This window comes from Muricauda brasiliensis (assembly GCF_003057865.1).
Classification (GTDB): domain Bacteria; phylum Bacteroidota; class Bacteroidia; order Flavobacteriales; family Flavobacteriaceae; genus Flagellimonas; species Flagellimonas chongwuensis.
Genome location: NZ_QBTW01000011.1, coordinates 57,672 through 288,357 on the forward strand (window position 1 = coordinate 57,672; position 230,686 = coordinate 288,357).

203 protein-coding genes and 2 tRNA genes (2 of these 205 only partly in view) are annotated in these 230,686 nt (G+C 42.2%); 115 read left to right on the forward strand and 90 right to left on the reverse strand.

Annotated features, from left to right (window positions below; translation table 11 throughout):
* Positions 1 to 356, forward strand: partial view of a transcription-repair coupling factor gene (gene mfd / locus DCK90_RS06265; protein ID WP_108245923.1) — the 3' portion only. Its footprint begins 3,040 nt before the window's first position; 356 of the gene's 3,396 nt are visible here — the last part of the coding sequence; its start codon lies beyond the left edge, outside the window; it ends in the stop codon at positions 354 to 356.
* A 157-nt stretch (positions 357 to 513) separates the two neighbouring features.
* Here mfd and DCK90_RS06270 read toward each other — a convergent pair whose 3' ends face one another.
* The 4 genes from DCK90_RS06270 to DCK90_RS06285 all read right to left on the reverse strand — a co-directional run bounded on the left by DCK90_RS06270 (position 514) and on the right by DCK90_RS06285 (position 4,981).
* Positions 514 to 1,668 (reverse strand): serine hydrolase domain-containing protein, encoded by a 1,155-nt coding sequence (locus tag DCK90_RS06270; RefSeq protein WP_108245924.1) that lies wholly within the window; start codon positions 1,666 to 1,668, stop codon positions 514 to 516.
* A gap of 181 nt (positions 1,669 to 1,849) precedes the next feature.
* The gene (locus DCK90_RS06275; RefSeq protein WP_108245333.1) at positions 1,850 to 3,835 is read right to left on the reverse strand and encodes a DUF3352 domain-containing protein; all 1,986 of its coding nucleotides are present in this window, start codon (positions 3,833 to 3,835) and stop codon (positions 1,850 to 1,852) included.
* 74 nt (positions 3,836 to 3,909) lie between these two features.
* Complete coding sequence (locus DCK90_RS06280; RefSeq protein WP_108245334.1) at positions 3,910 to 4,569, reverse strand: aspartate kinase; 660 nt, start codon at positions 4,567 to 4,569, stop codon at positions 3,910 to 3,912.
* A gap of 52 nt (positions 4,570 to 4,621) precedes the next feature.
* Entirely contained in the window at positions 4,622 to 4,981 is a 360-nt protein-coding gene (locus tag DCK90_RS06285; protein ID WP_108245925.1) for a YraN family protein, read from the reverse strand.
* Between the two features lie 171 nt (positions 4,982 to 5,152).
* Between DCK90_RS06285 and DCK90_RS06290 the strand changes: the two genes are divergently transcribed.
* The 7 genes from DCK90_RS06290 to DCK90_RS06320 all read left to right on the forward strand — a co-directional run bounded on the left by DCK90_RS06290 (position 5,153) and on the right by DCK90_RS06320 (position 16,508).
* Positions 5,153 to 6,664: a DUF1800 domain-containing protein gene (locus DCK90_RS06290; protein ID WP_108245335.1), complete on the forward strand. Its 1,512-nt coding sequence runs from the start codon at positions 5,153 to 5,155 to the stop codon at positions 6,662 to 6,664.
* A 10-nt stretch (positions 6,665 to 6,674) separates the two neighbouring features.
* On the forward strand, positions 6,675 to 8,393 hold the full coding sequence (locus DCK90_RS06295; protein WP_108245336.1) for a DUF1501 domain-containing protein: 1,719 nt from the start codon (positions 6,675 to 6,677) through the stop codon (positions 8,391 to 8,393).
* Positions 8,394 to 8,535: 142 nt separating this feature from the next.
* Positions 8,536 to 10,617, forward strand: coding sequence for a methionine--tRNA ligase (metG, locus tag DCK90_RS06300; RefSeq protein WP_108245337.1), 2,082 nt, complete (start codon positions 8,536 to 8,538; stop codon positions 10,615 to 10,617).
* 109 nt (positions 10,618 to 10,726) lie between these two features.
* On the forward strand, positions 10,727 to 12,859 hold the full coding sequence (locus DCK90_RS06305) for a Tex family protein (RefSeq protein ID WP_108245338.1): 2,133 nt from the start codon (positions 10,727 to 10,729) through the stop codon (positions 12,857 to 12,859).
* On the forward strand, positions 12,859 to 13,761 hold the full coding sequence (locus DCK90_RS06310; protein WP_108245339.1) for a histone deacetylase family protein: 903 nt from the start codon (positions 12,859 to 12,861) through the stop codon (positions 13,759 to 13,761). The genes DCK90_RS06305 and DCK90_RS06310 overlap by 1 nt, the downstream gene beginning before the upstream one ends.
* Positions 13,762 to 13,790: 29 nt before the next feature.
* Positions 13,791 to 14,633 carry a phosphatase PAP2 family protein gene (locus DCK90_RS06315; protein WP_108245340.1) on the forward strand — a complete coding sequence of 281 codons (843 nt, stop codon included), beginning with the start codon at positions 13,791 to 13,793 and terminating at the stop codon, positions 14,631 to 14,633.
* A 321-nt stretch (positions 14,634 to 14,954) separates the two neighbouring features.
* Entirely contained in the window at positions 14,955 to 16,508 is a 1,554-nt protein-coding gene (locus DCK90_RS06320) for a M20/M25/M40 family metallo-hydrolase (RefSeq protein ID WP_108245341.1), read from the forward strand.
* A gap of 60 nt (positions 16,509 to 16,568) precedes the next feature.
* On the opposite strand, the gene DCK90_RS06325 is transcribed toward DCK90_RS06320, so the two are convergent.
* Entirely contained in the window at positions 16,569 to 16,973 is a 405-nt protein-coding gene (locus DCK90_RS06325) for a hypothetical protein (protein WP_108245342.1), read from the reverse strand.
* 140 nt (positions 16,974 to 17,113) lie between these two features.
* Positions 17,114 to 17,446, reverse strand: a complete 333-nt coding sequence (locus DCK90_RS06330) for a single-stranded DNA-binding protein (protein WP_108245343.1) — start codon at positions 17,444 to 17,446, stop codon at positions 17,114 to 17,116.
* A 200-nt stretch (positions 17,447 to 17,646) separates the two neighbouring features.
* Between DCK90_RS06330 and DCK90_RS06335 the strand changes: the two genes are divergently transcribed.
* The 4 genes from DCK90_RS06335 to DCK90_RS06350 all read left to right on the forward strand — a co-directional run bounded on the left by DCK90_RS06335 (position 17,647) and on the right by DCK90_RS06350 (position 19,809).
* On the forward strand, positions 17,647 to 17,871 hold the full coding sequence (locus DCK90_RS06335; protein ID WP_108245344.1) for a hypothetical protein: 225 nt from the start codon (positions 17,647 to 17,649) through the stop codon (positions 17,869 to 17,871).
* Positions 17,872 to 18,082: 211 nt separating this feature from the next.
* On the forward strand, positions 18,083 to 18,577 hold the full coding sequence (locus DCK90_RS06340) for a Dps family protein (RefSeq protein ID WP_108245345.1): 495 nt from the start codon (positions 18,083 to 18,085) through the stop codon (positions 18,575 to 18,577).
* Between the two features lie 49 nt (positions 18,578 to 18,626).
* Complete coding sequence (locus DCK90_RS06345) at positions 18,627 to 19,097, forward strand: hypothetical protein (protein ID WP_108245346.1); 471 nt, start codon at positions 18,627 to 18,629, stop codon at positions 19,095 to 19,097.
* 109 nt (positions 19,098 to 19,206) lie between these two features.
* Positions 19,207 to 19,809 carry a GNAT family N-acetyltransferase gene (locus DCK90_RS06350; RefSeq protein ID WP_108245347.1) on the forward strand — a complete coding sequence of 201 codons (603 nt, stop codon included), beginning with the start codon at positions 19,207 to 19,209 and terminating at the stop codon, positions 19,807 to 19,809.
* Here the strand turns inward: DCK90_RS06350 and DCK90_RS06355 are convergent.
* Positions 19,797 to 20,942, reverse strand: a complete 1,146-nt coding sequence (locus DCK90_RS06355) for a glycerate kinase (RefSeq protein WP_108245348.1) — start codon at positions 20,940 to 20,942, stop codon at positions 19,797 to 19,799. The genes DCK90_RS06350 and DCK90_RS06355 overlap by 13 nt on opposite strands.
* Positions 20,943 to 21,067: 125 nt before the next feature.
* Here DCK90_RS06355 and DCK90_RS06360 point away from each other — a divergent pair, with 125 nt between their 5' ends.
* Genes DCK90_RS06360 through DCK90_RS06375 form a run of 4 tightly spaced genes read left to right on the forward strand, consistent with a single transcriptional unit; the run spans position 21,068 to position 23,247 of the window.
* The gene (locus tag DCK90_RS06360; protein ID WP_108245349.1) at positions 21,068 to 21,766 is read left to right on the forward strand and encodes an SIMPL domain-containing protein; all 699 of its coding nucleotides are present in this window, start codon (positions 21,068 to 21,070) and stop codon (positions 21,764 to 21,766) included.
* 37 nt (positions 21,767 to 21,803) lie between these two features.
* On the forward strand, positions 21,804 to 22,295 hold the full coding sequence (locus DCK90_RS06365; protein ID WP_108245350.1) for a DUF6265 family protein: 492 nt from the start codon (positions 21,804 to 21,806) through the stop codon (positions 22,293 to 22,295).
* 16 nt (positions 22,296 to 22,311) lie between these two features.
* Entirely contained in the window at positions 22,312 to 22,884 is a 573-nt protein-coding gene (locus tag DCK90_RS06370; protein ID WP_108245351.1) for a pentapeptide repeat-containing protein, read from the forward strand.
* A gap of 9 nt (positions 22,885 to 22,893) precedes the next feature.
* On the forward strand, positions 22,894 to 23,247 hold the full coding sequence (locus DCK90_RS06375) for a hypothetical protein (protein WP_108245352.1): 354 nt from the start codon (positions 22,894 to 22,896) through the stop codon (positions 23,245 to 23,247).
* Here the strand turns inward: DCK90_RS06375 and DCK90_RS06380 are convergent, their stop codons facing one another.
* Complete coding sequence (locus tag DCK90_RS06380; RefSeq protein WP_108245353.1) at positions 23,248 to 23,718, reverse strand: CBS domain-containing protein; 471 nt, start codon at positions 23,716 to 23,718, stop codon at positions 23,248 to 23,250.
* Between the two features lie 122 nt (positions 23,719 to 23,840).
* Here DCK90_RS06380 and DCK90_RS06385 point away from each other — a divergent pair, with 122 nt between their 5' ends.
* The 3 genes from DCK90_RS06385 to DCK90_RS06395 all read left to right on the forward strand — a co-directional run bounded on the left by DCK90_RS06385 (position 23,841) and on the right by DCK90_RS06395 (position 27,703).
* Positions 23,841 to 26,111, forward strand: coding sequence for a M28 family peptidase (locus DCK90_RS06385; RefSeq protein WP_108245354.1), 2,271 nt, complete (start codon positions 23,841 to 23,843; stop codon positions 26,109 to 26,111).
* Complete coding sequence (locus tag DCK90_RS06390) at positions 26,104 to 26,910, forward strand: SDR family oxidoreductase (protein WP_108245355.1); 807 nt, start codon at positions 26,104 to 26,106, stop codon at positions 26,908 to 26,910. Before DCK90_RS06385 ends, DCK90_RS06390 begins: the two co-directional genes overlap by 8 nt.
* A gap of 82 nt (positions 26,911 to 26,992) precedes the next feature.
* Complete coding sequence (locus DCK90_RS06395; protein WP_108245356.1) at positions 26,993 to 27,703, forward strand: hypothetical protein; 711 nt, start codon at positions 26,993 to 26,995, stop codon at positions 27,701 to 27,703.
* 1 nt (position 27,704) lies between these two features.
* Here DCK90_RS06395 and DCK90_RS06400 read toward each other — a convergent pair whose 3' ends face one another.
* Positions 27,705 to 28,205, reverse strand: a complete 501-nt coding sequence (locus DCK90_RS06400) for a nuclear transport factor 2 family protein (RefSeq protein WP_108245357.1) — start codon at positions 28,203 to 28,205, stop codon at positions 27,705 to 27,707.
* The gene (locus tag DCK90_RS06405) at positions 28,195 to 28,692 is read right to left on the reverse strand and encodes a hypothetical protein (protein WP_159075778.1); all 498 of its coding nucleotides are present in this window, start codon (positions 28,690 to 28,692) and stop codon (positions 28,195 to 28,197) included. Before DCK90_RS06405 ends, DCK90_RS06400 begins: the two co-directional genes overlap by 11 nt.
* A gap of 64 nt (positions 28,693 to 28,756) precedes the next feature.
* Between DCK90_RS06405 and DCK90_RS06410 the strand changes: the two genes are divergently transcribed.
* The gene (locus DCK90_RS06410; RefSeq protein ID WP_108245359.1) at positions 28,757 to 29,698 is read left to right on the forward strand and encodes an NAD-dependent epimerase/dehydratase family protein; all 942 of its coding nucleotides are present in this window, start codon (positions 28,757 to 28,759) and stop codon (positions 29,696 to 29,698) included.
* Positions 29,699 to 29,701: 3 nt separating this feature from the next.
* Here DCK90_RS06410 and DCK90_RS06415 read toward each other — a convergent pair whose 3' ends face one another.
* Positions 29,702 to 30,055 carry a hypothetical protein gene (locus DCK90_RS06415; protein ID WP_108245360.1) on the reverse strand — a complete coding sequence of 118 codons (354 nt, stop codon included), beginning with the start codon at positions 30,053 to 30,055 and terminating at the stop codon, positions 29,702 to 29,704.
* Positions 30,056 to 30,309: 254 nt separating this feature from the next.
* On the opposite strand from DCK90_RS06415, the gene DCK90_RS06420 reads away from it, so the two are divergent.
* The 6 genes from DCK90_RS06420 to DCK90_RS06440 all read left to right on the forward strand — a co-directional run bounded on the left by DCK90_RS06420 (position 30,310) and on the right by DCK90_RS06440 (position 37,462).
* Positions 30,310 to 31,590 (forward strand): DUF2157 domain-containing protein, encoded by a 1,281-nt coding sequence (locus DCK90_RS06420; protein WP_108245361.1) that lies wholly within the window; start codon positions 30,310 to 30,312, stop codon positions 31,588 to 31,590.
* A complete protein-coding gene (locus DCK90_RS06425; protein ID WP_108245362.1) occupies positions 31,583 to 32,167 on the forward strand; it encodes a GDYXXLXY domain-containing protein in 585 nt (194 codons plus the stop codon). The genes DCK90_RS06420 and DCK90_RS06425 overlap by 8 nt, the downstream gene beginning before the upstream one ends.
* A gap of 113 nt (positions 32,168 to 32,280) precedes the next feature.
* Positions 32,281 to 35,106, forward strand: a complete 2,826-nt coding sequence (locus DCK90_RS06430) for a tetratricopeptide repeat protein (protein WP_159075779.1) — start codon at positions 32,281 to 32,283, stop codon at positions 35,104 to 35,106.
* Between the two features lie 168 nt (positions 35,107 to 35,274).
* Positions 35,275 to 35,424 carry a hypothetical protein gene (locus tag DCK90_RS16960; protein ID WP_159075780.1) on the forward strand — a complete coding sequence of 50 codons (150 nt, stop codon included), beginning with the start codon at positions 35,275 to 35,277 and terminating at the stop codon, positions 35,422 to 35,424.
* 51 nt (positions 35,425 to 35,475) lie between these two features.
* Positions 35,476 to 36,060 carry a collagen-like protein gene (locus DCK90_RS17040; protein ID WP_199912658.1) on the forward strand — a complete coding sequence of 195 codons (585 nt, stop codon included), beginning with the start codon at positions 35,476 to 35,478 and terminating at the stop codon, positions 36,058 to 36,060.
* A gap of 49 nt (positions 36,061 to 36,109) precedes the next feature.
* Positions 36,110 to 37,462 (forward strand): hypothetical protein, encoded by a 1,353-nt coding sequence (locus DCK90_RS06440; RefSeq protein ID WP_108245364.1) that lies wholly within the window; start codon positions 36,110 to 36,112, stop codon positions 37,460 to 37,462.
* Positions 37,463 to 37,543: 81 nt separating this feature from the next.
* Here the strand turns inward: DCK90_RS06440 and DCK90_RS06445 are convergent, their stop codons facing one another.
* From DCK90_RS06445 to DCK90_RS06470, 6 genes are all read right to left on the reverse strand, one after another.
* Positions 37,544 to 38,779, reverse strand: coding sequence for a YaiO family outer membrane beta-barrel protein (locus DCK90_RS06445; RefSeq protein ID WP_108245365.1), 1,236 nt, complete (start codon positions 38,777 to 38,779; stop codon positions 37,544 to 37,546).
* A 50-nt stretch (positions 38,780 to 38,829) separates the two neighbouring features.
* Positions 38,830 to 40,272 (reverse strand): glycosyltransferase family 2 protein, encoded by a 1,443-nt coding sequence (locus DCK90_RS06450; RefSeq protein WP_108245366.1) that lies wholly within the window; start codon positions 40,270 to 40,272, stop codon positions 38,830 to 38,832.
* Between the two features lie 14 nt (positions 40,273 to 40,286).
* On the reverse strand, positions 40,287 to 41,288 hold the full coding sequence (locus DCK90_RS06455) for a HEAT repeat domain-containing protein (protein WP_159075781.1): 1,002 nt from the start codon (positions 41,286 to 41,288) through the stop codon (positions 40,287 to 40,289).
* Between the two features lie 9 nt (positions 41,289 to 41,297).
* Entirely contained in the window at positions 41,298 to 41,666 is a 369-nt protein-coding gene (locus DCK90_RS06460; protein ID WP_108245368.1) for a response regulator transcription factor, read from the reverse strand.
* Positions 41,663 to 42,370 (reverse strand): Hpt domain-containing protein, encoded by a 708-nt coding sequence (locus tag DCK90_RS06465; protein WP_108245369.1) that lies wholly within the window; start codon positions 42,368 to 42,370, stop codon positions 41,663 to 41,665. Before DCK90_RS06465 ends, DCK90_RS06460 begins: the two co-directional genes overlap by 4 nt.
* 78 nt (positions 42,371 to 42,448) lie before the next feature.
* Positions 42,449 to 46,411 carry a response regulator gene (locus DCK90_RS06470; RefSeq protein WP_108245370.1) on the reverse strand — a complete coding sequence of 1,321 codons (3,963 nt, stop codon included), beginning with the start codon at positions 46,409 to 46,411 and terminating at the stop codon, positions 42,449 to 42,451.
* Between the two features lie 336 nt (positions 46,412 to 46,747).
* Here DCK90_RS06470 and DCK90_RS06475 point away from each other — a divergent pair, with 336 nt between their 5' ends.
* The gene (locus tag DCK90_RS06475; RefSeq protein WP_108245371.1) at positions 46,748 to 47,650 is read left to right on the forward strand and encodes a serine hydrolase; all 903 of its coding nucleotides are present in this window, start codon (positions 46,748 to 46,750) and stop codon (positions 47,648 to 47,650) included.
* Between the two features lie 88 nt (positions 47,651 to 47,738).
* Positions 47,739 to 50,474 carry an Npt1/Npt2 family nucleotide transporter gene (locus tag DCK90_RS06480; RefSeq protein ID WP_159075782.1) on the forward strand — a complete coding sequence of 912 codons (2,736 nt, stop codon included), beginning with the start codon at positions 47,739 to 47,741 and terminating at the stop codon, positions 50,472 to 50,474.
* Here the strand turns inward: DCK90_RS06480 and DCK90_RS06485 are convergent.
* Positions 50,461 to 51,723 (reverse strand): serine hydrolase, encoded by a 1,263-nt coding sequence (locus DCK90_RS06485; protein WP_108245373.1) that lies wholly within the window; start codon positions 51,721 to 51,723, stop codon positions 50,461 to 50,463. The genes DCK90_RS06480 and DCK90_RS06485 overlap by 14 nt on opposite strands.
* On the reverse strand, positions 51,724 to 54,633 hold the full coding sequence (locus DCK90_RS06490; RefSeq protein WP_108245374.1) for a PEP/pyruvate-binding domain-containing protein: 2,910 nt from the start codon (positions 54,631 to 54,633) through the stop codon (positions 51,724 to 51,726). It abuts the gene before it with no gap.
* 333 nt (positions 54,634 to 54,966) lie between these two features.
* On the opposite strand from DCK90_RS06490, the gene DCK90_RS06495 reads away from it, so the two are divergent.
* The 9 genes from DCK90_RS06495 to DCK90_RS06530 all read left to right on the forward strand — a co-directional run bounded on the left by DCK90_RS06495 (position 54,967) and on the right by DCK90_RS06530 (position 68,673).
* Positions 54,967 to 56,631, forward strand: a complete 1,665-nt coding sequence (locus DCK90_RS06495; RefSeq protein WP_108245375.1) for an RluA family pseudouridine synthase — start codon at positions 54,967 to 54,969, stop codon at positions 56,629 to 56,631.
* Between the two features lie 552 nt (positions 56,632 to 57,183).
* On the forward strand, positions 57,184 to 61,614 hold the full coding sequence (locus tag DCK90_RS06500) for a two-component regulator propeller domain-containing protein (protein ID WP_108245376.1): 4,431 nt from the start codon (positions 57,184 to 57,186) through the stop codon (positions 61,612 to 61,614).
* 129 nt (positions 61,615 to 61,743) lie between these two features.
* A complete protein-coding gene (locus DCK90_RS17045) occupies positions 61,744 to 61,890 on the forward strand; it encodes a hypothetical protein (RefSeq protein ID WP_199912659.1) in 147 nt (48 codons plus the stop codon).
* A 69-nt stretch (positions 61,891 to 61,959) separates the two neighbouring features.
* A complete protein-coding gene (locus DCK90_RS06505; protein WP_108245377.1) occupies positions 61,960 to 62,892 on the forward strand; it encodes a DUF4412 domain-containing protein in 933 nt (310 codons plus the stop codon).
* A gap of 28 nt (positions 62,893 to 62,920) precedes the next feature.
* Positions 62,921 to 63,709 carry a hypothetical protein gene (locus DCK90_RS06510; protein ID WP_108245378.1) on the forward strand — a complete coding sequence of 263 codons (789 nt, stop codon included), beginning with the start codon at positions 62,921 to 62,923 and terminating at the stop codon, positions 63,707 to 63,709.
* A gap of 122 nt (positions 63,710 to 63,831) precedes the next feature.
* Entirely contained in the window at positions 63,832 to 64,395 is a 564-nt protein-coding gene (locus DCK90_RS06515; protein WP_108245379.1) for a hypothetical protein, read from the forward strand.
* 18 nt (positions 64,396 to 64,413) lie between these two features.
* A complete protein-coding gene (locus DCK90_RS06520; protein ID WP_108245380.1) occupies positions 64,414 to 64,956 on the forward strand; it encodes a hypothetical protein in 543 nt (180 codons plus the stop codon).
* A gap of 21 nt (positions 64,957 to 64,977) precedes the next feature.
* Positions 64,978 to 65,559 carry a hypothetical protein gene (locus DCK90_RS06525; RefSeq protein WP_108245381.1) on the forward strand — a complete coding sequence of 194 codons (582 nt, stop codon included), beginning with the start codon at positions 64,978 to 64,980 and terminating at the stop codon, positions 65,557 to 65,559.
* A gap of 66 nt (positions 65,560 to 65,625) precedes the next feature.
* The gene (locus tag DCK90_RS06530) at positions 65,626 to 68,673 is read left to right on the forward strand and encodes a hypothetical protein (protein ID WP_108245382.1); all 3,048 of its coding nucleotides are present in this window, start codon (positions 65,626 to 65,628) and stop codon (positions 68,671 to 68,673) included.
* Between the two features lie 290 nt (positions 68,674 to 68,963).
* Here DCK90_RS06530 and DCK90_RS06535 read toward each other — a convergent pair.
* From DCK90_RS06535 to DCK90_RS06580, 11 genes are all read right to left on the reverse strand, one after another.
* Positions 68,964 to 69,035: transfer RNA gene (locus tag DCK90_RS06535), tRNA-Arg, on the reverse strand.
* Between the two features lie 91 nt (positions 69,036 to 69,126).
* On the reverse strand, positions 69,127 to 69,531 hold the full coding sequence (locus DCK90_RS06540) for a response regulator (RefSeq protein ID WP_108245383.1): 405 nt from the start codon (positions 69,529 to 69,531) through the stop codon (positions 69,127 to 69,129).
* Between the two features lie 102 nt (positions 69,532 to 69,633).
* Positions 69,634 to 70,047 carry a DUF6691 family protein gene (locus tag DCK90_RS06545; RefSeq protein ID WP_108245384.1) on the reverse strand — a complete coding sequence of 138 codons (414 nt, stop codon included), beginning with the start codon at positions 70,045 to 70,047 and terminating at the stop codon, positions 69,634 to 69,636.
* Positions 70,048 to 70,049: 2 nt separating this feature from the next.
* Entirely contained in the window at positions 70,050 to 70,601 is a 552-nt protein-coding gene (locus tag DCK90_RS06550; protein WP_108245385.1) for a YeeE/YedE family protein, read from the reverse strand.
* 60 nt (positions 70,602 to 70,661) lie between these two features.
* Positions 70,662 to 70,865, reverse strand: a complete 204-nt coding sequence (locus DCK90_RS06555; RefSeq protein ID WP_108245386.1) for a YgaP family membrane protein — start codon at positions 70,863 to 70,865, stop codon at positions 70,662 to 70,664.
* A 12-nt stretch (positions 70,866 to 70,877) separates the two neighbouring features.
* The gene (locus tag DCK90_RS06560; protein ID WP_108245387.1) at positions 70,878 to 71,183 is read right to left on the reverse strand and encodes a hypothetical protein; all 306 of its coding nucleotides are present in this window, start codon (positions 71,181 to 71,183) and stop codon (positions 70,878 to 70,880) included.
* Position 71,184: 1 nt separating this feature from the next.
* Positions 71,185 to 74,379: an efflux RND transporter permease subunit gene (locus tag DCK90_RS06565; protein WP_108245388.1), complete on the reverse strand. Its 3,195-nt coding sequence runs from the start codon at positions 74,377 to 74,379 to the stop codon at positions 71,185 to 71,187.
* Between the two features lie 16 nt (positions 74,380 to 74,395).
* Positions 74,396 to 75,487, reverse strand: a complete 1,092-nt coding sequence (locus tag DCK90_RS06570) for an efflux RND transporter periplasmic adaptor subunit (RefSeq protein ID WP_108245389.1) — start codon at positions 75,485 to 75,487, stop codon at positions 74,396 to 74,398.
* Positions 75,488 to 75,494: 7 nt separating this feature from the next.
* Positions 75,495 to 76,796 (reverse strand): TolC family protein, encoded by a 1,302-nt coding sequence (locus DCK90_RS06575; protein WP_108245390.1) that lies wholly within the window; start codon positions 76,794 to 76,796, stop codon positions 75,495 to 75,497.
* Positions 76,797 to 76,981: 185 nt separating this feature from the next.
* Positions 76,982 to 77,110 carry a hypothetical protein gene (locus DCK90_RS17140; RefSeq protein ID WP_262497841.1) on the reverse strand — a complete coding sequence of 43 codons (129 nt, stop codon included), beginning with the start codon at positions 77,108 to 77,110 and terminating at the stop codon, positions 76,982 to 76,984.
* A 182-nt stretch (positions 77,111 to 77,292) separates the two neighbouring features.
* Positions 77,293 to 77,499 carry a YgaP family membrane protein gene (locus tag DCK90_RS06580; protein WP_108245391.1) on the reverse strand — a complete coding sequence of 69 codons (207 nt, stop codon included), beginning with the start codon at positions 77,497 to 77,499 and terminating at the stop codon, positions 77,293 to 77,295.
* 163 nt (positions 77,500 to 77,662) lie between these two features.
* Between DCK90_RS06580 and DCK90_RS06585 the strand changes: the two genes are divergently transcribed.
* From DCK90_RS06585 to DCK90_RS06595, 3 genes are read left to right on the forward strand one after another with little or no spacing between them, the layout of a single operon-like run.
* Positions 77,663 to 78,883 (forward strand): sulfite oxidase, encoded by a 1,221-nt coding sequence (locus DCK90_RS06585; protein ID WP_108245392.1) that lies wholly within the window; start codon positions 77,663 to 77,665, stop codon positions 78,881 to 78,883.
* Position 78,884: 1 nt separating this feature from the next.
* Positions 78,885 to 79,337 (forward strand): monoheme cytochrome C, encoded by a 453-nt coding sequence (locus tag DCK90_RS06590; protein ID WP_108245393.1) that lies wholly within the window; start codon positions 78,885 to 78,887, stop codon positions 79,335 to 79,337.
* A 5-nt stretch (positions 79,338 to 79,342) separates the two neighbouring features.
* On the forward strand, positions 79,343 to 80,221 hold the full coding sequence (locus DCK90_RS06595) for a sterol desaturase family protein (RefSeq protein ID WP_108245394.1): 879 nt from the start codon (positions 79,343 to 79,345) through the stop codon (positions 80,219 to 80,221).
* Positions 80,222 to 80,236: 15 nt separating this feature from the next.
* On the opposite strand, the gene DCK90_RS06600 is transcribed toward DCK90_RS06595, so the two are convergent.
* The 11 genes from DCK90_RS06600 to DCK90_RS06650 form a co-directional block, all read right to left on the reverse strand.
* A complete protein-coding gene (locus DCK90_RS06600; RefSeq protein ID WP_108245395.1) occupies positions 80,237 to 80,503 on the reverse strand; it encodes a heavy-metal-associated domain-containing protein in 267 nt (88 codons plus the stop codon).
* Positions 80,504 to 80,513: 10 nt separating this feature from the next.
* Positions 80,514 to 80,858: a rhodanese-like domain-containing protein gene (locus DCK90_RS06605; RefSeq protein WP_108245396.1), complete on the reverse strand. Its 345-nt coding sequence runs from the start codon at positions 80,856 to 80,858 to the stop codon at positions 80,514 to 80,516.
* A gap of 107 nt (positions 80,859 to 80,965) precedes the next feature.
* Positions 80,966 to 82,375 carry an MBL fold metallo-hydrolase gene (locus DCK90_RS06610; protein WP_108245397.1) on the reverse strand — a complete coding sequence of 470 codons (1,410 nt, stop codon included), beginning with the start codon at positions 82,373 to 82,375 and terminating at the stop codon, positions 80,966 to 80,968.
* Between the two features lie 54 nt (positions 82,376 to 82,429).
* Complete coding sequence (locus DCK90_RS06615; RefSeq protein ID WP_108245398.1) at positions 82,430 to 84,163, reverse strand: SulP family inorganic anion transporter; 1,734 nt, start codon at positions 84,161 to 84,163, stop codon at positions 82,430 to 82,432.
* A 63-nt stretch (positions 84,164 to 84,226) separates the two neighbouring features.
* Positions 84,227 to 84,859 carry a Crp/Fnr family transcriptional regulator gene (locus tag DCK90_RS06620; protein ID WP_108245399.1) on the reverse strand — a complete coding sequence of 211 codons (633 nt, stop codon included), beginning with the start codon at positions 84,857 to 84,859 and terminating at the stop codon, positions 84,227 to 84,229.
* Between the two features lie 132 nt (positions 84,860 to 84,991).
* Positions 84,992 to 86,065: a phosphoglyceromutase gene (locus DCK90_RS06625; protein WP_108245400.1), complete on the reverse strand. Its 1,074-nt coding sequence runs from the start codon at positions 86,063 to 86,065 to the stop codon at positions 84,992 to 84,994.
* The gene (locus DCK90_RS06630; RefSeq protein ID WP_108245401.1) at positions 86,055 to 87,659 is read right to left on the reverse strand and encodes a purple acid phosphatase family protein; all 1,605 of its coding nucleotides are present in this window, start codon (positions 87,657 to 87,659) and stop codon (positions 86,055 to 86,057) included. The genes DCK90_RS06625 and DCK90_RS06630 overlap by 11 nt, the downstream gene beginning before the upstream one ends.
* Positions 87,659 to 89,026 carry a (R)-1-hydroxy-2-aminoethylphosphonate ammonia-lyase gene (gene pbfA / locus DCK90_RS06635; protein ID WP_108245402.1) on the reverse strand — a complete coding sequence of 456 codons (1,368 nt, stop codon included), beginning with the start codon at positions 89,024 to 89,026 and terminating at the stop codon, positions 87,659 to 87,661. Before pbfA ends, DCK90_RS06630 begins: the two co-directional genes overlap by 1 nt.
* Positions 89,027 to 89,032: 6 nt before the next feature.
* Positions 89,033 to 90,688: an alkaline phosphatase family protein gene (locus DCK90_RS06640; RefSeq protein WP_108245403.1), complete on the reverse strand. Its 1,656-nt coding sequence runs from the start codon at positions 90,686 to 90,688 to the stop codon at positions 89,033 to 89,035.
* 79 nt (positions 90,689 to 90,767) lie between these two features.
* A complete protein-coding gene (locus tag DCK90_RS06645; protein WP_108245404.1) occupies positions 90,768 to 92,219 on the reverse strand; it encodes a SusD/RagB family nutrient-binding outer membrane lipoprotein in 1,452 nt (483 codons plus the stop codon).
* 21 nt (positions 92,220 to 92,240) lie between these two features.
* Entirely contained in the window at positions 92,241 to 95,450 is a 3,210-nt protein-coding gene (locus DCK90_RS06650) for a SusC/RagA family TonB-linked outer membrane protein (RefSeq protein ID WP_108245405.1), read from the reverse strand.
* 282 nt (positions 95,451 to 95,732) lie between these two features.
* On the opposite strand from DCK90_RS06650, the gene DCK90_RS06655 reads away from it, so the two are divergent.
* Positions 95,733 to 96,299: a helix-turn-helix domain-containing protein gene (locus DCK90_RS06655; RefSeq protein WP_108245406.1), complete on the forward strand. Its 567-nt coding sequence runs from the start codon at positions 95,733 to 95,735 to the stop codon at positions 96,297 to 96,299.
* Here DCK90_RS06655 and DCK90_RS06660 read toward each other — a convergent pair whose 3' ends face one another.
* The 3 genes from DCK90_RS06660 to DCK90_RS06670 are packed head-to-tail and all read right to left on the reverse strand — an operon-like array spanning position 96,300 to position 99,425.
* Positions 96,300 to 96,974, reverse strand: a complete 675-nt coding sequence (locus tag DCK90_RS06660; protein ID WP_108245407.1) for a phosphonatase-like hydrolase — start codon at positions 96,972 to 96,974, stop codon at positions 96,300 to 96,302.
* Complete coding sequence (locus DCK90_RS06665) at positions 96,971 to 98,143, reverse strand: TIGR03364 family FAD-dependent oxidoreductase (RefSeq protein WP_108245408.1); 1,173 nt, start codon at positions 98,141 to 98,143, stop codon at positions 96,971 to 96,973. The genes DCK90_RS06660 and DCK90_RS06665 overlap by 4 nt, the downstream gene beginning before the upstream one ends.
* Positions 98,133 to 99,425, reverse strand: coding sequence for a DUF5690 family protein (locus DCK90_RS06670; protein ID WP_108245409.1), 1,293 nt, complete (start codon positions 99,423 to 99,425; stop codon positions 98,133 to 98,135). The genes DCK90_RS06665 and DCK90_RS06670 overlap by 11 nt, the downstream gene beginning before the upstream one ends.
* Before the next feature lie 266 nt (positions 99,426 to 99,691).
* On the opposite strand from DCK90_RS06670, the gene DCK90_RS06675 reads away from it, so the two are divergent.
* Positions 99,692 to 101,341 (forward strand): solute:sodium symporter family transporter, encoded by a 1,650-nt coding sequence (locus DCK90_RS06675; RefSeq protein ID WP_108245410.1) that lies wholly within the window; start codon positions 99,692 to 99,694, stop codon positions 101,339 to 101,341.
* Between the two features lie 44 nt (positions 101,342 to 101,385).
* Here the strand turns inward: DCK90_RS06675 and DCK90_RS06680 are convergent, their stop codons facing one another.
* Together DCK90_RS06680 and DCK90_RS06685 are read right to left on the reverse strand one after the other, a co-directional pair.
* On the reverse strand, positions 101,386 to 102,075 hold the full coding sequence (locus DCK90_RS06680; protein ID WP_199912660.1) for a LytR/AlgR family response regulator transcription factor: 690 nt from the start codon (positions 102,073 to 102,075) through the stop codon (positions 101,386 to 101,388).
* A 3-nt stretch (positions 102,076 to 102,078) separates the two neighbouring features.
* Positions 102,079 to 103,077, reverse strand: a complete 999-nt coding sequence (locus DCK90_RS06685) for a sensor histidine kinase (RefSeq protein WP_108245412.1) — start codon at positions 103,075 to 103,077, stop codon at positions 102,079 to 102,081.
* Positions 103,078 to 103,338: 261 nt separating this feature from the next.
* Between DCK90_RS06685 and DCK90_RS06690 the strand changes: the two genes are divergently transcribed.
* Positions 103,339 to 103,899 (forward strand): YceI family protein, encoded by a 561-nt coding sequence (locus tag DCK90_RS06690; protein WP_108245413.1) that lies wholly within the window; start codon positions 103,339 to 103,341, stop codon positions 103,897 to 103,899.
* A gap of 55 nt (positions 103,900 to 103,954) precedes the next feature.
* Here the strand turns inward: DCK90_RS06690 and DCK90_RS06695 are convergent.
* Together DCK90_RS06695 and rseP are read right to left on the reverse strand one after the other, a co-directional pair.
* Positions 103,955 to 104,028 (reverse strand) — tRNA-Asn (locus tag DCK90_RS06695).
* Positions 104,029 to 104,097: 69 nt separating this feature from the next.
* The gene (gene rseP, locus DCK90_RS06700; RefSeq protein ID WP_108245414.1) at positions 104,098 to 105,453 is read right to left on the reverse strand and encodes an RIP metalloprotease RseP; all 1,356 of its coding nucleotides are present in this window, start codon (positions 105,451 to 105,453) and stop codon (positions 104,098 to 104,100) included.
* A gap of 151 nt (positions 105,454 to 105,604) precedes the next feature.
* Between rseP and DCK90_RS06705 the strand changes: the two genes are divergently transcribed.
* The 8 genes from DCK90_RS06705 (at position 105,605) to DCK90_RS06735 (ending at position 112,016) form a co-directional block, all read left to right on the forward strand.
* Positions 105,605 to 106,279: an SCO family protein gene (locus tag DCK90_RS06705; protein ID WP_108245415.1), complete on the forward strand. Its 675-nt coding sequence runs from the start codon at positions 105,605 to 105,607 to the stop codon at positions 106,277 to 106,279.
* 89 nt (positions 106,280 to 106,368) lie between these two features.
* Entirely contained in the window at positions 106,369 to 106,611 is a 243-nt protein-coding gene (locus DCK90_RS06710) for a FeoA family protein (RefSeq protein WP_108245416.1), read from the forward strand.
* Entirely contained in the window at positions 106,608 to 108,824 is a 2,217-nt protein-coding gene (gene feoB, locus DCK90_RS06715; protein ID WP_108245417.1) for a ferrous iron transport protein B, read from the forward strand. Before DCK90_RS06710 ends, feoB begins: the two co-directional genes overlap by 4 nt.
* Before the next feature lie 7 nt (positions 108,825 to 108,831).
* Positions 108,832 to 108,975, forward strand: coding sequence for a hypothetical protein (locus DCK90_RS17050; protein ID WP_199912661.1), 144 nt, complete (start codon positions 108,832 to 108,834; stop codon positions 108,973 to 108,975).
* A 204-nt stretch (positions 108,976 to 109,179) separates the two neighbouring features.
* Positions 109,180 to 109,707: an RNA polymerase sigma factor gene (locus DCK90_RS06720; RefSeq protein WP_159075783.1), complete on the forward strand. Its 528-nt coding sequence runs from the start codon at positions 109,180 to 109,182 to the stop codon at positions 109,705 to 109,707.
* Between the two features lie 2 nt (positions 109,708 to 109,709).
* The gene (locus DCK90_RS06725) at positions 109,710 to 110,495 is read left to right on the forward strand and encodes a HEAT repeat domain-containing protein (protein ID WP_159075799.1); all 786 of its coding nucleotides are present in this window, start codon (positions 109,710 to 109,712) and stop codon (positions 110,493 to 110,495) included.
* Positions 110,496 to 110,514: 19 nt separating this feature from the next.
* Positions 110,515 to 111,267 (forward strand): DUF4097 family beta strand repeat-containing protein, encoded by a 753-nt coding sequence (locus tag DCK90_RS06730; RefSeq protein ID WP_108245420.1) that lies wholly within the window; start codon positions 110,515 to 110,517, stop codon positions 111,265 to 111,267.
* Positions 111,268 to 111,302: 35 nt separating this feature from the next.
* Complete coding sequence (locus DCK90_RS06735; RefSeq protein ID WP_108245421.1) at positions 111,303 to 112,016, forward strand: DUF4097 family beta strand repeat-containing protein; 714 nt, start codon at positions 111,303 to 111,305, stop codon at positions 112,014 to 112,016.
* Here DCK90_RS06735 and DCK90_RS06740 read toward each other — a convergent pair.
* From DCK90_RS06740 to DCK90_RS06750, 3 genes are read right to left on the reverse strand one after another with little or no spacing between them, the layout of a single operon-like run.
* Positions 112,013 to 112,405, reverse strand: coding sequence for a DUF423 domain-containing protein (locus DCK90_RS06740; protein WP_108245422.1), 393 nt, complete (start codon positions 112,403 to 112,405; stop codon positions 112,013 to 112,015). The two genes, DCK90_RS06735 and DCK90_RS06740, sit on opposite strands and share 4 nt — an antisense overlap.
* A gap of 3 nt (positions 112,406 to 112,408) precedes the next feature.
* The gene (locus DCK90_RS06745; protein ID WP_108245423.1) at positions 112,409 to 112,822 is read right to left on the reverse strand and encodes a DUF2141 domain-containing protein; all 414 of its coding nucleotides are present in this window, start codon (positions 112,820 to 112,822) and stop codon (positions 112,409 to 112,411) included.
* Positions 112,819 to 113,262 carry a hypothetical protein gene (locus DCK90_RS06750; RefSeq protein WP_108245424.1) on the reverse strand — a complete coding sequence of 148 codons (444 nt, stop codon included), beginning with the start codon at positions 113,260 to 113,262 and terminating at the stop codon, positions 112,819 to 112,821. Before DCK90_RS06750 ends, DCK90_RS06745 begins: the two co-directional genes overlap by 4 nt.
* Positions 113,263 to 113,388: 126 nt before the next feature.
* Between DCK90_RS06750 and DCK90_RS06755 the strand changes: the two genes are divergently transcribed.
* From DCK90_RS06755 to DCK90_RS06785, 7 genes are all read left to right on the forward strand, one after another.
* Positions 113,389 to 114,144 (forward strand): DUF6090 family protein, encoded by a 756-nt coding sequence (locus DCK90_RS06755; RefSeq protein ID WP_108245425.1) that lies wholly within the window; start codon positions 113,389 to 113,391, stop codon positions 114,142 to 114,144.
* A gap of 26 nt (positions 114,145 to 114,170) precedes the next feature.
* Complete coding sequence (locus DCK90_RS06760) at positions 114,171 to 114,929, forward strand: SDR family NAD(P)-dependent oxidoreductase (RefSeq protein ID WP_108245426.1); 759 nt, start codon at positions 114,171 to 114,173, stop codon at positions 114,927 to 114,929.
* A gap of 4 nt (positions 114,930 to 114,933) precedes the next feature.
* Entirely contained in the window at positions 114,934 to 115,410 is a 477-nt protein-coding gene (locus DCK90_RS06765; protein WP_108245427.1) for a hypothetical protein, read from the forward strand.
* A 135-nt stretch (positions 115,411 to 115,545) separates the two neighbouring features.
* Positions 115,546 to 118,662 (forward strand): VPS10 domain-containing protein, encoded by a 3,117-nt coding sequence (locus tag DCK90_RS06770; RefSeq protein WP_108245428.1) that lies wholly within the window; start codon positions 115,546 to 115,548, stop codon positions 118,660 to 118,662.
* A 156-nt stretch (positions 118,663 to 118,818) separates the two neighbouring features.
* Entirely contained in the window at positions 118,819 to 119,217 is a 399-nt protein-coding gene (locus DCK90_RS06775) for a hypothetical protein (RefSeq protein ID WP_108245429.1), read from the forward strand.
* A 77-nt stretch (positions 119,218 to 119,294) separates the two neighbouring features.
* Positions 119,295 to 123,632 (forward strand): CusA/CzcA family heavy metal efflux RND transporter, encoded by a 4,338-nt coding sequence (locus tag DCK90_RS06780; protein ID WP_108245430.1) that lies wholly within the window; start codon positions 119,295 to 119,297, stop codon positions 123,630 to 123,632.
* 2 nt (positions 123,633 to 123,634) lie between these two features.
* A complete protein-coding gene (locus DCK90_RS06785; protein WP_108245431.1) occupies positions 123,635 to 124,759 on the forward strand; it encodes an efflux RND transporter periplasmic adaptor subunit in 1,125 nt (374 codons plus the stop codon).
* 6 nt (positions 124,760 to 124,765) lie between these two features.
* On the opposite strand, the gene DCK90_RS06790 is transcribed toward DCK90_RS06785, so the two are convergent.
* A complete protein-coding gene (locus DCK90_RS06790) occupies positions 124,766 to 125,587 on the reverse strand; it encodes a ZIP family metal transporter (RefSeq protein WP_108245432.1) in 822 nt (273 codons plus the stop codon).
* Positions 125,587 to 126,243, reverse strand: a complete 657-nt coding sequence (locus DCK90_RS06795; protein ID WP_199912662.1) for a metal-dependent transcriptional regulator — start codon at positions 126,241 to 126,243, stop codon at positions 125,587 to 125,589. The genes DCK90_RS06790 and DCK90_RS06795 overlap by 1 nt, the downstream gene beginning before the upstream one ends.
* Positions 126,244 to 126,322: 79 nt before the next feature.
* Here DCK90_RS06795 and DCK90_RS06800 point away from each other — a divergent pair, with 79 nt between their 5' ends.
* The 3 genes from DCK90_RS06800 to DCK90_RS06810 all read left to right on the forward strand — a co-directional run bounded on the left by DCK90_RS06800 (position 126,323) and on the right by DCK90_RS06810 (position 130,443).
* Positions 126,323 to 128,596 (forward strand): TonB-dependent receptor, encoded by a 2,274-nt coding sequence (locus DCK90_RS06800; RefSeq protein ID WP_234414665.1) that lies wholly within the window; start codon positions 126,323 to 126,325, stop codon positions 128,594 to 128,596.
* A 159-nt stretch (positions 128,597 to 128,755) separates the two neighbouring features.
* Positions 128,756 to 129,226, forward strand: coding sequence for a hemerythrin domain-containing protein (locus DCK90_RS06805; protein WP_108245433.1), 471 nt, complete (start codon positions 128,756 to 128,758; stop codon positions 129,224 to 129,226).
* A 23-nt stretch (positions 129,227 to 129,249) separates the two neighbouring features.
* Entirely contained in the window at positions 129,250 to 130,443 is a 1,194-nt protein-coding gene (locus DCK90_RS06810) for a lycopene cyclase family protein (protein ID WP_234414667.1), read from the forward strand.
* Here the strand turns inward: DCK90_RS06810 and DCK90_RS06815 are convergent.
* Complete coding sequence (locus DCK90_RS06815; protein ID WP_108245435.1) at positions 130,440 to 131,423, reverse strand: polyprenyl synthetase family protein; 984 nt, start codon at positions 131,421 to 131,423, stop codon at positions 130,440 to 130,442. The two genes, DCK90_RS06810 and DCK90_RS06815, sit on opposite strands and share 4 nt — an antisense overlap.
* Positions 131,424 to 131,595: 172 nt before the next feature.
* Here DCK90_RS06815 and DCK90_RS06820 point away from each other — a divergent pair, with 172 nt between their 5' ends.
* The 7 genes from DCK90_RS06820 (at position 131,596) to DCK90_RS06845 (ending at position 139,451) form a co-directional block, all read left to right on the forward strand.
* Positions 131,596 to 132,144 (forward strand): RNA polymerase sigma factor, encoded by a 549-nt coding sequence (locus DCK90_RS06820; protein ID WP_108245436.1) that lies wholly within the window; start codon positions 131,596 to 131,598, stop codon positions 132,142 to 132,144.
* On the forward strand, positions 132,134 to 132,568 hold the full coding sequence (locus DCK90_RS06825; protein ID WP_108245437.1) for a hypothetical protein: 435 nt from the start codon (positions 132,134 to 132,136) through the stop codon (positions 132,566 to 132,568). The genes DCK90_RS06820 and DCK90_RS06825 overlap by 11 nt, the downstream gene beginning before the upstream one ends.
* The gene (locus tag DCK90_RS16965) at positions 132,546 to 132,695 is read left to right on the forward strand and encodes a hypothetical protein (RefSeq protein WP_159075784.1); all 150 of its coding nucleotides are present in this window, start codon (positions 132,546 to 132,548) and stop codon (positions 132,693 to 132,695) included. The genes DCK90_RS06825 and DCK90_RS16965 overlap by 23 nt, the downstream gene beginning before the upstream one ends.
* A 90-nt stretch (positions 132,696 to 132,785) precedes the next feature.
* Complete coding sequence (locus tag DCK90_RS06830) at positions 132,786 to 133,391, forward strand: TetR/AcrR family transcriptional regulator (protein ID WP_108245438.1); 606 nt, start codon at positions 132,786 to 132,788, stop codon at positions 133,389 to 133,391.
* A complete protein-coding gene (locus DCK90_RS06835; RefSeq protein WP_108245439.1) occupies positions 133,392 to 134,723 on the forward strand; it encodes a TolC family protein in 1,332 nt (443 codons plus the stop codon). It abuts the gene before it with no gap.
* Positions 134,724 to 134,745: 22 nt separating this feature from the next.
* A complete protein-coding gene (locus tag DCK90_RS06840) occupies positions 134,746 to 135,918 on the forward strand; it encodes an efflux RND transporter periplasmic adaptor subunit (RefSeq protein ID WP_108245440.1) in 1,173 nt (390 codons plus the stop codon).
* A gap of 20 nt (positions 135,919 to 135,938) precedes the next feature.
* On the forward strand, positions 135,939 to 139,451 hold the full coding sequence (locus DCK90_RS06845; protein WP_108245441.1) for an efflux RND transporter permease subunit: 3,513 nt from the start codon (positions 135,939 to 135,941) through the stop codon (positions 139,449 to 139,451).
* Between the two features lie 74 nt (positions 139,452 to 139,525).
* Here the strand turns inward: DCK90_RS06845 and DCK90_RS06850 are convergent, their stop codons facing one another.
* Positions 139,526 to 139,876, reverse strand: coding sequence for a toxin-antitoxin system YwqK family antitoxin (locus DCK90_RS06850; protein WP_108245442.1), 351 nt, complete (start codon positions 139,874 to 139,876; stop codon positions 139,526 to 139,528).
* 365 nt (positions 139,877 to 140,241) lie between these two features.
* Here DCK90_RS06850 and aspS point away from each other — a divergent pair, with 365 nt between their 5' ends.
* From aspS to DCK90_RS06870, 4 genes are all read left to right on the forward strand, one after another.
* Complete coding sequence (gene aspS / locus DCK90_RS06855; protein ID WP_108245443.1) at positions 140,242 to 141,990, forward strand: aspartate--tRNA ligase; 1,749 nt, start codon at positions 140,242 to 140,244, stop codon at positions 141,988 to 141,990.
* A gap of 64 nt (positions 141,991 to 142,054) precedes the next feature.
* Positions 142,055 to 143,839 carry a chloride channel protein gene (locus DCK90_RS06860; protein ID WP_108245444.1) on the forward strand — a complete coding sequence of 595 codons (1,785 nt, stop codon included), beginning with the start codon at positions 142,055 to 142,057 and terminating at the stop codon, positions 143,837 to 143,839.
* Positions 143,836 to 144,096: a hypothetical protein gene (locus tag DCK90_RS06865; RefSeq protein ID WP_108245445.1), complete on the forward strand. Its 261-nt coding sequence runs from the start codon at positions 143,836 to 143,838 to the stop codon at positions 144,094 to 144,096. Before DCK90_RS06860 ends, DCK90_RS06865 begins: the two co-directional genes overlap by 4 nt.
* Positions 144,097 to 144,179: 83 nt before the next feature.
* Positions 144,180 to 144,374 carry a cold-shock protein gene (locus tag DCK90_RS06870; RefSeq protein ID WP_108245446.1) on the forward strand — a complete coding sequence of 65 codons (195 nt, stop codon included), beginning with the start codon at positions 144,180 to 144,182 and terminating at the stop codon, positions 144,372 to 144,374.
* A 53-nt stretch (positions 144,375 to 144,427) separates the two neighbouring features.
* On the opposite strand, the gene DCK90_RS06875 is transcribed toward DCK90_RS06870, so the two are convergent.
* Positions 144,428 to 144,877 carry a nucleoside deaminase gene (locus DCK90_RS06875; protein ID WP_108245928.1) on the reverse strand — a complete coding sequence of 150 codons (450 nt, stop codon included), beginning with the start codon at positions 144,875 to 144,877 and terminating at the stop codon, positions 144,428 to 144,430.
* A gap of 50 nt (positions 144,878 to 144,927) precedes the next feature.
* On the opposite strand from DCK90_RS06875, the gene dxs reads away from it, so the two are divergent.
* Positions 144,928 to 146,739 (forward strand): 1-deoxy-D-xylulose-5-phosphate synthase, encoded by a 1,812-nt coding sequence (dxs, locus tag DCK90_RS06880; protein ID WP_108245447.1) that lies wholly within the window; start codon positions 144,928 to 144,930, stop codon positions 146,737 to 146,739.
* Entirely contained in the window at positions 146,730 to 147,788 is a 1,059-nt protein-coding gene (locus DCK90_RS06885; protein ID WP_108245448.1) for a DUF3078 domain-containing protein, read from the forward strand. The genes dxs and DCK90_RS06885 overlap by 10 nt, the downstream gene beginning before the upstream one ends.
* Here the strand turns inward: DCK90_RS06885 and dgt are convergent.
* A complete protein-coding gene (dgt, locus tag DCK90_RS06890) occupies positions 147,785 to 149,143 on the reverse strand; it encodes a dGTP triphosphohydrolase (protein WP_108245449.1) in 1,359 nt (452 codons plus the stop codon). The two genes, DCK90_RS06885 and dgt, sit on opposite strands and share 4 nt — an antisense overlap.
* 301 nt (positions 149,144 to 149,444) lie before the next feature.
* Here dgt and DCK90_RS06895 point away from each other — a divergent pair, with 301 nt between their 5' ends.
* The 3 genes from DCK90_RS06895 to DCK90_RS06905 all read left to right on the forward strand — a co-directional run bounded on the left by DCK90_RS06895 (position 149,445) and on the right by DCK90_RS06905 (position 153,784).
* Positions 149,445 to 150,659 carry a porin gene (locus DCK90_RS06895; RefSeq protein ID WP_108245450.1) on the forward strand — a complete coding sequence of 405 codons (1,215 nt, stop codon included), beginning with the start codon at positions 149,445 to 149,447 and terminating at the stop codon, positions 150,657 to 150,659.
* Between the two features lie 71 nt (positions 150,660 to 150,730).
* Complete coding sequence (locus tag DCK90_RS06900) at positions 150,731 to 153,025, forward strand: inorganic phosphate transporter (protein ID WP_108245451.1); 2,295 nt, start codon at positions 150,731 to 150,733, stop codon at positions 153,023 to 153,025.
* 36 nt (positions 153,026 to 153,061) lie between these two features.
* A complete protein-coding gene (locus tag DCK90_RS06905; RefSeq protein ID WP_108245452.1) occupies positions 153,062 to 153,784 on the forward strand; it encodes a DUF6503 family protein in 723 nt (240 codons plus the stop codon).
* A 1-nt stretch (position 153,785) separates the two neighbouring features.
* Here DCK90_RS06905 and nadD read toward each other — a convergent pair whose 3' ends face one another.
* From nadD to DCK90_RS06935, 6 genes are all read right to left on the reverse strand, one after another.
* Positions 153,786 to 154,370, reverse strand: a complete 585-nt coding sequence (nadD, locus tag DCK90_RS06910) for a nicotinate (nicotinamide) nucleotide adenylyltransferase (RefSeq protein ID WP_108245453.1) — start codon at positions 154,368 to 154,370, stop codon at positions 153,786 to 153,788.
* Between the two features lie 3 nt (positions 154,371 to 154,373).
* Positions 154,374 to 154,970, reverse strand: coding sequence for a guanylate kinase (gmk, locus tag DCK90_RS06915; protein WP_108245454.1), 597 nt, complete (start codon positions 154,968 to 154,970; stop codon positions 154,374 to 154,376).
* Positions 154,967 to 155,824, reverse strand: coding sequence for a YicC/YloC family endoribonuclease (locus DCK90_RS06920; protein ID WP_108245455.1), 858 nt, complete (start codon positions 155,822 to 155,824; stop codon positions 154,967 to 154,969). The genes gmk and DCK90_RS06920 overlap by 4 nt, the downstream gene beginning before the upstream one ends.
* An 84-nt stretch (positions 155,825 to 155,908) precedes the next feature.
* A complete protein-coding gene (locus DCK90_RS06925; protein ID WP_108245929.1) occupies positions 155,909 to 156,625 on the reverse strand; it encodes a 3-keto-disaccharide hydrolase in 717 nt (238 codons plus the stop codon).
* 40 nt (positions 156,626 to 156,665) lie between these two features.
* Positions 156,666 to 157,412 (reverse strand): 3-keto-disaccharide hydrolase, encoded by a 747-nt coding sequence (locus DCK90_RS06930; protein WP_108245456.1) that lies wholly within the window; start codon positions 157,410 to 157,412, stop codon positions 156,666 to 156,668.
* A complete protein-coding gene (locus tag DCK90_RS06935) occupies positions 157,409 to 158,461 on the reverse strand; it encodes a sugar phosphate isomerase/epimerase family protein (protein ID WP_108245457.1) in 1,053 nt (350 codons plus the stop codon). The genes DCK90_RS06930 and DCK90_RS06935 overlap by 4 nt, the downstream gene beginning before the upstream one ends.
* A gap of 142 nt (positions 158,462 to 158,603) precedes the next feature.
* Between DCK90_RS06935 and DCK90_RS06940 the strand changes: the two genes are divergently transcribed.
* Together DCK90_RS06940 and DCK90_RS06945 are read left to right on the forward strand one after the other, a co-directional pair.
* Positions 158,604 to 160,307, forward strand: coding sequence for a GMC oxidoreductase (locus DCK90_RS06940; protein ID WP_108245458.1), 1,704 nt, complete (start codon positions 158,604 to 158,606; stop codon positions 160,305 to 160,307).
* A gap of 11 nt (positions 160,308 to 160,318) precedes the next feature.
* Positions 160,319 to 160,783, forward strand: a complete 465-nt coding sequence (locus tag DCK90_RS06945) for an ASCH domain-containing protein (protein ID WP_108245459.1) — start codon at positions 160,319 to 160,321, stop codon at positions 160,781 to 160,783.
* A 50-nt stretch (positions 160,784 to 160,833) separates the two neighbouring features.
* Here the strand turns inward: DCK90_RS06945 and DCK90_RS06950 are convergent, their stop codons facing one another.
* The 5 genes from DCK90_RS06950 to DCK90_RS06970 form a co-directional block, all read right to left on the reverse strand.
* Positions 160,834 to 161,970 carry a Gfo/Idh/MocA family protein gene (locus tag DCK90_RS06950; RefSeq protein ID WP_108245460.1) on the reverse strand — a complete coding sequence of 379 codons (1,137 nt, stop codon included), beginning with the start codon at positions 161,968 to 161,970 and terminating at the stop codon, positions 160,834 to 160,836.
* A 20-nt stretch (positions 161,971 to 161,990) separates the two neighbouring features.
* Positions 161,991 to 163,229, reverse strand: coding sequence for an MFS transporter (locus DCK90_RS06955; RefSeq protein WP_108245461.1), 1,239 nt, complete (start codon positions 163,227 to 163,229; stop codon positions 161,991 to 161,993).
* A 97-nt stretch (positions 163,230 to 163,326) separates the two neighbouring features.
* On the reverse strand, positions 163,327 to 164,556 hold the full coding sequence (locus DCK90_RS06960; RefSeq protein ID WP_108245462.1) for a nucleoside permease: 1,230 nt from the start codon (positions 164,554 to 164,556) through the stop codon (positions 163,327 to 163,329).
* 23 nt (positions 164,557 to 164,579) lie between these two features.
* Complete coding sequence (locus tag DCK90_RS06965; RefSeq protein WP_108245463.1) at positions 164,580 to 165,023, reverse strand: DinB family protein; 444 nt, start codon at positions 165,021 to 165,023, stop codon at positions 164,580 to 164,582.
* Between the two features lie 23 nt (positions 165,024 to 165,046).
* Positions 165,047 to 166,045, reverse strand: a complete 999-nt coding sequence (locus tag DCK90_RS06970; protein WP_108245464.1) for a sugar phosphate isomerase/epimerase family protein — start codon at positions 166,043 to 166,045, stop codon at positions 165,047 to 165,049.
* A 136-nt stretch (positions 166,046 to 166,181) separates the two neighbouring features.
* Here DCK90_RS06970 and DCK90_RS06975 point away from each other — a divergent pair, with 136 nt between their 5' ends.
* From DCK90_RS06975 to DCK90_RS06995, 5 genes are all read left to right on the forward strand, one after another.
* Positions 166,182 to 167,900: a GMC oxidoreductase gene (locus DCK90_RS06975; protein WP_108245465.1), complete on the forward strand. Its 1,719-nt coding sequence runs from the start codon at positions 166,182 to 166,184 to the stop codon at positions 167,898 to 167,900.
* Positions 167,900 to 168,553 carry a gluconate 2-dehydrogenase subunit 3 family protein gene (locus DCK90_RS06980; protein WP_108245466.1) on the forward strand — a complete coding sequence of 218 codons (654 nt, stop codon included), beginning with the start codon at positions 167,900 to 167,902 and terminating at the stop codon, positions 168,551 to 168,553. Before DCK90_RS06975 ends, DCK90_RS06980 begins: the two co-directional genes overlap by 1 nt.
* Before the next feature lie 588 nt (positions 168,554 to 169,141).
* Entirely contained in the window at positions 169,142 to 169,432 is a 291-nt protein-coding gene (locus DCK90_RS06985; protein WP_108245467.1) for a hypothetical protein, read from the forward strand.
* A gap of 235 nt (positions 169,433 to 169,667) precedes the next feature.
* A complete protein-coding gene (locus DCK90_RS06990; RefSeq protein ID WP_108245468.1) occupies positions 169,668 to 170,402 on the forward strand; it encodes a LytR/AlgR family response regulator transcription factor in 735 nt (244 codons plus the stop codon).
* A gap of 15 nt (positions 170,403 to 170,417) precedes the next feature.
* Positions 170,418 to 172,385, forward strand: a complete 1,968-nt coding sequence (locus DCK90_RS06995) for a tetratricopeptide repeat-containing sensor histidine kinase (RefSeq protein ID WP_108245469.1) — start codon at positions 170,418 to 170,420, stop codon at positions 172,383 to 172,385.
* Here the strand turns inward: DCK90_RS06995 and DCK90_RS07000 are convergent.
* Entirely contained in the window at positions 172,378 to 172,947 is a 570-nt protein-coding gene (locus DCK90_RS07000; RefSeq protein WP_108245470.1) for a DUF3109 family protein, read from the reverse strand. The genes DCK90_RS06995 and DCK90_RS07000 overlap by 8 nt on opposite strands.
* A 122-nt stretch (positions 172,948 to 173,069) precedes the next feature.
* Here DCK90_RS07000 and DCK90_RS07005 point away from each other — a divergent pair, with 122 nt between their 5' ends.
* Both DCK90_RS07005 and DCK90_RS07010 read left to right on the forward strand, forming a co-directional pair.
* On the forward strand, positions 173,070 to 173,654 hold the full coding sequence (locus DCK90_RS07005) for a MarC family protein (protein ID WP_108245930.1): 585 nt from the start codon (positions 173,070 to 173,072) through the stop codon (positions 173,652 to 173,654).
* Between the two features lie 9 nt (positions 173,655 to 173,663).
* Entirely contained in the window at positions 173,664 to 173,864 is a 201-nt protein-coding gene (locus DCK90_RS07010; RefSeq protein WP_108245471.1) for a hypothetical protein, read from the forward strand.
* A gap of 1 nt (position 173,865) precedes the next feature.
* Here the strand turns inward: DCK90_RS07010 and DCK90_RS07015 are convergent, their stop codons facing one another.
* From DCK90_RS07015 to DCK90_RS07025, 3 genes are all read right to left on the reverse strand, one after another.
* The gene (locus DCK90_RS07015) at positions 173,866 to 175,494 is read right to left on the reverse strand and encodes a S41 family peptidase (RefSeq protein ID WP_108245472.1); all 1,629 of its coding nucleotides are present in this window, start codon (positions 175,492 to 175,494) and stop codon (positions 173,866 to 173,868) included.
* 14 nt (positions 175,495 to 175,508) lie between these two features.
* Positions 175,509 to 175,946 carry a deoxycytidylate deaminase gene (locus DCK90_RS07020; RefSeq protein WP_108245473.1) on the reverse strand — a complete coding sequence of 146 codons (438 nt, stop codon included), beginning with the start codon at positions 175,944 to 175,946 and terminating at the stop codon, positions 175,509 to 175,511.
* 85 nt (positions 175,947 to 176,031) lie between these two features.
* Positions 176,032 to 176,616 carry a HupE/UreJ family protein gene (locus DCK90_RS07025; protein ID WP_108245474.1) on the reverse strand — a complete coding sequence of 195 codons (585 nt, stop codon included), beginning with the start codon at positions 176,614 to 176,616 and terminating at the stop codon, positions 176,032 to 176,034.
* A gap of 239 nt (positions 176,617 to 176,855) precedes the next feature.
* Here DCK90_RS07025 and DCK90_RS07030 point away from each other — a divergent pair, with 239 nt between their 5' ends.
* The gene (locus DCK90_RS07030; protein ID WP_108245475.1) at positions 176,856 to 178,010 is read left to right on the forward strand and encodes a PepSY-associated TM helix domain-containing protein; all 1,155 of its coding nucleotides are present in this window, start codon (positions 176,856 to 176,858) and stop codon (positions 178,008 to 178,010) included.
* Here the strand turns inward: DCK90_RS07030 and DCK90_RS07035 are convergent.
* Positions 178,007 to 178,744, reverse strand: coding sequence for a TerB family tellurite resistance protein (locus tag DCK90_RS07035; RefSeq protein ID WP_108245476.1), 738 nt, complete (start codon positions 178,742 to 178,744; stop codon positions 178,007 to 178,009). The two genes, DCK90_RS07030 and DCK90_RS07035, sit on opposite strands and share 4 nt — an antisense overlap.
* A gap of 122 nt (positions 178,745 to 178,866) precedes the next feature.
* On the opposite strand from DCK90_RS07035, the gene DCK90_RS07040 reads away from it, so the two are divergent.
* The 4 genes from DCK90_RS07040 to DCK90_RS07055 all read left to right on the forward strand — a co-directional run bounded on the left by DCK90_RS07040 (position 178,867) and on the right by DCK90_RS07055 (position 182,235).
* Positions 178,867 to 179,277 (forward strand): BrxA/BrxB family bacilliredoxin, encoded by a 411-nt coding sequence (locus DCK90_RS07040; RefSeq protein WP_108245477.1) that lies wholly within the window; start codon positions 178,867 to 178,869, stop codon positions 179,275 to 179,277.
* A 78-nt stretch (positions 179,278 to 179,355) separates the two neighbouring features.
* Positions 179,356 to 180,090, forward strand: a complete 735-nt coding sequence (locus tag DCK90_RS07045; RefSeq protein WP_108245931.1) for a lysophospholipid acyltransferase family protein — start codon at positions 179,356 to 179,358, stop codon at positions 180,088 to 180,090.
* Positions 180,090 to 180,746: an HD domain-containing protein gene (locus tag DCK90_RS07050; protein WP_108245478.1), complete on the forward strand. Its 657-nt coding sequence runs from the start codon at positions 180,090 to 180,092 to the stop codon at positions 180,744 to 180,746. The genes DCK90_RS07045 and DCK90_RS07050 overlap by 1 nt, the downstream gene beginning before the upstream one ends.
* Positions 180,747 to 180,810: 64 nt before the next feature.
* Positions 180,811 to 182,235, forward strand: coding sequence for a Gfo/Idh/MocA family protein (locus DCK90_RS07055; protein WP_108245479.1), 1,425 nt, complete (start codon positions 180,811 to 180,813; stop codon positions 182,233 to 182,235).
* A gap of 69 nt (positions 182,236 to 182,304) precedes the next feature.
* On the opposite strand, the gene DCK90_RS07060 is transcribed toward DCK90_RS07055, so the two are convergent.
* The 8 genes from DCK90_RS07060 to DCK90_RS07095 form a co-directional block, all read right to left on the reverse strand.
* Positions 182,305 to 183,378 carry a PA0069 family radical SAM protein gene (locus tag DCK90_RS07060; protein ID WP_108245480.1) on the reverse strand — a complete coding sequence of 358 codons (1,074 nt, stop codon included), beginning with the start codon at positions 183,376 to 183,378 and terminating at the stop codon, positions 182,305 to 182,307.
* A gap of 125 nt (positions 183,379 to 183,503) precedes the next feature.
* Positions 183,504 to 184,067 carry a hypothetical protein gene (locus DCK90_RS07065; RefSeq protein WP_159075785.1) on the reverse strand — a complete coding sequence of 188 codons (564 nt, stop codon included), beginning with the start codon at positions 184,065 to 184,067 and terminating at the stop codon, positions 183,504 to 183,506.
* Between the two features lie 213 nt (positions 184,068 to 184,280).
* Entirely contained in the window at positions 184,281 to 185,834 is a 1,554-nt protein-coding gene (locus tag DCK90_RS07070; protein ID WP_108245482.1) for a hypothetical protein, read from the reverse strand.
* A gap of 24 nt (positions 185,835 to 185,858) precedes the next feature.
* Positions 185,859 to 186,641, reverse strand: a complete 783-nt coding sequence (locus tag DCK90_RS07075) for an enoyl-CoA hydratase/isomerase family protein (RefSeq protein ID WP_108245483.1) — start codon at positions 186,639 to 186,641, stop codon at positions 185,859 to 185,861.
* Between the two features lie 39 nt (positions 186,642 to 186,680).
* Positions 186,681 to 188,096 (reverse strand): sensor histidine kinase, encoded by a 1,416-nt coding sequence (locus tag DCK90_RS07080; protein WP_108245484.1) that lies wholly within the window; start codon positions 188,094 to 188,096, stop codon positions 186,681 to 186,683.
* A 92-nt stretch (positions 188,097 to 188,188) separates the two neighbouring features.
* Positions 188,189 to 188,734, reverse strand: a complete 546-nt coding sequence (locus tag DCK90_RS07085) for a CopD family protein (protein ID WP_108245485.1) — start codon at positions 188,732 to 188,734, stop codon at positions 188,189 to 188,191.
* Between the two features lie 18 nt (positions 188,735 to 188,752).
* The gene (locus DCK90_RS07090; protein ID WP_108245486.1) at positions 188,753 to 191,878 is read right to left on the reverse strand and encodes a VPS10 domain-containing protein; all 3,126 of its coding nucleotides are present in this window, start codon (positions 191,876 to 191,878) and stop codon (positions 188,753 to 188,755) included.
* 80 nt (positions 191,879 to 191,958) lie between these two features.
* Positions 191,959 to 195,093: a VPS10 domain-containing protein gene (locus DCK90_RS07095; RefSeq protein WP_108245487.1), complete on the reverse strand. Its 3,135-nt coding sequence runs from the start codon at positions 195,091 to 195,093 to the stop codon at positions 191,959 to 191,961.
* A gap of 107 nt (positions 195,094 to 195,200) precedes the next feature.
* On the opposite strand from DCK90_RS07095, the gene DCK90_RS07100 reads away from it, so the two are divergent.
* The 7 genes from DCK90_RS07100 (at position 195,201) to DCK90_RS07130 (ending at position 202,558) form a co-directional block, all read left to right on the forward strand.
* Complete coding sequence (locus DCK90_RS07100) at positions 195,201 to 195,989, forward strand: 3-keto-disaccharide hydrolase (protein WP_108245488.1); 789 nt, start codon at positions 195,201 to 195,203, stop codon at positions 195,987 to 195,989.
* 10 nt (positions 195,990 to 195,999) lie between these two features.
* Positions 196,000 to 197,424, forward strand: coding sequence for a Gfo/Idh/MocA family protein (locus tag DCK90_RS07105; protein WP_108245489.1), 1,425 nt, complete (start codon positions 196,000 to 196,002; stop codon positions 197,422 to 197,424).
* A gap of 18 nt (positions 197,425 to 197,442) precedes the next feature.
* Positions 197,443 to 197,964: a DinB family protein gene (locus DCK90_RS07110; protein ID WP_108245490.1), complete on the forward strand. Its 522-nt coding sequence runs from the start codon at positions 197,443 to 197,445 to the stop codon at positions 197,962 to 197,964.
* On the forward strand, positions 197,957 to 199,084 hold the full coding sequence (locus DCK90_RS07115; protein ID WP_108245491.1) for a DmpA family aminopeptidase: 1,128 nt from the start codon (positions 197,957 to 197,959) through the stop codon (positions 199,082 to 199,084). Before DCK90_RS07110 ends, DCK90_RS07115 begins: the two co-directional genes overlap by 8 nt.
* A gap of 278 nt (positions 199,085 to 199,362) precedes the next feature.
* Positions 199,363 to 199,986 carry a hypothetical protein gene (locus DCK90_RS07120; protein WP_108245492.1) on the forward strand — a complete coding sequence of 208 codons (624 nt, stop codon included), beginning with the start codon at positions 199,363 to 199,365 and terminating at the stop codon, positions 199,984 to 199,986.
* A 194-nt stretch (positions 199,987 to 200,180) separates the two neighbouring features.
* Positions 200,181 to 201,320, forward strand: a complete 1,140-nt coding sequence (locus tag DCK90_RS07125; RefSeq protein ID WP_108245493.1) for an SPFH domain-containing protein — start codon at positions 200,181 to 200,183, stop codon at positions 201,318 to 201,320.
* 143 nt (positions 201,321 to 201,463) lie between these two features.
* Complete coding sequence (locus DCK90_RS07130) at positions 201,464 to 202,558, forward strand: DNA helicase PriA (RefSeq protein ID WP_108245494.1); 1,095 nt, start codon at positions 201,464 to 201,466, stop codon at positions 202,556 to 202,558.
* Here DCK90_RS07130 and DCK90_RS07135 read toward each other — a convergent pair whose 3' ends face one another.
* The 4 genes from DCK90_RS07135 to hemH are packed head-to-tail and all read right to left on the reverse strand — an operon-like array spanning position 202,559 to position 207,014.
* Positions 202,559 to 203,659 carry a lactonase family protein gene (locus tag DCK90_RS07135; RefSeq protein WP_108245495.1) on the reverse strand — a complete coding sequence of 367 codons (1,101 nt, stop codon included), beginning with the start codon at positions 203,657 to 203,659 and terminating at the stop codon, positions 202,559 to 202,561.
* A gap of 53 nt (positions 203,660 to 203,712) precedes the next feature.
* Positions 203,713 to 205,089 carry an MATE family efflux transporter gene (locus DCK90_RS07140; protein WP_108245496.1) on the reverse strand — a complete coding sequence of 459 codons (1,377 nt, stop codon included), beginning with the start codon at positions 205,087 to 205,089 and terminating at the stop codon, positions 203,713 to 203,715.
* Between the two features lie 53 nt (positions 205,090 to 205,142).
* Entirely contained in the window at positions 205,143 to 205,934 is a 792-nt protein-coding gene (locus DCK90_RS07145) for a DUF3050 domain-containing protein (protein WP_108245497.1), read from the reverse strand.
* Positions 205,935 to 205,967: 33 nt separating this feature from the next.
* Positions 205,968 to 207,014, reverse strand: coding sequence for a ferrochelatase (gene hemH / locus DCK90_RS07150; protein ID WP_108245498.1), 1,047 nt, complete (start codon positions 207,012 to 207,014; stop codon positions 205,968 to 205,970).
* 146 nt (positions 207,015 to 207,160) lie between these two features.
* Between hemH and DCK90_RS07155 the strand changes: the two genes are divergently transcribed.
* The 3 genes from DCK90_RS07155 (at position 207,161) to DCK90_RS07165 (ending at position 210,534) form a co-directional block, all read left to right on the forward strand.
* The gene (locus DCK90_RS07155) at positions 207,161 to 208,240 is read left to right on the forward strand and encodes a mechanosensitive ion channel family protein (protein ID WP_108245499.1); all 1,080 of its coding nucleotides are present in this window, start codon (positions 207,161 to 207,163) and stop codon (positions 208,238 to 208,240) included.
* An 85-nt stretch (positions 208,241 to 208,325) separates the two neighbouring features.
* On the forward strand, positions 208,326 to 209,684 hold the full coding sequence (locus tag DCK90_RS07160) for a hypothetical protein (protein WP_108245500.1): 1,359 nt from the start codon (positions 208,326 to 208,328) through the stop codon (positions 209,682 to 209,684).
* 109 nt (positions 209,685 to 209,793) lie between these two features.
* Positions 209,794 to 210,534 (forward strand): N-acetylmuramoyl-L-alanine amidase-like domain-containing protein, encoded by a 741-nt coding sequence (locus DCK90_RS07165; RefSeq protein WP_234414670.1) that lies wholly within the window; start codon positions 209,794 to 209,796, stop codon positions 210,532 to 210,534.
* Here the strand turns inward: DCK90_RS07165 and DCK90_RS07170 are convergent.
* Both DCK90_RS07170 and DCK90_RS07175 read right to left on the reverse strand, forming a co-directional pair.
* The gene (locus tag DCK90_RS07170; RefSeq protein ID WP_108245502.1) at positions 210,520 to 211,278 is read right to left on the reverse strand and encodes a ThuA domain-containing protein; all 759 of its coding nucleotides are present in this window, start codon (positions 211,276 to 211,278) and stop codon (positions 210,520 to 210,522) included. The two genes, DCK90_RS07165 and DCK90_RS07170, sit on opposite strands and share 15 nt — an antisense overlap.
* An 11-nt stretch (positions 211,279 to 211,289) precedes the next feature.
* On the reverse strand, positions 211,290 to 212,168 hold the full coding sequence (locus DCK90_RS07175; RefSeq protein ID WP_108245503.1) for a helix-turn-helix domain-containing protein: 879 nt from the start codon (positions 212,166 to 212,168) through the stop codon (positions 211,290 to 211,292).
* Between the two features lie 211 nt (positions 212,169 to 212,379).
* Between DCK90_RS07175 and hemA the strand changes: the two genes are divergently transcribed.
* The 13 genes from hemA (at position 212,380) to DCK90_RS07240 (ending at position 223,517) form a co-directional block, all read left to right on the forward strand.
* Positions 212,380 to 213,636: a glutamyl-tRNA reductase gene (hemA, locus tag DCK90_RS07180; RefSeq protein WP_108245504.1), complete on the forward strand. Its 1,257-nt coding sequence runs from the start codon at positions 212,380 to 212,382 to the stop codon at positions 213,634 to 213,636.
* Positions 213,633 to 214,559, forward strand: a complete 927-nt coding sequence (gene hemC / locus DCK90_RS07185) for a hydroxymethylbilane synthase (RefSeq protein ID WP_108245505.1) — start codon at positions 213,633 to 213,635, stop codon at positions 214,557 to 214,559. The genes hemA and hemC overlap by 4 nt, the downstream gene beginning before the upstream one ends.
* Entirely contained in the window at positions 214,537 to 215,199 is a 663-nt protein-coding gene (locus DCK90_RS07190) for a uroporphyrinogen-III synthase (protein WP_108245506.1), read from the forward strand. The genes hemC and DCK90_RS07190 overlap by 23 nt, the downstream gene beginning before the upstream one ends.
* Complete coding sequence (gene hemE / locus DCK90_RS07195) at positions 215,196 to 216,221, forward strand: uroporphyrinogen decarboxylase (protein WP_108245507.1); 1,026 nt, start codon at positions 215,196 to 215,198, stop codon at positions 216,219 to 216,221. Before DCK90_RS07190 ends, hemE begins: the two co-directional genes overlap by 4 nt.
* Positions 216,222 to 216,283: 62 nt before the next feature.
* Entirely contained in the window at positions 216,284 to 216,709 is a 426-nt protein-coding gene (locus DCK90_RS07200; protein ID WP_159075786.1) for a DUF6973 domain-containing protein, read from the forward strand.
* On the forward strand, positions 216,706 to 217,608 hold the full coding sequence (hemF, locus tag DCK90_RS07205) for an oxygen-dependent coproporphyrinogen oxidase (RefSeq protein ID WP_108245509.1): 903 nt from the start codon (positions 216,706 to 216,708) through the stop codon (positions 217,606 to 217,608). The genes DCK90_RS07200 and hemF overlap by 4 nt, the downstream gene beginning before the upstream one ends.
* Before the next feature lie 28 nt (positions 217,609 to 217,636).
* Entirely contained in the window at positions 217,637 to 218,425 is a 789-nt protein-coding gene (locus DCK90_RS07210) for a PhzF family phenazine biosynthesis protein (protein ID WP_108245510.1), read from the forward strand.
* A gap of 36 nt (positions 218,426 to 218,461) precedes the next feature.
* Positions 218,462 to 218,821, forward strand: a complete 360-nt coding sequence (locus tag DCK90_RS07215; protein ID WP_108245511.1) for a four helix bundle protein — start codon at positions 218,462 to 218,464, stop codon at positions 218,819 to 218,821.
* A gap of 30 nt (positions 218,822 to 218,851) precedes the next feature.
* Entirely contained in the window at positions 218,852 to 219,841 is a 990-nt protein-coding gene (gene hemB / locus DCK90_RS07220) for a porphobilinogen synthase (RefSeq protein ID WP_108245512.1), read from the forward strand.
* Positions 219,842 to 219,854: 13 nt separating this feature from the next.
* Positions 219,855 to 221,162, forward strand: a complete 1,308-nt coding sequence (locus tag DCK90_RS07225) for a serine hydrolase domain-containing protein (protein WP_108245513.1) — start codon at positions 219,855 to 219,857, stop codon at positions 221,160 to 221,162.
* 40 nt (positions 221,163 to 221,202) lie between these two features.
* Positions 221,203 to 222,324: a CNNM domain-containing protein gene (locus tag DCK90_RS07230; RefSeq protein WP_108245514.1), complete on the forward strand. Its 1,122-nt coding sequence runs from the start codon at positions 221,203 to 221,205 to the stop codon at positions 222,322 to 222,324.
* Complete coding sequence (locus DCK90_RS07235) at positions 222,324 to 222,794, forward strand: methylated-DNA--[protein]-cysteine S-methyltransferase (protein ID WP_108245515.1); 471 nt, start codon at positions 222,324 to 222,326, stop codon at positions 222,792 to 222,794. The genes DCK90_RS07230 and DCK90_RS07235 overlap by 1 nt, the downstream gene beginning before the upstream one ends.
* Before the next feature lie 9 nt (positions 222,795 to 222,803).
* The gene (locus DCK90_RS07240) at positions 222,804 to 223,517 is read left to right on the forward strand and encodes a 3'-5' exonuclease (protein WP_108245516.1); all 714 of its coding nucleotides are present in this window, start codon (positions 222,804 to 222,806) and stop codon (positions 223,515 to 223,517) included.
* 741 nt (positions 223,518 to 224,258) lie between these two features.
* On the opposite strand, the gene DCK90_RS07245 is transcribed toward DCK90_RS07240, so the two are convergent.
* Positions 224,259 to 226,043, reverse strand: a complete 1,785-nt coding sequence (locus tag DCK90_RS07245; protein ID WP_108245517.1) for an Ig-like domain-containing protein — start codon at positions 226,041 to 226,043, stop codon at positions 224,259 to 224,261.
* 692 nt (positions 226,044 to 226,735) lie between these two features.
* Entirely contained in the window at positions 226,736 to 228,220 is a 1,485-nt protein-coding gene (locus DCK90_RS07250) for an IPT/TIG domain-containing protein (RefSeq protein WP_108245518.1), read from the reverse strand.
* 433 nt (positions 228,221 to 228,653) lie between these two features.
* On the opposite strand from DCK90_RS07250, the gene DCK90_RS07255 reads away from it, so the two are divergent.
* Positions 228,654 to 229,586 (forward strand): DUF3078 domain-containing protein, encoded by a 933-nt coding sequence (locus tag DCK90_RS07255; RefSeq protein WP_108245519.1) that lies wholly within the window; start codon positions 228,654 to 228,656, stop codon positions 229,584 to 229,586.
* 251 nt (positions 229,587 to 229,837) lie between these two features.
* Here the strand turns inward: DCK90_RS07255 and hflX are convergent, their stop codons facing one another.
* On the reverse strand, positions 229,838 to 230,686 hold the 3' portion of the coding sequence (hflX, locus tag DCK90_RS07260; protein ID WP_108245520.1) for a GTPase HflX. 363 nt of this gene lie beyond the right edge of the window; 849 of the gene's 1,212 nt are visible here — the last part of the coding sequence; the start codon falls outside the window, past its right edge; its stop codon occupies positions 229,838 to 229,840.

Consider the following 230,686-nt stretch of genomic DNA (forward strand, 5'->3'; position numbering starts at 1 on the left):
TTGAAGCCCAACTAGTAGATCGCTTTGGAGAATTACCGGAGCCTGCTCAAGATTTGATGGATTCCGTCCGTATCAAATGGATTGCGACCCATATTGGTCTGGAAAGGGTGATTATGAAAAAAGGCAAGTTCATCGGTTATTTTATTGCCGACCAGCAATCCAGATTTTACCAAAGCTCGGTGTTTACCCAAATATTGCAATATGCGCAAACGCATCCGCAACTGGTAAAACTCAAAGAGAAAGAGACCCGGAACGGACTCCGTTTATTACTGGTGTTTGAAAAAATTACCAGCGTGGATAAGGCGTTGAAGGTGTTGGAGCCTTTTATCCCTCAAAAAGAAAATATTTCTGCTTAGTCTATTATCGCGAGATTTCTCACATTCGTTCGAAATGACAGTCATACCCGTGGGTCATTTCGACAGAGCGTAGCGACGAGAAATCCAAAGTAGCCAAAGATTCTGTGTCATACTTTCACTACGCGCTCAGCATCCGCTTGGAAAAGGACAATGAAAGCTAAAAAGCCTCATAAACCTGCTTTACAAACTCCCCAATTTTTGAAGGTTCCAGCCAACGGGTTACGATGACCAAACCGCTTTTTTGGTCCACCACTATAAAATTGCCCCCAAAACCAGCAGCGTAGAATACATGTTCGGGAACACCATCCCAGTGACGACCACCTTGCTGGTTGAGCCACCACATATAGCCGTAATTCACGTTAGGTATTGAAGGAGTAGTTGCTTTCTTGATCCAATCCTCACTGATAATCTGTTGATCTTTCCATTTTCCGTTGTTCAGGAAAAGAGTGCCGAACCGGGCCATATCTTCGGTGGAAATAAACAGTCCTGCTCCAGAGTGCCCACCACCCGTAACAGATTTCATTTGGATTCCGTCGATAACCGTCCACGCATTATCGTATCCAAACCATCTCCACGAAGTGGTAGCCCCGATTTTGTCCATCACCTCTTCTTTGAGGACCATGGGCACCGGTTTTCTCCACACATGGGTGAGTGAATAAGCGAGAACATTTACGCGAACATCATTGTACTCCATTACGGTGCCCGGTTCGTTAAGGGTTCGGAATTTCCAATCGTCCAATCCTCCTTCGCTTGGTGGACGGTCGGCCCAATCCTTGCCTCCCCAAAGTTCACCTGACCAATCAGAATTTTGTTGTAGCAAATGTTCCCAAGTAATTTTGGAATTATGTTCCCCATCAAAAGTGCCATCCCAAATGTAGTCTCCAACTTTGTCTTTGGTGTCTTTTATCAAACCTTGGTCCTCTGCCAATCCGGCCACGGTGGATAAAAAGCTCTTGGTAACGCTAAAGGTCATGTCCACCCGTTTGGTGTCTCCCCAAGAAGCCAAAACATAGCCGTTCTTCATGATCATACCAGCGGGGCCTCCACGCTTCTTTGTTGGGCCCAAAACATTATGAAAAGGTTCCTTTTTAAAACCTTCCAAAATGGCAATCCGCAAATCTCTTGAACCGGAATATTCGTTGCCATTTGCAAAATCAACCGCCTTATCCAATGCAGATTCATCAAACTTAAATTGACCTTTTTCGACTATTTTCCATGTTGCGTAGCGTTCTGGAAAATTGATTTGTTGAGAGTTTACCGTAAAAGATGTGATGATGGCAACAAAAATGGTTGTTACTAGAATATTTTTCATTGTCGGAGGTTTGGTTTGGGCAAACAAGGTAATGATTGTTGGGGAATTGCCCCTATCACCGATTAGGATATTTAGGGAGATTCTTTTCTTTGGTTCAGAATGAGAAAATAGATTTCTCACATTCGTTCGAAATGACATAATTCACCAAGAGTCATTTCGACAGAGCGAAGCGACGAGAAATCTAAAATCGTTTTTTATGAACTTGATTGCCTTCTTGGTCGTAGTAGCGCCACGTGCCCACTTGCTCATCACCCCGAAAGCGACCACGAATTCTTCGGGTGCCATCCGAGTAGAATTCTTCATAACGACCGTGTTTAAGACCGTCTTTCAACTCCACTTCAAAACGAATATTGCCGTTGGCATAGGTCTTACTGAAAGAATTGGCATTTAAATCATTTGGGTAAATAGGGCCAAGATCAAAAACGGCATCGGTAATCTCGGGTGTGGTTGAATTATCAGTTTTTGGAACAGGTTTGGTGGATGTTTTGGCCGAATTGATGGTCTTCTTCTTTGCTTCTTCCACATCCTTATAATTTAGTACCAATCTACTTTCGAACAAATCATCTTCAGGGGTCAATTGTAATCCTACTTGAGGGAAACAAATGATAAAATCCTTGTTCTTGCGCATTTTTTGCTTGGTAGCAACATCGGCCAGAGCATACATATTATCAAACAGCAAAGACACATTACTGTATACGAACACGGTGGACTCGGAATCGAACTTTTTATCAAAATTTGTGAATTCCTCTGAAGTCGACAAGGTTTCGCGATCAACAACTTTATCTATGATGCCTTTTAGCGTATTGGGATTATCACTGAATATAATGTAATCGTCAATCTGGGTAAAATAGGGCTTGTCGAATTCGTCGAATCTACCACCTAAAAGCATTTTAAAGAAACCTTTGATGGAGAGAAAATTGATTTCGTACCCCTTGTAATCGACCGCCTTGAATTTTACCGGGGTCTTTTTACGAATCTGTTCTACCACAAAATCAAGATTGGTCTTGGCATCCTCGGCATCATTGGCTTTGAGCACCAATGCCAAATCATTTTTTCCTTGATTTATGTGTGATTTGATTTGAAGTACGGCGATTTCGTCCCCAATCCAATTCACAAAATTCTCCTTTACATCAATCTTAAGGAACTTCTCCACCTTGGCAATCCCGGCCTGATAACGCTCAAACTGTTCAGGGTCATTTTGCTGGACTATTTCAAAATTATTATAGAATTCGGCGAAACTATCAAAACCATAACTCATGTACAATGCAGTAGTATTCGGAGCAATTTGGGGAATGGAGCGCTCCGATCTCCCCGACTTTTGCAACGCTTCCAAATAATATTCGTTCACATCGCTGATGTTCGTATATCCATTGGCCGTTAAGGTGCTGTTTTCATCCAAATCAAAATAAAAGCCCGAGAACAAAAAGTTTTCACTTACCCGTTGTACCCAGTCAGAGGGCTTATCTGAATACATTTTAATGTAATCGTCAAAATAATGGTATTGCGTGTACAAACGGAACAAATCCTCATGTCCCACTTTTTGGTTGACTTGTAAAAAACTGAGATTTCTCCCCAGGACGGGTTCATTATATTGGTCAATGGAGGCCTCCACCAAAGTATGGGTGTAAGAGGCCACCAGTTGGTTTTTGATGAAGGACAAGTACATGGTTTCCTTGCTTTCCCTATCGTGCACTTCCAAAATCTCGTGTTCGTGGTAGGTTCGCTTGCTCAGCACGTAGCCATCATCCAGTAAAGTGTTCAAATAGGTTTTGAGCAATTGTAGTTTGGCAATGCGCTTTAAATCCAGTACATAAAAAATCCCATAATCTTTGGGCGATATCATATGAATGGAGATAAACAGGGAACGGTTATCAAAAAACTCGAACAATTTATGATTGTCGTTAAAAACCGTATCTACCTTTTGAATGTTCTCCGTGAGTTCCGAAAAGTAATCGTTTTTTTTGAGGTGGCGCCAAGCTTTGCTATTGCTTACCTTTTCCCAACTTTCCACAGGCTTTTCCGATTCGATGATGAAAACCGCATCCTTGGGAATCAAATAAATGGACTGTAGATTGGTCTTGGGAGACAGAATAAAGATATAGGCCAAATAGCACAAGTACAGTACAAATAGGCCTAGAAAACCGAAAAGAATCCTTTTTTTGGTCATTTTTTCCAAAAAGTGTCTTTTCCTAGAACGAACAAGATGTCTTTTTAGTTTAGACCAAGAAAAGGAATCTCAAATTATAAGGATTTTAAATCTTTGATGGTCTTAAAAGCGACATCCACCTGTTCATCGTTCACCAAAATAGTGAACTCGTTAGTAGTGGAAATTACCTCATAAAGCACAATGCCCTCCCATGCCAATCGCTGAAAAATAAAATAATAGATTCCAGGGACCGAAACGTTTTCTGCTGGCAATTTTACCGTAATGGAAGACAGTCCTTCCGCCTTTTGCGTGCAGCGTTCCATTTTAAAATTCTTTTCCACTACACCGTCCATCACATTGCTGATCACAATATTGATTTCATTGACCCCCCTGGAAGAAGTGTAGAAGACGTCTTGATTTACATTTACTTCTTCCAACAATTTGGCCTGTTGCTGCAAAATGGTGTCTGAAGCCAAAAAGGTATAGTCAGTGAGGTTGGAGCGAACGGTTATTTCACCTATATTCTTGAGCACCTTTACAATTTTATGCGTGGCCCTAAACTCCAGATCATCGGATAAACGTTTAAGTGCCATAACAATGGCCCCATCTTTCACATCCTTGCCCAATTCCTCCGCAATCTCAGGCTTTATCTGTCTGGACAGAGAAGTTAAATTTATAATTCCCTGTGCTAGAGCTGTTTGCAAAAAGGGCTTTTTCTTGATGTAGTGCTCAACTACGGCGGAAATTGTTTTCATCTTTGGTTGATTTTCAACAAAAATAACATATTGTTACAAAACAAACAAATGGTTAAAAATGATAAAATGCATTTTCAAAGTGCTCAATCTCAATTTTTTTCTCCTTTTGAATCACTGTTATTACATCAAACCGTACCTCGAAATCATCCTCCGACTGCTCTACAAAATGGTTGGCCGCCATGGTCAACAATTTTATTTTTTTAGCAGAAACAACTTCCGAAATTTCCTTAAGAAACCCCATTTTTCTTGACTTCACCTCCACTATCGCCAAGACGTTGTGCTTAACTGCAATAATATCTATCTCAGCTTTTAAATAGCGATAGTTCAGAGCCTTAATTTCATACCCGGACGCCTTTAAAAATTCCACTGCTTTTTGCTCGCCGAGTTTACCAAAAGTGTTATGATCCCCCATACAATTTGTAAAAGTCCAAAAAAAATATGCATTTCGTCGAAAAATTTGGTAGTTCATGGACTTTAGAACGTTAAGGTTGTAATTTGTTGGCTCAATTGAACCACATCCAACACTAGCATAAGCATATAGTTCACCCCAAAACTATGTACCAAATTAACGCCAGATATTGCTATGGAGTACTTCATCAATTGTAATTCCTCAACCTTGGCGCCGTACACTACTCCATTGGACGAGTTACGTGCGGCCCACTTGTATCGAAGGCTTGGCTTTAGCGCCTCCGTACAGACCATTAATGCCGCTGTAGGACAATCAGCTGGCGCCCTTGTCGACAACTTGGTCAATCAAGCGCTTGCCGCCCCAACCATTCCAGCACCGGAATGGGCAGATTGGAACAATGCCAACTATCCGGCCGACGATGACCTAGCTCGGCAAATGAGAAACGCCCAAATCGATGACCTTACCACCGCATACGGCAATGCGCTCGTCAACAATGACTTATTGGACCGACTCAGTTTTTTTTGGAGCAATCACTTTGTTACTCAATTAGAAACTTACAATTGTCCAGGTTTCCTTTTCTATTACATCAATTGCCTACAGCGTAATGCCCTGGGCAACTTTAAGACATTTACCAGCGAAATAGGTCTTACCAGCGCCATGCTCTATTATTTGGACGGTGTACGCAACCGCGGCAATAATCCCAACGAGAACTACGCCCGTGAGCTCTACGAACTCTTTACCTTGGGCGAAGGGAACAATTACACGGAAGAAGATATTATTGAGACTTCCAAAGCACTTTCGGGATATACCGAACGTGGTGAAGAAGGGTGTACCGCCGTTACCTTTGACCCTACAGAGTTCAACACTGAAAATAAGACCATTTTTGGACAGACCGGGAATTGGGACTATGATGACGTTATCGATATCCTATTTAATGAAAGGCCTGATGAGATAGGATGGTTTATATGTAAAAAATTATATGAGTTTTTTGTCCATCCAGATTCAACAAGCGAAGATGGAGGAATCGCTCCCCAAATTATTGATGGTTTAGCGCAGACTTTCATCAGCAGTGGGTTTGAAATAGCTCCAGTTTTACGGCAATTGTTCAAAAGTCAGCACTTTTTTGATGAAACCGCTATCGGGGTCATTATTAAAAGCCCCGCCGATCTGTACTTCAATCTTTTGAAAGAAACTGGTTTCGCTTACGATGACATGACCATTATTAACATGATAGATTCGTGTGCATTGATCGGGCAACGATTTTTTCAACCTCCCGAAGTGGAAGGTTGGCAACGGGACCGAACCTGGATCAACACCAATTTCATTATTGGTCGATGGTTGACTGCCGAAGTGTTCTTGGAGCGCTTTTTCCAAAACGACCCTGAGCAGTTCAGAGATTTGGCTGTAGACGCCGTTGGCCCCGCCAACAGTAATACGAGTAACCCCGAAATTGTGGTTAGGGCTTTGGTAGACAAGTTTACACCAAAGGGCCTTTTAACGGATGCCGATTTTGAGCGGGCCATGGACGCCTTCAAAATTGATGATGTCCCGGAGGAATATTACGCTCCGGAGTATTACCCTGGCGGTACAAGCCAATGGGTGCTGCAAGTAAGTGCAGAAACCCCAACACAAGTATACATACTGTTGCGTCACTTATCCAGAGAACCCGAATTCCAACTCAAATAACCCCATCATCATGTGCGATAATCACCATACCCACGATAATTCCCCCCACAAAGGCATCGAGCACGATGGCCACGATCTAGAACATAAAAAATGGAGCCGACGTTCCTTTATCCAAGCTTTGGGCATTGCCGGTTCGGGTTCCATGTTTTTGGGCAGCCATATGATTTCTGCCTCCTCCCCATCACCTCTTACGGCCGCAGTTGCTGCCGCAGAAACGGACAACATTCTAATATTGATTCGATTATCGGGAGGGAACGACGGTCTGAGTACCGTAATCCCGATTCAACAATATGATACATATGCAAATGCAAGGCCCAACATCTACATCCCAGAAAGTAAGGTCTTAAAACTTACCGACGATTTTGGGGTGCCCACCTACATGAGCGCCTTGGAATCCCTTTGGGGAGATGGCCAGTTCAAGGCCGTGCATGGCGTAGGCTACGAAAATCAAAGTCTATCCCACTTTACCGGTTCCGACATTTTTGCCAACACAGATTTAACTACCACTGGATTCTCTGGTGAGAACACAGGTTGGATGGGTAGACATTTTGAAAACCTTTATCCCGATTATTTAATTAATCCGCCGGCTGCACCCGCTGCCATTCAAATTGGAAACTTGGCAAACTTGGTCTTCCAAGGTGAAGAAACCAACTATGCCTTCGTGACCAACAATGTGGACCAGTTGGAACAGATTGCTGAAACAGGAGCTTTTTATGATATAGAAAATGCACCCTTCGACAATTGTATGTACGGAGACCAATTGCGTTTTCTTCGCGGGGTGGCCAACACAACTTACGAGTATGCCGGGATCATCCATGATGCATATATGGCCGGACAAAATCAAGTGGAATATCAAGACAATGGCTTTGCCAGACAATTGGCCCTTTTGGCACGTTTGATCAAAGGGAACTTGGGTACCAAAGTGTATATGATTTCTTTGGGAGGTTTTGATACCCATGGTAATCAGCCTATTGTTCACGAACGTTTGATGTCGAACCTTTCCATTGCCATCAACAACTTTTATGAAGATTTGGCTTTCACAGAGCAGGATGACAATGTATTGAGCATGACCTTTTCAGAGTTTGGCAGAAGAATCTTTGAAAACGGTTCCAATGGTACCGACCATGGAAAAGCTGCCCCAACCCTGTTCTTTGGTTCCGGATTGAGCGGAAGTGCATTTGTGGGTGAACATCCCTCATTGGACGAACCCAACAACCGTGGAAACCTGGAGTACACCATGGATTTTAGAAACCTTTACGGAACCGTATTGGCAGAATGGCTTTGTGTACCAAGGCAAACAGTGGAACAACATTTATTGGGCCACCCCTATCAAGCCATCGACCTTGGCTTTAATTGTAGTGGTGAAACCTTTGATGATATTACCATGGACAATGACCCACCCACTTTGCCCGATACACCACCAAGTCAGGATCCACTGGACCCCAATATAGATATTTTGGATACCATCCAACATGCAGCCATATATCCGGCTACATCACCCCGCAACCCTCACATTCATTTGGAGATGCCGGTTGCGGCCCATGTGGATATTGAACTGTTCAATATTTTGGGGCAACGTGTTGGCACCCTGTTCAATGAAATGATGCTGGAAGGTGCAGTAGATATCAACATACGGGAGCGTATGCGCGATAGTCTATCCACAGGAAAATATATTTATAGAATCTCCGTTGGAGAAAAAAAGATGAGCAAATCAGTAATGATTGCGTAAAAAGCGGGACACTTTGTTACCCTTTATTTCGAAGCCCTTCGGTAATGTACCCCTCACCCCAAATAGGGTCGCATTTCCGGGGGTTTCGTTTTTTGTGAGTATCCCGTTAAAATCAGTATTTTTGGGGCCTAATTAGATCTAAATGGCTCAAAATACATCACCCTCCAGATACACTATTACCGCGGCACTGCCCTACACCAACGGCCCTATCCATATTGGGCATTTGGCCGGAGTCTATGTTCCCGCCGATATTTATTCCCGTTATTTACGATTGAAAGGCAACGATGTGGCCTTTGTTTGTGGTAGCGACGAGCACGGTGTTGCCATTTCCATGAAGGCCAAAAAAGAAGGTGTAACACCAAAAGAGATTATAGACAAGTACCACGCTATCATCAAAAAATCTTTTGCTGATTTTGGGGTTTCTTTTGATAACTATTCGAGAACTTCCGCAGAGGTGCATCATGAGACCGCTTCGGAGTTTTTCAAAAAAATGTACGAGCGAGGAGACTTTATCGAAGAGGAGACCGAGCAATTGTACGATGATGAGGCCAAACAGTTTTTGGCAGACCGATTTGTTATAGGAACTTGCCCCAAATGTGGTCACGAAGAAGCCTACGGGGACCAATGTGAAAATTGTGGTTCCTCGTTGAACGCCACGGACCTCATAAATCCAAAATCCACCATAACGGGAACCGTTCCATCCTTAAAAACTACCAAACATTGGTTTTTGCCATTGGACCGGTACGAAGATTTCCTAAAAAATTGGATTCTGGAAGAGCACAAATCAGACTGGAAACCCAATGTGTACGGACAATGTAAATCGTGGATAGACGAAGGCCTAAAACCCAGGGCCGTAACCCGTGATTTGGATTGGGGTATTCCCGTTCCCGTAGAAGGTGGCGAAGGAAAAGTGCTTTACGTATGGTTTGATGCACCTATCGGTTATATTTCTTCCACCAAGGAATGGGCGGAAAGAGAAGGTAAGGATTGGGAGCCCTATTGGAAGGACAAGGACACCAAATTGGTGCACTTTATCGGCAAGGACAACATTGTATTCCACTGTATTATCTTCCCTAGCATGTTGGAGGCCAACGGCGATTATATTTTACCGGACAACGTTCCCGCCAACGAATTTTTGAACCTTGAGGGCAACAAACTTTCCACTTCCAAAAACTGGGCGGTTTGGTTGCACGAGTATTTGGAAGACTTCCCAGATATGCAAGATGTGCTCCGTTACGCTTTGACGGCAAATGCGCCGGAGACCAAGGACAACGATTTTACCTGGAAAGATTTTCAAGCAAGGAACAACAATGAACTGGTTGCCATTTTTGGGAATTTTGTGAACCGTGTAGCTGTGTTGACCCATAAATATTATGATGGAGAGGTACCTGCACCTGCTGAACTGACCGTGGTTGACAAGGAAGCATTAGAGGCGTTAAAGGAATTCCCCCAAACGTTGTCCACATCGTTGGAGCGTTACCGTTTCCGTGAAGCAAGCCAGCAATTGATGAACTTAGCGCGATTGGGGAATAAATATTTGGCGGACCAAGAACCTTGGAAACTCATCAAAACGGACGAGGAGCGTGTAAAAACCATCATGTACGTAGCACTTCAGATAGCGACTGGATTGGCAATTTTGAGCGAGCCATTTTTACCGTTTACTTCGGAGAAGTTAAAAGGAATTCTCAATGTCATTTCTAACACAGGTGAGAAATCTATCGAGTGGGATGATGTTAGTTCAAAAGCAACCTTGCTTTCAGCAGGACACACAATTAACAAAAGTGAATTGCTCTTCAGAAAGATTGAGGATAACGAAATCCAACAACAACTGGATAAATTGGAAGCCACCAAAAAAGCCAACGCACAAATGGACAAAGAATCAGCTCCACTTAAAGACACCATTACTTTTGATGATTTTGCCAAGCTGGACTTACGGGTTGGGACCATTATCGAAGCTGAAAAAATGCCCAAAGCCAACAAACTTTTGGTCTTAAAAGTGGATATGGGGCTTGATACCCGAACTATTGTATCCGGTATTGCAAACAGCTTTAAACCTGAGGACATTGTGGGCAAAAAAGTAACCGTTGTTGCCAACTTAGCCCCTCGAAAACTACGTGGTGTGGAAAGCCAAGGCATGATCTTGATGACGGCAGACAAAGACGGGAAACTCGTTTTTGTAAATCCTGACGTAGATAGTGTGAGCAACGGCGAGACCATAAATTAATTAGCATCCAAAGAAATTGTAAGGTCGAGCGCATTCGAGACCCGTATTAAAAACTTGGACGGAAAGACTTTTCGCCTGTGCTCGAAGTGACATCTATTAAACAAACAGCATGCAACTTGTCCCCTATATTGTCCGCCATACCAACCTTTCAGAGAAAAGTGTGGAGAACACTGTTTCGCTTTTAAACCAAGACTGTACCGTTCCCTTTATTTCCCGATATCGAAAGGAACTTACTGGAAATTTGGATGAGGTCCAGATCGGTTCCATTGTCGAATTCAAGAACCAGTTTGAGGCGTTGGAAAAGCGAAAATCCGCCATCATCAAAGCTGTTAAGGAACAAGATGCCCTTACCCCCGAACTGAAAGCCAAGTTTTTGAACTGTACCGATATGACCAGTTTGGAAGACCTCTACCTTCCGTTCAAAAAAAGTAAAAAGACCAAGGCAGAGACCGCACGAAAAAATGGATTGGAGCCTTTGGCCAAAATCATTATGGCACAACGGAGCGATGAAATCGAATACATTGCCTCCAAATATCTTAACAAGGATGTCATCAACGAAGACGATGCCCTCGAGGGAGCCCGTCATATTATTTCCGAATGGGTCAATGAGCGCACCGATATCCGTAACCAATTACGGGGCCAGTTGGAGCGGCACGCCTTAATCACGACTAAAGTGGTCAAAACAAAAAAAGACGGAGAGAAAGCCCAAAAATTCCGCGACTATTTTGATTGGAGCGAACCTTTGAACCGATGCCCATCCCACCGATTTTTGGCGATAATGCGAGCGGAAAAGGAAGGGTTTATCCGAATAAAAGTGGAGATAGATGATGAAAGGGCGCTTCAAAATATCGAAAGGCGCATCATTAAAACAAATAATGCCTGTGCAGAACAAATTGAACTGGCCATTGCAGATGCATACAAACGGCTCTTACTGCCATCCCTCTCCAACGAACTTTTAAAAGCGGCCAAGGAAAAGGCAGATGCAGATGCCATTCAGGTGTTTTCCAAAAACTTGAAGCAACTATTGCTCGGTGCTCCTTTGGGTGAAAAACGAATCTTGGCCATTGACCCAGGCTTTAGAACAGGCTGTAAAATAGTATGCCTGGACGAGCAGGGCGATTTAAAGCATAATGAGACCATTTATCCCCATCCCCCTCAACGCGACAGTTCCGGAGCCATCAAAAAGATTAGTTCGTTGGTAGATGCTTACAAAATCGAAGCAATCGCCATAGGCAATGGAACGGCATCCCGCGAGACCGAACAATTGGTAAAACGCATACCCTTCAAAAAACCGATTGAGGTATTTGTGGTCAGTGAAGCCGGTGCGTCCATTTATTCGGCTTCCAAAATTGCCCGTGATGAATTTCCAAATTATGACGTAACGGTTCGTGGAGCCGTTTCCATTGGGCGCCGATTGGCCGACCCATTGGCCGAACTGGTGAAAATCGATGCAAAATCCATCGGAGTTGGACAATACCAACACGATGTGGACCAGACTCAATTAAAGACATCTTTGGACACGGTAGTGGAAAGCTGTGTGAACTTCGTTGGCGTTAACATCAACACGGCAAGTGTACCCCTTTTAAGCTATGTTTCCGGCATTGGACCCAAACTTGCAGAAAATATCGTTGTTCACCGAAATGAAAATGGGGCATTCAAAAGCCGCGAAGAAATTAAAAACGTAGCTCGATTGGGCGGAAAGGCTTTTGAACAGAGTGCAGGTTTCTTGCGCATCAAAAATGGCGATAATCCCTTGGATGATTCCGCCGTGCACCCAGAGAGCTACAATCTAGTTTCAAAAATGGCGAAGGACCAAGGTGTTTCACTAAAGGAAATCGTAGGAAACACTTCTGCCCTTAAGGGCATCGACCTAAAATCTTACTGCACCGAATCCATTGGAATGCCGACTTTGGAGGATATCTTAAAGGAATTGGAAAAACCGGGATTGGACCTTCGGGAAAAGGCCAAAGTCTTCTCCTTCAACCAAAATATAAAAGAGATTACCGATTTACATCAAGGTCAGTTGCTTCCGGGAATTGTCAACAATATTACCAACTTTGGCTGTTTTGTGGATATCGGGATCAAGGAAAGTGGATTGATCCACATTTCCAACCTATCGGATACTTTTGTAAAGGATGTAAACGAACATGTGAGTCTTCACCAGCAGGTGGTGGTGAAAGTTTTGGATGTGGACGTGGCTAGAAAGCGCATACAGTTGGCATTGCATAAAAAAGGTGCCTAATGCTCAAGATTGCCTACCACTCCATATATAAACATCCGTTGCCAGAAGGCCATCGGTTCCCGATGATCAAATACGAGTTACTGCCACAACAATTACTTTATGAAGGTACTTGCTCCGAAGACAACTTTTTTGAACCTTCCTTTCCTGAGGACCATCATATTTTGGCTGCCCACGATGACAATTATTATAAAAATCTAGTTGGCCTACGACTTTCCAAAAGTGAAGCCAGAAAGATTGGTTTTCCCTTGAGTGAAGAGTTAGTTAAACGGGAACGTATCATAGCTGACGGGACCATAAAAGGTTGCGATTTTGCCATTGCGAACGGCATTGCGATGAACATTGCAGGGGGAACGCACCACGCCTACTCGGACAGGGGCGAAGCTTTTTGCATGTTGAACGACCAAGCAATTGGTGCCAAGTACCTTTTGAACCATAAATTGGCCGAGAAAATTCTGATTGTGGATTTGGATGTCCATCAGGGCAACGGTACGGCCGAAATTTTTAAGACCGACCATTCTGTTTTTACATTTTCCATGCACGGCAAGGGCAATTATCCGTTTAAAAAGGAAGTATCCGACCTTGATATTCCTTTGGAAAAAGGCACTACGGATGATGAATATCTTTCCATACTAAAAAAGACATTACCAGAATTATTGGAACAACTCCAACCCGATTTTATCTTTTATCTCTGTGGTGTGGATGTACTGGAATCGGATAAACTCGGAACATTGTCGATGACATTGGAAGGATGCAAGGAGCGGGACCGCTTTGTACTTCAAACTTGCCATGACGCGCAAATACCCGTTCAATGCAGTATGGGTGGCGGGTATTCTCCAGATATCAAAATAATTGTTGAGGCACATGCGAACACTTTTCGCCTTGCAAAAGATATTTATGAGTAATTTTGCCGACTGTTTTTGTTTATAACCTCATGAAAGCATTTAGATACCTCGTTCTTATTTTACTGACCTCTCAGGTGACAGGTCAAGAATTACAACCAAAAAAAGAAAAAAACCTTTGGAACAACTTTACTTACGACGTGGGCAACATGTTTGGCGGAGTTGGTTATTCCTATTCCCGTCCGTTCCACTGGCAAGGGAACGATTGGGCCAATTTTGGTTATTTGACCGGGGGCACACTTCTCCTTTTTACCGTTGATGAAGAGCTCAATAGATGGAAAAATGGTTTTGACCAGGACATTCCGGATGTAATCATGGATTATGGCCATGAGTACGGAAGTCCAGAAAACAATTACATGCTTACAGGTGGAGTTTACCTGGCAGGTCTCTTCACCAAAAATGAAAAACTGAGACGTACCGGAGTGTTACTGATCTCTTCTGCTACCGCCGGAGGTTTTCTCCAACAAGTGAGCAAACGTATCATTGGAAGGGCTCGACCCAAAAGTGGCGCAGGTCCGGCAACCTTCGACCCCTTGCATTTGGATAGGGTATACGATTATGACTCTTTTCCATCGGGCCATGCGATGTTGGCCTTCAGCAACGCCTATGCCATTGCCAAACAGTTTAAGAGCCCATGGGTAAAAGGAGGATTGTATACCATTGGTATGATTCCCGGACTGGTCAGGGTAATGGATGACTTTCATTGGGTATCTGATGTAGCTTTCAGTACGGTACTGAGTATTTTTATTGTGGAGTCCATAGATAGGTACCTTGATTCCAAATACGATGAAAAATATAATGACCAAAAGCCAAAAAATGTTAGCTGGAACCTTTCCTTTGGACCAAACACGATAGGCCTTTCCCTTCATTTTTAATCCATTGTGAAGATATTTGCGTTAATTATTTATTTAGATTGATTTAAAATAACTATTTTTGTGCCCTATTTTACCATCAGCAATGGGCAAGAAGAAAAAAGAAAAGAAGAAACTTAAAAAGGCTTTGCTACGGGAATTGCCCCCGACCGGCAAAGTAAAATCCAAGTGCTGCGAAAAATACAAGAAAAGCGAAAAAAAACGCTGTAAAAAGTGTCCGTGCTTTGATCTGATGCAAAAAGTAGCCTAACGGTCCATCTTAAATCACTTATCCATACATTTCAGTTTCCGTATTTGTCCTATTTTTAGGGCAAACTAGAAACTATGATTAAAAAAGCCTTTTTTTTACTTGCCATGCTCCTTGTGTCCAGCATGTCCATATTGGCGCAGGACAAGGATGCCATTATTGAAGCAATTATTCAAGAAGCCAATGAAAACTCGCAACTGGAGACTCTGGGCCATCAGTTAATGGATGGTATTGGCCCTCGTTTAGTGGGTACTCCCCAAATGAAAAAAGCCCACGATTGGGCCGTTGCCAAATACGAGAGTTGGGGAATCCCTGCCCGTAACGAGCAATGGGGGGAATGGAAAGGATGGGAACGTGGCATTAGCCATATTGATATGGTATATCCAAGGGTACAGAGCCTTCGAGGCACCCAACTGGCTTGGAGCCCAAGTACACCGAAAAAGGGGGTAACTGCGGAGTTGGTTGTTCTACCAACGGTTTCTGACTCCATGGAATTCAAAAATTGGCTTCCCAATGTAAAGGGCAAGCTTGTTATGATATCCATGCCACAACCTACAGGAAGACCAGATTACAACTGGGAAGAGTTTGCTACCGAAAAATCCTTTGAAAAAATGAAGGAGGAACGTGAAGAGCAATCCAAAGCATGGGACCAAAACATGGGCAACATCGGATTGAACCGACGTTCTTTACCCATTGCCCTTGAAGAAGCAGGTGCTGTCGGAATCGTTGCCTCGTATTGGTCAAACGGTTTTGGAGTAAACAAAATATTCGGGGCCTACACCAAGGAAATCCCCACGGTGGATTTGGAACTGGAAGATTATGGCATGTTGTATCGCTTGGTTGAATCAGGTCAAAAACCGCAGCTTCACGTGGTGGCCGAATCAAAAGATTTAGGTAAAATGCCAACCTTCAATACCATTGCAGAAATCGAGGGTTCGGAAAAGCCTGATGAATATGTGGTCCTTTCCGCCCATTTTGATTCTTGGGACGGTGGAACCGGTGCAACAGACAATGGTACGGGGACCTTGGTGATGATGGAGGCCATGCGTATTTTGAAAAAAGCATATCCCAACCCAAAACGAACCATTCTGGTTGGACATTGGGGAAGCGAAGAACAAGGTCTTAACGGGTCCAGAGCCTTTGTGGAAGACAATCCTGAGATTGTTGAGGGAGTACAGGCCCTATTCAACCAAGATAATGGTACTGGAAGAGTGGTCCGAATTTCCGGAGGCGGATTTTTGAATGCTTACGATTATTTGGGTAAATGGCTTCACGAAGTGCCTACAGAAATTACTGATGAAATTGAAACTACCTTCCCCGGAACACCGGCACGTGGCGGTTCGGATTATGCATCTTTCCAGGCAGCAGGAGCACCGGCTTTTAGTTTGAGCTCTTTAAACTGGTCCTATTGGAACTATACTTGGCACACCAACAGGGATACTTACGACAAAATTATTTTTGATGATGTAAGAAACAATGCCATCCTAACGGCAATTTTGGCCTATATGGCAAGCGAGCATCCCGAGAAAACATCTCGAGAAAAAGCAGTATTGCCGATTAGCAATAGAACTGGCGAGCAATTGGAGTGGCCAGAGCCACGCTCACCCGAGCGTAACGGAGGTCAGAATTAAAACTACATACAAAAAAACGCCCCAAAATTGGGGCGTTTTTCAACTAACTAAAATCTATATTTACAAAATTCGGGGCGATGCTATTTGCTGTGCCTCAACAAAGGCCTCTTTCGAGATATCTTGTTTGGCTTTATAGGTAAAATATAAACTGGTTCGTTGATAATAATAGTCGCTATGCTCACAATGATTCCCGCACGATTGCGCGTGCTCTGAGTAGGCAGACTGTTTGGCTTTCATATAAATATGGTAAGACGCATTATCTTGGGTCTCCAAATCATTTTCATAGCTTGTTTGATCTTTCCAAAAATCCTTCTCATCCTCCATAGAGAAAAAAACAGACAATTGTTCGTGTTGGGCATCCTTACGAGCCTGTTTTTCATAAAAAGGGATTTCATTATCCTGTGCGGATATTTTAGTGATTACCCCTAGGGCAAAAAGTGCTACTATTTGAACTCTTAATCTCATCCCTCGCATTTATTATATGTACGTTGTTCATTCGAAAAAAGTTCTGGCGTTTGCACTTATAACAACTAAAAAATAATTTACCCTAATACCAAAAACAAAAAAAGGAGGCCAAACCTCCTTTTTTTGTTTCGTATTCATCATTATTTTCCAAGCATCAACAATTCGTTGCATTTAATTTCGGTGATATATCTTTTTTCACCTTCGTTGGTCTCGTATGACCGGTTTATGAGCTTGCCTTCTATTATAACTTCTTTCCCTTTTGATAAAAAATCCTCTGTTATTTCAGCTAATTTGCCCCACGCTACAATATTGTGCCACTGCGTATCTGTTACCTTTTCGCCCTTTGCATTTTTGTAGGATTCATTTGTTGCGATGGAAAATTTGGCCAATTTGGCACCATTTTCCAGTGTGATGATTTCCGGGTCGTTTCCCAAGTTTCCGATCAATTGTACTTTGTTTCTAAGTGAGTTCATAGTAATTAAGATTTAAGATTTGAACATGTATCCATCGAACTTCATTGCTCGACGAGGCAAACTTAGAAGCATCAGAAAGTATTATTTGGTTTGTAATCGTTTGCTTTCGTTTGTAAACGTATGTAAACAATTACATACAATTAAAAGTGACCTAAGAATGCTAACTGTGTCTTATTAATTAACCAATAACTTCTTAGTTCATGTCAATCAGAAGTATCAATAAATATATTGTTGTTAAAAGATTTAGTTTGGGCAAGGTGCTATATGATAAATCGGATACCATTTATGTACAGGAACATGACCCTGTAAACAAAGAACCCCAGAAGGTTTTCAACGGTGAGAAAGAGTATGTTACCGATATTTCTTCAGACGTATACCTTTCATTGCGCAAAGGATTAATTATAGACGATCAGGAAACAGACTGATCGCAACTGTGTTAAAGCACCAAACAAAGACGATTTTTAGTAATCCGCCTAGCCAAAGCTTACTTATCCCCTACCCAATAGTGGCCACAGGCCAATTTAGCACCAAAAGAATCCTCGCATACCTTTTGCATCAATATTTACATCATTTCAATCAATCCGCGCGCGTGTTGGTATGTAATTTTATAGAAAACAAATCAAAAAAATCTATTATATGGAAGCTGTTAAAGCAAAAAATAAAACTTTTAAAAAACTAGGATTCACTTATTTAGAAACTGCTGAAATAGTAGTAAGTCTAAATACTCTTTTGGCCAACTATCAGGTTTTCTATAATAAACTGAGAAATTTCCATTGGAATATCGAAGGGCCAGAGTTCTTTGAACTTCATGAGGAGTTCGAGAACGAATACAATACGGTAAAAGAAAACATTGATATTGTTGCCGAAAGAATCCGTGTATTTGGCGTAAAAAGTAATTTTTCGCTTAAAAAAACCCTTGAGCTTTCAAAAATAAAAGAGCAGGAAAAAAATATTTCCGCACTGGAAATGGTCAGGGAAGTATTGCACGATTACGAAATTCTCCATGATAGCATGTTGGATGCCGTAAATGCAGCACTGGAAACAGGCGATGTGGTCACAGAGAACATGCTAACGGAATTTATGACAGCGTTGGAGAAAAGACACTGGATGTTCACCGCTTACCTAAAATAGTTGAAGCACACATTCAGCGAACTGATTTATTAACTATAAAAATTATACTATGAAAAAGCTCATTACCATACTATCACTAGCAACCCTAACCGCTTTTGCAGGTTATGGTCAAAATAAAAATTCCGGGGTCATGAAGGCCACTACGCAATTAAAGACCTTTACCGTTTCCGAAAATGGAAAGGAAAAGGAATATAGCGTAAAGGTGATGGAACGAAGGAACTATACCATGGAACTGGACAGTAAGGACAAGGGCATGGTGAACCAAGATAGGAAACCATCCTCCGCATACGTCACCAAATTGGTGGCCATAGATAGTGACTCAGACCCTAATTACGACGATTATATGGTACTAAAATACAAAGGTTCCGAAAGGAACAACTTTGAGGTGGTACAGACCGATAACGGTTTTGATATTAACGTTGACGATAGGTCCATGCACTACAATGTGCTGGAAAGCAATTACCTCATTGACAAGAAGGATAAAAGCTTCTTTATAATTGAGGAATTTGAATCGGAATAGTTGATATGATTTCGTTTTTTGATTGATGATGGAGCCAGGGGTTTTCCCTGGCTTTTTCTTTGTTCAAATCGATGGATTAAAACTTATATTTGAACTTTAAATTCAACCTATGGATTCTTGGTTACGCCCCCTTCAATTGGAAGGCGAATTGGTAAAATTGGTTCCCCTGCAAAAAACGCACAAAGTGGATTTGGCCTTTGCCGCATCTGATGGGAAACTTTGGGAGTTATGGTACACGGCCGTTCCCTCGCCCAAAACCGTAGATTCCTATTTGGACACCGCCTTAACAGAGCAGGCAGCAGGAAAATCATTGCCATTTGCCATCATCAACAAAAAAACAAACACTATTGTAGGAACCACCCGTTACCTCAATGTGGACGCCAAGAACAAGCGCGTGGAAATAGGTGCTACTTGGTACTCCAAAAAAGTCCAGCGAACAGGAATCAATACCGAATGCAAGTACATTTTGCTCAAATATGCCTTCGAGAATTTAAACTGTATTGCGGTTGAATTTAGAACCCACTTCCACAACCATCCTTCCCGAAATGCCATCTTAAGGTTGGGAGCCAAACAGGATGGTATTTTAAGAAACCACCGGGTAGATGAAGAAGGTAACCTAAGGGATACCGTTGTGTTCTCCATTTTGAACAGCGAATGGAAGACGGTAAAAACCTCGTTGGAATTTAAAATGACCCGTAGTTATTTGAGTTGACCTTTGGAAAGCTTTACCAAGTTGGCAAAATTGTAACTGGCCAATTTTAAGTTCGCCACCGTACTTGCTTTGGCGTCATCCAGATTCCCTATTTGATTAAGAATAGAGACGGCATAGTCCAATCCCATTTCTTGCATCTCTTCCATATTGACATCGACCGACCCGCAAAAGGCAGCAACAGGAACCTTTCGTTTTTTTGCAGATCGTATCACTCCGCTGATGGTTTTTCCAGAAAAGGTCTGGCTATCCAATTGTCCCTCTCCCGTAATCACCCAATCCGCTCCTTGCAACGCTTCATCAAAATTGGCTAGCTGCATAATCAAATCAACACCTGAAACCAGTTCTGCATTCAAGAAAACTACCGCTCCCCCACCAACACCACCGGCCGCTCCGGAACCTGGAATATTTTGGACATCAATGTCAAATGATGCTTTAAGAATTTCGGAAAAGTTTTTCAACCCTCTGTCCAAAAACTCGATATCCTCATCCGAAGCACCTTTTTGGACGCCATATATTTTGGCCGCACCGTTTTCTCCATAAAAAGGATTGCTCACATCGCACGCCACTTGAATTTTAGCTTTTGAAAGCTTTGAGTGAACATTATGCTGCTGGATTTCCTTCACCTGGCCCAAATTTTTCCCAATAGGTTTCAATTCATTTCCATGGGCATCCATAAATTGATAGCCCAATGCTTTTGCCATTCCCATGCCCCCATCATTGGTAGCACTGCCACCAATTCCCAACAATATGATTTGGACACCACGCTCCAAAGCGTCCAAAATCACCTCACCGGTGCCCAAGGTAGTGGTGTGCATACAGTCCATTTCGGATTTTTGAAGCAATTTGTAGCCAGAGGCTTCAGACATCTCGATAAAGGCCGTTTGCCCATCCTCCGACAGCAGATATTGTGTTGTAATCTCCCTAAAAAGAGGATCTTTGACCTTTACGCTCACCTTTGATGCCTTGAGATAATCGGCCACCACATCAATGGTACCATCACCACCATCGGCCAAGGGCATGTTTAAAATTTCCGATTTTGGGAAAACTTTATATATACCTTGAGCAACGGTTTCACAAAATTCGCGTCCTGTTAGCGAGCCTTTATATTTATCGGGTGCCAAAATAAATTTCATCCCTACAATGTACTCAAGTTTATCGAGTTAATCCAAAGATTTGAATCAATACGAGGGAGCAAAATCCAAAACGGCACAGGTTTTGAACATAAGGCGGAAGTATTTATCTTTAATAAAATTACATCATGAGAAAGACTATAATTTTTGTAGCAACAGCTTTAATTACTATGACAACCTTTGCCCAATCCAAAAACTTTTTGGACACTCCCTATCTGGAAACCTCTTCACAAGTGGACACGCTGGTGACCCCGGATAAAATCTATTTGAACATCATTATACAAGAAAAGGATACTAAAGGCCGTGTTTCCGTAGAGGAGCAGGAAAACCAAATGGCACAGCGCTTTAAGGCCATGGGCATTGATTTGGACAAGCAACTTGTCATCAAAGACATGGGCAGTAACTTCAAAAAATATTTTTTGCGCCAAAAAGAGGTGCTCAAAAGCAAGCAATACTCGTTGGTAGTGTATTCTGGAAAAGAATTGGGCGAAGTAATGGTGGCCTTGGAACAATTGGACATCGCCAACACAAGCATTGAAAAAACCGAGTACTCCAAAATGGAAGAACTGGAACTCGAGCTAAGAACAAAAGCCGTAAAAAAGGCCATGCAAAAAGCTGAGGCCCTAACAAAACCATTGGGCCAAAAAGTTGGAATGGCCATTCATATTGCCGACAACTCGCAATATTACCCAAGATACAACCAAGCTCCGATGATGGAAATGAAAGCCGTTTCTTCCGATATGGGACAAGCACAGCCTTTGGATATCGATTTTGAGAAAATACGAGTGGAGACCACCGTAAACGTAAAATTTGCCCTGTCCAATTAATGGATAGGGTTTCATCAAACAAAAAACCGACCAACCCATGAAATCAATCGTACTTATTTTAATGCTCTGTGCAGGAATCGTTTCCGCTCAGGAAACGCTTCAACTTTCCGAAGGAGAATCATCGCCCAAGGCCAATTTAGAGGAAGTCGCATGGATAGAAGGTCATTGGACGGGCGAAGCCTTTGGTGGAATTGCCGAAGAAATCTGGAGCGCCCCCATGGGCAATTCCATGATGTTCGTTTTTCGTTTGGTCAATGATGACAAGGTTTCCTTCTATGAATCGGGACACATTCAACAATTGGACGATTCCATTATACTACAGCTTAAACATTTTGATGGAAATATGAGAGGTTGGGAAGAAAAGAACGAGACTGTCGACTTTAAACTCGTAAAAATAGAACCGAACAAAGTGTATTTTGAAGGACTCACCATGGAAAAAATTAGCGAGGACCAAATGAATGTCTGGGTTCTTATCGAAGAGGGGGATAATGCCGAAGAAGTACTTTTTGCGTACAAGAGAATGAAATAACATATATTCCAAAACCATGTCGGATAACTTTTGGACAGATCAGGAGTTCACAAAAGAGGATTACACACAGAAAAAATTGCCCAAGGGCGATTACGAAAATTGCCGTTTTGTGGATTGTCTGTTCTCCCAAGGGTATTTGGACAACCAAAATTTTGTGGAATGCACTTTTGAAGGGTGCGACCTCACCAATACCAATATTGCCAATACCACTTTTAACGAAGTGACGTTTATGGACTGTAAAATGGTGGGGGTTCAGTTTGAAACTTGCAGTCAACTTTTGTTATCCCTGCATTTTATGGGGTGCAATCTTTCGGTGGCATCTTTTCATGGCATGGATTTGCCGCGTATCATCTTTGATGGATGTAAGCTCCATCAAACTGATTTCTCAGAGGCTCATCTAAAGCAAGCAGGATTTTCTGGTTGCGACCTTGAAAATGCCCTTTTTGAAAATACAAATCTCGAACAGGCCGATTTTACCTCAGCCATTAATTTCAACATCGACCCATCCATCAATCAACTAAAGAAAACCCGCTTCAGCGAGAGCGGGCTAATCGGTTTATTAAAAAAGTATGATATTGTGGTGACCTAATCTTATCCTATGTCCGAAAGAAAATGCTTGGTCTGTGGCGAAAAACTCTTGGGCCGTATCGATCAAAAATACTGTTCCGACCATTGCAGAAACGCATACAATAACCTACTGAACAGAGACAGCAAAAACCTTGTTCGAAACATCAACAACAAACTTCGCAAAAACTATAGGATTCTTGACAGTTTCCCTCTCAAGGACGGCAAAACCAAGACCACTAAAATGCGTTTGTTGGACAAGGGGTTCGATTTTGAATACCTGACTAACCTATATACCACAAAAAAGGGAAGCACCTACTTTTTTGTCTACGATTTGGGCTATCTACCCCTCGACAACGACTATTTTATGATTGTAAAAAGGGAATAATTATTTCCAACTATGGGAAGTAAGCTTGAGGGCCGCAACCACAATATCTTTTCGGCTGATCTGACCTACCAAAATATCGTTCTTCATCACAGGCAACCTACGTCTATTATGCCTATCAAAAACACCTGCCGCATCAAAAATGGACATATCGTGTGGGATGGTCTCAACATTCTTGGTCATAAACCGCTCCACGCTCTTGTCCAAAATAGGTTGATTAAAATACCTGCTCTCAGATATCTGTTTCATACAATCAGCCTCCGAAACAATCCCTACCAAAAAACCATTGTTGTCCACAACGGGCCCACCAGAAATATGGTGTTTGGCAAAAGTCTCCATCACTTCCAAAATGGACTGGTCCGGAGAAAAGGTGATCAATTTTTTGGTCATGTAGTCCTCCACCAAAATCGGGGCATTGTATTTCTTCTTAGCCTCCTCTTTGCATCGTACGCCTTGAAAACTTTTGATTGCCATATGGTTAGATTTTAAAGTTGAATAATAAATATAGACTTTTTTAGCGAATAACCTAATTTTTGACATCAAAATATGAGAACCTTTTAGAATTTCATACATTTAATCACCAACAACGCTAAGCCATGAAATTTTCCCGGACCCTTGCCCTATTACTCCTTCTTTTTGCCGTATACTGGAGCTTTAAATCCTTGATGCCTTCCTACAGCCCCGACCAAGATGTTGAGCTGGAAGCCTTTTCCACGGACAGGGCGCTGGAGCATGTAAAACAATTGTCCATGGAACCCCATGCCGTTGGTTTTCCTGGGCACGAACGTGTCAAAGATTATATCATTTCCGAATTGAACAAAATGGGGTTGACGACGACCGTTCAAGATGGGTATACCGCTGGTGACTGGGGCAACTTGAGCAAGGCAACCAATATTCTTGCAAGAATAGAAGGAAGTGGAGATGGAAAAGCACTTCTTCTATTGTCTCACTACGACAGCAATCCACATTCATCATTCGGAGCAAGTGACGCAGGAAGCGGCGTAGCGACTATTTTGGAAGGGATACGCGCCTTTTTGAGCGAGAACAGGACGCCCAAAAACGACATCATTATCCTCATCAGTGATGCAGAGGAACTTGGGCTTAACGGAGCGGATCTTTTTGTAAACAAGCACCCCTGGGCCAAAGATGTAGGACTAGCACTTAACTTTGAGGCAAGGGGCAGCGGCGGCCCCAGTTACATGCTTATCGAAACCAATAGGGGCAATGCCAAATTGATAAAAGAATTCAAAGAGGCCAATCCAAAATATCCCGTAGCAAATTCCTTGGCCTACAGTATCTACAAAATGCTCCCGAACGATACAGACCTTACTGTTTTTAGGGAAGACGGCGATATCGAAGGCTTCAATTTTGCATTTATCGACGACCATTTTGATTACCATACCGCATTGGATAACTACGAAAGATTGGACAGGAACACACTTGCCCACCAAGGCAGCTACTTAATGCCCCTGCTCACCCATTTTAGTGATGCCGATTTGGACAACCTAAAAAGTTTGAGCGATGAAGTATACTATAATCTTCCTTTTTACAAGATGGTATCCTACCCTTTTGAATGGATTTGGCCTATGTTCGGTTTTGCAGTTCTTGCGTTTGTACTACTGCTATTTTTTGGTTTCAAAAACAAAAAACTCAATATCAAGGAAATTTTCAAGGGCTTTGTTCCGGTTCTTATCACTTTGCTCGTCAACGGACTTGCGGGATACTTCTGTTGGTCCATCATTACATGGTGGTATCCCGGCTTTAAGGATATGCTTCATGGATTCACTTACAATGGACATCTCTACATTGCGGTGTATGTCATATTCTCCCTCTTCGTGTGCTTTTACACCTATCACAAATTCCGAAAAACAAGTACGTCCAATTTATTGGTTGCTCCCATATTTATTTGGCTGATTATTTGTGGCTTGGTGGCACACTACCTTAAAGGAGCCAGCTTTTTTATAATTCCTCTATTTAGTTTGTTGGCAGGACTCTTGGTGACCGTCAATCAAGAAAAACCAAATCCGTTCCTAATGGTGTTTTTGGCATTTCCCGCAGTACTCATTTATTCCCCTTTCATTAAAATGTTCCCCGTTGGCCTTGGTTTAAAAATGATGGTCGCCGCAACGCTGTTCACAACACTGTTGTTCTTCCTGATACTCCCATTTTTTGGCCAGCTAAAAAGTAAAGGGCGTTTGGCCTACCTCTGTTTGTTTCTCTTCTTCGCATTTGGAATCACAAGCCATATCCAATCCGACTTTAACGAGAAAAGACCAAAACCAAGCAGCTTGCTATATGTTTACAATGAAGACAAAAACACTTCCCAATGGGCCACTTACGACAATGTTCTGATGGATTGGAACGGTCAATTTCTTGGAGAGGATAAAAAGCAACCCGAAGCAGAGACGATTTCCAGTAAATACCGCACCAATTTGAATTATGTTGCCGATGCTCCAAAAAAAGAAATACCTGTGCCGTACATTGATACGGTAATGGATACCATCGTTGGTGAAAACAGAGTGATTGAAATCTGCATAACCCCACAAAGAGATGTAAACCGTTTAGAGGTCTTTACAAACCCCATAAAACTGGGGAAAGCCAAAGTAAACCAAATTGAGTTGTCCTCCCATTTCTTGGAAAACAGGAAAAACAGATTGGTCACTCATTACATAACAGACAATAATTTCACGGAACTACAATTGGAGTTCCCCAAGGATTCTGTACTGGAACTTACTCTTTATGAAGCCTCCAACGACCTTTTGACACATCCTGACTTCAGTATTCCGGAACGTCCAAAAAACAGTATTCCCATGCCATTTGTTCTAAATGACGCTATATTAACGATTAAAACTTTACGATTTGAGTAAAAACATTGGTGTTTTGGGCTGTGGCTGGCTAGGATTGCCCTTAGCGAAAAAATTAATTGAAGATGGATATAACGTTCACGGGACCACCACATCATCCGATAAGTTCTCTGCCTTGGAGAACGAAGGAATCAAACCCTTCAAGGTTCGTTTGTCGGAAAAAGAAATTGAAGGCGACATCCAAAGCTTCCTTTCCCATCTTGATACAGTAATCATCAACGTGCCGCCGAAACTTCGTGGCAAGCAAACCGAAAGCTATGTTGAAAAAATCAAGCACCTCATCACGGAAATCAAAAAGAGTGAAGTGGCCCATGTCATTTTTGTAGGGAGTACGGCCGTTTACGGGGATGCCGAAGGCGAAGTATCCGAAGAATCGCCTACACAGCCTACAACCGAATCGGGCAGACAATTGGTGGAATGCGAAAGCTTATTTCGCAATGAAAACGGATTCAAAACAACCATTATCAGATTTGGGGGATTGATTGGTCCAAATAGGCATCCCGTCACCATGCTTTCCGGCAGGGAGAACCTGACTGGCGGAAACAATCCAATAAATCTGATCCACCTTCATGATTGCATTCACATGATTGCTACCATTCTAGAGCAAGGATACTGGGGAGAACTCTTTAACGGTGTATATCCGCATCACCCCAAAAAGCAAATATATTATTTTGAAGAAGCCCAAAAGAGAGGCTTGCCCGCTCCCGCTTATGACGAAGAACCCGATACCAAAGGAAAGATAGTACTGAGCAAGAACTTTATGGGCAAAGGCCATACCTTTCAAACTGCAATTGATTCCTAGGGGCATAGCCTTTTACTTATCGAATTCTTAACAGGCGGGTTGGGATTAATTTGTTAGATTTGGCGCACTAAATTGAAGATCAATGAAAAAGTCTGTACTCCTATTGCTCCTATTTGTGGGCTTTACAGGTATTTCCCAAACAAACGATGCACTCCTAAAACACTATAATGCTTACTACAAAGAAATGCGCCTTCAGGGTGATGTAAATGGTGTAATCAGTGCATTGACGCACCTCAACGTGATTTCTCCTTCCAAAGAGAGAAGAGATACCTTGGCCTTTGTTTACATGAACAATGGCAAACACATGCAAGCCTTGAACACTATAGGCATTGAAAAGAATGCCGATGATTCGGATTTGGCTGTACAGGTAAAGGCTTTTTCCCTAAAATCCTTGAACCAGCCCAAAAGAGCTTTGGAACATTTTGAGGAGTTGAATTCCAGAAACCCATCTCCTTACCTCGCTTATGAAATGGCCGACCTTAAAATTCAAACTGGGGACATGGAAGGAGCCGTTAAAAATATAGAATATGGTATTGCCAATGCAACGGATGAAATGAAGTATGCTTTTTATGAAAGACAACAACCCTATGAAGTTCCTCTAAAAGCGGCTTTCTACCATTTGAAGGGATTGGCCGATTTTAACCAGAACAAAGAGAATATCGATGCCGCTATTGCTTCTATTGATGAAGCACTGAAAATAGCCCCAAATTTTAATTTGGCAAGTTTGAGCAAGCAAGCTTTGGAATCGAGAAAGCAACAAGCCGCTGAAACTTCTGAAGCGACTAAAAATTAAGCTACTGCTTCTTTTTTAGCTCTTGGAGTAACGCATTGTCCTTTTCTTCCTTGATTTGGACCAGCTCTTCCACATTATCGTTGGGTACAGCTATTGACAATACATAATGGGCAATCTTCCATTGCCCATTTATTTTTTTAAGTACTCCGGAACCTCTGCAAATTTTCATTTGGGTATCCAACAATTCGTCGAACCAGGCAAAATCGGCAGACTCCCCTACATAAATATTTCGCTGTACCGCAGTAAAGCTCCAGGCTTTGCCCTTGTCAAAATACGGTTTGGAGAATGCCCTGAATTCATCGTTCTGCCAGTTTTCCATGGCATCGGTTCCCAAGAACACACCGTCCTCGGTCATTTTATCAAAATAAGCCTCGAAATCTGCGTTTGCCGCAGCAAGGTGCCAACTGTCCAGCACATCATTGATTTTATCCTCCTCCGTATTCTGCGCAAATAGGGTCGCTGATACCGTTAAAAGCACCAAGACAAGAATCTTATGTTTCATCTAGAATCAGTTTTTTATCCAACTGGCTGTTCATGATCACATTCAATTGCTTACGTATGGAATTGTATGCTTCCAACACCTTTATGGTGGGCTCTGTGGTCGGTTGATTTTCCATAATACTGGTCTTGGCCTTGTAGAGAAAAGTGCGCATCACCATTTGTCTGCTCTTCACTTGAAAAGAATCGAACAGTTCAGGGTATTGTCCTGATTCCAAATCTTTCTCCTTTTCTATCAAATCATCTATGGCAAGGGCCAAATCTTCATTGTTGGTTGCCTTGTAAAGCACATCTACGCTAGCATTCAAATTTTTAAACTGCGACCAATTTTCAACTATGGCAGCAGCTTCGGGATTGATTTCAAATTTTTCAGGCATTTTTTGATAGTTGAACTCCAACTCCTCGGTGTTTACCTCAACAGGGGCTTCTTCAACCTTTTTACAGGCATTTAGAAGTATTATCAGAACAAGAATACCTAACAATTTTTGCATAAGCGAATGTACAAATTTTAATAAAGGGTATCTTTGCCCTCGAACCAAATTAACTTCATTTTTAATGCATAAGCCCATATTGATCATTGGCGCCTGTGGCCAAATAGGAACGGAACTCACCTTTGAACTTAGAAGCAAGTACGGTGCTGATAATGTAATTGCAAGTGATATTCGCGAGGGTGGGGACGCCTTGATGCAGTCAGGACCTTTTGAACTCTTGGACGCCACCAACTATGGGGCAATTGAAGATGTGGTGATGCATTACGAGATCGATGAAGTTTACTTAATGGCCGCCATGCTCAGTGCTACGGCAGAAAAATTCCCAATGCGTGCATGGAACCTGAACATGAACTCTCTTTTCAATGTCCTGAATTTGGCTAAGGACAAAAAGATTTCCAAAGTATTCTGGCCCTCCAGCATAGCTGTGTTTGGACCGAACACCCCTAAAACCAATACTCCGCAGAGTACAATTATGGAGCCAAGTACTGTGTATGGCATAAGCAAACAATCGGGCGAAAGGTGGTGCGAATACTATCACAAAAAATATGGTGTGGACGTTAGAAGTGTGCGCTACCCTGGCTTGATCAGCTGGAAAACGATGCCCGGCGGCGGCACCACCGATTATGCCGTGGAGATTTATCATGAAGCACTTAAAAAAGGTTCATATGAGTGCTTTTTGAAGAGCGATACAGAACTTCCCATGATGTATATGGACGATGCCATTAGAGCAACCATTGATTTAATGGAGAGTCCATCGGAGCAAATAAAAGTGAGGTCTTCCTATAATTTGGCAGGCATGAACTTTACACCTGAGCAAATGGCCGAAAGCATTAAGAAACATATCCCTGCTTTTGATATTAGCTACGCTCCGGATTTTAGACAGGAAATCGCCGATTCTTGGCCCAGTAGCATTGACGATACGGAAGCAAGAAACGAGTGGGGTTGGGAGCCGAAGTTCAACTTGGAACAGACCACTAAAGAAATGCTCGACAACTTGAAGGGTTAAGGATTATTCGTCTTCGTCAGAGTCGGAATCACCATCCGAATCCGGATCATCATCGGAATCTGAAAAGTCTTCATCTTCCTCAGGTATTTTTTCGTAGCCCTCGGAATCAAAATTATCTTCCTCATTATCATCCTCGTCAAAATCGGCCATGGTGCGTTCCAGTTTAGAACTGATCTTTACCAGATATTTGGTATCCTCGGTGGATACTTCCACGGCCTCTATATATTCTCCCTTTATATTCTTGAAGTTAATGACATCATCGTCCCCATATCCATCAGGATATTTTTCCACCAAAAGCTTGAGTACCTCGGAGGTGAGTTTTTTATAGTCTACAATTACGCGTTTGAGGTTGTCCATGGTATTGTTGGTTACTTATCCTAAGTTATATAACTATTGTGATTGTATGGAAAAATTATAAAAAAAATCTTTGCATTTCAAAATTGGGGCGATTTTATCGACCAAAAATGATGTTAACCTGAAGTTGATATTAAAAAAAGGGAAAGAACACAGAAAAGCAACTTATAGGAAAGATTAAATCATTCTACCGACTTTACAATAATTATGTATCTTAACCTAATCTAACACAGCTCTTAACCTACAAACCCAGGACTATGAGTATTCTCAACGACCTGCAAGAACTTGAAAAGGCCGGGGTAATCTCCAAGGATACCGCGACAAGGATAGAATCGTACTACAAAGGCAGAAACGATACATCCACCAATAAGCTTTTTTTGGTTTTTGGTGTTTTGGGAGCCATCTTAGTGGGGCTGGGCATAATCCTCATAATTGCGCATAACTGGGATGAACTGCCCCGTGGGCTAAAAACAGGGGCCGCATTTCTTCCTCTATTGGTCGGACAGGCCCTATGCTCGTTCACCTTACTAAAAAAGCATCAAAACGTTGTTTGGAAAGAAAGTTCAGCTGTTTTTTTGTTTTTTGCAGTAGGCGCTAGCATCGCTTTAATCAGCCAGATATATAATATTCCCGGTGATTTAAGCTCATATCTGCTGACCTGGATGATTTTGACATTGCCCCTTGTTTATGTAATGAGATCTTCAATGGTTTCTTTGCTCTACATTATTGGAATAACCTATTTCGCAAGCGAAACCGGATATTGGGACTACCCCACTGATTCACCCTATGTTTTTTGGCTGATGCTTGCTGCTATTGTTCCACATTATTATCTTTTACTAAAGAAAAGTCCCCATAGCAACTTTGTCCGCTTTCATAATTGGTTTGTCGCCTTGTCCCTTACTGTGGTTCTGGGTACTTTTTCAAAACAAATGGACGAACTCATGTTCTTGGCATACACCTCTTTATTTGGCCTGTTCTATCTTTTCGGAACAAGTAAATTCCTCCCTGATAGAACCACAAAAAATGCCTTTACCATATTGGGAAGCTTGGGGACCGTTATCATTTTATTGATTTTAAGCTTTAATGAGTTTTGGGAACATCTCATTAAAAAAGATATGTTCCTGAGTGAAATTAGTGTTGCTCCGGAATTTATCATTACCATCATTTTGACCGTATTGGCCATGGTGTTTGTGTATAAAAGGTTAAAATCGTCATCGAATAAAAGCATCTCTCCTTTTTCGGTTGCTTTCCTATTGTTTATACCTGTGTTCTTTATAGGAACATTTTCACCCATAGCGGTATTCTTGATAAATTTTTTGGTTTTCGCCATAGGGATCCTAACAATTAGAGCTGGTTCAAAACAGAACCATTTGGGCATTCTCAACTACGGTCTTCTTATTATAGCTGCATTGATCGTATGCCGGTTTTTTGATACCGACCTAAGTTTTGTAATCCGTGGATTACTATTTATATCTGTTGGTGTGGGATTCTTTTTTGCCAACTATAGAATGATTCAAAAAAGACAGGGAAATGACTAGCAAGAATAAGCACATACTCATTTTTGCCTTAGTGGCATTGGTTCAACTTTATGTTCCTGCCAAAATGATATGGAACCAGGAAAGCATATTGGAAGATGGCAAAGAATATAAATTTAAGACTGCACCCATAGACCCCAACGATCCTTTCAGGGGAAAATACATCACCCTGACTTTTGAAGAGAACACCTATAAAGTTAGTGGTGAGATGGAGTGGACACGAGGGGAGGAAGTATATGTACTGCTCACTACCAACGCATCCGGATTTGCAAAAATAGACTCCATTACCAAACAAACGCCGGACAACTCTATCGATTTTGTTAAGGCCAAAGTATGGTTTCTCTCCGGAAACGGTGAAAACAAGTTGACCATAGACTACCCTTTTAATAGGTATTATATGGAAGAGTCCAAGGCCTATGATGCAGAGGTCACATATAGGGAATCTCAAATAGATACCTCAAAAACCACATATGCCCTGGTTCAAATCAAAAATGGTGATGCCGTGCTAAAGGATGTATTGATAGATGGAGTCCCCATCAGAGAAATAGTGAAAAAGGATCAAAGCAAAAATCAACGCTAACAACGTACACTTCCAAAGAGTTCCTGTTTTTGCAGCACATCAACATGGAGGGCGGTTGTGAAATGGAATTTTATTTAACTTGACCCATCAGGTCGATGAAAAAAATTGATTTTATGATTAAAAAAGGTTTAGCTTTTATTCTTACGTCAATATGGTTTTCATCATTTGGTCAAGATATTCCTGAAGAATTTTTGGTCCATCAAACACAAATGGATTCCTTATCCAAATTATCAAAATATGATGATGCGCTCCAGCTTGCATTTCAAAATCTTGAAATCGCAAAAAGAGAAGGTTCCCATCTGCTTTTGGGAAAGGCAAAGAGCAAAATCTCGCATCTATATTTCAGGAAGGGCGATTACGATTCCACAACCTATTATGCCAAGCAAGCAATGAACTTGGCGAGTGCCAACAGACTACCAGAGGTAATGACAAGCGCCTTGCTTTCACTGGGCAATGTCCATTATTCAAAGTTCGAAGACATTGATGCCATTGACCACTATCAAAAAATAGATTCCATTTCCGAGCGCTATGATGAAAAAAACTCTCACGTGGTAAATGCACTATTCAATCTGGGAAAGGTACTGTTGCGAACCTACAGCGTACAGGACACATCCTATATTGGGAAAGCAGAGCGTTATTTCCGCAGTGCCCAAAAAATAGCTTCGGAAATCGGAAATCCTGAAGAGGAACATTTCGGTTATATAATGCTGGGCAATATTTATGGGCAACGACGGGAATATGAAAAAGCTATCCCCTACTTTAAAAAAAGTTTGGCCTATTTTGAACGTATGGGCTCCAATAAACGGGTAGCGGACATCTATTGGTCCCTTGGTATTATTGAGACGGACCTCAACAATTACGAGCAAGCCGAATTTTATTACAAGAAAAGACTCGACCTATTGACACAGGCGGAAAACCCCGAAGAAATCGCAAATGCCAATCGTGTCCATGCAGGTTTCCTTCAAAGAATTAACAGACAGCAAGAAGCCATCCCATATTTGGAAAAGGCATATGATTATTTCCAAGATTCCGACGCGGGCCATAGTGGCATTCTATTGGGTATTACAAGCTCACTTGCCGAGGCTTACAGAAAAACGGGGGATTTTGAAAAAGCCACCGAGTTCTATAGCCAAACCTTGGTGCATCAAGATTCTTTGGATACCCGAAAACAAAAAAGTCTTGCATTGGACCTAGAGGCCAAATACCAAACACAAAAAAAGGAGCAGGAAATCGCTTTGCTAAAGTCTCAGAGTGAACTGGCCGAGGAGCGCAAAAAAAATCAACAACATATTTTTTTGGGAGGAATTGTGCTTATCTCATTGGTCGCCCTTTCTCTATTTCTGCTCTACCGCAACCGTCAAAAGACCAATAAACGGTTAATGGAGCTGGACACCGCCAAATCAAATTTCTTTGCCAACATTTCCCATGAACTGCGCACTCCATTATCCTTGATACAGGGCCCGGTGGAACAACAGCTGGAAAATACCCTTCTGAGCAAGGAAGACAAACAAAACCTGACCATTGCGAAAAACAGTGCTGAACGGCTGACCACATTGGTGGACCAATTGCTGGACCTTTCCAAACTGGAGTCCAATTTTTACAAATTACGGGTTGGACAAGGGTTGTTGACTCCCTTTCTAAAATCCCTTGTGGAATCATTTTCTTTCAAAGCCAACAAAAAGTCGCAACTGCTCAATAGTGATATATCCATAGATAAAAACAACTATTGGTATGATTCCGATGTGCTCCAAAAAATTATTGTGAACCTTTTGGGCAACGCACTAAAATATAGTCCTGAAAATGCCGAAATCCATCTAAGCGCAAATATTAAGAATGGCAACCTCTTGTTATCCATTAAAAATACAGGGGAATCCATTCCGCAAGAAAAGCTCAAAAAAATCTTCGACCGTTTTCACCGAAGTCACGAAGATGAGCCCGGTACGGGTATTGGTTTAGCCCTCACCAAAGAGCTTGTAGAACTTCATAAGGGCAAAATAGATGTGAAAAGTGATGTTGACAGCGTAACATTTTATATAGAGGTTCCAGTTCACGAAAAAGCCTTCTCAGCAAATGAGAAAGACATGCATTCCAAACCGACAACCCAAAAAACGCCCCATCAGAAAAATGAAGTCATCCCTATCATGGATTCCGAAGCATTCATCTCGAAAAGTGATGAGAACATGGACATCGCATTAATTGTGGATGATAATGAGGATATACGAACATATGTTTCTTCCCTTCTTCAGGAAAACTACCATATTCTTAGTGCCGAAAATGGGGAAATCGGATTTCAAAAGGCATTAAAGCAGGTGCCCGATCTAATCATCACAGATTTAATGATGCCAAAAGAGGATGGTCTGAAACTTACCAAGAATTGTAAGACCAACGATACTACCTCCCATATTCCCATTATTATGCTCACGGCCAAGACAGGTGATGAAAACCAACTGGAAGGATTGGAGATAGGGGCAGATGCCTACCTGACCAAGCCATTTAACAACAAGGTTTTGAAACAAACGATAAAAAACCTTTTGGAGAGCCGTAAAAAACTACAAAAACGATTTAGTCAAGAAGTAATCCTAACCCCCAAGGATATTTCCATTGATTCCTACGACCAACGGTTCTTGGAGTCGCTACAAAATATTCTGGACCAACAATTGGTATCTTCCAACTTTAATGCGGAGGCCTTTGCAATTGCCATTGGTATGAGCAGAATGCAACTACATCGAAAACTAAAGGCCCTAACCGGACAGACCACTTCGGAATTTATCCGCGGACAACGGCTTAAACTGGCAGCCAAACTTTTACAGGAAAGCAATGTCAACATCTCAGAAATAGGATATCAAGTAGGTTTTAACGATCATTCCTATTTTACCAAATGCTTTCGGGAAACCTATGGCCTCTCCCCTTCTGAATTCAGTAAGAACAAGACTTTTTAAATTCTTCCTGATCGGAAAACAGTAGTTATGTTACATATTTCACAGGCTTTGATACATAATTCATAGACCCCTGTCTCCCATACCATTAAGTTTGCTTCAAAGGTTGGCAGTGTAAGTCACAAACGTATTCCACCTTGCCAATTACTAACAAAAAAACTTCATATCAACATGAAAAAAAAGAGGTATGAAGGTACACTAGATGAAGTTCCCCGCTTTGAGATTTATTTAAATGTGAACAAACTAAAAAGAGGGAAGTACCTACTAAAAATCATGAACCAAAACAAAATTGTCAAGAACACACATTTCTCCAAAGAATGATTCCCAGTAAAACGTAAGCCTTTAACAGAACAATTAATTACAACCTTAAAAATGAAAACCTCAATTTTATTTATTAAAACAACAATTATTATACTCTTGGCCTCTTTATTCATCGGCTGTTCCGCAGAAGATGGTGAGGCGGGTGCAACCGGTCCCCAAGGTGAGCAAGGTCCAACAGGGCCTCAGGGGGCGCAGGGTGAACAAGGACCAACTGGACCCCAAGGTGAACCTGGAGAAGATGGAAATGCCAATGTAATCGCCTCTGAATGGATACCGGAACAATTTTCGAATGACGTTGTAAGCTATACACAGTTTAATATTGAAGATGAAGCATTTACTAGCGATATTTTAAATTCTGGAACCGTTTTGGTATATGGGCGTGATGGAGTTTCAGTAGTTGCTATTCCCGTAGTGTTCAACAACCAAACCTATTACTTTACAGTGCCGGAAAATTTGGGCGAAATCATCTTTATCGCCCGCTCAGTTGATAACTCCCCCACCGCCTTTGGTGTATTCACGGATTTTAGATATGTGATTATCCCCGCCAGCAGTACCACAACTAAAAACGGACAGACAATGCACTTTAACAAAATGACCTACCATGAAGTAATGGACCATTTTGGCCTTTCATATTAACTCTGACCTGAAACAAAAACTACAACACTTATAATAAACACCATAAATTATGAAACCTACAAAGCTTTTTTTGACACTACTGTCTATTTGCTTTACATTTTTACTGCTATCCTGCAGCAATGATGACAATGGAAGTGAAATCGAAGATGAAATTGAAGATGTGGATGACGTTGGAGATGATGACGATGGCAACGACGATGACGGGGAAGAAATTACGGTTGGGACCTTGGTTACATTGAGTCCTTCCAATAACGAAAAGCCCGTTTCCAAGACACCGACTATAGCCTGGGAGGAGTACGATGGAGAGCAAACGGTAACATACTCGGTTTTTCTTGGAACCTCCGAGGATGGGTTGACAGAATTCGCATCCGGACTTGACATGCCCGCCTTTGATATAGAGGAAACCGACGCCCTTGAACTGAACACCGACTATTATTGGCAGGTAATAGCCGTTGAAAATGGCACTACCCTAGCAGAAAGCGAAATACAGGTCTTTACCACCGAAGCCATTTTCGCTACTTTGATTACCGAAGATGCAGCATACGGAAGCAGAAAAGCTGCTGGTGTTGAAGTCTTTGACGATAAAATTTGGGTGATCGGAGGCAGAGACGAAACGGATACTCCGCTCCCGGATATTTGGTCCAGTGTTGATGGTGAAAACTGGACATTTGAAGGCAATCTTTCTTTTGGGGCCATTTATGGGCACGAGCTGATAGCGTTCAATGGTAAACTATGGATCTACGGAGGTATTTACGAGGGTATTGTGTCCAACAAGATTTTTAGTTCCGAAGATGGCATCACTTGGGTGGAGGAAACGGAGACCACACCCTTTACTCAATATCAGTCCTCTAGATTTACAGCTCTTGGAGATCAAATATTTAGGATTGCCGGCTACCGGGGCGATGTGGAAGAACTTTCCCCTGAGCGAAATGTCTATAGTAGTACGGATGGCTTAAATTGGGTGCTGGAAACCGAAAACCATGGATTTGAATCCAAATACGGTTTTCAAATTGAAAGCCTCAATGATATTCTATATTGCTTTGAACCCAATCCAGATTCCGATATCGAATCAATCAGTACAAGAACAAGTACGGATGGGGCAAACTGGTCCGCTCCGGTGGTTTCTGGCATTCGGGAGAGAGGTATAAACTCTGTAAGAACCGTAGTATTGGACAATGCCATTATATTGATGACTACTCCTATTGATGGCCCCAATAGCTACTCCACCTTTTATATATCCCCAAATGGTGAAGATTGGGAATTGGCCACTACGATTGATTCCTTCCCTATACGGGCTATTTTCTTTACGTTGGTCAATTTAAATGGTGATCTATTTGCCATCGGAGGGACCCAAAGGAGTAATTTTTCGTCAACCGACAATAGCGTTTGGAAGTTAAACTGATGCAATAGTATTTGAGGAAATATTGATCTACAAGAAGTATCGAATATTAATTCGATACTTCTTGTATGTCCATCCTACATCTCAAAAACGCTTGATATAACCCAATTTCACAGTGTATTGGTCATCAAAAGTGTCCGAAGCAAACTCTATACGGTCATAAGATGCTTCTACATAAACAACATGGGTTTGGCCCAACAGGTTTCTATAGCCCAAGGCAAAATTAGTAGAGTGTAACCTTGCTGTATTATTGAACAGCACATTGTTCGATGTATTGTCCGGCGAAAAACCGGTCCCCACCCGTACGCTAAAATAATCGTCGGCTCCGCCAAAATAGTATCTTGCCGTAAGTGCATACGAATCTGCTACCTCAGCATCTACCGCATTCAGATACGTCCTAAGGTTAAACCAATAGTTTTTGTAATATTTACCCAATCCAAAGGTGTAGGTCCATGAGGCTTCATCAAACTGTAGCATTCTAAAACCAGCATCCACCTCAAAGGCAGCAGGTAGATTGGCATAAAGTGAAAATCCAGCGCGATACTCTGGAAAAATAGCTTTATCGTTGGATATTCCCCCATTGATATAGGCATAAAACGTTTTTGAAATTCTTGGATAAAAATCCATCTCGAACTGTGTACTTCCGATTCCAAACCTATTGCCATAATTAAGCCTGCCAAAAATCGGTCCAATGCCTGTTTGCCTTCCATAATGCAGACTTGCCAAATGCCAAGGTTGGTCAAAACGCTCCTTGAAATCCACAAAATTATAGGATATTCCTACCTCATTCAAGTTCTCGCCCGTGGCCATATTCTGTAACAAGGACCGTACGTTGGTGGATTTTGGATGATATTTCAAAGCGGTGTTCAACGTTTTGCTTGCTTCTTGACCTCGCTTTAGGTCCATTAAGACTTTTGCTTTGAGCACCAACAGGTTCTCGGAATCTGGATGGGATTGCAATCCTTTATTGGTAATTTCCAAGGCCTTCTCCGAATCTTGATTCCAGAACTCCAAGCTGGCGTAAGCCAAGGCTGCGTCTTCATACTCCGAATTCGATTTGAAAGTTGCTCCTAGGATTCTTCTTGCCTTATCGGTTTGTTTGTCCCATGTGTACAATCGCCCCAAAAAAATGGCATAGTCCACATTTTCCGGAGCTTTTTTCACCACCTCCTCCATAAAACCAATGGCCTTATCATAATTTTTATGTTCAAACGCTTCTTCCCTGGCCATTGTATACATCTCGTTCACCGAAACAGTCTCCTGTGACCAAACGCCCAATGTCAAAAAAAGAAAAACATATAACCAAAACTGTTTTCTCATACATGAATGGTTTTTAAAATATTATTGTTTGAAAAAGGCTGTATCATGATCTATTTTGTAATTACCTCTTCCCTTATCTTGCCCAGACCTGCTCTGCTCATATCGCCCCAAGACTTTCTTCCGCGTATCAAATCAATGTTTCCCTTTAGGGATGACCAAAGGATAAAGGGGTGAAAAATGATGGGTTCCAAAAATGCGGTGAGTATGAGTTTGTAGGTATAGGTGGTTTTTTTGTATTGCTGAAATGAGAATTCCTCAAAAAATAGTGCGGTTACTGAATAGAGCACCGCAAATCCATATGAAACCATGGTAAATCCGAGCACGAACATCCAATTGATTTGACCCAAGATCATAAGTGCAATAAAAAATAGTATCCCAAAAAATTCCACTAGGGGCGCAAACCATTCAAAAAACAGCCAATACGGTGTACTCAAAAGACCAAGCACCCCATATTTTGGGTTGAACATCATGCGCCTATGAATCCAAAGGGTTTCAGCGGTTCCACGCGTCCATCTGTTTCTTTGCCGGTGCAATATGGTCCAGTTGTGCGGAACCTCGGTCCAGCAGAGCGGGTCGGGAATAAATCCGACCGTGTAATCTACTTTTCTGTTTCTCATGAGCCTACGCATGCGTACCAAGAGTTCCATGTCCTCCCCAACGGTATTTGGGTTATAGCCTCCTGCCTCTATTACGGTCTCCTTGTCAAACATGCCAAATGCGCCCGAAATCAACAATAGTCCATCAACACGTGACCAGGCCATACGTCCCATTAAAAAAGCCCGGAAATATTCAATAATCTGTGCGCGTATCAAGAACTTGTCGGGCAGCTTCACCTCAACAATTTTTCCATCTTCGATAATACAAGAGTTGGCTATACGAATAATACCTCCTGATGCGATAACCTTTTTCTCGTTGTTCAAAAATGGCTTTATCAATTTTAATAATGCATCGCTTTCCAGTACACAATCCACATCGATACAACAAATGATATCGTGTTTGGACACATTGATCCCTGCGTTAAGTGCATCAGCCTTGCCGCCGTTTGCCTTGTCCACAACCTTAAGGTTTTTGAATGATTTGAACGTTGACTTATATATTTGTTTGATGTTCTGTGAAGGCAAAATGTTATAGTAAATGGAATCGTCCTTGACCAAGTGAAAGCTTTCAATGAGTTTTTCCATGGTGCCATCCTTACTGCCATCGTTGATGATGACAATTTCGCATGAGGGATAGTTCACCGTAAGCAATGACCTTACATTTTCCACAATATTGGCCTCTTCGTTATAGGCGGGGGCCAAAATGGATATGGAAGGTAGATTTGTGGATTGCAACAGTGCTATCTCATCCTTTAAACCATTCTTACGTTTATATTCGCGTATTTCCAGATAGGAAAAAAATGCAGAAAAAACATACCCAGAACATACAATGGCCCCATACGCCAAAAACAGCCAGCTTATAATTTCCGTAATATGGTTGATGTATAGGTTTTCCACAGGTTCGCCTAAATTTAAAAGTTGGGTTGCATCCTTTTTTCTGCACTCAAGTACATAAGTTGGGTCTGCCACTCCATATTTTGCTCAAGGGCCGGCTTTAATTTGTGAAGCATTTGTAGATCTCCAAGGGTTTCCACCGCTTTGATGATTTCTTTTTTGACCAATCGGGTCTCCTTGGAAAATTTGGGCATTACCTCATCCAGCAGCTTTTCATAATTCAGTTTTCGCAAGGAGGTCACTGCTTGTTTTCTTACCTGTTCATTGGGATGGTCCAAAAAAGGAACAATCGCCGGAATGTGTTCAAATTGATTGAATTGCTGAATCATTCTAATGGAGAAAAGGAGAACGGTGCTCAATTCATGCTTCAACCATAAGGAAAAGTCCGGGGTAGCCCCTTCGTATACAAACTTTAAACAGTCCTCCAGCTGGATGAGCTCCCACAACGTAAGTTCTTTTTTTAATTTGGAGAAGAAAGACAATGGTTTGTTCTCTGCCGTTTTTATATAGAAATAGATAGCTTGGGCACGCACGGTCTCGTGCTTATCGTTTAAATAAAGTGCCACTTGCTTGAATTCCTTTACGTGGAGTTCCGAGAGTACATAGATTGCCCGTGCCTTATCATACCACCTGCCGTTCTTCAAGGAATCCAATATAAAGGTATCGAGCTCCAATGCCCGGAAAATATTTTTTAGGGTGATGGATGATTCTCCCTTTAGATTTTCGTTATAGACCAAGATTTGCCTTACGGCAATTTTCTTTTGCAACTTGAATGTTAAGAATTGGAATCTGAAGGTTTTTGCCTCCTTTTTTAGATCAAACGTTTCATCGAACAAAGCGTTGTTCAAAAAAGTATCGATATTATCCTGAAATAATTTTTTCTTGCGGTCTCTTGCGTTTTTATAGCGTCTGAGGATTATCAATGCGGACACTGTAACGATCACCAACAAAAAAAACAAGCATACAAAGAAGGCCGTTACCTTTAACGGCCAAGGCCAATCAGGCATTATGTTCTCCAATACAGACAATCAATGACTTTCAATGGTTCTTTTTACCCGCAAAGACAGTTCGTTGGGACTGAAGGGCTTGGTGATAAAATCGTTGACCCCCATCATAAAGGCATCAGTTATAATTTCCTCTTGATTGGAAGTAGAGAGTACTATTATGGGCATAGTGGGAGTATTGTTCCTGATATGCTCTATGAGTTCCGTTCCTGTAATATAGGGCAACATTAGGTCAGTAATGACCAATTCAATGGCATCGTCTTCCTTGAGTATTTCCAAAGCCTTTCTACCGTCTTCGGCCACAACAACGTCATACCCATCTTTGGTCAGCTTAAACTCCAATGATTTTACAACCATGGGATTGTCTTCGATGATCAAAATTCTCTTCTTCATACTGCTTTTAATTTGGGGAACTGTTTTTCAATTTCATCTACAATCAACCCATATTCCTTCATCAAGGTTTGGGCTAATTCTGGAATCTCGCTTTCTAAAGCGTTATAGCAAATCGTATTGCAAATAACCGGTCCTGCATCATTGCCCAACATCGAAAAGCTGGGCTTTATGTTATGCGCTATTTGACGTGCTTCCTCAAAATCCGGGGTTGAAATGGCCTTTTGAAGATCAACAAACTTGGCATCCAAGGTGTTTTTGAACAATACAATGGATTCCTCAATAAATTCCTGATTATTGTCGGATAGTTCGTTTAAATATTCCAAGGAGAAAAGTTTCTTTTCTTTTTCTTCACTTTTTCCATAATGTACAAGCGCATCAACATTATATTGCTCTATGGGATAATTGCATCGTTGATAGTTTTCGTGTATCGCTTCTGGTTTGCTATTGTCACCTACGATTACCATTGGATAGGACTTTTGCAGCTCATGAAAAACATACTCCATAACCTTGAAAGGATCTAAAGGTCCTATGCCTTCATCCATTATGATCAGATCATAGGTTGAATTCTTTAAACGTTGCAAGGCACTAAAGCTATCTTGGCAATAGTCCATTTCCCAGTCACGACAAGTATCAAAACTCTGGAAACTCTCCATGAGGTTTTCCGTGGGACTGATAATCAATACATTTTTTAGGATAGTGCCCATTTCTAAAAGTAGGTTTATACCTACTTAAACATAGAATCGGACATAAAATTGTATGAAAAACATATTAATTGTAATATTTTACTTCAAGAGGAAACTTGAAAGGACTTCTTTTAACTTTTCCAAGACTACCGGCTTGGTGACATAGTCATCCATTCCATATTCCAAACAGCGTTCTTTTTCTCCTTTAACAACTCCTGCGGTTAGTGCAACTATAGGAACATGTTCATTAGGCTCCTCTAGCTCCCTTATTTTCTGGGTAGCATCGAACCCACTCATTACGGGCATCTGGATGTCCATAAAAATAACATCGAACTGAGCTTGGACAACATGTTCAACTGCTTGCGAGCCATCGTGAGCCTCCACAATTTTGGCCTGTGGCATTATTTTTTGCAACAAAGTGCGTGCTAAAAATCTGTTTACGGGGTTATCCTCGGCCACCAGAATATTCGGAGATAAATGTTCCAAGCTTTTAGTATCTGCTTGTTCCGATGACTCTGTTTTAACAACACCATTTGAACTGCCGACCTTAATGAGTGTAGACTGTAAATCCCGCAACATTACGGGTTTCGATAAATTGAAACGCACCCCATATTCGGAGCAGGCTTGTTTTATGCTTTCATCTTCGATGGAACTGTGTAGCAGCATTATGGGAAGTTGTTCCGCGGACATACCAAATTTTTCACGAACATGTTGAATCACCTCAACTCCGTTGAGATAAGGCATGTTATAATCCAAGATCATCAAATCAAAATCTGAATGCTTCTCCAAAAGTTCCAGTGCTTCGACTCCGTGGATCGCAAGCTCCGAATCAATATGGGAGAGTTTTAGCATATCCCTTAATATGATTCTATTATTGTGATTGTCATCGACCACCAAGACCTTTTTTACTTTGGATTTTAACGGTTCATCTCCCCTACTGGATTCATCCTCCGTTTTAAACTCAACAACAAAGGAAAACACACTACCTTGGTTGAGTTTACTCTCCACATGCAAACTGCTTCCCATAAAATTCAGAAGACGGTTACTAATAGTAAGTCCTAGACCCGTTCCTCCAAATTTTCTGGTCGTTGAGGCATCTTCTTGATCGAAAGCCTTAAAAATCTTCTCCAAGTTATGTTCGGCTATGCCGACCCCTGTATCCCTAATAGAGAAAACAAAGCATTTTTTGTTTGGGTCCGTCCCCAATTCGGGCTTATACCTGACTTTAAGCTCTACTTCACCTTGATGGGTAAATTTTACCGCATTCCCCAAAAGATTGGTTAGTATTTGGCGTAGGCGAACAGAATCTGCATGTATAGAGCGATCAATATCCGGGGAAATATCCAACAATATTTCAAGGCCCTTGGCATGTGCCTGATGTTTGACAATGTCCATGGTTTGATCACAAAGTTCCAGCAGATCTATTTTCTCAATGTTCAATTCCAATTTCCCTGCCTCGATCTTAGAGAAATCCAGAATATCATTGATTATATCCAAAAGGTGATTCGCCGAGTTATAGACTGTGTGCATATACTCGGACTGACTTTCATTGAGCTCGGTTTTCATCAATAAATCCGTAAATCCAATGACACCGTTCAAGGGCGTTCGGATTTCATGGCTCATGTTTGCCAAAAATTCGGATTTTGATCTATTAGCTGCCTCTGCTTTCTGCTTTTCCTTTATCAATGAGGTCTCATAAACCTTCATTCTGGTAATGTCCTGGAAAATTCCATACACTTTACCGTCAGTTTCAGAACCTTTTGTCCTACCTATGACCCTTACCCATTTTTTCTCTCCATCGGCGGCGTTCATTTTAAGTTCCATATCAAAGGAGTGCGATTGTTCCAAGGATTGTTGAATGGCTTCGTCCAACGTTTTTGCATCTTTCTTGGAGTAAAAAGAAAGCATTCTGTCCAAGCTGGGTTCCCTATCCTTGGGCACACCATATATTTCTTTGGTCATAGAACTACAGGCAAGAGTATTTTTTGAAGCATCATATTCCCAACTCCCAATTTTTGCAATCTGGTTGGATTGGTCCAACATATCTTGCAACCGCAAGCGTTCCATGATATTTTCTTTGAACTGTGTGATGTTTGCGGTAAACATGAGCAACCCTCCAACTTCATCGGGCTTTTTGTACCATGGCTTAACCTCCCATGTTATCCATTGTTTAGAGCCATCTGCCCTTTCAAACACGGCCTCATCGCACGTATTTACGGCCCCGTTCAAACATTCTTGGTGGATTTTTTTCCAGTCATCCCCGATTTCTGGGAACACATCGTAATGCGACCTACCTATAACACTTTCTGTAAGGTGATAATCTTCCAACCACTTTTTGGAAGCTGCCAAGTACACCATGTTGGTATCGAACATGGCTATGGCCGTTGGTGCTTCATCTATAAACAGTCTATTTTGTTCCGTACTTGCTTCCAAAGCAAGCTCATAGGTTTTCTGCTCGGTGATGTCCCAATTGGTCCCCAACATTCTGATTACTTCGCCTTCTTTATTAAGATATACCGATCCTTTTGCGCGTATGTGGCGCATGGAACCGTCAGGCCAAATAATCCTAAAATCACCTTCATAAGACGTTTTATTGGCTATGGCACCCTCCAAAAGTTTTAGCACCCAATCTAAATCGTCCTTGTGGATCATACTTGCCCAAATCGAAAACTTTATAGGCTCTTTTTCCTTGTCCAGACCATAAATATTGTACATGGTATCGTCCCAGATAATGGAACCATCCTCGATATCATAATCCCATATCCCAATGATGGAGGCATCCAAGGCTGCCAAAACCTTTTCATTGGCCTTTTTGAAATTGGACTCTGCTTTGATCCTTCTGGAAATATCCCTAAAAGCAACAATGGTGTTGTAACCGTTTAAGGTCACAATGGAATTTAATGTTATTTCAACCGGTAATTTTTTGCCTTTATCTTTGAGCAAGTGGGTCTCAATTACAGATGTAATGTTTGCTTCCTCTCCATTTTCCTCAATGGTAGGTTCTACCGCTGAAAATTCCTTGATATGGTTCTTATGAACCTCTGTAAAATCATCGGACACAAAATCGTTAATGTTTTTTCCCTTTAAGCGTATGGCATCATAGCCAAAAGTCTTTTTCATTAAACTATTGGAAAGTAGAATCTTGCCGGAGTCATCAATAATTACGATAGGGTCCGGTGTGGCGTTAAGGTACGTACTAGTGGCCAAAAGGTCTCTTTGTGCACTTCTTCTTTCCTGTTCCAAATCGTTTATGGCCGGTATAACTACCATTAAAAAAAACAGTACCGTCGAAATAAATGCAACTGCAAGTACGGCAATTGAAAAACCTGATTCTAAGTACCCTGCCTTGTAGATACGGAAGATGGCATATGTGATCAAAAGGGTCACAGCCGATAATTGGAGAAACATTTTTCTTACAAGATGGTTTCCTATCCCCCTACCAATAAAAAGTTCCATAATCCCATATTTTGGGACCATAAGTGAAATGGCTGTGCTCGCCAACAGAAATCCGATTGCTGTATGCACGGCCATGGATGAAAGAAAGTTGATCTTATCCTCCGTAGGAATTTGAAAAAAATAAGCTGTGATCGCCAAGAAAGAAAAAAATGCCACAGCTTGGGACATGTATGCTGCAAACCTCATTTTGTTAGGTTTCCCTAATAAAATCAGTAAAAGTGATATCCCCAAAAGCGAAAAAGAGAGTGAAGTGGCGGACGACATCCTGCCCGGGTGCGGGTTACTTGATCGTATCCCAAAGTAATCCTCCACAATAAATTGGTCTATTCCCAAATCAATGGCAAAAATATCCTGACTCAAAGTTAACAAACCTACAATCAATAAAAATGCATTGACGATATGCGCAAAAACTATATTATAGTGTTTTACAATAAGTACTATGGTAGCTCCCAAGAAAATAAAGCACAAGGCTGTGTTGAATTTCATTGACGGGAGTTCGGAAACAACCCTGGTGAGGGATTCCAATTGAAACATCCATCCCAATATGGCCAAAATTGACACGATATTGATGATGGCAGAAATGATAAGTATGTATCTCTTGAGCATTTTTTTGGGGAAACAGTATAATTATGTAACGTTTTACTTACAATATATTATACTTAATTCAAAAAAGGAACTCTGTTGTAAAAAGAAATCCATTTTTAAGGTTCGGATACTTCTTCATAAACATTTACTTATCATAGAAAAATTAGCCCTTACCGAAAAACCGAAACAATATTTACAATCGTATTAATCCATATGAATTTTAACATGTTGAATTTCCAACACAGCTCATACACCCTATAAATGCTCAATTTAGCATTTTAACTAATTTTTATTATTTAACACATTGTGTGTCTTACGATTATATAATTTTGACTAATTTTTAAATATGCGTTTTAAATGAAAATCACCTATTTCGCATTTTTATTTTTTCCCGTTTGCTTTTCCATCTTTGGGCAGCAAACTCTACCAATAAAAGTGGGGAGCGAAAAAGTAAAACCGTTGACCAAGTTGATAGACACCTCGTTACAAGCAAATCTAGAAGACGAGATTTTGGGCAATGAGGCATGGGCCAGCTTGATAGGTCAAAAAAAGATGGCAATTGGCATCGTGGATCTTAGCAACCCCGAACGTGTTAGATTTGCAAGGATCAACGGCAATCACATGATGTATGCTGCAAGCCTACCAAAGATTGCCATTCTACTTGCCGCAATGGACGCTATAGAAAAGAGTGAGATCATTGAAACTTCCGAAGTCAAAAAGGACATGAGATTAATGATCAGCAAATCGGACAATGCAGCATCTACCAGAATGATTGACCGTTTGGGGTATGCCAAGATAGAATCCGTAATGACCGACCCAAAGTATGCTTTCTACGATGAAGGCAACGGAGGCGGGCTCTGGGTAGGCAAAAGATATGGTGGCGGTGGAGACACCAATAGGGAACCTCTAAAACAACTCAGCCATGCCGCATCCGTTACACAGGTGTGCCGTTTTTATTATTTACTTGCCAATGGTAAACTGGTAAATGAAAAGCGCTCCAAACAAATGCTCAACATCATGGAGAACCCGGAACTTCACCACAAATTCGTGAATACCTTGGAGGTGATTGCGCCTTCCGCACGTCTTTTTAGGAAATCAGGCTCTTGGAAAACCTATCATTCCGATTCCATTCTGGTATGGGGCAAAGAGTCCAATCGAAGATACATCTTGGTCGCACTGATCGATGACCCTAATGGCGAACAGATTATTCGAAATTTGGTAAAGCCCATCGAAAAAGTATTGAAAAAACCCGAAATTTAATCATTGGAAAGTCACATCGCCAATGATATTTGAGCTAACAAAGAAGTTTTTTGACATACGAAAGGGAGAATTCAAAATCTCCCTTTTTATGTTTTGCTACATCTTTCTGATCATTTCCGTATTACTGATTATAAAACCGACAATCAATGCGCTTTTTCTTTCAGAACTTGGTGCGGAAAAATTATCCGTGGCCTATATTCTGGTCGCTTTCACCGCGGTCCTAAGTTCTTTTTTCTATACACGGGTGCTGACCAAATTTGGGCTAAACCACATTATAAAAACCACATTGCTCACTTCCATAAGTGTACTTGTGGCATTGGCCATTCTTTTAAAAATGGGACTAATGAATCCCTATTTGTTGTTCTTTTTTTATATCTGGTCGGCTATATATGCCGTGCTTTCCGCATCCCAATTTTGGGTATTGGCCAATCTAGTGTATAATGTAAGGGATGCCAAAAGGCTGTTTGGATTTATAGGTTCTGGAGCCATATTGGGCGGTATATTTGGAGGCTACATTACCTCCATTTTGGCACCTTTCGTAGGGAACGATGCCATGATTCTCATCGCCGCAATCATGCTTATGGGTTGTTTTCCCGTTTTAGGGGTAATCTGGAAACTTCGGGTAAATAAGCTAGATGATTTCAAAAAAAAGCAGCGAATCTCTATTACAGATGGCCATCCGTACAAACTGATCAAAAAATCACGCCATTTAACCTACATGGCACTCTCGGTGGCCGTAGGCGTGTTGGTGGCCAAGTTGGTGGACTATCAGTTCAGTGATTTTGCCGCAAAATCCTTTGAAGACCCTGAGGAACTTACTTCCTTTTTGGCATTTTGGTTTTCCACATTCAACCTGTTGTCCTTGGGAATCCAATTATTTGTTACCCATCGTGTTGTTGGTATTTGGGGCGTTGGATTTTCGCTGTTGCTCCTGCCCTTGGGCATCCTTTTCGGCTCTATCTTTTTTTTGATATTGCCCGAACTGTCCGCAATCGTCGTCATCAAGGCCATGGATGGCATTTTAAAACAATCCATAAACAAAAGTGCATCCGAATTATTGGTGCTCCCTTTACCTTTTGAACTAAAAAACCGTACCAAATCTTTTATAGATGTGGTTGTTGACAGCATAGCCACTGGAATTGCCGGTCTATTGCTCATTTTTTTCGTGAGCGCCCTAGACCTCGGAACCACTAGCATTCCCCTATTGATCATAGTTTTAGTGCTCGTATGGATATTTTTTATCGGTGTGTTACGAAAGGAATATTATGCCACTTTTAAAAAGAACCTTGAAAATGTTTCGCCAAGTACCTCAGCATCATCCAATGCAAAAGTGAAGCCGATTTCCGCTGTGGAAGGAATGAAAAACGTTTTTTACAGTGGCACCGACGAACAGATTCTTTTTATGCTCAACAAATTGATGGAAATCAATGACAAGAGATTTACAGATGATGTTATCAGATTGCTTGACCATCCCTCACTTAAGGTAAAAGCAGCCGCCATGCGGAATCTGTATTTTTTGAACAGCTCTAGCATGATTACCAACATCAACGAACTGTTAGAGCATAATGATGAAGAATTGACCTTGGCAACCTTTGAATACTTGTTATTGCACGCCGAACAAAATGAAGAATACATTTTCGACAAATTTCTAGAAGCGGACAGCCAATTAATAAAAGATACCGCACTGTATTGTTTGGCCTTGGAAAGTACGGGCAACCAGACCCTAAAAAACAAATATGAACTTTCAGCCAGATTGGAAAAACGATTGTCCCAAAAAGACATCGCACTAAATCCACTCGTATTAAAGACCATTGGCGCTTCGGGTTATCCTCAATTCTACCCGGTGATAACAGATTATCTCAATAGTATGGATAATCATTTTAGGGAGGCCGCAATTAAAGCGGCCGGATTGAGCATGCGGCCATTGTTCATTAACAAATTACTGCAATTGCTCACTCATAAAAACATGCGTCCGTTTGTCATAGAGGCCTTGCACAATTACGGTCCAGGCATCCTTCCTATCTTAGTTTCAAATGTAAAGAACCGTTCAGTAAACCTCGATGTTTGCAGACTTGTACCATTGGTCATAAAAACCTTTATGTCCAAGGAGGCTGTACATTCATTATTCCAACTTTTTGATGATGTGGACCTAAGTGTACGATTGTCCGTGGTACGAGCACTGAGCGATATCAGAAAAGAGCGCCCTACGCTTCGTTTCAACCGATTCAAGATAGTCGCCAAGATTTTTGAAGAATGTAAACTGTACCATCAAACGTTATCGGCAATGCACACGCAGATCATTATTTCGTACAGAAATCGAAAAAAATCCGGAGGACTCATCAATATGGAAGAAAAAGATGCGAGGGCATCCTTATTGGAGCTATTGGAACGTAGACTTGATTCAGGGCTGGAACGCATATTCAAATTACTTGGGCTTAAATATGTGCAGGAAGATGTTCATAATGCCTATTTGGGCCTTTTGAGTCCCAAGGAAGAATCCCGAATCAAAGCGATAGAATTCTTGGACAATCTGCTTACCGGAAACCTTAAACAGAGATTATTGCCCATAATAGAGGAAGCCACTATGGATTTTTCGTCTGAAGAGGCAATACAAAAAATCAAACACACCATCCCCAGCGAAATCGAATGTTTTGAGCAGCTATTGCAAATCCCTGATGTAAGATTAAAATTGGCCGTAATCTATCTGATGGCCAAACAACGGGACAATCGTTTTGTACCACTTTTGGAGCACCTGGCCACCGATGACAGCCAAAAAATTAAGGATTTTGCACAAAATGCACTCAAGGAAATCAACCTTTCCTAACAATCTTGTCAATAGCAGAGGCCAAATACATATGGTCCGATGCCGAATTTTTTCGGAGCACATTGGTCATCAAGACCACCATATACCTGCAATTATCGGGGTGTTCCACGATAATTACAGAATTCATAAAGTTCTGAACATTCCCCATATATTTTCCGCATTCCTCGCCGTTGCTCCTATCGCATTTGTATAGACTTCCCGATTTAAAATAAACCGCTGCTTCTTTTAAAGCTGGTGACTGCGCATACCGTATACGCCTATCCGTCATGTACATTAACCGCTTCATTTCGAGGCTACTTTCCTCATCTACCACCTTACCTTGCTCCAACTGTACCAAAAACTTCATCAAACCATAAGGAGTGCCGATACTTCCGCCTTTATCTCCTACGTAGGTATTGGCTCCTGAGGTGAAAAAGCTGCCCAATCGCCATTCATCGGAAGTTATTCCCAAATCCCGAAGCGGTAGGTTTACCACATCGTTGGCCAAGTCGGTCAATTCTTTTTTAGGGGTTTCCTTAAAATAAGCCATGGCCTCTTCATCCGTTAGCTCAGGGTATTTTTCGCCGAAGGCGGCCATCAACAATGCTTCCCGCCATACAATACTGGCTGCCCCATTGTTGCTCACGGAGAGCATATGGTCCGCCCATTCATACAGACTGAATACATCACTGGCAACGACTTGGCGTTTTACCAATGTATTTTTTTCCACATTAAAAACGGGAACGGTATGTTCATCCGTGAGCCCCCAGACCCCTGCTTTCACCTCTTTGTTTTTAAGTAATTGTGTACGCAGTTCAAAAGAATCGGGATAGATTTTGGCCAATTGTTCAAAAAGTGCAGTAAGTACGGCCAATTTGCCTACGCTCCCAGGCTGATAACCCAATGTTTTGTTACGTTCGGCATATCGGACGCTATCGGGGTCGGAAATATCCAAAATGGCCAAAGAATAGCTTTTGTCGAGACCTCGGAACAGGGCACCTATATCTTTCTGAAATGATTCGTCCACTTCAAAAAAACTTCCAACGCTATCTTCCTTTCTGGATAAGAGATTGAGCTTGATGTCCTCCCAAGATTTCATGGCACCCTCGGGCAATGGAGAAGATTCCTTCAACTCACCGTTTTTGACCATTTGAAGTCTTTTGAGGCGTTTGATTCCAGTACGCTCGTATCCATCGATAGGATATTCCACAAACTCGCTGAATCCGAGTCCTATCAAACCTAAAAATACTATAACAACTATCTTTTTCATTTACAATTTTTTAGAAAGTGAAATACGTTTTTCAAGGTCAATCTTTGGAGTGATGGATTCCAAATACGTTGACCCCAAAGCCTTCTTGTTCTCAACGAACGGACGAATCTGGAACAACCATAATTTGTTGTCCTTAAAACCAAGCTCCACATCATAAGCACCCTCGTAATCCGAGTTGGTTTCTTTGGGAACACGTTCCCGAATGGTACGTGCCAAATCTCGGATTTCTTTGATGTTCCTTTCCTTGAGCACTCGTTCTTGAAAGGTTGCACTCTTCTTTTCGGTACCGCCCGTTACAGGAAGTACGTTGTAAAAAGGTTCCCTTGCCGGTGCCAACAAGGTATAGGCTCCACTGTCCTTGATAAGATATTGCTCTGCCGACTGACCATCCACAGCGCCACCGGCTCCTCTGCTGAAAGCTACGGTAAGGTCTTTATCCGTTCCTGAACTTATTCCCTTGGTAATCAAAACGCCCGAATAATCTACGTCTACGCTCGGGATTACCAAAATGGAAGGGTACACATTTTCGGGATTCAACAAATATTTTTGGCGCCATTTAAAACTCCTTTCCGTGTAGGGCGATGCCCAAACATCTTTTATACCCTCCAAAATTTTGGTTTTGTCCACCGAATTGAAAATGGTAAGGTTAAGACCTGCACCTGTAAATTCCTTAAGATCTTCCATGTTGGTATCGCTACGTAGAAATACAGGAACTTTACCAAGGTCACCTCCCAATACCTCTTTGAACCCATTTTCCAATTGATCTACAAAACTGTCGAGCAACTCCATTTTTTTTATGGCCGAGCGCAGGGTCTCCAATTGTCTCAACTGATAATTTTCTACTTCATTTTCAGAAATTCCCGAATCCAACATACGGTTCGCCTCTTGGAACATATCGGTCAAAAATTCCCAATACGAACCCTCTTGGCCGGACATTTTTTGGTCCATATGGGTTCTAAAAATCCCAAAGGGAATCACCAATCCCTCAACAACCTTATCGGGAAACATTTTTTTGAGCTGTCCAAGGTTGGCCGCTTTGGGCCCGCACAATTTTCCGGAATCATCGGCATCAACGGTTCGCATGTTAAGCACATTATTCTCGTCCAAACGGATTTGTCCTACAGGCACCTCTATACGTTCTTCCCTTCTTTCCTTAATCTCAAAAAGAGCCAGCTCTTCTTGCGACATTTGGTTCTCAGGCTTAATGATGACGTTCCCTTTATTGGATACGGCATAGAAAACCCTGGTACCGTCATATTTTTTTAAGGCCTGTAAATTTTCATCGGATAGGGCCGCATTCGGAATCCCAAGGTTTCGCGCCAATAATTGTACGTGCGAGACCATGTTGCCCTCGGCCACCGTGGCAATGCCCGCCACGGGTTTTAAATCTGAGGGTGGGCGCTGGAACACATAGATTTTATCGGAAGAAACCTCAATATCGTCAGAACTGCCTCCCACGACCACAAGTTCCCCAAAAGCATAACCCGGGTTAAGTCCACGAATAGTGCTTTGGTTCTGCACATCCATCACTTTGTTCGCCAATTGCGATTCATTTGATATTAAATTGCCCAATTCGCCAACGCTCTGCCCTAAATGAAGCGAGACCGAACCACGGATTTTGTCATCTATAAATCCGGCTGCGAGGGGTTCAAAAGCCACATATTGCTTAACGGTGGCTTCATAGTTCGCCTTTGTCATAGCGGCGCTCCATTCCACAGCGGCTCTTGCCCTGTTCAAAACTTCGGTAAATTCACCGAGGGAGCGATCTTGAATGTCGTATTTGGTGAGTTCGCTTGCCAATTGATCCCATTCCCACTGTTCGAGGTAGCCCGATCCGGTAACCGCCATTCCCAAGTAGCATATTTTATGCAATAGCTCTTTCAAATTTTCAGGTTGATAATCTGGTGAACTTTTGAATACAATCTCTTCCAATTTCAAAGAAACATCCAACAATTGAAGTCTGGCCATGGGTCTTTTTTCTTCAATAAGCCCTTCACGTATATCATATAAAAGCTGGGACGCTTGCTCAACCAACAGTTTAGGGGAATTCAAACTTGTGGCACTTGCCGCAAAACTACCGATGGAATTACCAAGCGGTGTTCCTATGGCCAAAGGTGCTATTTTGGGCAATCTTGAAATATCGACGGGCTTATGAAATTCTTTCATGGTGGCGACCAGTGCATCGAGCTTTTGAGCAATATCCGCTGTCAATTTTGAAGCCTGCGCCTGTTTGAACTTAATTACTTTCTGGATATCAGATTCTTCTGGCTGACTGTGGATTTTGGTCCTTAGGTCCATAAAAGGAAGGTACAAGTCGGATATCACTTTTGATTCGCTCCTCATTTTTTGAGCAACGTTGTCGTCCCCGTTATGTGGAATATCCTTTAAGGATTGACGCACCAAAAAGTATTCATTTCTCAACACCTCATCCTTGGCCAAAAGCCATTTATAAAATTCGATTCCCCAAGCTTGTTCGTCCTCGGACTGTATTGCACCTCGATAGAACTGGCCTTTTTGATTGATCCAACCATTATCCACGCTCTTTAAATACTTATCGAGTTGGTATTGCTTGAGTCGGGAATGATTGTTCTGAGCGTCCCAAAAAGGTTCCAACTCGGTGTATGCCAAGATTTGACCGAGGAATATATGGTTGGTTTTGCCCAAGGCTACCACTTCATCCTTATAACGGGCATGTTGTACGCCAGGGCCAATGTTATCGGGACATGGATCTTTGGGAGCTCGGATACTTCCATCTGTGCAGAACCAACGGATGTCCTTGTAAGGACCCCGGATATCATTTTTATACTTTTTGATGAGTACTGTTATATCATTAGGCTCCAATTTTTGAGCTTGAGCGATACACGACAATGCCATTAAACAATAAAATAGTGTAAGGGTAAAACGCTTCATAGCAAATACGTTTAACAATGATTTCCAGAAGTAAAGCAACTTTTGGAATATTGTCTTTTCTAGTAAATATATTCAAATAACATCAAAATTTATTACTTGCGCTTTCCAATTTTGGACTATTGGAATAAATGAACAAGCGTCAATATTTATTCATTAATTTTTATTGAATTATAAGAATTATAGAACCACATTTGAAGAGAAAAAGTAATCTGGTCAAAAGTGAACCTTCACTTTTAAATCCTTGAACAGTTGAATCTACAGAAGAACTGTAAATTTGCAAGGATAATCAAGTTTTGAATGGACTGACAATCAAACTTAGATAATAAAAAATTATTGGCAACCAACTCACCTTTAAAGGAATACAAAATAGTTTATTTAAAAACAAATGATCAGGACAAGATACCTGATTCATTCGAATATCCTCATTTCTATACCCCTATTGCCATAGCCCAACAAGCGGCGGAGGACCTTCAAAATAGATTGGGAAGAGATTTGCCCGGCTTGGTTAATCAACCAAAGGGTCGCATGCTCGGTGTTCTTGTAGTGCAAACCAAGGACAGTAAACTTGGTTATCTTAGTGCTTATTCGGGCGAGTTGCAGCCTGAGCTGGAAACGCTAGATTTTGTGCCTCCTGTTCATCCATTGCCAAAAGGAGAAGATTTTCAAGAAATGGCCACCATCAACGCCATTGGTAAAGAAATAAAACAGTTTGAAGAAAGTAAGGCTTTCATCCAATCCAAAGAGCAATTAAAACGAATCACCGAAGAGACCAAGGAAAATATACTGGAAGCAAAAAAACGCGCAAAAAAGGCCAAATCCGAACGTAACCAACTTAGAAAGGAGGCCGCTCACCTTCCACAGAAAAAACGTGAAGAACTACTGGCCGATTTAACCGAGCAAGGTACTCGGGACGGAATGAACCTAAGACGCTTTACCCGCTCGGAAAATTTACGGTTGGAAAAAGCGATTGCAGAAACCAGGGCATTTGAAGAACAATTGGACGCGCTGAAGACACTTCAAAAAAACAAGTCCAATGAACTGTTGGAGGCCATTTTTAAATCGTTCGTTTTTTTGAACAGCCAGCAAGAAGGGAAAGACTTAAAGACAGTTTTTACTGAATTTGGAATAGAAGTTCCTCCCGGTGGAGCAGGAGAATGCGCCGCCCCCAAACTTTTCCAATATGCGTTTATGCACGGTTTGAGACCTGTGGGCTTGGCTGAATTTTGGTGGGGAAAATCACCCAATTCACAAATTAGGGAACATGGTAAATTCTATCCTGCCTGCAAAGGAAAATGCCAGCCCATTTTAGCACACATGCTTAAAGGAATCCCTGTAAAACCTAATCCCTTGCTAGAGAATTTTGGAGCAGATAAGCAACTGGAAACATTGTTCGAGGATGAGCATCTATTAATTGTAAATAAACCTGCCGGATTGTTGTCAGTTCCAGGAAGACACATAAAAGATTCGGTTCAAACCCGCATCCTACAACAATATCCCAAGGCTACTGGACCAAAAATTGTACATCGACTGGATCAAGATACTTCTGGAATAATGCTTGTTGCCCTCAATAAAGAAGCGCACAAACGCCTACAACAACAATTTTTGGAGCGTACCGTTCGTAAAACTTATTTGGCGATTCTTGAAAAGCCCATTGAAGAAACCAAAGGGGTTATAGAACTGCCTCTTGTCTTGGACATCAATAACAGGCCCATGCAAATGGTAGATTTTGATTATGGCAAGCCTGCAATCACACATTATGAGGTAATAGAAAAAACAACAACTCGGACTTTGATCCAATTGAAACCGATTACGGGGCGTTCACATCAATTACGAGTGCATTGCGCCCATAAATTGGGCCTATATGCACCAATTGTAGGAGATAATTTATATGGTACTCCATTGGAACGACTTTGTCTGCATGCCCAAAAAATAGAGTTTGCCCATCCCATTACCAACGAACCGATGAAGATTAAAACGGAAAGGCCATTTTCTGTTTGATGGGACAACAATTCAGGATTTTCGAAGTCAAAAAGTAGCCTCGGCAAGAATCGAACTTTTCTTTCGGACCCCCTGTTCTATTAGGGTTTCCACTGTTTAATTTCAAAATGTTGACGATTTGTGAACTATTGCGACCGATTTGTCTCTCATCATTTCAAATATACCTAAACAATTGCAAAATAATCATCTTAAATAAAACTGATTAATATGATATGCATGTTGAAAATAAGATAATACTGTCCTAAAATTTACTTGGAATTGTTTAACTATTGAGATGATTCTATTCTACTACACCCCTTGATTAGTAGATAACGACTTATAAAAATTAAATATTTACGCCTTTACAATATGAATAGGCCACTTATCTACTCTAGATTTATCAAAACGAGCATGTTAGAGCTAAAATGGGCTTGAGAATCAAGAAAAGGGTTATCTTGTAAAAACAAACCTCAACCATTAACGGTATTGCAAAAAAAAAGTAGCCATAACGGCCTTGTCTTTTTATACCCGTGCACCATACTGGTCCTATTATTGTGCCTTGGAAAGTCTTCATTGGGTCAAGCTCAAGGTTCACCCAAAGCTCACAATCGATTTTCGTTTAATGACCTTACAGTCAATGACGGCCTTTCCCAGAACAGTGTAGTGGGCATCGCTCAAGACACCACCGGATATCTTTGGTTTGCCACACAGGATGGGTTGAACAAATACGATGGAAGAGAATTTAACATCTATAAAGAACAGTTTGAAGATGTTACCAGACCCACTTACAGTAAACTTGGCAAGGTATTCATTGACTCCGATAACACATTATGGGTCATTACCAATCCCGGGGCCTTAAAATTCTATGATAGAAAAAGGGAGGAATTTCAAAGAATAAAGTCTATTGATAGTGCCAGTGTTGTTTACCAAGATTCGCAAAGGAACATCTATGTTGGCACTTATAAGAAGGGCCTTTTTCAAATCAATGCCAATGATAAGGACACTACAAAGGTTCTGGGTGCTCAAAACAATTCACTGGAGATATACGATTTAATCGAATGGGGCGCCCATCTTTGGATAGCCGCCTCGGGAGGAATCTATAAGCTGAGCAATGATAAACAGGCCTTGGATACCATCTACCAATCATCTGACACAAATTTTAGTGCTTTTATCGCAAATGGGGAAAATCTATATGCGGGCTCTTATCAAAAAGGATTATTTATAAAATCGGCCTCGTCAGAAACCTTTGCTCAATTCAAGGGGTTTGGAAATAAAAAATTTCCAACGGATTTGGTCATACAAGACCTTTTGTTGGACAAATATGGCCGATTATGGGTTGCAACGTACGGACAAGGTTTGTACATCATTGATTTCTCTACCAAGAGCTTTAGGCATTTTTTGGCCGATAGAAACAACCCCGATGCCATTCATTATGATGACATTTTATTTCTATTCGAGGATTTCACAGGAACTATTTGGCTAGGTACGGACGGAGCCGGGGTCAGCTATTATGATGAGTACTTGGCCAAGTTCAATATTCTCACCAACAAAAATGTGCCCAAAGAGGCCCATGTGGATGTCATAAGGGCCATTGCCAAGGATGGCCAAAGCCTTTGGCTGGGAACCTCGGGCAAGGGGTTGACCAAAATTAATTTGGATACCCAACAGGCCTTCACCATCAAAATCGGGGAATCCAATTTGATCGGGGACAGGATCATGTCCCTATATCACGATGGCAATACCTTATGGATCGGACATCAAGAGCATGGTCTTCAAAAATTGCGGGGCAACAATCAAATTGAAACCATTGAAGAATTACGAAACCATACGATTTGGAAGATTTATGAAGCTTCCAATAATCAACTATGGCTGTGCACAAGAAACAAGGGTCTCATCTTATTCGATAAGAAAAATGGTATTGTAGCCCAATTCAATTCAGAAAACTCCAATTTGACCACGGACAATATTAGAACCATTGAACATTTCAAAGACAATATTTTTTGGGTGGGGACTGAACAGAGCGGCCTCTTTTCCCTTAACATGGATACCCGAAGGATAATAAAAATTGACTCAATCGCCGATGATATAAAATCCTTGCTCCATAAAAATGATAGACTTTGGATAGGTACAAATGGAAATGGACTGAAGTCCTATGAACCATCCACAGGAGAGATTCTACATTTTACGGTTAAAACTGGATTGCCTAACAATGTTGTCTATGGCATCCTACCGGACGAACAAGGGAACCTTTGGTTGAGCTCCAATCGAGGTATCTCCAGGTTCTCATATCATAATGGGAAACATGCCGTGGAAAATTATGGAAACTACGACGGTCTACAATCCTACGAATTCAATACCGGGGCCTATTTCAAAGATGAAGATGGAACGCTTTACTTTGGTGGTTTGGAAGGTCTCAATTGGTTTCGGCCGGAACAATTGCAGACCAATCCCTTCAAACCCAAAACCGTGATCACCAATGTAAAGGTTTTTAACGATACCCGGAATCTTTCGGAAAACGTTCCTTTAAAGCATACCCAGAACACCATTACATTCGCGTTCTCATCCTTGCAATTCTCTCAACCCAGCCTAAATCAATATAAATACAGATTAATAGGCAATGATGAAAATTGGATCAATGCAGGCAACAACAATATGGCCCGATATACAAATTTGTCTCCCGGAGAGTATACCTTTCAGGTACTCTCCAGCAATTATGATGGTATTTGGGGCGATGTTCCGGCTACCTACAATTTTGAAATAGAACAGCCTTGGCATTTTACAAATATGGCCATTGCCGTGTTTACCACTTTTATATTCCAAGGCTGTTTTATTGCCATAGGAGTGTTCATGCTCTTGCTCTATTTTAGGCTCAGAAAACAAGACTATCTATTGTACGGCGTTTATATTTTGATATTTGCCACCTATTTCTTTTTAAGAATAGACCTTGAACTGGAATTGCAGCTTTTTTTTAAGAGTTATGACACTTCATATTATTTTTTAGCCCCACTGGTGTTTTTACTATCAGGCGTTTTCATTGCTTTTGTTGACTCGTTTGCAGAAATCCGGGACCATCATGCCAAATTTTCACGTGAACTCAAATGGTTTTCCATCGCCACCTATTTGGCCGCAATTTCCATATTCTTTTATGTTCTTCTCACTAAGGATTTTTTACTGGTAAAAAGGCATTTGAACCTGCTTTTATTACCCTTACATTTATACGGCATCTATGCAGTGGTCAGGGCCTTCCTTGTGGTAAAATCCCCTTTACGGTATTATATTCTTCTCGGAAATTTTTTCCTGATCGGGTTTAGCATGGTGGGATTGAACTTGGGCAATCAGCATTCATTTTCTGGGGGCGTGGAATCCAATAATGTCTTTGGCTTTTACAGTTTTAATATTACCCAACTGGGTGTTTTCTTAGAACTACTTGTATTTTCACTGGGACTGGGCCACAAATTTTACCTTATTGAAATTGAAAAAAATAGATTTCAAAAACTTGACGAGCTAAAAACCAAACTCTATACGGATATTTCCCACGAAATACGGACCCCGCTCACCCTTATTTCGGGACCAATAGAGCATCAATTGGACAGAGCAGGACTTTCCAATGACGATAAAAAGGAACTATCCCTTATCAAAAACAACACCCAAAGACTTTTGGGCCTAGTCAACCAAATGTTGGATTTATCCATGATAGATTCCGGTCAATACAAGCCCAATGTTACCAAAGGCGACCTAAAAGGATTGTTGATTCAATTGATCGAGGCGTTTTCTTATGTTGCCAAGAACAAAAGCATGGATATACAGCACAACATTAAAAAACTGGGCAACGCATGGTTTGATGCAGACGTAGTGGAGAAAATTATTTCTAACCTGTTGTCCAATGCCATAAAGTACGCCCCTAAGAACAGTACCATAATCGTAACTGCCGAAGAAGAACAGCAAAATCTTGTGTTTTCCATTCTAAATTCCACCGATGGATTAAAAATAGAGGACCTAAGCACGCTGTTTAAGCGTTTTCATCAAAATAGTGAAAAATCCGAAGGTTTTGGCGTAGGGCTGGCTCTTGTACGGGAACTTGTATCTTTATCAAAAGGAAGCATTATCGCACACAATATTGGAGAGGGCAAAATCCAATTTACGCTCACCTTGCCTATAGGCCAACCTGTAAAGATAGCCCAAAGCACCCCGGAACCTTCCTCCTATGGCAAATTGATTCCTGCAGAAGGGACAATATCGGACAAACTTAAAAAGCCGACTTTACTTATTGTGGAGGACGACAACGATATCCTTTCCTATGTGGTTTCCATTTTTAAAAATGAATATATCATCCTCAAGGCCCCAAACGGAAAGAAAGGTATAGAAGTGGCCCAAGAAAAACTTCCCGATTTGATCATAAGCGATATTATGATGCCCATTTGCAGTGGGATTGAGCTTTGTCAGACCGTTAAGAAAAATGAGGCTTCCAGCCATATTCCTATTATATTGCTCACTGCCAAGGCCGATCAAGAAAGCCAATTATCAGGCTTGGAAACAGGTGCCGATGCCTATGTAACCAAACCGTTCAGCCCCCAAATATTAAAAGTAAGGGTAGAAAAACTCTTGGAAAATCGAATCCGTCTGCGAGAACATTACTCCAAAACATTTAAGGTCGACCCAGGGCTTGTCCCCACAAAAACGGAGCAAGAGTTTTTACGACGTCTGCAGAGCGTATTGGACAAACACATTACCTCCACAGAGTTTACAAGTGAGAAATTTGCCAAGCTCATGCTCATAAGCCGTTCCCAATTGCATAAAAAATTAGATGCGGTCACTGGAATGTCCACAACGGAGTTCGTGCGCACACAGCGCATCAATCTGGCCAAGGAACTACTTTGCCATTCCGACGCTACTATCTCTGAAATTGCATACCAAGTTGGATTCAACACCCCTTCATATTTTAACAAGGTCTTCAAGGAAATTGTGGGGTGCACCCCTAACGAATATCTTTCCAAACAGGTATAAAACAAGGTTTTTTCACAGTCGGAAACATATCTTCCATCATTGGAAACATATCTTCCATCCACTCTTTCCCCTCCAAGATACCTTTATCATAAGTTTCAACTAGCAGGTTTTACACCTCTTCCAAACATCATGAAAAAAGGTACGGGACACGATAAAATATATATGAGTATCGACCACTTAAAAAGCGGGAAATACCAGTTGAACATTTTATTGGAAAACAAGGTGGTCCAAACTTTGGAAATCAAAAAGGAAGAAACCAAGCGATTAAAAAAATAACGAGAAAGGCAAATACTCCCCCAACCCTTTTTCATTATCTCAATTAAACATAAACAAAATACAATCGTCATGAAAAGAAAAGTAGTTGTCATGCTTATGTGCTGCCTAGCCATAACATACTCCGCAGAAGCCCAATTTTTTAAAAAATTGAAGAAAAAAGCAGAGAATGCCGTTGAACGGACCATAATGAACCGTACGGATGAAGAAGTATCAAAAGGAACGGATAATGCCATCGATTCCATAACCAAAGGGGGTAAAGGAAAAAAGAACAAAAAGGACGCCCCGAAAAATATTGGGGAAACCGAAAAGAACCTAGACTCCACAAAACAACAAAACAAGGCCAAAGAAGCTGCCATGCAGAAAAAGATGGCAGGTCTGTTCGGAGGTAGCAATCTAAAAGGGGTTCCTGATGTTTATGAATTCTCATATAGGGCCACCATGAAGATTACCACCCAAAAAGATGAGAGCTATATACACTATTGGATGGAACCGGGCCAACGCTATTTTGGCAATAGGTACAACGATGGCAAAACAAACAGCATCACTGTTATGGACATGGAAAACCAAGCCATGGTGATGTTTACTGACGATGGTGCGCAAAAAATGGCCATGAAGATGCCCGCTGGAAAAAAAACCATTGAAAAGTTGACCAAAAAAATGGAAGAAAAGGGCAATAATTCAAAGGAAGCTATCAAAGTCGTCCCCATTGCGGGCAAGACCATTTTGGGCTACCATTGCGAAGGTTATCAAATTACAAGCAAAGATGGCATTTCAAAAGTGTGGGTCACCAATGAGGCCCCTGTGGGATACTTGGGCGGCATAGCCAACACCGAAGGCCTACCGAGCAGTGTATTGCCCATTGGCGAGAACACCATGTTCATGGAAATGCAGTTTGAGTCTGCCAAGAAGAAAAAGGACAACTTCAGTATGGTATGTACCGAACTGAAAGAAGAAAGCATGTCCATTGTAAAAGCGGAATATTCCACAATGGGTGGGTTTTAATAGGTGTTGAACCACTAAAATGTAACACATGAAAAAAATATTGGGATACACCGTGATTTTCTTGCTTATCGGCACTGGAATGCAGGCACAGGATTTTGACCTTGGGGACATTATGGGCGAAGCGCAGGATTTTTTTGGAGAAGCACAGGGTGACGCCGAAAAAGCCGCCGCAGATACTGACGCTACCCGAAAATTTAAAGAAGCTTTTCAAAATTCTTTTACTGAATATGTTAATTATATTAATGACCTTGATGATTACCTGCCAGAGACAAAATGTCTTTACATAATGCTGAAATATAAATCAGAATTTGATGCATTGACAGGTGAAATTCAATCAACCAGTGATTGTAGGAAAAAGTATGATTTATATGGAATGAAGCTCATGATGATGATGAGTTCAACAACTATAATGTATTGTACTGAAGATTTATGGAACTTAATCTCAAGTTTTGATTGGGAGACTCAGGATAAACCTTCTGCCCTAGTAGATTTGGATACTGAACTTTTTGAGATAGTTAAAAAATATGATGACTATCTAGCTTTATTAAATAGAGAAGGAGGTGTAGAAGATGATGAACTTTTCCCTGCCTATGCAGATTTAACGGATTCCGATCTGGATATAACAATAATAGAGGAGTTCTATGAAGAAACTCTTAAGGATAATAAAGAAGAATATCAGAATAAAGATGGAAATGGTTCTTTTGCGCTCCCAATAGGAATAATACTTAATAAGTATTTCGAACCCGGCAACCTCCTTAAAAACACCCTAGAAATCAGCAAGGAAATGGATGCACTCAAACCCTGCACAGGGTATTGACAACCAACCCCACTCCTGAAGCTAAGTTAGCATTATAGCTAGAGACCTGAGAGGTTCCCACATAAAGAATGGCAATTAATCCTCTAAGAATTGAATTTGGAACAACTTAAATAAATGAAATCATGAAAATAAAAGCAATTATCCCAGCGATTGTATGTATGAGTATCTTCACACTCACACAGGCACAATCTAAGTCGGCACCCCTTAAAAATGGCAAAAAAATCATTGTCGCCATTGACAATGACACAAAAACGGTTGTGGATATCCTTCCAGCAGATGCCTTGCCGGACAAAACCACCGCAGCAAAAAAATATCCAGGAAGCACTTTTTTTGCTGGCATGCTTTATGGAGAATCCAGCCGTTCGGTAAGGCCGCATGAGTATTCAGATATTAAAAAAAGGCAATTTGCAAGCAACGGCTCCAAAACAGGTTCCAGATCTGTACGGCCACATGAGTATTCGGATATTGAAAAAAGGACATTCCTATCCATAAAAAGCACCAAAAACTTTTCCGTGGTACCTCAAAAAGATGCCATACTGGCCTTTGATCTGTCACAAACCTATAGCCCGGGAAGTAAGTTTTTATTTAGGGATTATGTGGTAGAAAAACCCGATTATGTCTCTGGGGACACTTTCCTTGTAATGTTCGACGAAAAGAAAGAAATGGTCGTATTAAAATCAAAGTAGCACAATATTAAAACTTAAATGATGCATTTTAGAAAATCATATTTCCACAATTATCTTTTTTCCATTTTAATGGTCGGAACCCTATTTTTTTCATGTAAAAATGGGCAAAAAAAAGAAGTTGCAGCCTCCACAGGCAAACTTACGGGCAACATTGTAGTGGAAGTCAGCATGGAAAACCAAGTGTTCCATATTGAGCAAGAAAACCTGCTACCTGTAAAACAAACCTTCACAAAGGACAGTATTTTACTTTTGTTCAGGGCGGATGAAAACCCGTTTCAGCTCAACCTAAACCTTACACATACCAATATTCTGGATGACCAAAGTGTAGAATACAGCATCCCAAATGTGAATGCGGGGAAAATAAAAGTAGATCTCAACTTCTTCAATGCCGATAGGGATGTAAAAAGAACCAACAAACGCATTGTATTCAAAAAAGGTACCATCAAAATCAAAAAATTAACGGAAAATAATCTGGAAATGACCTTCACAGGCGAAGGTAGTGGAATGACAGAGCGTGGCGGTGATTTTCCAATTTCGGGCAAAATAAATGTCTCCTATTAAAACAAAACCCATTGCAATCAAATGAAAACAGCATTAAAAATACTTGGACTAGTGGCACTGATAGTCTCGTGCAATTCGCAGAACAAAAAAGATGATTCTGTTGATCAAACCGTAAAAATGGGCAAAACAGTACAAGATTTGGCCAAACAGTCACAAGACCTGAAAAAAATAGCGCCTGTTTCCGAGGAGACGCTCAACAGTTGGTTTCCAGAAACCCTTCAGGGCATGGAACTCCAGAAAATAGTCAAAGGTACGTTGACGGGCTATGGAATTAGTGGTGCCACGGCCACATATGAAGGTTCCGATAAAAGCAGATTGGTGGTGAACGTGAACGATGGTGCCGGGGAAAAGGGTACAATGCTCACCTCGCAGTACATTGCCTTCAAAAACCTGAACACTGATGTGGAAACCGAAACTAAATCGGAAAAAATCCTGAACAAAAACACCATGTTGGGCGTGGAAACTGTTTATAAAACAGAACAAAAGGTTTTGATCAACTTTCTGTACAAAGACCGATTCGCAGTAAATATGCAAGCGGACAATATCGACAAGCAGGCCGTTTGGGATGCTTTCAAAGAACTTAAAATAGATAGGCTATTTTAATAAAGTCCCAAACATAACATTACTTAGAGGGCACACCCAGAAGTTTCAATCTTGGAAAAACCAAATATGGAATCGAAATTTAATAGAAGAGAATTTATCGAATTGGTCGGAGTTGGTTCAGCAGGGTTTTCCTTTTCACCGCTGTTGCTTATGGGGTGTGAAAGTAACGATCCATCTGTTCCATTTGGTGTTTGGAAAGAAATGATTGCAGCGTTGGAGCAAAGCCCAGACCATCTTCCCGGCAGAAAGAAGGCATTGGTTGCGGCCAAAGACCCCAAAGCCATGATTGAATTTGTGCGCGATAGCCTGCAAATGATCCCTGAAATCGGGCAGTTTCTTCACCAAGCAAATCGTTTGTCCATATATGGAACCGATGTTGCCTTACGATGCGGATTGGCCACACCCCGTGAAAAAGCTGAAATATTGAAGGATATGCTGGTCGAGGCCGGTTTTGAGGCAAAAGTGGTCTTGGAGCAAACCGAGATTACCGAAGACGAGGTGAAAAATATCGTATTTCGTGACAACCAAGCAGCATTTGCACCTCCCATCAGCAAAAAACAACTCAAAAAATGGAAGAGATTGCTAGGGGTAAACGACACCAATGGAAAAGTCCATCAGTTATTGGAACTCGATGAAAAATGCACAAACTTGGCAGATAAGCTTGTATCACAGCTGACTGAAAAACAATATTCAGCCATCAAGCCCAATTCCTTCCGCTTTCACCAAAACGAAGTCCCCTCCGTGGTATATCTTCAGGATGGAGTAGAACATTACGCCCATGTTTTTGATTCGCAAGTGCCAGTGGGTCAATTACATCCAACTAATCAAGACCATAAGTTCAAGGATGCCCCGAAAATTTCCCAGGTACGCGAGGAGGATATCAACATTTCGCTGACGTATAGAACGGCCATTGATTATTGGGAAGAAAAGGAGCTCCTTTCCGGGACATGGAAACTGAGCGATTTAATCGGCAGTACAATGCAGATACAGTTCATGAAGAATATGGACTTCACCCAACAGGCCACAAAGTCCATTTCCGACATCAGCACATTCACGCCCTGTTTTGCCTATCAGAAATTTGATCAGGACCTGTCCTTTATGGAAGAACGCTCGCTTGTGGGCGAACCTATAACATTGGAAGGGAAAGAAATCCTTAAAAACGTGGTAGTCAAAGAAGAGAGTGGAAAGCTTGGAGATGTTTCACAAGTAGAGACTTTTGAAGTAAAGGCCACAGCAATGGCTTTTCCTAAAGTGAAATTGGAACTATACCCAAAGGATGGGTCGGGAACCATTGTTGAAGGATTGTCCGCTGCCAATTTTAAGATAACCGATAATGGTAAAGCCGTTACCGGGTGGTTGGAACAAAATGTGTTTTCCCCAAAGATCATGCTGCTCTACGATACTTCATTGAGTATGCCAACAGCATATCGGGGAGACGGTGCAAAAGAATTTGCAGCATCGCTCGAGAAAATGGTAAAGGAAATGTACCCCTACGCCAGTGTCAGGAGCAAGGCAACCACTTCCAATGTGTATACGTCGCTTTTAAAGGCCAAGCAAAGTAGTTCTGACTTGATATTGTACGCTACCGATGGCCACAATGACGACCAATTCCAAGCCGAATACAAAGATGTGTACGAAACGGGGCCACCAGCCATTTTGTTGAATGTCTTTAATGTTGATACCTTCTATAAACACTTGCGGAAAAATTTTGAGTTCAAGGAAATTCCGGCTGATGATCAAGAAAAAACAAAAGAGGAGATTCAAAACATCATTTCACAGATGTCTTTTCCCCCTTATGTACTTACCTACCATTCTTTTGAGGAAGAAAAGGAACACCGCATAAATGTGTCCATTAAAGAAAAAGAGCTTTCGGATGAAACAACAATTGCATTTCCCAAACCAAACAATCTTTATTTAGGTGAACGGATCATAGGGTTATATGTTGAAATTAGTTGGAGGAGCAATAAAATAAAACGTACTCTGGCCGGTTGGGACAATTACCTGGACAGGGACCGATTCACACCCAGCCGAAAATATATTGACGATGTACATGAAATGATGCTGGGCGGTGCCATGCTTGCCTTTGAACGGGAAGCCCCCACCTTGTCCGTGAGGCTCACCGAATACCTGAAATCTTTAGTCAGCAATGAAGAGTGGTTCACGGCTCAACAAGGGAATGATACCAAAAAAGCAGTTGAAGCACTGGAAAAGGGCACATTTGGATACCCACCGTTGTTACTTACCATGATGCAACCGTTGAATCAGCACGTCACGGAGAAATCCATTACCTATCCCACCCAATTCCGTTCCTGTTTGTTAAGAATGAAGCCCGGTTATTATGAGGACAGAACAAAGGTCCTATTCGATTATCTGCCCACTGCAAAATATGCCAGCATAACCCGGTCGGGGACCAAAAGGAGCAATCTCTACGAAACAGTTAAAAAGACAGCCCAGTTTGCCTTTTTGGAAGAAGCCGTATTTGAGGACAATGCCGTAAAACAATTACAAGGACATGATTTGGTGTGTTTGCACAATATCCGAAATGAACCAGAATACGGGTATAGCATATTGAAAAATAAGCACAACGTTTTCCATAACCGGATTTTTAGGGAGAATCAATTGTCTTTTTTTGATAGGGATATGAATGTCCCATCATACTATGAAGTAGATAGAAACACAGGGGAACTTCGGGGAATATTGCCAGACGGAAGTGGTGGCGGAAGTTCTTCGACTGCAGAACAGTTAATGGCGCTGAAAAATGTGATGGATGAATATAAAAAAGTGGTGGCTGGGATACAACTTATGATGATGATTCCGGGAGCTGCAACATCGGCGGCCCCTATCGTGGCATTGTACAGCATGACCTTGGTAAAACTATATGCCTTTGCCACAGAAGCCATTATAGTGATGAATCCCGATAAATTGGAAGGACAAATAAGCTTGGCCTTGAAAGAATTGGCCTGTAATGTATATAAAAGTATCATTATGACTTTTATTGGAAAAATGGGGAGAGGAAAGGCACAAGGAGTCATCACCGGCATGGACGGGTTGGAAAACTTAATAAACATGATGGGGGATGATGAATTTTCATTTTTGCCCTGTCCTTCGGCTTAAAATATTCATTGTTGATGTTACGGCGATTTGGTTAAAATTGGAATTTGGTGATTACTTCTTTAGGAGGAACTTTTGCAAGCTAGGTGTTGTTCCTTTGGAGCAGCAAAATCCTAATCTTTTCTTTTTTTTATGGAGTCCAGCAGGGAATTGTATTCTAATTCGCTGGTGGCCAGATTGTGTGTCACATTACGCACTTCCATATTTTGAAGAACTGTTTGCACCAATACAAGTTGACTTGAAGCCTATCTGGAAAGAGAAATGCTTTATTGAATCATTAAGAAGTCAAAAAGTAGCCCCGGCAAGAATCGAACTTGCATCTAAAGTTTAGGAAACTTCTATTCTATCCATTGAACTACGGGGCCATTCCATAAAATGGACTGCAAAAATAGGGTTTTTGATGGATTTTATGCAAACACACCTATCTATTTGCTTCAAAAAGACCGAGGGAACTATCTAGGTTCGTCTTGCCTCTTCTTCCTTCAAAATTTTTTCCAGATAGGAACGTGACAAGGGTTTGTCCACATAACCCGAAATCATACCGTTCTTTTTGGCTATGGCACGGTCCTTTGCATTGGTAAACGCTGAAAGAACATATACACTGGGTAGCAGATGTCCTTTGAACAAGTTTCTTAGATTTTCCAGAAAATCCCATCCGTTCATACCATCCATAACTAGGTCTAAAAAGATAATATCGGGCAATTTGTTATGCTCCTCAATCGAACTCAAACAAGCTTGTATGCCTTCCTCTCCGCTAGAGCAAGTAACAATATCGAAATTTCCATGGGATTGCTGTATGCAGTACCGAGTCGCAAATTGCGACACCAAGTCATCGTCTATGATAAACGTTGTTAACTTCATGTAGGGACTATTACGTAAGTTTGGGGAGAGCAAAGCTAGAAGCAATCCATCAATGCACCATTCATTTTCGTTGTTTGGCCCGAATATACCGTCAAGACAACCTTAATGCGGTAATTTACCCCTAACAACACCATATACAAAAGCACCGAAAACAGCACCGATAAGTACCAGAATTATAGGCCAATACTCTGCTCCGACCAAAACATAAATCGGCCCTGGGCATGCTCCGGCTAGAGCCCATCCCAATCCGAACAAGGTACCTCCCAAGATATATCGCGCAAATGACCTTTCCTTGTCCTCAATATGGATGGATTCGCCAAAAAAGGATTTAGTTTTTGATTTCTTGATCCATTGCACCAAAACCACACCAACTGCTAAGGCCGAACCAATTATTCCATACATATGGAATGAATCGAACTGGAACATTTCATAAATCCTGAACCAAGATGCTGCTTCGGATTTGTAAAGTACGATTCCCAAAAATGTCCCTAATATGATATAAACTAGATTCTTCATGCTTAAAAAATTAAAGGGAACAACAAATGAACCATAATCAATCCACCAATAAAAAATCCGATGACCGCAATGAGTGAAGGTCGCTGTAAATTACTCAAGCCCGAAATCGCGTGCCCAGAGGTACATCCGCCTGCATAACGCGTTCCGAAGCCCACCAAAAACCCTGCAACCAAAAGGATGATCCAGACCTTTGGGTCGGACAACGATTCCAAACTAAATAATTCCGTGGGCAAATAGGCTTTTCCTGCACTACTGAATCCCAATTCTTGAAGTTTGTTTACGGTTTTAGGTGAAATATCGACCGCTGGATTGGGTGACAACCAATGTGCGCCCAAAAATCCGCCAATTACCGAACCAAGAACCACCAAAAGGTTCCAGCGTTTGGATTTGATATCTACTTTGAAGTAATCTGTGAATTTTCCAGCGCCTCCGATAGAGCAAAAAGTCTCTAGGTTGGAGGACATTCCGAAGCGTTTGCCCATTAAAATGAGCAATGCCATGATGATGGCAATCAGAGGGCCTGCTACATACCAGGGCCAAGGTTGATAAAGCATTTTCGTGAGGTTTTGTGCAAATGTCACGAAAATGCTTTAATTATCAAATATGGCAGGGTTTTAGCAACATTCCTTTTCACCGTCGGACACCCCAAACTTTTTCAAGATATCTTCGAGCAAACACCATTTGGTAAAGGAAGATTGCAACAAATTGGCGCCGACAAATGCGGTAAACCAAAGCCAGTTCTGGCTCACATATATGGCCAAGATCAAACTGATTAAAATAAAGGTCCCTGCTACTCCTCGCACGATTCTATTTCTCATTTTTAAAGTATTTTAAACGGTTCTTTCAATGGGTATTTCTACTGCCCTTATGGGATTGGTAGTCTCGCTATTTTCATTGAATTGTTTTATGAGTTTGAACAATTCGGTTACTTTTTCTTCTTCAGTAAAGGAGAAGAACATATCGGATGCGGAACCACCCTTTTCACTAGGAAACCAACTGCTGGTGTACATTAATGGTGCGGCATTTTTGTATCCGTCGATATCGGAACCGCTGAAACTTTCCACACCAGCCTTTTTAAACAGTTTAAAAACCTCGCTTTTATATTCCTCAACCGTGGTGACGATAATCATTTTCATGTTAGTTGTAATTTTTACGTTCAATCATATAATACACCAATGGCACCACCAAGAGCGTCAATACGGTAGACACTATGGTTCCTCCCATAAGTGATATGGCCAACCCTTGGAAGATAGGGTCAAACAAGATCACAAAAGCTCCAATAACAACGGTTCCAGCTGTCAACAAAATAGGCGTGGTTCGCACGGCACCTGCTTCAATTACGGCTTGCTTTAGGGGAACTCCCTCATTCAACCTAAGATTGATGAAGTCGATAAGCAATACCGAGTTCCGCACCATGATTCCCGCTAGGGCAATCATCCCGATAAAGGAGGTTGCGGTAAAAAATGCGCCCAACATCCAGTGACCCAACACAATTCCGATCAAGGAAAGTGGAATGGCCACCATCATCACCATTGGCGCTTTAAAGTTTTGGAACCATCCCACGATCAACATGTAAATGATCACAATTACGCCAAGGAACGCGATTCCAAGGTCACGGAACACCTCAAGGGTTATTTGCCATTCCCCATCCCACTTCACCGTATAGTCATCCTCATACTGGGGTTGCTCCATATAGAGCTCGTTGATAGAATAGCCTTGAGGCAGCTCCAATTGATATAACTTATCCGTCATGCCCAAAATGGCGTACACTGGGCTTTCCAGGTCACCTGCCATATCGGACATCACATAAACCACTCGCTTTTGGTTTTTTCTATAGATGCTCTTGGCCTTGATTCTCTCTTTGATGGAAACCAAATCACCCACGGACACCATATTCCCTTGTTGGGATGCTATCTTCAATTGTTTTATTTCATCCAAACTGGATTTATCCTTTTCACTTACGGACAAAACAATCCCGATTTGGTCAAATGCTTCTTCACGATAGATATGGGAAACAGGTTGCTCACGGAAAGCCATGGCCATCACTTGAACAATTTGTTGAGGCGTTACACCATAAAGCATAGCTTTCTCTTTGTCCACCACAAAATCATATTCCACTTGGTCGTCCTCTACCATCCAATCCACATCAACAACGTCGGTGGTGTTGTTCAAAATCTCTTTTACATCATCAGCCAATGCAATTTGCTTATCGTAATCGGGGCCATACACCTCGGCTACGATGGTGGAAAGAACAGGAGGCCCTGGTGGTACTTCAACAATCTTGATGTTGGCATGGTATTTTTTACCCAATTCTTGGATTCTAGGCCGCAACACCTTGGCGATATCGTGACTTTGCTCACTTCGGTCGTGCTTGTCGGTAAGGTTCACCTGAATGTCGGCCATATTGCTTCCCCCACGTAGGTCATAATGTCTTACCAATCCATTGAACGTAATAGGTGCCGATGTTCCCACATAGGTTTGGTAATTCACCACTTCAGGTCTTGTAGATAAATAAGCCCCAACTTCTTTTGCAACTGCTGAAGTTCGCTCCAAAGTGGTTCCTTCGGGAAGGTCGATAACCACTTGGAATTCATTCTTATTATCAAAAGGAAGCATTTTTACGGCTACGGATTTGGTAAAGAACATACCCACGGAAGCAAATAACAATACCACTGTGATGCCAATAAAAATCCATCGCTTCTTTCTACTTTCAATCAGTGGTTTTTCGAAACGTTCGTAGGCTTTGTAAATGAAGGTATCCTGAATTTCAACCGCTTCTTTTTCTTTTTTGTTCTTTTTGTCTTTCTCTCTCAAAAAGATGAATCCCAAATATGGAGTTATAGTCAAAGCCACAAATAGCGACAACAACATGGCAATAGATGCACCGATGGGCATTGGGGACATATAAGGTCCCATTAAACCAGATACAAATGCCATGGGCAATACCGATGCGATTACCGTAAAGGTTGCCAAAATGGTCGGGTTGCCCACCTCGTTGATGGCATAAATGGCCGCATCCTTGAACGGCAAACGTTTCATCTTAAAGTGGCGGTGCATGTTCTCCGCAATAATAATGGAGTCGTCCACCACAATACCCGTTACGAACACCAAAGCAAATAAGGTGATTCGGTTCAAGGTATAATCGAGCATATAATAGCTCAACAAAGTCAATGCGAATGTGATCGGCACGGAAAGGAACACTACCAATCCACCTCTCCAACCCATGGCGAGCATCACCACAAAGGTTACGGCAATGATTGCCCCGATCAAGTGCATCAATAATTCGGATACTTTTTGGGAAGCTGTTTGACCATAGTTACGGATCACCTCTACATGTACATCATCCGGAATCAGATTTGATTTCAAGTGTTCCACTTTATCCAAAACCACATCGGCAATCTTCATGGCATCGGCCCCTTTTCTTTTGGAAATAGAAATAGTTACCGCTGGATACTCAGATTTAAAGGTTTCTGACTTCTCACTTGCTGCTCCAAATCCAAGAGAAACATAGTTTTTGGGCAACTCTGGACCATCCAAAACGGTTGCTACCTGTTTTAAATAGATGGGTTGATTTTGTTTGGTGCCCACAATCAGGTTTTCCAAGTCTTCTTTGCTCTCCAAAAAGTTTCCTGTACTGATGTGAAATTCAGTATCGTTGGATAGGAAATTCCCAGCATCCATCTGCTGGTTGTTGGCCTGAATCATTTGGGCAACGGCCAACATGTCAATTCCAGATTCGGCCATTTTATCCTTATCTACTACCACACGAAGCTGACGGTTTCTTCCACCAATCTTTTTGGTGATGGAAACCCCGTTTACTTTTTCAACCTCATTGATCAACTCTCCAGAAATCTCTCGCAACTGAAAATCATCGTATTCATCGCTCCATAACGTTAGAGCAAGCATGGGCACATCATCAATCGCACGGGTTTTTACCAAAGGCATGGTGACCCCGTTTGGCATTTGATCCATGTGCTTGTTGATCTCGTCGTACAAACGCACCAATGATCTTTCGATATCTTCCCCTACGTAAAACTGTACAATGGCCATTCCTTGCTCTTGCATGGAAGTGGTGTACACATATTCTACGCCTTTAATGTTGGATATAATTTTTTCAAGTGGTTTTGTGATCCTGGATTCCACCTCTGTTGGGCTGGCTCCAGGATATCCCACAAAAATATCCGCCATGGGCACATCAATCTGTGGCTCCTCTTCCCTTGGAATCAAAAAAGAACTGTACACCCCAATGACCATGAACACGATCATTAAGAGCACCGTTAGTTTGGAGCTGATAAACCCTTTGGCTATTTTTCCTGCTAGTCCGTCTTTCATGGTGAGCTTTTTTGGGTTATTGAATGCTTACTTTAGCTCCATTGTACAGCTTTCCTTCGGCTGATACGATGTATTGGTCTCCTTTGGACAATCCAGATAATACTTCTACTTCGTCCCCATAATTCTCACCCAAACGCAACCAACGCAGCAGAGCCACATTGTCTTGTCCGAGCGTATAAACTCCTGCCAATTGCCCTTTGTGCACCAAGGCTGTGGACGGAACAGTCACAACTGTTTTACCATTGCTCTCATTTTCCGTCTCTAGCCTAACGGTTGCATACATACCTGACAAAATCTTGGCATCTGTTTCATCCAAGCTTACTTTCATTACATATTGTCCACCTGTATTTTGTGCGGAAGCACTCAATTCGGAAACCTTACCTGTGATGGTGGTATCCAATGCTTTTACCAAAACTTGGGCTGTTGTTCCCACTTCAATCGCAGAAATGTTGTTTTCGGCTACTTTGGCCTCTACCTCAAACCCTGTTCCTGGAGATTCCACTGAAACCAAAGGCACTCCAGGATTGGCCATATCGCCATTATCAATGTAGGTATTGGTCACCACGCCACTGAATGGGGCTCTGATATCGGCGTACGCGAATTGGGAATTCACTTCGTTTTTCATTTGATTTGCTGCTTCCAATCTGGCTTTAGCCATTTCGTAACGGGCAGTCATATCGTCCAGTTCCTTTTGTGAGGCACTGCTTTCTTTAAAAAGGTTTTGAAATCTTTCGTAGTTCTTTTTAGCATTGTTGAATGCCACTGTAGCCTCGGTAATGGAAGCTTCTACCTGTGCTTTTTTAGCTCTTAGGTCTCCATTATTGATGGAAATAAGTAGGTCTCCCTTGTTTACTTTCTGACCTATTTTAACGGGAAGTGACTCCACGTAACCCATCATTCGGGTACTCAGGGTGGCACTCTTCACTGCTTTTATTTGACCACTTCCTGCCAGGATGGTAGCGCTATCGCCCAAGTCCACATCGGCAACAGTTACTGGCACCGCGGCAGAAGTATCAACAGTCCTTTTTTCGTCACTCCCGCATCCCATTAAGGTCAGCCCCAAGGACACAGTTAAAATGATGCTTTTATATATCGTAGTGTTTTTCATATTGCAATTATTCTTTGGTTAAAAATGTGAGTAAGGATTGTGCTTGATTGTATTCAAAAATGATTTGATAATAGGCCAATTGCTTTTCGGCATAAGTGGCTTCTGCCATTAATAAATCGGTTGTTTTTTCCAATCCCTCTTTAAATCGGTTTGTACGTATCCTCAATGATTCTTCGGATTGCTCCATAGCCAATTTTGAGGTCTGGAGCCTGCTTTTCGCATCTTCGACCATCCGTTTGGTGCGTTGAAGCTCCATAGAACTCTTGGCGACGTACTGTTCGTATTCTTGTTTTGCTTTTTCATAACTAGTCTTGCTCTTTCCTGCTTTGGCAAAGCGTTGGGAACCTTTAAAAACATCCCAGCTCAAGCTTGCCCCAACAATGTATCCTTTGGAATCTGCCTGAAATATCTGATCATCATACATCTCATAGCTCGCAAAGGCATTCAACTTGGGCAAAAAGGTCATATTATCCGCCTTCATATTTGCTCTGTACGCTTCAGAAACCAAATCCATAGCTTTAACATCCGCTCTGTTCTCCAAGGAAGCTTCGGTCGCTTCCCGGATATTTTCAGGCAACAATTCTTGGGTAGGTTCAAAAGGAACATTTACTTGTTCATTCATTAAAAAAGCCACGTAGTCCGAAGCATTTTTCACATTACTCTCGGATGTTTTCAACTGATCGGAGACTTCGGTCACCCTCACTTTTACTTCCAACAAATCTGCTTTTTGAAGTAATCCTTGGTCAAAACTGTTCTGGGCCATGTTCAGGTTGGCAGTTGCTGCATCGTATGCTTTTTGCATGACTTCCACGGCACGATAGGCCAATTGCAATTGGCCATAGGCTTTCTGGGCCTCAAAATCCAAATAATCCCTAGTTCTCATGGCTTGAAGCTCTTTGGCCTCCATGGTGGTTTTGGCAGCCTTGCGCTGATAAAAACCGTCCATATTGACCAAAGGTTGCTGGACGGAGACCACGGTGGCAAAGTTTTCCACTTGATCGGGGTCGTTCAATAGATCCGGATTAAAATCTGCTTGGGTCAGAATCCCTTGGTTGAGTTTGGACCCAAATGCCATTAAAGGATTTGTGGTTGCCATTCCCGTATGAGAAACAGAAATCTGTGGCAAAAAAACGGAGTTGGAAAATCTATAATCGTATTTGGCCATTTTGGCTTCCTGATCGGAAATCTGAATGCTCGCATTGGACTCCCTCACCTTTTCCAATACTTCTTCCAAAGAAATATTCACAGGTTCCTGGGCAATCGCAGCCTGCATTAGACCAAATGCAATAAAAATGAATATATGCCTCATTATTTGTATTGTTTTGAGGCAAAATTAGAATGGCAAAGCTGTTCCTACAGTAACATTGGTTACCATGGGAGAAAAGTAAAAATGGGGCTGATACCAGCCCCAATAACCCTTAATTATCAATTAAATACCTAATGCGCCAAACTTAAAAAGCCAGCATTTTGGCAAAAAGGGATTCTAGAAATCGTTTATTTTTTACCGCTATTCATCAAGGATAGAACGGCAACCACTAAAACGATGACAACGAGGGCGAAGACCCCTATCATCCAGATGCCATTTTCCCAAGATACCAACGGAATGTTTACTAATGATCTCACAATGTATTGGTTTTAAGTTTGAATCAAATGTAATCGCTGTTTTCAAGTCAAAATATGATAATGCTCATAAAACCAGAGTCCAACCATCTAATTATGAGAGCCTCAAGACCTTCAAAACCCCATTAAATAAAAAAGCCGCTCCAAAAATTGGAGCGGCCTTCATTATCAACCAACCAAAAAACTTAGCGTTTAATTTTACAAGTGTTAATTCCGAATACCGTATACAAAGGACAAAAGCTTATGAAGCTCGTTAGTACGAAAATGGCGGCCAAGGCCAAAAGCACATATGCCAATGTTCCTGTTATTACATTAAAATAATACAGCGCACCTACAACGAGAGCCAAGAGAATCCGAATCGTGCGGTCCGCACCGCCCATATTTTTTTTCATAATCGATAGTTTTGGATTTTACCGTACAATTTACTTAATAACCTTCTTGTTATTTCTGACAATCAGTTCCTTACCGTAAAATTACATGTTCACTTTCAACCTTACGGTAACATCGGTTACATAGCTTTGCCTATTTTTACGATACATTTAAATTTTGACCTACATGAACAGAAGAGGTTTCTCCCACAAAATTTCGTTGGCAGCCATGGCCACCGTTTTGGGCAGCGACATAGTTTTTGCCCATAGGATGCCACATGATTACTTGCCCTTGGGGTTACAGGACCCTGACCCTTTCAAAATGTTCGACAAGGACAAGGAAATGGTCGTATTAAACGATAAGCCTTGGAATATGGAAGCCAAGGCCCATTTGCTGAACGATGACATTACCCCAAACCAGTATATGTTCATTCGAAATAACGGTAGAATCCCGGACCAAATTGATATTTCCAAATGGTCGTTAACGTTGGATGGTGAATCCGTAAAGAATGCTAAAACTTATTCCCTTGCTGAACTTAAAAGCAAATTTCAGCACCATACTTACCAACTTACACTAGAATGCGGGGGCAACGGTAGAAGTGAGTTCAATCCGCCAGCCAAAGGAAACCAATGGACCGTTGGGGCGGTTTCTTGCGCCGAATGGACGGGAGTAAGACTACGGGATGTTCTGGAGGATGCAGGAATCAAACCAGACGCCGTTTACATCGGCTATCACGGAGCAGACACCCATTTGAGCGGGGACCCAAAAAAGGAACCTATATCCAGAGGTGTTCCCATATCCAAGGCCATGCAAGACCAAACCTTGCTTGCCTTCGCCATGAACGGTTCGGCTATTCCCTTAGCCCACGGACACCCATTGCGGTTGGTGTGTGGGGGATGGCCCGCATCCACATCGGGGAAATGGGTGAATCGAATCAGTGTCCGGAACAAAGTGCACGATGGTGAAAAAATGGGGGGTACCTCATACCGAGTCCCTTGTGAAACTGTTGCCCCGGGCAGCAAGGTCGAAGATTCTGATATGTGCATCATAGAGTCCATGCCGGTAAAATCCTTGATAACCTATCCAAAAAGTGGAGCACTAATCAAAGAGGGGAAAACATTGAATATTAATGGCCATGCATGGGCGGGTGAGCTTGAGGTTTCAAAAATGGAATATTCCATCGATTTTGGCAGTACCTGGCACAACTGTTCCCTTAAAAAACCGGCTAACCGTTTGGCGTGGCAACATTTCAATGCGACCGTAACATTTCCCAAAAAAGGCTATTACGAGGTATGGGGCAGGGCTACAGATGCTAATGGAAAAGCCCAACCGATGGTACTTCCTGGCTGGAACCCGAAAGGCTATCTTAACAATGCCTGCCATCGTATTGCGGTCAAAATTGTGTAATATGGAAAATGATTTTCAAAAACAGGTGCGGGCACTTTCCAAAACCCTCTTGTCTTTTCTGATATTGGTCCTTTTTCTCTTTGGGGGGGTATACTATTGGGCTAACTATACCCCACAATCGGACATTGTGGAAATTCCTTTGGAAGAAACCGCCGATGATTACGACAAAGTAGAAAATGGTGTCCACGTTGCCACCGGATTTATAGATGATAAAGGAATGGAAGCGACCATACAAAATTGTACCGCTTGCCATTCCGCAAAATTGGTGACCCAAAACCGAATGAGCAGGGAAGGATGGAAAGCTACTATAGAATGGATGCAAGAAACCCAGAACCTTTGGGATTTGGGCGCGAACGAAGAATTGATTTTGACCTATTTATCAAAAAATTATGCTCCTACAGACAAGGGACGACGCCAGAATTTGGAGGATATTGAATGGTATGAGCTAAAATAGCTGCAATGGAATACGTTGATGCACTCGTTAATGGTTTTCTGGGAATGGTTCAATGGACCTGGAGGTCCATTATTTTTGATGTGCCTTGGTACACCAATTATTTCTGGGGGTTGATTCTTATCTCAATTTTGGTGTGGGGGCTGGAAATCCTATTTCCTTGGCGCAGGGAACAATCCATTTTTAGAAAGGACTTTTGGTTGGATGTATTTTATATGTTCTTCAATTTCTTCGTATTCGCCATCATTATAAACGGGGTGTACAAAGTCCTGACCGTGCTCTTTGAAGATATTGGAATCAGTTCAAAAACGTTGGCCATCGTGGATATTGCCAATTGGCCCCAATGGATACAGTTGCTTGTGTTTTTTGTGGTGCTCGATTTTGTTCAATGGTTCACACACATTCTTTTGCACAGGGTCCCTGCTTTTTGGGAGTTCCACAAAGTGCACCATAGCGTAAAGGAAATGGGCTTCGCAGCGCACATGCGTTTTCATTGGATGGAAAATGTTCTCTACAAACCCTTAAAAACTTTGGCATTGATGGTCCTCGGAGGGTTTGAGCCCGAACAGGCCTATATTGTGCATTTTGCGGCCATTGCAATCGGACACTTTAATCATTCGAACATTAAACTGACCTATGGCCCATTAAAATATGTGCTGAACAATCCGGTGATGCACCTGTACCACCATGCCTATAATCTTCCCGAGGGTCATCGCTATGGAATGAATTTTGGAATTAGCCTGAGTCTTTGGGACTATTTATTCCGAACAAATTATATTCCCGAAAGCAATGGTAAAATAGAGTTGGGGTTTCCCGGTGATGAAAAACTTCCGAAGGGATTCTGGGGTCAATCAGTATCTGGTTTTAGAAAAAAAGATAAAGGGTGATGTCCATTAAATTACCTAAGCTAACTTTCCGCTCGCGCAACTTACAAACGATTTTGCTTTGTCCACAAAACCATTCTTGTCATCAATGGTGGGGTATCCCATGCGTTTAAGGGCATCTTTAATTAAGGAAGCTACATCGGCGCCTTGATGGTCAAAGCTAACCGATGAGCTTTCCTTATCCACAATCACATTTTTAATTTCTTTTATCTCAGAAAGTTTGTTGGAAATGGTCTTTACGCAACCCCCGCACTTTAGATTTTGTACTTGAAAAGTAGTTTGCATAGCAAATGAATTAATAGCACCAGCTTCTATAGCCTCCCCTTAGATCATAGACTTTGGCGAAGCCCAATTCCACCAATCGTCTCGCCGCCTTTTGGCTTCTGTTTCCGGATTGGCAATAAATAAATACCGGGGCATCTTTCTTTAACTTGGAAAATGCTGACTCGAATGCGGAACCTTGAAAAAAGTCAATGTTCTTGGCTCCATTGATATGACCAGAAGCAAACTCTGCCTTGGTCCTTACATCCACTAATTGCACCTTTCCTCTGGATATAGCTTCCTTATATTCTTCCCTATCCATTACCTGGATTTCATCGGGAAGGTTATGTTCTTTGAACAAAAAACCTAGTATTGACATAGTCCCATTGTTTTATGAGACCAAAGTACACCATACTCCCCATCGCGTTCAGTAACCACGGTTACACAACACTATTTTTTTAATTAATTTTCCAGTGGGGTTTTGTCCTACTTCAATGTTGTAGGGCAAACGTAATCCGTAACCGGTATTCCAGCCTTTTTAATATCGGCAAAACCACCAGCTACATCCACTAAATTATGTATCCCCCTACTTTTTAAGATGGAAGAGGCAATCATGCTACGATATCCTCCCGCACAATGAACATAAAAGGTTTCTTTTTCCGGAAATTCCGATAAGTGTTCGTTGATATAATCCAAAGGTGTCAAGTTTACATTTTCCACATGCTCCGCTTGGTATTCCGATTCCTTTCGGACATCGTAAACGGGCACTCCCTTATCCATCAAGCTTTTTAGCTCCTCCGCATTGATACTATCCACGGTATCCGCTTCTTTTCCTGCTGCCTTCCAAGCCTCTATTCCGCCTTTTAAGAAGCCCAAGGTGTGGTCAAACCCGACTCGGGACAATCGAGTGATGGTCTCTTCCTCCCTGCCTTCCGGCGTCACCAAAAGTATGGGTTGCTTTACATCGGCGACCAATGCTCCCACCCATGGGGCAAAACTTCCATCCAATCCAATAAATATAGACCTGGGAACGTGTCCTTTTGCAAATTCATCTTGATGACGTACATCTAGCACTATGGCTCCAGTCTCATTGGCGGCCGCCTCAAAGGCATCCGGTGCAAGGGCCCGGGTGCCTCTTTCCAATACTTTATCGATATCCTCGTAACCCTCTTTGTTCATTTTTACATTGAGCGGGAAGTATTGAGGTGGTGGCAACAAGCCATCGGTCACTTCATCAATAAATTCATCACGGGTCATGTCCGCCCTAAGGGCATAGTTCATCTTTTTCTGATTGCCCAAGGTGTCCACGGTTTCCTTCATCATATTTTTTCCGCACGCGGAACCAGCACCATGTGCCGGATAAACGATTACATCGTCTGCCAATGGCATAATCTTGTTGCGCAGACTATCGAACAAGGTGCCCGCCAGTTCTTCTTGGGTCATATGGGCCGCTTTTTGGGCCAAATCGGGACGGCCAACATCTCCAAGGAACAAGGTGTCCCCGCTAAAAATGGCATGGTCCTTTCCTTTTTCATTCCTCAACAAATAGGTAGTGCTCTCCATGGTATGGCCCGGGGTATGCAACGCCACTATGGTGATTTTACCCAGTTTAAACTCCTGCTGGTCTTTGGCAATAATGGCATCAAAAGAGGGTTCTGCCGTTGGGCCGTAAACAATGGGCGCCCCAGTCTCTTTGGATAGCGTAAGGTGTCCGCTTACAAAATCGGCATGGAAGTGTGTCTCAAAAATGTATTTGATCTTTGCCCCGCTCTCCTTTGCCGTTTTCAAATAGGGGTCAATCTCCCGCAATGGGTCGATTATCGCCGCTTCCCCTTCGCTCTCTATGTAGTAGGCACCTTGTGCAAGACAGCCTGTATATATCTGTTCTATTTTCATTTTTCCAGTTTTTTCAAATATAATATTCTGTTCGCTTAAGTTCAGTTACCAAAGTTACAAAGTCCTTCTTTTGGACTGTAGCGACACCTTTTTTTGCATAAGGCTCCTCTCATTTTGTTCGTTACATCCGTTCACAGCATCGATGGTCTGCACATAGAGGTTTTCCTCCCCTAGGATGTCCACGATTCCGCTACTGTACAAAATATCCCTTGTCGGACCTATGGCCGCTGCGATCAAAAAGTGGATGTCGCGGTGCCTTAGATCCAAGATAATGCGCTCCAACATGGAAGCGGCGCTGCTATCAATATAATTGATGGGTTCCGCATTTAAAATGATATACTTCAGGACAGGTCCCTTTTTTTCTATCTGCCGATATAGTTGCTTTTTGAAATAATCCTTGTTGCCAAAATATAATTGGGCATCGAACCGCAGCACCAATTTGTCGGCTTCCACCTCCACATCTCCCGAAAAGCGATCTATATTTTTAAAATAGCTTGTATCCTTGATTCTTCCCAAGACCGCCATATGTGGCTTGGATATCCGATATACCAACAACATCAAGGACAATAGTACCCCGAATAGGATTCCTTCCATCAACCCGATGAGCAATGTCATTAAAAAAGTGGCGACCAGCAATAGGAATTCATCCTTTCTATTTTTCCAAAGTATCCAAGGATATTTTAAATCTACCAAGCCTGCTACGGACACAATGATAATCGCCCCCAACACCACTGCTGGAAGGTTATAGAACAAAGGGGTAAGAAAAAGCAATACACCTGCAATGATCAGGGTGCTAAATATCAATGACATTCCTGTTTTAGCTCCGGCTTTATCGTTCACGGCGGTTCTCGAAAAACTTCCAGATACCGAAAAGGACTGGAAGAATGAACCTAACATATTGGCAATACCCAATGCCCTGAGTTCTTGGTTTGCGTCCAATTCATACTCAGGATGTCTTTCCTCCACCGTCTTGGCTATGGAAACGGATTCCATAAACCCAAATAGGGCCACCGTTATGGCTATGGGCATAAGTTGTCCCATTTTGTCCCACTGGAACTCAGGGGCCTGAAAACCTGGAAGTCCCTTTGGAATATTCCCCACGATATGGACTCCCGCCGTATTAAGCTTAAAGATAACCACGGCCAAAATACCCAATACCACCAAGAACAGTGGCACTGGCAATTTTTTGTTGAATCTGTTCAACAGAACAATAAATAGTATGGATCCCAAGCCCATAAAAAAGGTAGGCCAGTGGATATAGGGCAAGCTTCGGATTATATTCGCCAAAAGCTCATGTATTCTGCCTGACTGGGCAAAATGGGTTCCCAATATATGGTTCAATTGGCCAAAGCCTATAAGAAGTGCTGCGGCCGATGTAAAGCCGCTTATGACCGGTTTGGACAAAAAATTGACAAAAAAACCCATTTTGAATATTCCCATAAGGAGCTGCAACCCCCCAATGAGCAAGGTCAGGAAAAGAACCGTTGAGATATAGTCCTCCTCATTGATCAGGTTTAGGGCCCCAACACCAGCTGCCACCAGTAATGAGTCCATGGCCACGGGCCCAACGGCCAACTGCCTTGAAGTCCCCATTAAGGCATAGACAAGCTGGGGCACCAATGCAGCATACAATCCATAAATGGGGGGCATTCCCGCAATCATGGCATAGGCCATTCCTTGAGGAATCAGCATGATTCCAACGGTAATGCCTGAAATCAAATCCTTTTGGAGCAATGATTTATTATAGGTAGCTATCCAAGACAAGAATGGGAAGAACCTTTTGATCATGCGATGGTTTTTTTACAAAAATAGATTGCCCGATGGCCTTTTACAGTAACAAAGGGTACAAACTTACAGATCTAATACGTGAATATGATTTCTGTGTAGCACCAATTTTTTCATCTTTTCCAGTTTTTTCAATAATCTGGAAACCACTACCCTTGAGGTGTGCAGGTCATACGCTATTTCCTGATGGGTATTTCTGATACGGTTATCATTGGTTACCTCGACCTTTTTTTTGAGATAGTCCACCAACCTTTGATCTAGATTTTTAAAGGCTATGCTATCCACAGTAAGAAGCAGCTCATTGAGACGGTTCTGATAGCTTTCGAACACATAATTGCGCCATCCCTTATATTTGGCCATCCACTCCTCCATTTTCTGGACGGGCACCATTACCAATCTTGTATCGGTCTCTGTTATGGCCCTGATCTCACTTTTGGTCTGACCCATGCAGCATGCCATGGTCACCGAACAGGTTTCTCCCTGCTCCAAATAATATAAAAGTAGTTCATCTCCCTCTTCATCCTCCCGAAGCACTTTAATTGCTCCCGACAACAATAAGGGTATACTTCTTATGTATTGCCCAATATCCATTATAGTCTCGCCCGCGGGCACTTCCATTAATCTTCCTTCTTGAAGAATCTCCTCGATAAGGGGCCGCTCAAAATGATTACCGAATATTGCTAAAAGTTCTTCTTCCATATTGATTAAATGCAATCCTCTAAGGTAATTATTTTAGCTCTAACCGATGCCCACCAAAGCAAAACCCACACGTTAGGTGTGGGCCTTTGCTGGTTAACGCAAACTAATAAACTGAAATAAACGAACTTAAACTTATAATTTCATGGGCTTGCCCTCGATTTCTTTAGGAATGGGCATGTCCAATATTTTTAGAACGGTCGCTGCAATCTGATTGGAATACAATTGTTCCTCGGTATCAACTTCACCTTTAGGCTGAACATTTTCCCCAAAAGCTATCATCCAAACGGAGCCCGCCCCATTGATATCGCTTCCATGACTTCTCCATGTGTCCAAAGGCTCGGTTCCCCGGCCATGATCGGTAGTGATCAAATACACGGTTTGGTCCTTATAAAAGTCATTTTGTTGGGTAAACTCCCATAAATCTTTGATCAATGCATCGGTATTGTGGGCCGATTTTAAATAAGACTGATAATCCCCATCGTGGGCAAAATCATCGGTTTCCCCGTAGGAAATGAAAACCAATTTTGGATGTTCCTTTTTCATATACTCCAAGGCGTAATGATGGGTAAATGCATCCAACCGCACAGTGCCCCATGGACTTGGTATCTGGTCTTGAAGCTCGTTCAAAAATTCCTCCTTGGCATTCAAATTATCGGTGGCCTTTTCAAATCCCGCATTTACTGGAACTCCCGAGCGCTCTTCGTTAACTATAGAGGGAAAAACATCCCAGCTACCAAAGGCAGCTACTTTACCTTTTCCTTCGGGCGTACTGTTGTAGCGCTCCAAAATGGTGGTGTTTGGGTTTGGAACTTTATCATTGCTCCGAATGTTTTCATCATCTGCAGTTCCTGTCAAGATTTCGTTGTAACCCGGGTAAGAGAACCACATGGAATTGGTCAAATCTACTTTACTTTCCAACTTTCGATTTCCATGGATTTGGCCCATCTCTTCAATTTGACCCCAAATAAAGGGCAGTAGCGCTTCCCTTCTTTCGCGCGGTGTGTCCCTCCAGAAAGCTTCCTTCAACAGGTCTGCTTCGTGAACATAATCATTGTTACCGATCAAAAGGGAATCTGCACCGGTAAACAGTTCCTGCCAACGAAAACCGTCCAACGTTATCAAGATTACTTTGGTATCGGTATTTTGGGCATTAACCCTGAACATTGCCACTACGGCAATCATCAAGAACAAAAAATTATTTTTCATTTTCCTGTGGTGTTTTAAATGATGCTGTTTCGGACCAATCACTCCAGTTCAAGTTTTGGTCACGGTACCGAACTTTCCAATAATAGGTGGTATTTGCTTTTAATCGTTTGGGTTTTTCATCGGTCAAATCGTCCTCTTTTTGACGGTCCTCTTTGTAATACCAGTTTTCAAACTGTTTCCAACTATCCAAAGCCAACTTTTCAAAATCAGGGCTTTCCGAAACCTGCCAATGTGATGCGGCATGGAATGCTCCACTCAATGTACTTGTAAATTCACCAGCTTTCAAGGTAGCAAAATCATCAGTTACCACAACGTTGTTTGCTGGCGAGATAATTTTCGGCGCTTCTGGCTTTTTCTCAAGTCGCCAAACGGTAATGCTATCGGTAAGCTCGTTCTGACGTGGCTTTACGGTATTCCCTTGACTGATTCTTTTGATAGTGAATTTAGGGTCGTTCCGGTTACCGTCGACTTCGACCATCACAAAGCCATATTCGTCCTGGGTAACCGTAAATTCATCATAATCCCTACCTTCAAACTCTCCCCAATTATCGATGGCTCCACCCGCCGAGGCCACATTGATCCAAAGGTGTTTGTGGTCTCTGGATTGCCCTCGTGAATAGCCATGCGTATGACCAAAAAAGTGGATGCTCGGTTTTCCAGTTTTGGTGGAGAATGTCTCCAACATTTTCACCACTTTGCCCGTTGATTCTTCCTCGCCGGGAATCCAAAGTTCCGATTTGTGGGGATGGTGGAGTTGCGCAAATACAAAATCAATGTCTTCGTTCTTTTCCGTATCGGCCAGTACTTGTTCCAACCATTCATATTGCTCGCGAAGGTCTCGGTAACCATCGTTGGAGTTTAGCCCGATGATTCGAGTATTCCCATAATCCTTGTACCACCAATGTTCGGCAAAGGCAGGCGTTCCATTTTCTGGAAGGCTGAAGTATTTGAAGTAGAAAACAGAATTGCGCTCGTGGTTGCCCAAAACCGGATACACAGGAACCTCTGCAAATAGTTTTTGTGCAGGGTCGAAGAAGTGCTCCTTCCATTGGTAATATTTGCTGCCGCTCTGCACCAGGTCGCCGGGAATCATCACCATGGCCAGATTGTCGGGCAACTTGCCTCCATGCTCCTGTTCCAAATACTGAAGAATGCCTTGGTTTACGATTTCGGAAAACTTGTTCGGGTTTTGGCTATCGTATTGCATATCGCTCATGGCTACAATATTGAACGACTCTTCATCACTTGAAAAAGGTGGTGTTTTAAATTGATAGATATCCGATTTGGCCTTATCTGTTTTCACCCGATAATAATACTCGGTAAAACGTTTAAGACCTTCAAGTTTTACGGTATGCACCCGGGATTCGGAAAAATTGATATCCTCGGCTTTTCCTGAGGTTTTTTTGCCCAGTTTTTCTGTAGTTCCCCATTCCACAATGCTTTCTTCGCCACTTGTAGTCTCCCACATGATGACGATGGAATTCGGTTCTGCATCTTGGAGATAAGGTTGTACCAAAATTTGGGGTTCGGTTTGCGCTGATAGTTTCATCACACCCAAACAAAGTACAAGTAGTAGTTGGTTCGTTTTTTTCATTAGGCGATATGGTTTGTTTTTAAAAAGGCAGAGTTCAATATTTCAAATGCTTTTTCCAGTTCTTCTCTTGTTATGGTCAATGGTGGAGAAAGCTGTAGTACGTTTCCTTTGGAAACTTTAAAACTTAATCCTTGTTTTAGGCACTCGTACATAATTTCTTCGGCTTCCGCCGTTGCTTTTTCTTTGGTCGTTCTGTTAGTCACCAGTTCAATGCCCCATAAAAGACCAACACCCCGCACATCTCCGATCAATGAATATTTTCGGTGCATTTTGTACAAGGATTTTCTCATGAATTCTTCATCCTCCTTCACTTTTTGCAAGATGTTTTCCTCTTCCAAAACCTCTAAAAGCGTCAAGCCGGCCATGGATCCCAACGGACTTTTTTCATGGGTATAGTGCCCGAGGGAAATATGTCCGAATTTGTTGTATTCTTCACGGGTAACAATCGCTGCTTGAGGGATAATTCCACCCCCCAATCCTTTACCCAAGCAGAGAATGTCCGGTTCAATATCAAAAAGCTCGTAGGCGAACATAGTTCCCGTTCTTCCAAAAGCGATGGGGATTTCATCCAAAATCAGTAAAACACCATGTTTGGTACAAAGTTCCCTAGCTGCTTTCCAGAATTTTTTTGATGGAATCTGCACATCGGTGTTGCGAATGGTCTCCGCTAAAAAAGCTCCAATTTGATGGTCTTTCTCCAAAACATACTGCAAATACTCCAATGCCTTGTCCTCATTACCCTCAAATATACCACGATAGGTTATTGGTGGCGGAATGCGTTCCACACCGGGCATTAATGGCCCCATATGCTCTTGGAAGATCGCTTCGCCCCCAACACTTATGGCATCCAAAGATGCACCGTGGAACGAGTCCCAAAAAGAGACGACTTTATGCTTACCAGTAATGGCCCTTGCCAATTTTAGGGCAATGCCAATGGCCGAGCTTCCGTTGGGGGTCATTAGGATGCGGTTAAGGCCCTTTGGAGTGTAAGAGGTCAATTTCTCCGCAAATTGAATAGCGGTCTCATTGGCGTAGCGTCTGGTGGAAAACGTCAAGTTTTGCAGCTGCTCCGTTAGTCGAGCGACCAGTTTTGGATGCGAAAACCCGATTTGGTGCACGTTGTTTCCATGAAAATCGAGGTACTTTTTGCCCGATACACTGATCATGTGCGAGCCATCACAATTTTGGAGCACGTCCAAACAAGGTGTGGACATGGATTGATGCATAAAATATTTGGCGTCCTTTTCCAGTAGCTCTTGGGTTTCATCGCCAACTTCGTTCTGCAACCATGCTCTCCGCGCAGGAGTTAGGTTGATGTCGCCCTCCACAACAGATTCTGAGTTGTGCTTGTTGCGCTTTTGCTTCATTCTTTGTTATTTTTCTCTAAACAGCCTATCCGCTGGAATAATTTGTTTTGGCGTATTGGGACCCGAATATTTAATATCCAAATGATAGCCCCCGCCACCGTTGAAAAATTCTACACGGACCAAATGCCTCCCTCCGGATAGTTCCAAAGTCCCGCTGCGTTCCATAACACCATGGTCACCATCGTTGTCCACTATCTCGGCACCGTTCACATAAAGTTTGCTACCATCATCACTATTGGTGAAAAAGTTATATGTTCCTTCTTCGGTCACTTCCAAATAACTTTCAAAAACCACGGCCACTTGCTCTTGCGGCATATCTTCGGAGAGTGCTTGCTTATGGGAGAACTCCGTTACGTAACCTTCATGCACCGGATTTAAGGTAGTGAAAACCGGAAGCTTTTCGATACCGCTCACTTGAAAAACCTCAAATTTGACAGGGTCCTGTTTTGCTTTTGAAATAATCCTGAAATTTCCTTCGGCGACGGTACTTACCAATCGCTCGTTCTGAAAAATACCTGCCTTGATGATATTTGTCTCCTTTAGATAAAAGGTGTCTTGATAGACTTGGCTGTTTTCCAAAGTCGGCACGTTGTTGCCAATGGTGTACCGAATCTCACCCACATTGTTCGGGTTTTGCATGACCACCGCAACAGAATCCGCTTTAAAAATGCCTCCTGACGGCTCAAAATGGCCGGCATCTGGAAGAATTTTGGGTTGGTTTATCTTCTCTTTTCGTTTGTATATAAGCTTTGGAGCTTCATTTCCTATAAAAGCCCCTCTTACGGGTCTGCCCATCCAAGCTTGGGGCATTTGCAATCCCATGGCATAGGCAACTGTCGGTGCATTGTCGTATTGGTAAACGGTCTCTTCGATTTTATAGCCTTTTTTGATTCCCGCCCCGTACATAATGAATGGTATTTCCATTTCGGCCAGACTTTCTCCGCCATGACCAAAGCCTAAACCTCCGTGGTCTGCGGATATAATAAACATGGTTTTTTCAAAAATCCCTGCATCCTTGGTTGAATTTACGATTTTGGCAATCAAGGAATCTGCCTTTTCCACCGATTTGTAATACTCAGGGCTCCCATGGCCTTGGGAATGTCCCGCATGATCTACGTGATCCAAATGCACGAAGGTGAATTTTGGTCTATGCTCCTTGATATAGCTTGCCGCTTCTTGCGTGGTTTTGTCCTCATGATCTCCGTCGATATCAAAATCCACGTCGGATTTTTCGAACAAACGTCCAAAACCGTCCCAGTCGTAAATGGCACCTACATGCGCTTCTGGCTGTTGGTCTTTAAACAGTGTGAATATGGTAGGAAAGGTCCCGTTTTCAGTAACTACGACCGGTGGTAATTGATGGTCGAACTTTTCCCAACCATTGGAAGTCACCCCATGTTGTTCCGTATCGGCACCCATGATCATACTGGCCCAATTGGGACTGGAACTTGATGGGAGTACGGACCGTGCATGCATGGTGGCGGCCCCATTCTGGATCATGGAATCCAATGTTGGCGTTTTGGCCTTTTGAATCCCATTGGGACTCATACCGTCTATTCCAATGATGACCACATGCTCAATATCAGTGGACCGAGCTACTTTATTTGTGCACGACACCATCAAACCAATCAGCAGAATAGGTAACAGTAGTTTTTTAGACATCTTATTTATTTTTAACAACAAAGGCTGCCCTGAAAAACAGGGCAACCATATTTTGTTTAAAAGACTATTTTTCAATCGTTTAATATCTGGTTCCTGTTTCCCACCAGCCGGGTGTATTGATGTTGTCCCCTTCTCCGCCCATGGCTTGTACGGCAGCTTCATAGTTTGCCGTATTCAATGTTTGTTCGGACGATGGGTAAAGGAAACGAACCGGATAGCGTCCTCCGTTAAGGTCATCCTGGCCTGTTTCCAAGGCAGGAATACCCGTTCTTCTGTAATCCATCCATCCTTGGTAATCCACGTTCCAAAGTGCTATGGTCTTTTGAGTAAGCAGCAATTCCAAAGAACCATCATATTGTACAGTTGGTTGCGCCAAATATGCATCGATATCAGCTTCCGCAACGCCCCAATAGGCCAAGCTTGCCCTAACACCTGCATTGTAATAATCAGCGGCACTGCCAGCAATAAAACCTCTCTGGGCAGCTTCTGCCAAAATAAATTGTACTTCTGAATTTTTCATAATGAACGCTTCGGCAGCTGTTGAGGAGAAATAAAACAATTCCACATCCAAACGGCTTGGACTGTTGGCATCATCATAAGCACGGGCATTGTCTTGGTTCAGACCAATTGGAATACCTACCCATTCGCCATCACTGTTACGATCGAACCAGATATCCAATCTAGGATCGTTGAATTCTTCAAAATAGCCCAACAAGGTGGTACAAAGACTCTTCTCGTCAAAACCACCGATACGACCTGTACTCTCTGGCCAAGAATCGGTATTTGATGTACCACTATAGGTTAATGTGGCGTTGTCATCATTAGAATTGATGTAGTTTCCTGCACTGACAATGGCCTGCATTTCGGCTGATACATCTCGTTGTTTGGAGATTCTCATCAGGTAACGAAGACGCAATGAATTTGCCAGTTTTCTCCATTTGGAAGCATCTCCATCATAGATGACGTCACCTGTAGATCCGGTAATCGCCTCCCCTTTTGCCAGTGCGGCATCGGCATCTGCCAAATCTTGAAGGACTCCATTATAAACGGTTTCTTGATCATCGTATACCGGGGTAAAAATTCCTTCGGACTCACCTGACATGGCCTCGGTGTAAGGTACGTGGCCATACAAATCGGTAAGGTTGGCAAAAGAAAGTGCTCTCAATGTCAGGGCTATGCCTTCGTAGGTCGCATTTTGAGATCCTTCTGCACGGGAAATTTCCAAAATATCATTGATTTCGGGCAAATAGTTGTAAAAGAAATTCCACATGCCTTGATCTCCCCAATCAAACTGACTAAAACCAGGAAAGTTGTTTTTTGCCATGAGCTGGGTAATGGTATTTCCATCGCTATACCCTTCTTGTGTCAACGTTCTTGTGATTTCCGAAGTTACGGTGGAGGTAAGCAAGTTGGCACTCACCTGTTCCGGGGCGTTGGGGTTGGAGTTGATACTCTCAAAATTGTCCGTACACGAAACCAATAAGGTTCCTGCAAATAAGATGGATGTTATGAAGTTTGATGTTTTCATCATTCTTTATCTTAAATTCTTTGTTTAAAATTCTACGTTAAGGTTAAGACCAAAACTTCTTGTGCTGGGCAATGCCATATCTTCCACACCGGGTACGATCGAACCTCCGGAGAAAGAAATGGATTCGGGATCTACGTGATCGTTCTCCGTCCAAAGTGCCAGGTTACGACCTACCAAAGAGATGGTCGCTGATCGTATCGGCGTGTTGGCCAACAGCTTGCTTGGAAGCGTATAACCCAATTTTACTTCTCTTAGTTTTACATAGGTGGCATCGAACATTGAGCTTTGCTCGTTGCCCCTGTTGTACACATGTGAGTAGTAGTTTGAAGCCGCTACATTGACCGTGTTTGGTGTATAGTTTCCATTTCCATCATCCACAACACCTTGGGCAACGATGCCCGATTCACGACCGGGAACAGTGAAATCCAACATACCTGTAGTACCGCCAATGGCAACCGTTCTGGAGTGATACACACCACCTTGTCTCCAATCGAAAAGGAAACCAAATCGAAGGTTTTTGTAACGGAAGCTGTTCTGAAAACCAACCATAAAATCTGGATTGTAGTTCCCTAGGTTTCTTAGTTCATTGCTTCTGATGGGCAAACCTGAATCACCATCAATGATCCATTGTCCATAATAAGGACTGTTTTGGTCGGTCACCTGTTCGAAACCTGTTCCGTAAAGGTCACCCATACGTTCCCCGACCTCCGCAACAACTTGAAGGTAATTTTCCTTTACAAGATATTGGGTCAATCCATCCGTAAGTTCTTTTACCTCTCCACGGTTGGTGGTAAAGTTGATGTTGGTATCCCAGCTAAAGTTGTCGGTTCTAAGTGGTGTTGCGGTCAAGGTGATTTCCAAACCTTTGTTCTCTACCTCACCTGCATTGATGACCCTGGAACTAAATCCGGAAGTATTGGATACGGGCAAAGAAAGAATCTGGTTGTTGGTTACCGACTTATATGCAGCCACATCCAGCCCCAAACGATTTCCAAAGAAACGAACATCGGCACCTACTTCGAATGAGTTGGTACGTTCTGGTTTTAAATCGGCAAGTTTCAATTCGGATGGGGAATAGGCCCTTGAATATCCGTTGAAGGTATTTCCAAAACCAAAGGTCGCGGCCAAATTATAAGGGTCGGTATCGTTACCCACACTGGCCCAGCCTCCTCGAACTTTCGCAAAGCTGATGGACTCTGGCATCTGGAACATATCAGAAAGAATGAAACTCAAACCAACGGATGGATAGAAATAACTATTGTTTCCATCAGGTAATGTGGAAGACCAATCGTTACGAGCGGTAACATCCAAGAAAGCATAATCTTTATAGGCCAAATTGGAGAAGGCATACAAACTGTTTACGGTGAATTTACCGTCATAATCACTCTGCGTCAATGGCTCGGCCGCATTTCCAAAGTTATAGATCCCTGGAATCGACAAAGAGTTGGCACTGATACGTTGATATCTGTTTTTAGCAGAACGATGGTTACCCCCGAAGGATACACCAAAATCAAAATCTTGATTCAGCTCAGTGTTGTAAGCCAAAAGGAAATCCGTGTTCTGCTCATAGGCATAAATAAAATCCTCTCTGTACTGACCGTTCGGGAAACGTTGCGTTGAATAGGCCCTTTTTCTCATATCCAGTTCACTGGAATAGTCGAAACCGGAACGCAACATTAAGCTCAATCCTTTTGCCAATGTCATATCCGCCCTTAGGTTGGTGATCACACGGTCCTTGTTAAAGGCATTGGTGTTCTCGTACACGGTAAAGAAAGGGTTGTCGTGGTAATTGTAGTTATAGTTGTACTGCTGCACACCTTCCAAACCTGGCTGCCAATAATCCCTTAAATTGTTCATGTTGATATGACGACCGAACCAAATCCACAGATACATTACGTTTTCTGTTCCGTAAGAGTTATTGGGACGGTTGCGGGAGTTCGAATTGATGTAGTTCATGGAACCGGTCACCTTTAACCAATCGGTAAGGTTGTAGGAACCATTTACTTGGTACGACCTTCTTTTAAAATTGGAGTTTGGAATAACACTCTCACTTTGCAAATCGGTAAAGGATACCCTAAAATTACCATCTTCGTTAGCTCCCGTCAAAGCAATGTTATTGCTCATGGTGAAACCTGTTCTAAAAAAGTCATCGATATTGTTGGGCTGTGGAGAAAAAGGCGTTGCGATGATTTCATCAGCAAAAGTTCCATCAGGATTTCTTGGCCTAACATGAACGTCACCAGCTCTCAATCCACTGGTTGTTGGGCTATCGTGCTGAGGGATCAATTGTCCGTTTAAAGCTGGCCCCCAGCTTTCGTCCACGTGATCGTTTATACCTCCTGTCAAGGAACGGTTCTGCCCACCATCATTAAAAGCAAACTGCCCTCCGGAACCTTGTCCGTAGCGGTTTTGATATTTTGGGAGTGTCAAAAGATCTTCGAAAGTCGAATTGTGGGTATAGGACACCCCAATTCCCTTGCTGCCCTTACCAGATTTGGTGGTAATGAGCACAACACCATTGGCTCCTCTGGAACCATAGAGTGCTGTTGCATTTGGTCCTTTAAGCACGGTCATGGTCTCTACATCATCTGGGTTAATGTCCATGGCTCCGTTACCATAATCAACCCCCATGTTCCCCTCACTTCCTGTATTGTTCACATTGTTGTTGATAGGAATACCGTCCACTACAAATAATGGCGAGTTGGCATTGGGACTTGGGTTAAGGGAATTCTCACCACGGATAATAATCTGTGAAGAAGACCCAACACCCGAGTTTCCTCCCGTAATCTGGACACCGGCCATTTTACCGGCAAGCGAATTGACCACGTTGGTTTCCTTGGCCTCGGAAATTTCTTCCCCAGAAACCTTTTGTACTGCATAGGCAAGCTTTTTGGTCTCTCTTTGAATACCCAAAGCGGTTACCACAACCTCATCCAATTGTTGTGAATCGGGCTGTAATACGATGGTCGCGGTAGTTTTACTGGCTGTTTCCAAATCCTGGGAGATATACCCTATATAGGATACTACCAAAATTTCCCCTCCTTGTGGGAGCTCAATTTCAAAATTTCCATCAAAGTCGGTGGCCACACCTGTGGACCCACCCTTTACAACTACCGATGCACCCGGCAATGGTACGTTGTTCTCGTCTAATACCTTTCCTGAAAAGGTGACTTGCGAATAGCCAATTATACTTACGGTGAATGCAAGTAAAAAAGCTACAATCGATTTTTTCATTTGTTGAGTATTTGTAAAAATTGGTTAATTATTTATCAACAAATATCCAACACATGAGTTAAGGCAGGCCTTTAAACAGATTAAAAAAATGATACGGAATAGTTAAAAGAAACCGTTCAATGTTATGTAAACATTATTTACAAATATGCAATTTATTCAAATCGACAAAAAGACAGATTTTACAACATACCCCAGTAGTTTAATGGATTAACCGTATTTTTTTAGTAATCTTGATTTATCAAAAAATATTATAAATACTAAAATTTAGGAGGGCCATAAATAATGGAAGATTACCTCATCGGGATTGGGAAAAGAATAAAGCAAATCCGTAAGAACAATAAAAAGACCATAAACGATGTTGCGATAGCTGCCGGGGTAACCGCTGGGCTTATTTCACGCATTGAAAACGGTAGAACTATACCATCCCTTCCAGTGTTTTTAAAAATTGTGGAGGCATTGGACACCCAGATGACGGATTTTTTTGATGGTATCCCTAAAGGTATCGGTCAAAATTTTATTGTGACCCGCAAACACGAACAGTCCATTATAGAAAAGGAGGACGAAGCAGTTGGTTTTACCTATAATTATATTTTTGGAAAACAGTTGAACTCTGTGGGTTTTGAAAGTGTGCTTCTGGAAGTGCAGCCCAATTCAAGAAGAGAAAAGGTAGTGACCGATGCTTTTGAGTTCAAGTATATTTTAACCGGAGAGTGCTATTACGAGATTGGCGACCAAGAGGTTCTTTTAAAAGAAGGGGATTCTATCTTCTTCGACGGTAGAATCCCCCATGTACCTATCAACAGAGGAACAGTTCCCTCTAAAATGTTGGTGGTCTATTACTTTATTTGATCAAGAAAATAACACCTTTTCCAGATTGATCAGGGAATCCAGGATCAAAGTTGGTTGCGCGGTCTCCAGCTGTTCCCGTGTTTGGGCGCCGGTCAAAACGCCCACTGTCCAACCACAATTCGCGTTTTTCCCTTCCTCAATATCGATAACGGAGTCACCAGCTTTCAATACATTTTCAGGGTTTTTGATGCCGAACATATCCATCGCCTTGTCTATCATTTCCGAAGAAGGTCTCCCATTTACCACATCGTCGGCAGTAATCACAGCATCAATTTGATTTCCCGCAGCCCAACCTAATTTGTCCAAAAGCGTACTTGCGGTTTTTTGATCGTAACCTGTATTCAAGACCACTTTGACCCCTCTGGACTTTAAAAGATGGAAAAAGGCCTCAACACCATCATAAGAGGTAACCTCCAAATTGGCATAGGCCTCTTCAAGCATCCCTTTAAAATCCTTAAAAACCACATCCGCATCTATCCCATTGGTTTGTGTCTGTTCCAAAATATCTGTAATGGCCTTAAACTTTTCCTTACCTGCACCAAATTCCAGAACGGTATCCAAAGAAACCTCGACCCCATGTTTGGCCAAAGCGGCCCTCACCGTTTTGTATACCACATTATCTTCGTTCACTGTGGTACCTGCCATATCAAAAACGGCCAATTCTATCTTTTTCATAATTTGATTTTCTGCTTATTAAATATTGTAGCGATATTATTTCTGGAGAATCCGGCACTTCCCGTCATTCCTTTACCGCCAATACCTGTTACAATATGAATATTGTGGTCGATGGTTTTTTGAAAAATATCACTGTTTTTACATTGCGAGTACATTCCGTACCATCTATTTTGAATTTGATAGGTAGGAAGGTCAATAATTTTTTGGGCTTCATCTATCATAAAGTTATCGATGTCCATATCCATATCATAACCCAAATCCTCCACCCTGTTAGCGTCGGCATATTGATGCGAATCTCCCAAAATCACCGAACCATCTGCCGCTTGTTTAAAAAGAATATGCACGCCCCATTTTTTTTGAAGGCTATCCTTTGGCTCCTTTTCCTTGATTCCGGCAAAGGATGGGCACTCATGGAACGCTTCGTACCTTCTAATGGACCATCCCGTTAGGATGGAACCTTTTAACTCATAGTTCTTTTGCGGTTTGGTCTGCATCATTTGCAGTTTGGAAACCTCTAGATCACTGCTGGCAAATAATTCAGGATACAGGTTTTTAAACTCCGCTCCATTACAAACAATTACCTTCTTACCAAATATCTCATCACCTGTTGTGCTTTGGACCGAAACCCACTCTTCTCCGGCTTGGCAGGAAACCACAGAAAAATCAAACTTGATCTCCAAGCCTTTTTGTTCCATCAAATATTTCTGGAGCTTATGGATCATGGTCCTAGGCTCCACTGTGACCTCCTCTGGAAAAAACAACCCAGCTGTAACATACTCCTTTCTAAGTCCCGGGTAATTGGCCAAGCATTCTTGTTTGGTAAGCATTCTGGATGTGTAATCATTCCCATTGTTGATTGCTCTTAACTCCACCAACAACTGCTCTTCCTCTTCGTTGGAAGCCAAATATACCGTTCCGTTCTGACGGATACTGATATCAAATTGGGATTGGATCTCCTTGTATATTTTCAGACTCTCCCTTCCAAATTTCTGCCATTTGGAGTTCATGCCCGAAGGGACAACCTGTCCAAAATTTTGTGTGGTCGCTCCTCTGGGATAGGCATCTTTCTCCACCAAACAAACCTTTAGGCCCAATTCCAGTGCATGGTAGGCATGAAAAGTTCCCAAAACACCACCACCTACTATGACGGCATCGTATTTATTGTCCATATTTCAATTTCTTATTGAGTTCTTCCGAGTTGCGACGGGCCACGAAATGTGCGTACAATACCAATGTACTTACTATACCTATCACCGCAACGGCATAGGTGCCGTAGACGAAAAAGTTGAGCCAAGACACATTGGGCTGCCCAAAATTCTTGTAAAGCAATACCAAAATGCTTCCCAAATAGCCAAAGGCATCAGCAATATAAATGAGAAAACCTGAGTTTCCCTTTACCTTAAAAGTGGCAATAAACCTATCAAAAAAGAGACAGTTGAACGGCACGTAACAGATGTAGAGCCCAAATCCGGTACAGACCATCCAAACGAACGGGTCCAATATTCCTGTTTGAAACATCATAGTACTGATTACCAAAACCAAAGTTCCCAAAATCAGTAGTAGATGATAGGTGAGCAATGCCTTAAAATTATCCTTTACATAAAAAATGGTCCCAATAATCAAAAGTACTACCACGGCAATAATAATTTCGGAGGTAGAATAGACAGAGGCATCCCCTTGATAACCGATACTGTCCCAAAGCTCCCGCGCAAAATTGTCGCGAAAATCTCGGAAGGCGGTTAAAAATGTGTAGAACAGCACTATGATGAGCAAAGGAAACATAAACTTTATCACCAATTTCTTTCTATCTGTAGCCGTCATCGGTATCCGCTCTGTCCGGTTGGCAATATCTTCAGGGGTTGGTGACGGTACCCGTTGCAATAAAAAAGAACAAATCAAAAGGGGAACAAAAAAAAGTGCCCCAGTAACGGATGGCATCCAAAATTCACTAACTCCCCACGAATTCATCACAAAAAGTCCTACGGATTTTACCACTCCACTAGATACGATAAAGCTCGCGGACAGCACCACACCCAAAATATCGGTAAACCGGCGTCCTTCAATATAGGAGAACACAATTCCCCAAATCATTCCCAATGGAAAACCATTAAGGAACATAAATGGAATATTGTACGGCGCGGGCACCCACGCAAAAAGCAAGAGCGATATTTCGGCAAGTACTATAAGTGAAATTAGGTAAAGTAACCTTCGGTTGGGCTTAAGTTCCGAGATGACCTTTATCCCCACAAATTTGGAAAGTGCATAACCCAAAACCTGAGCAATCACCAAAAATATTTTGTAATCAACGCCTACAAAAGAGAGTCCCTCAAAAGTGGCCACGGAAAAAGGCTTTCTAAAGGCATACATACAAAAGTAGGTGCCAAAAGCGGCAAGCGAAGCATGCAGCACAAACACAAATCCTGGTCGCTTAGCGACTGTACTTTTATTCATAAATGTTTACAAATAATAAAAATATATTTCAAATTACTCAATTTTATAGCAAAACAACCTTTCTTTTCAGTTTAAATTATTGTTAGCGATTCATTATGTTTTTACAAGTGTTACAAGCACATCATCTTTTTCAAATCCTTCAGTTTTAAAATAAAATGTTGAGTTTGTGGCTTCACCCCCAATTTCGAAAAATTCAGGTTATATTAGCGTGCACAACCAGCTAAACAAATCGTTTTGTCCATGGACAAAACAGCAAATAATATTATATGGCACTTATTTCGTTTTTAGGCTTCACCCTTTTAGTAGGAATTATTTCTTGGTGGTCGGTTAGAAAAACAGATGAAACATCATCAGATGGTTATTTTTTAGGAGGCAGAAGCCTTACCGCAGGAGTGATAGCGGGTTCCTTACTACTGACCAACCTATCCACCGAACAAATTGTAGGACTAAACGGAAGTGCTTATAAAGATGGACTTTCCGTAATGGCATGGGAAACCTTGGCCGCCCTAGCCATTGTAGTGACGGCAATGTTCTTGCTCCCTCGATACCTTAAGGGTGGATTAACCACGGTGCCACAATTTTTGGCCAAACGTTTTGATGTTGCCACAAAGACCATAACCTCTGGATTGTTCCTTACGGGCTACGTAGTGGTTTTACTTCCCGTAATATTGTACTCCGGTTCAGTCGCGATTAGTGGCATGTTCGATGTTCCCGCTCTGTTGGGTGTATCCGACTCCACGGCCTTGGTAATCTGTATCTGGGGTATAGGTATTATTGGTTCGATTTATGCGGTTTTTGGTGGACTGAAAGCTGTTGCCGTTTCCGATAGTATCAATGCCGTAGGTCTTATTATCGGAGGAATCATGATTCCCGTTTTTGGTTTGATGGCCATAGGCGATGGAAGTGTAATGGGCGGATTGGAAACGTTGATGGCTGCCAACCCAGAACGTTTTGATTCGACCGGAAATCCGGGACAAGAGGTGCCCTTTTCCACTATTTTTACCGGAATGATGCTGGTTCAGCTCTTCTATTGGGGAACTAACCAACAAATTATTCAGCGTGGTCTTGGTGCCAAAAACCTAGCAGAAGGGCAAAAAGGACTGTTATTAGCAGCATTTTTAAAGATTTTGGGACCTATTATCCTAGTGTTGCCCGGAATGATTGCCTACTATTATTTTGAAGGCGGATTGGCCAGTAGCGACCTTGCCTATCCAGAATTGGTACGGGCCGTACTTCCAAAACCATTGATGGGCTTCTTCGCCGCAGTACTTTTCGGGGCCATTTTGAGTTCTTTCAATAGTGTACTCAATAGTTCGGTAACCTTGTTCGGAATAGACATCTACAAGCAGCATATCAACAAGAATGCATCGGAAATGACCGTGGTAAAATACGGTAAAGTATTCGGGGTGTGCTTGGCGCTTGCCGCGATGTTCATCGCTCCGCTTATCGCCAACGCCGGTAGCTTGTTCAACTATCTTCAAGAAATCAACGGTATTTATAGCATTCCAATTTTCACCATTATTGTTGTGGGCTATCTCACCAAGAGGGTTCCTGCCATCGCAGCGAAAATTGGTATACTTTCCGGTTCTGTCCTATATATCATCAGTCAATTTATCGTGGGGCCAAGAATGGTCGCCAACGCATTGGCTGAAGCAAAAGCAAACGGAGTTACCGATGCTGCCGAACTTAATTTGATAGAGGCCGGTGCATACCCTCATTATTTGCACGTAATGGCAATCCTGTTTATTTCAAACATTGCTATTATGTTGATCATTGGTAAGTTTTATCCAAGAAAGGAGCCTTTCCAATTGGAATATACCAAGCAAGTATCCATAGAGCCTTGGAAACACGTAAAATTGGCAAGTGCATTTATTGCCATAGTCGTAATTGGAATCTATATCTATTTTGCGAGGTAGAAGCTGAATTTGAAACAAAAAAAGCCCGGATGTTCCGGGCCTTTTTATAGGATGCTTTTTAAGAAATTATCCTTGTATGCCCTACCCATAGGTATTTTGGCTCCATTGCTCAGCATTACAAGGTTTCCCGATATACGGTCAATCTTTTTGGTATTGATGATATGGGATTTGTGTATCTGGTAAAATTGACTGCCCCCAAGCACCTCCATCCAATGCCGTAATGGTTCGTTGGACAATATTTTTTTATCCTTAAGGTGTATTTCGGTATAATCAGAGTCGGAAGCGATGGTGTAAATGTCTTTCACCAGCACCTTAATGTGTTCGTGACTGGATTTTACATAGATTTCGGTAAGTGGTGCTGTATCATTTTTGGCTATAACATGTTCGTGCTTTGCGTTGACCTTATTGACAGCTTGCAGGAAACGTTGAAAAGAAAACGGCTTTAAAAGATAATCCACCACATTCAAATCGTATCCTTCGAGTGCATATTCTGAAAAAGCAGTGGTCAATATAACATGTGGAGGGTCCGGAATGCTTTTTAGAAAATCCAGTCCATTTATTTTGGGCAGATGGATATCTAGGAACATAAGGTCCACCGACTCCCTATTCAGGAATTCCATGGCCGTCAATCCATCGGAAAACACCTGCACTAGTTCCAATGTAGGCACGTCCTGAATGAACTTCTTCAATATCCGCTGTGCTGGCGGCTGATCTTCAACAATTATACACCTCATAATCTAAACCTTTTCCAATTCCAGCTTTAGAAACACCTTGTAGCTGTTATCGGCCTCCTCTATATGCAAAATATGCTTTTTTGGGTAAAGAAGTTCAAGGCGTTTCTTTACATTTTTCAAACCAATTCCTTTGGCAACACTATCCAAACTAAACCCCGGCTCATAATTGTTCTTGCATCTAAACTCCAATATAGAATTGCTCAACTTTACGGAAATATCTATTTCTATATTCGAAGACTGTCCCGATTGGCTGTGCTTGAAGGCATTTTCTATAAAAACAATCAAAATCAATGGCGCGATCCTATACTCACCCTCGATCTCGTCCACATCAAATTGTACTTCTCCCCTATCTTCTATCTGCAACTTGTACAGGCGGATGAAGTTGCCCAATTGTTCCAACTCCTTTTTCAATGGCACCAATTGCTCTTTGGATTCGTAAAGCATATAGCGCAGTACTCCGCTCATCTCGAGTATGATCTCTGGTGTCTTGGGTGATTCTTGCAAGGCATAAGAATAGAGGTTGTTCAAGTTGTTGAACAAAAAATGGGGGTTTATTTGACTACGCAAAAATTGAAGTTCACTTTCTTGTATGGTGGTTTCGAGCTCATCGATTTGGGCCTGTTTTTTAAGGGCGTCCCATCCAAATTTACATCCTGAGAGAATGAACATTACGGGCAGAATACCCAATAGGGAAACATAAACACCCGGGAAAGCATCTGCGCGTTTGGTACCCGGGAAGATAATGGGTTCCAAAACAACTTCTTCAATTACGATAACAATTGATACCACTATGGCCGAACCCAAGAAAAACTGCCAATATTTCTTTTTGTACAAGAATTTAGGCATAAGATAGTAGGTAACGCCTACCGTGGCCAAGCCATAAAACAAAAGAAATATTGCCCTGTGCACTACTATGCTCCCTGTATTTCTATCAAAAGAAAAGAACAGGAGAACCAATACGTGCAATACTATTTGAAAAAGAAGTTCCTTTTTAGAAATCAATACAGTTAGGTTAATGAGTACCAAAACTATATATAAAACTGCGTTTACAGAAAAGTAGCTTTACCAACAACCATATTTAACCCCTCAACGACATTATATTCATATCCATTCATAACCATTTGGTTGATTGAGGGTTAACCCATGTTGTTCACGGAAAATATTTATATCTTAAGTTTTAAATGACCATATTTAGTTGAAAATTTTATCTAAAATTGGTAAAAACATCATAAACAAAACTACTAACACTTAAATCACACAATCATGAAGAAGACTATTTTCGCACTTGCGTTTTTAACATCCCTAGCGGTTGCGGCACAATCCACTTGGAAATCGGATGGGGCACACTCCAAAGTCGGTTTTGGCATTTCACACCTAATGATCTCTACCGTAGAGGGCCATTTTAGTGATTTTGACATAACAGCAACAGCGACTGACACTTTTGACAACGCGGAATTTATGGTGGATATTAAAACCACCAGTATTGATACGGATAATGATAGGCGCGACGACCATTTAAGAAGTGCCGACTTTTTTGATGCGGAAAAATACCCTTCCATCACTTTTAAGAGTACAAGCTTTGAAAAAACCGGGGACAAGACCTTTAAACTTTTGGGCGATTTGAGCATGCACGGGGTTACCAAACCGGTTACCTTGGAAGGCACTGTGAATGGAATAATTACCGATCAACGCAGTCAAAAATTGAAAGCAGGGCTAAAACTTACCGGAACCGTAGACCGATTGGCATTCGGAGTTGGTGGTGACACACCTACATTGGGGGATGAAGTGGAGCTGACCATCCATTTGGAAATGGCTCAACAATAACAAATAAAAACCAACAAAAAAGCCACCGAAAATTCGGTGGCTTTTGCTTTAGATGCTCCCCCTCTTGGGCTCGAACCAAGGACCCTCTGATTAACAGTCAGATGCTCTAACCAACTGAGCTAAGGAGGAATATTTTACCATAAGCGGGTGCAAATATAACGGATTCTTTTTTACACCACAAACAAAAAATTTGCTTTTCTATTTAAAAAGCCATTTGTATAAATCGTTACCATTGGCAAACAGCAACAAAGCAATTAAAATAAAGAAGCCTATCATTTGGGCATACTCCAAAAATTTATCGCTTGGCTTGCGTCCAGTGACCATTTCGTAGAGCAGGAACATTACATGTCCACCATCCAGTGCCGGAATTGGCAAAATGTTCATAAAGGCCAAAATAATGGATATAAAAGCCGTTGTGGCCCAAAATGCCGGCCAGTTCCAAGTGTCGGGGAACATGCCACCAATAGCCGCAAAACCACCAACTTCTTTGTACGCACCAGTATCGGGATTAAATATTTTTTTCATTCCCTTGATGTAGTCCGAAAGTGTTTTTACACCCTTGTTCCATCCAGCGGGAATGGATTCCCAAAAAGAATATTCTAAAGTTTTTACCTTCAAATATCCTTTTTCTTGCAAATCCTTCATAGTAACAGGGGCCGTTACAAGCCCAAGCTTTCCTTTACTATTTACCTTGGCCGTAACATGCTCTTCTTTACCATTTTTCCTACGCACAAGTATGTCTATATCTCTTCCCTTGTTCTTTTCAAGTTCATCCATTACTTGATCTCGATAAATGGCCTGTTTCCCATTTATGGACAGAAATTCGTCCATTGGCCTTAGATCAACTCCTTTATTGTGGGAAGTATCTGGAACACTATTCACATAAAACGGAACCCTATAGTAAATAAAACGGGCTTTTTCTTTATCCTCAGACAAAGTTTCTATAAAATCTACAGGAATCTCCTTCTCTATTACCTGCCCATCCCTTTCAATAGTATACTTCTCACCATAAACCATTTCTGGAAGCACCTGTTGCAAGGCTTCTATCTTTTTACCGTCGATAGATAAAATTTTATCCCCTGTCTGGACACCCAACTCATCTCCCAAACTTTTCTCGGTAACCCAGATTCCATCCTTTAAGCTATCATTGGCGATGTACTCTTCACCATAGGTAAAAACAAGACCAATAAAAATAACCACGGCCAAAACAAAATTAACGGTAACTCCGCCGAGCATAATGATCAAGCGTTGCCAAGCTGGTTTGCTACGGAACTCCCAAGGTTTAGGTTCCTCCTTCATCTGCTCCTTGTCCATGCTTTCATCGATCATCCCGGATATCTTCACATATCCGCCCAAGGGCAGCCAACCAATACCATATACGGTCTCCCCTATTTTCTTTTTGAACAGGGAAAACTTCACATCAAAAAAGAGATAAAACTTCTCCACCCTTGTCTTAAAAAGCTTTGCTGGAATAAAGTGTCCAAGCTCATGCAGTACGATCAAGAGCGATAAACTTAGAAAGAATTGTATGGTCTTTATAACTATAGGGGTCATCCGTCGTCTTTTGTTAAAACGCACAAAAGTAACCTTTTAGGGATTGATAAAAAAACCGCATTTTTAATCCCTCTATCATTTAAGAAAGATTTAGCAACAATAAGTCTCTTTCTCCTTGAAGAATAGCCAATTGGGGCGTAATTTTGCAACTATGGGATCATTCTTCGCGAAGTACAAAATGTTCGGAATTGTAATGCTGGTACTCTCCGGCGTCATCGTCTATCTATTTTACAATGCGTTGCAACCAAAAAAAATGCTCCCTGTCTATCAGCCTTCAATGGTGGATCAATCACTAGTGGACAGCACCTTGCACTACACCAAAAAATACCACAAAGTGGCAGATTTTTCTCTGGTGAACCAAAATGGGGAGACCATCACCCAGGAAAATTACAAGGACAAAATTTACGTAGCGGATTTCTTCTTCACCACCTGCCTCACCATTTGCCCCATAATGACAAAAAACATGGGTGAGGTGCAAGAAGCTATCAAGAACGACCCTAGCATTATGCTCCTCTCCCACTCCGTTACACCACAAATCGACACCGTTGCCCAATTAAAACGGTACGCCTTGGAAAAAGGGGTAATCGATAGTAAATGGAACTTGGTTACCGGTGATAAAAAACAGATTTATGAGCTGGCGCGAAAATCCTACCTCGCCGTTAAAAATGATGGGGACGGAGGTCCTTTTGATATGATCCATACCGAAAACTTCATTCTGGTGGATAAGGAAAAGCGAATCCGTGGTTTTTATGATGGAACCGATCGGGAAGAAATAGATAGATTACTCAGCGATATTAAAATACTTGAAGCCAGCTACAAAGAATAGTTTCCCACACCTTTCTGCATGAATAGACCTCCTAATTATCCTTTTTTACTTATTTTTGGCCTTACTTAAATTTATTCTAAATAAGAACAGTGGTGACGGTTGCAGATTTACAATATGGACAAAAGGGGATAATCAAAGATTTCACCGAACATATACTTCCTATAAAGTTATTGGAATTAGGGTGCTTGCCCGGAAATAGTGTGGAACTTTTGCAAATTGCGCCCCTAAACGACCCTATCTATATCAACCTAAGCGGAAGCCATTTGGCAATAAGAAGGTCTTTGGCAAAACTCATCGAGTTGGAAATTATTGAAGAAACGCAGGCCAAATGAGCAAGAATATCAATGTAGCCTTAATTGGTAACCCCAACACTGGAAAAACCTCGGTTTTCAACCAACTTACCGGACTCAAGCAAAAAGTAGGGAACTATCCCGGCATAACGGTTGAGAAAAAGGAAGGAATATGTAAACTTCCAAGGGGCGTAAAGGCCCATATCTTGGACCTACCCGGAACCTATAGCCTTAACACTACTTCGTTGGACGAAAGTTTGGTCGTAGAGCTTTTACTCAACAAAAACGATAAGGACTATCCCGATGTTGCCGTAGTGATCAGCGATGTGGAGAACCTAAAAAGGAACCTGCTGCTTTTCACCCAGATCAAAGACCTTAAGATTCCGACCATTCTGGTCATCAATATGGCGGATCGCATGGACCGTAAGGGTATTTCGTTGGATGTGGAGGCCATGGAAAAAAAGCTGGACACCAAAATTGCCCTTGTGAGTACCAGAAAAAATACCGGAATCGATAGAATCAAGGAGCTCATTGCCGACTATAAGAGCATTTCCTCAAAACCTATCTTGGATACCTCCAGAATTTCCCCGGAATATTTTGAGCGCCTAAAAAGTACCTTCCCACAAGAAGATCTTTATAAATTGTGGTTGGTAATCACGCAGGACGTGAACTTTATGCCCATCGAGAAAAAACGCATTCAGGATGCGACTGATTTCTCCACCAAGTCCAAGGACGAGCTCAAAAAATTACAGCATAAGGAAACCGTTCTTCGCTACCAGCTGATCAACAATATTTTAAAGGAAACCTATAAGGTGGATTTTATGGCCGCCAAGGGCCTACGTGCTTCCTTGGACAAAATACTTACGCACAAAGTCTTTGGCTACCTTATATTCTTTGCCATTTTATTGCTGATTTTCCAGGCCATTTTTGAGTGGAGCTCCTACCCCATGGATTTTATTGACGAAAACTTTGCCATGGCAGCGGAATGGATTAAAAACACCTTGCCTCCCGGTGTTTTCACCGATTTACTTGCGGAAGGGGTCGTAGCCGGTATTGGCGGAATCGTAATATTTATTCCACAAATTGCATTTTTGTTCCTATTCATTTCCCTTTTGGAAGAATCAGGATACATGAGCCGCGTAGTATTCCTAATGGATAGGCTGATGCGCCCCTTTGGATTGAGCGGAAAAAGTGTTGTACCATTGATTTCAGGAAACGCCTGTGCCATTCCGGCCATTATGGCGACACGGACGATTGAAAACTGGAAGGAACGTCTTATTACCATTTTGGTGACGCCCTTTACCACATGCTCTGCCAGACTGCCTGTTTATTTAATTTTGATATCACTCGTAATTCCCGAAGGAAGCATTCTAGGGTTGAGTTACCAAGCATTGACCTTGATGCTCCTATATCTTATCGGATTTGGAATGGCTCTATTATCTGCAATGGTGTTGAACAAAATGCTCAAAATTAGGAGTAGGTCCGTTTTTATGATCGAGATGCCAACCTATCGTTTGCCCTTGCTAAAAAATGTTGGCTATACCGTGATCGAAAAGACCAAGAGCTTTGTGCTCGGTGCAGGTAAGATTATTTTGGCGATATCCATTGTATTATGGTTTTTAGGATCCAATGGTTATTCTGATGATTTCCAAAATGCCGAAAGTATTGTAGCCGAACGCATTGAGAGTGAAGGATTGAGCACTTACAGTAAAAATTATGTCCAGAACAATATAGATACCTATCGCAGCAATGCAGAAGCGGAAGGTATGGCCGCCGGTGCAATACAGGATTCCATCCAAGTCCTCAGGAAAGAACTTTCCGAAAGGGCCGTTGCCCAAGAGATTGCGAGCTACAAATTGGAACACTCCTACATCGGGCAGGCAGGAAAAGCCTTCGAACCACTTGTAAAACCCTTGGGTTACGATTGGAAGATAGGTATTGCCGTTTTGACTTCCTTTGCCGCACGTGAAGTGTTCGTAGGTACCTTGGCTACCATTTACAGTGTGGGGAGCGACGAGGAAGAAACCATACAGAATAGGATGGCCGCAGAACTGGACGACGATGGCGAACCTCTTTTCAATTTGGCCTCGGGGATTTCCCTAATGCTATTTTACGCCTTTGCCATGCAATGTATGAGCACGCTCGCCATTGTAAAAAGAGAAACAAATTCCTGGAAATGGCCTATGATTCAATTGGGCTTTATGAGCGTTTTTGCGTATATTATAGCATTAATGGCCTATCAAATCTTAAGTTAATCCAAAGATGGTTCAACAAATTTTAGCATACGGAACATTGCTTATCGCAGCAGGATATTTGGTCTGGAAATTCCTATTGCCCAAATCAATTTTCAGTAAGGGTAAAGGCAACTCCAATTCCTGCGGAAGCGATAACTGCGGATGTAGTTAACTTCTTTTAAATACAGTTGTCAGGTCGAGCGCAGTCGAGACCTCTGATTTTTCATTACGTAGATCTGTCGACAACACTCGAAGGCAACATTAATATACCTTGTTTTCCAGCAGCTTACCCTTTCATCAAACAATTTCTCAATTTTATCGTAACCTTTCTTAATTTCCTGACTATATAAGTCAAACGCCAACTAAAAAACAGCATTTGGAAACGCTTTCAGATGAAATGATCATGCAAAAAGTATCCGAGGGAAACTTGGATTTGCTCAAGGTACTATTTGACCGTCATCACAGACATGTATATAATTTTCTGTACAAAATGTCCGGGGACAAAATGTTGGCCGAAGATCTTACACAAGATGTCTTTTACAAACTGATCAAGTATCGGAATTCATATAACAATGGGTCGTTCTTGTCGTGGATGTTCACCATAGCCCGCAACAGCCTTAAAACCCATTATACGAGAAACCATAAAACCCATGATGATATTGAGGTCTTGGCGTATAAAGCAGTAGAAGAAGAAGAAAACGATATGAGCGAGAACAATGCCCACCTGCAATACGCGCTGAACCAACTTGACCCATACGATAGGGAACTAGTGATATTGAACCGCTACAAGGAAATAAAGTACGATGAACTAGCGGAAATTTTTGGAAGCACCCCTGGTGCCGTAAAAACAAGGGTGTGCAGGATTTTAAAAAAGTTGAAGGACATTTATTTAGAAATTATATAGCCATGGAAAAGAATCACGTTTTTGACCGAATACCAGATTATCTGGATGGCAATTTGACCAAATCAGAAGAAAGAGCATTTGAAACACACATAAAAATTTGTGGAGAATGCCAGAAGGAACTGGAAGAAATGAAGACCTTTTTCAATGCTTTTGAAGAGGACGTAGCTACACCATCGGACAGACTTAAATCTAAATTTGAATCTGCCCTTGAACAGGAAAAATCGAATCAGGGGAAAGTAGTTCAACTTGAGTCGAAACCATCGTCCAACTGGACAGGAAATATATTGAAAATCGCAGCTAGTATTGCCTTATTGGTCGCGGCATTTCAAATGGGGAGCCTATTCCAACAAAGAAAAGTGGATGCAGATATTGCCCAACTCCAAGATGAGACCAATCAGATGAAACAGACCGCTATGCTATCGTTAATGGAAAATCAGTCCGCGAGCAAGCGAATTCAAGGGGTAAATTATATCGAGGAATTTGAACAACCTGATGAAGCCATCATTCAAGCGCTCTCCAACCGATTATTATATGATGATAACGACAATGTACGAATGACCGCTTTTGAAGCGTTGGCCAAATTCACCTCATCCGAAATGGTAAAAACCACATTTATCGAAGCTCTTGAACAAGAAAAAAATCCGAGCATACAAGTGTCAATTATTCAGGCCCTGGTTCAGATTCAAGAGAAAAAAGCGGCCGAACCCATGAAGAAACTATTGGAAAAAGAAGACACACAACCTTTTATAAAAGAACAGATCAAGGCAGTATTGCCAAGTCTAACATAAACATCAAAAAACGAAAATCATGAGAAAATTCACATTCATTTTAATGGCCCTAATCATGGCCAATGTTGCCCAAGCGCAAAGCGATTACACCAAATCCCTGGATGGTATCCAATGGGTAAAAATCGAGTCCAAATCCGATATTGTGGTCAAGACCCACAGCTCCAACCAGCTATTGATCAAGTCTGGGCCGGAAATCAAGACCCCAGAGCGAGCCAAAGGACTCAAATTAGTGGGAGAAGGCGGAACCGATAATACCAACGTAGGTTTTTCGGTGGTCCAAGATGGGAACACATTGATTGTCCACAACCTCAGAAAGGATAAAAAAGGTGAGATTTATTTACCTGCCTCACAAAACGTTTCCGTAAAGAGTACCTGGAACGGCGACATCGAAATTGATGGATTTTCCGGCGAGATAGAGGCGGATGCCCAACTCAACGGTGGTGTCAAAATTTTAAACGTGAACGGGCCCGTTACCGCTAACTCACTCAACGGTGCACTGGAGGTGGTTTTTGGAAAGGTAACCCAAAGTTCCCCGATTTCCCTCTATTCCACGAACGGTGCCGTAGATGTAAGCTTACCATCCAACACTCCGGCCAACTTGGCCTTGAGCACCCTAAACGGAAATGTCTACACCGACTTTGAGGTAAAGGCAGAGGACAAGAACGGACTAAAATCAGTTTTGGGCAGAGACATTAAAACGTCCATTAATGGAGGTGGTGTTAAAATAGCATTGAAATCCACCAACGGGAATATGTACCTCAGGAAAAAATAAACATCAATCATCTAAAATCAAAAAATCGAACAGTCATGAAAAAATTGATCATTACCGCAATCGTGGGATTGGCAACATTATCCCTTACTGCACAAAAAATCATCGAAAAAACCTTTAACTATTCCGGTCAATCCATTGAATTGGATGTAAAGTTTGCCCATCAAATTGAAGTTAAAACATGGGACAAATCGAACATCTATTTTAAGGCGGACATAACCACCGAGGACGGTAAATTCATCGACCTCTACAAATTGGATATTGATGAGGGCAGCAGCTCATTGCTTATAGAATCTGATGCCAAACCTATTTTTGAAGCATTCCACGACGAATGGAACAAAAATAATCCGGGTAAAGAACGACGCTACTATTATAAAGGGGACACCTACGAGTTCAACTATGTTTTGTACGTACCGAAAGGGGCGACCTTTAAAGTGAGCAGCATTAATGGAGATCTTAAATCCGATATTATCGAAGGGGATTTTACCGCAGATTTAATAAACGGAGACATTGATATTTCCAAGTATGATGGTGATATGGACCTACAGACCATTAATGGAGAAATTGACTTGGTAATGAAAAACACGAAATTGACCGCAGAGACAATCCATGGTAATATTTATGCCGATGAGGATATGCAATTGACCATTTCCGACCGATATGTGGGCCAAAAGGTCCAAGGTAGTTTCGACAATGCTTCAAATACCCTTAAACTGAACACCATCAATGGAAATATGTACCTAAGGCTTTAAATTATATGGGCTATAAAAGAATAGAGAAGCAAGGCCCACCCGATAACCAACAGCAGCCCTCCGATTGGCGTAACCGGGCCCAAGAACTTAGGCTTATTGCCTTTGGCTGCACCTAAGCAAAGGGCATAAATACTGAAGGAGAACAACAAAGTTCCAAAAATAAAGCAGTTGACGATCCATGCATCTATCGGGGCGTCAAATCCTAGGTTAAAGCCTAGGACCAAAAGCACAATGGCATGGTACATTTGATATTTGACCCCTGTCTCAAAACTTTGTAGGAGTTCGGGGGTCAATTTCTTTTTAAGCGCATGGGCACCAAAGGCACCAAAAATCACCGCTAAAAGTCCGTAAAGCGCGCCCATGAGCTGGGCCATAAAAATTGTTCCCATAATTTATAGGTCTATATGGATTTCGTGGTCAGAACTCATTTTAAACGAACACTCCTTAAATTTGGGAGGGCCAAAAGTCTTCATTTTAGCTTTTGAAAACGCCACTTTCTCCCTTGGAATTCCCAACCAGTTGGTATCAAGCTTTCCATTATCGTTCTCATCATGGAAAATAGCAAGCGCATATTCACCAGCAGGAAGGTCAGAAATATGTAACACTACACTTCCCATATCGGCATTTACGCTATCTGATCTTAAAACCTGGTCAAAGGACAAAAAGCTATCGTCTGAGTCGTAGATTGCAACTTTAACGCTCCCATGGCCGGAAGGCACATTGTTTACCTGAACGGACAGGGTATTTTGAGCAAAGCAAAAAACGGGTAAAAGTAAAATTAGGAGCAGACAATTTAATTTGTTCATGGCTTTACCGTGGCTGTTTCATGGTTCTTTTCCAATTCTGTCCTCAAAATTGCAAATAATTCCTCGGTTTCAAGGCTGTCCTTTAAATTGAGGTACATTTTAAGAGAGTCGTGGTGCACCAACTTAATTTTTTGCTGGTAAAGATTGTCCACAAAAACATAAACTTTGGTCTGGGTGATCGAGTCATTAAAAACACCTTTTTCTCTTTCCATCCAAGAAAAACCGCTGGAACGCTCCATCTCGGGAAGTCTGTCTACATAAAACACACTGTCCAATTCGCTCAAAGGAATTTTTTGGTAATAGATACCCGAGAAAACCCTAAAGTTCCCCTCCTCTATCTTATGCCAATTTTTATAGTGCTCCACATATGCCAGCACACAAATAACCAAGGTCAGAATGATCAAAACATTCCACAACCAATGTCTTTTTTTTGATTTCATAGTATTTCTCGAAGTTTCCCTGTACGAAAAAGAGTGTTGCCCACAAAGAAACATAATTAATAGAACAACATTATAATATGTACAATATTGTGTCCTAACTTATTATCTTTAAACAAATCACAAGCTATGCCGATCCTATTCAGAAAAATTAGAAAAGCGTTGCTTTCCGGAAACAGTGCAACCAAATACATTTTATATGCTATTGGCGAAATTGTACTTGTGGTTATCGGGATTTTGATTGCTTTACAGATCAACAATTATAGCGAAGAGATAAAGAAAAGAGAAATTGAAAGCGTTCTGTTGAACAATCTATTTTTGGAGGTGGATTTGGATATCCGTCAAATCACAGAAAACACAGAACAATCCTTGGCAAGATTAGCAATGCTGGATAGTGTAATCAAAAAATTAAAACATCCAGAAACCATAGACAAATCCAGTTTCTTGCAATCCTCCTACAATTTTGTGATAGATAATTATTTTAAGAGCAACAGCGGAATCTTTGATGAAGCGGTTTCTTCGGGAAAAATGAGCTACATCCAAAACGAAAGATTGCGACAACAAATTTTTAATTATTACCGTACCGTAAAGGAAAGTTATACCGATGGCACCACCCGCCAAGTTACCGATGAGTTCATCACACCTTTATTAATCGAGTCCCTGATGATGAATACCAACGGTTTTGATTTGATTGCAACAGACCTTGCCACTATCGCCCCATTAGATTCGCTAAACCTTGCAGGGTTACAAAAAAACCGGGATTTTTGGAAAATGGTTCTGCTAAAGTTTGGGAGCAATCAAGAGCAAATAGGCCGTTGGGGCCTTATGAAGGAAGATGCGGAAAAGCTTAAACAAGAAATCGAAAAAGAAATCAAACAAATATAAATCCATTCAATCGCCATAGTTAGCTTATGAATTTTACCGACAAATATGTTCTCGTTACAGGTGCCTCTCGCGGCATTGGTAAGGCAACCGCCATTGCATTTGCCAAAAAAGGTGCAATAGTGGGCATCAATTATCGAAGCAATGATCAAGTGGCGCAAGAAGCTTTGGCGGAACTTCCCGGTGATGGACACCAGCTTTTTAAAAGGGATATTTCACAGAAATCAGAAACCGAAGCGTTAATCAACGATTTTATAGCCGAGTTTGGTCGTCTGGACGTGTTGGTGAACAATGCAGGTATTTCTATTTTTCATGAAATAGACCAAGTTGATTTTGACCATTGGACTAACGCTTGGGAAAAAACATTTCAAACCAATCTATTTGCTGTGGCCAACCTTTGTTATTGGGGCGCCAACGCCATGATGAAGACCGGTGGCGGACATATTGTAAGTGTATCTTCCCGCGGTGCCTTTCGTGGGGAACCTACCAAACCGGCCTATGGGGCCAGCAAAGCCGCATTGAATTCCATGAGCCAGTCGCTTGCCAAAAAATTGGCTCCGCACAACATTTATGTTGGTGTGGTCGCACCAGGGTTTACCGAGACCGAGATGGCGAAAGAGACCCTAACCCCGGCCGAGCGGGAAAACCTGCTTCGCGAATCCCCTTTTAAACGAATGGCCCAACCCGAGGAGGTGGCCCATGCCATATTATTTTTGGCATCTTCAGAGGCTGCGTATTCTTCTGGAACCATTATCGATGTAAATGGGGCATCATACCTAAGAAGTTAAATTTATGAAGGCTGCAACCGTTGCCCAACTCAAAAAGGAACTGCATTACAAATCGCAGGACGAAGTACTACAACTTTGCCTTAGGCTGGCACGTTTTAAAAAAGAAAACAAGGAACTGCTCACCTATTTGCTATTCGAATCCGATAGTGAAGAGGGTTACATCGAAACCGTAAAGGAGGAGATCGACCAGATGTTCTCTGAAATCAATGTGAACAGTTATTTCTACATCAAAAAAAGTGTTCGTAAAATTCTACGAACCATCAAAAAATATATTCGCTATTCGGGCAACAAGGCCACTGAGGTGGAGCTGTTGCTGTACTTCTGTGAAAAACTGAAATCGTTTCGGCCTTCCATCAACAGAAACACCACCCTTAAAAATCTGTACACCCGACAATTGGAGTACATTAAAAAGAAAATTCCCCTGCTGCATGAAGACCTTCAGCATGATTACGGGTCGATTCTTGAAGAACTCCATTATTGATTGGCCAATAAAATGCAGTAAATGTTTTAGAACGACTCAAAATATTCAAGGATTTGGATAATTTGATTAAAATTTCTCATCGATATTGAGTAAATTGTGACTTTATTATAACTACTCATAACCAACCTTGACATCATGAGAATGCCAACAACCTCTCTGAAAACGTGGACACTTCTTTCCCTGTTTTTCTCGACCCTTTTTATCAATGCCCAAAATGCATCCACCACAAAAATCGATACCAGTTTTTACAGTGGTTTTACATGGCGAAATCTGGGACCTGACCGTGGTGGCAGAAGCTTAGGCGCATCCGGAAGCCCAACACGACCAAACGAATACTATTTTGGAGCTACCGGAGGTGGTCTATGGAAGACCGTTGATGGTGGGATCACCTGGGAATGTGTAACCGATGGACAGATTACAAGTTCTTCCGTCGGAGCCGTTGCGGTTGCAGAAACCGATCCCGATGTCGTGTATATTGGAATGGGAGAAACCCAATTGCGGGGAAGTATTACCCAAGGTGATGGTGTGTACAAAACAACTGATGGTGGAAAGACTTGGACCCATCTAGGATTGGAGGAGACCCAAGCTATCTCTAGGGTCCGTGTAGACCCCACCAACGAAAATATTGTATACGTTGCCGCGTTGGGACATCCATACGGCGAAAACGAGGAACGCGGTGTTTTTAAGTCCGTAGATGGAGGGAAAACTTGGAAAAAAGTTCTCTACGTGAGCGACAAAGCGGGTGCCGCAGACTTGATCATCGACAGAAATAATCCAAATGTGCTGTATGCCAGCACATGGCAAGTATACCGTAAAGCTTGGAAAATGTGGGGCGGTGGTCCCGATAGCAAACTCTGGAAATCAACGGATGGTGGTGAAACTTGGACGGACTTGACCGAGAAAAAAGGCATGCCAGAAGGCCCCATAGGTAAAATTGGGGTAACCGTTTCTCCTGCGGATTCCAACAGGGTATGGGCCATTGTAGAAGCCAACGAAGGTGGTGTTTTCCGTTCGGATGATGGTGGTAAAACATGGGAACTGACCAATAATGAACGTAAACTGAGACAACGTGCCTTTTACTACTCCAGAATCTACGCCGACCCAAAGGACAAGGATGTAGTCTATGGTCTTAATGTAGGATTCTTTAAATCTACCGATGGAGGAAAAACTTTTGATGAAAAAATAGATACACCACATAGCGACAACCACGATCTGTGGATAGACCCAAACAATCCGGACAGGATGATAAGTTCCAACGACGGCGGTGGCGTAGTCAGCATCAACGGAGGAAAAACTTGGACCGAACAAGATTATCCAACAGCTCAGTTCTACCACGTGATGGCGACAAGCGATGTTCCTTACCACGTAGCAGGGGCTCAGCAGGATAACTCCACCTTGGCCATGCCCAGCGATGGTTGGGATTTTAAACTTGCCGGAGGAACAGATGCCGAATGGCAATATGAAGTTGGTGGCGGAGAAAGCGGCTGGATCACACAAAGCCCTACCAATCCAGATATTTTTTATGCAGGAAGTCAAGGTGCACTCTTAACCCGTTTTGACAGAAGCAATGGGCAGACCCGCGATATTCAGGTATATCCAAGGTTTTTCTCCGGTGAACCGGCAAGCGCCTTACCGGAAAGATGGCAATGGACATTCCCAATCATGTTTGCCCCAAAAGACCCCAATGTGATGTACACCTGTTCACAACATGTTTGGAAAACAACAAACGATGGACAAACATGGGAAAAAATAAGTCCAGACCTTACCTATGCCGACCCGGAAACATTAGGAAAAACAGGTGGTGTGATCACCATGGACATGAACGGTCCGGAAATTTATGCGACCGTATTTGCACTAGCGCCATCTAATCACGATATCAACACAATCTGGGCAGGTTCCGATGATGGAAAAATTCACATTACTCGTGATGGCGGTAAAAACTGGGAAGATATCACTCCCGAGGACCTACCCAAATATTCCAGGGTAAGTATCATAGATGAATCCGTCCACAATCCGGGAACATTGTACGTTGCCGCAAACCGTTACCAAGTAGATGACCGGGAGCCTTACGTTTTCAAGACCCATGATTATGGAAAAACTTGGACAAAAATTATAACCGGTATCGAAAAAGGACATTTCGCAAGGGCCATCCGCGAAGATCATCAACGAGAAGGCCTATTGTTCTTGGCCACAGAGCACGGTGTATATTTCTCCATAAACGATGGTGAGGAATGGCAATCGATTCAATTAAACCTGCCGGACACGCCAATCCGGGATTTGGTGATCAAGGACAATGATGTGGTATTAGGTTCCCACGGAAGAGGTTTTTGGATCCTGGACGACATCCAGCCGTTGCGTGAGTATTCCGAAGACCTGAAAAATGAGAAGAACGTATTGTTCAAGCCGACAAATGCCATCCGAGGCATCTACAATGCCAAGTTTCAATATTATTTGGAAGAGGAAGTGGATTCGGTCACCTTTTCTGTTTTTGATGCCGACAACAATTTGATAGGAGCCTTTGGGGGAAACAAGCCAAAATATGAAGAAACTGGCGGTTCGTCATGGTGGAGTCGTTTCAGCAGTACCAAACCAACCACGGCCAAGGGCATCAATAGTTTTACATGGAATCTTAGATACCCCGGCCCCACAACTTTTGATGGGATCATTATTTGGGGGGCATCGGCCACCACGGGTCCCAAAGCACCGCTCGGGGATTATACCATCCAAATGAAAGTTGGTGAAGAGGTCATCAAAAGCTATCCATTTAAGATTGAAATGGACCCAAACCTGAAAGGGATAACAGCGGAAGACCTTCAAAAACAATTTGAATTGGCATCAAAAATCACCAAAAAAGCCACTGTTGCCAATGAAGCGGTTATCCAGATTAGGGATATACGTAAACAAATAGACAGCTTGGGCAAGACCATCAGTGGCAGACCCTTCAAGAAAGCATCGGAAGACCTAATGGAAACGCTGACCGAAATAGAGAATGACCTCTATCAAACCAAAAATCAATCTGGGCAAGATCCATTGAACTTCCCCATTAAATTGAACAACAGATTCAATGCACTGCAACGCAGCATCGAAAATGGTGATGCCAAACCATCGGATGCAGCATATGTTGTATACGATGAACTGAGCAAAGAATTGGAGACCCATATGGACAAACTGAACAGCGCTTTGGAAAATAAACTGGCCAAGGTAAATTCGGTCCTTCAAAAAGAAGGAATGGAGCCCATAAGTTCTGAATAAAGGGACTGCAACAGTTAAGTTCTATAAAAAACATGCCCTCAAAAAGGGCATGTTTTTATTTATCACAAGATATTTTTAAGGAGAATTTAAATTGATTACAAATTATGATGCCAATTATCGTAAAGCCTGTTTAATTCGTAATTTTGATGCTTCAGGATGAATAAAATAGTTATCATAGGGATATCCTTCCTCATTCTGCTCCAAGGAGCCAACATTCATTTTAAGGATTTGGTAGAACTTGGGCAGCTTATTGAGCACTACCAATTCCACAACGAGGAGTATGGTGATGACTTTATGGTCTTTGTTTCCAAACACTACGGAGAGCTCAAAGCCGAGCACAGCGAAAAACACCAAGAAGAACAAAAAGAGCACGAAAAACTGCCTTTTCAGCATCAATCCCATTGTTCGCAACCGCATGTTTTTGTTCTTGGAGCGGATAATTTTATCAATTCCTATTCTGAGATTCCTTTGGTCGTTAAAGGAAATTTCCATTATCAATTTTCTTATTCCCTAGTATGGGGAGATGGCCCTTTTCAACCGCCAAAACACGCATAATTCATAGTATTCCAGCGCAGCTGGACACTTTTCTCAAGCTTTATTCTATTTAATAATGCTATCATTCTCTATGAATCATGTTTTCAAAAATTATAAACTTTAGCATTAAGAACAAGTTTATTGTTCTTTTGTTCACCGCGTTTATCGCCTTTGTCGGCCTCTATTCGCTATCACAAATACCTATCGGAGCTGTACCCGATATCACCAATAACCAAGTACAGGTTTTAACTACATCAAATCGACTTTCCACACAGGATATGGAAAAGTTTGTCACCTATCCCGTTGAGTTGGAAATGGCGAACCTGCCCGGTGTAAAAGAAATAAGGTCGGTTTCTAAATTTGGCCTTTCGGTGGTCACCATTGTCTTTGAGGACGATATGGGCACCTATCTGCCAAGGCAGCTCATTGCCGAAAAGATAAAATCAGCATCCAGTCGTATCCCGGAGGGTTTTGGTAGCCCAGAAATGGGACCTATCACCACTGGTCTGGGCGAAATCTATCAATATATTTTGGATGTCGAGCCCGAGTACAAGGACCAATACAATTCCACGGAGCTTAGGACCATTCAGGATTGGATCGTTAAACGTCAACTATCCGGAATTCCAGGTGTCGTCGAAGTAAATACTTGGGGAGGCCACCTTAAACAATACGAGGTTGCCATCCAAACACAAAAACTCAATGCCCTGGACATTACCGCAAGAGAAGTGTTCACTGCATTGGAAATGAATAATAGTGTATCCGGGGGCGGTTATATCGAAAAAGTAAACCAAGCCTATTTTATTAGGGGCGAAGGCCTTGTGAGCAACCTTAAGGATATCGAGAACATCGTGGTCACCAACCGTAACGGAATTCCTATCTATATTAAAGATGTAGCGAAAGTCGGGTTTGGCAGCGCTCCACGCTTTGGGGCCATTACCGGAAATGGGGAGGGCGAAAAGGTTCTTGGCCAAATTATGATGTTGAAGGATGCCGACTCCAAAAGGGTAATCGAAGCTGTTAAAGAACGTGTTGCCTCCATATCTAAATCGCTTCCAGAAGGGGTTTACATCAATCCGTTTTTGGACCGTAGCGAACTTATCGGCAGAACCACTTTTACCGTTACGGAGAACTTGGTCCTGGGTTGTTTGATCGTAATCTTTGTGGTGGTCCTGCTCTTGGGCAATTGGCGGTCTGGACTTGTGGTCGCTTCTGTAATTCCATTGTGCTTGCTATTTGCGCTCACCTTAATGAACATTTTTGGTGTAGACGCCAACTTGTTAAGCCTTGGTGCCATCGATTTCGGAATAATCATAGATGGTGCTGTAATCATTGTGGAGTACATTGCCTTTCAGATTACCCAGAAAAAGGCCCAGCTCGCCAATCTTGGCAAGACTGAAACACAGTCCATTAAAGATGAGATTACCTTACAGGGTGCCACCAAGATGATGAACTCCGCCGTATTTGGACAGCTTATTATTTTGATTGTTTTTATACCCATTCTGTCATTGAGCGGTGTAGAGGGCAAAATGTTCAAACCTATGGCACTGACCTTCAGTTTTGCCTTGTTGGGAGCGGTTTTATTGTGCTTTACTTATGTTCCAGTGGCCTCGGCATTGTTCCTAAAGCCATCCAAAGAATCCAAGAAAAGCATCTCTACGCGCCTTGTCAACTGGATCAACCGAAGATATGAGCCTGTTATCGAATGGGCAATGCGAAGTAAAAAGTTGGTGCTCTCAGTTGCCGCCGCACTACTAATCGGGGCCATACTATTATTTACCTCGATGGGAGGTGAATTTGTTCCCACTTTGGACGAAGGTGACTTTGTGATTCAACCCGTGCTCAAAACAGGAACTACTTTGACCAAAACTGTGGAGACCACTACCAAAATGGAGCAAATCCTACTGGACAATTTTCCCGAAGTGAAGCAAGTGGTAAGCCGTATCGGTGCCGCAGAAGTGCCAACGGACCCAATGTCGATGGAGGAAAGCGATGTGATCATCTCATTAAAACCAAAAAGCGAATGGGTATCTGCCGAGACCAAAGATGAATTGGCCGATAAGTTCAAAGAAGCGCTGGCCGTAATTCCAGGTATTGAGCTAGAGTTCACCCAACCCATTGAAATGCGTTTTAACGAATTGATTACTGGGGTACGTGCCGACATTGCGGTAAAAATCTTTGGACAGGACCTCGAAATCCTGAACAAAAAAGCCAACCAGATCAAAGACCTAATCCAAGATGTGGAAGGAGCTTCGGATATTATTGTTGAAAAAGTGGAAGGCCTCCCACAAATGAACGTTTCCTTTGATCGTGCCAAGATTGCACGTCATGGACTGAACATTGCCGACCTCAACGAAATGATCGCCATGGGGTTTGCAGGGAAGGTCGTCGGAAGCGTATTCGAAGGTGAACGCCAGTTTGATATGGCCGTTCGGCTCGACTCAGAAAACAGAAAGGATATCTCCAATCTAAGGAATCTGTACGTGGATATCCCAAATGGAGGCAAGATACCCATGAGCGAGCTTGCAGAGATCACCTATCAAAAAGGTGCGGCGAAAATTTCGCGAGACGATACCCAACGCCGTATTGTTGTAGGTATCAACGTAAGGAACCGCGACCTTCAGTCGGTGGTGGATGACATTCAATTGATAATCGACGAGAATTTGACATTGCCCCCAGGTTACATTATCAGTTATGGCGGGCAATTTGAAAATCTGCAATCAGCAAAGGCAAGGCTACTTATCGCCGTGCCCATAGCGCTGTTGCTCATCTTTATCATGCTATATTTTGCTTTTGGGTCTGTGAAGGAAGCACTACTGATTTTCTCCGCCATTCCATTATCTGCCGTAGGCGGTATACTTCTGCTTTGGTTACGTGGAATGCCATTTAGTATTTCGGCAGGTGTAGGGTTTATAGCTCTTTTCGGTATTGCCGTTCTTAACGGAATTGTATTGATAGAGCACTTTAAAGAGCTTAAGGGAAAGGACTTTGAATCCATGGAAGACCTCATCAAGCAAGGGACCAAGGATAGACTACGGGCCGTATTGTTGACCGCTTCCGCGGCTGCATTGGGCTTTTTACCCATGGCGGTCTCCACCAATGCGGGGGCCGAAGTACAGCGCCCCCTTGCAACGGTAGTTATCGGGGGATTGGTAACGGCCACCATGCTTACATTGGTAGTACTCCCCGTTCTCTATGCCTATTCCCATAATATCAAGTTCAGAAAAATCAAAAGAAAAAGAAAGATGAACCGAAATACATTGACATTGATAGTGATGTTGATTTCATTTTCAGGGTTCTCCCAGACCAAATTGGACCTAGAAGGTTTGATGACGCTCTCCTTGGAAAACAATAACGGCATCCAAGCTGGCTCCTTAATGGTGGACCAGGCCGAAGCACTTAAGGGGACCGCATTCGAGTTTGATAAAACCGACATCTATTACCAGTACGATGAAAACAACCTTGCGTTCAACGGAGAACCTCTTAAAGTTTTTGGTGCACAGCAACAGTTTGAGTTCCCAACGGTTTACGGTGCCAAGAACCGACTTCAAAAGTCGAACTATGAGCTACAGAAGTCATCCTTTGAGATAAAGAAAAAGCAATTGTACCAATCTTTGAGCAAGGCGTACTATCAATACCAGACACTGAACCAAAAGGCAAAGCTTTACCATACGCTGGACAGTATTTACAGCAAATTCGCCCATGCGGCCAATAGACGCTTTGAACTGGGCGAGACCAACTATCTGGAAAAAGTAACCGCAACGGCTAAACAACGTCAGATTACGAACACCTACTCGAAGGTCAAGCAACAGATTTTGACCACTTATGGACAAATCGTGAGCTTAGTACAAAGTGAGGACACTTTGGAAATCATTGATGAAAAACCAGAAAAGTTGACGGTATTGAATTCCGAGGGAATGCTGCAAACGGAAACCTCATTTTTGGATAACCGCCAAGAGCTGAGCAATGCCCAAAAGAGTTTGGAGGAAAATAGATTGTTGCCCGACCTTAACCTCGAATATTTTCAAGGTACAAACAGTACTCTGGGCACTTCGCTGTACGGCATTCAATTGGGGGTACGAATCCCCATTTTCTTCTTTGGACACAGCAGTAAAGTAAAATCGTCCAAAATCCAGACCAAGATTACGGAGATGGAGAACATCGAGATTACCGTGGCCATGAACCAGCGTTATAAAACTTTGATAGGACAACTGGAACAACAGGCCAAGGAACTCTCCTACTACGGGGACGAGGGTGGCCTACTTTCCGATCAAATCTTGAAAGCAGCCTCTGGCAACTTTCAAAACGGGGAAATCGACTTTTTCCAGTACATCCAAAGTTTGGAGAACGCCTACGACATTCAACTCAATTATTTGGATGTACTCAATCAATACAATCAAACCGTAATCGCCATTAATTACTTGACAATAACATTATAACAATGAAAAATATATTTCAAATAGCCGCTGTATTCCTTCTTTTGGTGGGTTGCGGCGATAAGAACACAGAAGCATCCGCCACGGAAGAACAAGGAGAACCATCGGGAATTGTGGTTACACAAGACCAGTTTGACACGAACAACTTGGTGGTCGGTCCCATGGAGCAAAGGACTTTCCCAAAAATGGTCGAGACCTCTGGCATGATAGATGTTCCGCCAGAGAACAGGGCCAGCGTCACCCCATTTATAGGTGGATTTGTGAAACAGACGTCTCTACTTGTGGGTGACCGAGTTAAAAAGGGACAACTTTTGGTAGTATTGGAAAACCAAGAATTTGTGCAAATGCAGCAGGAGTACCTTGAGGTTTTCAATCAGTTGGATTATCTAAAAGCAGAATTTGAAAGGAACCAAACGCTTTTTGATGAGAAAATCGCTTCCCAAAAGAACTTTCTTCAAGCAAAGAGCAACTATCAAACAGCTCAAGCTCGATACCAAGGTCTTAGGGAACAATTACATATGCTAAATATTTCTCCTAGCAAGGTGGAACAAGGAAACATCACGTCGCAAGCCGCTATTTATGCCCCCATTGCCGGAAGCATAACAAAAATGAACGTGACCAAAGGAAGCCACGTTTCACCCGCTACGGAAATTTTAGAAATTGTAGACAACCAACATGTTCATTTAGAGCTTACTGTTTTTGAAAAGGATATTTTAAAAGTGAAGAAAGGTCAAAAAATACAGTTCAAGATTCCTGAAGCATCCGAAGAAGCTTTTAATGCAGAAGTGCATTTGGTGGGAACATCCATTGACGATGCCAAAAGAACCATCAAGGTGCACGGACATTTGGAGCATGAAGAGGGGAACTTTTTACCTGGAATGTTCGTTGATGCCATGATAATGACCGACACAACCAAAACGTGGTCGTTGCCCGAAGAAGCCGTAATAGAATCCGAAGGCAACTATTATGTGCTTAAGCTGGTAGAGCAAACCGATGGCAACTACACTTTTGAGAGAGTAGCCGTGAAACAAGGTGGTACCTTTGATGGGTTTACCGAAATCATATCCACCGGACTTAACGAAACAGATCAGTTTTTGACCAAGGGTGTATTTGATTTGATCGGCGGATAGATCATTTTATCCCAGACCGACATCCAAGGTCATCATAATTATAAATCCACCGATAAAGCCCATCGTGGCGATATCGGTGTATTTATCTTGTTGCGTTTCTGGAATTACTTCTTCCACTACCACAAAGATCATAGCACCGGCAGCAAATGAAAGTGCGTAAGGCAATATGGGTTCGAAAGTCAGCACTGCCCAAGCTCCCAAAACTCCTGCAATGGGCTCTACCAAAGCAGATGCTTGGCCGTAAAGGAAACTTTTTGTTCGGCTTAGACCTTGCCTTCTCAAGGGCATTGCAACCGCAAATCCCTCTGGAAAATTCTGCAGCCCTATACCCAAGGCCAAGGCCACTGCCCCACCGATGGAGGCTCCTTCAAAACCTGCTGCCACGCCACCGAACAATACCCCTACGGCCAATCCTTCGGGAATGTTGTGTAAGGTTATCGCTAAAGTCAACAATGTGGTCCTGTGCCACGGAGTCTTTACCCCTTCCGCTTCGCTCATTTTAAAATTGATGTGCAAGTGGGGCAAGATCTTATCCAATCCAAAAATAAAGGCCGCACCTAACAAAAAGCCGACTGCTGCCGGAATTACTTTTACGAAACCGTCGCCCGGGCTCATTTCTATTCCTGGGGCCAACAAGCTCCAAAAACTGGCAGCGACCATAACCCCTCCAGTAAATCCGAGCATTCCATCCAGCAATGCACGATTCATGCCTTTAAAAAAGAAGACCAGAGCTGCTCCCGCCGCGGTCAATCCCCAAGTAAAAAGGGTCGCGTACAATGCCGCCAATACGGGGTCTATTTCTTGAAAATATTGAATTACTTGTTCCATCAGTCGTTCTTTTTTACATAGAGGTTAGCTGCAATTTGATGTGATATCCGCATTTCCTTTCCATCCATTTGAATACGAAGGGAATTGTCAAAATCTTCCTTGTCCAATACTTTAATGGTATTACCCAGAGCGATTTTGTTCTTATCCAAAAACTTTAGAAAAGGTACCGAGGAATCCTTGACACCCACACAAACTCCTTGAGAATTGATGGGCATTTCACTGAGCAATTTTTCCTCCCGCTCTTGGAACTTTCCATCTTTGGTGGGAATGGGGTCTCCGTGCGGATCGTGTTTGGGAAAATCAAGTAGTTCATCGATCTTATCGATCAACTTCTCACTTTTAATGTGTTCCAACTGTTCCGCTACTTCGTGTACCTCATCCCAGGTGAAATCCAGCTTCTTTACCAAAAAAACTTCCCACAGACGGTGTTTTCTAATGATGGACAAAGCAGTTTTCACCCCAGCATCGGTCAACGATACACCTTGATATCGTACATAATCCACCAATCCTTTTTCCGATAATTTCTTGGCCATATCGGTAACTGAAGATGGTTTTGTTTCCATCTGTTCAGCAATGGCATTGGTGGTAATGGACTTGGAGTCGCCACCGCCCAAATGAAAAATCGTCTTTAAATAATTCTCCTCTGATCGAGTCATCAAAAAATATTTTTTCAAAAATACATTTTTATTTGACAAAATCTATTTTTAGATTTGTCTAAATTTAATTTTTTGCTAATTGAAACCATCTCATGGACATATCACCCACTTATGTATAGCTTTGGTAAGCAGTTGTTTTTGTTTTGCACAGACAGCATCCCTAAGCGGAAAGGTGACCGACAACGGGGAACCCCTAGCCTTGGCAAACCTATTATTGAAAACCACGGAAATTGGCACCGCTACGGATATTGATGGTACTTTCGAGTTGACCGGCATTCATCCCGGAGATTATGTTGTATGGGTGACTTCATTGGGGTATCAGCCCTATCAAACCAGAATCAGTTTGGAGGCAGGAGCCCATAAAACCATCAACATACAATTAGAACCCTCAGCACAAAGTTTAGATGAAACTGTGGTTACTGGCACCCTAAAACCGGTAAGCCGATTGGAAAGCCCTGTTCCGGTAGAGGTTTACTCCCCTACTTTTTTAAAAAAGAATCCCACGGCCAGCGTTTTTGATGCGCTTCAAAATGTGAACGGGGTGCGTCCACAAATTAATTGCAACGTTTGTAACACGGGCGATATCCACATCAATGGGTTGGAAGGTCCCTACACCTTGGTTCTTATCGATGGAATGCCCATTGTGAGTGGCCTGGGGACGGTATATGGCCTTACAGGTATCCCAAACTCCTTGATTGAGCAGATAGAAATCGTAAAAGGTCCTGCATCTTCACTTTATGGTAGCGAAGCTGTAGGCGGATTGATCAACATCATCACTAAAAATGCGATGAGTGCTCCAGAATTTTTTGCCGATGGATTTGCCACGGGTTGGGGCGAGTACAATTTGGACGTGGGCAGTAAAATAGCTATAAGCGATAAAACGAACCTGCTGTTGGGCCTCAACTACTTCAATTATGATGTTCCCGTGGACAATAATGGTGATAATTTTACCGATTTGACGCTTCAAGACCGTATTTCCCTATTCCAAAAATGGGATTTTGAACGGAAGGATAACCGATTGTTTTCCTTGGCGGGTCGTTTTTTTTATGAGGACCGATGGGGCGGAGAAATGCAATGGACCCCGGAATACCGTGGCGGGGATGAAATCTATGGGGAAAGTATCTATACAAGACGATGGGAGTTACTCGGAAAGTATCAGCTGCCGGTTAAAGAAAAATTACTTTTATCATTCTCCTACAATGACCATAACCAGAACTCGGTATATGGCGATACAGAATATTTGGCGGACCAGCGCATCGGTTTCACCCAATTGACTTGGGACAAAACCGTGGGAAACCATGATTTACTGTTCGGAAGCGCGGTACGCTATAATTATTACGACGATAATACCCCTGCGACCACCGAAGCTGATAATATTTGGATTCCCAGCATTTTTGCACAGGATGAATACTCCTTTGCTCCGAAACATTCTTTTTTGGCAGGCCTGCGGTATGATTATGACCAACGCCACGGCAACATTCTAACCCCGCGTGCCGCTTACAAATGGAAGATTTCCAACAATGATATTTTTCGGGTGAATGCTGGGACCGGATTCCGCGTGGTCAATTTATTTACGGAAGATCATGCAGCGCTTACAGGATCTAGAGAAGTGGTTATTGCCGAGGAATTGAAACCAGAACGGTCTGTCAATGTCAACATCAATTATTTAAAGAAAATATATAGCGATAACGGTACCTTCATCGGATTGGATGCTTCTGCGTTTTATACAAGATTCTCGAATGTGATTTTGCCCGATTATGAGACGAATCCCAACCAGATCATTTATGATAATTTAGATGGAAAATCGGTTTCCCAAGGAGTAAGCGCCAATTTCGACATTGCCTTTCCCAGCAGTTTTAAGATCATGGTCGGGGCCACATGGCAAGATGTAAGCAGCACTGAAAATGGGATTAGCCAACAACAGATCCTAACTGAAAGCATTACCGCTACGTGGAACTTATCGTACACCTTTCACTCTCTAAAACTAACCACCGACTATACAGGGAATTTATATGGCCCCATGCGTTTACCGCTATTGGGCGATTTGGACCCTAGAAGTGAATATTCTCCCACTTGGAGCATCCAGAACATCCAATTTACCTATAAAGGATTGAATAATTTTGAACTGTACGGAGGCATTAAAAACCTTTTGGATTGGACACCGAACCGTGGCAACCCTTTTATTATTGCACGGGCAAACGACCCTTTTGATAGGGAAGTGACGTTTGACAGCAATGGTAATGCCGTAGCCACACCTAATAATCCATACGCCCTTACTTTTGATCCAAGTTATGTATATGGACCCAACCAAGGGATACGAGGGTTCTTTGGGTTACGTTATACAGTGTTTTAATTAAAACCTGATTCTCTTATCTAATTGATTTGACCCCAAACCAATAACACCTGTTCAATTCTATCAATAATTTAATCGAATGGAGCAATGATATCCTTGCATCACCTTTAATTTTACTAAAAGGTTAGTTATTAAATAATTACAACAAAATCAAGGTATATGAAAATTTACAAAGCAATTAAAAAGGACCATGACATCCAACGGGATTTATGTGATAAAATAAGCAACACATCGGGTGATACCGAAGAACGAAGGGAACTTTGGAAAAAACTAAAAAAAGAATTGGAAGTGCATGCCGTAGCCGAAGAACGCTATTTCTATTCTCCATTGGTTGATAGCGACGATATGCAAGAAGATGCCAGACACGGAATGGCAGAACATCATGAAATGGATGAGCTTATCGAAGAAATCAACGATACGGACATGAGTTCTCCTCATTGGTTGGCAACCGTAAAAAAATTGATTCACAAAGTAGAGCACCATTTGGAAGATGAGGAAAAAGACTTTTTTGATAAAGCAAAAAAGCTGTATTCTGAAGAGGAAGCTGAATCATTGGCAAAAAGTTATGAAACAACGATGACCGAATACCGTGATTCTTGGCCAGCTTCAATTCCAGGTAAAGATGAATAAAGCCCACCAATAAAAACATTGATATGAAGGGAAGACAAATGTCTTCCCTTTGTTTTGTTTATGTATTTTTACTCATGCCCAAATACGACTACATTATTATCGGAGCTGGAGCTGCAGGTCTATTGTTAGCCGATGCCATGGGCAAGGATGAGTTCTTTGCATCCAAAACCATTTTGGTACTGGACAAGGACAATAAATCCAAAAACGACCGTACTTGGTGCTTTTGGGAACGCGGTAAGGGTCAATTTGATGACCTTATCTTCAAAACTTGGGATACGATTTATGTAGGCGGACAGCAACTTCAAAAATCAACTTCCATTGCTCCATACAATTACAAGATGCTAAGGGGGATTGACTTTTACAACCACTTTTTGCCAAAGGTAAAGGCATATCCGAACATTACCTGGGCACAGGGAGAAGTGCTAAACATTGACGAAAAGGAAAACGAAGTTTTGGTTACGACTTCCTCTCAAAAATATTTGGGACAAACGGTATTTTCTAGCCTTTACGACCCATCTACCTCTTTAAAGCAAGATAAATTTCCTGTTCTTCAACAACATTTTGTAGGATGGCAAATAAAAACCAAACAGTCGGTATTTAACTCGAATCAGGCAACTTTTATGGATTTCTCCGTGCCCCAAAAGGGCAACACACGTTTTATGTATGTGCTTCCACTATCAGATACCGAAGCATTGGTAGAATACACTTTATTCTCCGAGCATCTGTTGGAGAAAAACGAATATGAAGAGGCTATAAAAACCTACATTTCAGAAAACTACGGTGATATAAAATACTCCGTTGAAGAAACGGAATTTGGAAGCATTCCGATGACCTGCTATCCGTTCCATCAACATAATACAAATAGAATTTTTCAAATTGGTATTGCAGGTGGATGGGCCAAGCCAAGTACTGGATATACCTTCTACAATACAAGTAGGCAAGTGCCAAAACTGGTGGAATATTTAAAAACCGGGAAACCATTGACCGAATTCCACCAAAAGAACAGATTCCTGTTTTACGATATGCTGTTGTTGGACATTCTGTACGAGAACAACCACTTGGGTCACGAAATTTTCGAATCCATGTTCAAACGAAGAAAGGCTTCCTTGATCTTAAAGTTTCTCGAGAACGAAACTAATTTGTGGGAAGAGCTGAAAATTGTGACAGCTCCCAAACCCATGCCTTTTATCAAAGCTTTGCTTAAGCGAATATTTTAAATGGTTCGCTCCATCAAACTTTCCCCAAACTTTTTTAGCAAAACTTTGCTTTTCTCCGGTAAGTCGGTTTCCGATAGGGCATCAAATGCCTTTTGCGTAAAACTTTTAATGGCGCTTTTGGTTTCTTCCACTGCACCACTTTCCTTAAAAATGGTCTTAACGGCAGCAACTTTATCCGCAGAATCATCAGGTTTAATGGAATACAGGTGCAACAACCCTTCTTGGTCATCCTTGGAAGCTTTTTCCAAGGATTTTAAGTACAAATAAGTCTTTTTATTCTCCATGATGTCTCCCCCCACCTGCTTGCCAAATGTTTTGGGGTCGCCAAAAGCATCCAAATAATCATCTTGTAACTGAAAGGCAATCCCCAGATTACGACCAAATTCATAAATAGCGTCTGCATCTTTTTGGAGTGCATTGGCTACAATGGCGCCCATCTTCATAGCGGCGGCCACCAAAACTGAAGTCTTGTATTCGATCATTTTGAGGTATTCGGGAACGGTCACATCATCCCTGATTTCAAAATCCACATCATATTGTTGACCCTCACATACCTCAAGAGCCGTTTTACTGAACAATTTGGTGAGTTCAACATAAGTTTCGGTCGGATAACTTTCAAAAAACTGATAGGATAGAATCAACATCGCATCGCCAGATAGAATTCCAGTATTCACATCCCACTTTTCATGTACGGTGGTTTTTCCCCGTCGCAATGGCGCATCGTCCATAATATCATCGTGCACCAAGGAAAAGTTGTGGAACATCTCCACTGCCAATGCGGCGTCCATAGCATACTCTACCTTACCTCCAAAGGCTTCGGCCGTCATCAAAGTGAGTATAGGCCGCATTCTTTTGCCTCCCAGTGCCAAAATATATTTTACGGGCTCGTATAGATTCTTGGGCTCCCCTAGCTGGTTCCTTTTATTGAGGTACGTAACAAACTGGTCCCTATACTGACTAATGATATCGATATCTGACATGGAACCAAAAATACATTCAAATATTCAATTTGTGATGGGCTTATGGTTTTAAAATATGGATACAAAGTATCCAACCTTCCAAAAATTGAATCTTTGAAAAAAATTTTACAAAAACTGCAATGAAATAGTTTTTGTTCGTCTCTATAAGTGAAAAGCAACCTGATTCGACCGAATGGCAGCCAAAACCGATAATCGCAACAACCTGACCGACTTCTTTAACGAGGAGTATGGCTCGCTGCGCTCCTATGTGCAGTCCAAGATCAGGGATACATCGGAAAGGGACGCGGAGGATATTGTGCAGGACGTTGCGCTGCGGATGTTTTCACGGTCGGATGATGCATTGCCAATCACCAATGTGGGCGGCTTTGTGTACAATGCCATTCGAAACAGGATCATAGACATTATGCGGGGTAAGAAAGAAAGGAAGTTGCCTAGTGAGGATATAGACCAACAATGGCGGGAATTTGCAGAGTTCTTTTATGGGGATGCGGACAACCGCTACTCCCAGGAAATGGAACAAGCGCTCAAAAGAGCCGTAGAAAATCTAAAACCCGCGTACAGGGATATCATTATCGCCATCGATTTTGAAGGATACAATTACAAACAGTTAACAGAAAGAACAGGAATACCACAAGGCACCTTAATGTCCAGAAGGCACAGGGCCATGTCGGAACTATCAAAAACATTGGAGAATTTAAAAGAACTTAGTTATGGAACATAAAAAAGAATTCGAGAAAGCCGTAGAAAAGAAGGTGGAGAGAACCGTGAAAAAGGTGGTTAAAGTCATTGCCATGGTCATATTGGGGGTGGTGATATTCCTCCTGGCCAATTATCTGCTGATGCGGCTTTGGAACTGGTTGATGCCAGACCTTTTTGGTGTAGGGACAGTGACTTACTGGCAAGCTTTGGGCATCTTTATTTTAGCTAAACTGTTGTTCGGCTTTGGTGGCGGCGGAGGAAAAAGCAAAGGAGGCTCCAGTCACAAAAAGAAGATTAAATCGTCCAATAAATGTCGGTCTTGGAGAAGGGATTTTAATGAATGGAAGCACTACGACCAATTTTGGAAAGAGGAAGGTGAAGAAGCTTTTAAAACATATGTGAGAAAAATCAAAAACGAAAATCATGATACAACAGAAGAAAACTAACAGCAAGAAGAAATACTTACTCCAGTTCAGTCCCTTTTTTTGGCGATTGGGAAACATTGATGGCGATACCATCGACAAAGATGCACAACTTAGGCCTGTGTTCGCCAATGCAAAAGAGTCCCATTGAAATAAATGATAAATCCTTCGTTAAAAAATTGTAAAACCATGGAAACTTTTTTTGTTTTTAAAGTTTCCATCTTTACATTTGCCCCTGATTATGAGGGAAAAGATTATTCAAAAAGCAGGTGAGATGTTCTTAAATCTTGGGTTTAAGAGTATTACCATGGACGATTTGGCACATGAGATGGGGATATCCAAGAAAACGATTTACTCCCATTTTAAGAACAAAACAGACCTGGTTCAACAGACCGCCATGTCAATGACCGATTTTATTGTATGTGGCATAGATGATATCGTAGCCTTGCAAAAAAATCCTATTGAGGAACTTTATGAAATCAAAAGGTTTGTGATGCTTCATTTAAAAGATGAAAAATCATCACCACTGTATCAATTACAAAAATATTATCCAAAAATCTATACGTCCCTCAAGGAAGTACAATTTGAATGCACCCATCGTTGCGTGGCCAAAAATGTGAAGCGTGGTATGCAAATGGGAATTTACAGGGACAACCTAAACGTGGAATTTGTTTCTCGAATTTATTTTACCGGAATAACCAGTTTAAAGGACAATGGCCTGTTTCCCACGGAAATTTTCAGTAAAGCGGAACTAATGGATTATTATCTGGAATATCATTTAAGGGGCATTGTAACTCCAGAAGGAAGAAAAATACTCAACTCAATCATCAATTCAAATAAAGAATAAATGCAAAGAACGTTAATCAGTCTATTACTAATACTACCATGGTTGGTGTCCGCCCAGGATACCATACCAAGCCTTAGCTTAGATCAGGCCATTGCCTATGCACTGGAGCACAGCTATAGTTCCATAAACGCAGAGCGTGATATTGTGGATGCACAGAAGCAAAAATGGGAGACCATTGCAACCGGACTTCCACAGATCAACGGTGCCGTTAACTATCAAAACCAGTTAAAGCAGCCTGTTTCGCAGATTCCTGCCGAGTTTTTCGGTGGTGAGCCGGGAACTTATGCCGAAGTCGTATTCGGTCAGGCACAATCCATGTCGGCAACAGCGACCTTGAGGCAACAAATATTTGACGGTTCCTACATTGTGGGTGTTCAGGCCACCAAAACTTTTTTGGAATACAGCCAAAACAATAAAGAAAAAACGGAATTGGAAGTCCGAAAATCGGTTGTGGAAGCCTACGGAAATGTGCTTTTGGCTCGAGAAAGTGTTCAAATTTCAGAAAAGAACAAATCCACACTGGAAGAAAACCTCTACGAGACCAAGCGAATCTACGAAAATGGCCTTGGTGATGAGGAAAGCGTAGATCAATTACAGATAACACTCTCAACGGTGGACAATCAGCTGAAAAATGCCCGCCGAATGGAAGAGATTACCCTTCAAATGTTGAACTTGGTACTGGGCCTACCCATTGAGACTCCAACGGTTTTGACCGAAAACCTGGATGACCTTACCCAAAAGGAGATTGATCTTGGATTAATTGATTCCGAATTCAATATTGAGAACAATGTGGACTATAAAATGGCCGCCAACCTCAACGAACAACGGTTTTTGGAACTGAAATTGGCCAAAAGCCGTGCGCTTCCCACATTGAACGCCTTTGTTAACTACGGAGGAAACTCTTTCAGCAATGATTTCAACTTTTTGGACAGCGGCCAACAATGGTTCGGGTCATCCATTTTAGGAGTGGACCTTAACATACCCATCTTCAGTTCTCTCGGCAGAAGCGCAAGTACCCAGCGCGCCAAGATAGCTTTAGAAAAGGCAAAGACACAGTTCACCGAGGCGCAGGCACAGATTCGCCTTCAATTGGAGAGTGCCAAAAGTGATTATATCCTTGCCATAGAGCAGTATGGAACTTCCAAAGAAAACTTGGAACTGGCCGAACGCATTGAAAACAAAAATCAGGTTAAATACGAGGAAGGATTGGCAACCAGTTTTGAGCTGAGACAGGCCCAAACCCAATTGTACACAAGCCAACAAGAATATTTACAGTCCATGGTAGATGTCATCAACAAAAAGACAGCACTGGAAAATATTTTAAACAAATAACAAAAGAGAAAACCATTCCATCATGAGAAAAGCAATATATATAACACTAACTGCAGCGGTTCTAGCTTCCTGTGGAGGCAATAGCTCCAAATCTCTGGACAAAGCCTTGGCCAGTAAGGACATTGAGACAATCCGTTCCAAACATGCTGAGATTTCCAGCCAAAAGAAAGCATTGGAAGCCCAATTAAAATCCTTGGATTCTGCCATTGCGCTGCTCGATAAGTCCGAAAAACTTCCTTTGGTAACCACAATCGAGGTACACCCAGAGAAATTTGACCATTACTTGGAGCTCCAAGGAGATGTTATGACCAAACAAAATGTACTGATCTATCCTGAAATGTCCGGGACCTTGAACCGCGTTTATGTAAAAGAAGGTCAAAAAGTTTCCAAAGGACAATTATTGGCCACTATTGATGATGGTGGACTTTCCAGTCAGTTGGCACAGCTAAAAACACAGGCTGAATTGAGCAAGACCACCTTTGAGCGCCAAAAAAGGCTTTGGGAACAGAACATCGGTTCAGAAATACAGTACCTACAGGCCAAGACCAATTACGAAGCACAACAAAGTGCCGTAAAGCAAATGGAGAGCCAAGTGGGTAAATCGAGCATACGTGCCCCGTTTACCGGTATCATCGACGATGTTATAAAAGATGAAGGGACAGTAGTTAGCCCAGGTCCAGGTTCCGAAGTGTTCCGAATTGTGAACCTGTCCAACATGTACATAAACGTTGAGGTTCCAGAAAGCCATTTGCCCAATGTTACCCCTGGTAAAGACGTTAAAGTGTACTTCCCTGTTCTAGGTGACAGTGTTACAACAACGGTTAGGCAAACAGGAAATTTCATCAACCCCAGCAATAGATCCTTTACAGCAGAAATTCCCGTACCAAGCCTCGATGGAAAGGTGAAACCAAACCTTACGGCAAGGGTGATGATCAATGATTATACCAGTGAGAAGGCTATCCTTATCCCGCAAAGTGTACTGTCAGAAAACGCAGATGGCGAGCAATATGTGTATTTGGTGGATGCCGATTCCATTCAGAATGATCCGGTAGCCAAAAAAGTGGTGATCAAAACAGGGAAAACACAAGGCGATTACGTTGAAGTACTTTCCGGAATAAACGAAGGGGATGCCATTATCGATGAAGGTGCCCGAAGTGTAAAAGAAGGACAAAAAGTCAACATAAAAAATAGCTAGACAGCCAAAGCAAATAAATTATGAGCAAACAAAAGAAAAGTGTAGACAAGGAGTTTCGGCTGTCCTCATGGGCCATCGATAACCAGACCACAATGTATGTGCTGATCCTGGTTATCCTTATCCTTGGTGGCATGGCTTATTTCAGCATGCCCAGGGAAAGCTTCCCTGAGGTAAAAGAGACCAAGATATACATCAGTTCAATCTATCCGGGAAACACCGCAGAGGACATTGAAAAACTCATTACCGACCCACTTGAGGACGAACTCAAGACTGTGAGCAATCTTGTAGAAATCACATCTACCTCTCAAGAGGATTATTCCATGATCATCGTGGAGTTTGATGAGAACATTTCGGTGGAGGCTGCTCTTCAAAAGGTAAAGGACGAAGTTGACTCTAAAACAGCCGGCGAGGATTGGCCCACCTTTAACGGGGCCAAAGTGGAACCCAATGTATTCGATTTGAGCCTTTCAGAAGAAATACCCATACTCAACATCAATATTTCCGGGGACTACCCTATTGAAAGACTCAAAGAGTTTGGCGAATACTTGGAAGACGAAATAGAAGGCCTTCAAGAAATCAAGCAAGTAGATATTCGTGGTGCACAGGAAAAAGAGGTAGAAGTTGCCGTGGACATTTACAAGATGATGGCCGCCAAGGTCAGTTTCAACGATGTCATAAACAGTATCAGCAACGAAAACCTGACTACCTCTGCCGGAAATCTTATTGCCAGTGGGCAACGTAGAACCATTAGGATAGTTGGAGAAATCGATGAGCCCAACGAACTGGAAAATTTTGTGGTGAAATCCGAAAACGGAAACCCGATCTACCTTAAGGATATCGCCAAGGTTACCTTTAAGGAAGAGGAAAAGACCACCTATGCACGGGAGTTTGGACACCCCGTGGTAATGCTCGATGTAAAAAAACGTTCCGGTAAAAACATGGTCGACGCAGTGGACCAGATCAAAGTAATAGTTGACGATGCTATTGAGAATGAATTTCCTCAAGATCTTACGGTAACCATAGCCAACGACCAATCGTCCAAGACCATTGGCCAAGTAGATGACCTGGTAAACAATATCATCTTCGGTATTATCTTGGTGGTAACCGTCCTGATGTTCTTTTTGGGCTTCAAAAATGCATTGTTCGTAGGTTTCGCCATTCCAATGTCCATGTTCATGTCGCTGATGATACTCAACGTTTTGGGCTACACCATGAACACCATGATACTTTTTGGACTTATTATGGGGCTAGGAATGTTGGTGGACAATGGTATTGTGGTCGTGGAAAACATTTATCGTCTTATGGACGAGGAAAAAATGCCACGTATCGAAGCTGCGAAAAAAGGTATTGGTGAGATTGCGTTCCCGATTATCATATCAACACTGACCACAGTTGCAGCCTTTGTGCCTTTGGGGCTTTGGCCGGGCATCATGGGGCAGTTTATGAAGTATTTCCCTATTACCCTGTCGGTGGTTTTGGGTTCATCCCTATTTGTGGCAATCTTTTTTAACTCTGTTCTGGTATCACGATACATGACTACTGAGGACAAGGAGATGCCCCTAAAACAGATTGTGCGCATCACATCCATTATTTCCGTAATCGGCATTCTCATCGTCATCTTCGGTGGAGCGTATAGGTCATTGGGGTCACTGATGGTGCTAACTGCGATTATGTTATGGATTTATCGTTTGTTCCTAAGAAACTGGGCCGGGATATTCCAAAATAGGATCCTTCCCAAATGGGAAAGCTTTTACGAGAGGACACTACGCTATTCCCTTGCTGGAAGAAGGCCCATTTTTATTGCAGTTACCACTTTTGTCCTGCTTATAATCGCCTTTATCGGTTTTGGTGCTTCCGTAGGTAGCCAAAGAACCAAGGTGGAGTTTTTCCCCGATAACAAGCCCAACCAAATTATCGTTTATATCGAATACCCCGAAGGGACCGATATAGAAAAGACGAACAAAATCACCAAGGACATTGAAGAGCGGGTATACGACATCATCAATTCGGACGCTTACATGAACGGTGACTACAACTTTATGACCGAAAGTGCCGTATCCCAAGTAGGGGAAGGTGCCGGTAACCCCCAGACCGATGGTGGTTCCAGTGCAGAAATGCCAAACAGGGGCAAAATCACGGCCACCTTACGGGAATTCAAATACCGTGAAGGTGCGGATAGCCAAGAACTTTTGAGAAAAGTTCAGGAGGCATTGAAAGATGTGTATCCCGGCGTTGCCATTTCGGTTGAAAAAGACGCCGTTGGGCCTCCCGTCGGTTACCCCATCAACATAGAATTGGAAGGAGAGGATTATACCGAATTGATCAATACCGCGGAAAGAATGCGAAATTTTATCAATTCAAGAAACATACCCGGTATTGATGAGCTCAAGATAGATGTAAACAAGTCCAAGCCATCCATGTTGGTACAGGTTGATCGTAAAAAAGCAGGTGAGTTGGGCATTGCAACCGGTCAGATTGGCCAACAGCTCCGTAGTTCCATCTTTGGTTCCAAAGCCGGCATTTACAAAGAAGGTGGTGAAGATTACGACATTTACGTGAGGTTCAACGAAGAGGACCGGTACAACACCAGTGCCCTTTTCAACCAGCGCATCACATTTAGGGACCCATCCAGCGGACAAATCAAGGAAGTTCCAATTTCGGCGGTCACCAAGCAAACGAACAGCACCGGGTTTAGCGCTATAAAGCACCGGGATGTAAAACGGGTGGTAACCGTTTATTCCGCGTTGGCTTCGGGCTATACGGATGCCGGTGCCATTGTGGGCAAAATCCAGGAAGAAATGAACGATTTCGAAAATCTTCCGGATGATATCAAAATAGATTATACAGGTCAGATAGAGGAGCAAAATAAGCAAATGGCCTTTTTGATGGGTGCTTTTTTCACTGGTCTTGGACTTATATTCTTCATTTTGATATTCCAATTCAACTCCATCAGTAAACCGGGCATTATCATGCTTGCAATTTTCTTGAGTTTGATTGGTGTATTCGGAGGTATCGTTGCTACAGGAAGTGCATTTGTTATCATGATGACCATGATGGGAATTATATCCCTGGCAGGTATTGTGGTGAACAATGGTGTGGTACTATTGGATTATACCCAACTGCTAATCGATAGAAAGAAGGTGAAATTAGACCTTGATGAAGATGGGCTTTTGGAGCCTGATGATTTCTTGGAATCCGTTGTAAGAGGAGGAAAATCGAGATTGCGTCCCGTATTGCTAACGGCCATTACCACCATTTTAGGTTTGATTCCATTGGCAACAGGATTCAATATCAACTTCTTTACCCTAATGAGCGAGTTTGACCCTGGTATTTATTTTGGAGGTGACAACGTAATATTTTGGGGACCGTTGGCTTGGACCGTAATCTACGGATTATTGGTGGCAACCTTCCTAACACTGATTGTTGTACCTATTCTATTCACCTTGGTATACAAGCTAAAGCTAAGGATTAGAAAAAGAAAGTTGGCAAGGCAAGAACGCAAACAAGAACAAATTGAAACTGCTACCACATAATGTAGTACAAAAACAATAGAAAAGCCCCGACCAAATGGTCGGGGCTTTTTTGCTTAAACACTGATTTTAAATAATTATTGGTTTACCGTTACGGCATCGCCTTGGCTCCAACTTTTTACTTGCACAATACGGTTATCCGTAAAGTCAACTTCGTTCAATTCATCGTTCCTCCAAAAAAACCATTTCCCGGTTTTTTCTCCATTGTCGTATTGGCCGGTGGCAATTTTTTTACCTTCTACATTGAACATTACCCAATCTCCATGCAACTTTCCGTTCAACATATAACCTGTTTGGGCAATTTCACCATTGTCGTGAAAATAAGTGGCTTTCACCATATCTCCCACTTTTTCAAAGGTAGGCTTGGTATCTTGTGCAGACACACCAACCGCAAACATCACCGCCAAAAATAATACTGCTTTTTTCATATCTAGATGGGATTTAATATTATTAGTATCAATATGATAACGAATCAAAGTTACTTAAATTTTACGTTAATCACACATTTACATAACATTTAGTTTACATTAAATTAACTTAAAATGTTCAATTTACTGTATTTCAATTAGTTAATATTTTTGTAATTCTTCAAAACGACCATTTAATCGAAGAATTTTGCCCTATACCCCAACCACTACAATGGAAAAATCGCTTTCAATGTTAATTTAACGTTAAGCGATATGTTGCTTGAGGTCATTTTTGAAATTTAAAAAAGCAGGTCAAGGAGAAAAAGAGATTATCTACTGTAAAATATCCACATTCCTATTAAATTTGCCCTCTCATAACAAACATAATGTACAGAAGCAATACTTGTGGTGCCCTAAGGGCATCGGACATAGGTTCAGAGGTAATACTAAGTGGATGGGTGCACAAGCTGCGCGACAAAGGTTTTGTAGCGTGGGTAGATATTCGCGACCGTTACGGCATAACCCAATTGGTATTTGATGAAGAACGAACTACCAAAGAACTTTTGGAGCAAGCTCGCGAACTGGGACGTGAAACCGTTATCCAAGCCAAAGGCCAAGTAATAGAAAGGGCTTCCAAAAACCCGAATATCCCAACGGGAGAAATCGAAGTTTTGGTGACCGAACTCACTGTCCTTAATAATTCTTTGCTTCCTCCTTTCACAATTGAGGACGAGACCGATGGCGGTGAGGACATTAGAATGAAGTATCGCTATCTGGACATTAGAAGAAACCCAGTAAAGAACAAACTTATTTTTAGGCACAAGGTGACGATGGAGGTCAGAAAATATCTGTCCGACCAAGGTTTTATCGATATTGAAACACCTTATTTGATAAAATCCACTCCCGAGGGGGCAAGGGACTTTTTAGTGCCCAGCCGCATGAACGAAGGCCAGTTTTATGCCTTGCCCCAATCTCCCCAGACCTTTAAACAATTGTTGATGGTAGGAGGAATGGACAAGTATTTCCAAATTGTGAAATGTTTTAGGGACGAAGACCTTCGTGCAGACCGCCAGCCCGAGTTTACTCAAATTGACTGTGAAATGGCGTTTGTTGAGCAAGAAGATATCCTAAACACTTTTGAAGGTTTGACAAAACATCTTTTAAAGGAAATTAAAGGTGTGGAAGTGGATGAATTTCCACGTATGACCTACGATGATGCCATGCGATTGTATGGAAACGACAAGCCCGACATCCGATTTGGGATGGAATTTGGTGAATTGAACCCTGTGGCGCAGCATAAAGATTTCAATGTTTTCAACACTGCTGAATTAGTGGTTGGCATAGCTGTGCCGGGAGCAGCTTCTTACACTCGAAAAGAAATAGATGGGTTAATTGATTGGGTTAAACGCCCTCAGGTGGGCGCCAAGGGAATGGTATATGTAAAATGTAACGAGGATGGCACCTACAAATCTTCCGTGGATAAGTTTTATGACCAAGAAGATTTGGCCAAATGGGCCGAAACCACCGGTGCAAAAGCGGGTGACCTTATCTGTGTGCTTTCCGGAAATACCAACGAGACCCGCGCACAATTGAGTGCCCTTCGAATGGAATTGGCCACTCGATTGGGACTTAGAAAAGCGGATGAATTCGCTCCCTTATGGGTCGTGGATTTCCCACTGCTGGAATTGGATGAGGAAACCGGAAAATACCATGCCATGCACCATCCTTTCACTTCCCCAAAACCAGGTCAATTGGAATTGTTGGACACAAAACCCGGAGAAGTAAAGGCCAACGCCTATGATTTGGTGCTGAACGGAAACGAAATCGGAGGTGGTTCCATCAGAATCTATGACAAAGAGACCCAAGCGACCATGTTCAAACATTTGGGCTTTACCCCAGAGGAAGCAAAAGCACAGTTTGGCTTTTTGATGGATGCTTTCCAATATGGAGCGCCTCCCCACGGTGGTATCGCTTTTGGTCTGGATAGATTGGTGGCCATTTTGGGCGGACAGGAAACTATTCGAGACTACATCGCTTTCCCAAAAAACAACAGTGGACGCGATGTAATGATAGATGCTCCGGCGAACATCGACGAAGAGCAACTAAAAGAACTCCATTTAAAATTGGACTTGTAATAATAGAAAATCCCGTTTTGTAAGCGGGATTTTTTAATACTTTTAATAGGTATTACGGACCTCCATGCCCTACAGCAACAAAAAACTGCTCACCCGCTTTTTAAAATGGCGATATCGAAATATCTCCAACAGAACCTTTATTCAGTTAATGAGTTTGGTCGTTGGATTTTTGGCAGGACTGGTAGCGGTTACCGTAAAAAACTCCACCTATTTTATTGAATCGCTCTTAAAAAGAGGAATCGTTTTCTCGGAGAACCAACTGTATTTCATCCTTCCGACGATAGGACTTACCTTGGTCTATCTCTATGTCAAATTTGTACACAAAGAACCCTTACAGCACGCCGTTTCCTCCATCATATTCTCACTCTCCAAAAAGAGGGGGCTGCTCAAGCTAAAGGATATTTACACTCCTTTGATCACTGCTCCGCTTACCGTCGGTTTTGGTGGTTCTGTTGGTTTGTTGGGTCCAGCTGTAAAATCCGGGTCCGCAGTAAGTTCCAACTTAAGCAGATTGTTCCATATTGATGCAAAAACGAGAACCCTTTTGGTGGCCTGCGCTTCGGCCGGTGCAATTGCATCTATCTTCCAATCGCCCATTGCAGCCATAATTTTTGCAGTGGAGGTTTTTACCTTGGATTTGACCATGATGTCCATGCTCCCCTTGCTTTTGGCATCGATTTCAGGGGTACTCACCTCCTATTTCTTTTTGGGCAACGAAGTATTGTTCAGCTTTTCGCTATCCGAAGGCTTTAAACTGGAAGACACCTCATTTTACGTTTTGTTGGGAGTAGGTACCGGCTTTGCCTCCATCTATTTTACCAAAATGTACTTTCGGATACTCTCGCTATTCAAAAAATTGAAAAGTCCAAAGTATAAATTATTGGTTGGTGGAATCGCCATCGGCATCATGTTGTACGCCATTCCCCCACTCTATGGTGAAGGTTTCGGATTTATCAACAACCTATTGGACGGTAATCACCTAAAAGCTTTGGGCACCACTCCATTTGATGCGTTCACGGACAATATCTGGGTGGTTATTGCGCTCTTGTTCGGCATTACCATTTTCAAGGCTATTGCCATGACCACCACCATCGGTGCAGGGGGAGCTGGAGGAGTATTTATCCCCACCATGGTTATGGGAAGCGCATTGGGCAATGTGGTTGCGAAGGTCATCAATAATCTGGGATTGGGATTCTCGGTATCGGAAAGTAACTTTACATTGATTGGAATGGCAGGTCTCATTGCCGGGGTAATTCACGCACCTTTGACCGCCATATTCTTGATAGCTGAGATAACCGGAGGGTACCAACTTTTTGTTCCTTTGATGATAACCGCTGCTATTTCATACCTCATCACTAAAAATGCCCTCGATTATACGATTTACACCAAAGAACTGGCCAAAATAGGAGCGCTTTTATCGCACAATAAGGATCAAATGGTGCTCGGGCTGATGGAAATGGATGATGTTATCGAAAAGAATTTCAAGCCTGTTCACCCAAAAATGTCCTTGGGCGAAATGTTGCATCAATCCGTATCCAAATCCAAAAGAAACCTTTTCCCAGTACTGGATGATGAAAAAAAATTAATTGGGATTATCGTCTTGGACGACATCAGGCCCATGATGTTCGACACCGAAATATATGACACCGTTTTTGTTAAAAATTTGATGCATGCACCGCCAGAGGTTATCTTTTACGAGACGGACAACATGAAGCAGGTAATGAAAAAATTTCAGGATAGCGGCGCTTGGAACTTACCCGTCATCAAAAATGGCAAATATGAGGGCTTCATCAGCAAATCAAAAATGTTGACCGCCTATCGCAGAAAATTGATCAATTACTCTCAATGAAGATAAAACTCAAACATATCGTTTTTTTTATTATGCTGGCATCCCTTGGCTCCATATTCTACGGTCTTTCCTTGGAAGAAGGGCATCCACAGGCACCCAAATACATTGGAGGAGGCACAGTTGGTCTATTTTTGGTAGCCATGCCACTTTTCCTATGGAAAGAAAGCAAGGTCAAAAACATGAAAGATTACATGCTTACCAAGGAAAATATTAAGAAAATGCAGGAAAAAGAGCGAAAAAATACTGAAAACAAATAATTTTCATAAGATTTAAACTTCATTTCATCCAATCAGTCATAAAAAAAGTTACATTCGTATTTTAACATTTTATTTATTTTTTAATGACTGGTACAGTAAAATTTTTCAATGATTCCAAAGGTTATGGTTTCATTACAAACGACGACACAGGAAAAGACATCTTTGTTCATGTTACAGCATTGAACGGAGTGGAATTGAACGAAGGCGACAAAGTAGAATACATCGAAGAAGAAGGAAGAAAAGGAGTGGTTGCTGCACGCGTGCAAGTAATCGGATAAAAATATTTTATTTTGATTTGATTTAAAACCTCGGCAAGTCCGGGGTTTTTTCTTTAATTGAGGTTTCTCCGTTGAATAAAGAATCGCTTGAGCATTTCCGAAGCTTCCCTTTCCATTACACCTCCTACGACCTCGGTTTTGGGATGAAGGTGCCCTCCCATGACACTGAACCCGCGCTCCAAATCCGAAGCACCATAAACCACTTTGGAAATTTGGCTCCAATACAATGCTCCTGCGCACATTTGACAAGGCTCCAAGGTCACGTACAACGTACATCCCTGCAAATATTTGCCCCCCAAAAAGTTCGACGCAGCCGTAATCGCTTGCATTTCGGCATGGGCCGTAACGTCCCTTAACCGTTCGGTTAAATTGTGGGCCCTTCCAATAATCCTGTTGTTCACCACTATGACCGCACCTACAGGCACTTCACCATTTTCGAAGGCAATTTCTGCCTCTTGCATGGCTCTTTTCATAAAATAATTGTCATCAAAAGGGTTCTCCACGATTTTTATCTCATTTTTCAACAGATTGCTAAGCTACACATAAAATAATCTTGGAGAGAATCGATACTTTTGTTTTTTATTCATTGGAAAGACTGTTAAAACATATCGAATCGCCTAAGGACCTCAAAAAATTAACCTTGAAGGAGTTGCCCAAGCTCGCTAAGGAATTGAGGGAATTTATCATTGATATTGTTTCTACGAAAGAGGGACATTTAGGTGCCAGTCTTGGGGTTGTGGAACTTACCATTGCCCTTCACTACGTATTCAATGCACCGTATGACAAACTTATTTGGGATGTAGGTCACCAAGCCTACGGACACAAAATCTTGACAGGGCGCAAAGAAATTTTCGATACCAATCGACAATTGGGCGGAATCAGTGGTTTTCCAAAACGAAGTGAAAGCGAATACGACGATTTTGGGACCGGGCACAGTTCAACAGCGATATCTGCCATCTTGGGCATGGCCATGGCCTCAAAACTCAACAAAGACTTTAGCAAACAACATATTGCCGTAGTTGGGGATGCTTCCATTGCGAGCGGAATGGCATTTGAAGGACTTAACCATTTGGGCGTGACAGATGTCAACGCATTAATTGTCTTGAACGATAACGCTATAGGAATCGACCCTAGCGTAGGTGCATTAAAAAAATATCTTACCAATGTTAAGGCTGGAACCGCCAAGGACGAGAATATTTTTGAATGCCTCAACCTGAACTATACAGGTCCGATTGATGGTCATGACCTTCAAGCTCTGGTCACTGAACTGGAACGCTTAAAACATGTGGATGGCCCAAAATTGCTCCACATAATTACCACAAAAGGGAAAGGTTTAAAGCAGGCCGAAGAAGACCAGGTGGTGTACCATGCCCCTGGAAAATTCGATAAGATCACTGGGGAGCGGTTAAAGAAATCGGAGGAAGCGCAACCACCAAAATATCAGGATGTGTTTGGACATACCCTTGTGGAGTTGGCCAAAGAAAATGAAAAAATCGTAGGGATTACCCCTGCTATGCCCAGTGGAAGCTCGTTAAAATTTATGATGGAAGAAATTCCAGAGCGCGCCTTTGATGTAGGCATCGCGGAGCAACATGCCGTAACCTTGGCCGCAGGTATGGCCGCACAGGGGCTGGTCCCGTTTTGCAACATCTACTCTACATTTTTGCAGAGAGCCTATGACCAGGTCATACACGATGTTGCGCTACAAAAACTCCCCGTAATTTTCTGTTTGGACAGAGCTGGGTTGGTCGGGCAAGACGGTCCTACGCACCATGGCGTTTTTGATATGGCTTTTTTGCGCTGTATTCCCAACTTGACCATATTCTCCCCAATGAACGAGATGGAACTCCGAAACATCATGTATACAGCACAATTGGGATTGGATAGACCTATTGCAATAAGATACCCCAGAGGTCGTGGCGTGACCATAGATTGGAAAAATGATTTTGAATCTATAGAAATAGGTACTGGACGCAAGCTCAAAAACGGGTCCAAAATTGCTGTTCTGACCATTGGACATATTGGCAATACAATTGCCGAACTTATTCAAGAACTGAATAGGACCGAAGAAGTGGGGCACTACGATATGCGCTTTGCAAAACCTCTGGATAAGAATCTTCTCCGCACCGTTTTTGTTACTTACGAGCATATTATTACCGTTGAAGATGGCACAAAGCAGGGTGGTTTTGGTTCCGCAGTACTCGAATTCATCAACGAGGAAGGTTTATCAAAACCTGTTAAAATATTTGGAATCCCGGACCAATTTGTGGATCATGGCGATGTCTTGGAGACCCACCAAATGGCTGGTATAGATTTTGATACGATACACTCATACATACAATCAACCTTAGACCAATGCGATTAAACTGTTTTTTAATTTTATTTCTAGCCGTTTTTCTATCTGCCCATGCCCAAGTTACCCAGTTAAAGGCGTTTGAAATTGATAGCACCAATGGCAGCTTTAAGATAATTCGCATTAAGGATGTAAAGCTCAAATACCTTACCCGGAATGCAAAACTGACCGACCCTCGTACAGTATTGAACAGAGTAAAGCCTTTGAGTATATGGTACAATCGGTTCAAGCCTACTTCTTTTTGGAAGAAGACCAACAAATTTGGCCTCAACGTAAGCGAAGTCTCATTTGTCAACTGGAATGCAGGGGGGGACAACTCTGTTTCGGCTCTCGCGAGCGCTGATTTTGCCCGTAACTATAAATTCCGTTACCTAAGTTGGAACAATGAGGCCCAGCTTCGATATGGCCTCAATGCACAAGAAGGAAGAAAACTCCGCAAAACGGACGACCAGATTCGACTCTCCACCACTCTGAGTTTTAGGAAGGACACCATTACCAACTGGTACTATTCGGTAAAGGCCAACATTCGGACACAATTTTCCAATGGTTATAAATATCCTGATCGCGAGACCCCCATTTCAAGGTTCATGGCCCCTGGATATTTGTTTGTCGGTGTCGGTACATCATATATACCCCCAAAAGACCAATTCAACCTTTATATTTCACCCGCTACCATGAAATCGACCTTTGTATTGGATGAGAATCTCTCCAACCAGGGCGCTTTTGGTGTAGAAGAAGGAGACAGGGTGTTTTTGGAACTTGGTTTTTTGGTAACGAATACTTGGGAAACCGAAATTACCAACAACGTTCTTATGAGCCATCGCCTCAACCTATATACAGATTATGTTCGGAGTTTTGGGAACATAGATGTGGATTGGGAGCTTAACTTCAATCTCAAGGTAAACGACTTTCTAAATGCAAACATTGGAACTCATATCATCTTTGATGATGACATCAAATTTGATGAGGAAATTGCGGAAGATGGAACCGTAATCAGCCCGGGCGTGTCCAAAATCCAGTTTAAGCAGTTACTGGGGGTAGGACTGCTCTATTCATTTTAAACCTTTCGCCCTGTTAATTTATCATGTATATGAACGGCGGCACTATCGGACAGACTGGCCACAAAACAACTGGTGCCCAATAATATTTTATAGATGGAAGCATCCGTATTCCTATAGTTTTCAGGCAAACTTTTGATGAGCAATCGGTCATAATTGGTATCCTCCCCTTCCTTTACATTGATAAGGGCCGTAGTGTACATATCCAATAAGTCCGAAATAATCCGATATCCGGCCAATTCCTTATCCACAACCTCGGTGGATTGATATATCTTTTCCACGCTCAGTTTAATGATATCATCAACTTGGGCTATATATTTTCCTTTGTCCAATAAAGACGCATCAAACTCACCATTGAGAATCTTCTCCTCGTTTGTTACAAAAACGTCTACTGCATCCCCTATCAAGGTACTGATGGCAAGCGCCCTCAAATAGCTCAATCTATCACTGGAGGTGGTCATGGCATTATACTTTTTGGTATTGATGTTGTCCTTTACCAAATTGATCAGATACTCCAAGGCATATTCCTCGGGTATCAATCCCAAATTGATGCCGTCCTCAAAATCGATAATGGTATAGCAAATATCGTCCGCAGCCTCCACCAGATAGGTCAATGGATGTCTTAAAAATCCTGTTTTCGGGTGGGCAGGATTGGGCAAAAGACCTATTTCCCTAACTAATTCATTAAAAAACTCTTTTTCGGACTGGAAAAAACCAAACTTCTTATCGGCAATGTTCCTCGATGGTTTTTTGGGCAGGGAAGCTTTGGGGTATTTTATAAAGGCTCCCAAAGTGGCGTAGCTCAACCGCAATCCCCCCGGCACTCCTTCACGGGATTCTGTCAACAACTTAAACCCGTTGGCATTACCTTCAAAATCAATCAAATCTTGATATTCCTCTACTGTGAGAACATCTTCATAAAATTTTCCCTTGCCCTGTTTAAAGTAATTTCCGATGGCCTTTTCCCCACTGTGCCCAAACGGTGGATTTCCAATATCATGGGCCAAGGCGGCAGCGGCAACAATAGCTCCAAAATCATTAAAATGATGACCATGGACTTCGGACAGGAACGGATACTTCGACAAAACTTGCTGTCCGGCAATGCGTCCTAAACTTCTTCCTACCACGGACACTTCCATGCTGTGCGTAAGGCGGGTATGTACAAAATTTTTCTGCGAGCCTACTGCAATCGGCATTGGAAACACTTGTGTTTTGTCCTGTAAACTCCTAAATGCTGATGAAAAAATGATTCGATCGTAGTCCACCTCGAACCCTAGCCGGGTTTCGTTCTGTTCCTTGCGAAGGCGTTTTCCCGTATCCCCGTATCTTTTTAAAGAGAGTAGCTGTTCCCAGTTCATAATGATTTATTGGTGCAATATACGTTTAACCTAAATCATAGACCAACATAGGGGCTTTACATTGCTTTACAATGCTTAATGATTACTTAAACTTAAAATTACGGTAAAGAAATTTTCAAAGTCCAATTTTGAAGCGGATTTCTTTATGGATATTAGTTTTTGTCGACTATTCTTCGAAATCTGATGGCTACCTTTCAAAAGGTAGCCTTTTTTATCAAAATGACATCCATAAGATAACATACAGGAAATGTTAACTTAACATTGGGTACGGTTATTTGCAGCGACAAAAACTAGTACCGTAATGAATACCCCAAAGTTAACCCTCATTGGGATTATCTTTATATTCACTTGCACGCATTTTTCTTATTCTCAAGAAATTAGACCAACGCATTTTGGTGACGGATTGCTCAACATTATTGGCAAAGACAGCACTTGGTCCATGAAAGTGGGAGCAAGAATGCAATTATTATCCAATTTTAGCTGGACTGATGAAGGGCAAAGTAAATTTGCCAACCCAGAGCAGGATTTTTTGGTAAGACGTGCACGGCTTAAATTCAACGGCTTTGCCTATTCCCCAAAACTTAAATACAAGATTGAGCTTGGTCTGTCGAACAGGGATATGTCGGGGTCATCAGAGTTTACGGGCAATACGCCAAGATACATCCTTGATGCCGTGGTCATTTGGAATTTCTACCAGAACTTTGAACTTTGGTTTGGACAAACCAAGTTGCCCGGCAACATTGAAAGGGTCATCTCTTCCGGAAATCTTCAACAGGTGGATCGCTCATTGTTGAACAGTAGGTTCAATATAGACAGGGATATGGGCTTTCAACTCAGACATCATTTCTATTTGGGCAATAGGTTTTTGGTCCGTGAAAAATTCGCGTTCTCACAAGGTGAGGGAAGAAACGTTACACAGGGTAATCTAGGAGGGCACCAATACACCTCAAGAATTGAGCTGCTTCCCTTTGGGAATTTCGTTAAAAAAGGTGATTACAGAGCTGCCGATCTCAACAGGGAGCAAACGCCTAAACTAATGTTCGGAACCACTTATGACATAAACAACAATGCGGTTAAAACTAGGAGCAATATGGGCAGTTATATGTCCAATGATATTGGGTTCCACGAAACCAACATCTATACACTGTTCCTTGACCTTATGTTCAAATACAGGGGTTTTTCACTTATGGGAGAGTTTGCCCATCGCGATGCCGGTGAACCAGTGGCATTGAACTCCGACAATACTCCTACGGGAGACGTTGTGCAGGTAGGGAATGGACTTAACCTGCAATCGGGTTACTTGTTCAAAAATAATTGGGAGGTATCGGCCCGATTCACCAACATTGAATTGGACATGGAAATTACAGGTAAAAATCCGCAAAAACAATATACATTAGGGCTATCAAAATATATTGTAGGACATAAACTAAAGGTTCAAACAGACCTTAGCTATTTAAATATTGACAATGGTTTGAATGAGCTGATGTACCGTCTACAGGTAGATGTACATTTTTAAAAAATAACCTTAACATAACTTATCAAAAGCGTATTCTCTTGATATTTGAAAAATTTTTTTGATTTCTAATTATGGACAACATTTACTTTTTAATCCTTGTGGCCTTGGGCATTCTGGCCATTGCAGATCTTGTTGTTGGCGTTAGTAACGATGCGGTAAATTTTCTGAATTCTGCTATTGGTTCCAAGGCAATATCGTTCAAGACCATCATGATTGTGGCAAGCGTGGGCATAGCCTGTGGAGCCATTTTCTCTAGCGGTCTTATGGAAGTTGCAAGGAAAGGTATTTTTAACCCCGGTGAATTTTATTTTGATGAGATCATGTTCATTTTTATGGCCGTGATGATCACTGACATACTACTATTGGACTTTTTCAATACCATAGGAATGCCCACATCAACAACGGTTTCCATAGTTTTTAACCTTTTGGGTGCCGCTGTTGCAATGGCCATCCTAAAAATAGCAAATGTAAATGGTAGCTTCTCCGATATTGTGCATTTTATCAATACGGACAAGGCGATTGAAATAATCATAGGAATACTATCGTCAGTTGTGATTGCATTTTCCATTGGTGCCTTCGTGCAATGGGTATCCAGGGTATTGCTTTCCTATCAATTTCAAAGAAAGGCGAATTGGGTCGGCGCCGTTTTTGCAGGAATCGCGCTGTCCGCCATTTCTTATTTTATCCTTTTAAAAGGAATAAAGGGAACTCCTTTTGCAGACCAGACATACGGTTTTATAGGAGGTGTAACCATTAAGGATTATTTGGAGACAGAAGTCTACAAAGTGGGCTTTATCAATTTTGCTTTTTGGGCTATTTTGTCCTATGTACTCATACAATTCGCCAAAGTCAATATTTACAAAGTTATCATAGGGGTTGGCACGTTCGCTTTGGCACTTGCTTTTGCAGGAAACGACCTTGTCAATTTTATTGGTGTGCCCATTGCTGCTTGGCAATCCTATGTAGCATGGTCGGGGTCAGGAGTGGATGCTTCTGAATTTAGTATGGGAATCTTGGCTAACACTGTAGAGACACCTACCCTTTTGTTGTTCCTATCAGGAATGATTATGGTGGCAACTCTATGGATGTCCAAAAAAGCCAGATATGTTGCCGATACCGAAATAAATTTATCCAGAGAAGGTGAGGCCAAGGAAAAGTTTCAGCCAAACTTTCTATCAAGAGGCCTGGTAAGGTTTTCCATCAATTTGTCTACATGGGCTTCCTCCATAGTTCCCGACTCAATACAAAAGAAAATCAATAAACGGTTTGAAAAGCCCACCGTGAACCTTTCAAAGGAAAAAGTGCTTCAATTACCTGCTTTTGATATGATAAGGGCTTCGGTGAACTTAATGGTTGCCGGTATCTTAATATCCATTGCCACATCTTACAAACTCCCCCTTTCAACTACCTATGTCACCTTTATGGTGGCCATGGGTACTTCCTTGGCCGATAGGGCCTGGGGTGCAGAAAGTGCTGTTTACAGGGTTGCTGGGGTTTTGAACGTAATCGCAGGATGGTTCAGTACGGCCATAATTGCTTTTATTGCTTCAGGAGTGGTCTTGTCCCTTATTAATTTTGGGAAAGGTGCCGCCATAGCCATGTTGTTGTTCGCAGCGGTTCTTCTTTTGGTAAGAAATTATATATCCTACAACAAAAAATCCAAGGAAATCAAGGTCGAAGATCGCTTGAGAAGAGCTGAAAGCAGCTCCATACAAGGTGTTATTGAAGAGACTGCGGCCAACATTGCCAATGTGGTAAAGCGTAGCAATAAGATTTATTCCAATTCTATTAACGGTCTTGCGAAGCAGGCTTTGGATTCCCTAAAAAAGAACAAAAAACAAGGAAACAAACTTGCATTGGAAATAGAAGACCTCAGGGAACACACCTTTTATTTCATCAAGAACTTGGAAGAGGCCCATATCGGAGCCAGTAACTTCTACATAAACATAATGGGGTACCTGACAGATATGTCCCAATCCTTGGAATACATTGGAAAAGTGAGTTACAATCACGTTCAAAACAACCATAAAAAGCTAAAGTACAATCAAATAAAGGAGCTCAAGGAAATCGACCATAAATTGGAGGAAATCTTCAACAGTACCCAAAAGGCGTTCGAAGAAAAATCTTTTGAGCAAATAGGCGCCATATTGGATTCCAAGCAAGAACTTTATGATTTGGTTTCCCAAAAGATAGACATCCAAGTGTCCCGAACAAGAACAGAGGAATCGAGCCCAAAGAACACCACGCTATATTTCTCCCTATTGCTCGAAACAAGGGACTTGATTACCGCTATGATGAACCTTTTGGAACAATACTATCGCGAACACGATAGTACGGTTCAACCAGCCACTATCGAAAAAAAATAAAAACGGTATCTTTTCGTCCTCATTAATTTTAATAGGATGAAAAGATATTGTTTAGCTCTACTTGTTTTTAGTCTGTTATCCGCTGCTTCCGGGCATTCACAATCCCTTCCTGCGGAAAATATTCTAGAAAAGGCCATTGCTTTTCACGATCCCAACGAAAATTGGCAGAACTTACAGACTACGTTTAAAGTTGTGATGCAAACCCCGAACCGCCCAGAGAGAACCAGCATTATAAAGGTGGACTTTCCAAAACAGGAATTTAATCTGGATGTATCCCAAGGAGATAATACGTATTCCTACCAAATTGAAAACACATCCTGCGAGATTACCTTGAACGGAAGTAAAAAATACACCCAAAAGAAAGCTGAAGAGTTCAAATTGAACTGTGAACGCGGCAATTTCATGAAAGACTATTATACCTATCTCTACGGACTCCCCATGAAGCTGAACGACCCAGGAACCAACTTGGAACCAAAAGCTGAAAAGAAAACATTCAAAGGCAAAGATTATCTTGTTCTAAAGGTAACTTATGATGCAACAATCGGAAAGGATACTTGGTATTTTTACTTTGACCCTACCACCTATGCCATGGAAGTATATCAGTTTTACCATGATGAAAGCAAAAATGATGGAGAGTACATCATTTTAAAGGGACTGGAAACCATTGAGGGGATAAAAATGCCAAAAACAAGAGCGTGGTACATGAACAAGGACGATAAATATTTGGGCACCGATACCTTGTCAAAAGAGGCACAATAGCCTACCTATAAAAATTCATTTCATCCATATACTTCCAAACCGTATATGGCAATAACGGACGGATATTTTTTCCTGCCTTATGTGCCTTACGAATAAAAGTGGAGGAAATTTCCATAATCGGGGCATCGACCCGAGTGATCTTGGGATGGTCTTTAAATTCATGTTCCACAACGCCTTCTGAAACTCTAGGATAGACATGAATGGAATAGTGCTCCAAAATGGTTTCATAATTCTTCCATTTATGGAAATTCTTCAAATTATCTTCTCCCATGATCAGTGAAAAACGATGGTCGTTGCCATAGCTGTCATCCAAATGGGCCAATGTATCTGTGGTATAGTTTGGCTGTGGGAGGTCGAACTCTATTTTACTGGGCTTTAGTTTGGGATACTCTTGTACTGCCTCAAAAACCATTTGATACCGATGATTATTGTCCAGAAGCGATTGCTTGACCTTAAACGGGCTTTGCGGGGTAATTACGAACCAAACCTCATCCAAATCGGAAAACTCAACCATATGGTTCGCAATGATCAAATGACCAATATGTATGGGGTTGAAGGTCCCGAAAAAGAGCCCTACCTTTTTCATGGTCTAGTTTTCTTTTGGAGGTATCTCTACACCGAGGAATTCTGCCACCAATTTATGAGCTTCGTCTAACGCAACAGGTAAATCATAATTTTTGATGATTTTATCAAACTGAGGGGCCGTGGCAAGCTCCACTGAAGCTTTCGCAATTCTCATATTGATCTTATCGTCGCTCTCGGTACTTCTCTTTTTGAGCCTGATCTTAAGTTCATCAACACTGGGTGGCTTTACAAATACCGCCAAAGTCTTCTCAGGAAATTTCTTTTTGATTCTTAGTCCACCGGACACATCAATATCAAAAATTACATTTTTTCCTTCTGACCAAAGTCGTTCCACTTCGCTTTTAAGGGTGCCATAAAAATTGTCCCTGTACACTTCCTCCCATTCCAAAAAGTCACCGTCCTTGATGTGCCGCTTAAATTGGGAAACGGACATAAAATAGTAGTTGACACCATTCTTTTCCTTGCCCCTACGTGGACGTGAAGTGGCAGAAATGGAAAATGCCAAGTTGAGTTCGGGTTGATTCAACAAATGTTTCACAATGGTCGTTTTTCCACTGCCCGATGGTGCAGAGAAAATGATAAGTTTACCGCCTTCCGTCATAACACATTCAGCATTTGTTCCTTGATTTTTTCCAATTCGTCTTTCATTTGCACTACCAATTGTTGCATGGGGGCATAGTTTGCCTTAGAACCAATGGTATTGATTTCCCTTCCGATTTCTTGGGAAATGAATCCTAGTTTTTTTCCATTGGAATCATCGGAGTTTAGGGTCGATTCAAAATATTTCAGGTGGTTGGCCAACCTTACCTTTTCTTCTGTGATATCGTATTTTTCCAAATAATAGATGAGTTCCTGCTCAAACCTATTGGCGTCCAGCTCCACCTTTAAATCGGCCACCGCTTTCTCCAATCGTTCACGTACTGTTCCAAGTCGCTCGGGATCCATGGTATTCACCTTTTCCAATAGATCGTTCAAGTTGTTGAGCCTTGCTACAAAGTCTTCTTCCAAAACTTTTCCTTCTTCATTTCTAAATTCGACGATTTTGGAAAGGGCTTCGTTCATAGCCTCGATTATGGATTTGTACTCTTCCTCATCAATATCATCCTTATCCGTTTTTAACGTATCCGGCATCCGCAGGGCCATCTCCAGGAGTTTAATGTCGTCTCCCTTGACGATATTGGCCAGTTGATCCATATAATTCCGAACCACACCTTGATTGACTTCTGCCGTAGTCTCCTCTCCTGTTATTTCAACATAAAGATTAAAATCAACCTTGCCCCTCACCAAAGCTCCAGCTATCATTTTGCGTAGTTCCAGTTCCTTTTCGCGATAGAATTGCGGAAGTCTGGCATTGATGTCCAAACTCTTGCTATTGAGCGATTTGAGCTCTATAGTGATTTTTTTGGAAGGAAGCTGCACAATATGCTTCCCGAAGCCTGTCATGGATTGAATCATAGATGTATGATAAATTTTGCCAAAGGTAACCAAAATAGGTTACTGGCACTTTAAAGATTCTATCTGGCAAACGGTGAAAGGGAGTTAATTCAACTCCCTTACCCAAATATTTCTATAGCTTACCCTACTGTTGTCCCCATGATCCTGAAGTCTAAGAGGTCCCTTTCCGTGTGGAGGGTTTTTAGGCCAACCAATGTAAGGGGTGGTTCCCTTGATCTCTACATGATCTTGCACCAAAACACCATTATGTATCACGGTAAGGGTACCGGACTTTACTTTTTGACCTTTTTCAAACTCCGGTGCGTGATAAATAATATCATAGGTATTCCATTCCCCTGTGGGCACGGAAGCCATAGCCAAAGGAGTGTGTTGTTTGTAAATGGAGGCGACTTGCCCATTAACATAGGTATCGTTGTCATTGTTATCCAACACTTGCACCTCGTAGAGTCCGTTCAGAAAGATTCCACTATTTCCCCTATTCTGACCATCCCGCTGTACTTCGGCAGGTGATTTCCATTCAATATGCAACTGAACGCTACCAAAATCCTGCTTGGTTTGAATGTCTCCTGCTTTATCCTTCACCGTCATGCTGCCATCCTTGTTCAAAATCCATTTGGCCTCTGTACTGTCTGCCGCACTTACCCATTTGTCCAAAGATGTGCCATCGAACAACACAATGGCGTCGCTTGGCGGTGCACCATTCTCACCAGGGGTCACTTTTGGCGGAACAGGTTTATATAATTCGGTCGCCTCAGGTTTTGTGGGTTCTACTTCCTGAGCATTAACGAATAAACCTGTCATCACGGCAACTATCCCCAAAGTATATTTCAATCTTTTCATTCTACAACTCTTTAATCTTAATATCCCTGAATGCTACCACATTCCCATGGTCCTGCAATCCGATCTTACCTGTTTTAAAAGCGGCGAAATCTTCCCAGTCGGCAAATTTGGAATTGGCAATCAATTTGTCCCATTCCGGACCTTCCAACGGAAACTCCACAATTTTGGTCCCGTTCAAAATTACATGACCTTGGTTGGTCTTGTGATTGATCATCAATTCCACGGAGTTCCATTCGCCCGCTGGTTTGACCACTTTTTCAGATGGTGGAACAATGTCGTACAAGGATCCCGCCAAACGATCTTCTCCATTTTTTGCATCAGGGTGTCTCTCGTCATCCAAAACTTGAATTTCCGGACCGGTAACGTATGGCTGGCCATATTCCTCCCCTTCCTTTACGCCCCAAAAGAATCCACTGTTTCCTCCTTCGGCGATCTTCCAATCCAGGGTCAGTACAAAATCGGTAAACTCTTCATCGGTAACCAAGTTGTAGTTGGCTCCTTCGGGTCTTTCTTCCATTGGGTAAAACACCATGGCCCCATCTTCCAGTTTCCAAGGTTCGGTTACCTCTCCCCCATTGTACATGTGCCAACCATCAAAACTTGTCCCGTCGAACAAGGTGGTCCATTCAGCTTCTTTTTCTTCAACTACCTCCGTCATTTCTTCTTGAACTTCTTCTTTGTTTTCCTTTGGTTTGTCCTTGCAGGCAAATACTGCTGCAAGAGCTATAAACAACAATGGTTTTTTCATAATCCTAATATGTTTTTAAGTTTTTGTTCATCGATATCCGCTCCGGCGAAATCATCAAATGTTTTTGTGGTTGCTTCTATAATATGATCTTGAATAAATTTGGCTCCTTCGCGAGCTCCTTGTTCAGGGCTCTTAATACAGCACTCCCATTCCATTACTGCCCATACATCGCATCCGTATTGGGTCAGTTTGGAGAAGATTGTCTTAAAATCTATTTGTCCATCTCCCAAAGAACGGTACCTACCTGCTCTATCTCCCCAATCGTTATAACCACCAAAGGCTCCTTTTTTCCCAGTTGGATTAAACTCGGAATCCTTCACGTGGAAAGATTTTATAAACTCATGATAGTGGTCAATGTAGGTAATATAATCCAACTGCTGAAGTACGAAGTGACTCGGGTCGTACAAAATATTCACTCTTTTGTGGTTACCTGTCGCTTCCAAAAAGCGTTCAAAAGTATCACCATCATGAAGGTCTTCCCCGGGGTGGATTTCATAACAAACATCCACGCCTTCTTCATCAAAATGGTTAAGGATGGGCATCCATCTATTGGCCAGCTCCTCAAAACCCATCTCTACCAATCCGGCAGGTCTTTGGGGCCATGGATGAGCGGTGTGCCATAGCAAGGACCCTGAAAATGTAGCATGCGCCTTTAGTCCAAGTCTTCTACTTGCCGTAGCGGCCTTTTTAACGGTCTCAATGGCCCATTTTGTCCGCTCTTTTGGCTTGCCATGCAATGCTTCGGGAGCAAAGTTGTCGAACATGATATCATACGCAGGATGAACCGCTACCAACTGCCCCTGGAGGTGGGTAGATAGCTCGGTGATCTCCAAACCATAGGAATTTATCGTTCCTTTGAGTTCATCACAGTAATCTTGGCTTTCGGCCGCTTTGTCCAAATCTATCAAGAAGGATTCCCACGTTGGTATCTGAATCCCTTTGTATCCAAGATCTGAAGCCCATTTGCACATACCGTCCAAAGTATTGAAGGGAGGTTGATTGTCCACAAATTGCGCTAGGAATACGGCCGGTCCTTTAATTGTCTTCATTTAGTTAAAATTTAAGGAATTAGGAAATCCCAAATTAATTGGGATTTATCTTTTATATTTAAGAAAAAAACTATGCTATTTTTAGGTCTCATGTAGAAAAACATAAATATAGGGATTAGCTAACAATTAAAACAACATTAAAGTGATTGAAAACAAAGTTTATGATGCCATTGTTGTAGGAACGGGCATAAGTGGCGGTTGGGCCGCCAAGGAATTATGCGAAAACGGACTCAACGTATTGGTGTTGGAACGAGGGCCAATGGTGAAGCATATTGAAGATTATAAAACCATGAACGATGATCCGTGGGATTATACCTTTAAAGGAGAGCTTTCCCGTGAGGACAAAGAAAAATATCATAAACAACTTAGGGTCGGGTGGGCGCCCAAAGAAGATGTAAAACACTTTTTTGTGAACGATTTGGAACACCCTTACCAAGAGACCAAACGTTTTGATTGGATCAGGGGCTATCAAGTGGGGGGAAGATCCCTGACCTGGGGACGACAAAGTTATAGATGGAGCGACATTGATTTTGAAGCAAACCAGAAGGAGGGTATTGCCGTAGATTGGCCGGTGCGCTACAAAGATATTGCTCCTTGGTACGACAAAGTGGAATCCTACATAGGCGTTAGCGGGCAGGCCCTTGGACTTAAGCAGTTGCCCGATGGTGTTTTTCAGCCACCTATGGAACTCAACTGCGTGGAAAAAGAGCTTCAAGAATCCCTGAGCAAAGAATTTGATGATGGCCGATTGCTGACTATTGGCCGTGCGGCACATATTACTGAAAACACTACCGATTTTACGGGTCGAGGACCTTGTCAATTTAGAAGCCGTTGTTGGAGGGGTTGTCCCTTCGGAGGTTACTTTAGTAGTAATTCATCTACCTTGCCCGCTGCGGAAAGAACCGGAAACTTGACCTTGAGGCCAAATTCCATTGTTCACGAAGTGGTATATGATGAAAACCGCAACAGGGCCACAGGTGTAAAAATTATAGATGCAGAAACGCAAGAAAAACTGGAATTCAACAGTAAAATAGTTTTTCTATGTGCTTCCGCCATGGCATCGGTGGGTATTCTGCTACAATCCAAATCCAACAGGTTTCCCAATGGAATGGGCAACGAACACGACCAGCTAGGCAGAAACATTATGGACCATCACTACCAATTGGGCGCATCTGCCAAGGTCGATGGACATTTGGACAAATACTACAAGGGCAGAAGACCCAACGGGGTTTATATTCCGAGATTTGTTAATTTGGACGAGAAAACCAAACGCCCCGATTTCCTTCGTGGTTTTGGGTATCAAGGAGGGGCCAACAGAACCGATTGGTCGGAAATGGTTGCAGAGATGGGATATGGAGAGGCGCTAAAAGAATCCATTTTAAAGCCTGGAGGCTGGGAAATTGGATTGGGCGGCTTTGGTGAAATGTTACCGTACCACGACAACCGAGTAACCTTGAGCAAGGACAAAAAGGATAAATGGGGACTGCCCCAACTGGATTTTGACGTTGAATTCAAAGAAAACGAATACAATATGCGAGAAGCCATAAAGGTAGAAGGTGAGGCTATGTTGAAAGCGGCCGGCTTTAAAAATATTTCCGTTTTTGATATGGAGACAGGACCAGGTCTAGGTATTCACGAAATGGGAGGTGCCCGAATGGGCCACGACCCAAAAACCTCTGTACTTAACAAGGACAACCAATTGCATGCAGTACCCAATGTTTATGTTACCGATGGGGCTTTTATGACCTCTTCCAGTTGCGTAAACCCATCTTTGACCTATATGGCATTTACGGCAAGGGCCGCCAACCATGCCGCGGAACAATTCAAACAGAATAAATTTGCTTAAAAAGCCTACTTATGGAAAATGCTTCTGCCCGAAATCTTTGGGGCGACTTTTTGGATGCTCATTTAGAGTTTGCCTCTGAAGACGCTCCGAAGGTCATATACTTTTTTGACAATGAAAAGGATGCCGACCTATGCGCGGATTTAATCTGTAAAGAAACCAAAAGAGCCACTACCCATTCGCTAAAGGGAATACAGCTCCGAAATGAAGCTTTGCCCAAAATAGGAGATTTTTATGTGGTCACGGATTGGAACGGAAATGCCAAATGTGTTATCCGGACCACCGCGGTTAAGCTTCTCCCCTACTTTAGCATCAGGGAAGAGCATGCCCGTTTGGAGGGTGAAGGAGATAAAAGCCTCGACCATTGGAAAAAGGTCCATTGGGATTATTATACCCGGGAATTATCTGAGTTAGAAACCAAACCTACCGAAAGTATGATTGTGGTGTTTGAGCAGTTTGAGATGCTTTATAAAAAATAATGGCTGCCAATTGGCAGCCATTACCTATTCTTTGTTGAATACATAAGGATTTAATCCATATCCACCCAAATATTTCCTTGTTTGTGGGAAGCTACCGTGTTCTCTATAAAATTAAGTCCACGTACACCGTCCATCATTGTAGGGAATTCACCATCATTGTATTCTTCACCACGGATGGCCCTTGCAACACCTAGGTAGATATTGGCCATAGAGTCAAAAATACCTTCTGGGTGTCCAGGGGGCAACTTTGTTCCGTCCAAAGACAGTTTGGAATTGTACTGATGCCCTGGTTTATATACCTGCAACGGTTCTGGATCATTCAACTTGTAGAGGTAATTTGGGTTTTCCTGTTCCCATTTCAATCCTCCTTTTTCACCGTAAATGGCTATGGTGAGATTGTTCTCCTCACCTGTGGCCACTTGGCTGGCCCTAATGACTCCTTTTACGTTTTTGCCCATGCGAATAAGGGCGGTACCATCCATATCCATGACATTGTCATCATACATATAATTGAAATCGCAGAGCAAGGATTGCACCTGCAGACCGGTGGTGTATTCTATCATGTTAAAGGCGTGTACACCGATATCTCCCATACAAGAACTGATTCCCGCTTTTTTGGGGTCGAGTCTCCATACGGTCCTACGCTTTTCCTTATCGTGAATAATAGGGTTCATCCAACCTTGATAATATTGCGCATCAACTTTGTGTACTTTCCCAATAACACCGTCCTTTATCATCTCGCGCATTTGTCGCACCATCGGATAACCTGTGTATGTATGTGTTACGGCAAATACCTTTTTGACTTCTTTAAGGGTCTCTTGAAGGATTTTGGCCTCTTCATATGTCGTGGTCATCGGTTTTTCACAAATGACGTGGAATCCGTTGTCCAATAACTTTTTTGCCATTGGAAAGTGCAAGAAGTTAGGCGTAAGAATGGAGCAAACTTGAATACGTTCGTCTTCTGGAAGCTTCATTTCTTCTTCTATCAATGTATCAAAATCTTTATAGATACGATTGGTTGGAATATCAATTTCCTTGGCAAAAGCTATACTTTCATCATGGTCTGGGTTAAACACAGCACCAACAATCTCGTAATTATCATTAATAAAGGCTGCCACCCTGTGCAGCACACCAATAAGCGAATCCCCTCCTCCTCCGAGAATTCCGAGTCTAATCTTTTTAGGCATTTTTATTATTTTATTTTCAATTATACTACTTCTTCTGCTGTATGGCCCTGAGGCACTCTTCTTTCTTCCAATTTCTTACGAAACAGGAACAAAATGGAAAACAGAATCAACACTGCCAACGGAAAAAACATCATTTTCCCCAAGGTTGCCTTTCCTGCTGCCAATTCCGCCACCTCATCGGCAAGTCCAGATGAAACAGCTGTTTCTTTTGCTGTGTCCAACCAACCGCCGATCACGGGTTGCCATATGGCCGTGGAGAACATTCCTGCCCCACCTACCAAGGACATTCCCAATGCTCCCGTTTTGGGAAGGTATTCGGAAGTAAACCCAATCATGGTAGGCCAAAAATAACAAACTCCCAACGCAAAAAGAACGGCTGCCAAATAAATCATGGAGCCTTCGGCAACACTCATGCTATACACTGCTGCGGTAGTTATCAGGGCGGACATCACCAAAACCCCAATAGGATTAAGCCTATGTACAATGGGCCCGGCAAAATATCGGCCTATGGCCATAATACCGGTCACCATGGCCAAGACCAACATGGGGCTTGCCCCAGAATTACCCAAAATTCGTTCCACCCATTGTTGAGGGCCAAATTCTGAAATTGCGGTGAGGGTCATACACAACATGATAAAAATGAACAATGGGTCTGCAAGACCTTTGATGTTCTTTGTGGTGTCCGTTTCGATATGTTCGCTTTCTGGAAACTGTTGCTTAAAGAACATATATCCGTAGATAAGCGTAGGTATCAACATTACCGCGATCTGCAATTGCCAACCCATTCCAAAATCGGTCATAAACTTGGAGATAAGGGAGCCGATTACAATTCCTCCAGGGAACCATACGTGGAACCTGTTCAACATGGCTGTACGGTTCTTGGTGAACATATCGGCGATCATTGGATTACAGGCCGCTTCCACCGAACCATTGGCAAAGCCAATAAAGAAGGTGGATATAATCAATGTCCAAAACCCTCCTGCCATTATAGTAAGGATCAATCCAAGCATGTGGCAGACAAATGCTGTTACCATGAGTTTACGTGCCCCAATTTTATTGTAGAGCAATCCACCAAAGATCATGGCAATAGGGAATCCAAAAAAGCCCATACTGTTTATCCAACCTAATTGTTGATTGGAAAGCATGAATTCCTCCCCTAATTGGGTCAATATACCCGCCCTAATGGCAAAGGTCATGGATGTAACCACCAGCGATATACAGGCTGCCAGAAATAGCTGATTCTTGTTTACGTTTTTCATTTTTGTTTCAGTTAATTTTGGTTGTATCTATAATCTTATGTCCTATTTTGATCATATTTAAATCAAAGGGTGTCCGAGCATGTGCATTCCCGATTACCTAAGATTTATATTCTACTTTCTCGTTCTTGAATATTAATGCAAACAACACGAATACTACTGCCGCGAATGCTGCTGGATAAATCCAAATACTTTCCCAAGCATGGGCGCCGTCTTCCATAGTAAGTGAATCGGTAATCTGTCCTGCGATCCAAAAACCTATTAACATTCCCACTCCATAGGTGGCCAATGTGATCAAGCCCTGTGCTGCACTTTTGTACTTTTTACCAGCTTTTGTATCGGTATAAATTTGTCCGGATACAAAGAAGAAATCATAACAAATTCCATGCAGTGCAATCCCAAGAATCAGCATAAAAGATAATTCATCAGCATTACCATAGGCGAACAATAGGTAACGAACCGTCCAGGCCAGCATACCTACCAATATGGTCTTCTTAAATCCAAATCTGGTGAAAAAGAAAGGTAGTGCCAGAATGAAAAGTGCTTCGGAAATTTGACCGATAGCCATTTTACCTGTTGGGTTTGGTAATCCTATTTCTGACAGGAACGGGTTGGCATTTTGATAGTAAAAAGCCAACGGGATACAAATTAATACTGATGATATAAAGAACACCAAGAAGTTTTTATCCTTCAACAGTTTCAATGCATCAAGTCCCAACACATCGGAGATGGTCACTTTTTCGCTTTTGTCCACCTTTGGCGGTGTCTTTGGCAATGTGAAGCTGAAAAGTCCCAAAATTGCCGAAGCGATTCCTGCCATCAAAAACGTATTTTTAAGCATTCCCGCTTCCAAGGCTTCTGGAGAGTCCCAAACAAAAAGGTAGCTTATTACCAACCCTGCGATAATCCAACCAATGGTACCAAACACACGGATATTCGAGAACTCCTTTGCTGGGTCTTTCATTTGATTGAACGATATGGAATTCACCAAAGCCAATGTTGGCATATACAAAATCATATAGCCCAATACGTATGGATAGAAGGCGGCAAAATCGTCCGATTGATACATCTGGTACATTAAAAATGCACCGATAAGGTGCAATACCCCCAAAATTCGTTCGGCATTAAAATATCTGTCAGCAATAAGTCCAATAATGAACGGAGCTATTATAGCACCCCATGATTGGGTGGAAAAAGCCATCGAGGATTGCCCTGCTGTTGCTTCTAGATTATTCCCTAGGAATGTTCCCAGGGTAACAAACCAACCTCCCCAGATAAAAAATTCGAGGAACATCATAAAGGAGAGTTGGAATTTGGTCTTAATATTCATTGTTGGTATTCAAAAATTAGTAATTATCGTTTGTAATGCACATAGTCCAAAGGCTCGGGCACTATCCCCGCATTTCTCAACTCCATCATAATTTGCCCCCTATGGTGCGTGGAATGATTGATGATATGAAAAAGGATGTCCTCCAGTTTATTTGAAAAATTCTTTCCTGTACTGTTGGTATATTCCACTCGTTTATCAAAAGTATCCGTGCTGGATACAATTTCAAAGGAAGTTCGTTGATTTTCGTAATGAATGTCTTCCCATGTATCTACCTCATGCAGGTCCCAGACTCCAAATTCAGTTGGGTATTCCAGTATCCTTTGGTTCCAAATATGATGGGCATTTAGTATATGACTAAAAAGTCTAATGCAGTTGTCCGGAACCTGGCCCGGACCACTGCATTGTTCAATTATTTTTTTGTTACAATAGAAATTGTAATCGAAGAGCTGTTGTAAAAATCCCTTCATCTACCCATTTATATTAAGTAGGACTATTCCAGTACTTTTTCCAAAAGTTTCTTGGTTGCCAATATTCCTTCTTCTTCGCTAAGTTCAGAGCCTTCGTACTCTACCCCAACATAACCTTCGTATCCAGCATCCAATACAATATCCATGATTTTAGGATAATCCACTCTGGTCTCATAGCCTTCTTCATTGAAACTGTAGGATTTGGCACTAACACCTTTGGCATAAGGCATCAATTCTTTTACCCCTTTATATTTGTCGTACTCTTCCAAACATTCTGATGAATAGTAATCCCCTGCTTCCCTTTTGATGCAGAAGTTTCCAAAATCCGGCAATGTACCACAATTGTCCATGCCCACTTTTTCCATAACGTCTGCCAACATTTGGGCATTGGAAGATGGCCCGCCGTGATTCTCTACAATAATATTGATGTTTTTGTCCTTGGCATAAGTGGCCAATTGGGTAAGCCCCGCAACGGATGCAGGCATCCATACTTCTGGCTCCATGCTTCCGTTAAGGTTAACGCGGATGGAGTGGCAACCCAAAGCTGCGGCCGCATCTACCCATTTATAATGGTTTTCCACTGCTTTTGTTCTTTCGGCTTCATCAGGAACCGCGATGTCGCCTTGTCCATCCACCATGATCAAAAGATTCTTCAATCCATATTTTTCACTTTCGGCCTTACTCTTTTCCACCCATTTGTTCATGGCCTCTTCGGAAAAATTCGCAGCTTGCAGTTCTTTATAATAAAGAGCGCTCACATATTCCAATCCCTCAAAACCCCATTTGCTTGCTTTTTCCGCAAACGTGTAAGGATCAACGCCTTCTTCGAAAATCATTTTGTGAATGGACCATTGTGCCAGAGAAAGCTTAATGTCCGGTTTAGGCTCATCTTCTGCTACTACCTCGGTACCAGATTCCTCCGCTGTTTCCTTCTTTGAATTCTCTTTACAGGAATAAAATCCTAAAAAAGCCACGGCAATAAGTGTGACAATACTTTTCTGTGCTAAACTACTTCTGTTCATATTTTTACGTTAGTTAATTTCGTGTGGAATCCAAAAACTACAACGTTATAGTGCTGAATTCTCAATAAACATAGGGATTAAATGTAGAAAATTAATTTAATAATTAATACATTTAGCAAATAAACAATCCGAATAAATGAGTAAATTTTATTACAATCAGGAGCAGGAATCCTACGATGCCATTGTGGTAGGTACGGGTATCAGCGGTGGTTGGGCTGCAAAAGAATTGTGCGAAAACGGTCTCAAGACTTTGGTCTTGGAGCGTGGCCCCATGGTAAAACACCGTGAAGATTACCCTACGGCCAATATGGACGATTGGGATTTTAAGCATGCGGGCAGAGCAACCCGAGAAGACGTTAAGCAACAAGAGAAACAATCCAGAACCGGTTACACCACTGGTGCAGCCTCAAAACATTGGTTTGTAAACGACTTGGACCATCCTTACAACGAGACCAAACGTTTCGATTGGATGAGAGGTTACCACGTAGGTGGACGTTCCATTATGTGGGGACGACACAGCTACAGATGGAGCGACATTGATTTCACTGCAAACAAAAATGAGGGAATCGCCGTGGATTGGCCAGTACGCTACAAGGACATAGCCCCTTGGTACGATAAAGTTGAAAGTTACATCGGTGTATCCGGTGAAAATTTAGGTCTGCCTCAACTTCCCGATGGACAGTTTGAGCCCATGATGGAACTCAATTGTGTAGAGGACCACGTAAGAGGCAAGGTCGCCGAACATTTTGGTGGCCGTGTTATCACTGCAGGTAGGGTGGCCCACATAAACAGTGACAAACAGTTTGATGGTGACGGTCGGGTTCGTTGTCAATTTAGGAACCGTTGTATTAGAGGATGTCCTTTCGGAGCATATTTTAGCAGCGTTTCTTCTACGTTGCCAGCTGCCGAAGCTACAGGAAACATGACCCTTAGACCAGATTCCATTGTACACGAGGTAATCTATGACCCTAACACCAAGAAAGCTACAGGCGTTAAGGTTATCGATAGAGAAACCAAGGAAGAATTTGAATTCAAAGCAAAAGTTATTTTCCTATGTGCTTCTGCCATTGCTTCTACTTCCATTTTGATGCAATCCAAATCGGATAGGTTCCCTAACGGTTTAGGAAACGACTCCGGAGAATTGGGCCACAACATTATGGACCACCACTTTTTAGTAGGTGCATCCGGTAAGTTTGATGGTTACGAAGACAAATACTACAAGGGCAGAAAGCCCAATGGAGTGTACATTCCAAGATTTAGAAACCTTGGCGGTGATTCCGATATGAAAAACTTTAAACGTGGTTATGGGTACCAAGGAGGTGCGGGCAGAGGCAATTACGAAGAATTGGTCGCCGAAGCAGCTTACGGAAAAGCATATAAAGATGCAATGTTGACTCCCGGTGGATGGAACTTTAGCATCAATGCTTTCGGTGAAACCCTCCCTTACCACGAAAACAAAATGACCTTGGATTACGACAAAAAGGACAAGTGGGGACTCCCTACTGTAACCTTTGATGCCGAAATCGGTGAAAACGAGCACAACATGCGCAAGGATATGCAAGAGCAAGCGGTTCAAATGCTCGAAAAAGCAGGTGCAAAAGATATCACCGCTTTCAACGCCCCTTATGCATTGGGTCTGGGAATCCACGAAATGGGTACCGCCCGTATGGGGCTTGACCCAAAAACTTCCGTAGTCAATGGGAACAACCAAGTACACGGATGTAAGAACGTATATGTGACCGATGGTTCCTTTATGGCATCTGCAAGTTGCGTAAACCCATCGTTGACTTATATGGCATTTACCGCAAGGGCAGCCAACCATGCCGCCCAAGAACTTAAAAAAGGAAATATATAATGGAAAGAAGATCAGCACTTAAAAATATGGGACTGGCCTTCGGTTATGCCGTGGCCACCCCGACATTGTTATCGCTATTGCAAAGCTGTAAGGACAAACCCGCATATTCGGAGTGGTCCCCCAGCTTTTTGAGCAAGGAGCAAGGGTATGCCTTAGCGCAGACCGTGGATGTAATTCTTCCCAAAACGGATACTCCTTCTGCAACCGAGGTAAATGTTCATGTATTTATCGATGCCTATTTGGACGAAGTAATGCCTTTGGACCAAAGAGAGTTTGTCATCATGAAAATGAACAAGTTCTATGACAAGGTATTGGCCGATTCTGGCAAAGAATCTCTATTGGATTTGGAAGCCGCGGATATAGAGCCAGCTTTGCAAGCATACCTACGAAAACGTTCGGATGAAGAGGAAGAAGCACATTCCGAAGCCATCATGAACTACATGGAAGCCATTATGCAAAGTGGAGAAGGTAGTTTGGATGATGATATTGCCCGTTTTTCCTTTGCCAATGACTTGAGGGATTTGGCCACTTGGGCCTACAAATCCTCAGAATATGTGGGTGAGGAAGTATTGGCTTATTTGCCAATTCCTGGTGAATATATCGGTTGTGGCGACCTTGAAACCTTGACAGGCGGCAAGGCTTGGTCTATCTAAGCTTTAATTAACATCCATAAAATCAAAAACCTCCAATACTGGGGGTTTTTTTATATACGGTTACCAAAAAAATACCTCGGATGGTTCTACTGTGGGGTAAACTTATCCGAGGCATAAAATCAATAAACACTATCACATTTGCCATTCAAGGCACAAAATAACTGTATATGCAGTACAGCAATAACTGTATTATCGGCACAGTAATTTGTTGAAGATTTCCAAAAAACAATTCGAGAATTCTTTGCTTTACAGCGAGTGAAGTCTACCTAAATTGAATTTTTCGGTCAACACAGACAAAGATTTAAAAATACCTTGAGTTTTTAAAGATTCAACGCTAAAAACACCCTTAAAGTTTTTAACACAAAATGTTGAAATCTAGGCACAGACTTGCCTTGTAAGCAATACTTTACAAAATCTGTAAAAACAAAAGACCAAGTAACATAGAAGTATGCTTACCTGGTCTTGCTTTTACGATGAACCGGCCAAAGAGCCAAATATTACCAAAGAGTACGGCCTCTTCAATTGAGCCTTACTAAATCTTTTTTTGTCCTAGGTAGTTCCCCCGAAACCTAAAACCAAATCCAGATTATGGCCAAACAGAAGTTAATTGTGCAAGCGGTTTATACAATCAAAAGATTGGTTGCCGTGGCCGTACAATTATTTGGTAATACAAAAATTTTAAGAGCTAATGTGTTACAAAATCATTTCTTCGCAACAACCTTATTCCAATCGCCTCCCAATTGGGCGTTGTTCTTTTCTGATAACGCGGCAAAAAACAATGCCACTATCAAAATCAAAAACAATATTGCACATTTTTTCATTTTCTGGCTATTTCAAAATTGTCCTCTTATTTTTGACATGCCGAATATAGACAACTAAATTTCACGCATATAATGTCTATGTATAAACTGTTCTGTTTTATGTATAATTGGTTTTTGCGTATGGGAAACCAGCTTTAGCTTTCCTGCTAACTAAAGCCCAAAACAGAAAAAACCAGTGATTTTTCACCTGATTCCCCTTTTTATACCAGTTATACGTGCTAAATATCCATTAACACATTATTTTATTGCCATGTAGAGAATAATTCTAAATTTGGTATAACCTATATTAGATTATGCTAGAAGCAGTAATAGTTGATGACGAGATAAAAGCCCTCCAAAGCCTAAGCTGGGAACTTACCAACTTGAGCGATGAAGTGGATATTATTGCATCTTTTACAGATGCCAGGGAAGCTTTGGACTATTTGGAAAAGAACACTCCCGATTGTCTATTTTTGGATATTGAAATGCCCGCAATGGACGGGTTCCAGTTTATAAAAAACTTGAAAAACAAGGATTTTCCGGTAGTCATTACTACAGCCTATAACCAATATGCCCTGCAGGCCCTAAAAAATGAGGCCATCGACTATCTCCTAAAACCGATAGATTCGGATGACTTGGAGGAAACCATAGCCAAAATAAAAAAGTTCAACGCCAAAAATTTGACCGTTGAACGCTTGGAAAGAATTCTTCTTAATTTTAATTCGGAATCGCAAAGCAAAAAAATAACCATCAATACGGATGGTAAATTGGTCTTTTTGAACAGCGATGAAATCCTGTATGCAGAATCCGACGGTAATTACAGCACTATTTTTCTAAAGGATGGACAAAAAATCCTTCTCACGAAAAAATTGAAGGAAGTCAATGCCCTGTTGCCAGAAAGTAGCTTTTTTAGAATACATAACTCTTATATTATCAATCTCAACAAAATAAAAGAATTCCTCAAAACCGACGGTTATGTGGTTCTGGAATCCAATCATAAAATCCCAGTCTCCCGGCAAAAAAAATCCGACTTTTTGGATATGCTATAATCTCAAAATGTTCCTGTGCCTATAGTAAAGTTCCTCCTTATTAAAAACCTACCTCGAGCGCGAACCGGGTCTCTGGTCACCTTTTTGCTGTTCTCTTTTTTATCTTCTTTACATGCTCAAAACCTTACCGACGAGTTTATTGAGAAAACGGAGATACTGGTAAAACTTAAACCCAAGACCTACGAAGCACTCGATGAAGAGCTATATTCCGAAAAAAGGGACACCACACTATTAAGATATTTTACCAACTTTAGTAAAGAAAACGACTATTTGGAAGGACAATCTTATGCCTTGAACCAATTAGGTATGAAGTATCGGAACTTTTCCGAATATGAGAAAGCCGTTGCATTGCACGAACAAGCCTTGGCCGCCTCGGAAAGAGCGAACAATATTGATTTTAAAGTGCTTAGTTTAAATATGCTGGGGGTAGTCTACAGACGTACCGATGGGATAAAGACCGCATTGGATTATCACCAAAAGGCACTTGAACTGGCAGAACAAATCGAGAACCCATCCAACCATATTAAAAGAAGTATCAATGTTGCCCTCAATGGCATTGGAAACCTGTACCAAACTTTGGAGCAGTACGATTTGGCCATATTACAATTTAGAAGGGCATTGAAACTGGAAGAGGAACTGGGCAACAAATTGGGGTTGGCCATAAACCATCAAAATATTGGGCATTGCCTAGAGGAAAAGGGCGATTTGGAAGAGGCTTTGGAAAATTACAGGAAATCCTTGGCCTATAACGAGGAAATCGATTCGGAAGTAGGCCGTGTTATATGCAAGAACAGTCTGGCGCAAATCTATCTTAAACAGAACATGCCCTATTTGGCGTTGGTCCTTTTAGAGCCTCTACATTCGGAGTCCGAAAAAATCGGGGACTTTTCCGTAACGGGCCTAGTCTATATCAATACGGGATGGGCGCATACCAAATTGGGCAACTATGATGAAGCCGAAACCTTTATCCAAAAAGGACTTACAATGGCGCAAAACCGAAATATGCCCAGTAATATTTTGTACGCGTATGAAAAGATGTCCGATCTAGAAAACGCCAAAGGAGATTTTAAAAAAGCTTATGAGTCCTATAAAAAGGCCAGTGAATACGAAAAGGAAATTTCCAGTGCAACCAACCTACGGTACATGAACGATATTATCGTTAGGTACGAAAACGACAAGAAGAACAGCCAGATCGCGGTTTTGGCAAAAGAAAACGAAATCGTTCGGCTAAGGCTTAAAAAAAATCAGACAACTCTTCTGGTAAGTGCACTGATCGTGGGGCTAATTTCATCCATACTCTATATTCTTTACCGGCAATACCAGAGCAAGAACGAGAAAAGAGTACTCACTTTGGAGCAACAAATGCTGCGTAGCCAAATGAATCCTCATTTTTTGTTCAACTCCTTGAACTCGATCAAACTTTATATTATAAACAACGAACAAAAAAATGCCGTTCATTATCTGAACAAGTTCTCCAAACTTGTCCGAAAAATTCTAGAAGCATCTTCCCAAAAGGAAATCCCGCTATCCGAAGAACTGGGAACCATGGAGCTATACATGAATATCGAAAATATCCGGTTCTCCAACGAAATAGATTTTAAAATAGAAGTAGAAAAGAACATCAATATAGATAATATCAAAATCCCATCTTTGACACTTCAGCCTTTTCTCGAAAACTCCCTATGGCATGGGCTATCTCCCAAAGAAGGTGAAAAGAAAATAAAGATCAATGTAAAGCACAAGGACAGGGGACATGTCACGATTGAAATTGTGGACAACGGCGTGGGAAGAACAATGGCCGAACTTAACAAGGAAAACCGTGTACTAAAAAGAAAGTCTTTGGGTATTCGCATTACCAAGGAACGATTGGCAAATTTCGCTAAGGACTATCAAAACAAATTTGATGTGGATATCTTGGATCTGTTCGATGAGAACGGTGATCCCATTGGAACCAAAGTTGTACTGGACATCCCCACTATCTAGTCTTTTCTGCAGCTACTTCCTCCAATTCCTTGTACCAGGCCTTTCCGAACTTTTTGATCAAAGCATCTTTTACAAACTTGTAGATAGGGACTTTCAATTCCTTACCCAAGGAGCAAGCCGGGTCACAGATTTCCCATTTATGGTAATTGACTGCGGTAAACTCCGAATATTCCCTTGTACGAACCGGATACAGATAGCACGAAATAGGTTTTTTCCATTTGGTGGCACCGGCTTCATAAGCAGCTTCCAGTCCACATTTGGCTATCCCGTCATCAGAGAAAATCACATAAGCGCATTCATTATTGTTCACCAAAGGGGTTTCCCATTCACCATCCTCTCCTTTTACAAAAACCCCATGTTCTTCAATGGCAGCAATACCTTCCGGGCGCAAATAAGGCTTCACCTCATCATAAATATTGAGTAACTTGTCCGTCTCGGAATCCTCCAACGGCGCACCATACTCGCCACCCACACAACAAGCTCCTTTGCAAGCATTCAGATTGCAAACAAAATCATTTTCCAGTATCTCTTCGGATACTATGGTCTTTCCTATCTGGAACATAATATGTCCTTACTTTTTGGGCAAAGGTAAATCAAAACCAAAAAATTGATGATTTATAAACACTTTATATGATCCAAAAGTGTTTTTTACCCGTAAATTTGCCGTCCAAAAAAAAAGACACCATGAATTTTAATTTTAAGGAAATAGCGACCGCTGGAATGGTATTGTTTGCTGTAATCGATATTTTAGGAAGCATCCCTATTATTTTATCGCTCAGAAGCAAGGTGGGTCATGTGCAATCCGAAAAGGCCTCCATTGTGGCCATTTCGATTATGATTGCCTTTCTGTTCGTTGGTGAAAGCATTCTTTCTTTGATAGGCATCGATGTAAATTCCTTTGCTGTCGCCGGGGCCTTTATCATCTTTTTCCTTGCCATTGAAATGATATTGGGAATATCCCTTTACAAGGATGATGAACCTGAGACCGCCTCGATTGTACCTATTGCGTTCCCGTTGATCGCGGGTGCGGGAACACTTACTTCTATATTGTCCTTGCGGGCGGAATACCATGTGGAGAACATTATAGTGGCCATTATTATAAACGTTATCTTTGTATACATCGTGCTTAAATCCAGTGCCAGAATTGAGCGCATCTTGGGAAAGAACGGACTCAACATTATCCGAAAAGTTTTTGGGGTTATTCTTATGGCAATAGCCGTAAAGCTTTTTGTGACCAATATAAACGGGCTACTATCGCACGCTGCTTAAAACATTGATATGAACAAGACATTTGCTTTAGTTTTAATTATACTCGCATTGGGTCTTATTGCCTACAATGTGACCTTGGTAGATTTTGAAAATCCAATACAAGGTGACAGTACAATCGCCCTGATCGGGATTGTTGCCTCTTTAAGTGCCATTGTATTGATGTTGATTTTTATGACTTCCAAAAAGATTGACAAAAAACTGAAGAAATAAGTTAAGGCTTGATGTCTATTGCCCCTAGTTGGGATTCATCAATCTTGGCCTTGTCCAAAGCCTTTACTTTTTTGAGCATTGGGTCGTACTCTCCTTTTATTTGGGCCGATAGGTTTGGCGAATACAGTTGTTCCGCAATATTCGCCTTTATGAACGCCTTTATCTTGTCCTCGTAGGCGTAAAAATCCAGTTTTATCTTACGGTCCAGCACAAATTGGATAAAGTTGTCAAAAAGGATATCGTCTACTTGGAATTCGTCCAAAAATTGGTTCTGCTCATATCCATCGTACATGGTTCTGTCTTCTTCCAAATGCTCGAAAACAAAACGTGCAAAAAACTGATAGGTATCGTCCATGCTCTCAATAGCTTCTTCCTGATTGCTTCCAATCGGAACAAAAACATCTGGAATAATTCCACCTCCGCCATATACCACCTTGCCCTTGGGCGTAACAAACTTTAATGAGTCCGCCACCTTGATACTGTCTGCCGATTGAAGCTCACCACTGGCGTAGCGCTCCATGAATCTTTGGTAATAGTCATGGTTCCCGTCTTTATAGGATTTTTGGATGGAACGCCCCGTTGGTGTATAATAGCGTGAAACGGTCAAACGAACAGCCGAACCATCTCCTAAATCCATTTCTCGCTGTACCAATCCTTTTCCGAAGGAACGGCGACCTACAATGGTACCTATATCGTTGTCCTGTAAAGCTCCTGCAATGATCTCACTGGCAGATGCCGAGCGTTCGTTGATTAGCACATATACCTCTCTATCTTCAAAATCACCTTTTTTAGTAGCGTAAGCCTTTTTGACTCTTCCTTTTTTGTTCTTTGTGAAGAGAATAAGCTTATCGTCCCCCAAGAACTCGTCGGCCAATTTTTCGGCTATGCCTAAATACCCCCCAGGATTGTCCCTTAGGTCCAAGGTCAGTTTTTCAGCACCTCTTAGCTTCAATTTGCGCAAAGCATCTTTAAACTCATCAAAAGTGGATTCGGCAAAACGATTTATTTTAATATAGCCCATATCCTTGGTCATCATATAGTAGGCATCAACGCTTCTGATGGGCACCCGGTCACGGACCACAGAAACATCCATCATCTGGTTATCGGTCTTTCTATAAACCTTTAAATTGACCTTGGTTCCAATTTTACCCTTTAGGGTGGAGACCACATCATCATTGGCGATTCTTCTTCCGTAAAGTGTATCCTTGTCCGCCATAAGAATACGATCACCAGGTTTTATACCACTGATATAACTAGGGCCGTTCTTTATAGTTCTTATCACAGTTATAGTGTCACGGTACATATAAAAGCTAACACCTATTCCCGCAAAGTCCCCTTTCATATTTTCGGCAACATCCTTCATTTCATCCTTTGGAATATATACTGAATGAGGATCTAACTTGCCCAAAATATTATTGACCGTTACATCCACGATGCTATCGGTATCCACATCATCCACATACTCGTAGTCAATGTAATCGATAAGCCGGTTGAGCTTGTCTTTTTTTGAATTGGTGGAGAAGAGCTTTTCCGGGGAATCGTTAAAATGGAGTTTGCCCCCTATAAAAATACCTATGGCTACTGCCAAAGCAAGTAGTGTGGGCCAAATATATCCTTTAATCTTTTTCATATAGCAATATGGTCTTAAACCATTTCTTCCAGAACTGGCAAATGAACAATCTCCACACCTGCCCTTTCCAGAAATTTTATTCCAGAGTCGTCTTTATATGCACTCTGGTATACCACACGTTTTATGCCAGCTTGGTGCACTAGCTTGCTACACTCCCTGCATGGGGACAATGTGATATATAATGTTGCACCTTCACAAGACTGTGTAGAGGAGGCGACTTTGAGAATTGCATTAGCCTCAGCGTGAAGGACATACCATTTGGTGTACCCTTCCTCATCTTCACAAAAATTTTCGAATCCAGTAGGAGTCCCATTGTACCCATCGGAAATGATCATTCTGTCCTTAACTATAATTGCTCCGACCTGCCTTCTTTTACAATACGATAATTTCCCCCATTCTTGGGCCATCCTCAAATAGGCTTTATCGTACTTTTCTTGTTTGCTCGCCTTCATAAATCAAAAAAATGCTGATAATTAAATAAATATACCTGCTTTGATAGACCCTCACAACCATCTTCAATAAAATTTAACTAAGGGCCTATATGGGGAACGTAGCTATGAGCAAGGGTATTGTAATGGCTATAATCAAAATTGAAGCGACCGCAATATAAATAGACCTTTTTACCTTCAAAAAACCTAAAACTACATAGGCAATAGCCAACACAACCAATATGATGGTCACTTGCGATAATTCTATACCGGTCGCAAAACCTAATAGAGGAGTAATCTTGTCCTCTTCTTCAGCCATCAACATCTTAAAATAGTTGGAAAATCCAAAACCGTGTATCAAACCAAAAAAAGCTGTCGCCAAAATATGCAGAAAAAGACCAATGTCCAGGGATTCTTTGAACACATATGCAAAGTTGAACAAGGCCGTAAGCAAAATGGTGACCGGTATCAAAAACTCAATAAGACCAACATCTGCCGTTGCGACTTCATAGACAGACAATGCCAACGATGTACAATGGGCAATGGTGAAAATAGTGGCCAAGACAAGTACTTTTTTCCAACTTTTAAAAGTGAACGGAACTGCAAGGGCCGACAAGAATAAGATATGATCGTAGGCTCCAAAATCCAAAACATGGCTAAGTCCCAATTTTATGTAGAACAGAAATTCTTGCATGAAGTTTTGTTTTCAAATTTACCAATAAAAAACATTCCCTCATCCAAAAGCGGGCAAACCCCATGGAATTTATTTTAAATTAATCCAAATAATGATTTTGTTTTAGGGACCAGCCATTATATTTGCGAAAATTGGATTTCTACATTAAATCAATTAAACGATTGAACAGATGTGCAGTCGTATACCGGAATTTGATTCATTTAATCCAGTTGAAATAATATGAGCGCTTAACAATCGGTATGGGAAAAAGTAAGAAATACGGAATTAGAGATTTTATCAACGACGTTCACCTTTGGTTGGGACTCGTTAGCGGTATTGTTTTGTTCTTGGTCTGCCTTAGCGGAACTATTCTGACCTTTGAGGAAGAAATCGAGGGCTGGTTCAAAGAGGACATGAAGGTTGAGGCCGTAGGAACCAAAAAGTCAATTTCCAATTTGATAAATGACCCTACAATCCAAGAAAAAGGAATTCTCACATCCATCACCATTCCAACCGATGAAACCTCTCCGTATGAATTTTCTATTAAAGAAGACCTCAAGCAGCGAAGGGGAACAACATACGATATAAACCCTTACACCGCGGAACTTTTAGCCCCGGAAGATACGGGAATAGACAAGTTTATGTTCAGTATGTTCCGTATGCATAGATGGTTAATGATGGACATTAAATGGGGAAGACCGATTGTGGGCATTGCCACCATTATTTTTATGATATTGGCCATTTCCGGAATTGTGCTATGGTTCCCCAAAAAGATAAAATGGAAAACCGTGAAAGCTGGCTTTAAGATAAGGACCAATGCCAACTGGAAACGCATCAACCATGACCTCCACAATACTTTAGGATTTTATGCTTGTATTTTAATCCTAATCATGGGAATTACCGGTCTTTGCTGGTCGTTTGAAGGCTACCGCGACGGATTAAGCGCCATTATGGGTACCAAAGTATTCGGCAATCGAGGTGGAGGTCCGGAAATTGATTTGGAAAGCTTCGACAGTGAAAAATCAATCAGTTTGGAAGAGGCCATAGCCTTGGCCAACAAAGAGCTCAACTATGAGGGAGAACTATCGGTAAGCCTGCCCAACGATAAGAACCCCATCTACAGTTTCAGAAAACTGGCGGACAATTCTTGGTCCACAGTTGCCCAAGATAGGCTACAGATCCATACTTCCGGGGAGGTGGTCGGCAAAGAGATCTATGCGGACAAACCGCTAAACGTTAAAATTGCTTCGGCCATCAAGCCAATCCATACGGGTACCATTTACGGAACATTTAGCAAATGGATATATTTCTTGGCCTGCTTGATCGCGACCAGTTTGCCCATCACGGGAACTATCATTTATATTAACAAACTTAAAAAGAAGAGCAAGCGAAGAAAAAGTTTGGCCACCGCTTAGGACAAACCTCTTTCCTTTTGAATGGATTCGTAGGCTTTCTGAACTTCCTTGAATTTTTCCTCGGCACCTTTACGGATGGCCTCATTTTCCGTCACCACCCGATCGGGATGGTACTTTTTGGCCATGTTTCTATAAGCCTTTTTCACTTCATCATCGGTAGCAGTCTTCTCGATTTCCAAAATCTTGTACGAGTTGTCGGTAGATTTGATGAACATCGCCATAATACTTTCAAAATCGTGCTGATTTACCCGAAAGTACCCTGCTATCTCCCTTAACTTTTGAATTTCTGCCTTGCTAACCTGCCCATCGGATTGGGCAATACCGAACAAAAAATGAAGCATTTGCAAGCGAACCTCATACCGGGTACGCTGCACCATAAAAGTACAGATGCGCTGCGCCGATATCTCCCTCTTTTTGATCACATCGTTGAAAGTCCTGAAGATGGCATTGGCCTTTTCCTTCCCGTACGTGCTCAAAAAATATTGCCGTACATAATCGAGCTCCCTTTGGTTCACCTGTCCATCTGCCTTAATAATTATGGAGCAAAGTGAGAGTAGGTTCAATTCAAAATCGGCCGGGGAGACCGATTGCCTGGTCACATTTTCGAAAATGGAGCCGGACCTTTTCCCTGAACCTCCAAAATTATCCAGAAAGGTCCCTACGATAAACCCTAATACCGCACCGGGAAATCTAAACATAAAATAACCGAGCAAGGCGGCTATCCACTTGATCATGTTTGAAAATTTAAAGCGCAAAGATAGGGGTTTGATTAAGAAACAAAGCTTTATGCAATGTTAACGGTGATGAAAAAATCCTAACAATACCGTATCTTTGTAACATAATCAAAAAGAAGTCTATGTATCCAGAAGAATTGGTAAAACCTATGCGCGAAGACTTGGCCAGTGCCGGGTTTGAAGAACTACATACAAGTGAAGCCGTAAATGAAGCCCTAAAAAAGGATGGCACTACTTTGGTAGTGGTGAATTCGGTTTGTGGTTGTGCCGCAGCCAATGCAAGGCCAGCCGCTAAATTGAGCTTACATAACAGCAAAACTCCGAACAACTTGGTAACAGTTTTTGCCGGTGTGGACATGGAAGCTGTTGCCACGGCAAGAAACCATATGGTCCCGTTTCCTCCTTCTTCACCAAGTATGGCCCTTTTTAAAGATGGCGAACTGGTTCACATGATTGAAAGACATCATATTGAAGGTAGACCTGCCGAGCTGATCGCAGAAAACTTGATGGAAGCATACAACGAGCATTGCTAAAATCAGGCAAATTAAGATATGAACACGCCACCCAAATGGGTGGTTTTTTTATTTTTACCAAAATTTAAACCTGTATCCGTGCTAAAACTGTTGTCATACCCCCTAACCGTTTTATTCTTTTTGCTGTTTGGTCTGGTTCTGGTCATATTCCATCCCATACAATGGTTTTGCCTAAAAGTGTTCGGGTACAATGCGCACAAAAAAAGCGTTTCCATATTAAATTGGTTCATTATGCGATGTACCAACGTTCTGGGAACTCGGTACAGCTTCAAGAACAATCAGGATATCCCAACGGACAGGCCTCTTATTATTGTTACCAATCACCAAAGCATGTACGACATTCCTCCGATTATTTGGTATATGCGAAAGTACCACCCAAAGTTTGTAAGTAAAATAGAGCTAGGAAAAGGGATACCGAGCGTTTCCTATAACCTAAGGCATGGTGGCTCGGCCTTGATCGATAGAAAAGATCCTAAACAATCCATTTCCGAGCTTCAAAAATTGGCCAAGTACATTAATGAGAACAACCGAAGTGCCGTTATTTTCCCGGAAGGTACCCGAAGCAGGAACGGAGTGCCCAAGCCATTCAGGACAACCGGTCTCAAAGTAATGCTGAAAAATGTACCCGAAGCTTTGCTTGTCCCCATCAGCATCAATAACTCCTGGAAATTGTTGCGCTACGGAAAGTTTCCCATGGGATTGGGTTCCCAAGTTACTTTCGAGGTGCATCCTCCAATTGAAAATGAAGGCAAAGTCGATGAACTTATTGCCCAAATAGAAAGTACCATCGTGGCAGGTGTCAACAACAACTAATGGAGGAAACACAACTCATATTACGGACCATCAATTTTGTAAAAAAAGAGCTCCAAGATGCAGAGGGCGGGCACGATTGGTTCCATATCGAACGTGTTTTTAATACCTCGAATTTATTATTGAAACAGGAAGAGGGAAATGCCACGGTCGTAAAATTGGCTGCCCTGCTTCATGATATTGCCGACCCAAAATTCCATGGAGGAAACGAGAACATTGGCCCGGAAACCGCAAAAAACTTTCTAGAATCCCTCTCCGTTGATGGGCAGACCATTGATCACGTAGTGAACATCATCAAGCATATGTCCTTCAAAAATAGCCTGGAGAAGGGAACCTCGTTTACATCTAAAGAGCTTCAAATTGTACAAGATGCCGACCGATTGGATGCCATTGGCGCCATAGGCATTGCCAGGGCGTTCAACTACGGAGGTTTTAAAAACAGAGAGTTACATAATCCGGATGTCCCGCCCAATCTCAACATGAGCAAGGAGGAATACAAAAAATCCAAAGCGCCCACCATTAATCATTTCTACGAAAAACTACTGTTGCTCAAGGATAGGATGAATACCACTACCGGAAAAAAGCTGGCCGAAGAACGCCATCAATTTATGTTGAACTATCTCGACCAGTTTTACAGAGAGTGGAACGGGGAATCGTAAAACCTAGGATTTCTTTTTACCTTTTTTGTATCTTGGGGACTCACATAATATCAAACTAAACATAATGCAAAGAAGAAAGTTCATCCAAAATGCCGCCGCTGCATCGGCCGCATTTTCGATTGTACCCAGTCATGTTCTGGGAAAGACCCACGTTGCTCCCAGTGACACCCTTTATGTAGCCGGATTTGGAGTCGGTGGAAGGGGAAATGCTGTAATGAACGGCCTCAACGATACCGGAAGAGTAAAATTTGTTGCCTTTTGCGACGTGGACGACCGCCGCGCGCAACAAACCTACGAGCAGTTCCCCGATGTAAAACGATATAAAGATTTTAGAAAGGTTTTTGATGCACATCTAGGGGACATAGATGCCATTGCCGTAGCGAGTCCAGACCATACCCACGCAACCATCTCCTTGCCATTTATGCGCGAGAAAAAGCATGCTTATGTGGAAAAACCACTTACACATAATATATATGAGGCTCGCTTGATGACCCAAGTAGCTAAAGAGCAGGGAATTGTAACCCAGATGGGGAATCAAGGTGCTTCCAGTGATGGTAGCCGAATTGCCCGCGAATGGGTAGAATCCGGGATTATTGGAAAAGTACATACGATAGATTGTTGGACCAACCGGCCTGTTTGGCCACAGGGGGTCCCCTTGCCTACAGAAAAAGACCGTATCCCAAAAGGATTGGATTGGGACCTTTGGTTGGGCCCTGCCCAAATGAGGGACTACAACGATGCCTATCTACCATTTAAATGGAGAGGTTTCTGGGACTTTGGAACCGGAGCGTTGGGCGATATGGGATGTCATATCATGGAAACACCTTTTAGCGTGCTTGATCTAGGGTATCCAACAGAGGCGGAAGCTAGTTGTACAACTGTTTGGGTAGATGACTTTGTAGAGGCTGATTATAGCCACTCCTGTCCTCCTTCTTCCAAAATCCACTTAAAGTTTGAGCACGAAGAACATGGTGATATTGCTTTGAATTGGTACGATGGCGGACTTAAGCCAGACCTACCCGACGAACTAAAAGATGATGAGACCATTGGTGATTCCGGTGGTGGAAGCGTTATTTACGGTGACAAGGGTATTTTGGTATGCGATACCTATTCCAGGAACGCTAGATTGCTCCCTTCCGAAATGATGGGTCTGTACAATGCTCCGGCCCCAAAATATGATAGGGTACCTGGCGGAATCGAAGGGCACTTTGCCAACTTTGTGGATGGTTGCCAGAACGGAACACCGACCTCTTCCAACTTTGAAAAAGCAGGAAGGCTTACCGAAACCGTATTGATGGGCAACTTGGCAGTTAAGGCATATCAATACAAAGAATTGCAGGAAGGTAAAACTCCAAGTGACTGGAATCCATACAATTCCCCTGGAAGAAGAAAATTATTCTGGGATGGCGATAATATGAAGATTACCAACTACGAGAAAGCCAACGATTGGGTGACCCGTGACTACCGCTCAGGTTGGGAGTTGAAATAATTCTCTTGAAAAATACACACCAAGAATGGCCCTTAATGGGCCATTTTTTGTTTCCAACAATTGGAATCTTTAGAATAATCTCATTTGGCCGTCCTTGTATTGTTCGTGAAGTTCTGTATTTAAACTAGGGAAGTTTCTATCATTGAAATAACGTTTTCTAGCGATATGGGCCATTTCGTGTATTTGCTCTGCAATCACACCTTCACCCTTGGTTCTTGTACCAAACCTGCTATCATTAACTGTTCCTCCATGGCAGTCCTGAATCTGGTGCAGCACCTTTTCTGCCCTATCCGGCATGGCTTTCCTAATCCAATCCGAAAATATTTGGCCGATCGCCCCGTTGAGCCGCACTACGGTTAACCCGAATGAAAGGGCTCCATGGTCCGCCACTGCCTTGGCCAACGGCAATAATTCATGTGAATTTATTCCCGGAATCATGGGTGCCAACATAGCGTTTACCGGAATTTTATTCTCCGATAACACTTGTATGGTCTTGAGCCTTTTTTGAATGGATGCCGTTCTAGGTTCTAGCTTGCGTCTAGTTTTTTCGGATAATGATGTTACGGACACATTGACACCTATCAATTGATTTTCATTGAGTTCACTTAAAATATCGAGGTCACGCAATACCAGGGCATTTTTTGTGATGATGCCCACAGGATGTCGATACTTTAAAAAAACCTCTAAACACTTTCTGGTAATCTCGAACTTCTGCTCTGCTGGCTGGTAACAATCGGTGTTACCCGATAAAACAATCGTGTGCGCTTTCCAGTTCTTGTGCTTGATCTTGGCTTCCAAAAGTTGTGGTGCGGCTTTTTTTACCAAAATCCTTCTTTCAAAATCGAGTCCTGCGCTATAGCCCCAATATTCGTGTGTATTTCTGGCATAACAATAAATACAACCATGCTCGCAACCTTGGTAGGGATTCATGGAATAGCCCATACCCACATCCGGGCTGTCCACTTTGTTTATGATGGTCTTTGGAAAGATGGGTGTGTACTGGGTCTTATTACTTTCGTGCTCTTCACCTTCCAATCGGCAGAACTCCAAAAAGTCGTCCCGCATTTCGAATACATGCTTCAAAAACCGATTGTCGGTATTTTTTTGAGCTCCCCTTCCCTTCAAGAATTCGTTGGACGGCATATATTTGGATTTATTCCAAATATATGGATTATTTCCTTTTTATGAAATAAAAAATTACATAAAAAAAGCCGGGCAATGCCCGACTTTTACAGCTAATGGTTAGGTTGTCCCGAGGGACTTTTAGCTTACTTCAATCCAAAATAATCGACAACTGCATTATAGTCAGAAGTATCAACTCCTGCAGATTTTAGTTCGGACATGATGTTTTCACTACTTTTTGAAGTAGATGGGTTAAACTCGATTGACAATACAATAACTTCAGTATAATCACCCGCAGCAATTGCATATGAAGAATCATCTATTTGATCATAAAAATTTATCGCAAAAAGACTTTCATTCTCGTTATAGAAAACTCTAGCATAGTGGGTATTCTTATTCAGTGAACCCGGGATTGAGTAAACAATTCCACTATTATTTTTGATATAAAACAAAAATGAATAATTTTCAAAGGATTGTATATCTATTGGCAAATTCTCCTCGATAAAGTGACTGCTAAAATCTTCTGCAATTGGGTAAATAGTCTGGAATACGTTTGCATTTCCAGCTTCTCCTTGTTCACCCTGTTCTCCTTGCTCTCCTTGAGGACCTGCAGGACCTATTGGACCGGTTTCTCCATCTGAACCAGAACAGGAAATCAACGTTATTGATAGGGCCAACATGGCGATACTACATAATTTTAATACTTTCATAATGAATTTTTTTAAAGGGTTAATGCTCCAAATGTATGGTGGTTCCGCGGTTGTATTTTGCCCTAATTCACCAATGCAGGTTATGAATTGATGAATGGCCCAATTCAATTGATAGTCAAAATTACTTATAAGGTTTTTCTCACTTATAATATGATGGGAAAATAAAAAAGCCCCCTAAATGGAGGCTTCTTAGTCGGAACGGGTAAATATTCATTATTTAAAATCTACCTTAACGAGTTGTTTTCTGCCCCCTCTTTTGGCATAGAACAACATCTTGTCCTCGGTTTCATCTTTTAAAGGTTTGGAAACCATAAGTGGCAACCTTGCTTCTTGTTGGTCGATGATTTTTTCATAATCCATGACCCCATTTTCGTCCAACGAAATCATAAACACATTTCGGTTACGACTAAATCCTTGTTTAAAAATCAAACGTTCGTTATTGATCAATTGGGGATTTTCTGCTGCTGTACAAATAAAAAAGTATGTGTTGCCGTCCTTACAATAAGAACTGTAGGAAGCATAAGCACCGTCTCCCTGTGTCACCTCTGTTTTGTTTATGTTCCTGGCCCATTCCATGTCTCCGTTGGTGTTGAGCTTTACACTTACAATGTCGTTATGGTGATAGCGTTCGATTCTCACCCGTTGTCCGGCACCTGTAGTCTCCAGTCCCGTGGTTACAAAATACTCCTCGGCATTAAAGAATATTTCGTTATTATCAGTGACCTCAACATTTTTAAAAACAAGGTTCTTGATGTCCTTGTCCTCTTCCCGGCCAAACTTATCGTCCATGAACTGCTGCGAAAAGGGATTGTATTTCTGGGAACGAATATCCAAAGTGCCAGGATGTACATCAAAATAAACGATGCCATTGTACCTGTTGTCCTTTCTATCGGCATAAAAACCAGTACAGACCAGTTTGTTTCCCATTAAAACGGGGTACAAAGCTTCTGGGTACTTTCCGGGGTCCACAAAAGACTGAGTTTGACTGGCATTTTGTGATACTTTGATCAATTCATACTGATACTTTCTTTCGTCCACCCTAAATCTTCGTTGTTTAAAATAGGCTTTACCAACAATATAGGCTGTTTGAAGGTCCTCGGAAAAAGTAACATTTTCGAAAGCATAGTTCTTCTCCTCGATTTCATCAGAAAAATCGAACTCGAACTTTTTATTTAAGGCAGTATCAAACATATGGATCATATGCTTGTTGCTCTTTCCTTTTTTGTGATGGGTGCTGATTACGAAGCCTGTTTTTGCTTCATTAAAGAGGATGGCAGTGGTAAACCCTCTGGAAAAATCACGGTTGTAGTAATTTTTGCCTACGGGATCATCCACCGGATCCGAAGCAATGGATAGCAATTTCTTCTCCTGAAAATTAAAATTGATAACGGGACTTGTATGTACCCAATATTCGTATTCTCCCCTATTGGCGTTATAATTGAGAAACAATAGGTTTAATTGGCCATTTTTAAGGAATCCGTCCACAAAATCCAGGTCCTTGAGTTTATAATTGTACTCAGAGACGAGCTCTAGATCGCGATTGTATTTTTCAATAAGATAGCCCTTGGGTTTCAGAATCAGCCCTTGGTAATAGGCACGGACCAATATGTAACCCCCGGAATCATCCTCTTCGATGGCCACTAGGTTCGAATAGCGGTAACGGTCCTTATATTTTTCACCAAAATCGTAAGAAACGGGCATTTTTTGCGCATTGACGGCCATGCCTGTCAGTACAAAACTAAATAGAAGAAGCAGGTATTTTTTCATGATTAGGCTTGGTTAGGCCAATGGTCATGATCCAGGGAAATCGGCTTTGCGCTTTTCCAAAAATGCAGAGGTACCTTCTCTAAAATCATCGGTTCCAAAGCAAGTGCCAAAAGCATCAATTTCCGCCGAATAGCCATCAGCGTCATACCTAAAACCAGCATTTACCGCTTTTATTGCATGTTTTATGGCAATGGAAGAATTATTCGATATTCTGCTCGCTATCTTGATGCAAAAAGGCAAAAGTTCCTCGCTGGCCACCACATGGTTTACCAATCCATATCCAAACGCCTTATCGGAATCTATCATCCCGGCCGTCATGATCATTTCCATGGCCCTGCCCTTACCTACCAACTGGGGTAAGCGCTGTGTGCCCCCATATCCGGGGATTAAACCCAAAGATACTTCGGGAAGTCCCATTCTGGCATTACTGCTGGCCACCCTAAAATGGCATGCCATGGCCAGTTCCAATCCCCCACCAAGTGCAAACCCATTGATTGCCGCAATAACAGGGGTAGACAGATTTTCAACAAAATCGAACAGAGTCCGTTGTCCTGTTGCGGCCAATTGCCGCCCCTCCTTTACAGAGAAATCTGCGAACTCTGAAATATCGGCACCTGCTACAAATGCCTTGTCGCCACTTCCGGTAATTATGATGACCTTGGTTTCCGGATCCTCATCCAATTCCTTGAACGCCACATGTAGCTCTTCTATAGTCCTTTTATTGAGTGCATTAAGCTTTTTGGGCCTGTTTATGGTAATGGTGGCCAAATTGTTCTCTTCTTCAATGTAAATGTTTTCGTAATCCATTTCGATTGCTATTTGGGGTGACAAGTATACTTCTTGCCGTTATTTCTTCTGTTCCTTTGGAAAATCTATCGTAAAAACGGTCCCTTTTCCAACCTTTGAAGTAAAGGTAATGGTTCCTCCATAGTTTTCCACAATGTTCTTTACCATGCCCAAACCTAGACCGGTTCCACTGGACTTGGTGGTAAATTTAGGCTCGAAAATACGATGTTTGTTCTCATCTGGAATGCCCAGTCCGTTATCGGCAACGGAAATTTTTACCCTATCGCCCACGGTTGCCACGGTTACCAAAATTCGTGGGCTTTCCACGTCCGGAATGGCCTGGATGGCATTCTTGACCAAATTGGTAATCACCCGTATCAATTGGGTGCGGTCCAATTTGGCCACCACCTCCTCTTCGTCCGTGATGAAGTGAATGTAATCCTCATTGAAAATTTCCAACGCCAACTTTACCACTTTTACCACATTCAAGGTCTCGTTCTGCTGGGCGGGCATATCCGCAAAGCTGGAAAAAGCCGTGGCAATGTTGCTCATGGTATCGATTTGTTGGATCAAGGTCTTGGAGAACTCCTTTACCTTTTTCTGAATTTCCGGGTCGGTGGGGTCGAACTTTCTCTCGAAACTCTGCACGGTAAGACGCAAAGGTGTTAGCGGGTTTTTAATTTCGTGTGCCACCTGCTTTGCCATCTCACGCCAAGCCTGCTCACGCTCGCTACGGGCCAGTTTTACCGCGCTCTCCTCGAGCTCATCTATCATTCGGTTATAGGAGTCCACCAGTTTACCAATCTCCTCCCCAGGGCTTTCCAAATATATTTTCTCGTTCTGACGGGTCAGGTTGGTACGATACATCTTGTCCGATATGGTCTGAAGTGAGCGGGTAATATATTTTGATATAAAATAAGCCAGTATAATGGCCACGAGCAGCATCAAAATATAGACCATGGCCAGCCTAAAAAGAAACTCCTTGAGTTCCATATTGTTGAAGGTATTATCCTCAAAATAAGGAAGGTTCAAGATGCCGATGGGTTTAAATTTAAGGTCGTAGATATACGTATAGATGGCCTGATAGTTGTCCCCCGCCGCTCTCTTTTCTTCAACGAACTTGGTTTCCCCACTTTCCCTTAAATAATTCAGCACTTCGGCATCCAGGCATGTAGCGATTGAATTGGATTCGAAAGTAGGTCTGGAGCTTTTAATCAAATTTCCTTCTAAATCATAAATGTTGAAGTTCACATTTTGAATGCTGGCAATCTTATATATATCCTCGCTAAAAATAAGATGGAGGTTTTCCGTTGAGATCGGGTAAGTTGTCTCTTTGAGTGTATAATTGATACTCTTGATGAGTTGCTCTTCCTTACGCTCCAGTCTTTCGTTATGGTAATCGTTGCCTTGCTCCTTATACTGATATACCGTTACCCCTGCAATCAATACAGAAGCGACCACCACCAAAGTGATCATGGCGACAAATATGCGGGAACGTAAGGAGAGTTTTCCTAACAAATTTGCTAGATTTTAGAGTTAAATTTAAGCAATTATCGAGCCAAAAAAGTTTAAGCATTGGGGTTTCTATCCCGTACCTTTTTGTACCACCTTATGCCCAGCATCAACAAAATCATAAGGGCAAACATGCCCACTATCCCATAAATCCAATTGAAAGCACTTTTTAGAATCACTAAAAAAACCACAGCAAAAAGGATTATAGTGGCCACCTCGTTCCATATCCGCATAAACTTGGAGGTGTATTTGACCTCATTGCGCTGCAATTGCTTAAAAATTTGATGGCATTTAAAGTGGTACACAAACAGCAAGAGCACAAACACCAGTTTGACATGCATCCATGGTTGCTGTAACCATCCTGGCATCAAAATCAACAACCAAATTGCGGTAATCGTACACAAAACGGCCGATGGCCATGTAATGATGTACCAAAGCCGCTTGGTCATCAACTTTAATTGTTCGGACAAAATCTCTTTATCGGGGGATGGCTTTTTCCAAGCTTCGATATGGTAGATGAACAGTCTGGGAATGTAGAACAGACCCGCGAACCAGGTCACCACAAATATGAGATGCAACGATTTTATATAGGGATACAACAATTGCTCGGTTTTTACAATTTACATCCGAATGGCACCTATGCCATTCTCCCAAAGTTTGGCGTTAAAATTAGGTATTTCTGTATTCATAAGGGACTCCGCTCTTCTTTTTAATACAATCCATTGTGCGTCCAGCTCTGCTTTTCTATCTTTTGATGGTTGATTAATCTGTGGCAAGGCGCTATTGCTATGGTTCATTACAAACAGGTATTCTGCCGTAAACTTGTTGGGGAAATTCTCTACATCGTCATAGGCTTGCGATTTTCGTTGCACCATTTCTCCGTCCCATTCCTTTAATTTATCGAGCAAAGCTTGGCCTTCTTCTTTCAATTCCTGATTATCCAAATCCTTCAAAAGTTTCTCCAGTTGACCCTGTGCTTCTTTTAATTTATTGACTTTGTTGTGCATATCGGTCAGGTTGGCTTCAAAATCTATCATGATATCATGGTGCTCTTCAAACCGCTTTTGGGGAACATCGGTGTTCGGCATAGGAACAACACTTCCTTGGGTAGTAACAACTTTATCACCTGCCTTAAGATGCATAGTGTAAATTCCTGGCGGAACTTTATGTCCAGAAAAATCTGCCTCAATATATACCCCGGGCACACCAGGGACAATAGGGGTTTTTAAATCCCAAACAAAACGATTAAGCCCTTTATCCGTTCCCAAAACCGGTTTTGGAGGCGCCCCTCCTCCATTGTGCGGGATATAATTTTCATCTTTCTTGGAGGTAAAGCTTCGGACCAATTTGCCCTGTGCATCGATTATTTCCATAGTTACCTCCGTGGAATCCATTTTTTGCGGAAGGTTATAATAAATCACCATGCCATTGGCCGGGTTGACACCTTCAAAAGAACTGGTTCCGGTCACACTTTTTGAAGAACTATTGAGTTGACTTCCCCAATTCCCGTGAATCGCTTCCTCTGGCTTATAAATTTTCAATTCATCAGTGATTCCCTTGTATTGAGAAAGCAGATTGATATTGTCCAAAATCCAAAAACTCCTTCCCGATGTTGCCACAATAAGGTCACCTTGATGCACTTTTAAGTCCGTAATGGATGTTTTGGGTAAATTTAATTGTAAGGGTTCCCATTTTTTGCCATCGTTCCATGACACGTAAAGTCCCTTCTCCGTACCCGCATACAATAACCCTCTTTGCTCCTTATCCTCACGAACGACTCGAGTAAAGGCCCCATAGGGGATTCCCTCGCTGATATTGGTCCAACTTTTCCCGTAATCGGTACTCTTGTACAGTCCGGGAGTATAATCGTTGAATTTGTATCGAGTAGTGGCAATGTAAATGGTTCCCGGGTTATGGGGAGAAACTTCAATGGCATTTACCAAGCACTCCTTTAATCCTTTGGGCGTGATGTTTTCCCATGATTCTCCACCATTCTTAGTAATGTGTACCAAGCCATCATCGCTTCCCGTAATAAGGACTCCAGCTTCATGTGGAGATTCAATAATATAGGCCAATGTCCCATAATTTTCAGCGCCTACCGCTTCGTTGGTGTAAGGGCCACCACCTTTTCCTTGTAATTCGTCCTGATCTCTGGTCAGATCTGGGGAGATTTCCTCCCAAGTAACCCCATTGTCCCTAGTTCTTAACACCAATTGCGCTCCATGATAAAACGTTCCCGGTTCGTGCTTGGACCAAATGATGGGCGCATTCCAATTGTACAGATATTTCATGTCGCGAGCGTCGCGTCCCAAATATTGAATGGGGGCCGCCATCACGTTGCTGGACATTTTGGATTCCATGTCCAACAGTTCAATGGTTCCCAAATAACTTCCGCCCATTACATACCGTGGATCATCTGGGTCAAAGGCCAAAAACGCACTCTCGCCCCCAGCAGAATAGTGCCAGTCCTCTTGGTTGATGCTCCATCGACCTACGGAAAGGCTTGCAATTTTTACGGAAGTGTTGTCCTGCTGTCCTCCGTAGATATTGTAAGGAAAAAGATTGTCCGTATTGATACGGTAAAACTGGGCCGTAGGCATATTGTCTTGAAGCGTCCAATTTTTTCCGTAATCAAAAGAAATGGTTGCTCCCCCATCATCTGCCAACAAAATGTTTTTGGAATTATCCGGATTGATCCATAGGTCATGAGTGTCTCCATGAGGAACGGAAATGGTCTCCCAAGTTTTGCCACCATCTTCGGAACGGAACATGGATGCACTCAAAACATACACCGTATCCTCATCATTGGGGTCTACAAAAACCTCAATATAATACCATGCGCGCTGCACCAAGCGGTTATCTCCGCTTACCATGTGCCAACTATCCCCTGCATCATTGGAGACGAATAGACCTCCCTTATCTTGATTGGAGTCGCTTTCAATCAGTGCATACACTTTATCTGAATTTGCTGGACTTACCGCTATGGCCATTTTACCTTTTTCTTCCGGAAGGCCATTGGTCATCTCTTTCCACGTGCTTCCGCCATCGGTGCTTTTATACAAACCACTTCCGGGTCCACCACTTATTACTTTGTTAGGTTTGCGTTGGTGTTCCCACATGGCAGCATATAGTACCAATGGGTTGTTAGCATCCATTGAGAGTTCTACGGCGCCCGTACCTTCATCCACATACAAAATCTTCTCCCACGTTTTTCCAGCATCCACGGAACGGTATACCCCTCGTTCTTCATTTGGCGCGTACAGTGCCCCTTGAGCAGCTACGTAAACAATATCAGGATTGTTCGGGTGGATTATGATCCGCGAAATATGCTGTGTCTTTTCAAGGCCCAACTTGATCCATGTTTTTCCTGCATCGTTGGATCTGTACATGCCATCTCCATAAGAGGTCATTACTCCCCTCGGGGCATGCTCGCCCATGCCACAGTACACAATGTTGGAACTGGACTGGGACACGGCGACCGCACCCACGGAACCCATTTCAAAAAATCCGTCCGAGATATTTTCCCATTGCCCACCCGCATTGGTGGTTTTCCAAAGACCGCCTCCCGTAGTGCCCATATAATAGGTCAAAGGGTCGCCCACTACACCACTTGCGGTTACGGAACGCCCACCTCGAAATGGGCCAATGTTCCTGAATTTCATGGGTTCAAAATAATCGTTGGCGGTCTGTGCAAAAGTGAGGGTTCCAAGAACCGCACTCAGCAAAAAAAGAAATCCTTTTTTCATGGTGATGGTTGGTTGTAAATAAATTGGTGCAATCGGTAAAAGTGAAAAAGCCCCTATGAAAACATAAGGGCTTTGTAAAATTATTCTTCGATGCTCAAATAATCCAATTTGAGTTGATTGAATTCGTTGTTGAACGCAGCTATCTCCTGATCAATCAAGGTATCAAAAGTACTTAACTGCTCATTGATCTTAGCTGTCATTTCATTTTTGACTGCAATGTCCTGCTCCGTTGGCGGGAAATCGTCTATGGAAACCAAACTGTTCAAGTGAGCCAACTTATTGGTCAATTTAATAGGGAAGTTCAATGGATCTTGGTTACTTCTGTTCTGTGTTTGATAGAGTTCCTTCTCTATCGACCCAAATTCTTCCTTCATTTTTTCGGCTTTCTCTACCAAAGCTTTGGTTGCCTCATCATCTTTGTACTTTTTGATGAACTCATCCAACTTACCATTGATGGCTCTTATTTTTTTGATGGATTGGTGAGCCCTGTCCACGGTCTCGTTCACTTCGGTGATGAAGTCGTACTGCTTTTGCATGTCGGCAGCGGTGACCTCCGCCCTTGGGTCGGGAAGAATGGTAAAGTTTTCCGTTTGGGTGTCACCATTGACATTCAAGGTAACTTTATATGTTCCAGGCACCGCTTTTGGTCCACTCAAATTGGCCCACCACAAAATCATACCGTCCAATCGTTCGGCACCCTTACCGCGCGTGTCCCAAACATAGGTATTACCTCCTTTTTTGGCTTCCAATTTTTTGCCCTTTTCTTTAGAATAGGTGCTATAGGTTTCCAAGGTGTCCCCGTTCATTTTTGTGTAGGTCAGAGCAATACTGTCCTTCTCGGAGAAGTCTTTCAAATAAAAATGGGTGATTACACCGTTTTCCAAATTCTCACCTTCTGTTTTTGACGGCCTTCTAGCTGCTCTTCCCTTAGTTCTGTAGCTATCCCTTGGTTTGTACAAAATGGCATTGGCAGATTTTTTTGCATCATCCAACTGATGAAGTACCGTAAGGTCATCGATAACCCAGATACTTCTACCTTGTGTAGCCACTATCAAATTATCATCCTTAATGGTCAAATCTGTAATTGGAACAATGGGCAAGTTCATTTGGAACTTTTCCCAATGGGCCCCATCGTTAAAAGAAATGTACATTCCCGTTTCGGTTCCAGCATACAACAACCCTTTTCTTTTAGGGTCCTCTCTTACCACACGGGTGAAGTGCTCATCTTCGATTCCATCGGTGATTTTGGTCCAAGTTTTACCATAATCGGTAGTTTTATAAAGATATGGTGTAAAGTCACCCAATTTATATCGGGTTGCGGCTACATAACAAGTTCCTTCATCGAAAGCGGAGGGCTCGATGCTGTTGATCATATTCCACTCCGGCATACTTGGCGGGGTTACATTTTCCCAGGTCTGTCCACCATCTTTGGTAACATGTATTAGACCATCATCGCTCCCTACCCAAAGCAGACCTTCTTTCAAAGGGCTTTCATTAGCTGCAAAAATGGTACAGTAATATTCTACACTTGTATTATCCTGTGTGATAGGTCCACCACTCGACACCAATTTTGTAGGGTCGTTACGAGTCAAGTCATCGCTCAACAATTCCCAGCTTTGTCCTTCGTTGGTCGTCATATGGACATGGTTGGAAAAGGTATAAAGCTTATTGGGATCATGCTTGCTGAACATAATAGGGAAGTTCCACTGAAAACGGTACTTCATCCCTTCGGCACCATGGCCCATAGGGTTGTCCGGCCACACGTTAATGGCCCGTGTTGTATTTTTGGCATGGTTGACCCTCGTCAACAATCCGCCGTAGCTACCACCATAAACAATATCGTCATTGGTCGGATCAACGGCAATGTGCGCCGATTCGCCTCCCGCTGTTTCCTCCCAATCATCCTCACCTATGGAACCATCGTCACTTCTGTAGTTGATCCTAAGGGTCGAGTTATCTTGCTGGGCTACGTAAATTCTATAAGGAAACGCATTATCAGTGGTAACCCTGTAAAATTGGGCCGTAGGCTGGTTGTTCATGGTACTCCATGTTTCACCTCCATCATAACTTACCTGTGCTCCACCATCATCGGCCATTACCATACGCTTAGAGTCTTCCGGCGCAATCCATAGATCATGATGGTCTCCATGCGGCGCATTGGATGATTCGAATGTTTTTCCACCATCGGTACTTTTGTGATAACTTACGTTCAATACATACACAACATCTTCGTTCTCGGTATCCGCATAAATTCTTGTGTAGTACCAAGCACGTTGCCTTAGGCTCCTATCACTATTGATTAGCGCCCAGGTCTTACCTCCATCCTCGGAACGATATAACCCTCCTTTTTCCTTGTTTTCCACCATGGCCCAAACTCTGCTGCTATTTTGAGGGGATACGGCTACACCTATTATTCCCAAAGTGTCGGTAGCAAAACCTTCATTCTTGGAAATTTCGGTCCAGGTTTCACCGCTATCGGTACTTTTCCAAAGAGCAGAGCCTTCGCCCCCACTGTTCAAGCTATAAGGTGTACGCTCTATTCTCCATGTGGAGGCGTACATGATTCTTGGGTTGTTTGGGTCAAACGTCAAGTCGACCGCTCCTGCCATATTGTTGGCAAAAAGCACTTTTTTCCATGACTCTCCGCCATCGGTACTTTTATATACACCTCTTTCGTCGGTAGGTTTATATAGATTGCCCATTACAGCAGCATACACAATATTATGATTCTTTGGATGGATTCTCATTCGGGAAATGTGACGGCTTTTGTCCAAGCCCAACGATTTCCATGTTTTTCCGGCATCCTCAGATTTCCATACACCATATCCGGATGATACGTTACCACGAACGGTCTGTTCCCCGCCACCTACATAGATTACGTTATGGTCACTTTGGGCCACCTCAACGGCACCGATACTTCCTCCAAAATAACCATCGGAGACATTGTCCCAAGTAAGTCCACCGTCCATGGTCTTCCAGACACCACCTCCTGTAGCTCCAAAATAATAAAGATCCGGTTCACCGGGCACACCGGCAACTGTTCCGGAACGTCCTCCTCGAAACGGTCCTATCAATCGATACTCTAAACTTGAATAAAGTTCTTCGGGGTATTCGGGCGAACTTTGTTTCTTGTTCCTGCGCTGAGAATGAGCAGGGGAAATAAATAATGTGGTGGCAAGCAAAAGCATACCAATTTTGAAAAAGCAAGTCTTCATTTTTAAAGTGTTGAGTTAGTCGGCTTTAAATGTAGTGAAAAAGACACAAAAAAAGTTCTTCAATATTTTGTACTTTAACCCAGCTTATTTAAACCTAAAACTAAACAATGCTTAAATTTTTAAAGGTCGCCATTTTGATTCTGGCGATAACCGCCTGCAAAAATCAAACAAACAAAAAAGAAGAAACAGCAATCCCAGAGCCCGAAAAGGAAGAATTAGAATGGACCTATCTTTTTGATGGCTCCAGTCTGGAAGGCTGGCGAGGGTACGGGATGGACTCCCTGCCCCCTGGATGGACCATACGGGACAGTATCCTCACTTTTGATACCGAACTTGGACTGGAACAGGACTATACCGGTGGAAAGGATATTATTTACGGAGCCGAAGAGTTCGATAACTTTGAACTATATCTGGAGTGGAAAATTCCCGAAGGGGCCAATAGCGGGATCTTTTATCATGTCAAAGAAGGGTATGATGGTCCTCCCGTGGTTGCACCGGAATATCAAATTATAGATGATGAAAACTATGCCAACATCCACGACTTGACCGGGTACAACTCTCAATTTGGTGCAGAGCACCCGGAACTGCTCCAAGATTGGCAAAAAACAGGGGCCGATTACGCCATGCACACGGCTGATGAATCCCAGAAAAACTTAAACCCCGTCGGTGAATGGAATTCTTCAAAAATCATATTTACTCCCGAAAAGGTGGAACATTGGCTCAATGGCAAAAAATTATTGGAGTTTGTCCCTTGGTCAGAAGAATGGAATACTAAAAAATCATCGGGCAAATGGGACAACGCCCCTGATTACGGAAAATTTAAAACAGGCTACATTGCACTTCAAGATCATTCGAGCCCCATTTGGTTCAGAAACATAAAAATTAAAAAACTATAACCTCCAAACGATGAACAAAAGAGAATTTTTAAAGAAAAGTAGTGTAGGTGCGCTTGGTATAATGCTGGCACCTTCCATTTTAAAGGCAGGATTCCCAAAAGATAAACTTAGAACCGCCCATATCGGGGTCGGTAACATGGGAATGGAGGATTTAAAGGCGGTTTCTTCCCACAGCGCCGTTGAGGTCATTGCGTTATGTGATGTGGATGCCATCAATTTATCCACGGCCCACAAAATGCATCCTGGCGCACGTATCTTTTTTGATTACCGTGCCATGTTGGAGGAAATGGGGGATGAAATCGATGCAGTAATCGTATCCACCCCTGACCATACACATGCGCCCGCTTCTTTGATGGCGATGAACATGAACAAGCCTGTGTATTGTCAAAAACCACTGACCCACTACGTTTCCGAATCCAGGGAAATGAAAAAAGTGGCCGCCGAAAAAGGTTTGATTACCCAAATGGGCATTCAGGTCCACTCTTTTTACGATTACAAATTGGCCACCCTTTTGATTCAATCCGGTATCATTGGAAAAGTACACACCGTACATGCTTGGTCCCCTAAAAACTGGGGGTACGATGGTCCATTGCCCGAAGGTGAAGACCCCGTACCAGACCAGTTGGATTGGAACCTATGGCTGGGAACATCAAAACAACGTCCCTATAAAGCTGATATGTACCATCCCGGAAATTGGAGAAAATTGATGGACTACGGCTGTGGCACTTTAGGCGATATGGGAGTTCATATTTTTGACACTCCTTACAATGCCCTTAATCTGGATGTGCCCAGAACCATTAAAACAGAGTGCAGACCGACCAACGGATTCGGTTTCCCTGAAAAAAATACCGTAACATACGAGTTTCCAGGAACCGAATACACCGGAAAATCCCTAAAATGGGTTTGGTATGATGGCCCCGGAGCACCAGAAATGCACGAAGACCTTTTGTTGCCGGGTATGGAAATGAAAAAAGATAAAGATACCTCCAAGAAAGGAAGCGAAACCAATATTTCCTTGGATGCAGGTGTAGCTGGCGAAAACGAATTGCCAGAACAAGGGGCTATGTTCGTAGGGACGAAAGGACGTTTGTTGTTGCCCCACTTTATGCAGTTGCCTAAAAAGATTGTTCGTGGCAAATATGTGGACATCTCCAAAGAAATTGCCAAGGTATCCGAAGAGCATAATTTGGGCGAGCCGATCAGAAACTATGGCACGGAAGGACCAAAGCACTACCACCAATTTGTAGATGCTTGTTTGGGCAAGGGGGAAACCACGGCACCATTTGATTATGCCGCCAGATTGACCGAAACCATTCTTTTAGGGACCATTGCAGGAAGATTCCCAGGGGAAACCTTGCATTGGAATGCAGAAACGGCTCAATTCCAAGAAGAAAAGGCAAACAAATATTTGTCCGGAGACTATCGAGATTTTTAAAAAGACAATGAACAGATAATGCCAACAAACCAAGAATATTGGTTAAGTGGCCCGGTGCCCCGTATACCTCCTCTTTTGCAACCTGCGGCGCACGCCCTGTTGCAATCGGTTCGTGAAATAAAGACCTATCTAACGGATTTTCCCGAAGACCATCTTTGGGAAAATCCATTTGGTAGCGCTTCGGTCGGATTTCATTTACGCCATATTACAGGTGTCCTGGACCGTATGCTCACCTATGCGGACAACAAAGGATTGACCGAGGAACAATTTCATTATCTCAAAAATGAGGGCAATGGAGAAGGAGCTCCATCTTCCCAACAATTAATAGCTGATTTTGAATCAAAAGTGAACGAAGCTCTGGACTATTTTAAAAATACACCAGAATCCATACTAACTGAAGAACGTTTTGTGGGGCGCAAAAAATTGCCCTCAACGGTAATCGGATTGTTGTTCCATGCCGCAGAGCATAGCCAGAGGCACGTTGGGCAATTATTGGTGACGGCGAGTGCCATAAAAGATCAATTGTTTCGTAATGAGTAAACCCAAATCCAGTCTTAGTTTTTTGTTCCTATTGATTCCATTACTGATGCTATCACAAAACCGACTTCGAGATTATGGGGTTGAAATTGGCGTGCTTCAACCCGGAACTTTAAATGCCATTACCGATGTACCCGGCGTTCAGGTCGGGCACACCACTCGTAATGAAGGAGAAAATATAAGAACTGGGGTAACGGCTATTCTACCCCATTCCGGAAATATTTTTCAAGAAAAGGTCCCTGCTGCCATCTACGTGGGCAATGGGTTTGGCAAGTTGGCAGGATATACTCAAGTAAAAGAGTTGGGCAACTTGGAAACACCCATCATTCTGACCAACACATTGAGTGTTTCCACAGCTGCAAATGCAGTTATTGGATATACGCTCAATCTACCCAAAAACGAAAATGTGCGTTCCGTAAATGCGGTAATCGGCGAAACCAATGACGGTTACCTCAACGATATTCGAGGACGACATGTAACCGAAGCCGATGTACTCCAAGCCATCAAAAATGCTAAGAACGGAGCCATGACCGAAGGTAGCGTCGGAGCCGGTACCGGAACCATTTGTTTTGGATTTAAAGGCGGAATTGGCACCTCATCCAGAATATTACCGAAAAAATCCGGAGGCTACACCGTTGGTGTTTTGGTACAATCCAATTTTGGCGGTGTATTGCAAGTGGCAGGAGTTGAGGTGGGAAAAAAACTGGAGCACTATTCCGATACTTTTAAATATTCCCCCGATGGATCTTGCATGATGGTAGTTCTCACCGATGCACCATTGGATTCCCGAAATTTGGAACGCTTGGCCAAGCGGGCCATGTTAGGGCTTTCGCGCACGGGCGGCATTGCAAGCAATGGCAGCGGAGATTATGTGATTGCCGTTTCTACGGCAGAGGCATGTCGAATTCCTTATGAGAGTGAAAATCCAATTCAAAATGTTCCGACCTTGAGAAATGAGGCCATGACCGCTCTATTTTTGGCTACCATCGAAGCGACCGAAGAAGCCATCCTCAATTCCCTTTTTGCAGGAGAAACCTTGATTGGCCGGGATGGACATAAAATTGAGGCGCTACCTAAGGAAAAAGTGTTGGAAATGTTGAAAGAGGCAGGTAAAATCGACTGATTATTTTTCCAACTGTAACAATATTGGTTCGTTTTTCTTCAATCAGAGAGCCAATATTTATGATTTTCCATTTTTTTTTACCCTCATCGTCTTGGGGCTTATCAATATAGAATTTATAGAAGAATTCTAAGGAAAATCAAGAGGTTTTTTAAATCAGTACAATTCCATGTAAGATATCGGTAGCCCGATTTTAAATTATATTCTCCTATGGCTCTTTAGGTTAAAGAAAAATTATATAGATTTGGATACGCTGCCCCAAAACTTAACACCTACTTATTATGGAAAACATTCAATGGAACAAAATTGGAAATGATGTATCTGATGAACAATGGTTTGATGAAATCAACAAGATACTTGAAAAAATTGATTTCGTAACACCAACTGATGAAGCAGTGCATAACAGCGACCACGAAAGAGGTTATTTTCACGACCATCTCGTAACGCTAAAAGAGCTTACTTCGAGAATACTCTCTTCTACTGAAGCAATAAACCGTCCACAATGGAGTCTAGCCATTAAAAAAATAATCGATTTAACCCCTTCAGGAAAAGAATTGTTGGTAAGTATTGGAGTTTCAGAAGCTGAAGTGGACTCCTTGGATGAGTTCGAGTTTGAAGAAGCACTCCATGAAAGTGGCATTATGGACGGAGTCTGTGATTTTCATGAGTACACAGCTGATTTCTGTTATCAATCCTTTATGAACCCGGAAGTATCAAAAAGAACTGACTTTACCGAAACGCTCCTTTATGTAATCAACCAAGATTCAGAAGGAATAGGTTCTGGTTTGTCAAACGATGATTTAATAAAGCTCTTAAAAATGGAACACGTGAAAAACCATAAGGACTTTGAGCTTATTAAAAAGCGTCTCGAATCATTTAGTTATTTGATATTTCTGGAAATGTAATGATTCCTACTTGAAGAAAGTGGCAGATAGTTTGCAAGCCCAAAGAAAACATTGGCACTAAACTATCTGCCACCTTCTTTTCTGTCCTTTAAAATTTTCCAACTGTAACAAACCCGATGCATTTCACACTAATCTAACGGAAGTAATTTTCTTTTTTTTATAAATTAAGCATCAAATAAACTAAAAACGCTACCATGGATATTTTTGGAAAAATCAAGGAAAAACTCAGTAACGAGTTCATTGACATTGTTGAATGGCTCGACTATACGGACGATACCATTGCACACCGGTTCGAGCGCTATCAAAACGAAATAAAGAACGGAGCAAAACTGATTGTCCGCGAAGGACAGACCGCAGTTTTTATCAATGAAGGTCAGTTGGCCGATGTATTCAGTCCGGGCACCTACGACCTTACCACACAAAACCTGCCCATTTTGGCCACGTTGAAGGGATGGAAATATGGTTTCAATTCGCCGTTTAAAGCCGAGGTCTATTTTGTGAACACCCATCTTTTCACAGATGAGAAATGGGGCACAAAAAGTCCGATCACCCTTAGTGATGACCGTTTTGGTCTGGTAGAGATACGAGCGTTTGGAACGTATGCCTTCAAAATTTCCGATGCTGGAAAATTTATCAAGGATATTGTTGGTACCGATAGCAACTTCACCAATTTTGAAATCAACGAGCACTTGAAAAGTTTGATTGCTACGCGGTTTACTAATACCGTTGGTCAGGCAAATTTACCGATTGAATTGTATGCCGCTAACACCACCGAACTTTCGGATACATGCCGCGAAGTTATGTCACCCGAGTTTGAAAGCGTAGGGATTTCCTTGGAAAAATTCTATATCGAAAACGTCTCCATGCCGGAAGACCTTAAAAAGGAAATCTTCGAATACAGCCGTATCGATAAACTGGACTTGGATAAATTGACCAAATTCAAAACTGCCAAAGCTATTGAGGCCGCTGCCCAGAACGAAGGCGGAACAGCTGGTGCCGGAATGGGCATGGGCATGGGCTTTGTGCTGGCCCAACAAATGGGTGGCATGATGGGCGGAAACACCCAAGCAGCCCCACAACAAGCGGCACAACCCACCGGAGGAGCCGTACCGCCTCCAATGCCGGCCCAGACCATGTATTATTACGCTTCCAATGGGGTGCAACATGGCCCAGTGAACTTTGAGCAGATGCAAGCCTTATTTGCTTCCCGAGCCATTAACCGTGATAGCTTGGTCTGGAAACAAGGCATGTCGGCTTGGACAGCCTTGAAAGAAGTGGAAGAATTGAAATCGTTCTTGGGGGGCAATACGCCACCACCGTTACCAACGGAGTAATCTTATTAATGTCATTTCGAAGGAGCTTGCGACTGAGAAATCTAACTTTAAAATGAGATTTCTCAATAGTTGTATTGCAACTCATTTCGAAATGACAGTCCTTCAATTTTGACATCAATTTCCGCTCATATGGAAATGAACCTATGGAAGAACAAAAAATCCAAAAATCCGAACTTAAAAAAGCTTGTGCCAATTGCGGTGCCGAACTTAAATACAAACCCGGTACCACAAGCATCACTTGCGAGTATTGTGGACATGAGGAAGCCATCTCAATAAATGAAAGTGGATTCCAAGAACTTGAGCTTTATCCCTATCTGCAAGAAATGGGAGGGCAAAAGCACAGTGAGGAAATCTCCATGCTACATTGTAAAAATTGTGGTGCCGACCAACATGTGGAGGAAAACTATAAATCGCTGCACTGTGTGTATTGTGGACAACCCTTGGTTCTTGAGGATGCCTACAAGGAAAAGTGGATTCTTCCAGGAGCGGTCTTACCGTTCCAGATTGATAAAAATAAATCCTTTCTCATCTTTAAAAATTGGGTGAAAGGATTATGGTTTGCCCCCAACAACCTAAAAAAAGCGGCTCTTGACCCTCAATTTACAAAGGGCCTTTATCTTCCCTATTGGACTTTTGATGCACAATTGTACGCATCCTACATAGGTCAGCGGGGCGAATATTATTATGAAACAAAACGAGTTCGTGATTCCAATGGTAAAATGGTAACACAAAGGGTGCGCAAAACAAGATGGTACCCTGCCGCTGGAGAAGTTTCGGGTTTTGTGGACGATACGTTGATCAAGGCATCACACCAAAAGGCCGGAAGAATCCCCAGTAAAATTGCCTATTGGGATTTAAAAAAGCTTCAACCTTTTGATAGCGGATTTCTATCTGGGTTTGTTACCGAAAAATATACCATCACCCTTAACGAAGGGCATTTGCATTCCAAAGAAGTGGCACAAGGTATAGCTGATACCTGGTGCCGACGCGATATAGGCGGCGACACACAACGTGTAACCTCCATGAACATGAAGCTTTCCGAAGAAACTTTTAAGCACATATTATTGCCCGTTTATGTAAGTGCCTACCGATACAATGGAAAGGAATACAACTTCTTTATCAATGGAGAAAACGGAAGCATTTCCGGTAACAGGCCTTACAGTTTCTGGAAAATATTCTTTGCCGTGCTGGCTGTCCTTGCGGTAATAGGAGTAATTGTAGTTCTGTCCAAGAAATAATCAATCCAAAAACACCAAACAAACAGGGTTTGGATGTTCAACCTCATTCAAAAAAGTTAAGGTCCCCTTTGCTTCATCTCTTTTGAAAACCACAATATTGCTGGTCTTTTTGTTGGCCACCAACAAGAACTCGCCAGCAGGGTCCATGGAGAAATTTCTGGGCCAATCCCCGTGTACCGATTCCCTTCCTACCAACTCCAATTGACCTGAATCTCCATCCACAGCAAAAATTACGATGGTGTTTTCTCCACGATTGGAACCATACAAAAATTTGCCGTCTGGCGACAAATGAAGGTCGGCACAAAAGCTTTCCCCATCAAAATTGGCGTCCAAGGTGGGAACTACTTGAATTTCTACATAATTTCCATTCTCAACATTTTCAAAAACGGAAATGGTACTGTTCAATTCATTGATTACGTACAGCATTTTTCCATTCTTTCCAAAGGTAAAATGCCTTGGTCCAGCACCATCAACGAATGGTAAGGAAGGTTGTTCTGCAGGTACAAAAGTCCCCTCCTTTTTTACATATCTTTTTATGGCATCCAGCCCTAAATCCGTGACCATAAGTCCATAAGCATCGAATTGGGCCATGTGCGCGTGCGATGTTTTCACGGTATCGAGTGGCTTATGATCTATTACTTGAGGATTATCCGCCAAGGAACCATCTTCATTCAAGGCGAAAACAGAAAGATTTCCCCCAGTGTAATTGGCAACGGCCAGATGCCCATCCCCGGAAACTGAAACGTGGCAGGGGTGCGCTCCTTGTGTCCCCATGCTATTTTGAAGTTCCAATACATCCTTGTTCAAACTAAAGGCTGTAACCCCTCCTCCCAAACTATCAAAATTTGCGGTTTCCTGAACGGCATAAAGGTTCTTTTTGTCTTCCGAAAGTGCCAAATAGGATGGGTTGGTCAATTTGGCGGCTAGTTTTTGATTGGAAAGTTCTCCCGTATTTGCATCAAAGGTGTAGGTGTAGATGCCCTCGCTATCGCCATCGGTGTAGGTTCCAACAAATAGGGTGTACATGGGTTTTTCTTGAGGTTTTTCAGCGCAAGCGATTGCTAAAACAGCAACCATACCCGCTAGAATAATTTTTTTCATGAATGTTTAGTTAGGCCACACAAATTAAACATTCTAAATCAAACTGGAAGCATTTAAGAAAGTTCGGTCCTAATTTCCTTCTGAAGAAAAAATCCTGTTACAATAGTTGATAGCACATCCGCGATACAAAACGAAAGCCAAACACCTATCTCGCCCATAAAACTGGGAAGAATCAAAATCAAAGGAATAAAAAAGAAGCCCTGTCGGGTCAATGTGAGCAGCAAAGCAGGTACAGCCTTACCAATGGCCTGAAAATATGCGGCACCTATCAACTGAATGGCGATAATCGGGGTAGCAGCGAATACCAATCGCATTGCTAAAGGAGTGTGTTCCAAAACAAAGTTATTAGTTGCTATCTCTTCGGGTGATAACTCCGGTCGGTTGCTTAAAAACAGAGAAGCTATTTCCGAAGGAAACACCATCAAAACCACAAAAACAAGGGTTGCGACCAAAGCCGCATATTTAATCGCAGTGTAGATAGATTCCTTTACCCGGTCATATTTCAGTGCTCCATAATTGTACCCGGCGATGGGCAAAAATCCCTGCGTGACCCCAAAAACGGGAAAAAGGGCAAACATCAACATTCTGCCTATTATGGCATAAACCGCTACCATGGCCTCTCCTCCCAAATTGAACAATATATTGTTCATCAGCAAATACGTAATGCTGGTCACGGCCTGTCGGGCCAAAGTAACAAACCCCAATGAACCGATTTCACGAAGAATGGGCCTGTCCAATCCAAAATGGGAGACATCGATCTTTAATTCTGAATTTTTAGAAAGGAAAAAGTAAAGGACATAAAGAAAGCAAAGTAAATATCCTACTGTGGTGGCCCAAGCTGCTCCGTGCATGCCCCAATCAAACACATAAATAAATACATAATCCATAAGCAGGTTGCCTATGGAGGGAATAATCATGGCAATCATGGCAAAACGAGGCTTGCCTTCGGCACGGATTACGGAATTTCCCATCATACAGAGGGCCAAAAAGGGAACTCCGTACAAAATGATGGTGTAATAGATTTTTGCCGGATCAAAAATGGAACCTTTACCTCCAAAGGCCGGAATCAAGGCATCTACATAATAGAGTCCCAATGCCACCATGGTAACGGTGACCAAAAGTGTCAATGTAATCTGATTGCCGAAAGTTTTTAGAGCCTTTTCTCGGTTTCCCGCTCCGAGGGCACGTGAAATAATACTGGACCCTCCAATCCCTATGGCCATTCCCAATGCGGCAATAAAAAAGGATACGGGAAGCACTACGTTAATAGCGGCTATGGCGATGGACCCTATCCAGTTGCCCACAAAAATAGAATCCACCAGTACGTTTAAGGACATTACCAAAATACCGATAGAGGCTGGCACGGCCTGTTTGATCAGTAATTTGCCAATGGGTTCCTGCCCAAGTTCATCAGAAGTGATTTTGGCCATGCAAGCGGGTATTCTAGAGTTTTATGGTAATCTTGAAATGTTGTAACCCAAAGCTACAACGCATTCACCAAATTCCCTTTGTTCTCCTCCAATTTTTCTGCGATACTGTCCCAAAGTGCTATTCTGTATTGGAGTGCTTGTTTGCTGTACCCCAAAACATCGTTCCATTTTTGATCATTGGAACCACATAGGGCCTTGATCATTCGTAAGGCAAGCGGACCGTGTTCATCACCGTCCAATTCAATGTGTCTTTTTAGGTAATATTCCAGCTTTTTATACTTGCTTGGGCCATTTTCGCCAGATTGTTCAATAATACTTAGGAACATATCGGGAATGAGGTCTTCGCGACCAAAAGTAAATGCCGCCGCAATTATATGGGGCTGTTGGGTATTGATGACATCAAAGGTGAATTGAAGAAAATTCTTTTCGGCTTTGTTGAGTTCTGCCGCCTCAATTTGGTTGCAAATATTATCCAAACTAGTAAAGGAGGCTATGATCGCTTGTGCTTTAAGCCTATCTGCCTTAACCTCCTGCATGGCATCCAAGTACATTTCAAAATGACTTTTGGCCTCTCCTTTTTCGTTGAAATCGCTCTCTTCCTCCAAAACAATCTCATTTATAAAACGCGACACGGACGTATCTTGGGCCGAATGCCAAGGCAGGTCCACGCAGGTAAGGTGACGCTGCAACGCTTTTAAAAGAGACATAAAGTCCCAAACGGCGTATACATGGCTTTCCATAAAAGTTTTAATATCATCGACCGACTCCAACTGAGCGTAAAGCGGATGGTTTTTTAGTTGTTCACGAAGGAGTTGAAGCTCTTGCTCCAAATTTTCAATTTTCATAGCAGTTCTTTTATTCTCTTCTTTCTACGGAATTTATCGGATGTTGGTTTCGGGCAATACATCATTTTCTTCCCATTCCTTGATCCATTTGGCCATAAGTTCGGCCCAATCATCTCTATCGTTAAGACAGGGAACATGAATGTAGTCACCTCCACCTGCTTCTTGGAACTGTTCCTTGCCTTCCATGGCAATCTCTTCCAAGGTTTCCAAACAATCGCTTACAAATGCCGGAGTGATCACGGCCAATTTTTTGATGCCCTCTTTTCCAAACCTTTCAAACTCCTTATCCGTGAACGGCTGTAACCAAGGGTCGCTCCCTAGCCTAGACTGAAACGAAGTACTTACTTTTTCCTCGGGCAGGCCCAATTCTTTTTTCACCAGTTCGGTAGTATCGTAGCATTGGTGACGGTAACAGGTATGATGGGCCACAGAATTGGTTTTACAGCATTCCCCATTTAATTGGCAATGAAACTTGGTCGGGTCCGATTTTTTAACGTGCCGCTCGGGAATCCCATGATAAGAAAAAAGTATGTGGTCGTAATCAAACCCCTGTAGACCTTCGGCGATACTTTTTGATAATATTTTGATATAATTGGGGTTACTGTAAAATGCAGGTAATGTTGTCACTTGCATTTCGGGAAAATCCTCTTGTTGCACCTCAAGTGCTTTTACCACCACCGTTTCATAGGATGACATCGCATAGTGAGGGTATAAGGGTACCAAGAACACCTCATCGACACCTTTCTTCTTCAATTCTTGTAAACCTTCTTTAATGGACCCAGAACCGTAACGCATACCAAGAGCCACCGGAAGGTCGGTTTGCTTTTGCACTTTTTCGGTGAATCTTTCGGAAATAATGATCAAAGGGGAACCTTCTTCCCACCAAATTTTAGAATAGGCCTCGGCCGATTTTTTGGGTCGGGTATTCAAAATGATTCCGCGAACGATGATGTTCCGCAAAACCGGGTTCACGTCTATAACGCGCTCATCCATCAAGAACTCGTCCAAATATGGCTTCACATCTTTAGCGGTAGGGCTATCGGGAGATCCCAAATTGACCAATAAAACTCCTTTTTTCACGGCTTTTTAGTTTAGGCCGCTAAAATACAACACCAAGTGGACTTCGCCTTTTCCTAATCAAAATACTTTCTTATGGTGAAATAATGTTTCTCGATTTTGTTTGACCGATTTTCCTTCCTTGGGTTTTCTACCTTATTTTTGTTGATATGGAGTCCTTCTACGACAATGTTTCCAAAGAATCACTTATTTATTTGGGGGTTGCCCTTTTTGTTCTCATCGTACTGTATTGGAGTACTTCCGTTGTACTAAAACGTTTGGGCAAAAACCCAAAATATCTTCTTCCTAAAAGTGCTTTTCGGCGCTTGGCCTTCCCATTGGTTTTGATTTTTATATCTGTTCTCCTACGAATGAAGGCGCTACGTGACCTTCTGAACCTTGAAGATGCCGAGTACTGGTTTAAAAAAGCCAGCACCTTGCTTTTTATCTTTGCGATGGCCTGGGTAATGATCGCGATTTTGAAAATTGCCAAGAAAATCGTTATCAAAAACTACGATATGGGGGTTGCCGATAATTTGAAGGCGAGAAAAGTATATACGCAATTTACCATATTGGAACGCATCTTCATATTCATCATTATACTGTTGGGAATAGGGTTTATTTTGATGAGTTTTGAAGAAATCCGGGAAGTTGGCATCAGTATTTTTGCTTCAGCAGGTGTGGCGGGTATCATTATCGGATTTTCGGCCCAACAATTTATCGGTACCATATTGGCTGGAATACAAATTGCTATAGCACAACCCATAAAGTTGGACGATGTTGTAATCGTGGAAGGGGAATGGGGCAGAATCGAGGAAATCACACTGACCTACGTAGTGGTGAGCATTTGGGACAAAAGACGTTTGATAGTTCCTACCCCGTACTTTATAAACCAACCTTTCCAAAACTGGACAAAGACTTCTTCAGACCTATTGGGAACCATTTTTTTATATGTGGATTACAACGTGCCGTTCGATAAAATCCGTGAGGAACAGACTAGAATATTAAAAAACACCGATTTATGGGACGGTAAGGTCGACGTGGTACAAGTTACCGACACCAAGCCAAACTATGTCGAAATCAGAACGTTGTTAAGCGCCAAGGATTCGCCCACTGCATGGGATTTGCGTGTACATGTACGGGAAAAGCTGATTGTATTTCTTCAGGAGAATTATCCTGAAAGTATCGCAAGAACTACTAGGTTAAAGGTTGAGCATCAGAATGAAAATGAAAACCAAACGGATTCCTAAGTTCAACTTCCTTTTTTGCCATTTGACAGAATTTTCTTCTGACTCTCATTGAGATAGTTATCTTTAGCGCAACTAAACTATGCACATGAAAACCCTATTCCCATTGTTAATGGGCATTCTTGTTATTTGTTATGGATGCTCCAAAGATGAATCACAACCACCTAATCCCAATCCTACGGGAGAGGATGAACCAGAAGAACCAACCACTGAGAACCCAGAAGAACAAGAGCCAGAAATGGTGACCTATTTCACATTTGAGGCTTTAACCAACACTGGTGATACGGATGATTGGGTTATCATCCATGATGAAAATGGCGTTTTGTTGGATTTTAAATCGTTCGAGTTTGGAGACAAATTTGAATTTCAGGTTTTAGAAGAAGAACCCCAACCAAATAATTTCACCATTACACTATTCAACTACAAAAATTCAATTGAAGGTGAAATGTTGCATACAATTAAATCATATCCAAATATATCAGCGGAATCAAATTGGAAACATACTCCTAATGCTAAAGCAAACAACGAAGTTCAAAGGGGAAGCCCAATTGGCAGCGTGAACATAACGGTGAACGATGCCATATCACCCAAATATCAGTTCTTTTCGGACACAGGAGGTTTTATTCAATCCGATTACGGTCCGGATTTTGAAGGTGTCACACAAAATATTTTCAATGAAAATATTTCTATTTATCAAGAACAAAAGTTGTTCTACTCATTCTATGACTCCAACAACCAAGTGAAATATTATTCAATCGAAAATGTTTCGGACGGAGATGAAATCATTTTAGATTATTCAGATTTCCAGTCTTATGATAGCTATCTTGAGGTGGACCTCCCAGAAGATGGTGCTCAACACAATTTATTGGCTGTGGTGAACACCTTTGAAGAAAATCAAAATATAAGTGTGTCCAATGGTATTCACTTCTATTTTATTATTGACATTGTTGATTCAGATTCCACCGACCCACTAAAGCTTGGATATTTGGATGCCTATTCTAAATATCACAGCGTTTTATCATTGAACAATAACACCTATGCTTATAGCTTAGTGAAATTTGGTGACAAGCCAAACGAAATATCCATACCTAACGATACGGCAATAACGGTTTCAGATGAATCCATTTCCAACTATCAATTTGAAACCAATCTTGGTTTTCAAATGAAAGATATACTGTGGGAAGTTAAAGAAGGTGAAATATATGTCGATTTGATTCAAACAACTTGGAATGTGTTTTCGGCTCCTGATTTTTCGGGAACGATAGGAGAAATTCCAGAAGAAATACAATCATCCTATCCCAACTTAAGGATTGATGATTTAATTTTAACCTCAACAACCTTACATCTGGATTTCATCACATATCCTGATCTTTTACAGGTCGAGTTCATTAATCCAGAATTAAAAACATACTATAAGTCCCATGAATATTTTAGATTTAAACATTAAGGTATGCTTTTTCATACTCCTCACTCTAGGAATACCATCTACCACCTTTTCCCAGCAAATCACCTGTTCTCCAGAGGATATATCACTTTTCGAGACCAAAATTTCCGAGATGGAAAAAACCAGAGCTTCCAGTTTAGGTGATACTATTGCCCTGGTCGGTCAGTCTTTTTTGGGGACACCTTACGTGGAAAAAACGCTTGAAGTTGGCGATACGGAAACCTTGGTCGTAAATTTTGGAGGGCTGGACTGCACCACGTTTGTAGAAAATGTTTTGGCCTTTAGTTTGATGCTTAAAGAACAACAAAAGAATTTTGAAGATTTCACTGAAAATCTTGAAACCGTTCGGTATAGAAACGGGGATTTAAACGGATACCCCTCACGCTTGCATTACTTTACCGAATGGATACGCAACAACGAGAAAAAAGGTTTGGTAAAGGATATTACGGCCGAACTGGGCGGTGTGGAGCTGGAGAAACCTATCAATTTTATGGGAACTCATCGAGATTTGTACCCATTTTTGACCAGCGACGAGAACTTTGATGCCATGTTGGCCGTAGAAAAAGAAATAGCCAAAGAAAAACTCTGCTATTTGCCGCAAGATCAAATCGAAAGCAAGGAACATCTCATCAAATCAGGGGATATTCTTGCTTTGGCCACTTCCATAAAAGGATTGGATGTGACCCATACGGGGATTGCTATCCATCAACCAGATGGAAGATTGCACTTATTACATGCTTCCAGCAAAAATGGTGAGGTAGAAATATCCGAATTGCCCTTGGCGGATTACCTGAAAAACATCAAAAGCAATATTGGTATTATTGTAGCAAGGCCGACGTTACTTTCGCTTTAAGCACCACTCAATAGCACCTAAAAGATGTTGACGAAACATGGGCTCGTCATAAGAATCTTCGGTGTGTCCTCCCCCTGTGTAAAAGGCCCTGCCACCATCAAATTCGTGATACCAGGCAATAGGATGATTGGAACCATTGGTCCCACCTTCGTAGCTAGTCTCATCTAATTTGAGCAAAACGGTAACGTCCGGATTTAGATTTTTAAAGTTGTACCACTCATCGGTTCTTGTCCAAGAATCCTGCAAGTGCTCTGTGGACGGATGCGCCTTGCTCACTACATCAATTTTAGCTTCCCTCACATTGGGGTCATTGGGGTGGTCTACAAAGTAGCCGCCCACCAATTTACCATACCAAGGCCAGTCATACTCGGTATCGGATGCACCATGTATCCCCAAGAAAGCACCGCCTCCCTTAATATAAGACTCAAATGCCCTTTGTTGTGCATCGTTCAACACATCCAAAGTGGTGTTCAGAAAAACGACGAGTTTATAATTTTTTAGGTCTGAGGTTGTGAAGTCCTCTCCAGATTCTGTTTGAAGTACAATAAAGCCATTCTCCCGACCCAATTCCCTCAGGGTTTGTATTCCCTTCTCAATGGATTTATGCCGCCAACCTTTGGTTTTGGTGAAAGCCAATACTAGTTCCGGCATTTTTTGAGCTTCAGTTTCGGTTGTAGGTGTATCTTGTGCTGCCATCTGAAATACAAAACAAATGGATAGCAGGGACAATGTGAAGATTCTCATATGTTGTTTGTTTAGACGTTTGAAGTTAAGTATTTTTTTGGTGTAGTACCGAACTTCTTTTTAAAGGAGGCTATAAAATGGCTTGCAGTACTATAACCAACCTTTAACCCTACTTCATTTACATTGTGCTTGCCCGTTTCCAGCATTTTTCGGGCATACTCCATTTTATAATCAAACAAAAATCCGAATACGGAATCCCCATAGATTTGCTTGAAGCCTTCTTTCAGTTTTTTTAGGCTCAGCCCAACCTCTTGCGATAGCTCGGCCAAAGTGGGTGGCTCGGCCATACGGGAAATCATGATTTCCTTTGCCATGCGAATACGTCTAACATTATCTTCATCGGCCAAATAGGGGCATTGCTCCAAATCGGCATCCTCGGTTTTGTTGAAATAGAGGGAAATCAGCTCGTAGACCTTGCCTTTCAGATACAATTTTTTGATGGATGGATGTAGGTTGTAGTTCATTAACTGACTAAGAACGACCGCCGTGGCCGGGGATACCATCTCTTGGGAATAGTATTTTTTCTCTTTGTTCTCTTCGCTTAGGAACGGAATGTAATCTGCTTCGTCGGAAAACAGCGAATGGAACTTCCTGATGGTCATCACCACCGATAGCAACCAAGACCCGGGTGAAACCACCAAATCCAGTGGCAAATCCTTTTGGGTATTGTAGAGCAACAAGGAATTTTCCTCGTTCACTTCCAAATAGTAGTTCCCTTCGTTAAAATTGAACTTGGATTTGCCTTTCAGACAAAAATGAAATTGAATATAAGAACTATCAATATCCCGCTCTATAAGCTTTGCCTCCTGAGCATCATTTTGAATTTTGAGTATGTAAATTCCATCCTCGACCAAAATTTCGTCGTAAGAACCTCTAGCGATGTTTTTCATATCGGATTTTAATCAATCTTTGTTTTTTAATTAATTTAGAATCACTCTAAATTGTGATTTCAATAATCAAATTTATCAATAATAGCAACGTCTAACGTCATTTTCAATAAAAATAAACAATAAAATAACAGCATTGGTCATTTATAGTTCCGCTAGCGTTATTTTTTGACCTATAAGCCTGTTATTTTTGTGCTGCGATTTATAATCCTTTATGAGGGACTACCACATTTCAAAACATAATTCCTTCTATGCCGTTGGGTTGAGTTACAAGAAGGCGGATGCAGAGGTTAGAGGAAAGTTCAGTCTGGATGTTCCTGCTATTGACCATATTTTGGGCAAGGCCAAGGAAATAGGAATTGATGGTCTATTGGCCATTTCCACTTGTAACCGTACAGAACTCTACGGTTTTGCACAACACCCCTACCAGCTCATCAAACTTCTTTGCGACGAAACGCATGGAACCGTTGAAGAATTTCAGGAAGTGGCCTACGTGTATAAAAACCACGATGCCATTTCCCACATGTTCAAAGTTGGTACCGGTCTGGACAGTCAGATTTTGGGTGATTTTGAAATTATCAGCCAAATAAAGCAAGGGTTCTACCGTGCCAAAAAGCATGATATGGCCAATCCGTTCTTGGAACGTTTGTGCAATTCAGTGATTCAGGCCAGTAAGCGTATCAAAAACGAAACAGAACTGTCTTCGGGAGCTACGTCGGTGGCTTTTGCCTCGGTGAAGTACATATTGGACAACGTAACCGATATTTCCAAAAAGAACATTTTGTTGTTCGGAACTGGTAAAATTGGGAGAAATACCTGTGAAAATCTGGTAAAGCATTCCAATAATTCCCACATTACCTTAATCAACAGAACACGCGAAAAAGCGGAGGACATTGCCGGGAAATTTCAATTGAACGTAAAGGACTATGGCGATCTACAAACGGAAATCCGAAAAGCGGATATTCTGGTTGTGGCCACCGGAGCTCAATTGCCAACGGTTTCCAAAGCATTGATCTACCCTAAAAAGCCATTATTGGTGCTTGATTTGTCCGTTCCCAAAAACGTATCGGACGATGTAAAGGAACTGGACAATGTAACTCTAGTGCATCTTGATCAGCTTTCCCAGATTACCGATGAGACCTTGGCCAAAAGAAAAGAATATGTTCCCAAGGCGGAAGCTATTATAGAAAAAGTAAAAAAGGATTTCCTTAAATGGTTGGAAACCCGCAAGTTTGCCCCTGTGATCAATGCACTTAAGGACAAACTGAACACTATGAAAACCGAAGAAATCGATTTTCAGACCAAAAAAATTGAAGGTTTCGACCAAATGCAGGCAGAAATCATTTCCGACCGTATCATTCAAAAAATAACCAAACAGTTTGCTAACCACCTAAAAAGCAACGAGGTCGATACCGATGACAGCCTGGAACTTATTCAGAAAGTTTTTCAGCTAGAACTACACTCCAAATGAGCAAAATAATCCGCATTGGGACCCGCGACAGCGAATTGGCGCTGTGGCAAGCAACCACCGTGCAACAAAAGTTGGAAGCATTGGGGTACGACACTACTTTGGTACCTACCAAATCCATGGGAGACCAAGTGTTGGATAAGCCATTGTACGAGCTTGGGGTAACTGGAATCTTTACCAAGACCTTGGATGTCGCGTTGCTCAAAGGGGATATTGATATTGCGGTACATTCCATGAAAGATGTACCCACTCAATTACCAAAGGGAATTGTACAGGCAGCCGTTCTGGAACGCGCCATAACCCACGATATATTGGTCCACAAAGGTTCATCATTTTTGGAGAGCGACCAACCTGCCACTATTGCCACCGGAAGTCTACGACGAAAGGCCCAATGGTTGAACAAATATCCCAACCACAAAGTAGTGGACCTTAGGGGAAATGTAAACACTCGTCTACTGAAACTTATTGAAAACGATTGGCAAGGAGCCATTTTTGCACAGGCAGGATTGGAACGCATCAAATTATTGCCCAAAGATGCCGTTCAGCTGGACTGGATGATACCGGCTCCCGCGCAAGGTGCCATGCTCGTGGTCGCCAAGCAAGAAGATGACTTTGCCAAAGAAGCTCTGGGGAACCTAAACCACCCGGAAACGGAGTTGGCAACAACCATTGAACGTGAGTTTCTACGAACGCTGGAAGGCGGTTGTACCGCACCCATAGGAGCCTTGGCTCTTATAAAAGACAAAATGGTATATTTTGAAGGCGTTGTTTTCTCCTTGGATGGAAAGCAGAAAATCGATATCAAAAAAGAAGTAAAGCTGTCCGATGCCATAGGTCTTGGAAAAACCTGCGCCGCTGAAGTATTGCAAAAAGGAGGCGACAAATTGATGCAAGAAATCAGAAATGAAAACAGTACTGTCCACTAAAATATTGAGTTTGTCCCAAAAGGAGCTTTTTCTAAATTCCGGTCTGGGATTGGTGGAGTACGATGCCCTTAAAATTGAACTGTTGGATGTAAAAATCCCGTTCGACCACAACAAGTTAATTTTTACCAGCAAAAACGCTGTAAAAGCTTTCCTGAAACAGGCTCAGGATTTGGACACATCTAACCTCAGTGTATTTTGTGTCGGGGAAAAAACAAAATCATTTCTACAAGAAAATGGCCTTAAAGTGGTAGAAACAGCGCATTATGCATCAGAATTAGGTGAAATTCTGATTGAACGCTATAAAAATAAAACTTTTTTGTTCCTCTGTGGCAATAAAAGAAGGGACGACCTTCCAGAACTCTTGTCAAAAAATAACGTTCAGTATAAGGAGTTAGAAGTTTACCGCACCCACTTAAATTCGAAAAAGTTTCAACGCGATTTTGATGGTATCCTTTTCTTTAGTCCAAGTGGCATCCGAAGCTATCAACTGGAAAACAGTTTGATAAACAGCACTTTATTTTGTATTGGAGAAACTACGGCTTCTGAAGCAAAGAAATATTCTAAAAATATAATCATTGCCAATAAACCGACCGTAGAGAATGTGTTGGTCCAGGCGATAAACCATTATAGACACCCATGATAAAAAACGACTTGTTCCTAAGAGCTTTAAAAGGTGAAACTGTTGAACGTCCACCCGTATGGATGATGCGACAAGCAGGGCGCTATTTGCCAGAGTTTATGGAACTCCGTAAAAAATACGACTTCTTCACCCGTTGCCAGACCCCGGAATTGGCTTCGGAAATCACAGTGCAGCCCATTCGCCGATACGGCATGGACGCGGCTATTTTATTCAGCGATATTTTGGTGATTCCACAAGCCATGGACATCGAGGTACAGATGAAACCAAATTTTGGTCCTTATTTGCCCGACCCAATCCGCTCACAAGCGGATCTGGACAAGGTAATCGTACCGGATATTCAGGATACGCTGGGCTATGTGATGGACGCCATTACCATGACCAAGGAAAAACTGAACGATGACATTCCATTAATAGGGTTCGCAGGTTCCCCTTGGACCATACTTTGCTACTGCGTGGAAGGTCAGGGCAGCAAGAGTTTTGATAAAGCAAGAGGATTTTGTTTTACCCAGCCAAAGGCTGCGCACGAATTGCTTCAAAAAATTACGGATACGACCATCGCCTATCTTAAAGCAAAGGTTAAAGCCGGTGTAAACGCGGTTCAGGTTTTTGATTCTTGGGGCGGGATGTTGTCTCCAACCGATTATCAGGAATTCTCCTGGAAATACATACAACAGATTGTGGATGCATTAAAAGATGAAGCTCCCGTAATCGTTTTTGGAAAAGGATGCTGGTTCGCACTTAAGGAAATGGCCAACTCGGGCGCCTCTGCCGTTGGTGTGGATTGGACGTGTTCCGCTCAAAATGCACGATACTTAACTGGAGGCAATATAACCCTTCAAGGTAATTTTGATCCAGCCCGTCTGCTTTCGCCACCAGAGAAAATCAAGGAAATGGTTGTTCAAATGATCCGTGATTTTGGCAAGGACAAATATGTTGTGAACTTGGGACATGGTATATTACCGCATATCCCTGTGGAAAATGCAAAAGCATTTATTGATGCCGTCAAAGAATACAAGGAGTGAACCTATTTGCGGTACTAAAACGGGTCGATTTTAAAAATATACTTAAGGGTATATTTATTGGTATGAGTCGCCCGCACTTTATTTTGCCAACCATAAATGCTACTAAGGACTGTATTTCCATTTCGACCAAAAACTATGGCAAGCAGCATCATAAAAATGGTCCTGCCAATGCCTTCAGACACGCCTTTTGGAACTATTTGATTGCTAAAAGATGTTTCAAATGGCAAAACAATGAAGAAGTGGTCTTGGCTTGGGTCAAAAAAGTAACCGATTGGCACGAGGACTCATTTCCGAACAAAAAGTTACCACGGGAAATGGATTTGCACAATAATGAAGTTGGCCGCTTCATTTTTGAACAGTATATGGAAAAATCAGAACAGGAAGTTGTGCATTTATTAAAGGAAATGGCTTTGGAATCCATCAAAATTGATGAGAGTTCAGTGCTTTCCGAATATAAAAACCGAATGGTACATATTTTAGAACAATGAAAGATAAATTCTACGCATACATTCAACAATTACAAGATACTATCACCTCCAAATTGGAAGAATTGGATGGCACGGCCATGTTCCAACAGGACTTTTGGGAGCGTGAAGAAGGAGGTGGCGGGAGAACAAGAGTTATAGAGAACGGAGCTGTTTTTGAAAAAGGAGGGGTCAACATTTCCAAGGTGCACGGACCCTTGCCCAAAAGCATGCAAAACTACTTTGGGGTGGAAGATGTGGATTTCTTTGCCTGTGGACTGAGCTTGGTCATTCACCCCAAAAATCCAATGGTGCCAACAGTCCATGCCAACTGGCGCTATTTTGAAATGTACGACAAGGAAGGTAACATCGTTGACCAATGGTTTGGTGGCGGACAAGACCTTACCCCCTATTATTTATTCGAGGAAGACGCGGCACATTTTCATTCCATTTGTAAAAAAGCATGTGATGCCCACAATCCAGAATTTTACATCAACTACAAAAAGAAGTGCGACGACTATTTTTGGAATGCGCACCGGAACGAAGCTCGTGGCGTAGGCGGACTGTTTTTCGATTATTGCAAAGCCACCGAAGAAACCAGCATGGAAGATTGGTACAATTTTGTAACCGAGGTCGGGGACAGTTTCTTGGAGGCCTACGCTCCTATAGTTGAAAAAAGAAAAGATTTACCATATTCACAAGAACAGCGTGATTGGCAAGAAATTCGTCGCGGGCGCTATGTAGAATTTAATTTAGTACATGATAAAGGAACCCTTTTTGGTCTAAAAACCAACGGACGTATTGAAAGTATTTTGATGAGTTTGCCCCCGCACGTGCAATGGAAGTATGACCATCATCCAGAAAAAGGTAGCGACGAAGATAAATTGATAGAGGTACTACAAAACCCAAAAGATTGGGCCTAATGCTTAATTTTGTCCAGAAACCAAATCAATGAGACAGAAAATTTATCAAATAGACGCATTTACGAGCCAAACTTTCGGAGGCAATCCGGCAGCGGTCTGTATTTTGGAATCTTGGTTGAGTCCAGAGCTGATGCAGAAAATAGCCCAAGAAAACAATCTTGCGGAGACAGCCTTTGCAGTAAAGAAAGATGACCTGTACGAAATTCGATGGTTCACCCCTGAAGTTGAGGTTGACCTATGTGGACACGCCACTCTAGCGACCGCCTTTGTTATATTTCATTTTTATGAACTCGACAAAAATACCATTCAGTTTTATTCGAGCCGAAGTGGCAACCTATATGTAAACAAGGCCGACAACAACTGGTTGACCATGGATTTTCCAGCAGATACGCTGGTCGCCATCAAAAATATTGATGAAATCGACCAAGCATTGGGAAAATCCCCGGTAAAGACATACAAGGGAAAAAGCGATTACATGCTGGTTTACCAATCCCAAAAGGAAATTGAGGAACTCTCTCCCAACTTCTTCCTTTTGGACCAAGTGGACGCTAGAGGGGTCATTGTTACCGCTCCAGGCAACGAAGTTGACTTTGTATCCCGCTTCTTTGCCCCTTCTTGCGGTATTCCTGAAGACCCAGTAACCGGTTCGGCCCATACATCGCTTTCCCCTTACTGGTCAGAGGTGTTTCGCAAAACCAAAATGACAGCTAAACAGCTTTCCGAACGAGGTGGCGATTTGGTCTGCGAGTATTTGGGCGAGCGTGTAAAAATTTCGGGGAAAGCCGTGCTTTATCTAACAGGAGAAATTGATATTTAATATTAGCGATAAGCCTTAAGCAGTAAGCTCTAAGCCATGGGAAACTATAAAAATTACAAGGTCTGGGAAAAATCACATCAACTCGTACTTGACATTTATGGCTTGACCAAGGATTTCCCAAAATCGGAACAGTACAATTTAATCTCCCAGATGAATAGGGCTTCTGTCTCCATTCCCACAAATATTGCAGAAGGGTGTGGACGCGAAACTCAAAAAGAATTTATTCGATTTCTTTATATCGCTTCTGGTTCTGCCCACGAATTGGATTATCTTTTGCTTTTAGCCTCCGACTTGGGTTATATTGAATCAGAAATATCCAAAAACACTATTTCAGAAATAGATGAAATCAAGAAAATGCTTGCGGCATTAATCAAAACTATAAAAACATCGCTTTAAGCTTAAGGCTTATAACTTAAAACTAGCAACATGTACCCATTAATACGAAACCGAAGACTTCGCGCATCCGAATCCATTAGAAGATTGGTTCGGGAAACCACTTTGACCCCTGATGACTTTTTGGTTCCACTTTTCGTGACCGAAGGAAAAGGAATCAAAGAAGAGATTCCATCCATGCCCAACTACTTTAGGTTGAGTATGGACAATTTGGAAAAAGAAGTGAAAGAACTATGGAAAATGGGATTGTGTTCCGTACTTCTTTTTGTGAAGGTCGATGACAAACTTAAGGACAATAAGGGAACCGAGGCACTCAATCCCAATGGGTTGATGCAGCGCGCTATAAAAACCGTAAAAAATGCCTGTCCACAGATGTTGGTGATGACCGATGTGGCGCTTGACCCATTTTCATCCTATGGACATGATGGTATTGTGGCCGAAGGGCAAATTTTGAATGATGAAACTGCAGAGCTGTTGGCAGAAATGAGCGTTTCCCATGCCAATGCAGGGGCAGATTTTGTTGCCCCCAGCGATATGATGGACGGTAGAATCCTCACCATCCGCGAAGCTCTGGAAGACGAAGGGTTTCTTAATACCGGAATTATGGCCTATTCCGCCAAATATGCCAGTGCTTTTTATGGCCCGTTCCGGGATGCGCTAGATTCTGCACCCGTTGACATTGCCAATGTGCCGAAGGACAAAAAAACGTATCAGATGGATTATACCAATCGGTATGAAGCTATTAAAGAAACTCAAATGGATATCGACGAAGGGGCTGATATTGTGATGGTAAAGCCAGGGTTGTGCTATTTGGATATCGTCCGTGAAATAAAAAATGAAGTTGAAGTACCTGTTGCTGTTTATCAAGTTTCTGGGGAGTATGCCATGCTAAAAGCAGCAGCGGAAAAAGGTTGGTTGGACCACGATGCAGTCATGCTAGAGCAATTGACAGCGATTAAAAGAGCAGGCGCCGATATCATCGCCAGTTATTTTGCGAAGGATTTTATCCGTACTTTGGGATAAACCTAAAACCAAAATGAAAAAACTAGCGGTTTCATTTTTCCTTTTCACTTTAGTGATGCCCTTTGGGTTTTCCCAACGTGAGCTCATCCATGCCCTTCCCTCTACTTTGGGTTTCAATGAAAATTTCATCGACCAAAAAGTGGATTCCATTATGGAGATGGGAATTGATAGTTTAGCATTTCCAGGAGCACAATTGTTGGTCGCCAAGAACGATACTGTTATTTTCCATAAAGCTTACGGATTCCATACGTATGATGAAATTCAACCTGTTGCATTGAACGATTTGTATGATTTGGCTTCCGTAACAAAAATATCGGGGCCACTTCCCGCATTGATGAAGCTGGTGGATGAAGGCAAGCTGGACCTAGATAAACCATTCAGTATATATTGGGGCCCATGGAAACGAAGAAAGGATAAAAAAGACCTAACACTTCGTGAAATACTGGCGCATCAGGCAGGGCTAATACCATATATAGTTTTCTTGCAGAAAGTGCTTCGCAAAAACGGAGAAATCAAAAAAAGATTCGTGCACGATTCATCAGACAAACGATATCAAGGGCAGGTATATAATGGGCTATTCATCAATCATCGTTTTGAACGAAAAATGAACCGAATCATCAACCGATCCAAAGTTTCGGATGAAAAAAAGTACAAATACTCCGGACTTACATTTTTGATTTTTCCAACGTTGATAGAACAACTCACCGGAACCGATTACCAAACCTATTTGGATGAAAACTTCTACGGCCCATTAGGTTGTCACACCTTGGGGTATCTTCCCATGGAAAACAATTACGTAAATGCCATAGTTCCCACCGAAGTGGATTCTCTTTTCCGAAAGACCTTGGTGAAAGGTTGGGTACACGACGAAAATGCTTCGCTCAAGGGAGGGGTTTCTGGTAATGCCGGTCTATTTGGCACGGCAGATGATTTGGCCAAATTGATGCTGTTCTATCAGAATTATGGAAATGTAGATGGTAAACAGCTCATCTCAAAAGAAACCGTAAAAGAGTTTACTACCATACAATATCCCGAGAATGAAAATTACAGGGGCTTAGGTTTTGACAAACCTCTCCTGAACAATTCAGAACTTCCTTTGGAAGAAGCCTACCCCTCTCCTTTGGCTTCGCCCGAAAGTTTTGGCCATTCCGGATTTACCGGCACTTTTGTTTGGGCAGACCCGGTAAAAAATTTGACTTTCATCTTTCTTTCCAATCGGGTTTATCCCTCTAGAGACCACCGAAAACTTTACAGTTTGGACATTAGACAGGCGCTACAAGATGTTTTTTATAAAGCAGATACATTAAGCGTCCAAAATTAATTCCTATTCCCTATCTTGGTACTAAACATTCTGCCATTCTATGGGACTACTTATATTTTATGCCCTTATTTCCATATTCTTTTCATTTCTGTGCTCCATTTTGGAGGCTGTATTGCTAAGTATTACCCCAACCTTTATCAATGTAAAAAAGCAAGAGGGAAAAGATTATGCCGCCACGTTGGAATCCCTTAAAAAGGACGTGGACAAACCTCTGATCGCCATTCTTACCTTGAACACTGTTGCCCACACCGTAGGTGCAATTTTGGTCGGTGTACAGGCAAAAGTAGCTTATGCAGAAATGTATGGAAGCACAGAGCGAACCATATTTGGTTTTACCTTGACCGAAGACCTTATGGTTGGAATTGTATCCACACTTATGACAATATTGATCCTGGTAGCTTCAGAAATTATTCCGAAGACGATTGGGGCTACTTTCTGGAAGCAACTGGCCAACTTTACCAGCAAAGCGCTAAATATCATGGTATTTATTTTAAAGTGGACTGGATTGTTATGGCTTTTGCAACTTTTTACCAAGCTTGTTGGCGCCAAAGGGGAACATGGCAGTGTTTTGAGCCGTGAGGATTTTAGTGCCATGACCGAAATCGCACATGAAGAAGGCGTTTTTCAGGAATCGGAATCCAAGATGATCAAGAACCTGCTCTATTTTGATGAAATTCTGGCCCGCGATGTGATGACACCAAGAACCGTCATGAAAATTGCATCGGAAGACACCCCGATAAAAGAATTTTTTGAAAAGAACAGACCACTACGTTTTTCCAGAATTCCATTGTACAAGGATCGTATGGACAATATAACGGGCTTCTTTTTAAAGGATGAATTGTTGGAGGCCATCATCAACAAAAAAGGAAACGAAACCTTGGCCACCATCAGAAGGGAATTATTGGTCACCAACCGAAGTAAATCCATTAACGAGCTTTTCAAAAAGTTTGTGCAGAAGAGAGAGCATGTTTCTTTGGTGGTGGACGAATATGGTTCGGTAAGTGGTCTGGTGACCATGGAAGATGTAATCGAAACGTTACTCGGATTCGAGATTATGGACGAGAGCGACAACGTAGAAGACCTTCAAAAGCTCGCCAGAAAGAACTGGCATGCACGTGCAAAGCGATTAGGAATTATTGAAAAAGAAGACGAAATAGAGTAATGGAAATCGCTTACGTACAGACACCTATAGGAACAGCGGAATTAAAAGGGGATGAAAATGGACTTGCTGCAATCACTGTTTTGGAAGAAAAAAAACCAAACAGTACAATTCCAGAGGTTCTGAAGGATGCTGTTCAGCAATTTCAAGAATACTTTGATGGAAACCGAACGGTATTTGACCTAAAATTAAATCCGTCGGGGACCGATTTTCAGAAAAAGGTGTGGGATGCCTTATTGCAAATTCCCTTTGGAAAAACCATTTCTTATTTGGAACTTTCCAAACAACTCGGTGATGTAAAGGCCATTCGTGCAGTAGCCTCGGCCAATGGCAAAAATCCACTTTGGATTGTGGTTCCCTGTCATCGTGTAATAGGAACCAACGGAGACCTCACAGGCTATGCAGGTGGACTGCATAGAAAAAAATGGTTATTGGAACACGAGAGTCCTGCAAAGCAGACGACTCTTTTTTAAATTATTGCCATGCTTTATAAACTTAACCTGGAGCATATCCTTTTTTTGGATATCGAGACCGTTCCCCTACATGAAAATTTCACCCATCTGGATGAAACTTCCCAACAGTTATGGGAGCTAAAAACACAGTACCAACGCAAGGACGAGTTCTCGCCCGAGGAATTTTACGACCGTGCCGGTATTTGGGCCGAGTTCGGCAAAATTGTCTGCATCTCGGTGGGCTATTTTAAAATGCAGGGCGAGACCAGAAATTTTAGGACCACTTCCTTTTATGGTGATGAGGCCAAAATCCTCAAAGAGTTCAAACAACTGCTCATAGATTATTTTAGCAGCGTAAAACATCTTTTGTGTGCGCACAATGGCAAGGAGTTCGATTTTCCGTATATCGCCCGCAGAATGGTGATTAACGGCATTAATCTGCCCTACAAGCTAGATTTATTCGGTAAAAAACCGTGGGAAGTGCCTCATTTGGATACTATGGAACTTTGGAAGTTCGGCGATTACAAACATTACACTTCGCTCAAGTTATTGGCGCATATACTTGGAATCCCTTCCCCAAAAGAGGATATGGATGGCAGTATGGTGAAAGATGTGTTCTACAAGGAAAAGGATATCAACAGGATTATCGATTATTGCGAACTAGACGTAGTCACTACCGCTCAGGTATTTTTGCGCATGCGCAACGAGGAACTTTTAACCGAAGATGAAATCAAAAAGGTGTGAGTTTAGATGTCATATATCAGAGGTCGGAGGTCAGTAGGCAGTATTGAGTAATGAGAAAATGGTCGCTTCGCTCAGTATAACAACTCGGCCGCTGAGCGGAGCCGAAGCGACATTGCATGTTATCGGCATTTTGCGAGGAAAGCCGGTAGGTGCTATTATTTGAAAAGTGATACAAATCCTTGATTTTCGACTAAAAACCACTATTCCTACGATTTGTTGCGGCAAACCCCCGTTCAACCGCACGCAAAAACAGGGTGACTGTTCTGTTATCATCCATTCCGATGAGTGGCCGTGTTTCGGGAAACGTTTTGGTCGCTGAGCGGAGCCGAAGCGACACGAATCGCACCAAAAATTGGCCAAAGGGAAAAGGTGAAGGGTAAAAGGTTCCGAGTGTCATTTCGAACGGATGTGAGAAATCTTGTAATGTGGGGAACAAAGGGGATTTCTCAATCGGTGCTCTGCACCTCATTTCGAAATGACAAAAGTTGCTATGAAGAAATGAAGCCTTGATTCTACCCAACCCGCCCATTGTTAATTGATAATTGTTTATTGTCTACTGAACCGACACGAATTCCACGAATTTCCACAAACCTTTATACTGATTTCTGACCTCAGACTTCTGACTTCTGACTTCTGACTTCTGACTTCTGACTTCTGACTTCTGAAAGCTAAAAAAGAAAAGCCCCCCGCTTGCACGGAAGGCCTTTCAATAATTAACCATTAAATTTGAAGAAAATGAATTTATTTTACAAAAACATCATTAGCTACTCCATAAATATTACTTAAATTTTGATTGACCCCATCAATCCATAATGTCGGAGAATCTTCGGTTACTCCAACAGCATATACTTTCCCGTTTTTAACAAATAAAGATCTTATGTTTGTAAAAGTATCTGGCTCTCCCAAAAATGTATAATCAGATCCATTTTTGACAATAGCTCCCAGATAATGGTCTTGGGATTTTATTCTGCCACCAACATACACATCACCATTATCTACAAAAACGGTGTGTATGGATATTCCAAGATAACTACCTATTAACGCATTATTTTTCCATAATTTTCCTGCTGCCAAAGAATTTTTGATCTCGAAACCTACAACATAAACATCGTTGCCATCTATAAACACATCCGTAGCTTCGGCAATACCCTCTCCATCGGTTAAAGTTATTGGTACGCCATTTTCCCATACAGTAGCCACAGATTTACCGTTCAATCCTCTGTAGCCAACAACATATGTTTTTCCATTTCCAACTGCAACATTCAATGCATCGGATGTATCATAACCCATTGAGTTCAGTGGTTGCACCTGTCCATTCACCCATTGTACCGCATTTTTTGAATTGTTTAAGTCATTGTTATTTCTGATATTTCCTACAATATATTCAGTACCATTCTCAACAAATATCGAGTTGGCTGCATAAGCAAAAGTTTCGGAAGGTTGTGTTATGTTGCTGACATTCCCATTTTTCCAGAGCTTAATTACAGAATTTGGGGCAATGCTATCAGTCATTGCAATGTATACATCATCATTATACAAATACATGGAGGCTGCGTTAGCACTAGTACTGCCATCAGTCAGTTGGGTGACATTTCCATTGACCCACATCTTTGCAATGGATCCCAAAGGTTGTTCTTTAGTTCGTCCTACAACATAAACATTGGGATTAACCACCACAGTTACGGTCGCGCTCGCATTGTCCACGATAACGGTAATGGTGGTCTGGCCCTCTGCAACAGCGGTAACGTTGCCCTCTTGGTCCACGGTGGCCACATCGGTGTTGTCCGAGCTCCAAACGGGCGTGCTTGTCTCCTCTACGTCTGCCTCCAGTGCAAAAATGGACAGTTCCCCGGTATCGCCGGTATAGAGCTCCATGCCCTCCTTGTCCAATTCCAGTTTGGTCACCGGCCCGTCCACCACGCTTACGGTACAGGTGGCTTCCGCTCCGCCCGCGTTTGCTGTAATGGTGGCCTCACCTATTTTCAATGCGGTCACTACGCCGTCGGCGTCCACGGTGGCCACGGTCTCGTCGCTGCTACTCCACGCCACGGTGTTCTCACCGATGTCGGTGGTCACTTCCAGCGATGCGGTATATTTAGGATAAGGATATAACGTCACCGCCTCTTCGTTCAGGGCAATGGTCAATGGGACGTCTTCTGTAACTTTGAACGTTTCGGTACTGGTGGCGGTCTTTCCGCCCACGGCAACGGATATCTTGGCGGTCGCTGCACCATCGGGTACCTTCGCCACGAGCTTGGTGGTACTGGCAGTGGTAACGCTGGCGGCCAAATTGCCGAACTTTACGGTGTTCTTGGAGGCAGTGGCATCAAAGTTGGTCCCGTTGATGGTGACCAAAGTGCCCACGGTGCCGGAAAGGGGCGTAAAGCTGGTTATCGTCGGGGCCTCATCGCCTGTCTTGGGGGTGTCGGGGGTATCGGGAGTGTCAGGGCCATCGTCCTTGCCACAGGAAAGTGCGAACAGGCAAACCGATAGGGCCGCAACGGCCCAAATACTGAATTTTTTCATATCAATTACTTTTTAAAGTTGTCGATTCCAACAAAGTAAGGACAAGCGAAGGTATTTTAGGGGCGCCAATTGACGGATGCCCCGTTTGAATTGACGGATGGGGGTTTTGGGTTTAGGAGAAGTGAGATTTTAGTATTGAGAAGTGAGAAAACGGGGTGGGTTCAGCTATCAGAGGTCGGTTGACGGTCGCTGAGCGGAGTCGAAGCGACATTTTATTGATTGTACATTGAATGGACACGAATTACACGGATTATCGCGAACTATTGGCCAAAGGGAAAAAGGTGAAGGGTAAAAGGTTCCGAGTGTCATTTCGAACGGATGTGAGAAATCTAGTGATGCGAAGTGCAAAGGAGATTTCTCAATCGGTGCCCTGCACCTCATTTCGAAATGACCAACCAGCTTTGAAGTTTTGACTCTTTTTTATTAAAACTATCATAACTCACTTGATTGCTTATTGCCCATTGGTGATTGGTCATTGAAAAGACACGAATTACACGGATTATCACGAACTTTTTATGGAGAGGCAGATCTCAGATTTCAGAAGTCAGAGGTCTGATTTCTGACTTCTGATATCTTGGTTCTTAGCTCTTTTATCCCAGATCTCAATACCAACATCTAATATCTACCAAAAAGAAAAGCCCCCACCAAAGCGAGGGCCTGTTCAACCAAATAAAAATTAGAGTAAATAAAATTTATTGTACTATCAAGTCAAAAGATTTGGCATCTTGGGAACCATCAGTAATGGTCATCTCCTCATCGTTCTTCCATAGTTTGACCACATTTTTACCACCTAAGGCTGCGAACCCGGATGCATACACATTACCAATATTGGTGTGGATAGCGTTGGCTTCCGTGTAGTTTCCACCATCAGGATGTTGATATAATACTTCCCCATTCTTCCATATCTTCGGAGCAATGCCATCGTTTCCAGCTACATAAACATTGTCACCATCAACAAAAACAGATTGTGCGTAACCATTGTTGCTTCCATCGGTAAGTTCTTTTGCAAGCACATTGTTCTTCCAGATTTGAGCTTTAAATTTTCCTTCTTCGACTTCCGTTCCAACAGTATATACATCGGTCCCATCCCAAACCATGGAATATGCTTCCGCAGGGTTGCTGCCATCTGAAAGATCGTGCAATACCTGAAAGTTTTTCCACACCCTAGCTTCATTTAGCTCTCCGTTGCTCTCATGTCCGGCTACGTATATATCAATACCGTCCACATGAATCGATTTACCATAGGCATTGGTAACCCCGTTGGTTACGTTTTTTAAAAGGTTGCCGTTTTTCCAAACCTTAGCTACAAAAAACCCGTCTACACTTTCCTCGCCTACAGCATATACATCGGAACCTTCAACGAATATTCCATTGGCCCGTGCCCCATTGGCGCCGTTGGTAAGCTGGTAAAGTTCTTCCCCGTTTTTCCAGACCATGGCCACATTGCCGTCATTACCGGCTGCATAGGTGTCAGCTCCCACAACGAACAAGGAATTCACTTGTGAATTGTCACTGCTGGTGCTGAGTCCCTGTTTTGTACCATTTTTCCAAATGGCCGCCACATTGTTGGTTCCATTGCTCTCATATCCTCCGATATACACATTGGGCACAATAGTCGCAACTGCATTTACAGATTGACTTCCTACCGTAGCTGTTATTGTTGCATTTCCGGCTCCCATGGCAGTTACTTTACCATTGGCATCTACCATGGCCACTTCCGGATTACTGGAGGTCCAGTTAATGGTTGCCCCTCCATTTCCGCTGGCAACAAGGATTTCGTTGTCCAAGGTGTAAAGTTCCAAGGCTGTTTTGTTCAACGCCAATACTGGGGCATCCTCTTCCACGGTAAATGTGGAGGTACTAATTGCCGTATCTCCATTGGCTGTTACGGATATTTTTCCAGTAATTGCGCCAACAGGAACAGTTACCACAAGTTTAGTGGTGGAAACGGTGGTTATTTCTGCGGCAATGTTTCCAAATTTAACCGTGTTATTGGTTTTGGTATTCCCAAAATTTTTACCATTAATGGTAACATTGGTTCCAACTTTACCGGAAGACGGGGTAAAATTGGTGATAGAGGGAGCGGGTATAGGTGCGGGAGCGTCGTCCTTACTGCACGCCAAAGCAACTATAAAAATTGAGAAAGCAAGCGATGCTTGCAACAATACTTTTTTCATAACAAAAATTTTATGGGATTATTAATTCATCACAAAGAAATGTCAAAGTTTTGGGGCGATCCGGCACCAATTGACGTATGCCCCTTTTGAATTGACGGATAAGGGTTTTGGGTTTAGGAGAGGTGAGATTTTAGTGTTGAGAAGTGAGAAAACGGGGTGGGTTCAGCTATCAGACGTCGGTTGACGGTCGCTGAGCGGAGTTGAAGCGACATTTTATTGAGTGTACATTGAATGGACACGAATTATCACGAACTTTTTATGGGGAGATCAGATTTCAGGTTTCAGAGGTCTGACTGCTGATGTCTGACATCTGATATCTTGGTTCTTGAATCCACCCAACCCTATCACATTGTTAATTGGTAATTGTGCATTCTTAACTGAAAAAGCGGTGACATTTCTTACTTTTACGGTTCTAAAGAGAAAACTCCATACTATGAAAAAACTACTTTTTATTGCTTTGTCCTTTTTTGTTGTTTCGATGGCTTCGGCCCAGACAGAAGAGGAGATCAAGGCCGAAATGGGACCTAAAAAAGATTCCATTGCAGCTATTCAAAAAAGGGTGAATGCCCTTCAAGCTCAGTTAGACGCCCTTCCCGGGTGGAAAATAGGTGCTTTCGGGACCATCGGCGGGAGCCTGTCCCAGTTCAACAATTGGTTTGCTCAAGGAATTCCCAACAATTCATCAGGCAATATCGGATTTACGGTAAATGCCTTTGCCAATCTTAAAGAAGAAAAGTTTTTTTGGAGAAATGCCGCCAACGTCAACCTTTCTTGGGTAAAATTGGACGATAAGGATGACCCTACAGATGATGATAGCTTTCGTCAAGCTACGGATGTGTTCAATATTTCATCCTTATACGGTAGAAAATTGAGCGAAAAGTTTGCTATTTCCGGTCTTGCAGAATATAGGACCACGATACTGAGCAACTTTAACGATCCTGGCTATTTAGACCTTGGTGTGGGTGCCACTTGGACACCGATACCGGATTTGGTGGTAGTAATGCATCCACTCAACTACAACTTTGTATTCAGTAGTGAGGATACCATTTTTGAATCTTCCATGGGTGCCAAGATTGTGGCGGACTATACCAAACAACTTGGTGCAGTGAGCTTTAAAAGTAACCTATCCCTGTTCCAAAGCTATGAAAGCAGCGACCTGAGCAACTGGACCTGGACCAACTCCTTCAGCTATAAATTATGGAAAATGATAGGAGTAGGTTTTGATTTTGGTTTGAGAAACAACAAGCAAGAGACGCTTAACTATATCGTGAACAATGCCCCGACCCCCAATCCAGATGCTACCTTCGATACTATAGATAACGAACTACAGACCTACTGGACTTTAGGGCTTAGTTATAAGTTCTGATTTAAATACGAAGCATAAAAAAAGCCACCGAAACGGTGGCTTTTTTGTGGGGTGAAAATGTTTTTTATGTTTTCAAGACCATGGTCTAAGTAGGTTAAGATCGATTAAGATCTGCGTTCGACACTAAAATGACTTAAAAACAATGTGAAAGTAGGCCATGGGTGGTGATTGCCTAAACTTTTGTTGTGAAGTGTCCCAAAACTGTTGTGAAACAAATATTAAGTTGTAGTTCGTCGAAGATGTCGCCAGAATCAATACTCGTCCAAATGTTCCGGGTACAAAAAGTTGTTGTACGGAAATCGGGTTACATGGATATCGCGAACCGCATCATAAACACGTTTTCGGAACTCGTCCATGTTTTCCTTGTTGAGGGCCGATATAAAAAGTGCTTTGTCCCCAATTTTATTGAGCCAAGTTTTCTTCCACTCCTCCAAGGTAAAATGGGCGGAAGTGCGTTCTGTCACCAAATCATCCTCATCTATCTCCTCCGGACTGTACTGGTCGATTTTATTGAACACCATAATGCAGGGCTTGTCCGAACTGTCAATTTCGTCCAAAATCTGATTTACGGAGTCGATATGTTCCTCAAAATTCGGATGGGAAATATCCACTACATGCAACAGTAGGTCAGCTTCACGTACCTCGTCCAGCGTACTCTTAAAACTTTCTACCAACTGGGTGGGCAGTTTTCGAATAAATCCTACCGTATCACTTAGCAAAAAAGGAAGATTGCCCAACACCACTTTTCTGACCGTAGTGTCCAAAGTGGCGAACAGCTTGTTCTCTGCGAACACTTCGCTCTTGCTGATCACGTTCATTAAAGTGGATTTACCAACGTTGGTATACCCCACCAAAGCAACCCTGACCAAAGACCCACGGTTGCCTCGCTGTGTCTCCATTTGGCGGTCTATTTTGGCCAATTTCTTTTTTAGAAGGGCAATTCGGTCACGCACAATCCGTCTATCCGTTTCAATCTCCGTTTCACCAGGCCCCCGCATACCGATACCCCCTCGTTGACGCTCCAAGTGTGTCCAAAGACCGGTCAATCGCGGTAATAAATATTCATATTGTGCCAGTTCCACCTGGGTACGGGCATAGCT

Bases quoted from the DNA above. Each gene is read 5' to 3' on its own strand.
- DCK90_RS06475 (WP_108245371.1), top strand. From the start codon at position 46,748: ATGAAAATCACCTATTTCGCATTTTTATTTTTTCCCGTTTGCTTTTCC.
- DCK90_RS06395 (WP_108245356.1), top strand. From the start codon at position 26,993: ATGAAAAAGTCTGTACTCCTATTGCTCCTATTTGTGGGCTTTACAGGT.
- DCK90_RS07130 (WP_108245494.1), top strand. From the start codon at position 201,464: ATGGAAGAACAAAAAATCCAAAAATCCGAACTTAAAAAAGCTTGTGCC.
- DCK90_RS06625 (WP_108245400.1), bottom strand. From the start codon at position 86,065: ATGAAAAATAATTTTTTGTTCTTGATGATTGCCGTAGTGGCAATGTTC.
- DCK90_RS07215 (WP_108245511.1), top strand. From the start codon at position 218,462: ATGGGAAACTATAAAAATTACAAGGTCTGGGAAAAATCACATCAACTC.
- DCK90_RS07125 (WP_108245493.1), top strand. From the start codon at position 200,181: ATGGATATTTTTGGAAAAATCAAGGAAAAACTCAGTAACGAGTTCATT.
- DCK90_RS07060 (WP_108245480.1), bottom strand. From the start codon at position 183,378: ATGCCGTCCAACGAATTCTTGAAGGGAAGGGGAGCTCAAAAAAATACC.
- DCK90_RS06925 (WP_108245929.1), bottom strand. From the start codon at position 156,625: ATGACAGGTTTATTCGTTAATGCTCAGGAAGTAGAACCCACAAAACCT.
- DCK90_RS06730 (WP_108245420.1), top strand. From the start codon at position 110,515: ATGAGAAAATTCACATTCATTTTAATGGCCCTAATCATGGCCAATGTT.
- DCK90_RS07210 (WP_108245510.1), top strand. From the start codon at position 217,637: ATGAGACAGAAAATTTATCAAATAGACGCATTTACGAGCCAAACTTTC.
- DCK90_RS07005 (WP_108245930.1), top strand. From the start codon at position 173,070: ATGAATTTTAATTTTAAGGAAATAGCGACCGCTGGAATGGTATTGTTT.
- DCK90_RS06985 (WP_108245467.1), top strand. From the start codon at position 169,142: ATGGCCAAACAGAAGTTAATTGTGCAAGCGGTTTATACAATCAAAAGA.
- DCK90_RS07190 (WP_108245506.1), top strand. From the start codon at position 214,537: ATGAAAACAGTACTGTCCACTAAAATATTGAGTTTGTCCCAAAAGGAG.
- DCK90_RS06965 (WP_108245463.1), bottom strand. From the start codon at position 165,023: ATGAAGGGATTTTTACAACAGCTCTTCGATTACAATTTCTATTGTAAC.
- DCK90_RS06585 (WP_108245392.1), top strand. From the start codon at position 77,663: ATGAACAGAAGAGGTTTCTCCCACAAAATTTCGTTGGCAGCCATGGCC.
- DCK90_RS06770 (WP_108245428.1), top strand. From the start codon at position 115,546: ATGAGAATGCCAACAACCTCTCTGAAAACGTGGACACTTCTTTCCCTG.
- DCK90_RS07140 (WP_108245496.1), bottom strand. From the start codon at position 205,089: ATGGCCAAAATCACTTCTGATGAACTTGGGCAGGAACCCATTGGCAAA.
- DCK90_RS07030 (WP_108245475.1), top strand. From the start codon at position 176,856: ATGGGAAAAAGTAAGAAATACGGAATTAGAGATTTTATCAACGACGTT.
- DCK90_RS07025 (WP_108245474.1), bottom strand. From the start codon at position 176,616: ATGCAAGAATTTCTGTTCTACATAAAATTGGGACTTAGCCATGTTTTG.
- DCK90_RS06795 (WP_199912662.1), bottom strand. From the start codon at position 126,243: ATGACTCGATCAGAGGAGAATTATTTAAAGACGATTTTTCATTTGGGC.
- DCK90_RS07065 (WP_159075785.1), bottom strand. From the start codon at position 184,067: ATGAAAGTATTAAAATTATGTAGTATCGCCATGTTGGCCCTATCAATA.
- DCK90_RS06560 (WP_108245387.1), bottom strand. From the start codon at position 71,183: ATGAAAATGATTATCGTCACCACGGTTGAGGAATATAAAAGCGAGGTT.
- DCK90_RS06865 (WP_108245445.1), top strand. From the start codon at position 143,836: ATGAAGATAAAACTCAAACATATCGTTTTTTTTATTATGCTGGCATCC.
- gmk (WP_108245454.1), bottom strand. From the start codon at position 154,970: ATGACGGAAGGCGGTAAACTTATCATTTTCTCTGCACCATCGGGCAGT.
- DCK90_RS07175 (WP_108245503.1), bottom strand. From the start codon at position 212,168: ATGAAAAACATCGCTAGAGGTTCTTACGACGAAATTTTGGTCGAGGAT.
- DCK90_RS07000 (WP_108245470.1), bottom strand. From the start codon at position 172,947: ATGTTCCAGATAGGAAAGACCATAGTATCCGAAGAGATACTGGAAAAT.
- DCK90_RS17045 (WP_199912659.1), top strand. From the start codon at position 61,744: ATGAAAAAAGGTACGGGACACGATAAAATATATATGAGTATCGACCAC.
- DCK90_RS06955 (WP_108245461.1), bottom strand. From the start codon at position 163,229: ATGAAAAACGTAAACAAGAATCAGCTATTTCTGGCAGCCTGTATATCG.
- DCK90_RS06340 (WP_108245345.1), top strand. From the start codon at position 18,083: ATGGAAGCTGTTAAAGCAAAAAATAAAACTTTTAAAAAACTAGGATTC.
- DCK90_RS06825 (WP_108245437.1), top strand. From the start codon at position 132,134: ATGGAACATAAAAAAGAATTCGAGAAAGCCGTAGAAAAGAAGGTGGAG.
- DCK90_RS06330 (WP_108245343.1), bottom strand. From the start codon at position 17,446: ATGAACTCACTTAGAAACAAAGTACAATTGATCGGAAACTTGGGAAAC.
- DCK90_RS06870 (WP_108245446.1), top strand. From the start codon at position 144,180: ATGACTGGTACAGTAAAATTTTTCAATGATTCCAAAGGTTATGGTTTC.
- DCK90_RS06315 (WP_108245340.1), top strand. From the start codon at position 13,791: ATGAAAGCATTTAGATACCTCGTTCTTATTTTACTGACCTCTCAGGTG.
- DCK90_RS07250 (WP_108245518.1), bottom strand. From the start codon at position 228,220: ATGAAAAAAGTATTGTTGCAAGCATCGCTTGCTTTCTCAATTTTTATA.
- DCK90_RS06645 (WP_108245404.1), bottom strand. From the start codon at position 92,219: ATGATGAAAACATCAAACTTCATAACATCCATCTTATTTGCAGGAACC.
- DCK90_RS06845 (WP_108245441.1), top strand. From the start codon at position 135,939: ATGAGCAAACAAAAGAAAAGTGTAGACAAGGAGTTTCGGCTGTCCTCA.
- DCK90_RS06650 (WP_108245405.1), bottom strand. From the start codon at position 95,450: ATGAAAAAATCGATTGTAGCTTTTTTACTTGCATTCACCGTAAGTATA.
- DCK90_RS07075 (WP_108245483.1), bottom strand. From the start codon at position 186,641: ATGGATTACGAAAACATTTACATTGAAGAAGAGAACAATTTGGCCACC.
- dgt (WP_108245449.1), bottom strand. From the start codon at position 149,143: ATGAACTGGGAACAGCTACTCTCTTTAAAAAGATACGGGGATACGGGA.
- DCK90_RS07165 (WP_234414670.1), top strand. From the start codon at position 209,794: ATGGAAAAAACCAGAGCTTCCAGTTTAGGTGATACTATTGCCCTGGTC.
- DCK90_RS16960 (WP_159075780.1), top strand. From the start codon at position 35,275: ATGAAAAAAAAGAGGTATGAAGGTACACTAGATGAAGTTCCCCGCTTT.
- DCK90_RS07090 (WP_108245486.1), bottom strand. From the start codon at position 191,878: ATGAAAAAAGGATTTCTTTTTTTGCTGAGTGCGGTTCTTGGAACCCTC.
- DCK90_RS07040 (WP_108245477.1), top strand. From the start codon at position 178,867: ATGTATCCAGAAGAATTGGTAAAACCTATGCGCGAAGACTTGGCCAGT.
- DCK90_RS06425 (WP_108245362.1), top strand. From the start codon at position 31,583: ATGACTAGCAAGAATAAGCACATACTCATTTTTGCCTTAGTGGCATTG.
- DCK90_RS06305 (WP_108245338.1), top strand. From the start codon at position 10,727: ATGCAACTTGTCCCCTATATTGTCCGCCATACCAACCTTTCAGAGAAA.
- DCK90_RS06610 (WP_108245397.1), bottom strand. From the start codon at position 82,375: ATGAAAATAGAACAGATATATACAGGCTGTCTTGCACAAGGTGCCTAC.
- DCK90_RS06525 (WP_108245381.1), top strand. From the start codon at position 64,978: ATGAAAACAGCATTAAAAATACTTGGACTAGTGGCACTGATAGTCTCG.
- DCK90_RS06935 (WP_108245457.1), bottom strand. From the start codon at position 158,461: ATGAAGACAATTAAAGGACCGGCCGTATTCCTAGCGCAATTTGTGGAC.
- DCK90_RS06470 (WP_108245370.1), bottom strand. From the start codon at position 46,411: ATGCTCAAGAGATACATACTTATCATTTCTGCCATCATCAATATCGTG.
- DCK90_RS07080 (WP_108245484.1), bottom strand. From the start codon at position 188,096: ATGATCACTTTGGTGGTGGTCGCTTCTGTATTGATTGCAGGGGTAACG.
- DCK90_RS07225 (WP_108245513.1), top strand. From the start codon at position 219,855: ATGAAAAAACTAGCGGTTTCATTTTTCCTTTTCACTTTAGTGATGCCC.
- DCK90_RS06780 (WP_108245430.1), top strand. From the start codon at position 119,295: ATGTTTTCAAAAATTATAAACTTTAGCATTAAGAACAAGTTTATTGTT.
- DCK90_RS06270 (WP_108245924.1), bottom strand. From the start codon at position 1,668: ATGAAAAATATTCTAGTAACAACCATTTTTGTTGCCATCATCACATCT.
- hemF (WP_108245509.1), top strand. From the start codon at position 216,706: ATGAAAGATAAATTCTACGCATACATTCAACAATTACAAGATACTATC.
- aspS (WP_108245443.1), top strand. From the start codon at position 140,242: ATGTACAGAAGCAATACTTGTGGTGCCCTAAGGGCATCGGACATAGGT.
- metG (WP_108245337.1), top strand. From the start codon at position 8,536: ATGGCTCAAAATACATCACCCTCCAGATACACTATTACCGCGGCACTG.
- DCK90_RS07105 (WP_108245489.1), top strand. From the start codon at position 196,000: ATGAACAAAAGAGAATTTTTAAAGAAAAGTAGTGTAGGTGCGCTTGGT.
- pbfA (WP_108245402.1), bottom strand. From the start codon at position 89,026: ATGAAGCAAAAGCGCAACAAGCACAACTCAGAATCTGTTGTGGAGGGC.
- DCK90_RS07230 (WP_108245514.1), top strand. From the start codon at position 221,203: ATGGGACTACTTATATTTTATGCCCTTATTTCCATATTCTTTTCATTT.
- DCK90_RS06630 (WP_108245401.1), bottom strand. From the start codon at position 87,659: ATGAAAAAAACGAACCAACTACTACTTGTACTTTGTTTGGGTGTGATG.
- nadD (WP_108245453.1), bottom strand. From the start codon at position 154,370: ATGAAAAAGGTAGGGCTCTTTTTCGGGACCTTCAACCCCATACATATT.
- DCK90_RS06445 (WP_108245365.1), bottom strand. From the start codon at position 38,779: ATGAGAAAACAGTTTTGGTTATATGTTTTTCTTTTTTTGACATTGGGC.
- DCK90_RS06345 (WP_108245346.1), top strand. From the start codon at position 18,627: ATGAAAAAGCTCATTACCATACTATCACTAGCAACCCTAACCGCTTTT.
- DCK90_RS07015 (WP_108245472.1), bottom strand. From the start codon at position 175,494: ATGAAAAAGATTAAAGGATATATTTGGCCCACACTACTTGCTTTGGCA.
- DCK90_RS06335 (WP_108245344.1), top strand. From the start codon at position 17,647: ATGTCAATCAGAAGTATCAATAAATATATTGTTGTTAAAAGATTTAGT.
- DCK90_RS06550 (WP_108245385.1), bottom strand. From the start codon at position 70,601: ATGCTTTATCAACCTTGGCCCTGGTATGTAGCAGGCCCTCTGATTGCC.
- DCK90_RS06640 (WP_108245403.1), bottom strand. From the start codon at position 90,688: ATGTCTAAAAAACTACTGTTACCTATTCTGCTGATTGGTTTGATGGTG.
- DCK90_RS06590 (WP_108245393.1), top strand. From the start codon at position 78,885: ATGGAAAATGATTTTCAAAAACAGGTGCGGGCACTTTCCAAAACCCTC.
- DCK90_RS06325 (WP_108245342.1), bottom strand. From the start codon at position 16,973: ATGAGATTAAGAGTTCAAATAGTAGCACTTTTTGCCCTAGGGGTAATC.
- DCK90_RS06820 (WP_108245436.1), top strand. From the start codon at position 131,596: ATGGCAGCCAAAACCGATAATCGCAACAACCTGACCGACTTCTTTAAC.
- DCK90_RS17050 (WP_199912661.1), top strand. From the start codon at position 108,832: ATGGTTCAACAAATTTTAGCATACGGAACATTGCTTATCGCAGCAGGA.
- DCK90_RS06365 (WP_108245350.1), top strand. From the start codon at position 21,804: ATGAAATCAATCGTACTTATTTTAATGCTCTGTGCAGGAATCGTTTCC.
- DCK90_RS06620 (WP_108245399.1), bottom strand. From the start codon at position 84,859: ATGGAAGAAGAACTTTTAGCAATATTCGGTAATCATTTTGAGCGGCCC.
- DCK90_RS06785 (WP_108245431.1), top strand. From the start codon at position 123,635: ATGAAAAATATATTTCAAATAGCCGCTGTATTCCTTCTTTTGGTGGGT.
- DCK90_RS07155 (WP_108245499.1), top strand. From the start codon at position 207,161: ATGGAGTCCTTCTACGACAATGTTTCCAAAGAATCACTTATTTATTTG.
- DCK90_RS06290 (WP_108245335.1), top strand. From the start codon at position 5,153: ATGGAGTACTTCATCAATTGTAATTCCTCAACCTTGGCGCCGTACACT.
- DCK90_RS06950 (WP_108245460.1), bottom strand. From the start codon at position 161,970: ATGCCTAAAAAGATTAGACTCGGAATTCTCGGAGGAGGAGGGGATTCG.
- DCK90_RS06850 (WP_108245442.1), bottom strand. From the start codon at position 139,876: ATGAAAAAAGCAGTATTATTTTTGGCGGTGATGTTTGCGGTTGGTGTG.
- DCK90_RS06310 (WP_108245339.1), top strand. From the start codon at position 12,859: ATGCTCAAGATTGCCTACCACTCCATATATAAACATCCGTTGCCAGAA.
- DCK90_RS06565 (WP_108245388.1), bottom strand. From the start codon at position 74,379: ATGAAAGACGGACTAGCAGGAAAAATAGCCAAAGGGTTTATCAGCTCC.
- feoB (WP_108245417.1), top strand. From the start codon at position 106,608: ATGAGCAAGAATATCAATGTAGCCTTAATTGGTAACCCCAACACTGGA.
- DCK90_RS06980 (WP_108245466.1), top strand. From the start codon at position 167,900: ATGGAAAGAAGATCAGCACTTAAAAATATGGGACTGGCCTTCGGTTAT.
- DCK90_RS06680 (WP_199912660.1), bottom strand. From the start codon at position 102,075: ATGAGGTGTATAATTGTTGAAGATCAGCCGCCAGCACAGCGGATATTG.
- DCK90_RS06400 (WP_108245357.1), bottom strand. From the start codon at position 28,205: ATGAAACATAAGATTCTTGTCTTGGTGCTTTTAACGGTATCAGCGACC.
- DCK90_RS06755 (WP_108245425.1), top strand. From the start codon at position 113,389: ATGCCGATCCTATTCAGAAAAATTAGAAAAGCGTTGCTTTCCGGAAAC.
- DCK90_RS06840 (WP_108245440.1), top strand. From the start codon at position 134,746: ATGAGAAAAGCAATATATATAACACTAACTGCAGCGGTTCTAGCTTCC.
- DCK90_RS07235 (WP_108245515.1), top strand. From the start codon at position 222,324: ATGGAAATCGCTTACGTACAGACACCTATAGGAACAGCGGAATTAAAA.
- DCK90_RS06580 (WP_108245391.1), bottom strand. From the start codon at position 77,499: ATGAAAAAAAATATGGGCGGTGCGGACCGCACGATTCGGATTCTCTTG.
- hemC (WP_108245505.1), top strand. From the start codon at position 213,633: ATGAGCAAAATAATCCGCATTGGGACCCGCGACAGCGAATTGGCGCTG.
- DCK90_RS06545 (WP_108245384.1), bottom strand. From the start codon at position 70,047: ATGAAGAATCTAGTTTATATCATATTAGGGACATTTTTGGGAATCGTA.
- DCK90_RS06380 (WP_108245353.1), bottom strand. From the start codon at position 23,718: ATGGCAATCAAAAGTTTTCAAGGCGTACGATGCAAAGAGGAGGCTAAG.
- DCK90_RS06615 (WP_108245398.1), bottom strand. From the start codon at position 84,163: ATGATCAAAAGGTTCTTCCCATTCTTGTCTTGGATAGCTACCTATAAT.
- DCK90_RS06970 (WP_108245464.1), bottom strand. From the start codon at position 166,045: ATGAACAGAAGTAGTTTAGCACAGAAAAGTATTGTCACACTTATTGCC.
- DCK90_RS06320 (WP_108245341.1), top strand. From the start codon at position 14,955: ATGATTAAAAAAGCCTTTTTTTTACTTGCCATGCTCCTTGTGTCCAGC.
- DCK90_RS06690 (WP_108245413.1), top strand. From the start codon at position 103,339: ATGAAGAAGACTATTTTCGCACTTGCGTTTTTAACATCCCTAGCGGTT.
- DCK90_RS06605 (WP_108245396.1), bottom strand. From the start codon at position 80,858: ATGTCAATACTAGGTTTTTTGTTCAAAGAACATAACCTTCCCGATGAA.
- DCK90_RS06515 (WP_108245379.1), top strand. From the start codon at position 63,832: ATGAAAATAAAAGCAATTATCCCAGCGATTGTATGTATGAGTATCTTC.
- DCK90_RS06660 (WP_108245407.1), bottom strand. From the start codon at position 96,974: ATGAAAAAGATAGAATTGGCCGTTTTTGATATGGCAGGTACCACAGTG.
- DCK90_RS06655 (WP_108245406.1), top strand. From the start codon at position 95,733: ATGGAAGATTACCTCATCGGGATTGGGAAAAGAATAAAGCAAATCCGT.
- hemB (WP_108245512.1), top strand. From the start codon at position 218,852: ATGTACCCATTAATACGAAACCGAAGACTTCGCGCATCCGAATCCATT.
- DCK90_RS06415 (WP_108245360.1), bottom strand. From the start codon at position 30,055: ATGGACAACCTCAAACGCGTAATTGTAGACTATAAAAAACTCACCTCC.
- DCK90_RS07240 (WP_108245516.1), top strand. From the start codon at position 222,804: ATGCTTTATAAACTTAACCTGGAGCATATCCTTTTTTTGGATATCGAG.
- DCK90_RS07245 (WP_108245517.1), bottom strand. From the start codon at position 226,043: ATGAAAAAATTCAGTATTTGGGCCGTTGCGGCCCTATCGGTTTGCCTG.
- DCK90_RS07115 (WP_108245491.1), top strand. From the start codon at position 197,957: ATGAGTAAACCCAAATCCAGTCTTAGTTTTTTGTTCCTATTGATTCCA.
- rseP (WP_108245414.1), bottom strand. From the start codon at position 105,453: ATGACCCCTATAGTTATAAAGACCATACAATTCTTTCTAAGTTTATCG.
- DCK90_RS06835 (WP_108245439.1), top strand. From the start codon at position 133,392: ATGCAAAGAACGTTAATCAGTCTATTACTAATACTACCATGGTTGGTG.
- DCK90_RS06595 (WP_108245394.1), top strand. From the start codon at position 79,343: ATGGAATACGTTGATGCACTCGTTAATGGTTTTCTGGGAATGGTTCAA.
- DCK90_RS06490 (WP_108245374.1), bottom strand. From the start codon at position 54,633: ATGAAGCGTTTTACCCTTACACTATTTTATTGTTTAATGGCATTGTCG.
- DCK90_RS06815 (WP_108245435.1), bottom strand. From the start codon at position 131,423: ATGTCAGATATCGATATCATTAGTCAGTATAGGGACCAGTTTGTTACG.
- DCK90_RS07255 (WP_108245519.1), top strand. From the start codon at position 228,654: ATGAAAAAACTACTTTTTATTGCTTTGTCCTTTTTTGTTGTTTCGATG.
- DCK90_RS07055 (WP_108245479.1), top strand. From the start codon at position 180,811: ATGCAAAGAAGAAAGTTCATCCAAAATGCCGCCGCTGCATCGGCCGCA.
- DCK90_RS06505 (WP_108245377.1), top strand. From the start codon at position 61,960: ATGAAAAGAAAAGTAGTTGTCATGCTTATGTGCTGCCTAGCCATAACA.
- DCK90_RS06370 (WP_108245351.1), top strand. From the start codon at position 22,312: ATGTCGGATAACTTTTGGACAGATCAGGAGTTCACAAAAGAGGATTAC.
- DCK90_RS06530 (WP_108245382.1), top strand. From the start codon at position 65,626: ATGGAATCGAAATTTAATAGAAGAGAATTTATCGAATTGGTCGGAGTT.
- DCK90_RS07200 (WP_159075786.1), top strand. From the start codon at position 216,284: ATGAGTCGCCCGCACTTTATTTTGCCAACCATAAATGCTACTAAGGAC.
- DCK90_RS07160 (WP_108245500.1), top strand. From the start codon at position 208,326: ATGAAAACCCTATTCCCATTGTTAATGGGCATTCTTGTTATTTGTTAT.
- DCK90_RS06410 (WP_108245359.1), top strand. From the start codon at position 28,757: ATGCATAAGCCCATATTGATCATTGGCGCCTGTGGCCAAATAGGAACG.
- DCK90_RS07120 (WP_108245492.1), top strand. From the start codon at position 199,363: ATGGAAAACATTCAATGGAACAAAATTGGAAATGATGTATCTGATGAA.
- DCK90_RS06570 (WP_108245389.1), bottom strand. From the start codon at position 75,487: ATGAAAAACACTACGATATATAAAAGCATCATTTTAACTGTGTCCTTG.
- DCK90_RS06805 (WP_108245433.1), top strand. From the start codon at position 128,756: ATGAAAATTTACAAAGCAATTAAAAAGGACCATGACATCCAACGGGAT.
- DCK90_RS06990 (WP_108245468.1), top strand. From the start codon at position 169,668: ATGCTAGAAGCAGTAATAGTTGATGACGAGATAAAAGCCCTCCAAAGC.
- DCK90_RS06750 (WP_108245424.1), bottom strand. From the start codon at position 113,262: ATGAAATCAAAAAAAAGACATTGGTTGTGGAATGTTTTGATCATTCTG.
- DCK90_RS07050 (WP_108245478.1), top strand. From the start codon at position 180,090: ATGGAGGAAACACAACTCATATTACGGACCATCAATTTTGTAAAAAAA.
- DCK90_RS07070 (WP_108245482.1), bottom strand. From the start codon at position 185,834: ATGAAAAAATACCTGCTTCTTCTATTTAGTTTTGTACTGACAGGCATG.
- DCK90_RS06670 (WP_108245409.1), bottom strand. From the start codon at position 99,425: ATGAATAAAAGTACAGTCGCTAAGCGACCAGGATTTGTGTTTGTGCTG.
- DCK90_RS06765 (WP_108245427.1), top strand. From the start codon at position 114,934: ATGAAGGCTGCAACCGTTGCCCAACTCAAAAAGGAACTGCATTACAAA.
- DCK90_RS06810 (WP_234414667.1), top strand. From the start codon at position 129,250: ATGAAGGGAAGACAAATGTCTTCCCTTTGTTTTGTTTATGTATTTTTA.
- DCK90_RS07170 (WP_108245502.1), bottom strand. From the start codon at position 211,278: ATGAGAATCTTCACATTGTCCCTGCTATCCATTTGTTTTGTATTTCAG.
- DCK90_RS06975 (WP_108245465.1), top strand. From the start codon at position 166,182: ATGAGTAAATTTTATTACAATCAGGAGCAGGAATCCTACGATGCCATT.
- DCK90_RS07010 (WP_108245471.1), top strand. From the start codon at position 173,664: ATGAACAAGACATTTGCTTTAGTTTTAATTATACTCGCATTGGGTCTT.
- DCK90_RS07035 (WP_108245476.1), bottom strand. From the start codon at position 178,744: ATGATCAAGTGGATAGCCGCCTTGCTCGGTTATTTTATGTTTAGATTT.
- DCK90_RS06520 (WP_108245380.1), top strand. From the start codon at position 64,414: ATGATGCATTTTAGAAAATCATATTTCCACAATTATCTTTTTTCCATT.
- DCK90_RS07095 (WP_108245487.1), bottom strand. From the start codon at position 195,093: ATGAAGACTTGCTTTTTCAAAATTGGTATGCTTTTGCTTGCCACCACA.
- DCK90_RS06350 (WP_108245347.1), top strand. From the start codon at position 19,207: ATGGATTCTTGGTTACGCCCCCTTCAATTGGAAGGCGAATTGGTAAAA.
- DCK90_RS06275 (WP_108245333.1), bottom strand. From the start codon at position 3,835: ATGACCAAAAAAAGGATTCTTTTCGGTTTTCTAGGCCTATTTGTACTG.
- DCK90_RS06900 (WP_108245451.1), top strand. From the start codon at position 150,731: ATGGACAACATTTACTTTTTAATCCTTGTGGCCTTGGGCATTCTGGCC.
- DCK90_RS06430 (WP_159075779.1), top strand. From the start codon at position 32,281: ATGATTAAAAAAGGTTTAGCTTTTATTCTTACGTCAATATGGTTTTCA.
- DCK90_RS06485 (WP_108245373.1), bottom strand. From the start codon at position 51,723: ATGAAAAAGATAGTTGTTATAGTATTTTTAGGTTTGATAGGACTCGGA.
- DCK90_RS07135 (WP_108245495.1), bottom strand. From the start codon at position 203,659: ATGAAAAAAATTATTCTAGCGGGTATGGTTGCTGTTTTAGCAATCGCT.
- DCK90_RS06675 (WP_108245410.1), top strand. From the start codon at position 99,692: ATGGCACTTATTTCGTTTTTAGGCTTCACCCTTTTAGTAGGAATTATT.
- DCK90_RS06860 (WP_108245444.1), top strand. From the start codon at position 142,055: ATGCCCTACAGCAACAAAAAACTGCTCACCCGCTTTTTAAAATGGCGA.
- DCK90_RS06285 (WP_108245925.1), bottom strand. From the start codon at position 4,981: ATGGGGGATCATAACACTTTTGGTAAACTCGGCGAGCAAAAAGCAGTG.
- DCK90_RS06575 (WP_108245390.1), bottom strand. From the start codon at position 76,796: ATGAGGCATATATTCATTTTTATTGCATTTGGTCTAATGCAGGCTGCG.
- DCK90_RS06510 (WP_108245378.1), top strand. From the start codon at position 62,921: ATGAAAAAAATATTGGGATACACCGTGATTTTCTTGCTTATCGGCACT.
- DCK90_RS06355 (WP_108245348.1), bottom strand. From the start codon at position 20,942: ATGAAATTTATTTTGGCACCCGATAAATATAAAGGCTCGCTAACAGGA.
- DCK90_RS06760 (WP_108245426.1), top strand. From the start codon at position 114,171: ATGAATTTTACCGACAAATATGTTCTCGTTACAGGTGCCTCTCGCGGC.
- DCK90_RS06830 (WP_108245438.1), top strand. From the start codon at position 132,786: ATGAGGGAAAAGATTATTCAAAAAGCAGGTGAGATGTTCTTAAATCTT.
- DCK90_RS06930 (WP_108245456.1), bottom strand. From the start codon at position 157,412: ATGAAAAAACCATTGTTGTTTATAGCTCTTGCAGCAGTATTTGCCTGC.
- DCK90_RS06920 (WP_108245455.1), bottom strand. From the start codon at position 155,824: ATGATTCAATCCATGACAGGCTTCGGGAAGCATATTGTGCAGCTTCCT.
- DCK90_RS07110 (WP_108245490.1), top strand. From the start codon at position 197,443: ATGCCAACAAACCAAGAATATTGGTTAAGTGGCCCGGTGCCCCGTATA.
- DCK90_RS06295 (WP_108245336.1), top strand. From the start codon at position 6,675: ATGTGCGATAATCACCATACCCACGATAATTCCCCCCACAAAGGCATC.
- DCK90_RS06480 (WP_159075782.1), top strand. From the start codon at position 47,739: ATGTTTTGCTACATCTTTCTGATCATTTCCGTATTACTGATTATAAAA.
- DCK90_RS06790 (WP_108245432.1), bottom strand. From the start codon at position 125,587: ATGGAACAAGTAATTCAATATTTTCAAGAAATAGACCCCGTATTGGCG.
- hemA (WP_108245504.1), top strand. From the start codon at position 212,380: ATGAGGGACTACCACATTTCAAAACATAATTCCTTCTATGCCGTTGGG.
- DCK90_RS06600 (WP_108245395.1), bottom strand. From the start codon at position 80,503: ATGCAAACTACTTTTCAAGTACAAAATCTAAAGTGCGGGGGTTGCGTA.
- DCK90_RS06895 (WP_108245450.1), top strand. From the start codon at position 149,445: ATGAATACCCCAAAGTTAACCCTCATTGGGATTATCTTTATATTCACT.
- hemE (WP_108245507.1), top strand. From the start codon at position 215,196: ATGATAAAAAACGACTTGTTCCTAAGAGCTTTAAAAGGTGAAACTGTT.
- DCK90_RS06740 (WP_108245422.1), bottom strand. From the start codon at position 112,405: ATGGGAACAATTTTTATGGCCCAGCTCATGGGCGCGCTTTACGGACTT.
- DCK90_RS06540 (WP_108245383.1), bottom strand. From the start codon at position 69,531: ATGAAGTTAACAACGTTTATCATAGACGATGACTTGGTGTCGCAATTT.
- DCK90_RS06725 (WP_159075799.1), top strand. From the start codon at position 109,710: ATGGAAAAGAATCACGTTTTTGACCGAATACCAGATTATCTGGATGGC.
- DCK90_RS06360 (WP_108245349.1), top strand. From the start codon at position 21,068: ATGAGAAAGACTATAATTTTTGTAGCAACAGCTTTAATTACTATGACA.
- DCK90_RS06960 (WP_108245462.1), bottom strand. From the start codon at position 164,556: ATGAATATTAAGACCAAATTCCAACTCTCCTTTATGATGTTCCTCGAA.
- DCK90_RS07145 (WP_108245497.1), bottom strand. From the start codon at position 205,934: ATGAAAATTGAAAATTTGGAGCAAGAGCTTCAACTCCTTCGTGAACAA.
- DCK90_RS07100 (WP_108245488.1), top strand. From the start codon at position 195,201: ATGCTTAAATTTTTAAAGGTCGCCATTTTGATTCTGGCGATAACCGCC.
- DCK90_RS06705 (WP_108245415.1), top strand. From the start codon at position 105,605: ATGGGATCATTCTTCGCGAAGTACAAAATGTTCGGAATTGTAATGCTG.
- DCK90_RS06945 (WP_108245459.1), top strand. From the start codon at position 160,319: ATGGAAAATGCTTCTGCCCGAAATCTTTGGGGCGACTTTTTGGATGCT.
- DCK90_RS17040 (WP_199912658.1), top strand. From the start codon at position 35,476: ATGAAAACCTCAATTTTATTTATTAAAACAACAATTATTATACTCTTG.
- DCK90_RS06460 (WP_108245368.1), bottom strand. From the start codon at position 41,666: ATGAAGAAGAGAATTTTGATCATCGAAGACAATCCCATGGTTGTAAAA.
- DCK90_RS06735 (WP_108245421.1), top strand. From the start codon at position 111,303: ATGAAAAAATTGATCATTACCGCAATCGTGGGATTGGCAACATTATCC.
- DCK90_RS06775 (WP_108245429.1), top strand. From the start codon at position 118,819: ATGAATAAAATAGTTATCATAGGGATATCCTTCCTCATTCTGCTCCAA.
- DCK90_RS06905 (WP_108245452.1), top strand. From the start codon at position 153,062: ATGAAAAGATATTGTTTAGCTCTACTTGTTTTTAGTCTGTTATCCGCT.
- DCK90_RS06375 (WP_108245352.1), top strand. From the start codon at position 22,894: ATGTCCGAAAGAAAATGCTTGGTCTGTGGCGAAAAACTCTTGGGCCGT.
- DCK90_RS06665 (WP_108245408.1), bottom strand. From the start codon at position 98,143: ATGGACAATAAATACGATGCCGTCATAGTAGGTGGTGGTGTTTTGGGA.
- DCK90_RS06885 (WP_108245448.1), top strand. From the start codon at position 146,730: ATGCGATTAAACTGTTTTTTAATTTTATTTCTAGCCGTTTTTCTATCT.
- DCK90_RS06555 (WP_108245386.1), bottom strand. From the start codon at position 70,865: ATGAGAAATAGAATCGTGCGAGGAGTAGCAGGGACCTTTATTTTAATC.
- DCK90_RS07020 (WP_108245473.1), bottom strand. From the start codon at position 175,946: ATGAAGGCGAGCAAACAAGAAAAGTACGATAAAGCCTATTTGAGGATG.
- DCK90_RS06405 (WP_159075778.1), bottom strand. From the start codon at position 28,692: ATGCAAAAATTGTTAGGTATTCTTGTTCTGATAATACTTCTAAATGCC.
- DCK90_RS06385 (WP_108245354.1), top strand. From the start codon at position 23,841: ATGAAATTTTCCCGGACCCTTGCCCTATTACTCCTTCTTTTTGCCGTA.
- DCK90_RS06420 (WP_108245361.1), top strand. From the start codon at position 30,310: ATGAGTATTCTCAACGACCTGCAAGAACTTGAAAAGGCCGGGGTAATC.
- DCK90_RS06280 (WP_108245334.1), bottom strand. From the start codon at position 4,569: ATGAAAACAATTTCCGCCGTAGTTGAGCACTACATCAAGAAAAAGCCC.
- DCK90_RS06465 (WP_108245369.1), bottom strand. From the start codon at position 42,370: ATGGGCACTATCCTAAAAAATGTATTGATTATCAGTCCCACGGAAAAC.
- DCK90_RS16965 (WP_159075784.1), top strand. From the start codon at position 132,546: ATGATACAACAGAAGAAAACTAACAGCAAGAAGAAATACTTACTCCAG.
- DCK90_RS06745 (WP_108245423.1), bottom strand. From the start codon at position 112,822: ATGAACAAATTAAATTGTCTGCTCCTAATTTTACTTTTACCCGTTTTT.
- DCK90_RS06440 (WP_108245364.1), top strand. From the start codon at position 36,110: ATGAAACCTACAAAGCTTTTTTTGACACTACTGTCTATTTGCTTTACA.